Raw genomic sequence first — 230,686 nt, forward strand, 5'->3', positions numbered from 1 at the left:
CGAGGACATCGTCGCGGAGCGGGATAATCCACCCTGGAACAATAGCGCGATGGACGGGTTCGCGGTGCGGTGGGAGGATATCAAGCAGGAACATGCGATCCAGAAGACAGTCACGCTTACGGTGATCGAGGACGTGCCGGCCGGCAAGATGCCGTCAAAAACTGTCGGTGCGGGGCAGGCAATTCGCATCATGACTGGAGCTCCAATCCCGAAGGGAGCGGATACTGTCTTGAAGGTTGAAGATACGGAGCATACACCGGATTCCGTTCGCGTCTTCAAACCGGAAGCACAAGGCGCGAACATTCGCCCGCAAGGCGAAGACGTGAAGAAGGGTGAATGCATCATTGCCAAGGGGACCCAGATCAGGCCCGGTGAAGCAGGGATGTTGGCGATCCTCGCCAAGTCGTTCGTCTTCGTCTACCAACGACCCCGGGTGGCGATTTTGTCGACCGGCGATGAGTTGGCGGATTTGGATGAGCGGTTCAGTGAAGAAAAAATCATCAACTCGAATAGTTATGGGATTGCGGCTGCGGTCCAAGAGGCGGGCGGTATTCCCTTCCTGCTGGGGATCGCGAGAGACACGCCTGACGCCCTCAAAGAAAAAATTTCACATGGATTGACGGCGGATATCCTGGTGCTGTCCGGTGGCGTATCGATGGGCGATTATGATTTCACGAAGACGGTTTTCCACGAACTGGGCGCGGAAATGAACTTCTGGAAGCTGGCGATCAGGCCTGGGCAGCCTCTTGCGTTCGGCAAGATTCAGGGCAAGTTGGCGTTCGGCTTGCCGGGGAACCCCGTGTCCTCCATGGTGACGTTCGAGCAACTGGTGCGACCGGCGATGCTCAAAATGACCGGGCACCTGACCTACGGTCGGCCTGTTCTGCAGGCGGTCTTCCAGGAGAAATTTTCCAAGCGGACGGATCGCCGTCATTTTCTGCGTGGAGTGCTCACGCAAGAAGAGGGCGTCTTTAAGGTCCGAACGACCGGCGCTCAGGGGTCCGGAATTTTAACCTCGATGGTGAAGGCCAATTGTTTGATCGATATCCCAGTCGAGGTAGAGCGAGTCAGTCCTGGCGATCTGGTGTCGGTTCAACTGTTGGGCGGAGAAGCCTGGCCCAGCCATGCAGGGCATGCCCAGACCGGCTCTCACAAGCTGTCCTGTTGCTAAGAAAGAAAGGAGGTCAATCGTCACCACTCGCGAGCCGATGGCGAGATGTCTGTTAGCGCGCCGTTGACCCATGATTATTGACGATTGACCCGCACGATATATCCATGGCCGTACCTATTGTCTCATTTGTCGGTCGGTCGAACAGCGGAAAGACCACGCTGATCGAGCGCGTGATTCCTGAATTGGTTCGGGCCGGTTACAAAGTCGCGACGGTGAAACATGCCGGACATGGCTTCGATCTCGATACCGAAGGCAAAGACAGCTGGCGCCATAAGCGCGCCGGTGCCAGCAGCGTGATGGTGCTCTCCAAGGGCAGCATGGCGATGTTTGCGGATGTGTCCGATCAGATGACGGTGGAGGAAGTGCGGGATCGGTTTCTTGACTGTACCTATGACCTGATTATCGCTGAAGGGTGGAAACACGAAGGGTATCCGAAGATCGTCATCGTCCGTGAGCAAGTCGGTGAAATTCCTGTGTCTACGGACGGGCTCTTGGCAGTGGTCTCAGATCGCCAGATCGATCTTTCCGTACCGTTATTCGGCCTGGACGATGTCGTCGGCGTGGCCGCGTTGATCATGAAACAATTTCCTAAATCGCAATCTCCTCTGGAGCATGAGCTGGAAGCCTAAAGCATCCATCCTGCTGGTACTTGTCGTCGGCGCCATCGCGCTCGGCACTGTAGCCATTCCTGTCACAAACCAACCGACTTTCTGTGCCAGTTGCCATACCATCGCGCCATCCTATGAGAGCTGGGCGAAATCCTCGCATCGAGAGGTGACCTGTGTCGCCTGCCACGTGCGACCTGGCATCGAAGGCTGGCTTCGCGATAAGGCCTGGGCCGGGACGAAGGATGTCGCGATCTATTTGTTCGGCAGTCCGACCGATCCGCACAATTTGCAGGCGAAAGTCGAGTCTTCGGTGTGTTTGGGTTGTCATCGAAGCATTCTGCGGGTATCTGAGGTGGCCCCGCGCGATTTGCCGCCGCCGGTCAACGAGGTCGGTCTGATCATGAACCACCGCAAACATCTCGCCGCTTTTGCCACGCGCGGGCAGGGGGAGGGCTGCACGACGTGCCATTCTTCTGTGGTGCATGAAAAGCCGATCAAGGGGTATCCGATTGTCATGCCGCGCGGGCATTTCTCGTCCGATGCCAAACCCTGGCTTCCGGACCATCCGGAAGGTTCGTATTTGCGAACCAGGGCCCTCTCGGACTGTTTCCGATGTCACGATGGAAAGACGGAGCATGAGGGGAAGGTCGTGAGCCGGAAATGTGAAACCTGCCATCTTCCCGAGAAGATCGCCAACGCATTGCTCTTCAACTGATAGGATGCTGAAAAAGTGAGCGAGGTGGCTGGTGGATTGCTGCGGCCTTTCTGGACGAACTGTTTGAACATCCTGCTAATTCGTTGATTATGTATGTCTAAACCCGTCTTGCACGTCGAACATCTGGTGAAACAGTTCGACCAGTTCGTTGCCGTCAACGATATCTCCTTCGACATCAAGCCGGGAGAGATCCTCGGGTTGTTAGGCCCGAATGGGGCGGGGAAAACCACCACGATTCAGATGCTGCTGGGGTTGGTGACGCCGACGGCCGGTTCCATTCAGGTGTTCGGCCTCGACCTGTCGACCGACCGGGAGGCTATTCTGCAGCAGGTGAATTTTTCTTCGACCTATGTCTCCATGCCGCAGGCGCTGACGGTCGAGGAAAACCTCTGGGTGATCGCGCGGCTGTACGGTCTGTCTCAGATCCAACAGCGGGTCGATGGCATCGTGAAGCGGTTTGAGATGGAAGATGTTCGCCATAAAGTCACGCGCAAGCTGTCCTCCGGTCAAAGCACTCGTCTTGGACTCGCCAAGGCTTTTTTGACAGAGCCGAAGATTCTGTTCCTCGATGAACCGACTGCCAGTCTCGACCCCGATATCGCACAAAAGATTCGAAGCTTTCTCAAGGAAGAGCGGCGATCGTCCGGGCTGAGTGTGCTCTATACCTCGCACAACATGCATGAGATGGAAGAGATGACGGATCGGATCATCTTTCTCCAGAAGGGGAAAATTGTGGCGGAGGGGACGGCGCAGGAGATTGTGGCGCGGTTTGGACAGGCGGATCTGGAAGAAGTGTTTGTGAAGTTGGCGCGGGAAGAGTAGGAGCGCGGGCAGGCGGAGACGTTCCCTGTGCTCGCAGAACGCGCACGATAAGAAAGTGCATCGTTCGATGCGCGCAGTGGGGAACGCTTCCGCCCGCCCGCGAGATGCGCCAAACTATTTGGAGTGGAGATGGGGAAGAGGATGAAATGAAGATCCATCGAATTCATGCGTTGGTGGCGAGGTATTTGTACCTGTATCGGCGCAGCTTGCCGCGCATGATGGAAATTTTCTATTGGCCGTTTCTTGACCTGGTCATCTGGGGGTTCATTACGGTCTATCTCATGAAGTTCCAAGGAGAGATTCCTGGGGCGGTCACGTTCTTTTTGGGAGCCTTGATCCTCTGGGATGTGCTGTTTCGCGCGCAGCAGGGGATTACGATTTCGTTTCTGGAAGAGATTTGGTCGAGAAATCTCATGAACTTGTTTGCCAGTCCGCTCAAGCCGAGCGAGTTCCTGGCCGCGACGATGGTGATGAGTATCTTAAAGGTGGTCGCGGTGTCTGTGGTCATGGTCGTCTGTGCGGGTTTGTTCTACTCCTACAATATCTTTGTGATCGGGATGTGGCTCGTTCCGTTCGTGTTGAACCTCGTGATGACAGGATGGATTATCGGGGTGCTGACCACGGCCCTCATTATGCGGTTCGGCCAGGAAGCGGAAGTCTTAGCATGGAGCATGGTCTTCCTGTTCCAGCCCATCTCCTGCGTGTTCTATCCGATGGAGGTGCTTCCAGGTTGGCTGCAGGCCATTGCCTGGATGAACCCGGCTGCCCATGTCTTTGAAGGCATGCGCGCGGTGCTGAATGCCTCCGTCTCACCGATCGCCCATCTCGCATGGGCAACCGGCTTGAATCTGGTGCTTCTCGGTCTGGTCATTGCGGGGTTCCATTGGATGTTCGAGCTGTGCCGGGAACGGGGCCTGCTGGTACGTATTGGAGAGTGAGAAGGCCATGGGGTTGCATCCTGCAAGGGAGCGGATTGCCATTTTTATGAGGGCTGTGCTAGCCTAGACCACCTTTTCGCAGGGGCCTGGCGGTGAGGTGGCGCGAAAGAAACAGGCCTGCAGCATCGATGTTGCCTTGCCCGAGAATCTCGTCGGAAGTCAGACCTAAGTCGCCACGTCCTTTGCGTCTTTGGCCCGCTCCTTCCCCCGTCCCTCGAGCCTAAGACAATATCATCATACTCAAAGGAGGAACCCCAGATGGGTTCAAAGATCTACGTCGGTGGGTTGCCCTATTCAGCGACCGAGCAGGAGTTGAGTGACCTGTTCGGGCGGCATGGTTCCGTCGCGTCAGCGCGGATCATTACGGATAAGTTTACGGGACAGTCACGAGGCTTCGGCTTCGTCGAGATGTCTTCTGATGGGGAAGCCCAGGCAGCCGTTGCCGCACTGAACGGTGCGGAAATGGGTGGCCGGACCTTAACCGTCAATGAAGCGCGTCCCCAGGAGCCCCGTACGGGCGGTGGCGGCGGATTTGGTGGCGGCGGTGGTGGTGGCCGAGGCGGTGCCGGCGGCGGCAAGCGCGATCGCTACTAATCTATCTCGCGAATCGCATTGGGGGCTGTTATCGTTGAGATAGCAGCCCCTTTTTTTTCAGCCTGGCTGACGAGTCAATCGAATGACAATGTGCGATATGATGGCGACTCTGGACGCTGTCCGATCATGTTGTTCAGGAGGAATGTGGTGTCTTTTCAGGGAGCAACAATACCAAGGTCCACATCGTTAGCTGATTTATCGTCATTTTCATTTCACAAGAATCCCGTTCTCGTCGTGGAAAACTTTTGGTCGTCGGACGAACGGAAGTTCTTCCGTGAGGGCATGCATGAGGCGGCCTGGAAGAGTTTGGCGGATCTGCCGAAGGTCAGAGAAGATTTCCCGAATTCGGGAAACTGGGCGAAGGCGGAAATCGCCAGGGCCCAGGGTCAGCGTTTGCTTTCGCGATTACAGTTGCCCTGCATTCAGGACTACATGGAGTCCTTCCAGAATATCACCGGCCGGCATGTGGGATTTAGCTATTACTCCTACGCGGCTGGCGATTGCCTGCTGACGCATGACGATACCGATCAAGGGTATGAGATGCAGGGCGGGACGGCACCCAAGCGCCGTATCGCCCTGGTGAGCTATTTTCATGACGAGTGGAAGTCGGATTGGGGCGGGGAACTCATTATCTATGCGAATCGGAAGGCGCATGATTCCGATCAGCCGGAGCTTGAGGTGGCTCATTGTATCGAGCCTCGTCCAGGTTCGCTTGTGATGTTTACGGTTCCCCGTTTCCACCGAGTATGCCGGGTGGATCAAGTCGCGGGCGATCAGCGGCGGCTTTCAATCGCCGGATGGTTCATGACGGAACATCCGTAGGTTTCGCCACATATGAAAATTAATGGGGGCTGCCATATTCCAATGGCAGCCCCCATTTTCATGCATGAGGTGAGAGAGGATCTGTCTAGTACGGTTAGCCGACCCACTCGTCAGAGGGCCGCGCAAGTCCGGGAGGTTTTTCCGTCAGACTTTCGATCAAAGGCGCCGGTGCGTGAAGCGTTTGATTCACAAGTGAGACCAGGGTTTGGGGCTCAAACGGCTTGGGAATAAACGGGAGGGTTTCCCGGCGTATTCCATAGCCTGCCAGTTCCTGTTCGACATTGCCGGACATGAGGATGACTCGCAGACCTTTTCGTATGCGGATTGCGCGGACGGCCAGTTCGTGGCCATGTACGTGGGGGAATTGATTGGTGCTTGAAGCCAATTGAAAGCCCGGAGGAGGCAGGACCAGGTCTGTGAGCAACAGATCGATCGGCCCTTCGTGCTGCGTGCAGAGTTTGAGCGCGTCCGAACTGCCGTCGGCATGGAGGACCGTGAAGCCGGCCTCTTCCAGAATCCTCTTGCAGAGTTTCGTGAGAGCCAAGTCGTCATCGACCACCAGGATGGTCGGGGATGCGGATAGCGTCTCGATGGGTGGCTGCTCTGACATAGTGGGTTGCCCTTATCTACAGCATAGTGCTGGTCCGAACCCATGGCGAGAGAATATTCGGTTTGTACAACGCTAGCGTAGAAGGGGCCGCCAGGGTTTCTCGCGGTGCGGCTACTCTCGAGCAGATCGGGCCTTGAGCGCATCGAGCCGCTTCTTCTCCAGGCTCACATGCAGGGATTTCTCCTGCGTGACGATCACGGCGCCCGGCGCCTGGCCCTTCGCTTTCTTGACCCACTTGCGCCTGGTATAGATCACATCGCCTTTGCCGCTTTTCTTGAGATCGCTATAGAGCAGGGCCAGCGTGGCTGCGTCGCGTATCGTCTCGGGCGGTGGATCGCTTCCTTTTTCCAGCCGCACCACGACGTGAGAACCGGGGGTGCCGCGAGCATGGAACCAGAGGTCGTCGCTCTTGGCGAGGCCGAACGTCAGCTCGTCGTTCTCTCTGGCGTTTTTCCCGACATAGATCGCCAATCCGTCTGACGAGGTGAAGCGCCGGAACGGACCCTGCCGCGGTTCCTGCTTGCCTTTGGCCCCTCCAGTCCGCGAAGGAGTCCTGGTTCGCATAGTTGGGCGCGCGGTCTCGGGTGGCTGCCAGATTCCCTGTTCGATGGCGGTTAATTCTCCTTGTAGCGCCTCCAGCTCTTGTTCTCCCACCGTGATCCGCGGGTGGAGCTCTCGCTGTGCAGCCAGGTGCTTTCGATGTTTGCGGAAGTAGTCGTCCATATTGCCCTGGGGAGTTTTGGTCTGGTCCAGCGGGATCGTCAGGTTGGGGAGGGCCTCATCGAAATAATCCACCACGCTCACGTCGGTCTGGCCCCTGCGGATCGTACCCAGGTTCGCTTTGAGGAGTTCGCCGTAGCGGTCGTACGTCTTGTACTTCTCGGCTTTTGCGAGGTCTTCGTGCCAGGCCTCAATGCGGCGGCGGAGTTTCTTGATGGATTTTTTAAGTATCCCTGCCCGGGCCTGTCGCACGGTCCCGACGGCGGAGGTTGCTTCGGCTTTGCGGTAATGGGCGTCGATGGCAGCCGAGAGGGGGAATGGCGATTTTTGGGTGCCCTGGCTGAATCGGTCGAGATCGGCTGCCTGCCGATCCCCTTGAGGGAGAGCAGGTAGAGCATAGGCCTGTCCCACAAGGTTCTTCACCCCGTTCAGGTCTCGACGGATGAGGCCTGCGTCATCGAGTACGAGGAGATTCGCCGTCTTTCCTGTCAGTTCGGCGACCAGGGTGCAGGGACCTTCCTTAGCGCTCCATGCCAGTTGAACGATCCGGTCACCGGGGATCTGCTCGATTCCGTCGATGCGTGCGCCTTGGAGATGGGCACGGAGAAATTGACAGAAGGGGGGAGGCGTCGGTGGATTCTGAAAGGCTTCAGTGGAGAAGTGGAGACGGGCGCTGTCAGGGTGGCAAGAGATGAGGAGTCGATGCGTCCGTCCAGGCGCACGAATTTCCAGCACCAGCGTCCGATCGGTCGGCTGGTAAATCTTTTGAATCCACCCTCCAGCTAAGGCTGGAGCCAGCTCACTCACCACCTTGGCAATTTCTGTCGACGTCAAGGCCACGGTTCGTTTCCTGTCGCCGACCTATTCCAAGAGGGCGGCATAGAATTACATATAGGAGAGAACGTTTTCAGTCGGAGCATCGTTGGGGCCTAGGTCATTCTTGCCACAGGGGACTAAATTGTCACATGTCAGAGCGGTTAAGACCGGATGCTGTTCGTCCGCACTCTACGATTCAGCGCGAAAACTCGCAAGCCGCAGGCGCGGCAGCCGTGGCATTGCGATTGCCTCTGTAGAATGCAAGCGGGTGGGTGCAGGCCTGCTACGCTTGAATGGGGAGTACGAGGGGCATTGTGGCGGTGAGCGTGAGTTGGCCAAGGAGGGTCTCATGCAGTGCACCAGATGTGACGGTCTCATGGTGGTCGATAGCCTGATCGACATGCAGGAAAGCAGTATGCCGATGTGGATGAAAGGATGGCGCTGTGTGTCCTGCGGGAACATCGTCGATCCGCTCATTCTTCGGCATCGGATGATTCAGCAGGCGGGCGCCTCACGTTTGCTCGGAGCGGAAGTGGTCATGCCGCGGCTCCGTCACGCGCTGAAAGCGACGGGCTAACGGCGGATTCATCTCGCAGCCAGGCGCAATTAGCGCGACCATTGTTTCGTCATGTCGGTGTGTCCGCTCTGGCTCCGCCGGTATTTCATCGAGTCTGTTGTTTCCTCCCTATCTGCCGAACAAAATTCCGCCCATTCTTGCAGCGCGCTCGTTCCTCCGGTACAGTCTGGCTCCTTTACCCCGGAGCCTGTGCCCCCATGCCGTTACTTGATGTGTCCCTGCTGGTTCGCCTGCAAGCAGAATTTCGCCTGTCGATGAAGCGCCTCCTGAACGATCTGTGCCTGGATTTGGAAAATCAATATGCAGACGTGGCGAAATCGTTGGCCTTGCCGGTGGCCTACTTTCGGTTTCTTGGTCGAGCGCTTGAGCGGGATGCCTATGCGCAAGGGAAAGTCGTCGGCTGGATTGAAGCGTTGAACGATCTGGTGTATTTCATCGATTTGCTGCAACAAATTCGAGAGGAGTCCCACCCGCGTGAGTTTGCGGCGCAATTATTTACCGAGTGCCAAGAGAAGTTTTTCGAGAACAGTTATTTGGACGAGCTCTTTCCCCGTGGGCTCTCTCAGTCCTCAGGGCTTGAGCGGCGACTCGCCAAATTGTGCGCCCGCCTCACGCAGGAGCTGACACAGGAATCGCTCGGTCTCGTGCCGGGTCTTCCGATGTTGTGGTGCGCCTCTCAGAAGATTCCGTCCTGGGCCGTAGAGGTTCAGCTCGGCGACAACGTCGAACGGGCGGAACGGTTGGGCACGATGGCCATGGGGATGGATGGTACGACCTATGAAGCGCCCCCTTCGGTGAAGCGAGCCCTCAAGAAAACATCTGGCCAGGCCATGCTGTTGATTCGAGCCCAGGAGCTGTTCATCAAGATCGACCGAATGGTGACACCTCTCTGCACGATGAAAGGCCATCGTTTGGAATGGAGTTGGACGCACCGCCCTCCGGTCGTGGCCATGGAGACCCCAGCCGGGTCCATCACCGTCGGGCCGACGCTCGTCTATGGGAAAGACCGCCAGCCGAAGACGGTGGCGGCGACCTCAGCGGCTCAAGTGAAACGCATCAACCAGGCCTGGACCGTCATTCAAGCCGCCTGGCCGGAAGGGCATGAAGTCCTTGCGCTGTTAACTGATCGAATCGTGCCGCTCAAGGCCAAAGGCGTTGTGAGTTTCAGCTATCGGCATAGGCCTGGCCTGTCGTTTATCAACTGCTTCGACCGGGACAACCTCGACTTGATCGACGATGTGATCCATGAAAACAGCCATCATCACCTGAATCTCTTGTTGCGTAAATACGTCATGTTTCATGGCGATCGCAATCAACAAGTATTTTATTCCCCTTGGCGCTGCAGCCTGCGTCCGCTCAGGGGTATTCTCCATGCAACCTTCACGTTTACGATGGGCGCGATGCTCTTCGAGCGGCTCTCAACCTGGGCATCGGGGGTGGGTGGATCGACAAGATGGAAGCGGGCAGGCCTCACGCCGAAGGATCTGCTGCGAGCCAGGTTTCGCTGTCTCGAAGAAGTGGAATCGGTCCGCTACTCGATCCATGATTTGGAATATGCCAGCTGGCATCTCAAGTGGCTCACCGGCTCAGGCAAGAAGCTGGTCAAGCAGTTGGCCGAAACCATCGAGCAGGTCGAGCAGAACATCGAGCCACACAGAAAAGCCGTCCTCACCTCCAAGTTCGGCCCAGCCCTCCGCAAGCATGTAAAGGAGCTTCAACAAGCCAGGGAAACTTACGGGCCAGTGCGACTGGGGGAGGTCTAGCGGGATGCTGAAAAAGTCCGCCAGCGGCGTTCTCAGTCCTGCGTCTCCTTGCGACGTACCCTCCGGGTACGCCTCAGTCGCCCCACTCCCTGCGGCCTTGCTGGACGGCCTTTTTGAGCATCCCGCGAAAACAGTTCTCTACTATGCCACCCGTGTGGGCTAGTGAGGTTTTCGTACATCGCAATAGATTTCCTGTGCTATGGAAGCCGCGCAGGTTGTGTCTGACAGGAAACTCGGCTATTCTTAAAGGCATGCTCGGAGGCAGTAATCTTGAGTAAGCTGCGGCAGACCAAAGAAGGATTATTGATTCCCTCTTCCCTGTTGAGGGGGTTGACCGGACTCGTTTCTGTCCAGCGGCAGGGGAATGTGCTGCTCATCGAGTCTGAACGGCGACGGACGGCTCGACGCCGTGCGGCTCGCATGGTTCAGCGCCTGAGACAGGCTGCAAAAGAATCAGGGGCGCTCACACCAGCAAAGATAGCCCGCGAAGTAGCGGCGGTACGACGGAAACGTGCGGGTCATCGTTGATACCAACATCATTGTCTCCGGCCTCATTTCACCTACGGGTCCACCCGGAAAAATTGTAGACGCCTTGCTGCAAGGCTTCTTAGTACCAGTGATGAGTCCAGCCACGCTGGCTGAACTCGAAGCGGTGCTGATGCGGCCTCGTCTTCGAACGTTGTTCGAGCGTGCCGGAGTCGAGGCGACGGAGTTCTTAACTGAATTCCGAGAGCTTGCCGAAATCATTGAGCCAGACCCTACCGACATTCCTGTTCGTGATGAAAACGACCGGATCTTTCTGGCGTTGGCTGCGACGCGTCCTCCCGTGGAGTTTCTCATCACTGGCGATCGAGACTTTGAACGGAGGCACTACGCCGACGTGCCAGTGATCTCGCCAGCCCTGTTCGTCAAGACGAGCTTGCCCTAACGCGCTAGACCTATGGGCCAGTGCGGCTGGGCAATAGTAATGAGAGAGGTTCACGAGAGGCGGCGATAGAGCTCGGCGTTCTTTTCTAGTGCCCGCTTGGCCGCGGCATGGAAGACGTCATTTGGCTGGCCGATAAAGTCGCAGACGCTAAGCCTCACAATCTGCTCCACGGTCAGGCCCTCGCGTTTGCTCAACTCTTCCAGCCGCCGCATTTCTTCATCTGAGAGGGAGATCGTGAGCGTTGCCATGATCGGCACCTTTGAGTAGGATGCTGCGTCTCGTAATGCGGTCAGTATAAGTGAAAGAACTTGTGAGGGCAAACCCTTGAACCCGCCCGCCTCTATGTGAAGGAACTCCAGCAAGCTTGCCAGACTTACAGGCCGGTACGACTCAAGAAAGCCGAGTTGGTACGATAGAACGTTTCGTCGGCTAGCCTCGTTTCTTATTTCCCATTTTTTCTTCTTCTGTCAGAGATGATAGAGGCGAAGTGCACTTAAGATATGCTTTGGTCTGATCGAGACTCTCCTGTTCAGTCTTGGTCAATGGCTTGGTTTCGTCAAGAAGCAGGCATTTGGCGTGATCCGGAAATTCGCCTCGGTTGCCTTTTTCAAGCAGCCCATTGAGTGTGCGGTAATATCTGACAGCGGACTCTTTGTCGAGAATATTCATGGTTTGCTTGAACCTATAATAATATATATCTCCTAGGTCTAAGTATGTTTGTGTTTCGGTAGGACTCAGTTCTATGATCCGCTGAAGAACGGGTATGGCGTAATTGTCCCGATTCAATATGAGTAAGGTGCTCGCGTAAGTGCGAAGAATCTCAATGTGCCGGTAGATAGGCAAGTCAATACTGGAAGGACTTTGTGTTAGTAGTTTCTGTACCTGAGCGGCCTCCAATAAATTAATTGCTTCGCCATATTTAGATTCTGAGAGTGCATCCTCTGCTGCGCGATATGCCTTGGCCAATGGAGCCACTGTGTGTTTTGCAATCTTCGTAGTCGAAGAAAACCCTTTCCTGGTCGCGGTAAGTGTTTTCGTGATGGCGCTCAAAAGTAGTGTCTGGCAATCCTCTTCTTGGGCTGTGAGGATAATATCTCTATGGCCGTCCGCGTTGACGTCGGCGACTTGAATCTTATGTTGGAGTGAAGCCTTTTTTAGATTGAGAAATTTGTGTCTGTGGCATCCTCCTGATTCTCCATCCTCCTCACCTTCGTAAATAATTTTCGAGTTGAGGGTCTTTAGATTCAATAGGTGATACTCGTGCCACAAGGTTCCGTGTGTTATGGCTGAGGCACGTGTGAGCAAGTATGAGGTCCCAGATTTGTCTTTAACCATATCGATTTGACTGTGACTGCCCCTTGTCAGCTTATTTGGCTTCGTCTTGCCAGAAAGATCAACGAGATAAATCCCATTCTCGGCGCTTCGGCCTTCTGAAAAAGAGAGTAGGAGCTTGGAGGGCTTAAGTTGGCAGTTAAAAGTGATCATTGTATCAGATGGTAGACTGCCGCTCTCCGATTGTAAGGTGAGTTGTTTTACAATTTCACTAGGAAGTCCTTCAAGCTTATTGGCGCACTCTTCAGCTTGCGCTAGAAATGTCTGGCTAAGGATGAGTATCACGAGGATAGTGAACCTGCTGAAATGCCTTAATGATGTTGTTCTGGGGCAATCGTTAAGTGGGGCCTGTGAAGAAAATGGTGGCATGGTTTTTTCTCTTTCAGGATGTCCGGGAAGGTTGGATCAGAGTTATCTCCGCTTTACCACGTTTGATAAGTATGCCGCCGCATGATTGATCGGGTTGAGCTAGCGAGCTATAAGTAGGGGGGAGCGGCTGGGATGCTCTCAATTGCGCGCGTCCAACGAGGCTTCCCAGATTTCTTATTTCTCTTTATAAAGGGAGTGGCCGAGGCTGCCCTTTACTGCGCGCATCGAACGAGCACATTCTTATCGTGCGCGTTCGATGAGCAAGAAGGACACCTGGCCGCTCCCTCTCACCCTTCCTAGGCCGCGCGTTGCGCGAGCACGGAGAGCATCCCAGCCGCTCCTGCGCCTCACGGCTCGACTGTAATATCGACGAACGCCGGCACACTATCCGCCCCCTTCTTATCCGTCACCCTCAGCTTGAATCGATAAGTTCGTTTCTCCGAGACGGTTGGCGCGAGGAAGGAGGCTTCGGCGTTATCCACGTCCAGCAACGCGATCTTACTGCCGCGGATTTGGCTCCATGAATAGTAGAGGGCTTCGCCTTCCGCATCCCGGCTTTTCAACCCGCTCAGCTTCACTTTCGTTCCGGCTTTGACCGATTGGTTGGGGCCGGCATCCGCGACCGGTGGTTCATTCGGTTCCTCATTCACGGCGACGCTGACGTCGAGCGTGGCCTGCTTGCCGCGGTTCGTGACCGTGAGGGTAGCTTTTCCGTTGCCGACAATCTGCAGTAAGCCGCTTGGCAGGACCTTGATAATTGCGGAGTCGGAGGACCGGATACGCGTGCCGCTGGACAGGGTGCTGATCCGGCGGGTCACGCCGTCGGCGAAATCGGCCACCACCGGCAACTCAAATACTTTGCCCATGGAATCGACGTGACCGAAGGCGGAGGATTGCCCCGTTCGCCCGAGTTGCAAGGGTTTATCAGTTTCGAAGCCGATCGCGGTGATGTCGGCATTCGGTTCTGCCTGCAGGATAATTTCGTCGAAGACGGATCTGGTCCCTAATCGTCCGCGCGAAATTTCAGCCACGGCCAGTAAGCGCATGGGACCGATACTCTCTTTGGGGAGGAGCAGTTTCCCGCCGAAGGGGGGATCTTGATCGGCCAGTCCGACGAGCGCCACCGGCGCGATGATCGACCCCGTCGCCGTCGCGTCTTCCTGTCCTACCAGCGTGTCATCCTGTTCGCCGTACCAATAGTAGCGAACTCGAACGATGCCGGAATCTTTGCCGAGGTCTACGCGGGCAGTGACGGTGCTGCCCGATGTCAGCTTGGCTCCTTCGGCTGGCTCGAGGATCTTGAAGGCCTGGGCCGGCTGGGCTGTGAGGAGGAGGCAAGTGGTTAACAGGAGCAGAGCGAGGTTCCGATACCTCGTCTCACATTTCACGTCTAATATTTTACGCTTCACGGTCACCTCTTGAGGTGGAAGGGGACGTCGGTCAGGATGACGCGATCTTTAAAGAGCAGTGACGCTTTTAAGAGAAGGGCGCGCTGGTTGTGCAGGATGTTCTGCCACCAGCGAGCCGGGAGAATCTCCGGAATCACGACGGTGACCCAATAGTCCTGGTTTTTCTGCAGCAGCTCCTCGATATGGTCCAGTAGAGAGCGTAGGACAGAGCGATAGGGGCAGGGCAGGACCATCAGTTGCACGCCACAGCCCCATTGGGCCCATTGGATTTGTAGGCGAGCCGTGGACTCCGGGTCCACATCCACCAGCACGGCTCGAATCTCGCCGCCCCGGCTGCGTGCATAATCGACGGCTCGAATGACCGCCTGATTGACGCCACTGATGGGAATGATGACGATATTGCGCCGTGGAAGCGGTGGGCGGTGGTCACGCGTGAGCGCGATCTGTTCAGAGACGGCTTTGTAATGCGAGTGAATCGAGCGGAACATCCAGACCAGGAGGATGATGAGGAGAAAGACGATCCAGGCGCCATGTGTAAACTTGGTACTGGCAATGATGATAGTGGCAATACCGGTCGTGATGGCGCCGACCCCGTTCACGATCAGTTTCTTCCGCCAGTGAGGTCCCTTTTTGGTCAACCATCTTCGCACCATGCCGGCTTGGGAGAAGGTGAAGGAGATGAACACGCCGACAGCATAGAGCGGAATCAAGGCGTGGGTGTCGCCGTGAAAGAGGATCAGGAGGAAGCAGGCGAAGAATCCGAGGATGAAGATGCCGTTCGAGAACACCAGGCGGTCGCCGAATGTCGCCATTTGACGGGGCATGTAGCTGTCGCGTGCCAGGATCGAGGAGAGATGGGGGAAGCCTGCATAGGCGCTGTTGGCGGCAAGGATTAACAGCAGCATCGTGCCGATTTGGAGCGTGTAATAGACCGCTCCGGTCCCGAAGGTGAGGCGTGCCAGTTGAGAGATGATGGTCTCATCCGCTTTGGGCAGCACCCCATAATGGTCGGCCATGAAGCTGATGCCCAGAAAGAGGACGGCCAGAATCACGGACATATGAATCATCGTGGTGGCCGCATTTTTGGATTCCGGCCGGCGAAACGCTTTGACCCCGTTCGAAATCACTTCCATACCGGTGACGGCTGAACAGCCGGCGGCAAATGCGCGAAGGATCAAGAACAAGGTCATTTCTTCGAGTGCAACCTGGTTGTCTGGCGGGATCGACGTGCCTGGGCCGAACAGGGTCTTGGCGCTTCCGATTACCACCATCACTCCGAGGGCGCCGATGGCAAAGTAGGTGGGGACGGCGAAGAACTTTCCCGACTCCCGCACGCCGCGAAGGTTCATGACGACAATGAAGAGACTCGCGACGAGTCCCAAGGCTTCACGATGCTCGAACAGGCTCGGTAGGGCCGACGTCAGGGCCGCGACTCCCGCTGCCACGCTGACGGCCACGGTGAGGACATAGTCGATCATCAGCGCCGCTGCGGCAATCAATGCCGGGAGTTCTCCTAAGTTGTCGCGGGCGACTATGTAGGCCCCGCCGCCCTCCGGGTATTCGTAGATGATCTGGCGATAGGAAATGGTCAGGACGACGACCAAAAACAGAATCGCGAAGCTGACGGGGATAGACCAGGCGATGGCGGCGGTCCCTGCAAGGACCAGGACGAGCAATATTTCTTCCGTGGCATAGGCGACGGATGAAATGGCGTTCGAGGAAAAAATCGCCAGTGCGAGGGTTTTCGAGAGCCGTTCGTCTGCAGCCTGCGCGGTTTTGAGTGGATCGCCAACCAGCCAACGTTTCAGAAGCATAGACACAATTATCGCACAGAAGGAGCGGCCGGTGCATCGGAGAAGAAGCCCTAGTTGTCAGGCGCGAAACACCCACCAGGCATTGACGATGTTGACATGGTGCGGTGCATGCTTCCGCATGAGATGCGGCGTGTGGTCGTTTGCCTGGTGTGGTTGGGGCCACAGGGGTTGACATGCTATCTAGATTTTCAGTATCGTTCGCCCCTCACTATGAAGATGGCCAGTCCCTTGTGACGCATGGGGTGGTTGTTGTTGTTTATGAATCATTTCATTCGGGGATCAGATTATCGGTTCTAGTTTGTAGTTGTTTCACTCACCATTCAAGGAGGCCGGTCAATGTTTTTTCACAAGCTACGGGTTTCAGTACCTACCCGCATGCTCGGCGCGATGGCAGCTGTGGCCCTGCTCGGGGTCCCGCTCGCATCCGCTGAGAGTTCGCCGCAGCACGTTGCGATGAACCACCAGTTGCCCGGTTGGGCGGAAAAACTCAAAGGTCAGACGATCGTCGAAGACACCATGGAGGGAAGGAGCGCTCGTGCTCCGATGGTTGAGCAGCAGCATCAGCGGATCATGGACCATATGGCCAGCGATCCTCAGATGCAGGGCGTGAACACCGGCATGTACAACACCTCCTCCATGATGCACCAATATGGAGCGGGTGGGCAGGACATGCTCCTCGTGTCCGATCCTCGGGTGGAGCCGGTCGCGCTGACGGGCGGCGGAAAGTGCCCGGCTACGGCCCCGGTCAAGCAATACAATATCTCCACGATCAACGTCGAAATCACCCTCAACCAGTGGCTCGACTTCTATCCAGGCTACATGTACGTCTTGGACGAGAATATCGACAAGGTGCGCGCGGAAGAAGCCACGAATCGGGCAGCCCGCGACAAGGAAGGGTTCGATCCAGGCGCTGTGATTCCAGGTGTGCAGGCGCAGTGGATCCAGCCTCTCGTGTTCCGTGCCAACCAGGGTGATTGCGTCAAGATCAAGCTCTCGAACAAGCTGGAAGAGGGTGGCGGACCGGTCAGTCTGCATATCCATGGATCGAGCATGGTCGTGAGCTCCACCGGCGCGGTGGCGACGACGACCAACTCTGATTCCGTCGTCGAGGAAAAGAAGAGCGGCGAGTACGAGTGGTATATCCACCCGAACCTTCAGGAAGGTGTCCGCCAGTTCCATACCTATGCCCAGGACCGTGAGCTGACAGTGATGGGATTGTTTGGCGCGTTCGTCGTCGAACCGCGCGGATCAAGCTACCTGGAGCCGCTCGGCGCCGGGGATCTTACTCCGGCCTCCAGTGGCTGGCAGACGATCATTAAGAACGGCACCGGTCCTGACTTTCGGGAGTTTGTACTGATTTATCACGAAGTCGGCGACGAGGCCTTCCGTCCGCTCAATAAGAAGGGCGACTTCCTGCCGCAGCGGGATCCCTTGACCGATGCCTACCGTCCTGGTGGCCGTGCGATCAACTATCGCAGCGAGCCATTCGGCATCAACAACATGCATGTGCAGCATGAGTATTTCGGATTCGAAGACGAGTCGATGGGGTACAGTTCCTATACGTTCGGCGATCCCTCCCCGACGATTCCCCGTTCGTACATCGGTGATCCTGCCAAGTTCCGGCTCGTGCACGGTGGATCGGAAGTGTTCCACTCGCACCATCCCCATGGCGGCACCATTCGCTGGCCGCGCAGCCCACGGGCGATCGACGACATGAACCTCTGGGCGACCGCGATGAACGGCCCGGTGAAGTATCCAGTGATTCGTGCGAAGACGGATCGGGTCGATGTCGAAGTCATCGGGCCTTCAGAAGCCCTCGACCTCGAGACGGAGTGTGGATCGGGTCTTTGCCAACAGTTGGCCGGTGACTTCCTCTTCCATTGCCACGTCGCGCACCATTATGTGGCGGGTATGTGGGGTTATTGGCGCGTGTATAACACGATCCAGCAGGGGGATCTCCGGAACGATGTGATGCCGGATCTCCGTGAGTTGCCGGATCGTAAGGGCCGGATCAAGACTCCGATTTCGTCGGACAAGTTGGTCGGTCAGACGGTCGATTGGTTCGGAAAGCAGTTCAGGATCACCGACACGGGGAAGAGCAACTGGACCACCAACCCTGCCACCATCACGGTGAAGGATTGGGTCTCGATGCAGATGCCCACCATGGGCAAGCCTGGCCACAAGGACGATGAAAAGGGCCAGACGGTTTCCTACGATGCGACGGTGTTGGATTGGGCCTGGGACGGCAATCGTGCGATGAGCGAACGCGAGAACACGATCGATAATCCCAAGTACAAGTCCACGCATCCTGGTAAGCGGCATCCGATTATGTTCGAATCGATGACGGGCAAAGTGGCCTGGCCACACCTGACGCCGCATTTCGGTCGTCGGGTCATGTTCTCCCCGAACCATTCCGGCGCGCCCTGGTTGGAAATGATCCGCCGTGATGCGAACGGCGAGGAGAGCACCGATCAGGCAAAGCCGGGAGAGAACGGCATCTGGAGCCTCTGTCCTGAGAATGCCGGACGGAAGGATTTCAACGTTCACTTCATTAAGTTGCCGATCAAGATCGCCAAGGCCCAGGGCAAGGAGCCGGCAGTGGTCGATCCGAACGGATTGATCTATGTCCTCCATGAAGAAGAGGCCGCAGTCCGGGCCAACGACGATTTGAAGTATCCGTTGGTCGTTCGTGGCAACATCTACGATTGCGTGGATTGGACGCTGACCAGCGAGTGGGACGACGATGACTACACGAATTTCCAGTCATCGAAGATCAATACCCATTGGCATTTCCTCCAGTTTGACAACCAAGCGTCTGACGGTGTGATCACCGGCTTCTCCTATGAGCAGTCGGTCCGCCCGTTCACGATGTTGAAGAAGGACAATAAGAAGGGGTTGCCTGCTCCGATGAACACGGTGCTGACTGCGCCGGCGAAGAAGGGAGCCGCCTCGCTCTCGGTGAAGAATGCAGGTCAATACCATGTCGGCACGCTGATTCTTGTCGGTGCCGATAACGTGAAGGGGAACGAAATCTCCCGTATCAAGGCGATCAACGGTAAGACGATCACCTTGGCGAAGGGATTGAAGAACGATCACCCGGCGAACGACATCATCACGGTGGAGTTCGTCCGTCAGCGGTTCTGGGTCGATGCGGATGTGGGAACCGTGTTCTGGCACGACCATGCATTCGGTGCGACCACATGGCCGCACGGTGGATTCGGCACCTTCATCGCTGAACCGGTTGGATCGACCTATCATGATGCGAAGACCGGGAAGATGATCCGGAGCGGTCCGATCGCGGACATTCGCACCGTCGAGCCAGTGGGTCACGGGGTGAACAACAGCTTCCGTGAGTTGATGGTGCAAGTGCACGATACCGTGCCGCATACCGTCAACATCGTCACAGCGGGCAATCCGCCAGGGCAGCCGATCGAAGTGGCGCTCGAAGCGGGGAAGACGATTTCCTTCATGATGCCTGAGAAGATCTATATGACGCCGATGCCCTTCTTGAACGGTGGAACGCACACCACGGGAAGCGGCTTGAACTTCCGGGCGGCGCCGATCGCTCAGCGCTTGGCCACCAACCCGGATGTTTCGCAGGCGTTCAACAGCCAGGTCCATGGCGATCCGTACACGCCGCTCCTCAGGGCGTACGTCGGAGATACGATGGTATTCCGGCTGTTGCATACGTTGATGAATGAGACGATGACCTGGACCATTTCCGGTCATACCTTCTTGAGTGAACGGTATGCCGGCGATGCGAACCGAAAGAATTCGATGCACATCGGAATTGCGGAACGCTACGATCTCGTAGTGCCGCAGGCCGGTGGACCACGGTTGCAAGCGGGTGACTACATCCACTTCAACGGACGGTCGTCGAAGTTCTCCGAAGGCGGTTGGGGCATTATCCGTGTCTACGACAAAGAGCAGGCCGACTTGAAGAAGTTGCCGTCAGGGTTCTCCACCAAGGGAGAGATTCCCAAGGCCATGCCGGTCTGTCCGGCTGATGCGCCGGTGAAGAGTTTCAACGTCGTGGCCATGGACTATCCGGCGATGAAGTTCAATGCGAAGGCGCCTGAATCCATCGAAGTGGACTTCGAGCGGAAGATCCAGATTAGCAACCCCGAGGCGAAGATTTTCGCGCTCGAGGAAGATATCGCCAAGGTGGCGAGCGGTATGCAGCCTATGCCGCTCACGCTTCGTGTGAACGTCGGCGATTGTGTGAAAGTCAATCTGAAGAACAAGATGAAGGACAGCAAGGCCTCCTTCTCGGCGATCGGATTGGCCTTCGATCCGAAGGATTCCATGGGCGCCAACATCGGCAACAACGCGGGCGATCAGACGATCGCTCCTGGCGCCGAGCGGACCTATACCTACTACGCGGATCCGTTTACCGGTGAAACCACATCGTTGGTGTGGGATTGGGGTAACGTGATGGTCAACCCGCGCAACGGGTTGTTCGGAGCGGTGGTCGTTGGACCGAAGGGATCCAAGTATCGGGATCCGAGGACCGGCGCCGATCTTAGCACCAAGAACTCCTGGGCTGCCGACGTGATCATCGATCGCTCGGTGCCGGGGAATGAAATGCGTCCGAACTATCGTGACGTGGCGTTGTTCTTCCAAGACGAAGATAACATTATCGGCACCAGCTTCATGCCGTATGTGCAGAACGTCGCTGGTCTGACCGGCGTCAACTACCGGTCCGAGCCGTATAAGTATCGTGAGGAGCAGGGTTGCTCGCTGGGTAAGATGTTCCAGCCTTGCAAGGCCGACAAGCCTGAAGATCCAGCCACGCCGCTCATTGAAGCGCATGCGGGAGATCCCGTGCGCATCCATGTGATCGGGGCGAACAATGAGCAGAACGGCATGTTCAGCGTCGAGAAGCACGAGTGGCCGATTGAGCCATTTATGCGCGGCGCGGATGTGATCAGCGTAGTCGAGTTCTCCGGTTCGGAGATCCTCGATGCGTTCCTGCCATCTGCCGGTGGTCCGTACCGCCTGCCGGGTGACTATGTGTACAGCAACCAGCGGTTGCCGTACTCCCAGTCCGGCCAATGGGGCTATGTGCGTGTGTTGCCGTCCGGCGATACTCGCTTGCTGCCCTTGCACGGAGCTGGCGCAGGAATGAAGAGCGCATCGGTTGAGAAACCGGTGCAGGTCATTCCGGTCGCAGCGAAGTAAGACCGTTCCTCCTGCTGATCGCAGGATGTGACGACTCATAGAGAGGGGGGAGGCCTAAGGCCTCCCCCCTTTTGCTTTAGAGCATCCCTTTGGTACGATGCCGGCCACTATGACGTTAACTGAACTTCTTCGAGAGACAACCGTGACGTTCGTACTCATGACCCTCATGCTCGTCGCAAGTGTGCCCATGCTGAGGCCTGCAGCGGCGTACGATGTGGTTGATGTCCAGCATGGAGGGACGATTCACGGCACGATCGGGCTCGATGGCCCATTGCCGGAGCCGAAAGGCTTTAACCTGATCACGTTTCCAGATCCTGTCTATTGTGGCCGTATCTCGAACGGCTCAGGGTGGAGGCTGCTCCACGACTTTGTCGTGAGCCCTCAAGGGGGACTGCAAGACGCCATCGTCTTGCTCGAAGGGGTTCAAGCCGGGAAGCCGTTTGAAACCTCCGTGCCCTTGATCGAAGCGCGTGATTGCAAGTTCCAACCCTTCATGACGATTGTGCGAAACGGGCATGCCGTCGAAGTGATCAACATGGATCCCGTGATGCACGACATTCAAGGTTATGAAACGTCGATCGAGTCAGGCGCGCGTACGTTGTTCAATACGCCGCTAGTGATGAATCAGCAGCATCACCGTGGCGACATCCATGCGACCCACAATCATGCACCGGGAAAGTCTCTGGTTGGTCCGGTGTATCTGAATAAAGGGCGTCGGACGTTCTACATGCAGTGCGGCTTCCATGCCTACATGGAAAGTTGGGCGATGGCGGTCAATAACCCCTACTATGCGTTGACCGACTCGTCCGGAAAGTTTTCGATTGAGCATATTCCTCCGGGCACCTATCAGTTGGTCGTATGGCATCCGCAGACCGGCCCTGGTGTCACCAAGACGGTCACGATCCACACTGACGGTGTATTGGTCGAACGTCTTTCTCTCCTCGCTCCAAAGGGGAATCGCTCCGCGTTCAAAGTGATAGACAATCCCCGTTTCGGCCCAGACACGCTGGGGTATTCCGTCGACATCCAGCCACTCGTCGAGCATCAGCACTAACAAGATGCTGAAACAGTCCGCCAGCATCGTTCTCGACTCGGCGGTCTCCTCAACAGAGACCCGATGGTACACCTCCGGTTTCGATTCGCCTGCGGCCTTGCTGGACAGACCTTTTAAGCATCCTGTGAGAGTTAGGCTAAGGGATAAGCCTTGGAGGTGGGGACTGTGCCTCTTGCTGGCTTTCTGTCTGGGGCAGGCGAGCTTGCCTTGTCATGTCTTGGCAGATGATGCGGCTACTCCATTGGTGGAGTTCTCCGGTTTATTGGTCAAGAAGATCAAGGGGAAGCAATTTCAGGCGCAAGTGTTTGCGAAGGGCGACCGGTTGCGGCTGGAGTACAAGTATGCGATTCGAACCGAACGTGGGTATGCGGCGATCGAAATCATCCGGCTGGATAAATCTGAGACCTGGTATCTGCTGGCCCAACAGAAGGAATTTCTGGTGACAGGGCTGGACCCTGAAGATCTGCTTCCGGTCAGTCAGGCTTTACCGGGGGAGCAGGAGCGAATGCTGGTCGGTGACGCGACGGCCGCCGGGCGCACCGCGAAGCTGTTCGAAGTTCAAACCGACCATCATGGCCGAGTTGAGCGGTTCTACGAATGGGTCGATGTAGAAACAGGCGTGGTCTTGAAGCTCGTCAGTCGGGATCGGGAATGGTCGTTTGAGTATGAACGGTTTAGACTGTCCCCTCAACCGGCCTATTATTTTGACGAGCCACAGGGATATAAAAAGCGCATGGCGGCTACTGCGCCGCAAGGACGGGGGTAACGAGACGATGGGGGAATGGAATGGGAGCAGGCGGTCGGGTCATTGGTATCTGTTCACCGCGGCGATGGTTGCCTGGTTGACGCTGTGGAGTGGCGTCGAGCAATCGATGTCGGCGGCCGGAACGTCATCGGTGCCCAAGGAAGCGCAAGAGGCCTACGACAAGAAACAGTATGGACAGGTGATTGATCTGTTGGCCAAGTTGGAGAAGGAGCAGGCGCTCAGTTCGGACGTCCGCCGGCTGAGGATTCACTCCTTTCTTAAACTGGCGAATCCCAAGGACGCGCTCGGTGAGTACGACAAGTTGGAGCTCGCGCTCAAGCACGATGAGATCCCTCTTCTCCGAGAGGTGGCGCTGGGGTTCATCGTGGTGATGGTCAAAGACATGCGCGATCAGATGCGCGGGGCTGCATATACCGCACTGAAAGAGGTGGATTCTGACGAGGTCGTCCCGTATTTTGAAGATGGGCTCAGCGACGGTTCTGGACCGGTCAGGGTTCTTGCCGTCGAGGGGCTTGGGCGATCCGAGGCCGGCAGGAAATCGACGAAATTGCGCGCGGCGATCGAGGATCAAGCAGGATTGGTGAAGGCGCGCGTGGTGAAAATACTCGGTCGAACGGGAGATCCAGGCGTCATGCCGCTCGTCGAATCGGCGACCAAGGATGAGCTCAGCACGGTTCGTATTGCAGCCTATGCGGCCTTGATCAGGCTCGGCAAGAAAGAAGCCTGGACTCAATTGCATCAGGCCGCAGAGTCGCTGAATCCTGAGGATCGAGCTGACGCGATTCGCACGATCGCCGACTTGAACGACCAGCGCGGCGTCCCGATCATGATCGAGTCGTTGACGTATAAACAGCCCTCCGTTCGCGGTGCGGCGGCCAGGGGGCTTGGGCATCTCGGACGAAAAGAGGTGCGGGGGAAGATTGAACTGCTTCTGAAGGACCCTATCCCGGGCGTGCGCGAATCGGCGGTGGGGGGATTGGCGGATCTGGGAGGGACTGAATCAGTGCCGGCACTCACGCAGGCGCTCGGTGACGGCAGCTTTACCGTTCGTGCCTCAGCGATTGCCGGGTTGCTCCAACTCGGCCAGCCCTATTCGACCGTGGCACCTACCGTACTATCGATGGCCCAACAGAACGATACGGCTATGCGCGCTTCTGCGGCCTATGCCCTTGGGAAAGCGACCAAGGCCAATGCTCCAGGGGCGATCGCGCTGTTAACCAGTTTGACGGCTGATCCGCTTCCCGGTCCGAAGATTGTGGCGCTTCGATCGCTCGGGCATGTGGGGGACCGAGAGCTGGTTCCCCTCATGAAAGAATTACTGCATGACACAAACGATGCCGTGCGAGCCACTGCGGCGGGAGCACTGCTACACCTCCTGCAACAAAAGAAATAGGCATCTGTCTTGCCCTCTTGCTTAAGATTGACAGGGTGGGGTAGAGTTTTGTATACAGACTCGATCAGCGACTAGCCCCGCCAACGCGAATCAAAATTGCGATCGAGTCACCAGAGCGGAATGCGTTCCCGTTTCCCCTCATGGCCGGTGGTAGGAGTTAAGGGAACGAGAGCATCAACGAAGCAGTTATTTGTCCATCACAAGGAGGCAGTCAGATGAAGAATGCGTTATCAGTTGTATTAGGTGTGGCAGCCGTCGCGCTTGTCGCGTCGCCTCTCACCTCGTTTGCGGGCGGAACCATTGCCGGCAAAGTGACCTTTGCGGGCAAGTCTGAACAAAGCGAATTTTCCTTCGCGAAGTTTCCCAACCCCAAGTTTTGCGTGAAGAATCCCAACAAGTCGTTGATGGATGGGGACAAGCGTTTCCTCAAGAAGATTGAAGTGGGTAAGGATGGCGGTCTCAAGGGCGCCGTCGTTGCCGTTGTCGATATCGAAGACAAAGCCTTCATCGATGCCTATGCCGGCACTGAAGTCGTGGCGGAGTTCTGCGAGTTCCTCCCGTTCACCGGTGTGGTGGTGAACAATAAGTCTTTCAAGGTTGAGAACCATGACGCCGATGCCGATGACCCAAAGTCGGTTGCAGGCGTGTTGCACAATCCGCATAGCTTTGTCGTGAAGGGTACGAGCTCGGCCACCGGATTCAACATTGCGTTGGCCAAAAAGGGCGACAAGCTCGATAAGCCAGTGGTGTTCCGCGGTGGTGCAGAGAAGGACGGTTACTATCGTTTACAGTGCGACCAGCATGAGTTCATGCAGGGCTTCTTCCTCCCGGTGTCGAACGCGCATTTTACCGTGGTGAAGGAAGACGGTTCATTCGAGCTGAAGGATGTGCCGGCCGGGAAGCACAAGATTGTCGCCTGGCATCCGTTTGCCGCCAAGGGCAAGAAGATTGAATTTGACGTGGACGTGACCGAGGGCGGAACTGCCACAGTCAAGGCTGAAATCAAGTAAGCCAGCGTTGTGTCTTCGCGGGGTCACCCGCAATCAAAGGGCAGCGGAGCAATCCGCTGCCCTTTGTGTTTGTGCAGCGTACTGCGTCCGGTCGGTAGTGGGTCAGTTTGAATGAGGTACTGGTAAAGTTTTTAGATGATGCGCGGGACGGAATTAGCCTGCGACAAGGGAAAGACAGAAGCTCTGGCAAACGTTATTCTACTACCACGTCTTTGAGCGCATGCTTGTTAACTATATACCTTGCCAGCCTGACCACTACAGGCAAGAGTATTACCAGGAAAGACAGAAGCGAGAAAATGAAGTAAACTCGTTCAGATAAAATTGCGGCCGGCAAATAGTCAGAAAATGAATTGAGGATCGAGATGCCGAGTAATGCAAAAATCCCGAAGCCTATACAGAAATAGGGAGACCACTGCAGCAACCACTTTAGAACCTTAATGCACAATGTGTAGAACCAAGAGCGAGCGGCTATCAATACGCAAATCCACCGCCCCATAGCTCTATCAAAACCCAATTTTGCCTTGGCGCGATCGTCATCTCTGGTGATGCGAAGGTTTTTTTCTGCAATAAGGAGTGCAGACTTAAGACTTGATCTGATTTTTACAAGATCAGTCAGCCAAAGCAGCCCGGTTGCAATGCCTAACTCACTAAATGTAGCAATTGCATGAGCGATGTGAGATTCGCTCATTGAGCTGCACTGGCCCAGAGATGCTCGAATCTGGAGCGTAGTTTTTGGACGGCTTCCGGTTCGTTGAAATTAGCCACTGCCTTGGCCTTTTCATGATCCATTTCAAGCCTGAAGGAATCTTTGGCAGTAAAGAAATGAGCGCCATCTGCAATATCCAAAATGCGAATTTTCATTCGACTTGAGAGATCTTCTGGCAGTTCTGCCCGTCCGCTCGCATCATCCAATATGACACGGATATTTTGACTCTTGCAGTTCCTTAATGCGTCGGCATAACAGAACATAGGAAGAGATTTGCTGTAAATGCTGACTTCGTCGGCCTCTTCGGCACGCCCAATCATCAAATCCGCAAGCAACTTTGCGTGCTCCGGAGAGTCATTCAAGAACCTCTCATTCCTGTGCTCGTCGGCCATCTTGATTACAGCTTCTCGATACTCAGGTGTCACCTTGGATTCAGGCGTGACCTTGGGTGGCGATTGAGTGGCTAGTTGGCTCATATGCATCTCCCGTTGCATTTATTTATAGAACGCAGAGTTACGACCACCTTGGGCCTTGGGGCGCACATTATAACTACCGATACTTTCCTATATCAATAGGGTCTAAGCCAATCCTATTCCTATGATTATATCTGTCAAGGAACACCGATAAATAGATAACACCCATTCGTGCAATACCAACCTGGGATGCCCCCTAGGGCAAGGTATCTTAGGTGAGGTGATTCCTAATCTATCAATCCCGCAATCTCCCCTAAGTCCCACACATGATCGGCCACTCCTGCCTCCATGGCTGGCGTCACCCGTAGCGACTGATGAATCCTGGCGAAGTTGTAGTGCATGAAGTGTAGGGCCACGGCATGGGCCTGATTCTCGATCTTCTTGCTGAACGCATTGGTTAGCCGCGTCATCCGACGCATGCTCATCCTCATCGTAAGGTTCTGCCGTTCCACGAAGCTCGTTGAGGCCTGCCTCAGATCTGGGTTGCCCGTTACCTTGATCTTCCGCGTTCCACAGCACTCAGCAGGGCTGTACCGTGTCGTTCCCTTGTTCGGTGGAGCATTGTAAATCTTATCGAGCATGGCGTAATCCACTTCCCCGCCAAAGGCCCGTTCTACGGCAGTCAGATAGGCCCTGTGACCATCAGTTGTAAGCTGCACTCGATTGGCGAGTCGGCTGGCGAGATCGTCAATGAACTTCCTGGCATATGCCGCGCTCCGATCTCCAACCAGGAACGACACTATGAGCTTGCTGTCTGCGTCGATAGCCGTCCAGGTCCAGACATCGCCAAATCCAAGTTTTCCCTTCATTTCTTCAGGAACGTTCTTCTCTTTCGCATAGCAGAAGCTCCAAATCTCATCGCATTGAATCTGCTTGCAGGGGAGATTCCGAAGTGTCCGATCCTGATAGGAAGCACAGGCCTTGCCGAGATCAGCCAATAGCTTCAGCACAGTGCCTTTCGCTGCGCCAGTCATGCGACACGTAGCGCGGATGCTGTTGCCCTCAACCAGTGCGGCGATGATCTGAACTCGTTTGGCCTGCGTCAGCTTGTTCATGGCTTCCTCCGTGGTGACAGAGGGATTATGCTTGAGCGGTCAAGATAAGTCAATATGCAAGGAGAAATAATAAATATGCTTGCATATCTATTACGGTTTGCGTATTCTAAATGCAAGCTGAAAATAAGGAGGTGCTTGCATGGAAAATGAGATGTCTAGCAGTAAGGCCAAGGGCGGGTTTGCGCGGGCAAATAAGCTTTCATCGGAAAGGCGCAAGGAAATAGCTACCAATGCGGCGTTTGCTCGATATAGCAAGCCTTTAATGAAAGCCACTCATACCGGCGCAATAAAAATATCTGGGATAGAAATCCCTTGTTATGTTCTTGAAGATGGGACGCGGGTTATATCCTATCGTGGGATGAACAAGGCATTTGGCATGACCGAGGGCGGCGCGCAGAAATTGCCACGATTTTTAAGCCACAAGGTCCTAGAGCCGTATATTTCCAAGGACTTAGCGGCGCGCATAACTGAGCCTATAAGGGTTAACCCGCCGCACGGAGGAAACCCCGCAAGCGGACTCCCGGCAACGGTATTGGCTGATGTCTGTGATGTCTGGTTGCGCGCTCGTGAATCTGGCGCACTCTCTTCTATGAAGCACATCCAAACAGCACAAATAGCAGAAATCCTAACCAGAGGATTTGCTCATATCGGTATTATCGCATTAGTTGACGAGGTTACTGGTTACCAGGGTGTGCGTCCAAAAGACGCTTTGCAAGAATATCTGCAACTTCTAATTCGGAAAGAATTAGCTGCTTGGGCAAAAAAATTCCCAGATGAGTTTTACGAGAATATTTACAAGCTAAAAGGGTGGATTTGGCCTGGGATGGGTAAAAACCGATTCAGCGTTGTTGCACACTATACGAATGATTTGGTTTACCGGAGAATTGGCCCAGGATTGCTTCAAGAGCTACAAGAAAAGAGTCCAAGGAACGCCAAGGGCCAAAGAACGAATAAGCTGCATCAATGGCTTACGGAGGATGTTGGAAATCCAATGCTTGCCCAGCACATTCACTCATTGATCATGTTTCAGCGCCTTGCAATATCCAACGGACATGGATGGAATAAATTTGTAAAAATGGTTGATAAGGTCTTGCCAAAAAAGGGTGATACCATGGAATTGCCACTTAATTATTCTAGCGATCCCACCGCGCCTTAGCAGCCTTCTGAGCGATTTGGGCTCGTCGCATGACGGACAGCTTGGCGGCCCTAGCCTTCCCACCCTTCAGCCCTCCTAGGCGGCCTAGAGCGACAGCAGCAGGGTTCTTCTCTGGCTGGATAGGCTTCTTCTTGGCGGGTTTCTCATTATGAGAAATATCGGCTGGCTGACCGGTTAACGCTTGCAGGATTTCAAAAGCATTGACGTTCACATCTTTGGGAGGCGTCTTCTTTTTCATGCCTCCATCATACATGACCGCTTAAGCACAGGCAAGATTAGGTTATTTCAAACTGACCCACTACCCGTCCGGTCAGCTGCCTTGCCTTTCAGTTTCCGATCTAGGTAAGATGCCGACTTTCAAGGAAATTTTCCTGATAGGAGTGGCGTGTCACGCGAACTCTCGCTCGCAGAAATTTTCCAGCTTGGGTACTACTGGGAGACGAAGATTTTATTGACGGCCATTAGGCTGGACGTGTTTTCCGCCTTGGATGGGACAAGGAAAACCCTTCATGCCGTGGCCGGTCGTCTTGACGCCCATGAGCCGACATTGGGACTCTTGCTGAATGCCCTTGTTGCGATGCGGCTGTTGGAAAAGGACGGGGATTCCTACGGAAATTCGACGGCTGCGGCCACGCATCTGGTCCGCAATTCTGCCCAATATATCGGGCACCTTCTCCTGCTTCACGATGCGGAATGGGACAACTGGGGCAAGCTGGAGCAGACGATTCGCACGGGACAGCGGTCTGTCGATCGGCACGTCTTTGAGACCGATCCTGAGTTAGGACTCAATGTGCTGGCGGTACTTCATCGGATCGGGCAGCAGAGCGGGCCTGATTTCGCCAAGCGGCTGCAATTGAACGGGCCGGTTCGGCTGCTGGATTTGGGAGGCGGAGCCGGGACGAATGCGATTGCCTTCTGCCAGGTCTATCCGGAGTTGACGGCGACGGTGTTCGATTTACCTGCGACGCTCCGGCTCACGGAGCGAACGGTGAAAGAGGCCGGCTTGGAATCGAGGATTTCGTTGCGTCCTGGCGATTTTAACAAGGATGGACTTGGCGGACCCTATGATGTCGCATTGATGTCCGATATCCTGCATTATCAGGATTTTTCGACGAACGCGTTATTGGTCAAGAGGGTCTGGACCCATATGGCGCCAGGCGGCCGTTTAATCATCAAGGATCGATTCCTCAATGAGGCAGGCACCGGTCCGGCCTGGACCACCGCCTTCGCGGTGCATATTCTGGTCAATACGCAGCGTGGCGGTTGTTATAAGACGGCAGATGCGATGCAGTGGATGAGCGAAGCCGGATTTTCAACCGTGACAGAGCTGGAACCGACAGCGGTTGTGCTGGGCACGAAGTCCAGTCAGGCCTGAGAGCCGAGCGTGCGACAAGGAACATTATGCTTGAATGGCTAAAACAGCCTGGTTTTTTTGGCACCCATGCCACGGTCGGGGCGGACATGAGCCAGCTCATGGCGACGTTCTTCACGGGGCTCTTCGTCATCGGCTGGATTCAGGCAAGGCGGCGGCGGGCCGATGCCCATCATTGGATGATGCTCGGCGGGATGATTGCCATGGTGGCATTTTTCATGAGCTACTATTTGTTCCGCCAATTAGGCGTGTTGGCCTTTGAAGGAAAAGAAGGCTTTGGCGGATCGCAAGCGCTCTACGATTATGTCTTCATCCCCGTTTTGACCGTGCATATCATTCTGGTCATTCTCGGATTGATTATGGCGATCTACATGATCGTGCTGGGTTTCCGCTCCCAGCAAGTGATTGACGGAGCCCGATCGCTTAAAGAGACGCTGCTCCTGACGACCTGGAGGAAGGTCGGGGTGATCTTTGGGAGCGTCACGGCCCTGGTGATGTTCTTGTTCTTCTCGCGCGTGGCCACCGCCGGGTTCTCCATGCGGAAATTCGAAGTCTATCTCAGTTTGCTGTTGCTGATCGCCATCGTATTTTCGGTGGAGATGACGATTCAGCGGATCTGGCCGAACGGCGCGCGGCGGCATCGGGCACTCGGGTTGTTTACGATGATCGTGTATTGCGTCCTCTTTGTGACCGGCACCACCACCTACACCATGCTCTATCTCTTGTATCCTGGGAAAATCGGATAAGTGGGATCTGTGATGCGTGATGAGTGCACCATATGGGGATCTCGAACGGATACTGGCTCCGATGCTCATCACCCATCACGCATCACTGATCACGAGGTTCCGCCATGCTAACTTGTGGCTGTGGTCGCTGGATGCATACCGAGGGAGTGGAAGAACGTTCCTACGATGATGGGACGCCCCAATGGTTCATTCGGTCGGAATGTCTCGGCTGTGGACTGAAGGTCGGAGTCGATGTTCCTGCCGGCCAACCGGGCGGGCTTGTCGACCGGACGATGTGGACAGACGATGCGCTCCACCGGCTGGATCGCATGCCGCCCTACCTTGCTCCGCTCGTGCGCGGTGAGGTGGAACAGGATGTGAGGGTCAGAGGAGAACGGGTCGTCACGTACGACACGTTGCTTCGACCCCGGACCGGCAAACGGATCGAGTGGGAGCCTGAGGCGGAACGTCGATTGGATAGAGTGCCGGCGCCGGTCCGCGCGATGGCCCGCATTGAATTGGAGCGGACCGTGGCCGACCGCGGCGAGACACGTATTACTGTCGCGTTGATGGAAGAAGTGAAGGCACGCTATTTTGGGATGGCTGCCCAGAAGAGTGAGGGGTGATCGGTGATGTGTGATAACCAAAGAGGGCTGCACATTCCTCGGTACTGTTCATGCGTCACCCATCACCTGTCACTGGAGCTGTAATGTTGCATCGAATGGCATTGCGAGTATTGCCAAGCCTCAGTTTAGCCGTCACGGAAGAGTCTGTGCGCAAGCAAAAGCGAATCGTCATGTTTGTGCCTGGTTTGGTGGCGTTTGTAGTCTATCGCTTGGCCAAGCTGTTGCTACCACTATCAGAGCCGATCATGTTGTTGATGGTCAGCGGTGTTATTGCGGTGGTGACGGCGTTGTCTGCCTATCGCGTCGGTCGGGCTACGGGATGGGCGAAGATTCTCCAAGAGGATGGGCGTCGCCTGTTGCTCTGGCTCGGCGGCTGGATCGGGTTTGTCTACGGAGTCCAGTTGTCCCTGTTGGTCTTGGCGCTATTGTGGCTGGTGGGATATGACTATCTCCAACATCCCGATGGGCCGGCCATGATGGCCATCATCATTTCCTGCACCGCCGTCGCGCGCGACGCGTTTGAGATTGGCCATGTACGGAAAGTCGCGCTCATGGGCCGTCCGTTCCCCACGTTTCCAGACGGAGCGGCCCTTCGCATGCTGGTGCAGAGTCATGCGATGGAACTGGCTCCCTGGGTCGCAGTTGGTCTCATCGTCGGTGCGGTAGGCGCGTCATTAGGACAGTTCGTCGAGGGAAGTCAGGGAGCGGCGTTGGTCCAGTTGTCTGCTGTGGCGGCGTTGGGAGGCGGCGTCGCGCTCTGTGCCTATTTCGGCGGGCTTCGTCCGGGCGCGTCATGGACTCAAGGATTGTTCCAGACGAAGGCCAGTGAATTGCTGAAGTACTGGTGGTGGCCTGGACTGGCCTTTGCCGCGACGTACTATCTCGTGGCGGCAGGATCGGTCATTTTTCTCTTGCGACAGCCTGGCATTCCCACTGCCTACGCCATGGTCGGTGGCGGATGTGTGACGGGCATGATGGCGTTGTATTGTTATTATCTTGGGTTTCGCCGGCAGGTCGAGGAACAACAGGGGCAGACGATATCGAGTGCCTTGCTCCGCTGCCCCTTTGTGATGGGAATTCTTGGCAAGTCAACCGGTGCAGGCGTCTCCATGACGGCTGGTTCAAAGGGTTAAGCCTATGGCCATGAAAAAAAGAACTCACGGGGCGGTCTGGTCTATTGCCCTGATCGCGATGGTGCTGGCTGTTTCCTGGATTGGCTGGGGCATTCAGAGCCCATCATTTGCCGAGGATGCGACCGATCTGTATTTCAAGACCCCTGGCGTTCCCCAGGGGCCGCAGGCCCCTTCTCCTCAAGAGACGGTCTATTCGCGTATTGGTTCGTTCGACAGCCGATTGCTTGTGTGGTTTGTCACGCAACAGCACACGTACTTCGGAGGGTTTGTCCTCGCATTGCCGATCTTTTGTGTCTTGCTGGAGTTCCTGGGGCTCAGCAGTAAAAAGCCTGCGCTGGCCCTTCGTTATGACGGCCTCGCGCGAGATTTGGCAAAAGTCTCTCTCCTGGCTCTGTCGGTGACGGCGGTGGTCGGGAGCCTCATGCTCGGGATGTTCATCTTCTTCTATCCCAGTTTCATGAAGTATATGGGTGGAACGTTCAAGGCCTTCATGCCGTACTATGCGATCGTGTTCGTCGGGGAATCGCTGCTGCTCATCCTCTACTACTACAGTTGGAGCCGGATGGCCGCGCCGGCGCTGAAGTGGGGGCATGCCTCGATTGGTGTCTTGACGAACCTGTTCGGTGCCGCGCTGCTGTTTTTGGCGAACTCCTGGTCGGCCTTTATGATGGCGCCGGCCGGCGTCGATGCCAAGGGGCGGTTTCTCGGCAACGGATGGCATTTGCTCCATTCGGCTCTGTGGAATCCATTAAACGTCCATCGTTTTCTGGCAGATATTATGTCCGGTGGTGCGGTGGTGTTGGCCTATGCCTGCTATCGCTTCTTTACCAGCAAGACCGACGAAGAGCGCGCCTATTTCGATTGGGTGGGCTACGTATTTCTGTTCGTCACGGTCTGTGCGTTGTTACCCATGCCCTTTGCCGGGTATTGGTTGATGAAATCGGTCTATGCGTTTAGTCAGAGCATGGGCGTCACGATGATGGGCGGCTTACTCACCTGGCTCTTCGTGGTGCAGGCACTCTTGATCGGCGCGCTGTTTCTTGGCGTGAATTATTACCTATGGCAGAGCATGGCGCGTCTTCGTGGCGGTGAACGGTATCAGCCGTACTATCAGTCGTTGCTCGGGGTCTTGATCTTGGCCCTGTTTATTTGGCTGACGCCGCATACCGTCATGATGTCGGGTAGTGAAGTGAAGGCGATGGGCGGTTCGTCGCATCCCGTGGTCGGCAACTATGGCGTGATGTCGGCGAAGAACGGCGCAGTCAATATCTTGATTCTCGTGACTACGCTGAGCTTCATCTACTATCGGCGCGCAAACCGAACGATGGTTGTCTCCTGGGTGAAAAAAGGAAACTTTCTGATCGGCGCGCTGTTTCTGGTGGGTGCGCTCAATATTATCTGTCTCTCGGTCTATGGCTTCTATCTGCCGGCGAAGCTTCGCGTCGGGTTGTCGTCGCCACAGGCGATGACGACGTTCACGGTTCTGGTGGGTGCGCTGGTGATCAATCGCATGATGCTCAAGGGGGCACTCGTTCAGGGGCCGGTCCAATGGGGGAAGATCTCAGTCAGAGGCATGGTGGGCCTATTCGGACTGGCGGCGGCCTTTTCATGGGTTATGGGTCTCATGGGTTATATTCGTTCGTCCGGGCGGTTGGCCTGGCATGTGAGTGAGGTGATGGCTGATGTTTCTCCCTGGGCCTTTACGCCGGATTTGGCGTTTGCGGCGAAGATGGTGACGCTCAACATGGTGGTATTCTGGGGGGCGGTGTTCGCGCTCTTCTGGATGTGTCAGCGTGATCAGTTGCCGGTGATGGGTGAAGACTTGGCCGAAGGAGATGCGACGGTTTTGGCGCAGTCGTCGTCGCAAGAGGCATGAACAGCGAAAGGGTTGAGCGTATGAAGCGAGCGGGACTTATCCGGAGGTATCTCGTCGTCGGGTTGGTAGTGTGTGGAAGCTTCGTGATGCAGGGTGCAGTCTCGGCCCAAAACCCATCTTTGGTTCTCGAAGATTTTCAGGCAAAAGACGCGGATGGGTTTCCCTTGAATTGGGATCATGAAAACCAACGAAGCCAGTCCAAGGGCCGGGATGCCTATAAAATTCAGACCGAGAACGGTGTGAGCTTTCTGGCGGCGAAGGATGCAGGACAGAGGATCAAGAAGAAGAAGATTGATTGGGACCCGAAGGCGTTTCCGGTCCTGACCTGGCGCTGGCGCCTGCACAAATCCGCGACAGCGGGAACTGAACCGATTGCGGCGATCTACGCCTCCCTGGATACGGATCTCCTATTCATTCCTGTGTTCACGAAGTATATCTGGAGTGCCTCGAAGCCTGAGGGGACGGTGACTGAAGGGGGCATGTTCAGTGGTTCGGAGATCGTGGTGCAAAGCGGCACCAAGGACGTCGGTCAGTGGTTTGAGGAGCGCGTGAACGTCTATGAAGACTTCAAGCGGATTCACCAGCATGAGCCGGCGGCGAAAGCCTGGGGTATTTCGATCATTGCCGGGCCTGGGGTGGAAATCGACTTTGGATCGATGGTTGCGAGCGCTGGCCGCTAAAGAAATGAGCTGTCATTAGCATGACCGAGTCTGGTCCGGAACAAGTCGCCCCCCGCGCGATGCTCGATATCCTGTTTGGCGTGGCCGTCATGGGAACAGTCGGAACGCTCATCGGGGTCATTATGGGCGGCAGTATATTGCCGCTTGCGAGTGGGGCGGGGCTGGTACTCGGCGGTGTCATTGGGTTTATGGGGGGGCGGCGCTTCCTGGTGAGTATCTTGGTGGGAACAGTACTGGGCGGGGCGTTGGCCTGGTTTATTGCCGGTCCTGAGAGAATATCGGTCGGTGCCGGGGCCGGTGCTGCGATGGGTGGATTTTTGGGTGTGCAGATCTCGATGCTCTTAGATATGTACGCGGCCAGGAAGGCCGCATCTGAGCCGGCTGATTCCTCCGTGTCACGCACAATTGAAGGAGCCTGAGCCGTCATGGAAGATAGGAAAGTGCTGATCGGCTCGATCGTGTTTGTCTTTGGATCGTTTATCCTGATGGTTGGCCTGTTGGTCTACGAGTCTTACAAGGCGAAGCAGATGAAAGCGCTGGCCTTGTCGATCACGGCGGAGACTCGTCTTGTGCCGAGCAATGTCGCCTCGCTGGATTACTCGATGTATAAAACAAAGATGGGCGATGAGGGCCGCGAGATGGTGCAGGTCCCCGAAGGTCCGTTCATCATGGGCAGTAAAGATGGCGATCCCGACGAAGTGCCGGAGCGGCAAGTGTTTCTCAAGGCGTTTTTTCTGGATAAGAGAGAAGTGTCGCAAGAGGAATATGCCCGATTCGCCAAAATGACGAAGCGACCGTTACCGAAAATCGAAGTGTTTGAAGACGATCAATCCAAGCTGCTGAAGCCGGAGTTTGCCGCGATGAGTATGTCGTGGGACGAGGCGGGGGCCTATTGTAAATGGGCAGGGAAGCGCCTGCCTACGGAAGCGGAATGGGAAAAGGCCGGTCGTGGCGAGGGAAAACGGAAGTACGCGTGGGGCGATATCTTCGTCACGGGGCATGCGAATGCCAATGTGGATGGGAGTGAAGATGGTTATCGGTATCTCGCACCTCCCGGGTCGTTCGAATCGGGGAGAAGCCCCTATGGAATCTATGACATGACGGGGAACGTCGCGGAGTGGGTTGCAGATTCGTACGATGAGCATTACTACCAGAAAGCGCCCTACCGTGATCCGAAGGGGCCGGACGATGTCGATTTGAAGGTGGTGCGTGGAGGGTCGTGGCGAGAGACTGAGCATAACGCCCGGCTCTCCAAGCGATTTGCGGCGAAGCATTGGCGGACGGATATTACGATCGGGTTTCGCTGTGCCAGCGATATGGAGGTTGGCGATAGCCCTGCGGCGTCATAACAGACATGCTCGAAACCAAATTTAAGATTGTGTTCTTGCTTGCCGTTCTCGCGTTTGCGGCACTTCCCATTATGGGAATTATTCGTGGCACGACGCTCACCCCGTTCGAATCAGCTTCCCCTGATTCCACCGATTCGTCCTCACCGGAGCCACTGGATCCCTCCCAGGTTTCTCGTGAAGAGCCGATTCGAGAAGAGATGGTCTTGATTCCGGCAGGGCCCTTCATTCGGGGGACCGATCACGGCGGCTTCGATGAACGGCCGCAGCGTACGTTGGTGCTCGATGCGTTTTCGATCGATCGATACGAAGTCACGAACTTTCAATACCAGCAATTCGTCGATGCCACCGGCCACCGTAAGTCTGGTCCTCCTTCCCGCTACGCCAAGAACATGAGCCGGATGCGCGGTATTAATCAGCCCGTGGTGTACGTGTCATGGGACGATGCGGAGACATTTTGCCATTGGAAGGGAAAGCGACTTCCCACTGAGGCGGAGTGGGAGAAGGCGATGAGAGGAACGGATGGCCGTCTCTGGCCCTGGGGCGATGTGGAGCAGCCCAATGGAGCGAATTGGGCCAGGGTGCAGGATGGTTACGATGTCGCCGCGCCGGTCGGTGCTGTCCTGACCGACAAGAGTCCGTATGGCGTCATGGATGGGGCGGGAAACGTTATGGAGTGGGTGGGCGACTGGTATGCGGAGGCCTACTTCAGGGAAGCGCCTGAACAAAACCCTCAGAGCCCTGAATATGGCACCTTTCGGGCGCTCCGAGGGGGAGGATACGCGACTACAGGGGGTGATATTCGTATCACCAGCCGGAGCAAAATGGTTCAGGACTTTCGGGATGAAACTATTGGATTTCGCTGTGCGGTTTCAGGTGCGAAATGAGAGTGGAACCGGAGCCTGAAACCAAGAGAAATCTACAACAAATCAAAGTGGTAGAGAATGAGGAACACGGCCAAAATTATATTGACAACCATGCCGGCCAAAACTATAATGTCGAACACTTTTGAGTTTGCAATCATCGATTTTCCCCTGATATTTCGTGTGCGGCAAAGAATTTTGAATAACATATGAATATCTGTGTGTCAAGAAATTCGCTGAACTGATCTAGGCGCGTATTATTTCCATCAGGAGAAGGAGACACGATGGCAACAGTAGTAGCAGATAGCGAGTTTAAGGTTAAGGTCGGTCGGATGATTTTCTACATTACCTGCGCGGCAGGTTTGTGGTTTTTTTATTGGTTCGCAGGAATTCAGTGCCCCTGCTAAGAAAAGGGCCGCTGTATTTCTGGGATTTTTTCAATGGCTGCAAGTTGTGAGGGAGGGAGTTTTATGGGTCAGACAATCGTTTATACGGTGGTGTCACTCGTTATTTGTGTTGCCTTCTTCACGGCAGTGGATCATTTTTTGATGGATTCGCAAGGGCTGGATTTCTGGTATTTGTTCCGGAACTAGGTCCTGGTCTATTCAGTGATGAGTTGAGTTTGTAGGGAATTGTGATGAGTCTTTTCCGGAATGCATTAAGGAGGTATCCCATGGGTTTAGTGGCTGGGAAGAAGCTGTTCTCAATCATGGCGCTTTGCGCGATGATTGGCCTTCTCCTGCTCCCCATCGCCGTATCGCTTCCAACACTGGCTATGGGCGCTGATGCGCCTGAAGAAGTGAAGAAGGATGGTGAGGCGAAGGTTGAGAAGGGGAGAGACGTCTATTATAAGACCGAGGGTATCGTTGTCGGCGCTCCTGCTCCGAAGACGGTCGATGGTCCTCGGGATTATCCGCGATACAACTTCGAGAGTCGGGTGTTGCTCTGGTTCGCAAATCAGCAGCACCTCTATTACGGAAGTTTTGTGCTCGCGGTTCCGATTTTCTGCATGGTCATCGAGTTCATGGGAGTGGTGACGAAGGATAAGGCGATGGCCAAGCGGTATGACCAGCTCGCCTATGACTTCATTAAGATCAGCCTGACGGCCTATTCGCTGACCGCCATTCTCGGCGGTATCCTGATCTTCACCTTCCTGACTCTCTATCCAGCATTCTTCGGTTACTTATCCAGTATCTTCCGTCCGGTCATGCATATTTATGCATTGATGTTCGTGGCGGAGAGCGGAACCCTCTACATCTATTATTACGGTTGGGACAAGATGCGGGAAGGGTTCCTTAAGTGGATTCACTTGAGCATGTCCGTCATTTTGAACGTGATCGGAACGTTGCTCATGTTCCTGGCGAATTCATGGATTGCGTTCATGATGTCGCCTGCCGGTGTCGATGAGCAGGGGCGCTACCTGGGGAACATCTGGCACGTCATTCATACCGCGCTCTGGAATCCGCTCAATGTGCATCGTATTTTGGGTAACATGGCGTTCGGTGGCGGTGTCGTAGCGGCTTACGCCGCGTACAAGTTCTTGGCCTCCAAGACCGATGAAGATCGTGCGCATTATGATTGGATGGGTTATATCGCCATGGCGCTCGGCGTGGCGTTCTTGATCCCCTTGCCGTTTGCCGGGTATTGGCTGATGCGCGAAGTGTATGCCTATCGCCAGCAGATGGGCATTACCCTCATGGGCGGGCTTCTGGCTTGGCTCTTCATCATTCAGGCTACGATGATCGGTATTCTCTTCCTCAGCACCAACTACTATCTCTGGCAGGCTCTCGGTCGGATGCGTGGTGCTGAGAAGTATCAACGTTACATCAAGTATCTCGTGTTCGTTCTTTGTTGCGGCTACCTGGTGTTCATTACTCCTCATACGATTGTCATGACTCCCGCCGAGCTCAAGGCGATGGGTGGTCAGCAGCACCCGGTGTTGGGAAACTATGGCGTCATGTCGGCTAAGAACGGTGGAATCAATGTCATTATCACGACCACCATTCTGAGCTTCGTGTGGTACATGCGAGGCAACAAGGTCTCGACGGTATCCTGGTCGAAGTTTGGCAATATCTTCATGGGCTGCTTTTTCGGTTGCGCCTACGTGAATATCATCGGACTCGCGGTCCTGGGATATTATATTCCGGCGAACGTGCGCGTCGGTCTGTCGGTTCCTCAGGTGGCGACGACCCTATCCTGCCTCTTCTTCATGTTTGCGCTCAATAGCTTCATGATGAAGGGTGCGAAGCAGATGGGGCCCATCGAGTGGGGGAAGATCTCGGCTCGTTCGCAATATGCGTTGATCATGCTCGCGACGGCCTTTACCTGGATGATGGGGTTGATGGGGTATATTCGCTCATCAGTCCGATTGTTCTGGCACGTGAATGAAATCATGCGAGATAACTCACCCTGGGCCTATACCCATACGGTGGGGTTCGCCGCAAACATGATTTCATTCAATGTGTTGTTCTTCTGGATCAGCATTCTCTTTGTCTTCTGGCTTGGTAGCCTGGGGGTGAAGAAGGCGCCAGTTGAAGCAAAGGCAGGGGTTCCTGGTGGCGCCGCACAGCCAGCTGGGAGTCACTGATCATCTTTAGGATCTTGCTTGGGGGAGTGGAGGCACGTGGTACGTGCCTCCACTCTTACCAAAACCTCAGGAGGTTACAATCGTGGGCGATCTGATAAACGAAGCAATTTCAATAGGGTGGCCGCTGCTCGCGCTTCTCGCGGGGCTTCTCGTGTATTCCCTGGTATCGATTAGCGATCCAGTGGCAAAGAAACGCGCAATATTCAAGCTCTTTATTGGCATCATCGCAGCGTTCATGCTGTTGGTCGCAATTGCGCATTACAAGACCAGCTTCTATGAAGCGAATCGGATGCTGCCGGTCTCTTTAGTGCTTATCACCGCGATGTGCTTCATGATGGGAATCTACTTCCCCAATCAAGCCGCATTACTGAAGATCGGCGGCTTTATGTTTTTTGTCGCGGCCGGTCTCTCCGGATATGGGAATTGGCTGCCGCAGGTTGAAGGAGGATTCCCACCAAAAGAAGAGAAGATCCAGTTTGAGTCGATGACTGCACAGCAATTGGCCGATGAAGGCGAAAAGATCATTTTCGGTGGTATCGGGCAAAATAAGGTTCAGGGCGCGATTGGAAAAGGGCAATGTCCTCTTTGTCACGCATTCCACAAAGGAATGTTGGGAGAGCGTGCGCCAAACCTTGATGGTATTCCTGAGCGCGCAGGCAAAGAGCGGCTGGAAGATCCTAAGTATAGCAAGGGAAAGCCTGCGGGTAGAGACTATGCTCAGAAGGAAGCTTTTCCTGGAGCGGGTACCGCAGAGAATGGCCAGGAGTATATCGCTGAATCCCACGCCTGCCCGAGCTGTTATGTTGTTGCCGGCTTTGGCGTGAAGGGTACGAACGATAAAGAAAGCCCAATGCCTGCCATCCACAAGCCACCGATCTCGCTGAGTCTCCCAGAGTTGGCGGCTGTGGATACGTGGCTTTATATCCGCGAAGGGCGCGATGCTCCGACATACGAGGAAATCATCAAGTCGTATGAAAAGTTTGTTCCTGAGGCGGATAGGCCGAAACAGCAAGACGATAAGGCCGCCGGTCCACCCAGCGCCTTGATGGCGGATGGAACTGAGCCGGTCGATCAGATTTTTGCAAAGGCTCAGTGCGTGGCTTGCCATACGATCCCTGGCATTCCTGGGGCGGTCGGCACGATCGGTCCTAAACTGGAAGAGGGGACAAATGCCCCGCTTCGCATAAAGAGTGCGGATTATAAAGGTACAGCAAAGACCACTCCTGATTATATCATGGAGTCGATCATTTCACCGAGCGCCTATGTCGTGAAGCCATTTCCAGACAATACGATGCCCAAGGTGTTCGGGCAGAAGCTCAGTGCCGGGGCTCTGAAGAAGATCGTCGATTATTTGTCACAGGTAAAGGCGGGATCGCCGCCGCCGAAGATTTCATAATCGTGCCTGTCTACCTCTTTTGTTCAGCAAAGGGAGTTTGCCGATGAAAGCATTAATGTCAGTCGCGGCACTCATAGGAGCAGTTGGGATACTCCTGCTTGCCGGAATGATTGTCGATATCATTCCGTCAAATACAGTGCGCCTGGTCGAAGGTTACATGCCCATGCAAGTGCTTTTTGAGCTCACGCTATTTGTTGCGGGCTTTACAGGGTTGAGCTACATGTTGAGTTCCATGGGAATGGCGGTCCCTCGCTTTTGGCAGGGGATTTCGTTTTGGGCGTTCATTCTCCTGTACTTGAAGTATCGCGTGTATCCGCCAATCCCGTTCAGTGTTCGTGCGATGTACGGGACTGTCTCGCTCGTATCCGTCTTCATGTGGGTCTCTGCGAGTGAAGAAGATTGGAAGAAGTTCAAGCAGCCGATCATGAATATCCTGGATGCTCAATCCGGGGTGAACAAGCTGTTGCGGTACGCCTACTTGGTGGTGTTGCCCATTCTGATCGGTGGATTTTCCTATAACGCGATGGTGCCGAAGTCGGAGGAGCCCATCGAGTTGCGCACGGTGCATCCGGCGCCACCCGCCAGCACCAAGGTGCATGGCAAGACGTACACGCTCCAAACGTCGCAGAATCCCTATCGTGTCAACCTCGAAGGGAAGTTCGATCAGGAATATAGCAACGCGAATATTGTGGAACAGGGCATGGGTCGGTTGATGAAGCCGAACGCCAATCCCTGGGATAAAGATGCTCAGGGCTATCTGAAGTATGTGCGTGAGGGAGGAGAGATCTTCTTCCAAAACTGCCACTTCTGCCACGGCGATAACCTGAACGGTCGCGGCCTCCATGCTTTCGCGTTCAATCCAATTCCTGCGAACTTTACTGATCCGGGAACGATTGCACAATTACAGGAAACGTTTATTTTCTGGCGCGTCTCCAAGGGTGGAATCGGGTTGCCGAACGAAGGCTTCCCCTGGGCCTCAGTGATGCCACCGTGGGAGCAGCATCTGACTGTAGACGAAATCTGGAAAGTGATCTTGTTCGAGTATTGGCATACGGGGTATTACCCCCGAACCTGGGACTAATCGTTCACGGGAATTTCTAGCCAACCTGGATTTACGACATGAGGGAAACCATGAAGAATTCGTTTAGTCTGAAGGCGGGGGCGCTCCTCGCGACTGCCTTTGGAATTATCCTGGTCTCCGGGAGCACCGGGGGCGTAGCGTTTGCCGTAGAAGCCCTTCCTGAGGGTTTCAAGAAGGCTGAATTGTCGCCTGAACCTGCTGCCGACATGATTGAGGCAGGCAAGCGTGTGTACTTTACCAAGTGTGTTTGGTGTCACGGCGTCGATGGTGCGGGCGATGGGCCTGGCGCAGACCGTCTCTGGCCTCGTCCCCGTAACTTCAACCAGGGGACGTTCAAGATTCGGCGCACGGCGAGCGGTGAGTTGCCGTTGTTCGATGCCAAGAAACCTATTCCTGGTCAGAACGATCTGTTTGAGACCGTCACGCATGGTCTGCCAGGTTCAGCCATGCCATCCTGGGAAGGCATTCTGACGGAGGAGCAACGACTCCAAGTGTTGTCTTTCGTGACCACCCAGCTGGTGAAGGACCGGAAGTTTACGGATAAGCAGTCCGAGAGCCAGACCGTGTTGCAGTTGGACGAACTGAAGCCGATTCCCGTCTCAGAGGAGAGTTTAAAGAAGGGCGCAGAGCTTATCGTCGAAAAGAAGTGCGTGGAATGTCACGGCGCTGAAGGCCGTGGCGACGGCAATGCGTTCAATCTGAAGGACGATTGGGGCTTTTCGATTCAGCCGGCCGACTGGCACAAGTGCTGGAACTTCAGGGGCAGCCGCCAAGATCCCTATAACGTCAAAAACATTTTCCGGACATTCTCAACTGGAGTCAACGGTACTCCGATGCCTTCGTTTGCTGACAACAGCACGGTCGAAGAACGGTGGCACATTGCTAACTTTGTGAACTCGCTGTGTGAGCGGGAAGCCGACGGGAAACCCCTTTCAATCGATCCATTGGCAGACAAGCCGAAGATCAACTTCGTGGTCTCGTCAGGTGTGGTTGAAGGAGAGATTCCTGCAGATCCAGAGCATGAATTGTGGAAGAATCGGGCCAGGCGGTATGTGGCAATGGGTGGTCAGATCACTCACAAGCCAAGAAACTTCGTGAATCGGATCGACGATATTTGGGTGAAGTCCCTCTACAACGACAAACATGTCGTATTCATGTTCCAGTGGGACGACCGGACGAAGAGCGTAGCCGAAGGGAAGTTGCCTTGGGCGCCAACGTCCGTGAATGTCGATGTCAAAGAACAAGATCCGAAGACCGGCGAAGAGGGTTCGATTGCCGCGCATCAGAATAACTACACGGTGTATAACGATGCGATCGCGATGCAAACGGCCGTGAAGTGGAAGGAGCTTCCGGCGCCGATTAAACCACGGTATCTGTTCGGCAGCAACGAGCAGTTCCCTGTTGATATTGTGAAGTGGGAAGCTGATGGCTCACTCCGTGCCTTTGAAGGTACCGGTTGGGACAAGGACTTCACCCAACGCGATACCTACGAAGAGAACATCAAGATTCTTCACTCAGAGTGGAAGAATGGACGGTGGACGGTCATCATTCAACGTCCTTTGGGAAACAAGAAGGATCAGGATTACGACGAAGATACGTTCTTCGAAATGGGACAGTATATTCCCACGGTATTCTTTGCTTGGGACGGCCACAATGGCGACGCAGGGCGGAAGATGGCCGTGTCGGCCTTCTACTACACCTTCCTGGAGCCACCAACGCCTCGCGAAGCCTACATCTATCCGGTTGTGATTGCCTTTGGTGTGGTCCTCCTGGAAGGGTGGGTTCTCACGAGACGATCCAACAAGCGGAAGGGAAAGACGCTCTAACGTTCATCTGAGCGAGAGAGTCTGGAGAAGCATGAGGGGGTGGGGTAACCCACCCCCTCTTTCTTTTGGGCCGTCGGCTATGAGGGCATGATGGAGCGTGACATAACCGGCGTCCTGCTTGCCGGAGGGAAAAGCCGGAGAATGGGCGAAGATAAACGGCATCTCGTTGTGGGGGAGCAAACACTCCTTGAGCGAGGACTCGCCGTGCTTCGCTCAATCTTTCAAGAGGTGTTGGTCGTCATTGCGCAGGACAGTCCTGTACTCGATGTCGATGCGAGAGTTGTTCGAGACCTGGTACCGGATTGCGGTAGTCTTGGAGGGTTGTATACGGGGCTTACAGAGGCCACGGCACCCTATATATTCGTGGTCGCCTGCGATATGCCGTTTCTGGATCAGGCGGTCATTTCCCAGTTCACTAGTCGAAGAACGTCTACAGATATTGTCATGGCGAAACTTGCGGGCCGGTTACATCCAATGCATGCCTTGTATAGCAAACGGTGCCTGCCCGTCATTGAGCAGATGGTGTTGGCGCGACAGCTCAAGATCCAAGAGATCATGTCGTGCGAGTTCCTCCGGGCCCAATATGTAACTGAGGCGGATCTGCTTGGTATCGATCCCTCCGGACGTTCTTTTCAAAATGTGAATACACCTGCAGATCTTGAAGTCGCGCGATCCCTGCTGGCACAGTCACCTCCATCTGGACAGTAAGGTACAGCGTGGCAAGAACGATCGTCATGATCCACCCAGGCGGCCTTGGCGATGTGTGCTTGGCTGTGCCTGCCATGATTCGATTGCGCAACCGTTTCCCCAGCCATCGGCTCCTGCTCTGTGCAGGAAGCCAAGTCTCAACGCTGCTGCTTGCATGCAGGATTATTGATGACTGGACCTCTGTGCAGAGACGTGCTTGTGCGGACCTGTTCGCCGGTTCGGTTACGGATCAGCTACAGACATGGTTGGAGGATTGCGATCTTGCCATTGGCTGGATGGAGGATGTCGATGGCAGGCTGAGTGGGGTACTCAAGGCAGCTGGCATCCGCGAGGTGATCATGAGGTCTCCCTTCTCACTCATGATCTATGCGACACATCAACGCGATCGGTTTCTTGAGGCGATCAATGAGGCGCCGTATGACGGCGAGGGGCACGCAGGGCTGATGGTATCGGAACCGCTCCTTTCTCTCGGACAGGCCTGTCTTGAAACGGCGGGTCTTTTGAGCGGCCAACCTTTTGTTATCATTCATCCGGGGAGTGGGAGCGTCCATAAGTGTGTGGCCCCAGAGATACTCGCGTCCGTCGTTTCCGCGCTTCAGCATTCTGGAATGATTCCAGTGATTCTCGAGGGGCCGGCAGACCGGGAGCCAGTCGAGCGGCTTTTTCAGGCATGTAGACAACCGCCGGTTGTCTTGAAGGGCCTGGATATTCGCACCGTTGCCGGGGTGCTGGCTCACGCTCGGTTCTTTCTTGGGCAAGATTCTGGCGTGACACATATGGCGGGGTTGCTAGGGGTGCGTACGGTGGCTCTCTTTGGTCCAACTGATCCTAATCGTTGGGCTCCCAGCGGCACACATGTCACTATCGTGCAGGGGCTTCCTTGTCTCTGTCGTTCTTGGGGCGACGTTCGTCGCTGCGAGGATCAGCCCTGTCTCAAGATATCGCAGCAGGATCTTGTGTCACTCTGTCTGGCACAGCTCAGAGAGGCTGTGGTTTGACAGAGAATCCCCTTCGTCTGCCTTGTCACTAACTATCCCGTATGCTACAGTGGCCAGTTCGTTTTTCCTTTCATTGCTAATGACTTAGGAGTTTTTATCTTGTCCAGCGGGGTCGTTCAGGAAAAGGTCACCAGTGCACTTCTCGTAGCGCTGAATGGAGCTAAACAGAAGGGCCAGCTGAAGACGGAAGCCTGGCCTGAACTGAGTCTGGATGCTCCCAAACGGCCAGAGTGGGGAGATTTAGCTTCAACGGTTGCGATGTCGCTCGCGGCCTCCGAGCAACGAGCCCCCCACGACATCGCTCAGATCATCATCGACAACCTCGCTCAGCGCGAACAACTCTTCGACCGGGTCGAAATTGCCAGACCCGGGTTCCTGAATCTCACGCTCAAGCCTTCCATCTGGCAGGAAGTGCTCAGAGAAATCGAGACGAAAGGATCAACTTACGGGCGAGCTGAATTGGGTGAGAGTCGGCGCGTCTTGGTGGAATATGTGAGTGCTAATCCAACTGGCCCGTTGCATGTGGGCCATGGGCGTGGCGCGGCAGTCGGGCAGGCGGTTGCGAATATGCTCAAGGCGGTCGGGTATGACGTCGTGAGTGAGTACTACATTAACGACGCCGGCCGGCAGATGAAATTGCTGGGAGCCTCCGTCTACGCCAGGTACGAAGCATTATCGAACCGTCCCGTTGAGTTTCCGGCAGAAGGATATCACGGGGCCTACATTACCGCTGTGGCCGAGCATGTGAAGCAACAGCTCGCGTCTGAGCTGACCGGACGTACGGCTGCAGAGGTGGAGGAGCGCTGTCGTACGTTTGCCTATCAGGAGTTGCTGGGGCTGATTCGCGAGGATCTGAAGTATTTCGGGATTGAGTTCGAGTCCTGGTTCAGCGAGGCCTCCCTGGTAGATTCTGGTGCGGTGCAGCGGGTGCTGGATGAATTGAAAGCGCAGCAGTTCCTCTTCGAAGAGGAAGGGGCCTGGTGGTTTCGATCCTCCGCATTCGGTGATGAGAAAGACCGTGTTGTCCGGAAGCAGGACGGCGAGTACACCTACCTGGCGTCCGATATCGCCTACCATCAGGATAAGTTGCGGCGCGGATACGATCTCTTAATCGACGTCTGGGGTGCGGATCACCATGGCTACATTCCCCGCATGCAAGCGGTCGTGCAGGCCTATGGGCATCCAAAAGATCGTCTTCAGGTCGTGCTGGTTCAGATGGTGAATCTGTTGCGTGGCGGGAAAAAAGTGGAGATGTCGAAGCGGGCCGGCGAGTTCATTACGATGCGGGAGGTCATCGATGAAGTCGGGGCCGACGCGGCCAAGTTCTTTTTTTTGATGCGCGATTCCAATTCACACCTCGACTTCGATTTGGAGTTGGCGAAGCAACGGTCATCCGATAATCCCGTCTATTATGTGCAGTATGCCCATGCCAGGATCTCCAGCCTCTGGCGCGTCGCGGCTGCGCGAGGCATCGCCTGTCCTCTGCCGAGCGAGACGGATCTATCGGTATTGACGGATCCGGATGAATTGGGGTTGATTCGCAAGCTCTCGGCGTATCCGTCAGTCCTCCAGGGCAGTGCCCTGGCCTATGAGCCTCACCGGATGACCTATTATCTTCAGCAGCTAGCCGGGTTGCTCCATACGTTTTACAACAAGCACCGGATTCTGCCTCCCGCTGCGGATCGAGATCTTCTGGCGGTGACGCCGGAGGGATTGGCTCCTGTCGAGGGTGTGCCGAAAGAAGTGCTGGTCCCTGAGCGGACTGCGGCGAGATTGGCGCTGATGCGTGGCATCCAGCAAGTCTTGAAGAATGGGCTCGGCGTACTCGGGGTTTCCGCACCGGATCAGATGTAGCGTGCAAAAGGGACTATGAATTTTTCAGTGCTGCAGGAAGATCGTGCGACGAGTGCGCGGTTGGGGAGACTCAGTACTGCGCATGGTGCGATCGATACGCCGGCTTTTATGCCGGTTGGCACGTTGGGGCCGGTGAAAGGGATCGACCCCGCCGATCTCGAGCAACTCGGCTTTGGTCTGATGCTGAATAACGCCTACCACCTCTATCTGCGGCCTGGGCATAAGGTCGTGGCGGAGATGGGTGGATTACATCGTTTTACCGGATGGCCCGGATCGATCTTGACGGATAGCGGTGGATTCCAGATTTTCAGTCTAGCTAAATTGTGCAAGGTCACGGACGAAGGTGTGAGTTTTCAGTCGCATCTCGATGGGTCCACGCATTTCATTACACCCGAAACGGCCATTGAGATCGAGGAAGCGCTGGGGGCCGATATCATGATGGCGTTCGACCATTGCGTGGCCTTGCCGGCTGAAAAAGAGGTGGTGCGGGATGCGGTGCGACGGACCACCCTCTGGGCGAAACGCTGTCAGGACAGCCGGCGTCGCACGGATCAAGCCCTCTTCGGCATTGTACAAGGCGGTTTGGATGCAGAGCTCCGCGTGACTTCCGCACGCGACCTCGTCGGGCTTGGGTTCGAGGGGTATGCGGTCGGGGGGCTTTCGGTGGGAGAATCGAAAGCCGAGATGCATGCCATGTTGGATGTGACGGTGCCGGAGCTGCCGGTTGCAAAGCCGCGGTATTTGATGGGTGTCGGCATGCCGGAGGACTTGATCGAGGGTGTCGCTCGAGGGATCGATCTCTTCGATTGTGTCGTGCCGTCGCGCCATGGGCGGACCGGCTCGCTGTTTACCAGTTTTGGGCGAGTGGTGATCAAACAAGCGCGGTATATCCGTGATGAACAGCCGATCGATCCGGCTTGTGGCTGTCCGGTCTGCGCCCGCTATTCCCGGGCCTATCTGCATCACCTCTTCCAGGTGAAAGAAATGTTGTCGTCGAGACTGAATACGATCCACAATCTCTGGTATTTTGCCGATTTGATGGGCCAGATACGGTCAGCGATCGCACAGGGGATGTTGCAGTCGTTCCGGGACGAGTTTTACCGGTCCCGGGCGGCATCGGACGTTTCCGCGGTCGACGTGGCTGAGGCTGATATTCACCGGCATGCCAGGTTGGACTAACCCTGTCGAGGAGGACTCTGTTCGCATGGTAATGCAATCGGTCGCATGGGCTCAAGGCATCGGTGGTGGAGGGGCGAGTTCGAGTTCCGGGACGCTCTTGTCTCTCATTCCGTTCGCGCTGATCTTCGTGATTTTTTACTTTCTGCTCATTTTGCCGCAGCAAAAACGCGCGAAACAGCAGAAGGCATTGCTGGAGGCTCTGAAGAAGGGCGACAAGGTGATCACGGGGTCTGGCATCTGGGGGACCGTGACGAATCTCGGGAAAGAGACGGTGACGCTGCAGATCGCCGATAGTGCCAAGATCCGGATACAACGGGAGCACATCGCTCGATTGCGCGCCGACGATGAAGACAAGGATAAGGACTCGTAGACCGCAAGCGACAAAGGGGTTACAGATCATATGAAAAAAGTGAGTGGGCGGTTAACATTGCTGGCGTTGGTGGTCGTCGTATCGGTGATCTTTTTCATCCCGTCCTATCAGCCGTTCTATCAGGCCCTGCCTGGCTGGCTGAAGAATGTGATGCCGAACAAAGGGATTACCCTGGGGCTGGATCTTCAAGGCGGGATTCATCTCGTCATGGAAGTGGATGAAGATCGCGCGGTCGAAATCGCCGTCGATCGATCGGTCGTGTCGCTACAAGACATGTTGGTCGATAAGAAAATTCCCGTCGAGTCGGTGGCCAGGACGGGACCGACTCAGGTTACGATCCAATTCCAAAATGCCGAACTCAAGGCGCAGATTCAGAAGATGCTCGATGAATATCCGACGTTTACCGAGACGGAGTCTGCGGGGTCGGCGAATAAACTGGTGTGGGAGTTGCGTGACATAGAGGTCAAGCGGATCAAGGATTCTACAATCAACCAGGCGCTGGAAACGATCCGGAACCGTATCGACCAGTTCGGGGTGGCTGAACCGATGGTGCAGCGGCAGGGGCTGAAGCAAATCGTCGTGCAGTTGCCCGGCGTGAAAGAGCCCAAGCGCGCCAAGGATTTGATCAAAGAGACAGCCTTGCTCGAGTTTAAAATGCTCGATGAGGACAATCAGCTGAAGCTCGATCTGCCGGCCCGTATTCCAAAAGAAAAAGAGGCGGATGTTCTCAGGGAGGCCGAAGCGAAGTTGCCTGTCGGTGATCAGATTCTTTTCGAACGGGCGGTCGACAAAGACACCGGCCGCGAATACCGGATTCCCTATCTCGTGAAAAAGCGGGTCATGTTGACCGGCGATGTGTTGAGCGATGCGCGGGTGTCGATCGGTCAATTCAACGATCCCTACGTCTCGATCAGCTTTGACGCCAAGGGCGGTCGGGAGTTCGAGCGGATCACGGGCGACAACGTCAAGAAGCGCATGGCCGTGGTGCTCGACAACACGATCTACTCGGCTCCGGTGATTCAGGAGCGTATTACCGGGGGGCGCGCGCAAATTACCGGGACGTTCTCGATGCAAGAGGCGAGCGACCTGGCCATTGTTCTCCGGGCCGGCGCCCTGCCGGCCCCGCTCAAGATCATTCAAGATCTCACCGTCGGACCGTCGCTTGGGAAGGACTCGATCGACAAAGGCATACAGGCCACGTTGTTTGCCGGTGCCCTGGTGGTCCTGTTCATGATGGTCTATTACCGGACGTCCGGGGTGATTGCGGACTTTGCACTGGCGCTGAATTTACTCTGTCTCATGGGGGCCCTGTCTGCGCTGAACGCCACCTTGACCCTGCCGGGAATTGCCGGAATTGTGCTCACGATCGGGATGGGCGTCGATTCGAACGTCCTGATTTTCGAGCGTATTCGCGAAGAGCTGCGACTCGGGAAGGCGGTCAGGCTTGCGGTGGATGGTGGATACGATAAGGCGATGTTGACGATTGTCGACTCCCACGTGACCACGCTGATCACAGGAGTCGCGCTGTTTCTCTTCGGCACGGGGCCGATCAAAGGATTCGCCGTGACCTTGTGTCTCGGCATCGGGATCAATCTGTTTACCGCCCTGGTGGGCACGAAGGTCATTTTCGACCTTATGAATCAACGACACAAAGTCGAACAGTTAAGCATTTAGTTCGAAGGAGCCGGCATGTTAGAGATTCTTGGAGAAACCAATTCCGATTTCATGGGGAAGCGTCGTTACGCATTTCTGTTCTCCGGCATCATGGTGGTGCTGGGGATTGTGGCGGTTATTCAGATTGGCCGAGGGGCGGCCAATCTCGGCATCGATTTCGTGGGCGGGACTGCGGTCCAGCTCAAGTTCGAGCAAGCGATTCGAATCGACGAGGCTCGAGCAGTGTTGGAAGCCAACGGCTTGGGCAACGCCGAGCTGCAAGAATTCGGTCAGGATAACAAACTCCTGATTCGTCTGAAGGCCTCGACGACCATCGAGGAAAAGGTCGCCGAGCGGGTCGTGGCGGTCTTCACAAAGGAATTTCCCTCGAACCATTTCGTGGTGGATTCCAGCACGGAAATTGGACCGGCCATCGGACATAAATTACAAGAGGATGCTCTCATTGCGATCCTCGTTTCCTTTGCCGGGATCATTCTCTACGTGGCGGGGCGATTCGAGCTTCGCTTCGGCATCGCGGCAGCGTTGGCCACATTCCATGATGTCTTGGCGGTCCTGGGTGCATTTTACATTATGGATAAGGAAATCACCCTGTTGGTGGTGACGGCGTTGCTGACGTTGGCCGGCTATTCCATGACCGATACCGTCGTCGTCTTCGATCGGATCAGAGAAAACCTCAAGATGCGGCGGCGGGACAGCGAGGAGACGATTATCAACAATGCGGTCAATCAAGTGTTGAGCCGCACGATCGTGACCAGTTTGACCGTCGTATTGGTCCTGATTCCTCTGACGTTGGCCGGCGGAGAGGTCTTGCACGACTTCTCGCTCGCTCTGCTCTGTGGCGTGATATTCGGGACCTATTCGTCGATCTTCGTCGCCAGCCCGTTGCTGTTGCTCTGGCCGGGAGCCTCCGGGCGGCTGTTGAAACGGAGTTAGCAGGACGGTGACATAATCGTTCGTCGATCGCAGTCCGAAGGCCGAGGAGAAGGCCGAAGGCTAAAGTGTTCAAAATTTTGAACCTCAACCTTCGGCCTTCCCAGCTTCAGCCTTCAGTCTGCCTCGCGAGCCTCGCGCGGACTGTCGCATCCTCCTCTGGGCACACCCATGACGTTCTGGAGTCGCTCTCATAGTCTCCAGCATAAGATCATCACGGCCATCGTGATGGTCGGGCTCCTGCCACTGACTCTTTTGCTGGCGCTCACCTACATTGAGGAGCGTCGCGCACTTCGAGAAATGACCGGCGCCAACTTCAAAGAAGTCGCCGTGGAAGCCGCTCGCCGCATCGAAATGCAGGTCAGCCGCGGGATGAACGAGGCTCAGCAGCTTGCAGCCACCCCCTTTCTCCGCACCGCCGTCACCGAAGCCAATCGTACGTATGAGGGGAAGGATGCCCAAAACATCCAGGGCATGATCAAGGATTGGCAGCAACGCTGGCGTCAGCGGGATAAGCGTAGCGAGTTTCCTCTCTTCATCAATCGCATCGTTACCAACTACCTCATCCGGTGGCACGACATCCGTAAATCGGACTATGTCGGAATCTTGGTGACCGACCAGCAGGGGGCATTGGTGGTCAGTTCGATCCCGCAAGTGGAATACTTTTACGGGAAGACGCCCTGGTGGCAAGCGGTGATGAAAAGCCCAGGCCCCAGTGGGTATGTGGGTGAGATCGCGTTTGACCCAAGTTTCGGGACGCATGTTGTCGTGGTTGCGGTCCCCATTCTCGACGATACGAAGGGGGCTGTGCTCGGGACCGTCACGATACTGTTGCGTCGCGACACCATTTTCCGTGCGGTTGCCGAAGTCACCATCGGGACGACCGGTCACGCAATGTTGTTCAGCTCAGATGGTATTCCATTGATCTGTCCGGTCCTGGCTCCGGAAGAACATTCGATAAAGCCCGAGTTCATCGGTGCTCTTCGAGGGCTGAAAGCCGGCTGGTCCGTGGTGGTGGACGATTCGCATGGAAATCTGAACGCCTTAATCGGGTTCGCGCCGGTCCGATTCGGTGCGAGCCTCGTCCCTGGGAGCCTCGGCGGAAAACAATGGATCACCGTGGTGCGGCAGGATCCCCGGGAGACCTATGCGCCGCTTGCCGACCTCGTGGCGAAAGTACTGCTCTACGGGTTGCTTGTCCTGGCTGTGCTCTGGGGGACGGGTGTGCTGGTTGCCAGGCGGATTGCCCGCCCCATTCAGTTGTTGCACGACGGAGTACGTGAAATTGGAAGTGGACGATTGGACCGGCGGCTTGAGCTGAAGACCGGAGATGAAATTGAAGGGCTCGCCGATGCGTTCAATCAGATGGCGACGAATCTCCAACGGTCGTTTGCGCAGATCGAGCAGCGGGTGGTGGATGTCCATCGCCTGGAGGAGAAGTACCGCGATTTGATCGAGCATTCTCCGGAGATGATCTGTCAATTGAACCGGAGCGGCAGCTTCGTCCATGTGAACAAGACGGGGCTCGAGAAACTGAAATATACCCTCGAGGAAATGCTGTCGATGCGGCTGTGGGATTTGGTGCCGCGAGGGCAGGAGCCACTCGTCCTGCAATATCTGGAACGATTGGTCGCGCAGGGGCGTAGTTCGATTGAGACGGTATTTGTGGCAAAAGGCGGTCACCCGATCGATGTGGAAATTCATGCCACGGCGCTGATCGATCAAGAACGAGGTGGGCTGGTGCACTCACGCGCTTTTGTGCGTGACGTGACCGAACGGCGCAGGCTCGAGCAGCAACTGCAAGAATATACGACGAAGCTGGAAGCGGCGGTATCGGAGCGGACACAGCAGCTCGTGGCCTCGCAGGCGCGTTACAAGGCGCTGTTCGACTTGGTGGCCGACTCAGTATTTATGGTGGACCCGAGCGGGATGATCGTGGCCGTCAATAAACGTGAGGAGCAAGCGCTGGGGTATGCAGAGGTGAACGTGGTCGGCCGCAGTCTGCTCGAAGTGGTGCTATCCGGTTATCATGATTCGTTGCGCGGATGGCTGAGCGATATCATTACGGGGCAGCGGAAAGTGCCGACCCAGGAGATCATGGTGCGCCATGCCGACGGGTTGGAAACTCCGGCTGAAATGGATTTGATCCGAGTCGGAGTGGCGGATAAGCTCTTGGTGATGGTGCAGTTACGGGACATCACCGATCGGAAGGCGCTCGAACGGCAGTTGGAGACGTACCGGGAGGAGTTGGAAGATAAGGTTCGAGAACGCACGCGGGAAATTGAAGAGACCAAACAGTATCTTGAGAATCTGCTCGAGAACGCGAACGATGTCATCTATACCCTCGATACCGAGCAACGGTTTACATATGTGAATAGCAAGGTCGAAGCCTGGGGTTATCGGAAAGACGATCTGCTCGGGCGTCCGTACCTCGCGCTGCTCTCCAAACGCCACCGGGGGAAACGTCTCAAGAGTACCCTGGATATCGGGGCGAAGCAGGTGTATGAAGTGGAAGTGGTGACGCGCACGGGGGAGATGAGGGCGGTCATGGTGAGTGTCTCCCCCCTGCACGATGTCGAGGGGGCGATACTTGGTGTATTGGGCATTGCGCGAGATATGACCGAGACCAAGAAGCTGGAGCAGCAGATTAGGAATTCCGAGAAACTGGCCTCGGTCGGAAGGCTCGCAGCAGGGGTGGCCCACGAAATCAACAATCCCCTCGGCGGCATTCTCAACTGTCTCTACAACCTGCGTAAAGGGACGCTGTCGCCTGGCCGGCAAGAAGAATATCGGGTGTCGATGGAGGATGGTGTGCGGCGTGTGCAGAAGATTGTCCGGCAGCTCCTCGATTTTTCCCAGCAACACGAGCCGGAGTTTGCGCTGACGGATATCAATCACGTCGTCGATCGGGTGTTGGTCTTGACGACGCACCTCTTTGCCCCGAATCAAATCCGGTTGGATACTATACTCGGGCAGGGGCTGCCGAATGTGATGATCGATCAGCACATGATCGAGCAGGTGCTGATGAACTTGGTCTTGAATGCGGTGCATGCGATGAAGGACGGTGGCGCGCTGACGATTCGAACCTCTGTGGTCGAAGGAATCTGCCTGGTCGAAGTGCGTGATACGGGATCGGGCATTCCGTCGGCGGTCCTGCCGAGGATTTTCGATCCCTTCTTTACGACCAAGAGAGAAGGAGAAGGGACCGGTCTCGGCCTGTCGGTCAGTCTCGGCATCGTCGAGCGCCACGGAGGAAAGATCGTGGTGGATAGTGAGGTCGGGAAGGGGACGACCTTTACCCTCTACCTTCCTGTCTCGAGAGAACGTTCGTTGTTGGAGAGGGTGTAATGAAGGGGCTGAGGATTCTGCTCGTGGATGATGAGCCGTTGATGCGGCTCTCGATGGTCGATGCGTTGGAAGCGATTGGCCATGATGTCTTAGCGGCGGCATCCGGGACGGAGGGGATTGACGCCGTTCGGCAGCGGCCCTTCGACCTGGTGATCACCGATCTCCGGCTGCCCGGCGCAGACGGACTGACGGTGCTCGCTGCGACGAAAGAGCAATCGGCCCAGACGGAGGTCGTCGTGATCACCGCCCACGGATCGGTGGAGACGGCGGTCGGTGCCATGAAGCTCGGTGCGTTCGATTATATTACCAAACCGTTTCAGATGGACGAATTGCTGCTGATCGTCGAGCGTGCAGGCCGTGTGGTGGCGTTGCGGCGAGAGAATCAGGATCTCAAGGAAGCATTGGAAGACAAGTTCAGCTTCGGGGGTATCCTCGGCACGAACAACCAAATGCGAGCGGTGCTTGAGAAAATCAAACTGGTGGCCGGGACGGATTCGACCACGTTGATTCTGGGAGAGAGCGGCACCGGCAAGGAGTTGGTCGCCAATGCCATTCACCAAAACAGCGCCAGAAGCCAGTATCCTTTGATCAAGGTCAGTTGTGCGGCGTTGCCGGAAACTCTGTTGGAAGCGGAACTCTTCGGCCATGAGAAGGGGGCCTTCACCGGGGCAATGCGGCAGCGGCGTGGGCGATTTGAACTGGCGCATCGAGGCACGTTGTTTCTCGACGAAATCGGTGAGATCTCGCCGGTCATCCAAGTGAAATTGCTGCGGGTGTTACAAGAAAGGCAGTTCGAGCGTGTGGGAGGGAACGACACGATCGACGTCGACGTGCGTCTGGTCTGTGCGACCCAGAGGGATCTTCGCAAAGAAGTCTCACAGGGGCGGTTCCGAGAAGATTTGTTTTACCGGCTCAATGTCGTGCCTATCGTGATTCCGCCGTTACGCCAACGCCAGGAAGATATCATGGTCATCGGCGAGCATGTGCTGAAGGTCTGCTCTACCAAGATGAATAAGATGGTGAAGGGGTTTTCTTCCGTTGCACGGGAGCTCTTCTTGCGATACTCATTTCCCGGGAACGTGCGGGAATTGGAGAACATGGTCGAACGTGCGGTGGCGTTGGGGCGGGATCGCGAAGCGATTCAACCGTCGGATCTATGCGGATTTCAGTCCTGTCCTTATACGGGCGGAGTGCCGCAAGAGTCCTGTGGATTTTGCAGCGAAGGGCTGACGGGGCAAAAGCGCGAGGAGCGTCCGCTGACCTCGCTGGCGACGGCGCGTGAACAGTTTGAGAAAGAATATATTGTGTCGGTGTTGGCGCGGGTGGAGGGGAGCCGCACGACCGGTGCGAAGATTCTCGGCCTTTCGCGGAAAGCGCTCTGGGAAAAGTGCAAGCGCTACGGCATACCGTCGGCCAAAGACGAACCGGAGGAGGTAGAGCAACGTGCTGAATAGGTTGCTGGCTTCTTAAGAGTGTAGTGCATAGTCAGGGCTGAGGAGGCAGGTGTTCGATCTCCGCTCAGCCCTGCTCGTGACCTGCGCTACTCCGCCGGTTCCGTTCCCCCCACCCAGATTTTCACCGTGCGATCCCATGATGCACTGGCTAATGTCATGCCATCTGGAGAGAGGGTAATCCCGCGAATGCCTGCGGTATGGGCTTTGAGCGTTCTGAAACAGCGGCCGTTCGAGAGGTCCCAGAAGCGAATCGTAGCGTCATCGCCGGCGCTGATGAGTACTTTACTATCCGGGGTTACAGCGAGCGTGCGCACCCAGCCGGTATGGCCTTTCAAGGTCCGTTGTTCCGTCACGTTGGGCATGTCGAACAATTTGATCGTCTGGTCACGGCTCCCGGTAATCAGGAGTTTGGCATCGGGGGTAAAGGTCATGGCGCCGATCCAATAGTCCATCGGTTTCTGAAATCCACCGTCGTCTTCGACGAAGTATCCACGCGTTTCGCTGGTGTCGTCGTCGTCCTGTTTCCAGTGCCCGTTATGGAGGATTTTCTCTTCTCCGCTCGGCAGCACTTCCCACAGTTTGATCTTGCCGATGTCCGTTCCACTGGCGAGGTGCATCCCATCCGGTGAAAAGGCGACGCAGACTGACCAATGGTGGTCGTACTGGTCCTTGCCGAGGAGCGTCATGAGCTCGGTGCCGGTGGTCACTTCCCAGATCTTGATGTCTTTATTGTGGCTGCCGCGCGCGAGCATGAGGCCGTCCGGGGAGAGAGACAGGCTGACGACATTATGGTCATAGCGAGTAAAGAGCAGCTTCTTGGACTCACCGGAGTGCGGGTTCCAGAGGCGAATGGTCCGGTCCTCGCTGGCAGTGGCCAACGTCTGGCCATCTGGCGTAAACACGACGGACCGGATGTCCGCTGTATGTCCTCTGAGGGAGCGCAGGAGGCGTCCGGTTTCAATATCCCAAATGCGGACGAGCCGGTCGACCCCTCCGCTGGCAAGGGTCAATCCGTCCGGCGAGAAGGCGACCGACCACACGCCATGCGAATGGCCGCGATACGTCGTGAGCTCCCGTGTCCCTGCTTTCCAGTACTCAAGGAAATCGACTGGTGCAGCGCCTGCTCGTGACAATGGTGTGAGCGGGGATGGCGAAGGGGCAAGTGGGGGCGCAATCTGATCAGCCATGTTTCATAATCCTTACGGTCAGAACAAGATGAAGCGGCCCACGACGACCGGCTTGATTGCAAATCGGCGATTCGGGCCCGTATAATTCGCGTCGGCTTGAGGTGATCGTAAGAGAAGCTCCGCTATCAAGTCAAGCCGTGATGAAAGCCGATTCGCATCCCTCAACGGGGTGTGCCGTCGAACCCAGTCCGGATGTGGACGACCAAGGACTATCTATGGAACTTCGTTTTCAGCCTGCATTGTTGCAAGAGGTGATCGACTCATTCGTCGAAAAGACGGAACGGGAAGGCGACCCCACCTACTATAAGGAGTTCCACGAACTCGCCGATCCGATCTATGAGAAGTTTACGCTCGATGATCGTGAAAGTGAATTCAAGAAGCTCTATCAGTATATGTTCGGCACCTGGGGATTCTCCGACATCATCCGCGATGCCTTCAACGAGTACCCTCTTCTGAAAGAGCGCGTCGGTATCGTGCTCGTCAAAGGGGTGCTCAAGGAAGATCAGGAAGGTGTCGACATTCTTCGGAAGTGGGGATCCGTCGAACATGAGATGGCTCGGGAGTTCGAAGAGAAAGGATTGAAAGGCGTTGGGATTAAGCTGATTCCGCGCCGATTCTACGATCCTGCACTCACGCGGTATTGCCGCCATGAATTGTTGCATATCTCGGACATGCTGGATCCGGTCTTTGGGTACGATCCTGATACCAAGGTCGGGCAAAATCCCGGTGAAGAAACCCTCATCCTCCATCGCTATCGCATTTTGTGGAGTCTGACTGTGGACAGCCGGCTGACGGTCGCCGGCAAAGAGCCGATGCTCAGGAAGGAAGATCGGTTCAAAGAGTTTCGGTCCTGGTATCGTAAAATTCCCGCGCCACAATTGAAGTCGGTATTCGAGGGGTTGTGGCAGACCAGTTTCTTCACCCACTCGGAACTGATCGAAATGGCCTCGGACACCTTGCGGGTGATGGACCGTGCCGTGGATGTCGAGGGGGGCGAGGTTCCAGAAACCGAAAATAAAGTCATGTTGATGCCGGGATTTCCCTGTCCCCTCTGCCGGTTCCCGACCTATTCGTGGGTCGAGGATATGGGCAACAAGATCGAGCCCTATGTGCTCGATTTTATCCGCGAGAATCACCCGGGCTGGGACATTGAATTCGGGGCGTGTGATCGTTGCGTCGAAGTTTACAAGTTGCGCGCCGACGGCGTCATGTAGCGGTGAATGACTGTGGCTACCGATTCGTCATACGGACGTCGCGACTTTCTCAAGGATTCCGTCGTGTCCGTCGCCAAGGCGGCACAGGAATTTGCCAAGCATCAAGCGGCGGTGCCGGAGCAGTTGGCTCCACCACCGGTACGGACGGATTGGTTGCGTCCTCCGGGTGCCGTGGACGAGACATTGTTTCTAGAGCGATGTACGCAGTGCGGCGATTGTGCCAAGGTCTGCCCGTACGGATCGATCACATTTCATTCGCAGAACGGGACACCGGTTATTTTTGCGGATCAGACGCCCTGCTATCTCTGCGAGGATGTGCCCTGCATTACTGCCTGTGCGACTGATGCGTTGCTCCCAGTCGAAGGACGCGAGCAGATTCGAATGGGCCGCGCAGTGGTCTCGTATCGAGTCTGTACGGCAGGGCAGGGCTGTCATGCCTGTGCGTCGAAATGTCCCACGGATGCCTTATCGATGGATTTTGACATGCAGCGGCTTGTGGTGACGGCTGAGCGTTGTGTTGGATGTGGATTGTGTGAACAAGTCTGTCGGACAGTGAATGATCATGTGGCCATTCGGATCACGCCGTATCGATTGTTGTCACAGGCGCATTCGTAGTTCACAGTACTGTGTCTGAATGCAAGCGGGAAAATTGAAGTAATAATGAATGTATTACGAGGGAGAATAATTTGAGAAATCATCGGCTTAGATTATCCCTTGCACAGGGTGAGATCGCGCTTGACAACCCCTGGGCCTTTACCTATCATACGCGAGCCTGTGCCAAAAGTTTGACCTCAAGTGCTCGGAAAGTTGGTGTGGGTAACAGGGTCAACCGAGGAGCTGATTCTCATGACGAGTAAACAGCCGGTGCAAATGAATTCTCCAGTCGTAGCCGCGATTATTCCGACTACGCCGGCCATTAAAGACTCGCCTGCAGTCGAACGCGCCCTCAATCGCAGTAAGCTCTATCTCCTCGTGTCCTGGAGTTTGCTCTATCCCGAGGACGACGAGTTTCTTGATTACGTACAATGTGGGGAGTTTGTTGAGGATGGTCGTGCGGCTATCGATGCCTTAGATGCTGCGCTCGACGGTATTGGCGGGGAGCGTGCCAAGCAAAAGCTGGTGCTGTTGCGCAAGCAGTTCGATCAGGTCGGGAAAGTTGTCGCGTCAGAATGCGCGAACTGGCAACTCCTCGATTTGCAGGCCGAGCATCGTCGAGTCTTCAGTAATGTCATCACTCTTGATTGTCCTCCCTACGAAACGCTCTTCGGAAACGACCACGTGTTCGCGCAATCCCAGGTTATGGGAGATATCGCAGGATTCTATCGTGCGTTCGGGGTGGAGCTGTCCAAAGATATTCATGAGCGACTCGATCATTTGAGCGTCGAGTTTGAGTTCATGCATTTTCTCGCCTACAAAGAATCCTACTCCCGCTGCCACGATGGAGCAGACAAGACGCAGATCGTTCTGGATGCGCAGAAAAAATTCGTAAAGAATCATATCGGTCGATGGGTCCCGTTGTTTTGCCTGATGTTGGGGAAGAAGGCTGATTCAGGTTTGTATAAACACGTATCAGACTTAATGGCGGAATGGATGGATTTTGAGGCCGCGTTCCTAGGGGTCATCCCGCAGCCCTATTCGGAAACCGATTATCGTCCGGCAACGTTTAATGCGCCGGAAGGCCAGACCTACGAGTGCGGTGCGCAAGATCAAGGAAATGAGTTGAGCCTGTTGCTGAATGAAGTGGGCGCCGAGTCGTTCTTGGATAAAAAGGATCAGGGCAAAGACAAGGAGGAGGGGGGGCCGACTGGAACCGCCTAATCATTTGTCTGTATTTATGAGGGTCTCTATTTTTTGTTTGTCGGCAGTTATCTTGGGCCACCGTTCTTAATCTTTTAATCGAGAGGAGGAGTAGTCCTATGAGAGTAGTGCAGACACACAGTAAGCGTGTGGTGTTTGGCATTCTTCTCTCTGCGTTGATCGTCGGCGTGATGCTGACGATCGGGCAGGTGCCGTTGGCTGTCAGCCAACCGGTCACGATTCCGGCGAAGGCCATCAAGGGAGCGATTCCCATGGATGGCGCCAACCCGGTTTGGGAGAGTGTGCCAGGAGTGATTATTCCGTTGAGCGGACAGCTGATCACCACACCGATGCACCCGAATATTTCGGTGAAGTCGGTGTTCGTGAAAGCCATGACCAACGGTAAAGAAGTCGGTATGCGTTTGGAGTGGAGCGACCAGACCAAGAACGATACGACGATTGGTCCCCAGGATTTCCGGGACCAGGTGGCGCTTATGTTCCCGGTCAATACGGCTGGAGCACCACCGTTCCAATGTATGGGCCAGTCGGGCGGCACCACCAACATTTGGCGGTGGAACGCAGAATGGCAGAAGGATCTCGGTAAGGACAGCGCGGGTATGTGGGATGTAGACGACCAATACCCTGGCATTTTCTGGGATTACTATTTTGAAGAGCCGGCTGGCGGCGTGACCTATCCTGACCGGATCGGTCGCAGCCTTGGGCCCTTCAATCCTGGTATCTGGTCGGGCAACATCATGTCCGATCCGACATTGCGCGTGAGCTCGGTCGAGGATCTGAACGCCAATGGCTTCAGCACCCTGACCACACAAGCGCATCAAGATGTCATCGGGAACGGCGTGTGGGAGCCAGCAGGTTCCGTCAAGGGCGGTGGATATACTGGCCCGACCTGGCGCGTGGTGGTGAAGCGCTCGTTGGAAACCGGTGATGCCAACGATACCCAGTTTAAGGCGGGAATGTCTGTGCCTATCGCCTTCGCGGTGTGGGACGGCAACAACGTCGAGCGTAACGGTATGAAGGCGCTCTCCACCTGGTTTACCCTGAAGCTTCAGTAGGGAAAACCGGTCTCTGGAGAGACCATCTCTTACCGCGAGGGTAGGAGTCGGAGCCAACAAGAAAACCCCAGTCCGGCGTGAAGCTGGGCTGGGGTTTCTCTTTTGTCATGGCAGGCAGGACGAGTGTTGAGGGCAAGTCGTTGCGACCGTTCTCTAGGCGAGGGGCAGCACTTCTGAGGGTTGCATTTGGCCGATACCGGAGTGTATAAAACGGTATTCGATTTTATCGAGAAAACGTCTTATTTTTCATTCAAGTTGGTGGTGATTTCGCATGAAGGTTTCACTGCTCTTTCCTCCAACGTGGCATCCCTCACAGCCCTATCTGAGTCTTCCTTCATTGACGGGATTTCTCGTTCAGGGTGGCGTTTCGAACGTTTCTCAACGCGATCTTGGGATCGAACTCTTAGACGGAGTGGTGACGCACGCCTACGGAGTGGAGCTGTATCAGGAGTTACTCGATAAACGGCGAGCGCTTGAAGAGAACCGAACCGGTGAAACTGGACCCGGAAGTGCCGAGCATTTGGCCAGAGTGGTGGAGTCGCTGGACCGCTTTCCCTATCTCATCGATCGAATTGAACCGGCCAAAGAGACCCTTCGCGGGGAGGGATTTTACGATATTGAATCTTACAAAGAGAGCCTCTTTCTCATCGACAAATGGCTGGAGGTGATCTCCACGGTCTACTTCCCGACCAGGCTGACGGTCGTGGACAATCAGTTCGGCAACTGCTCCATTTATTCGTCCAAAGACCTGATGAAGATCATCAGGGATGAGACGCAGAACCCCTACATCAAGCTGTTCCGTGAACGATTCCTTCAATCGATTATCCATGATCAGCCGGACTTAATCGGTGTCTCGATTACGGCGACCTCTCAGATTATTCCTGGTCTGACACTCTGTCGTTTGATCAAGGAGGCGGCTCCCAATATTCATCTGACCATTGGCGGCAGTATCTTCACCAGATTGGTCGATAACTTACGGCGCTGCCCGAGCCTCTTCGATCTGACCGACGATATCATCGTGTTCGAGGGCGAAACCGCGCTGCTCGAACTCGTCCATCAGTTGGACGGAAAGAAGGACTATAGCAAGGTCCCCAATCTCATCTACCGCCAGAACGGGAAGATCACGGTCAACCAACCGTTCTACTCGGAAAATATCAACCAGTTGCCGGCGCCCAATTATGACGGCTTTCCTCTGGGACTGTATCTGTCGCCGGAGCCGGTGTTGCCGGTCCAGTTTTCGCGGGGCTGCTACTACAAGGATTGCGCGTTCTGCGCCCTCACGCTGGATCACCAGAACTTCAGGCAAAAAGAACCGGGACGAACCGTTGAGGAATTGGAATGGCTGAAACAGCGGTATGGCGCACAACGGTTCTTCTTTACCGACGAGTGTTTCGCCCTCTCGCCGACCAAACGCTTGTGCCAGCAAATCATCGACAAGAAGTTGGACATTAAATGGACCTGCGAGATGCGTTTCGAAAAGCATCTGACACGCGAACTCCTTGCGTCGATGCGGGATGCAGGTTGTCTGAAGATCGTATTCGGATTGGAGTCGTTCAACCAGCGGGTGATGGACTTCATGAAGAAAGGGATCAAGCAGGAATGGGTGCGGCGCATCGCCGACGATTGCGTTGACTTGGGGATCGCGGTGCATTGTTACATCATCGTGGGGTTCCCGACTGAGAAGGAAGAGGAAGCCAGGGAGACGATGAATTTCATCGTCGAGAACAAGCGGCTCAACGAATCGTATGGGTTCTCCTGCCAGCCCTGTCTCTTCGATTTGGAAAAAGAAGCCCCGATCATGAGCGATCCTGGCAGTTACGGTATCCGGCGCATCATGCGTCCGTCGGCAGAAGACCTCAGTCTTGGATTTTTCTATGAAGTGTCTGAAGGTATGACGCCGGATGAATCGGAACGGCTCTACCAGCATGTCTACGAAAAGGTCAGCGAAGTGGTCTGTGAGTTGCCCTTCAACTACTCGATGGCCGATGGATTGCTGTACATTGCCAGGGCCAAGGCTCAGGAAGTGGGCGTGCCGCAGCCGACAGGGTCAGAGTAAACGTGTGCTGTACGGCGTTGACCCTGTCGTTTCTTGATCGGTATAATTTACCTTTTCCTCAGGGGTGCATGGCGTGACGGCTACGAATCCTACCATCGAACGGATGACCGGGAAAATCGGCGATCAATCCCTGTTATTCCAGTATACGATCAAGCTTGTCCTCATTGTGTCCTTCTCGGAGTTGATTCTCTATCGGCTGGTGTCCCGGCTGGGGATGCATCTCAGTAAGTTAGCGCAGACACATGAGTGGATCATTCCGACCTTCACGGCATTGACAGAAGTCGGGCAGTGGTTGCTCAATGTCGTGGCCATTCTGCTGTTTCTCGCTTTGGCGGTGGGGGTGATCAATCGAATGACCGGCCGCGGGTTTGTCGGATCAAATAGAATCGTCATTCCCTGCGTGGTACTGTTGCTGCTCCTCACGGTGGGCTTCTTGTTAGTTCCTCCTGCCTTTCTGGGATCGGCCATCTATAATTCTGTCGCATTGATCGCTTTGATTTGCCTCATGGTGGAATACCTTTCCACCCACACCGAATGGTCGCATCGTGCGATGGGCGTGACCTATCTCCTGGGAATCGGGGGTTGGTTGTATTATCAGATCGTGTCGACGACCTATAGTTTTATCGGAACCGTGGCGGCTCCGCCATTCGTGTACGAGGCCCATCGCGGCGGCGAAGCCTTGATGGTCCTCTCTAGTATCCTCGTGTTCTGGGCCTACGGCCGGGGCGTGTCATTTCGGACGCGCAATCAGCGGCAACGCCGCCGCGCCATCTGGTTTTGGGCGACCTCCGTGTCAGTATTTACGGTGATGCTGTTCTTAGATTATCTGCTTCATCGGTATGATGCTGGGATGGCCAGTAACATTCGTAAGGCGGCAGACGGCATCGGATGGATTTTTCAGTTCGGCATGGGCTACACATTTTTCCTCCCGTTTGCGTTTTACCTAACAGGTCTGTTGTGCTGGTCGTACACCGTCATTAAGTTGCTGACCATGGGACGGCTTGCCGGTTACGGGATCGGACTGATGTTTATTGCCGGGTATGCGCTTCTCTATTCGAACTTGACGCTGATGGTGGTGCTCGGTGTGATGCTGTTGACGATGGACCGGTATCGGCGTGACGCAACGGATTCGGCGCCGGTGGCGGACGCTCCCATGATCAGCACGCCGGACTCATTGGCAGGCGGACATATCTAACGAACCTTTTTACTATAGGGAATCGTATGAACGAACCAACCTCTTCTGTTTCTGAGCCAAGCCAAGCCGTTATCGATCCGGGTGATCAGCCATTGAACCCCGACGAAGAAATTCTGGAGATCGAAAAGCTCCTGGCCACCGAGCCGGACGATTTTCAGGCCCGCTGCCGATTGGGCGAGCTCTATTTCAGCAAAGGCCGGATGGACGATGCGCTTGTCGAGGTCAAGAAATCGATTGAGATGGCGGAGGGTCTCCGTGCAGAAATGAATCGGTCGCTTGCGATGTATTATTCGAATTTGGGTACGATCTACGCGACGAAGGCCATGACGGACGAAGCCGAAGTCGAGTTCAAACATGCACTCGACGTGTTTCCTCACGATGTCCTGGCGCTTTTCAATCTTGGCCGGGTCTATGCCGACAAAAAGAAGTTCATGGAAGCCAAGGATTTCTACGAGCGTCTTGTCGAAATCACGCCGGACGATCCCATGGCTTGGTACAATCTTGCCGGAGTCTATGTCGAACTCGATAATCCCCAGGTGTCGGACTACAACACCATCGACATGGCCATCCAATGTTATATCCGTACGCTCGAACTGGATCCGAAGCACCTGGAAGGCAGTTTCAAGTTGATGGAGCTGGCAATGAATCACAAGAAGACCGATCTGGCCATCAAGGTGATGGAAGATGCGGTCGAACAGAATCCCGAAGAGCCGCTGGCCTACTACAACTTGATCAGCGTCTATGACAAGGCCAAGATGTTTGAACAGGCCGAGCAGGCGCGGAATCGGTTGAAGGAGCGGTTTTCCAAGCGAGCCAAAGAGACCAGCGCATCCTGATTTACCCATTCGTACGGAGGAACACACCATGTTTGGGAGTCTTGGTTTTACAGAATTAATCCTGATCCTCTTCATCGTGCTGATCATTTTCGGCGCCGGTAAATTGCCGCAGCTGGGAGAAGGGATCGGCAAGGCGATCAAGGGCTTCAAGAAGTCCGTACATGAGGCAGACCTCATCGAAGCCGAAGCGCAAGCCGCGCAGCAGCAGACGGCTGCGGCTCCGGCTCCGCAGCAAACGATTGCTGCGCCTCCGGTGCAAGCCGCCGCGCCAGTGGTACAGCAAACCGAAACGGTTCAATCAGTTTCACGCGGCTAATCAGCCGGGATTAAGGTTACAGGTCTATGGAAACCGAACTGCAGCTCGCGACCGGTTATATCGAAACCTTCGCAGGTAACGGCAAGGCCCGGAGCACCGGCGATGGAAAGCGGGCGGTCAAATCGGGGATTCCATTGCCTCACCACGCGGCATTGGACAAGGACGAGACCTGGTTCTATTTTGCCGAGTCCGGATCCGATCGCATCAGACGGGTCAGTCTCAAGGAAGGCACGTTGCATAATTTTGCCGGGATCGGCGAAACCTGCTACAGCGGAGACGAAGGCCTCTGCGGAGAAGCCGGGCTCTACTTGCCGCTCGACGTCGCGTTTGATTCCCACAACGACCTCTTTATCTGCGATTCCGGCAGCAACCGCATTCGAAAAATCGACCGCGAGACCGGTATCATCACGACGATCATCGGCACCGGGCAGCATGGGTTCAACGGAGATGGTCCGGCCCTGGAGACCAATCTCACCTGGCCTGCCGCCATCGCCTTCGATCCTGACGATGTGATGTATATCGCCGATACTCAGGCGCACCGCATCCGCCGCTACGATCCCAAGACCGGCATGGTCACGACCGTCGCCGGAGCCTGGACAGCCGAGGACGAAGCCCGCGAGCAGCCGCTCGTGGCGCGGAATCTTGTTGTACTGTCCGGCGATGCGATCGGCATCGATTTCAGCGACGACCATGGCTGGCTCATGCCGGTCTGTTCGGACGGACTGGACATGTCGATGTATCTCGACGACGGGAAGCCCGCGCTCGAGGCCCGCATCTACGATGTCGTCGGGCTGACGGTGAACGGAAAAGGCAATATCATTTTCGTCGACAAGGGCAGTAACCGCGTCCGCAGCATCGATCACAAGACTGGAATTATCTCGACCGTGGCCGGTGTCTGCCGGTACGGCTATGACGGTGACGACAAACCGGCCGTCAGGGCGATGCTCCATGCGCCGGAAGCCGTGGTGGTGGACCATCAAGACAATCTCTACATCTCCGATACGATGAATCATCGCGTGCGGAAGGTCGACGTTGCGACCGGCATGATTACCACAGTTGCGGGCAACGGGGACAGCGGCTACGAAGACAAGAATATGGGTGGCTGCGGCGCCGCACGTTTTGTGGCGAAAGAATCGTCCGGGACCGTGAAGCATGGAGACGGACTCCTCGGAATCGAGGCCGTCGTCAACTCTCCCGTCGGACTGTCGCTGGACTCCCAGGGCTATCTCTACATTTGCGAACGGGGCGAAAATAAAATTCGCCGCGTGAAACTCTGGTAGAAATTCCGGGGCCGCCGGTTTGGCCTCGCCTGGGTGTTGTGGTATTCTGAACCGGTAAGAATGTGCTCGCGCCAGTCACCCGAGGACCTTGCATGGTGCGTACGACGACGAAGATGGCTTCCCGCCCGTTGCTGCTGCTGTTCCTCTTCATCCTGGTGACCGCCGGCCTCTTAGTGGGATTCGACGTGCCTCTCGTTAGTTCCGAGGGCATGATGATTCGTGCCCGCCTCGTTGAGGGAGAGCTGCCGGCGGGCCCCGAGGATGCCGCCTGGGCCAAGGTCGCGCCCATGACCCTTCCCTTGAGCGGTCAGGTCATTACCAGGCCGGTCTGGCCTGAACCGACCGCCCGGGCCCTCACTGTGCGATCGCTCCACAACGGCACCGAAATCGCCTTTCTGCTGGAATGGCAGGACAACACCAAAAATGACCGCCTGACGCCGGGGACCTTTCGCGACGGTGTTGCGATCGGGCTGCCCCTCGGCGATGCGCCCGCATTTTTCTGCATGGGCCAACTCGATCACTACATCAACATCTGGCATTGGAAGGCCGATTGGCAGAGCGATATCGATCGCCGGGCAGCCAAGGCGTCTGAAAAAGCGAAAGATGGCGTACGGACCTTTGAAGTCATTCCGCGCCGGGTCTCTTCCGTCGAGGACCTCATCGGCGGAGGCTTTAGCACGCTGACGACCAAGGAAAAGCAGGGGCGAGTTCAAGGGAAGGCGATCTGGAAAGATGGGGTCTGGCATGTCGTCATGCGCAGACCGTTAGTGAGTGAAGAGCAGGAGAACGAAGCCAAGCTGATTCCCGGACGAGTGCAAACCGTGTCATTTGCTGTATGGAACGGGGAGAACAAAGAACGGAACGGGCAAAAAGCAGTGGCGCCCTGGTTTCAGCTGGTGATCGACCCGACGGCGAAGCTTTAACAGGCTGCTGAAAATGGAGGCGGGGTAGCTGGGACAATCCCCGTGCTCGCGCAACGCGCGGCTTAAGAAAGCCCTCGTTGGACGCGCGCTGTAGGGATCATCCCATCCACCCCTTCGTGAAGGATCGTTTTTCTGTGGTCTTGCTGACGGACTGGTTGAGCAGCCTGCCAGGTGTTTTGTTAAGATAACGGTACCTGTGCGGATGAAAGGCATGAACGTTGGAGGTTACTCGAATCGGTGCCGTCAGTGCTTACACAGAGGCCCTTCGGAGCGGAAGGGCCTTTTTTTTATGTGTCGGCCTGTGCCTGGGAGTCTTGGGCCTTGTTGGGCAGCCAGCGGTACATGCGGCGGACCCGGAGCCGATGACGATAGATGAAGCCGCGAAACTAGGTGAAGAGTTCGGCGTGATCGTCGGCGATGTGGACGAAGCCATCAAAAAAGAATTGAAACTCGAACGGGCGCAGGGCGTCGCGGTGTTCGAAGTGATCGGGAACTCGCGCGCCGACTATGCCGGCATCAAGGTCCGATCCATCATCAAGGAAGTCGACAAGGCTGAGATTAGGAACATGCTAGATTTCGGGAGAGCGATCAAGCACGGCATGAAGGAATGCAACTTCACCGTCGGCACCTATGAGCCTGCCGATCCAGGCGATCCGGTCGGGTGGGGTGTGAATTTTCATTTCGTCGGATGCAGGCGGGATTGAGGATGTCACGATTGAGACGGCATACAGCACGAATCGCCGCAGGCGTCTTTCTCATGCTCATCGTGGGCCTCATTGCGCTGTCTCATGGCCGCGCTATGGCGCAGAAGGCTGAGGCTCCGGCTCAGGCCGACTGGGTGGCGGAGATTGAAAAGATTTTCATTCGATCGGAAGACTGCAAGCAATGCCACGATCGGCATTATGAAGAATGGAAAGGCGTGCGCGAACAGACGCCGGATCTGAAGACCTTCGGCCGGGTCGATGCCGCGCTCTTACATGGTACGTCGCTAGAGTCGCCGGTGTTCCGCACGGTGTTGGGCGTCTGGCTGCAGACCAATCCGACGGCCGACGAGCGCCGCCGCTGTCTCGCCTGCCATGTGCCGTCGACCACGGTATTCCCGCAACATGTCGAGAAGATTGTGGCGCAAGTGTTGGCCGGTAAGCCGCAAGTGGAAGGGATCGGCTGCGCCTCCTGCCATCTGATCAAGAGCGTGGAGCACACACCGAACTCACCGCCGTCGTTCAAGATCGAGCCGGGCAAGATGATCTATGGCCCCTATGCCAACCCGGAGGAAAATCTCGTCCATCCCGCGACGCAATCCGATCTGTTCCGCGGTGCGAACTACTGCGCCTCCTGCCATTTCGATAAGGTCAAGGATGAGACGCAGAAAGATCTGGCCGGAGAGATCTTGCAGGGCACGGTATGCCAGGACTGTCACATGGAGCCCTCGACCGGCAGCTCCACCTCGAGGCGCGGATCGATGACTCGCGCTATCGGTCGGCACTGGTTTCGTGGTGTGGTGGTCCCTGGCACCCTCCTCAGAAATCGAAATCTGCAGGCCGAATGGATGCCCCGCGTGGATCTTGAGACCACCAAGTCGGTCTCCGCCGTGGAGGGCACGGCGCTGGTGAGAATCGGCAGCCTGCCGCATAGCTTCCCTGACGGCGATCCGGTGCTCAAGCAGTTCTATCTGGTTCTGACCGCCAAGGATGCGCAGGGCAAGGTGCTGCAAGAAGAGACGAAGCAATTCGGTTTGCCCTACGACAAAATTCTTCGTGGCCCGATTCCCGATCCCTTCATCAAGGGGGGCCATACGAGAAAGGTTCCCTTCTCCCTGGCGATTCCCTCCGGCACGACCGCCGCCTCGATTGAAGCGGTGCTGAACTATGCGTTGATCCCGACGCCGGAACCGAGTCTGAAAGAAAAGTATCTGGCCAGCTTGGCAACCGACAAAGAGCGGGAGAGCGCGAAGAAGATTTTTCAAGAATATACGCAGCCCAGGCTGCTCACCTATCGGGCCAAAACACTCTAGCAGGATGCTCAAAATGGCCCCCAGCTTCGTTCTTGGCTCATCGAAATCCTCAACGTGCCCCTGAGGGTACGCCTCCGGTTTCGACTCGCCTACGGCCTTGCTGGACGGCCATTTTGAGTATCCTGCGAATCATTCTTGGGCCATGACTATCCGCAAGATCACAGTGGACGTTGAGCGACAACGGATTTTATCTAAAGCCTCCTAGGGCGTCCAATCGAGGGGCAACATGATGGTGCGACAGTCGATCGGTGCGAAGCTAGGAATCGGTATAGTGCTCGTAGCGGCCTTCGTCCTTTCGTATGGACTCAACGAAGGTCTCTATGCGCAGGATGCCTCCAAGCCCACGCTTGAAAAGGCCTTCCCGAGCGCCAGTAAGTGTAAGCGCTGCCACGAGCGCGTGTTTGAAGAATGGGAAACCTCCCCGCTGTCGAAGTCCATTCATTCCCCGGCATTTCGCGCCTCGCTCGACGCCTTTCTCCAGTCTCCAGGAGGCAAAGACAAAGGGCTCTGTTTCCGCTGTCATGCGCCCCATGTGCGCGAATTCCCCGAGCAAGCCCAACTCTTCGTCGATCAAGCCAAGTCCGGGGACCCCTCGTTGGACGGCGTGGCCTGCGCGCAATGTCACTTGATCAAGCAGGTCGATCGGACCAAACAGCCGCCGGAGCCCAAGTACGAACTCGGCAGCAAAACGCTCTATGGGCCCTATAAGGACTTCGTCCAGAACCTCGCCCACCAGTCGATGGAACTGGGGCTCTTTCAGAAATCAGATCTCTGCCTCAATTGCCATCAATCGGTCCCCTCGGCGGCCAATTTAGGCAAGAGCAACGATCTGCTCGGCAGCTGGGACCAAAGCAAGGCCGTGAAGTCCGGTAAAGAATGCCAGACCTGTCACATGCCGGAGCAGGTCGGCGAGTCGGCGAACGGAGAGAAGAAGCGCAAAACGGCGAACCATACCTTTCCCGGTCGCATTGGCAAGCTCCGCCAGGAAGCGGCCAAGCTGGATGTGCAGACCAAGATCGAAGGCGACAAGACCACCGTCACGGTGAAGGTGCAGAGCCTCGTGCCGCACAGTCTGCCGACCACCCATCCTGCCTGGGCGACGGTGGCGCTCGATCTGGATATCAAAGGGAAGAATCTGAAGACCGTCTATACCGACAAGCGAGTCTATGGGCGGGTCTATCAGGACGCCAAGGGTCAGAAGACGATCTTCGATTTCGAGGCGGTCAAAGTTCTGGACGATACCGTCTTGAAGCCGGAAGAGCTGCGCGTCGAGACGTTCACCTTCCCCACACCGAAAGACACGAGGACGTTCGATGTGATCGTAAGCCTCAACTACGCGCCGCTCACCGGTCCTGCCCAGTTCCTGCAGCGCGTCGAAGCCGAATCCTCCAAGGGATCGCAAGACCCCGTCTTCCAGGCGATCGAGATCGTCAAGTTCGCAGAGAATATCTCAACTAAATAGGCGAGAGGCTTGCGGCGAGGGGCAAGAGGCCGAAGGCCGGAAATATTTTCCTCGCCCTTGTCTCTAGCCTCGTGCCGCTGGCCTGACTTAGGAGGTGTGGGCTAGTCGTAGTGGGTCCACATGCGTAGGACTTTGACGACCTTCTCTTGTTCGAGGACTTGATAGACGAGTCTATGCTGGATGTTAATTCTCCGAGAATAGGCACCAGCTAAATCGCCGATCAGCTTCTCGTATGGCGGAGGGGTTTGAAATGGATTCTTTCGCAATAGGTCGAGCAAGCGTTCCGTCTTATCCCGTAAGCCTGCCGCTGCATTTTTCTTTGAGTCCTTTTGCGCCTGTTTGGTAAATGCCAACTCCCACTTCACCAGGGGAGCTCTTTCGCGCATTTCCCAACGGGGGTAGCGAGACCTTTACGGATGGATTGTCTCATCTTGGGGATGGAAAGCAGATAGACCGTTTCCTGGATGGCTCGCCAATCATCTTCAGATACAAGCACCGCGCTCGAGCGTTTTCCCGCAATCATGATTGGTTCATGCGATGAAGCCGTTTCATCAATAAGACGGTACAGTTTTGATCGTGCCGCACTCGCTTTCAGCGTTGTCATGTGGCCTGCTCCTTATCTAGCCGGTAGTTCATGTTAGTAACGGTACGCGATCACGTACCGTTATGTCAAGGTTTCGCAAGACCCCGTCTTCCAGGCGATCGAGATCGTCAAGTTCGCAGAGAATATCTCAACTAAATAGGCGAGAGGCTTGCGGCGAGGGGCAAGAGGCCGATGCACCACGAAGTGTGTTTGGATACCTGTGAGCGCTTCAACCGCGGCTAATCGGAGACGATGCTGGAGCCCGGCGACTTCATCTTAAAGATCTGCACGGCGTTGTACATGCCCTTGGCCGGGTGGTTGAGGATGAGGCGGGAATTGGTAATGTGGGTGTCGAGCAACTCGTATTGTCCACCGCTGAAATAGATGTCGCAGTCGTCGATCGCGCAGTTCTTGTAGACATGGTTGTCGAGCGACAGCTTCGCCTTACTGAACGTCTGCCCGTCGATCAAGATATAACTCGGTTCCATTCCCATACGGCCCTCCACCTGCGCGGACTATAACAAGTCTCTTTTTGAACCGCAAACAGACAGGGGGCGGGATGAAGGCCGATGATCCTCTGTGCTCGCAGAACGCGCACGATCGGAATGTGCTCGTTCGACGCGCGCAGTGGAAGATCGATCAGCCTTCATCCCTAAAGAGAGAAGGAGCAAGCTTGGAGGGAACCTTTGGAAGCTTGGGCTGCGCCGGGCGGAAACCTTCTGTAATTCCCGCAGTCACGCTCTTGCGACCGTGGCCTTGGTCAGTTCCAGCTTTCCTTCCCGGCTCAACCAGGAGGATTTCTCGCTCATCCGGTCACGTCCGCGAAAGCCGAAGGCATCCCTGTAGGGAGGGTATGTATCAGGGGAAAACGGAACAAAGAGGGAATGCCTCACCGGTAGCACTCCTTGCGTTTTATCGTTCTCGCCCCACGTCTTCTATGGCTCCGCGCCTCGTTCAGCCCACGGGACTCAGCACTTCTCGCGTACAGCTTGTCAGGGCGTGGGCAAATCGGTATCCTTCAAGAACGACGAGGTCTAGAATGGCGGGCGGATATCTGGACTGAAGGAGGAATGCAGCCATGAAAGCTGATGTGAAGAAGATCCTGGACGAGGCCATGCAGTTGGAGCCAGCGACCCGAGCGTTTATCGCCGAAGCGCTCCTGGAAGGACTCGACTTTGAGCAAGACTTCGATGTTTCCCAATCATGGCGGGCAGAGATTCAGCGTCGCTGCGATGACATCGATCGTGGGAATGTTAAATTGGTTGATTCCGATACCGTCATGGCCGAGCTACGGAAGAAACAGGCCTGATGCACATCCGGTGGCATCCGGAAGCTCAATCAGAGCAGCCGAGGCCGCAAGATTTTACAGGGAACGACAGGCAGGTCTTGAGCAGCGGTTCCTCGATATTCTCGACGATGCCCTCCACAGAATTCGCCGGCGCCCCCAGCTGTATCCGAAGGTTGTGGGTGAGGTTCATCAGTGCAAACTCCCCCGCTTTCCCTATGGGATTATCTATCGAACCAAGCTAGACGCGATTGAGATCCTCGCGATCATGCATTTGCGGCGAGAGCCAGGATACTGGAAGTCGCGATCACGATAAGCCTACGCCAGGGCTCCCTGTTCATCTGGTGTGTTTAGTTTTTCTGGTTCACTAACGAATATAACCAGATAGACGAGCCCAACCCAACCGTCTTCGCTCTCCCACGTATCGCCTTCCCCGCTCGTCTCGCCCTTCTCGCAGGCGCTATAGACCAAACCAACCAGATAGACCTTCCTGTACGCTTCCCGTCAGGCACTGGTGCGACGCTGGCAACAATGTACACGTTGCCTGTCAGTGTTAGGCGATCACGAGGGGCAGCTCGGCCCAATTGGTCGTGTAGGCGGGAGAGCCGTCGACGCCAGCCATGTCATGGCACGATAAAAATGAAACTGAACGTACCATCTATGGGGCTATGATCTCGTAGTCTCGTATGGTGACTTAAGGATGTACATCTCGTAGTGCATTGAATATGCTGTATTTATATGTCAAGACATTGTCTTGACATCGATTAATCATGAAGATACGATCAGGAGCAATGGGAGGGGCGACATGTCAGCACGTGCAGTTCGTACTGAAAAACTGGACCTTCGACTGAGCTCCGCAGCCAAGCGGAGATTGGAAGCGGCTGCATCCGTGGCCAGTCGTTCGCTGAGTGCATTTGTCCTTGAAAGCGCGTTGTCTCATGCCGAGCAAACGCTGGCAGATCGCCATACATTCGTGCTGAGCAAAGCGAAATGGTCTGAGTTTCAGCAGGCCCTTGATGCGCCAACTCGGTCTCTCCCTCGTCTCCAGCGTGTGTTGACTGAACCTGGCTTCTTTGACGCTGTTCCTGCCCCGACAAAAGAGCGGTGATTCCCAGGATCGAAAAGCTTCAGCCGCGTCACGCCGTTGACTCGTTCGACTGTGGCAACCAAGACCTCAATCGTTTTCTGCAACAGTACGCGCTCCAGAATCAAAGCAGCGGCGCCTCAAGCACCTATGTCGGTTTGGCTGATCAAGCGGTGATCGGCTATTACTCGTTGGCTGTGGGATCGGTGGAGTATGGACAGGCACCGGAACGAGTCACAAAAGGGCTAGCCCATCATCCCATTCCAGTCATGCTGCTCGCACGACTAGCGGTAGACCAGCAATGGCAAAACAAGGGGGTTGGAGCAGGACTGCTGAAAGACGCCATGCTGCGGACGCTGCAAGCCGCAGACATTGTGGGAATTCGCGCCCTACTGGTCCATGCCAAAGATACGCATGCAACAGGGTTCTACCAGCACTTTGACTTCATCTCTTCACCCAGCGATCCTCTCCATCTGCTGATTTTGCTCAAAGATATGAGAAAGATCGTGGCCTAACACCCAGCCACCCTGCCTCCCGTTTCAGCATCTTGCTACGCAGACACCGGCTCAAGACAGTCGGGCGCCTCATGCCGCCATCCCTGTAGCCACGAGTCAGGCGACGGCTTTCAGCCCACGCTCCTGTACCAGGTGGAGCAACTTGAGGGCGGTGCCCGTGGGCCGTTTCTGACCGATCTCCCATTTCTGCACCGTCGACAGGCTTGTGTTCAGCAGCGCGGCAAAGACCGCCTGGCTGACTCGTGAGGTCTCACGGATCTGCTTGATTTGCGCCGGCGCCAACGGTGCGATGGGTGGCAGGCACAGGCGGTCGAATTCGCGCAGCGTGACCTGATCCATCACGCCAGCTTTGTGTAATCCCTTGGCCGTACCGTGAACGGCGTCAAGAATGGCTGATTTGGTTTTTCGCATCGCAATCCACCTCCATCAATTCCCCGGCGTCTTGTGCCTGGCCGAGCGCCGACACCGTCAATGCCAGTAGGTGTGCGGCTAGCTTCTTCAACGCGGCTTCTTCGTCCTTATCGATGTTGCTGCGCTCATTTTTGGGAAACCGTACACGAGATAGACATGACGGTCGAATCTTAACAGGTTGCCGAAGAACTAGGTATATGCGTAACCCACGGTTGAACCATCCCGAATGGTATCGAGGTGTCACTACCCACAGGATGCTCAAAAAGACCGTCCAGCAAGGCCGCAGTGAGCGAAGAGGCGAGGCATACGCGTGTCGGTATGTTGAGCCTCTTCGTGAAGCGAGAACGCCGCTGGCGGTCTTTTTCAGCATCCTGCTACGCCGGAAGCGGTTCAAGGCAGTCCGGCGCCTCATGCCGCGGGTTGTTCACGAGCGTACTGACGGCGTAGGCATGGAGCTCTTCACTCGGGTAGGGACGCAGTAGCGCTTGCAGCGATGCGGCCTGTTGGACGGTGGGGTCGAGCCATTGGTCGTAGGCTGTGGGGGCCAGAATCACCGGCATCCGGTTGTGAATCGGGCGCAGCAACTCGTTTGGATCCGTGGTGAGGATCGTACAGGATTCGATGGCCGTGCCCTCCGGAGGTTGCCACTGTTCCCACAAGCCGGCAAAGGCAAGGGGCCGGTGACTCGTCAAGCCGATCCACATCGGCTGCTTCACCTTTCCTTGAACCTGCCATTCGTAGAACCCCGTTGCAATCACTAGACAGCGCCGGGCCTTGAAGGCCGCGCGGAACGAAGGCTTCTCCGCCACGGTCTCCGACTTGGCGTTGATGCATTGATGTCCGACCTTCGGGTCCTTGGCCCAGGAGGGAATCAGGCCCCAGCGCAACTGTACTAACTGGCGGGTGGTTGTCCCTGGCTCGATCCTGATCGCAGCCACTGGTTGGGAAGGAGCGATGTTGTAGCGGGGCGTGAATAGGGGAGGGACCGAAATGCCAAACTCCTGGGCGATCACTGCGGGCGAAGCTGTTTGGGTAAAGCGTCCGCACATAGGAAGAGAGGGTAACACATGGTTACGAGGAGAGGGAACGACACCCATGCTGATCCCTTGCTCCCGGAACAAAGAGCGGGGTGGAGCCTGATGATCTTCTGTGCTCGCGCAACGCGCGGCCGCGGACGGCCCTCGTTGGACGCGCGCAGTAGAAGATCAGTCAGGCCCCATCCCTAAGAGACAACAAGCAAGCTTGGAGGAGGGGATGGGGCAGGGACAGGCGAGAGGTCTCCTGTGCTCGTGCAACGCGCGGTCTCTGAAGACCCTCGTTGGACATGCGCAATGGGAGTCCCTCTCGCCCGCCAGCAAGGGAGAGGGATGAGCGGTGCTTGTTCGGATAGTAGCATATATGCTATGTTCTCAATAGAGGGAACATGGCAGATCCATCAAGCAAACTGCCGTCAAGTCGTCTGGTCTATGACGGCGCGGTGTTCCGGATTGAATTTTACGTCGCTCCGGGCGGGGCTGTGCCGGCAGAAGTCTGGCTCGAACAGCTTCCTCTTGGAGGGCAGCAGAAGTTTGCGGCCTTGTTTGCGCGCATGGGAGACACGGGGAAGATTTGGAATGAACGCAAGTTCAAACATTTGACTGAAACGGACCAGATCTTTGAATTCAAGGTTGAGGCCGATCGAATCTTGTGCTTTTTCTTTATCGGCCGGCGACTGATCTTGACGCATGGGTTCAGAAAGGCCGGGGAGAAGACGCCCAAACGAGAAATCGATCGAGCCGAAGCCTACAAGGAAGATGTTGAAGGGAGAGCGACGCATGAAAGCTAAAGTGGCGCAAGCGAGCAAGGGGTGGCTAGATAGGAAACTGGCGAGTCCAAAATTCCGCAAAGGATTTGAAGAGGAAGTGCAGAAGTTGGCCATCGGGGAGCAGCTCTCCCGACTGCGCCAAGAGGCGGGACTCACTCAGGCACAAGTGGCGCAGCGAGCAAAGACTACGGCCTCAGCCATCAGCCGTTACGAAAATGCGGCGTACGATCGCTACGAACTCCGTACGCTTCAGAGGATCGTCCAAGCCTGCGGAGGGCGACTCGATATTATTATGGAGCCAGGGCCGAACACTCACCGGGCTGCGTAACAGAATGCTGAAAAGCAAGGCGGGGAAGAGGCGGCCACCATTTTTGTTGATCCGAATGCCTTGGACGGGGACGATCCACAACATTCCGTGCATGAACGCCGCCGCCAACGCATAGGACGATCGCTGTCAGGGCGAATCCTCTTCGTGGTGTACACGATACGAAGGAGAGACCATGAAAAAGAAACGATCCGAATCATCAGCGCAAGGCAGGCGAGTCGCAAAGAACGTCAAGCATATGCCGGACTCGCAGATTGATTTTTCTGACATTCCTGAAGCCACGGACGCAGAACTCACGCGCATGCGTCGGGTTGGCAGACCGGTCAGTGGTGTCGCCAAGCAGTTGATCGCCATTCGCCTCTCGCCGAAGCTGTTAAGCCAGCTTCGGAAGATGGCCGCCAAGCAAGGAAAGCCCTACCAGTCATTGATTCATGAGCTTCTAGAAAAAGCCGCCGCCAAAGCCGCGTAACGGTCCTTCCAGTCTCTCTCGTCTATCTGGTTTTTCTGGTGCGTCTGATGGGGTTTCCGGTCCGGCCAACCAGACAAACCTTCCCCCGTCTCGCCATTCCCGCTCGTCCCGCCCTCCTCGCTCAGCACTCAGGACTCAGCACTTGGCGCGTACAGCTTGTCAGGACGTGGGTAAATCGGTATCCTTCAGGGACGAGGGCTGCTGAGGGGAATGCAGAATGGGCATCGCAGATTTACTCACACTCAAACGACCGGAAATCCTGCGCCTCGCGCAGGCACATGGAGCCCACAACGTGCGGGTCTTCGGGTCCGTGGCGAGGGGAGAGGCGCGCCCAGACAGCGATGTCGACTTCCTCGTTGAAATGAAGAGCGACCGCAGCTTGCTCGATCTTATTGAGCTCAGCCAAGAGCTAGAAACCTTGCTGCAACGCAAAGTCGACGTCCTGACCGATCAGGGCCTCAGTCCCTACCTCGATCAGAAAATCCATGCTGAATCCGTTCGCCTATGAAGGACGATCGTATCTATCTGCTCCACATTCGAGATGCTATCCGGCAGATCGTGCAATATACAGAGACCGGAAAGGACAGCTTCCTGGCGGACCGGAAAACCCAAGACGCCGTAGTCCGCAATCTGGAAATCATTTTGGTGAAGCAACCAAGCGAGTGTCTCCCGGCCTCAAATCCGCCCACCCAGGAGTGGCGTGGAAACCCATTGCCGGCATGAGGGATAAGCTGATCCACGATTATTTCGGCGTCAATGTGCAGCTAGTATGGGATGTCGTCGACCGCGACCTGCCGGTGTTATACGAGAAAGTGATAGAGCTACTGACGACGCTACCTCCCACACCATAACGCAACGATTTGCTGGCTGCCTTTTGCCTGCGGCAGGCCGAATCTCTGGCGACAGGCACCTCGCACTCAGGACCCAGCATTCCCTCCCCCCGTACCGTTCACGCCCGCGTCTTCCATCGCCCCACGTCCTGCCATTCCCGCTCGTCGCGCCTCCGGTCACGTCCGCGAAAACCAAAGCATCCCTGTAGAGGGAGATTGGTCGGAGGAACATGGAGAGAGGAGGGGATTGGGGGATTGACGATATGTCAGATGCGACATATGATCTTTGGGAGATCGAAATGAAAACGGTGACGAAGAGAAAAAGAAGTACGAAAAGGGGTCATGAGAAAAGGGAGAAAGGCAAAACTGGAAGCCGCCGGATGGGTGGTCGGGTCCGTGAAGGAGTTTCTCGGGCTGTCAGAAGCGGAGGCGGTGCTCATCGACGTGAAGCTGGCGCTCAGTCGGAGTCTCCGGGAGCGACGGAATAAACAGGGTCTCTCGCAAGTCCAGCTCGCTGAACGGCTCCAATCCAGTCAATCGCGAGTGGCGAAGATGGAAGCCGGCGATCCGTCAGTGTCGATGGATCTCTTGGTCAGTGCCCTCATACTCCTTGGGGCCAGTTCCACCGATCTTGCCAACGCCATTAAGGGCGGAGAAAAGAAAGCCGGCCCTCGCGCCGCATAGGGGAGTCCGCCTCGGTTTTCTTCATCTACTCCTTCTGGTTCTTCTGGTGAGGTTTTCGGTCAGGCCAGTCAGATAGACCAGTCCGCTCTTCCTGCATTTCCTGCCATTCCCGCTCGTCGAGCCCGTCTTGCAGGCGCGATAGACCAGACAGACCTTCCCCTGTCCGATCAACCAGACAAACCAGATAAACGAAACAAACCAGACCACCCTTCCCCCATCCCGCCTTTCCCGCTCGTTCCCCCTCCGTCCGACCAACCAGACAAACGAGACAGGCCAGATAAACCATCCCCCTTCTCGCTTCTTCGGTCACGTCCGCGAAATCCAAAGGGGGGACCGGTGACCGAGTGCGCCCCGCTCCGTCGCCTCTCGTAGCATCCCATCCACGGCGGTCTGAGCGGAAGCCTTCTGGAATTCCCTTGGTCACGGTTGGGTAACCGTGACGCGTCGGTCAGTTCGAGCGTTCCTTCTCCAGCCGCCGGGTGGGGACCCCGCCACTGCGGCGAAAGTACGCGGAGCGCACTCGGTCACCTGTGTAGGGTAAGTGGGTTTGGGATATCCTCCAGTCATGGTCGTGAAGCCAAAGGCATCCCTTTGGGGGGCATGATTTATTGATAGGAAACGGGTATTCTGCGGCGGCAGGGAGTGGCGCCTGCTTGTCTAAAGCAGTCTCTGGCAGAGTAACCGGGCAACCTCGCGAGCTCTGGATGAGTGTATGAATGCAAGTCCCGACCCTCATTCCTTGTCCCGAACTGTTTTGGGTTGTCCTGGACGAAGCAAGATGGGAAGGCTTCGGGATCTGGCTGACTACACGGTCGCAGATCCTGGGCGGCTAGAAGTGTGTTTGGGGAAAGATTGCTACCCCCCTCAAGACTGTAAGATCGGAATGAAGTGAAGCAAAGCAACGAGGGTAATCATGAAGTTGGAAAGTAAATCTCTTGTCCGTAAGAAACAGATAGGCGCAGAGCTTACATTTCTTGATGCAATCGGACTCGTTCGCAGTTTTTGCGACCAACGAAACTGGCGACAATTCCATAAGCCTAAGGACTTAGCTATTGGCGTTGTGACAGAAGGTGCAGAACTTCTTGATTTATTCAGGTTCAAAAGTGATCAGGAAGTGCAGTCTTTGCTGGACAGTAAGCACACCCGAGAAATGATCGCGGACGAAATGGCCGACGTTCAGTTTTTCCTATTGCGAATGAGTGAAGTGACGGGCATTGATTTGGGCGATGCTTTAAGGCGAAAAATCAGGAAGAACCGAAGCAAGTATCCGGTCAAGCGAGCGAGAGGGTCTAACTTGAAATATAATCAAAGTTGAGCGTGCATGAGACTCTATTCTGCTAGTTCTGTTGAATTTGTTAATGACGCGAATCGCAATCAGATCGCGGACAAACTTCGCCGATCGTTTTTTGAATCCTACCGATTTTATCCATCCGAGAATGAAGTGCGGTCCTGGAAAAACTCACTGCGTGCCATGTCAGGAGTAGTGACTACAGCTGGACTCAAAGACAACGGCGTTATGATCGAGTACCAGTTGCCACTGACCTCTAAAAGGCTAGACTTCTTAATTACAGGCCAGGATCAGACTGGGCGTGATCACGCGGTCATCGTTGAACTCAAACAGTGGGAAAACACCAAGCGCGCGGATGGTGAGACTCTTTTGACGTTTGTCGGTGGTGGAGAGCGACCGGTGCTGCATCCGTCCGTTCAGGTAGGTCATTACAAAATGTATTTGGGGGATACCCACACAGCGTTTCATGAAGGTGATGCTCCCGTACACCTCAGCGCTTGTTCATATCTGCATAACTACCAAGAAGCAGTTGGAGATCCTATATTCGACGCGTCGTTTGCAGATTGGCTGGATCAATACCCAGTTTTCACAATGGGCAAGACGGAAGGTTTGTGCGAGCATCTTTACTCCCACACAGGAAAGGGGAAGGGCGCTGCGATACTGGATAAAATTGAGGCGGGAGGCTACGCACCGAGCAAGAAATTGATGGAACATGTAGCTGGGGTCATCGAAGGTGAGCCCTCATATGTTCTGCTAGACGAGCAGTTAGTCGTTTTCGAAAGAGTGCTAGCAAGATCGAGGCGAATGGAAGAGCAGGGCAAAGGTGTTCTTATCATTAAGGGTGGACCTGGTACAGGAAAGTCTGTTGTTGCCATCAATCTAATGGCAAGGCTTTTGCGCGAGGGACGGAACGTCCATTATGCAACAGGCTCAAAAGCCTTTACGGAAACTCTGAGGAAAGTTATAGGGCGACGCGGTTCAGCACAGATCAAATATTTCAACAGTTACATGGGCCAAACAGAAGAGCTAATCGACGTCATGATTGCGGATGAGTCCCATCGGATTAGGACGTCAAGCAATAATCGCTTCACGCCTAAAGCGAAGTCCTCAAAAGTTGCACAGATCGATGAACTTTTGAGCGTGGCCCGCCTATGCGTGTTTCTCATAGATGACGCGCAGGTGGTTCGGCCTAACGAAATCGGTTCCGTAGATTACATCAAACGTGCGGCTGCAGCACTAGGTATCGTCTGTGAAGAATACGAGCTTGAGGCCCAGTTTCGGTGCGGTGGTTCTGATGGATTTTTAAATTGGGTGGACAACACCCTAGAGGTTAGGCGAACGGCAAACATTATCTGGGAGGGCGCCGAAGGATTTCAGTTTAAGATTTTCGAAAGTCCTAACGCTCTAGAAGACGCTATTCGAGAAAAGGCCCGCAAGGGTAACTCTGCCAGGCTTGTTGCTGGCTTCTGTTGGAAATGGTCTGCTCCACGAGCTGATGGAACGTTGGAGGAGGACGTAGTCATTGGTGATTTCAAGCGCCCCTGGGATGCAAAGCCTGGGTCAAAGAAGCTTGCCAAGGGAATCCCACCAGCTGAGCTATGGGCATATGATCCTGGCGGGATCGATCAGGTTGGCTGTGTATACACTGCGCAAGGGTTTGAGTTCGACTATGTTGGGGTTATCATCGGCAAGGACTTGGTTTACCGATTTGATGATGGTCGGTGGCGGGGCGTCAAGGAAGAGTCTGCAGATGCGGTAGTGAAGCGCTCCAAGGAAGGGTTCATCGAACTTGTCAAAAGCACCTATCGTGTACTGCTTAGCCGAGGGATGAAGGGTTGCTACGTCCATTTCATGGATAAGGAGACCGAGAGATTCTTTAAAAGCCGAATGGACTTGAGTGCCGCTCTCGAAAAAGATGATACGCAAGAGAAGTGGCTGCCAACGATTGTCGAACACCCCGGGGATAAGGCGTATAGAGAATACCTACCTCTTCTGGCGCTTGAAGCGGCCGCGGGATACTTCGGTCGTGAAAGTGATACCCAGCCGGTGGGTTGGATAAAACTGTCAAAGAAGAAGCTGAATCAGCAGATGTTCGTGGCCAAGGTCATTGGAGACTCTATGTCACCAAAGATACTAGATGGAACTTATTGCCTCTTTGAATATGCGCCGGAAGGCACAAGGAATGGGCAGATTGTATTGGCTGAACACAAGGGCTTTCATGACGAAGATACGAAGTCCAGCTACTCGGTTAAATTCTACTTCTCAGAAAAAGAAGTCGGCGAAGATAGTTGGTCACATCGACGAATTGTGCTTAAGCCAGCGAACAAGCTCTATCGAGAGATCGAGATCCCTGAGGGGAGGGCTGACGAATTTAGAATAGTTGCTTTATACAAAGGGAGCATCACCTCTGATTTGGTTTCCACGTAAGCTGATTGATGTAAAGACAGAAACGGTGTGGAAACGTGGAGAAGGTTACTGCCTCCCAAACTGAAAAGGGCCGTTTCATCAAGGCGGTTAACACCGAGGCTCATAAGTTAGTTGAGTGATTTCGATAGAAGGGGTCTTATTGATGTCCGTGTTTGTCTGGTTAGACTACTCGGAGCGCGAACGTCGGAAGATGCTCGATGTCGTCGCTCTATTCAGAGAACACGACACCCGCGATGAGCTGGGCATCGGCTCAGTGCGCGATGCATTCGCCGACCTGCTTTTCCCTGGTACGAGCACAATCATGACCCGAGCGCGGTATTTTCTCCTCGTCCCTTGGATATATCAGCGTCAGGAAAAGTCGCGCACTAGCTCAGCGCAGATTGCCGCGCGGGCGCGGCGAGCGGAGACAGGCCTAATTGAGATCATCGAGCGGTCGGATGACAACGAGGGGAACATCGGCAAGGTGGCTAAGACTGCACTGAAGCGCCTTCCGAGCAGCGTTTATTGGCAGGGGCTTAGTGTCTGGGGGATTCGCACCTTCAGCGGTGCGCAAGCGCAGTACAACCGTAGCCTTGATCGGTATTATACACAGCTCACGCGGCACGGCGGCCGTGCGACGGAGCGTGACGCTGAGCATGATGATCTCATGCCACCGAACTGGCACGCAGGGCTGATTCCGCCGCCGCCGGATTTTCCCACAGAGTGCTCATTGAGCCTGACGTGCCGCGAAGCCAATTATCTCGCTGAGCGCATCCGTTTGAGCCCGGCATCCTCTGGGTCGTTGCTGGCAGAACTCGTCGCGCAGCGGCGACGTAGTGCCGATGTGCCGTTCGCATGGGAGCACCCGTATTCCGCTGAGCTGCCATCGACATTGCGCGTGAAACTGGATCACGCGCAGAATTTTTCTGAGATCATGAACGGCGCACCGTTGCTCTACAACTTAGTTCTGGCTGAACAGGCCCATCGGGATGAGGGTGTCACAAAGTACCGTGAAAGTTTTGCAAAATGGGCGCAATTGCTCTCAGAACGCTCACGCGTGCTGGCCGAATGGAATAGAGAGCGTTTCTGGCAAATGATTCATGCCGTCAATCCACGAATTACCAAACCTACCTATGACTTTATCAATACATGGTGGGGGCACGCCTTGGCTGGTGATGCTGCACGGCTCTGCGATGACCCATCTGTGCGCTCGTTTATTCGCGAGCGCGAGCGCCGACTAAAAAAGAAGCTGGCACGCATAGACAATCCCCGTGCACAGGAGCTTTGGACGGGTGATTCCGGCACTGCGCAGTTGGAATTTAGGTGGCTCATAAGTCAACGATTGCTCGGGGACATTTTCGACGGCCTGGAGGCACTTGATGCTTAGGCCGGACGAGAGGCAACATTTGCTAGAGCTGCTTCGCCCGCCTGTTGACTGCAAACTGGATGTTGCCGTTGGGACTACGTTCTCACTCGATCTCATGAGTGCGCTGATGCTTCCCCTCTCATTCGCGTTCTTTGACTGGGAACAGGCCGATGGTGAACTGGTAGCCGATCCACTGGCCTTGCTCGAAGCGTTAAGGCGCTACGGTGATCGTTTCACTGTTTTCTGTCAGAGTGGACAAATTCGTTTGCCGCCAAAGTATCAACCGCTTGTCACTTTCCTGGAGCCCTGTATTTACGACGTGCAGCTGGAAGACCCGGATGGTGTCTTTCACCCGAAGGTATGGGCGATGCGTTTTGTTGCAGAGGATGGCGCGGTTCGTTATCGCGTCCTGTGTCTAAGCCGCAACCTGACTTTTGACCGTTGCTGGGACACAGTTGTTGCGCTCGACGGCGAACTTACAGATCGTTCGAACGCCATCGCTGCAAATCACCCTCTCGCCGATTTCATTGCGGCGCTACCTGGTCTCGCCGGTCACGCTCTCCCGCGTGGGCGTCGGCAGGGGGTAGCGAAAATCGCGGACGAGCTTCGACGCGTGCGGTTCAAGTGGCCGGATGGCTTTGATGAAAACGAATGCCGCTTCTGGGTAGCGGGATTGGAGGGGAAAGCGGTTACGCCTTTTGGCGAACGGCAAGACAAAGCCCTGATCGTCTCGCCTTTCCTCTCTAATCCCATTGTACGTGACTTCCTGGACCACACCGAAGAAATGCATTTGGTTTCTCGTCCGGAGAGTATACAGGAGCTGCCACAAGAGACTTTGCAACGGTGCAAAAGTGTTAGCTTTCTCGCGCCGGAACTAACAGATGAATCTGATGATGGGTCGCCTCCGCTCGAACGGGATGAAGTGTTGGATGGCTTACATGCGAAGCTATTCGTCATAGATCGCGGCTGGAATGCCAGCGTATTCAGCGGTTCGTTCAACGCGACCGTTCATGCTTTGCAGCACAATGTCGAGTTTATGGTCGAACTCGTGGGCAAAAAGAGCCGATTCGGCGTGGACCAGTTTCTCCGACAAGTGAAGGGTGAAACAAATTTCGCTGACTTGTTGAAGGCGTACGATAGGAACGCGGCACCCGTGCCAGCCGATGCGACAGCGCAGAAGCTCGATGATCTGCTCCATGCTACGAAGCGAGCACTTGCTACCGCAGGTCCACGGCTGGTCGTCACGCCCGCGAGTGAAATTGATTCTTTTGACATGAGTATGGAGTGGACGCGTGCGCCGCATTGGCCACATACAGCGGTCGAGATACGGGCGTGGCCGATCACGCAGCAAGCGGAGCGGGCTCAAACACTTAATAAATCAATGGTGTTTCCCCGGCTGTCATACGGGGGGCTAACGCCCCTCATCGCCTTCGCCATGACTGCGAAGCACGGCGAAGCAAAGCGCGAATCGATTTTTGTCATGAACCTTCCGCTCCAGGGTGCGCCAGAAGATCGCCAGGATCGGATTGTCCGCTCGCTGATCGAAAACCGCGATCAATTGCTTCGCTATATCCTTTTTCTCCTAGCCTCCGGCGATGAAATGGCGGCTGCTTCAGGTGATTTGCGCAAGTTGCTTACATCGCAGGAGGACGGTCCAGGCCGGGCGTCTGCGAATCCCTATTTGCTGGAAACGCTGCTCCGGGCTCTGCATCGTAGTCCGGCGCAGCTTGAACGCGTGTCGTCTCTATTGGCGGTGCTCCGAAAGCAACCAGGTAGCTCGGAATTGCTCAGCGACGACTTTCGGAAAATCTGGGAACCCATTTGGGATGCCGCCAGGCAGGTCATGGAAAAATGAACGCACGTCCCGATACAGCTTCCGCTCTTGCCGGCCTGAAGGACTTTCAGCGAGCGACAGTCGATTATATTTTTGACCGATTCTATGGACAGGACCCGACCCGCCGCTTTCTTGTCGCAGACGAAGTAGGATTGGGCAAGACCCTTGTCGCACGCGGTGTGATTGCGCGCACAATCGATCACCTTTGGAACGAGGTACCACGCATTGATGTAATCTATATTTGTTCCAACGCCGACATTGCCCGCCAGAACATAGATCGGCTTAGAATTCCGGGCTGCGAGGATGCGGCACAGGCAACGCGCCTGACCTTACTGCCGCTACAAATGCACGATCTCCGGCGCCATCGCGTCAATTTCGTAGCATTGACACCTGCCACTTCGTTTGAGCAAACCGGAGGCGGTGGGCGCATGGATGAGCGGGTTCTGCTTTATTGGCTGTTGGATCGCGCATGGGGAATCCACGGGCCGCGTGCCTCGCTTTACGTGATGCAGGAATACGCGGGGACGGCTTCATTCGAACGAAGTATAGAAGCTTTTGACCCCACGAAACTCAATAAACAGATCGCAGATGAGTTTGTTTCCAGCTTAGCAACGCAAGTGCAGGAAGAGGTAACGGCAGGGAAGCCGGATATGCGTACGCGCTTCGAGGAGTTGCGCGGTATATTCAGCCGCAGCGACGCGAAAACGACGCAAGCCGAAACCAGGCAGCGGACGCGGTGGATTGGCGAGTTGAGGCGGTTGCTCGCTCGTGTCTGCCTCGCGACGTTGGAGCCGGATTTAATCATTCTGGACGAGTTTCAGCGTTTCAAACATCTGCTTGCAGAAGATTCGCCAGCGGGCGAGCTTGCGCGCGACTTATTTGAATCGCAGGCGGGTCAGGGTTCCCGCGTTTTGCTACTTTCGGCCACGCCGTATCGCGGTCTGAGCCTCCATCATGAGACCGATGACGATCACTACGGTGACTTCCTCACCTTACTGCGGTTTCTGGAAAACAGCGATGCGTCAGGCTGCAAGGAGATATTGGCAGAGTACCGCGCGGCTCTGCCTGCTGTGATGACACCTGACGGCCTGGCGCGGTTGCGTAGCGCGAAAGAAGCGCTCCAGCTGCGGCTGCGGCGGGTGATGGCGCGTACCGAACGCCTTGCGTCGACTAGCCAACGTGGTGGAATGCTTCTGGATGCGCCGCCCGCCGATGCCGCGCTTCATGCGGTTGATGTTCGCGCGTTTCTAGGTGCACAGCGGGTTGCCGACGCGGTCGAACAGGGCGATGTCGTCGAGTATTGGAAGTCAGCGCCGTACCTGTTCAACTTCATGGACAACTACGCTTTGAAGCAGGCTTTCAAGGACGCGCCCGAGAAAGACCAGATGGTGGGGCTTGTAAGGGAGTTCCCCGAGACGTTTCTTGATCTGGAACGCGTGCGCGCTTACCAGCCGGTGGAACCAGCAAATTCACGTCTTCGCGAGTTACTCTCCGAGACTGTGGATCGTGGAATGTGGCGGCTGCTTTGGATGCCGCCATCGCTTTGCTATTACAGTCTGGAGGGTCCGTTCGCTGCTCCGGAATTGGCCAGCGTGACCAAGCGGCTCGTCTTCTCCGCCTGGCACATGGTTCCGCGCGCCGTAGCGTCGCTCGTTTCATACGAAGCTGAACGCCGGATGATGCGAGCGCCTAGTCCGCTCTCGCGAGTCACGCAAGAAGATTGGAAGAAACAGCGAGGATTGCTGCGGTTTGGGATATCTGAAGGCCGCCTCATCGGTCTGCCATTGTTGCTGCTTGTTTATCCATGCCTTACTTTTGCTCGCTCTTGTGACCCGCGGGAGTTGGCGCGGGGCACACCTCTTACTGCCGCAGAGGTGCGCACACAGCTCGCTACGCGAGTACGTGGTTTGATTGAAAAGCTGGGCATCGTTCACGAGGCTGGTAGCAGCACCGACGATCGCTGGTATTGGCTTGCCCCGATGCTGCTTGATTACGAGCAGTTTCCAGTCGAGTCACAAGCCTGGTGGGACCGTACGGAGCTGGCGCAAACATGGGCCGGTGTCGAAGTCGGCGACGAAGACGCTGGCTGGTCTAGTCATGTGGAGCGCGCGACGCAAACACTCATTTCTATCCGCACTGGCAAAGAACGGCTTGGTGTGCCGCCAGACGACCTTTTTGATGTACTGGCTCTCGCGGCTTCTGCCGCTCCGGCTACAGCCGCGTTACGCGCGTACGCACGGGCTAGCCGTAGCGACCCTGCGCTTTCTCTTCCGATGCGTGACATCGCCGCACGGTCGGGAAGAGCCTTTCTCACTCTTTTCAATCATGCGGAGGTCATCGAAGCAGTTCGTTCTGAATTTCCAGGCGAACCTTACTGGCAGCGTGTGCTGGACTACGCGCACGCGGGTGGGCTTCAAGCTGTCCTCGATGAATACACGCATCTGCTCCGGGAGTCACTCAGCGTTACTGCGCTGTCGGCAGAGGAGACAACCCAGAAAATTGGTGCGGAACTTATCGGAGCGCTAACAATTCGTGCTGCATCGCTACGTATCGATGAAGTCACGGCACCCCGGTATGCGCGCCAGGTAACGCTTAAGACCGAACCGCTGCGCATTCGCTTTGCCATGCGTTTTGGTGATGATCGCTCTGATGAAGAAGTGTCAATCGGCGTTGATGGCGCACTTGCGGGAACGCGTAAGGAGCGTGTGCGCGCGGCGTTCAACTCTCCATTCTGGCCGTTTGTGCTGGTTTCCACTTCGGTCGGGCAGGAGGGTCTTGATTTTCATCATTACTGTCACGCCATTACGCACTGGAACTTGCCGTCAAACCCTGTCGATCTCGAACAGCGTGAGGGTCGTATACATCGCTACAAAGGGCATGCGGTTCGCAAGAATATTGCGGCGGCATTTGCCTCCGAGGCTTTACGTCAAAGTGACTCGGATGTGTGGGAGTCCGTTTTTGCGCTCGGTCGTGCAGGCCGTTCGGTGCAGGAAAATGATCTCGTGCCTTATTGGCTTTTCCCCGGTGAGGCAAAAATAGAGCGACATGTTCCCGCGTTGCCGTTTAGTCGTGAAGTCGAGCGTTTATACGGGCTGCGCCGAGCGCTCGCGATCTACCGCATGGTTTTCGGCCAGAGCCGGCAGGAGGATTTGATTGCCTATCTGTTGTCCAAAATTCCCGAAGACGAGCGGGGAAAGATAGTGGCGGAGTTGCAAATAGATTTGAGCCCAGCGGCGTCTTGAAAACCAACCGAAGGAGTCTGCTAGGTCAGTTCTTGACCTCCCACCTCGGAAAAACAAAGGGGATAGAAGTCTTTTCTCGCCGCCCGCCAGCACCGACGACCTCGACGTCGCTTTGGGCCCGGTTGGATGATGTGCGCGAGTGCGTGACGGGGCCGAGCGTATCTGGTTTGCTTGGTCTATCTGGTTCTTCCGGTTGATCCGGTTTCTCTGGTTCATCTATACGGAGATTTAGGATCAGGCCTGAGTTTTGACTTATTGGAGTGCGGGAAATGCAACGAGGGTCTTTTCTGCTACTGAGACCACGATTCTTCTATTGTCTCCCTTGAAGGCGGGCTAGAGGGTCTCCCGCTGCGTGTCACTTTCTCACCCACCGCCCACTGGCATGCCGAGTCGTGCCACGAACCAGTGCGAGGGCCTTCTTACGGCCTTCACGGCAACATTGCATGTACTCACCTAGGGAGTCGCCGGACTGTCCTTCACTGCGCGCATCGGACGAGCACCGTTTCATCGTGCGCGATGAACGACGGGAACGCATGAAAGTCGGCTGCTGAGGTCGCTATTGCATACGGTTCGCGAGGAGGACAGACTGAACTGATGGCTGAAATGCGAAGGGAGCGGAGCGGTCCTGTCCTATCGCACACGTAACGGGGTAAGAATGGGGAGGGAGCTATGGTTAGACGATTTGGCTCAAAGGGATATCAGGGCAATGACGCCAGGGCACAACAAATGTGGCAAATCCTTGTCGCCGCGGCCAGTAATCGACAAATCCTTACCTATAAGGTGATGGCTGGGCTCATTGGCTATGCTGGACCCGGTGTCTTAGGCGATCCGCTTGCGCACATTGCCTACTGGTGTAAGAAGAACCACACGCCGCCACTTACGTCCATCGTGGTGAATGAGAAGACAGGCCACCCTGGAAAGGGTATTCCGGTGAAGAAAGCGTCAACCTTTCGTGAGCAAGTCTATGCCTACCAGTGGTTCAAGCTTGTTCCACCAACCCGGGAAGAATTACGCGAAGCGCACGATGCGTATGTCTAGGGACGCTCGTTGGGGTTGGTCGCCTAATTTTGACCACGTGTCTTTGTGTCTTCTCTTGGATAAGAGGGGGTAGCGGGAGTCTTTTCTCACCGCAATGACCACCCACCGGTTACGTACCAACGCTCAATCGGGCAATCTGGTGAGAAGTGCCGGGCCTATCGCCGTGCCAGGCGATCCTGCGCCAGAGGTTGAGCAGGCTGGCGAGGGAGGGCGCCTCCTGGTCTATCTGGTTCTTCTGGTTGATCCGGTTTCTCTGGTTCATCTAGTTCCAGGAGCGAAACAAACCAGACAAACAAAATAAACCAGAGAGACCAGACCGACCAACCTGCCTCGCTAGTCCTGCTCGCGCTCTTCTCGTCATGCTGTTACTCCCGTCGCTTCATCCCTTCCGGACCGCCCGCAACGGCCTCTGCCTGACGTGTCTTTTCACGGTGATGAGGGTTGGTAGTGTTGTAGCGATCCTGCGATGCGCGCTCGCCTTACCACGAACGTCCCTGTTAACATGAACATTCTTCACCAACCTGTAGCCAAGGACAATCCATCGATGTCGATGCCCTCACAGTCGAATGCCGTGCTTGTGGCGATCCGCACCCCTCGTGTGACCGTGGCGGAGCTGGACAGCTCTCTGCAAGAGCTCACCCGTCTTGTGACCACCCTCGGGCACCATGTCGTGGGCCAGGTGACGCAAAAACGGAGTTCCGATAAGTATGCGGCGGTCTTGGGTCAGGGGAAACTCGCCGAATTGGCACAGTGGACCGGTGGCACAGGGACAGTCGCGGTGGCGTTTGAACGGCCGATGCACAAAGCGGCTTCGAAGCGCGAGGCGGCGGCTTCTGACGTCACGGAGGAATCAGACGAAGACGATTCGGATGATACCGGCGAGGCCGCACCGGGCCCTCGCGAACAGGCGCAGATCGTCATCGTGGACTGTGATCTGTCGCCGTCCCAGTTGAAAAATCTTGAAAGTGCCGCCGGCGTGCCGGTGCTGGACCGTACCGGCGTCATCATTGAGATTTTCAGTCGACATGCGCGGACCAGAGCGGCTCGGCTTCAAGTCGAGATCGCGCGGCTCAATTATCTTGCGCCACGTTTGCGTGAAACCGGTGGTGGCAGCGAGCGGCAAGGCGGGGGAGTCGGAGCCAAAGGGTCAGGAGAGACGAGCCTTGAGCTCGATAAGCGCAGAATCCGCGATCGCCTGAAAGAACTCAGGACGGAATTGGCGTCGATCGGGGACGAGCATCAGACGCGCCGCGCGAGACGGGAACATGAATTGACGGTCGCGCTCGTCGGGTACACCAATGCCGGTAAATCCTCGCTGATGCGCGCGATGACGGGCATCGATGTGCTGGTGGCCGACAAGCTGTTTGCCACGCTCGATACCACGATCCGGCCCCTGTATCCTGACACGCGTCCCAAAGTGCTCATGAGCGATACGGTGGGATTCATTAAAAAGCTTCCGCATGATCTGGTGGCGTCGTTCAAGTCGACGCTGGATGAAGCGGCCTGTGCCTCGCTGTTGCTCTTTGTCGTCGATGCCTCAGATCCCTCTTTTCGATCCCAACTCGAGGTCACGCGGACGGTGTTAGCCGAAGTGGGCGCCACGGACATTCCCAGCCTCGTGGTGTTGAATAAACAAGATCGTCTCGGACCGGACGAGCTCGCGGCCCTGAAGGCGGAATATCCGGACGCCTTTTTTCTGTCCACGAGAAGCAAGGACGATCTGCAGGCGCTCCGTGCGCGCATTATGGGGTTCTTTGAGAGCGAGATGATCGACGAGGAATTACATATTCCGTTTACGGCTCAAGGGGTCGTGGCAGAGATCCGCGCCAAGATGCGGATCTTGTCCGAAGCCTATGATGCCGAGGGACTCACGATACGGGTGCGATCGACAGCAGAGAATCTGGCTGGTATCAAAAAGAAGCTCGCGCGATGAGGCAGGGATTGCGCCATCACCCGACTCTCCTCTGACTGTCCGTCCCATTCCCCTTGAAGGCCTTCATCGTGGAACCCCTTGATCAGGCGCAGGCCTGCAGGGCCGTGAGGCTTTCCCTGACGGAGCGATAACCGCTCTACTATCCCGGACGCTTGACGAGCTTCTTGGGTAGACTGGAGCGGACGGTTCCATAGCGTCGCCCGCGAGGAGCTTGCCGCACGGTGACTTCGACATCCTGGCCCAATAAGGATAGGAAATGAACCAGGCGTTCGACCGAGAACCCGGCCATTTGGCCGGCGAGGAGCTTGGAGACCTTGGCTTGGTCAATGCCGAGTTGGGTTGCCGCTTCGGCCTGCTTCCAGCCTCGTCCCCTGATGGTCTCCTGAAGCGCCTGCAGTAAACTGCTTTTCAGGATCAGCTCCGCAGACCGTTCTTCCGAAAACCCTAGATCCCGAAAAATATTTCCACTACCTTTTGTTACCGTGGCACGTTTCATAGGCCTTCCTCCCTTCTCCACTTGAGCAGATCGGCATACCGAACCTGTCCGAGCTCTAGATCCGCCCTCGCCGTCTTCTGTGAGCGCTTCTCAAACACATGGAGCACGTACACGGCTTCTTCGAACTTGGCCACATAGAAGACTCGATAGGCCCCGTTTTCATCCCTGACCCGAATTTCCCGGACTCCAGATCCGACCGTCGGCATCGGCTTCCAATCATCCGCTTCTTTTCCCTGCTGAACTTTGAATAGCTGAAAGCCAGCCGTTTCCTGTGCGCTGTCCGGAAGTTCGCGAATGTCCTCCCGTGACGTTCCGACAAAATGAATCGGCTTCATCCCTCACCTCTCCGCGGCCATCCAGGGAGATGTTATGCTACATTTGGCATATACACAAGAGACTCGCTGAGTTGAGACCGGCGGACCGCGGCAGGCCATGTATACAACGAGAAGGTGCCGGGAGTCTTTTATCGCCGCTGCGTGGGACCTGGTTCGATGATCTGTGAGGGGGCGTGACGGGGTGGAGCCTATCGCCGGAGCATGGCGATCCAGCGCCAGAGGTTCAGCAGACTGGCAAGGGAGGCTGCCACGTAGGTAAACGCGGCTGCGGTGAGGATGCTGCGGGCCCCCTGCTCGTCTTCAGGCGTGAGGTAACTGCCTTGGCGGAGGACGGGAAGGGCTCGTCTGAAGCTGGCGTCCCACTCGACCGGCAGGGTGAAGAGGTGGACTAGCGTGGAGATCCCCATCGTCGCCAATCCGGCCAGCATGACGAGGAGGCCCGCGACCGGGGTTCGTGCTAATGCCGCCGCGATTGGAATGCCCATCATCATGACCGCTCCGACCTTTTCCGCTCCCTGTGCGATCCGCACGAGCCTGGTGCGCTCCGCGAGCGGTTGGTACCCCATGTGGTCTTGCATGGCATGCCCGACTTCGTGGGCGGCGACGGTAATGGCCGTGAGAGATTTCCCACTGAAAATATCGGGCGTCAGGCGGACGGCTTTGCTGACAGGATCGTAGTGGTCCCCCAGCTCGGTCGGTTCCACCGTGATGTGCGGCATGTTGAACCGATTGAGCAGATGCCGGGCCAACTCTCCGCCCGTTCCCGGGTAGTCCGAGCGGGGCGCACTATGCCGGGCAAAGACCCGCCTGGTCCAGAACTGTGGACCCAATATGACAACCCCGATCAGGAGCAACAGTAAGACGAGGCGTATCATCTATCCGGATTCCCCTCCCTTTCTTGTCGGGTGAGGCACTCGGCCCAAGCCGGTGGCACAAGGTTGTTGGGATCGATCCCTTTCCCTCACAGGCTACCACAATGGACGTGCGGGAATAACGAACCGGGCCCTTCGCCCTGTCTCAGCGCCTCGTCCGCATCTGACGTCCGTCCCCACGAGGCTGCGGATGGGTCTATCCTGTCTATCTGGTTGATCTGGTTCCATCGGTTTTCTTCTCCCTGCAAGTGCGCTATCATGCGCGTATGTGAGGTGGCCTATGGATGAGCAACTCCTTCTTAAACGCATTACGGTCGACCCGAAGATTTTCGGCGGGAAGCCCATTATCCGGGGCCGCCGCCTTGCCGTTGAACATGTGCTCGGCATGCTCGCGGCCGGGGACACGACGGACACGATTCTTCATGGCTATCCGTGGCTGGAGCGCGAGGACATTCAGGCCTGCCTGGCCTATGCGCATCGGATTGTCGGTCACGAGCGAATTGAACCGTTTCCGCTTGAAACTGCCTCGTGAAACTTCTCCTGGATACTTGCATCGCAGGTGGGGCAGTTGCCCCACTGATGGCCGCCGGTCACGATGTGGTCTGGGCAGGGGACTGGTCGGCCGATCCGGGGGATGATGAAATCTTGGCGCGGGCCTCTCGCGAAGGTCGCATTCTCATTACCCTCGACAAAGATTTCGGTGAGCTGGCTGTGGTGCGAGAGCAGGAGCATGCCGGAATTATCCGGCTGGTGATCTTGTCGGCTTCTCAACAAGCGGCCGCTTGCGTGATGGCCCTCAATCGCTATGGGACAGAGCTCCAGTCGGGCGCGATTGTGACCGTTGAGCCAGGGCGTATCCGCATCCGTCCGGCAACCTCACACCCAGAATCTTCCTAACATCGCCCGCATCTGACGATCCGTCTCCACGAGGCTGCGGATGGGGCTATCCTGTCTATCTGGTTTGTCTAGTTCAGGTAACGAAATCAATTAGACAGACCCAAAAGCCTAACCGGTCCTGCTTGCACGCGGGAGGGGGCTGACCTTTGAGAGTGCGGGGTTCTGAGTTTTGAGTGCTGAGGTTAGTGTGGGTGAATCAACGCCTCGCAGCGTTCCTGCGCGAAGCTGTTGCGGGCTGGACATTGGGTGTGTGCGGGACTACCATGTGCAACAGAAACTCTTTGGTGAGAAATGGCCATGAGCGAATTGATTTTTGTGGTGGAAGAGGCTCCTGAGGGCGGGTACATCGCCCGCGCGCTCGGGCAGTCGATCTTCACGGAAGCGGATACGCTGGCTGAATTGCCGGAGAAAGTCCGTGAAGCGGTTCGTTGTCACTTTGAGGAGGGCCACGCGCCTAAGGTCGTCCGCCTTCACCACGTCCGCGAGGAAGTTATCGCCGTATGAGGCTTCCCCGCGATCTGTCCGGAAGCGATCTCGCTCAGGCTCTTCGCAAGCTCGGCTACTCGATGACCCGCCAAGCAGGCAGTCACCTCCGACTCACCACCTACGAGCATGGAGAGCATCATCTCACGATTCCCCTGCATACGCCGCTTCGCATCGGCACCCTCTCGGCCATTCTCGCCGATGTGGCCATGCATTATAAGATAAGCCGTGAGCAGCTCCTAGAACGGCTGTTTGAGTAGGAACGGACTGCCGTCTGAGTCTTTCTTTCGGTGAATTCTCAGCCTCGTGGGGCTTTCTCTAGACCGAGCGTTCTTCCCCATTCAAAAGATGTCACGATGAAATAGGTTGCCGGGCTACTCTTCGGACTGGCTCTGCTGGTTGGCCCTCTCCTCTTTCGTCGCCGGTCGCACTTGTCGACGCCTCGTCCGCATCTGACGATCCGTCTCCATAGGCGGCAGACAGGTCTATCTCGTCTATCTGGCTTTTCTGGTTCGTCTAGTTCAGGTAACGAAATCAACCAGACAGATCAAACAGCCTGGCTGATCCACGAATGCATACGTTCATGCAGGTGAGGTTAGGGCATCTTGCAGATCGAGTCGAGCGCGGCCAATCTGGTCCGAAGATAATTTCTGATGTTGTTCCACTGCACATCGCCGCTGACCATGCCGATCGGTGTTTGTGCATTGTGGAAGCGGTCTCTTGCGGTCGGTCCGCCGATTTGAAGAAGCACGGCCTTGGTCTCTGTGGCCCATTTCCCTGATTCTTTCCCCCATCTCGCCGTCAACTGTTCTTTCTGATCTCGGAAGGTTCCGGCCCGTCTGCTCTGCCAGTACTCCTTATCAATGCGCTCTCTCAGTGCATAGCCCTGTTTCAGCTGCGTGGTGCATCTCGCGCCTGGTCGAGCTGCGGCTGCTTGCGCCTCGGTGGTTCCTGCGGGAGGTCGCGCGCCATTGTTCTCAACTGCTCCATGATCTTGGCGTGCGGTCAGCTCTGCAGTGGTGGGTGTTTTGGGTGACGCGCTGCAGGCACTGAGAAGGAGACAGAGCGCAACCCCAAGCAGTCTGTTCGACGTTGACATGTGGTCACCGTGCGGATTCACTTCAGAAGGATAGCGAGTTCGACCAGCTCACGCAAGCGCCGATAGAGTCGCGTTCTCTTCTGTTGAGACCGGAGCATACTCATCGTAGGGGGGAAGCAACGGGGGCGGAATAGGGGCTGCGTGAGCGTCCATTGCGCATGTCGAGTTGCCACAGTTCTCTTCTCCGCCATTCATCCTTCATGCATGCGGCGGCCTGGATGCGCCTCAACCTGCCGTAATGACAATACATGGCTATTCCTGTGGGGGCATGGTAGAGTGCAGGTGTCTCATCGCGGCGGGCCTCGCATGACACATCAAATTACACGGCCCATTTCGGATGTTGTTGTTCCCGAGAATCTGATCGGAAGTCTGACCTAGGTCGCCTTGTTCGTTGCGTCTTCGGCCCTCTCCTTCCCCTCGTGAAGCTGTTCTCGTGTTCCCTACAATATCAATTTTCAGAAGGAGGACCCCCATGGGTTCAAAACTTTATGTTGGCGGATTGCCCTATGCGGCAACTGAATCGCAGCTCACCACCTTGTTCGCGGCACACGGGACTGTCGAGTCCGCGCGTGTGATCACCGACAAGTTTACCGGACAGTCGCGAGGCTTCGGCTTCGTCGAAATGGCCACGCAGGATGAAGGTCAGGCGGCGATTTCTGCCTTGAACGGCACCCAGATGGACGGACGTCCGTTGACGGTGAACGAAGCCAAGCCACAAGAACCCCGCACCGGTGGCGGCGGACGTGGCGGCAACGATTTCGGCGGTCGCAGCCGGTTCTAAGCATTCCGCGATGTACCGAGCGGGGCGTCTCATCAGAGGCGCCCCACCTTCACCCAGAGGATTACACCCATGTCACAGTCACAGCAGCCAGCATTGCCGCGTACACAGGCCACTCCGAATTATCCGACCACGGTCCTGTTTGGTCTCGTCGCATGTGGCGCGATGATCGGAGTTCCAGCCTTTGCCTATACGTATGGATTCACCTGGCTGGACTGGACCATGTTCGCCGTGCTGTATGTCGTGACCGGTTTGGGGATTACCGTTGGCTATCACCGCCTGCTGGCGCACCGCAGCTTCGATTGCGTCCCTTTGGTGAAGGCAGGATTGCTCATCGCCGGGGGATGGGCGCTCGAAAACTCGGCGCTGAAGTGGGCCGCGGACCATATCCGCCACCATGCGAATTGCGATCAAGAGGCCGATCCCTACAACGCTCAGCGGGGATTCTGGTACAGCCATTGCGGATGGCTGTTCATGAAGGATACCAATGCGGATGATAAATACGCGTCACGTTTGCGGCAAGACTCTCTCGTGATGTGGCAGCATCGCTACTACCTGCCCATCGTCCTCTCAGGCTTGGCGCTCCCGTTCGTGGTGGGGTTTCTGTACAACGGCTGGGTCGGGGGGCTGGGGTGTTTCCTGCTAGCCGGCGTCGGACGAACCTTTGCCGTACTCAATTCGACGTTTTGTATTAACTCGGTCTGCCATCTCTGGGGACGCCAACCACATGGTCAGGCTGATTCCAGCCGTGATAGCTGGCTGGTCTCGCTCCTGACTTTTGGCGAAGGCTACCATAACTATCACCATAGCTATCAAAGCGATTACCGCAATGGCCCACGCTGGTACAACTTCGACCCGTCGAAATGGCTGATCTTCACGCTTTCCCTCTTCGGCCTGACGCACTCGTTACGGACGGCATCCAGCGACAACAAGTAAGGGCTGGCTTTCACGAGCGGAGGGGAAACATGTTCCCCGCGCTTGCGCCAGTAATGATGTCGTGAACAACGCAGGGCTGGGAGCAGCAACTGTGTTGAACATCAAGCCGGCTGATTAGCCGCAACCCGCCACGGCGTTTCACGCTTTCGCGTCGTATTGAGAATCGTGAGCCGCTGGCGCAGGAGGCAAAGGAATGAGGCCGGGCTGGATGGTCTCCCACTGCGCGTCTCCTCCCGCCCGTTCTCTCTCTTATGGGGCGAAGAGTTCCGTGAGTAGAGCGAGGACCTGCGCTTTGGTGGCTGCGTCGATCTTGCCGACGCGTTTGACCAGGCGGGTTTTGTCCACAGTCCTGATCTGATCCAGCACGATCTGGCCAGATTTGCCTTTGAATCGAATCGGCACGCGGGTGGGGTAGGGACGGCCCTTGGTGGTCATGGGGGCTACGATGACGGTGTCGATATGGTGATTCATTTCGTTCGGGGAAATGATGAGGCAGGGGCGAGTCTTGCGGATTTCACGGCCCTCGGTGGGGTCGAGGCGCACGAGAAAGACCTCGAAGCGGGCGACTACCACGTCCAGTTTTTCCGATCCCATTCAGACGTGGCTGCTGTTTCAGGATCTATAGGCTGGTCATCTCCCTGGCGATGCATCTGCTCGAAGGCCTGGTCCCAGCCTGCCCGTGCTTTGGTCGCCGAGCGAACGAGCAATTGCCCTTGTTGCACAATGAGATCGACCGCTCCGTGCAACTGACATTGCTCAATGACGGATTTGGGAATCCTGATTCCCTTGGAGTTTCCGATTCGCACGACCTGTGCCTTCATGTCTTCCCCTCACGTTCAAAGTAATTCTCTCTTGTAATTACATTGTGCGTATATGAGTTGTCAACACAGGAGCTTGTCTGGGCTGCCCCCTCACATCCTGTTCACGCGCGCGCGTTTCCTCTACGGGAAGGGCACCCATGTTGGCCCCCCTGCCGCCGGCAAACGAGGCAACAGATGCTCCCTCCAAGCTCGCTTGTTTTTTCTTTAGGGATGGGGGCTGATTGAACTTCCACTGCGCGCGTCCAACGAGGGCCTTCGGAGGCCGCGCGTTGCGCGAGCACAGAAGTTCAATCAGCCCCCATCCCTCTCTCTGTTCCGGGAGCATAGGGCCAAGGTGGGTGTTCTTTCTTTCTGCCTCGCGTTGTTCTCCACTCGCTGCTTCTTCTATACTCCCTCTATGCCGTCTCCATCCGATCTGTCCTTCACCGAGTCACTCACCAGTGAGCGGCGCCAAATCTTTTACGAACGCCATCGGTTTCTCGCGATGCTCATGATCCTCATTGTCCTCTTCTCTCCCTTCGCCGGGGTCTATGTGACGGGGTTGATTGGAGCAGGGATTGGTGTGCTGCTGTCCATCGCGGCCTACTATCTGACGCCCTATGTGTGGCTCAGGCTTGGCGGCTGAGGGCAGGCCTCTCGAGGAATGTGCAGGATGCTGAAAACTGCCGCCAGCGACGTTTTCCCATCGTTCAGATCCTCAACGTACCCCAGATGACCGGCGGTGTTTGCTCGGTGCGATGCCGGGCAGTGAGCATGCGGAAGGGGGCTCCCTCCTCAGGTGGGAGACCCCTTCCGTGGCTGGTCGCGCCAAAGAAAATGGGCGACTTAGGCCGCTCGCTTTTCTTTACTTTCTGCTCTTCGCCGGCGAAAGAAGGAGAGTTGAATATCATCGCGATTGCTACTGCCATGATCGCCACCAACATGCGCTTCATCGTCTGAGACCTCATGAACGGGTGTAAGGCTTGTGTCGTTCATAGGTATTTGTCGAGAGCATGCAGGAAGTTTGGTGCCGGACATTTCTCATTCTGTCGGGGCAGCCATTCCATCCCTCCGAGCTCGCTCATTTTCTTTTCAAGGATGGGGGCTGTGATCTTCCATTGCGCGCGTCCATGCGGGGCCTTCTCAGACCTCGCGTTGCGCGAGCACCGAAGATCATCGGGCCTCATCCCCTCCGCTTTCCAAACGTGCTCCGTCCAGGTATTCTGCCTCCACGGTTCACCCGCGAGGTTATCAGTTGGAGGCTGCGGCCTCACCGAATGTTCATGAGTCATTCATTGCCTTGATGAGGAGGTGCGGCGATGTCGGGAGTCGATATTCTGATGGAATATGTCATTCGCTATGGGTTCCAAGTGCTGGGCGCCGCGATTGTATTTGCGGTAGGTATGCTGGTCGCCCGCTGGGTCGGCAGGCTGACGCAAGAGTGGCTCGAGCGTCAGGATATGGAGCCCCCGATCAGGATGTTGTTGGTTAAGGCCGTGCAGATCGTGGTTCTGCTCTTTGCGGTCATAGCGGCGTTGGGCCAGCTGGGCGTCCAGATTGCGCCGCTGCTCGCGGGGATCGGAGTGGCAGGACTCGGCGTCGGGTTGGCGCTGCAAGGCGTCTTGAGCAACGTCGTGGCCGGGCTCTCCATTATTTTCACCAAACCCTATCGGGTGGGGGAACATATCTCGATCTTGGGTGTGCAGGGGGATGTCGTCGCCATCGGGATCTTCTCGACCACACTGCTGCATCCCGATCGCTCGCGCGTCGTCATTCCCAATCGGAAGATCGTGGGGGAGATCTTGCACAATTTTGGTACGATCCGCCAACTTCAGCTTCAAGTAGGCGTGGCCTATCGTACGAATGTGACCGAGGTGCTGGCGCTCGTGCGGGAGATTCTGGCGCAGAATCCCGGTGTGCTGACGGAGCCTGCCCCGTTGGTCGGGATCTCTGAACTGGGCGACTCCGCCATCACGATTTCCATCAAGCCCTGGACGTCGGTCGTCGACTTCGTGAGGGTGCAGGGGGAGTTGAACCACACCATCATCGAACGGTTCCGTGCGACGCACATTGAGATTCCCTTCCCGCAACAGGAGGTCCGTCTGCTTTCGACGGTGTAATCGAGGGGGAGATGTCGCGAGGTTGGTCTCATCGGTACTCGTCGGGAGATGCAGGAAGTTCTGTGCCGGGTATTTCACATTCTGTCGGGGGCGGTCATTCCATTCCTCCGAGCTCGCGCATTTTCTTTTCAAGGATGGGGGCTGTGATCTTCCATTGCGCGCGTCCAACGAGGGGAGTCCGCGACCGCGCGTTGCGCGAGCACAGGGCCAACGTAGTATTCTGTCCCATTCTTCATTCCCTCTAGTCGGGAGTAGGCAAACCGTTCTTTACTGCGCGCATCGGACGAGCACATTCAGATTGTGCGCGTTCTGCGAGCAAGAAGGACGACCAGGCCGTCTAAGTATTATTCTTTTCACTCTATCTAGAAGGATGCCTGCTGTCGGTTCTACTGCGGCCGTCGAACGAGGCCCTTCTGAGAGCGCGCGTTCCGGGAGCAATGAACCGATGTAGGCGTCCTTCCTCCTTTTTCGTTCTTGATCCCCCTTCCCTACATGTATAGAATGGCCCAACTTTTCAGGTAGTTAGCTGTACGGATCGATTCTGTAGTACTTCGAGGTTTCCCATCGAACACGTGATCGTGATGGATGGAAGCCAGAGGAAATGGGTGTCCCCCAACACCCCTAACAGGAGGAGACCACAGTGAGCGACTCATCCATCATTACTTTTGCGTTAGTGGCGGCAGTGACCGGCATTGCCTACGGCCTCTATTTGGCTATGTGGGTATTCAAGCTGGACGCCGGCAATCCGAAGATGCAGGAAATCGCGAAGGCGATTCAGGAAGGCGCGAGCGCCTATTTGAATCGCCAATATCGGACCGTCGGCGTGGTCGCAGCTGTGCTCTTTGTCATGTTGTGGGGCGCAGGGGCGATCTCCGATAAATTTGGTCTGCTGACTGCGATTGGATTTTTGATCGGCGCCGGCGCGTCGTCGCTGGCCGGTTATGTGGGTATGGTCATCGCGGTCCGGGCCAATGTGCGGACGGCGCAGGCGGCTCATAAGGGGATGAACGAGGCGCTGACGGTGGCGTTCCGCGGTGGCGCGGTGACGGGACTGTTGCTGATCGGCTTAGGCCTGTTGGCGATTACGCTCTTTTATGTGGTGGCCTCGCAGATTTCAGGGCAGGAGAAGGCGATTCATGCCTTGCTGAGCCTCGGGTTCGGCGGAAGTTTGATTTCGGTATTTGCCCGGGTGGGCGGCGGTATCTATACGAAGGCGGCAGACGTCGGCGCAGACCTGGTCGGGAAAGTCGAAGCGGGGATTCCGGAAGACGACCCGCGCAATCCGGCGGTCATCGCGGACAACGTGGGCGACAATGTCGGCGACTGCGCTGGTATGGCCGCGGACCTCTTTGAGACCTACGCAGTGACGACGGTGGCGGCGATGGTCTTGGCCTATACGCTGTTCAAGGGAGTAAGCGCGCCGATTCTCTATCCGCTGGCGTTGGGCGGCGTGACGATTTTTGCGACGATTATCGGTATCTTCTTCGTGAAGGTGAGCCCGGGCGGCGGGATCATGCCGGCGCTCTATAAGGGCTTGTTTGTGGCGGGCGGCATTGCGGCGGTGGCGTTTTATCCTGTGACGACGACGATCATGGCGGATGTGGGCGGTGTGAGCGGAATGAGTTACTATCTCGCCTCGTTGATCGGCTTGGCCGTGACGCTCGCTCTCGTCTTCATCACTGACTACTACACCTCCAAGAGTTATGCGCCGGTGAAGGCCATTGCCAAGGCGAGTGAAACGGGCCATGCGACCAACATCATCGCCGGATTGGCGGTGGGGATGGAGTCGACGGCCTTGCCGGTGGTGGTGATCGGCGGCGCGATTCTCACGAGCTACTGGATTTGCGGCGGCGCGGCCTCGGGCGGGTTGTACGGCGTGGCCACTGCGGCGGTGTCGATGTTGTCGATGGCCGGGATTGTGGTGGCGATCGATGCGTTCGGCCCGATCACGGACAATGCGGGTGGCATCGCGGAAATGGCCCATCTCGGTAAAGAGGTCCGCGACATCACCGATCCATTGGATGCGGTCGGTAACACGACGAAAGCGGTGACCAAGGGTTATGCGATCGGATCGGCCGGTCTCGCGGCGGTGGTGCTGTTCGCCGAATATGCGCGCGAGGTGGCGAAGGGGAGTGGGGCGAGCACCTTCGACCTCTCCAATCCTTCCGTTCTGGTCGGGCTCTTTCTGGGCGGGATGCTGCCCTTTATCTTCGGGGCCCTTTGCATGAAAGCGGTGGGAGAGGCTGCCGGTCTGGTGGTGGAAGAAGTGCGGCGGCAGTTCCGGACGATCAAGGGCATTATGGAAGGCACCGGCAAGCCTGAGTACGGGACCTGCGTGGACATCGTGACGCAGGCGGCGATCAAGAAGATGATGGTGCCGGGATTGATCCCGGTCGTCTCGCCGATTCTCGTCGGCATGATCCTGGGGCCGCAGGCCTTGGGCGGTATGCTCGTCGGCAGTATTGTGACCGGTCTGTTCGTCGCGATCTCGATGACGAGTGGCGGCGGCGCCTGGGACAATGCCAAAAAGTATATTGAAGAACAGGGCCTGAAGGGGACGGATACCCACAAGGCGGCAGTGACGGGCGATACGGTCGGCGATCCCTACAAGGACACAGCCGGCCCGGCGATCAATCCGATGATCAAGGTCATTAATATTGTGGCGTTGCTCATCGTCTCGCTGATCGTCTAGCAGGATGCTGAAAAAGTCCGCCAGCGTCGTTCTCAGCTCATCTAAATCCTCAACGTACCCCTGAGGGTACGCCTCCGGTTTCGATTCGCCTGCGGCCTTGCTGGACGGAATTTTTGAGCATCCTGGGAGTGGTTGTCGGCACTCGTGAAGGGCGAGCATGGAAGCCATCAGCTCTCAGCTCCATGCTGATGGCTGAAAGCTCAAGACCGACGCCACTTCACGTTTCTTTGCTCGGCTTGACGGCTGAAATGACCCTGGAGTAAGGTGATCGCAGGGATCACGTTGGTGCTGATCCACGAGAGTTTCCCAGAAACACGGGAGGTGCTCGGATGGAGAAACAGGAACGCAAGCAGGAAGCCAAGCGTGAGCCGCAGGGGAAAGACGACGTTAAGGCTAATCCCAAGGTCGTCGAAGCCGGCAAGAAGATGAAAGAAGATATCGACAAGCTGGTCGATGAGATCGACGACGTGCTCGAAAAGAACGCGGAAGAATTCGTCAAGAACTACGTGCAAAAAGGGGGGGAGTAGCACCAGGATTCTGGCAGGCTGCTCCCTCTTTTTTTATTCCCCTGTAGTGCATTTCGATTCAGGCGTCCCTCTGTCCCTCATCTGCGAACCTCACATCCCTGCGTTTGACAACCGAGAGCCGAGAGGCTAGTATCCCTTTAATTCTCAGATAGTTAGCCTATCTTTCGCCTCTGAATCGTGTAAGGGGTCCTCATGAAGTCCAAGCTCTGGGTCTTCCGTGATATCAATCTGTTGCAGCAGGCCTCGTTGGTGCAGGCCCTCTCGATTTCTCCTGCGACCGCCTCCTTGTTCCTGGCTCGCGGTGTGACGACGCCAGATGAAGCAACGTCATGGATGTCGCTGCAATCACCGCACGATCCGTTTTTGATCCCCGATATGGAACAGGCGGTCGAGCGGCTCCATCGCGCCGTCACGACTCAGGAGCTGATTTGTTTCTACGGCGACTACGATGTCGATGGCATTACGGCGACCAGCGTCTACATGTCGTTCTTTGGCGGATTGGGTGCCAAGGTTCGCGCCTATGTTCCGCATCGACTCCACGAAGGGTACGGACTCAACCTCAGTGCCGTGCAGCGCTTGCATGACGAAGGGATCTCGCTCCTGGTGACGTCCGATTGCGGCACGACCTCACATAAAGAAATCGCGTTGGCGGCGCAGCTCGGTATGGACGTGGTGGTGACCGACCATCACCAGAGCGATGAGCAGATGCCTCCGGCTGTGGCGGTGTTGAATCCTCATCGAGTCGGGGCCCTCTATCCGTTTCGCGGTCTCTGTTCTGCGGCGCTGGCCTACAAGGTGGCGCAGGCCTACCAGCTGCGCTACGGAGTCGCCGGCGTGCCGTTGGAATCGTTGCTCGATCTCGTGGCCTTGGCGACGGTCGCCGACGTGGTGCCTCTCCACGATGAGAATCGAAATTTTGTGCGCGAAGGGCTTGTGCAGTTGTCGCGTGGCGCGCGCTGCGGCGTGCGGGCGTTGAAGCAGGTGGCGGGGGTGACGCGGGAATGTACGGCGGAAACCATCGCCTTCAAGCTGGCGCCGCGTATCAATGCCGCCGGGCGATTGGACGATGCCATGCTGGGTGTGCGGTTGTTGACGACCGACAATCCGGCAGAGGCGCAACAGTTGGCCGACCGGCTTGAGCAATTGAATCGGGAGCGGCAGCGTATCGAAGTGGATATCATGGCGGAGGCGCTGGACTCGCTGAAGGATCAAGAGCTGCCGCCGGCATTGATCGTGGCCTCTCGCCATTGGCATCTCGGGGTGGTCGGCATTGTCGCTGCGCGTTTGGTTGATCGGTTTCAGCGCCCGGCGATTGTGATGGCGATCAACGAGCAGGGCATTGCCAAGGGTTCGGCACGGACGACCGGCGGGTTCGATCTGTATCAAGGATTGGCTTCTTGCCGGGAGATGTTAGAGGCGTTCGGCGGACATCCCAGCGCGGCGGGCGTGACGATTCGTGAGTCCCGGATCGATGAGTTTCGTGCGAAGTTTTCCGATGTGGTGGCCGGGTGGAACCACGAGGGCGCCAAGGTTCCGACCTTGAACGTCGATGCCGAGGTGCGGTTGAACGATGTGAATCTGCAATTGCTCCAGGAGATCGGCTCCCTGCATCCGTTCGGGGCGGGTAATCCCGAGCCCACGTTTGCCGTGACCCGTCTTGAAGTGTTGGATGCGCGCACGGTCGGTGAAAAACATTTGAAGATGACGGTGCGGCAAGGCACCTCGATGCCGTTCGACAGCATTGCCTTCGGGATGAAGTCGTTGCTGGAGCGGGGCATTCCGTCTCGCACCCCGGTCGATCTGGCCTTCACGCCTGAACTGAACCACTGGAACGGTCGTGACCGGATTCAGCTCCGCATTCGCGATGTCCGGCCGAGTGTGATGGAGTGAGTGAACCATGGTGTATGAAACCGTCACAGACCTCGACCAGCTGCTGGATCGGATCAGAAGTTATTCTGCCGATGCCGATCTCGGCCTAGTCCGCAAGGCCTACGAATTTTCTGCCAAAGCGCATGAAGGGCAACTCCGGCGGTCCGGAGAACCCTACCTGCAACATCCCGTCGCCGTCGCCGGTGTGCTCTCTTCCCTCAAGACGGATGTGGTCGCCATCGTCGCGGGACTCCTGCACGATACCCTCGAAGATACCGTTGCCACGGCCGACGAACTCGAGCGGGAGTTCGGGAAGGACGTGGTGCATCTGGTCGACGGGGTGACCAAGATCGGCAAGATTACGTTTCGGAGCTATGAGGAAAAACAGGCGGAAAATTTCCGCAAAATGCTGCTCTCGATGGCGGACGACATCCGGGTCGTCCTGATCAAGCTCGCCGACCGGCTCCACAATATGCGCACCTTGGAACATCTCAGCCCCGCCAAGCGGAAGGAGATTGCCCAGGAGACGTTGGAGATCTATGCGCCGCTGGCGAACCGCCTTGGGATCGGGTGGATCAAGAATGAACTGGAGGATCTCTGTCTCAAGCATCTCAAGCCTGAGGTGTACGAGGCGTTACGTGTTCGTGTGGCAAAACGGGACGAGGATCGGCAGCAATACATCGTGGAAGTCGGCCAACTCATGCAACAGGCGTTGCAAGAGAATGGATTAGGCGGACAGGTCTATGGCCGTCCCAAACACCTGTACGGCATCTACCAAAAGATGAGTAAGCAGTCGATTACGTTCGAAGAGGTCTACGACCTGACGGCGCTGCGGATCGTGACGGATCTCAAGATGAATTGTTATGCCGTACTCGGGGTAATTCACTCGCTCTGGCGGCCTGTGCCCGGGCGCTTCAAAGACTACATCGCGATTCCAAAATCCAATCTCTATCAGTCTTTGCATACGACGGTGGTCGGTCCGAAAGGGGAGCACGTCGAATTTCAGATCCGCACGGAGGACATGCATCGCCTTGCCGAACATGGCATCGCCGCGCATTGGAAATATAAGGAACAGGGGCAGGTCGCCGATCGCGACAGCAAGGCCTTCGGCTGGCTCCACCAGTTCGTCGAATGGCACGAAGACTTGTCCGATAACCGGCAGTTCATGGATTCGGTGAAACTCGATCTCTTCCACGATGTGGTCTATGTGTTCACGCCCAAAGGGATAGTGAAAGAATTGCCGAAAGGATCGACGCCTGTCGATTTTGCGTTCGCGATTCACACCGAGGTCGGAGACCATTGTGTCGGCGCCAAGGTGGACGGAAAGATCGTGCCCCTCAAGCATGAACTGGCTAGCGGAGATATGGTCGAAATCTTAACCTCATCGACGCAAACGCCGCACAAGGACTGGCTGAAGTTTGTCCGTACTTCGCGCGCGAAGACCAAGATCAAACATTGGATCAAGCTTGAAGAACAGAAGCGGAGCATTGAGATCGGCCGTCGCTTGCTGGAGTCGGAATTCCGCCGTCAGGGGATGGCCCCGGCGCAGATGTTCAAGTCGGCAGAGCTGTTGGACGTGGCTCGGCAGTCGGGATTCGAGAATACCGAGGAGTTGACCGCCGCCGTGGGCTTCGGCAGCCTGGCGATATCGCAGGTTATTGGTAAACTCACCGTCCAGCCAACTGGAACACCGGAACCGGTTCAGGAGCGTCCTGTTGCGCACAAGGCCGTGGGAGGAAAGAGCGACGACACTGGCGTGCAGGTCAAGGGGTCGCGCGATCTGCTCATGCAGTTATCGCGCTGTTGCCATCCCGTGCCAGGCGATCGCATCCTCGGCTACATCACTCGAGGACGCGGGCTGACGATCCATGCCGTCGACTGCCCCAACCTTGTGGCGCTAGACTACGATAAAGAGCGGTTGGTGGAAGTGGAGTGGGACTCGGCCACGCCGGGCACGCATTCGGTGAAAATGTCCATTGTGGCCGTTGATAAGACGGGTGTGCTGGCGAATGTGTCCTCCGCGATCGCGGAATGTCATGCCAACATCAGCCGTGCTGAGATTGCGACCCGAGAGGATCAGAAGGCTGTGCTGGATTTCGTTGTGGAGGTCTCAGGCACCCAGCATCTCGATCAGGTGCTGAAAGCGGTTGAGCGGGTCGATGGGGTGATTACGGCCAGGCGCATGCGGGCCTGGCAGGAACGGTCATAAGCGTCTGTCTTGTTCGGATGTCTATTTGGTCTATCTGGTTTGTTGGGTTGCATGAGAATCAACCAGATAGACTAGACAGACTAGATGAACCAGATAGACCCGCTTCGTCTGCTATGGAACCTTGAACTGAAGTTTCAATCCCCGTTCTAGTTTCAGCTTCTCTGCCCGGCCCCCGGCGAGTTCCAGCACATAGAGCGACTCGTCATTCGGACGATATTGTGGACAACTGTCGTCCGTTCTCGTGCAGATCGGGACATTCTGCTCGATGTAGACGATCTGTTTTTTTTCGTTCATCCAAATAATATCGAGCGGGATCTTGGTGTTCTTCATCCAGAAGGTCCAGGGCTGTGCCTGTAAGAACGTGAAGAGCATGCCGCGATCGGCGCCGAGGTGTTCCCGGTACATCAACCCTTCGGCGCGTTTTTGGGGCGTGTCGGCTAATTCCGCATGGATGATGATGCCCCCGGGGATGGTAATCGGGATGAGACCTGGCAGCACCGGATCAGTCCCTGCCTCGGTTGAGCCGGAGAAGGGTAGGAAGAGGGTGAATAGCAGCGTCAGTAGCCGTAGTTGTTGCATTGGCGCATCCTATCGGCGAGGCAGGAGTGAGTCAAGCTGGTAGCACTCTCTGGGGGCCTCTGGCGGCTGAGGGCATCTTGCAATCGCGCGGGTGGCTATGGCATCCTCGGCCAGCTTATGCAAGGGAGGGGCGCATGAAAGAGGTACGAAAAGTCCATTACGTCAAGGGTGTGTTTGTGTGTCCAACCTGCAGGCAGTCGTATGTGCAGGAAAAATGGATCGAAGCATGGCGTGTTCGCTGCCACAAGTGCGACTACCGTGGAGCCTTGACGGACGTCTCCGTCGAAGAGCGGATGGAAGAGGAAATCGTCCGGCGTTGATCTGGCGCCAATTCTGCGCGCTCTGTTCTGTTCGCTGTACGTCGACGCGTTCCGAGTTCCTCTCCGGTTCACGACTCTGCTTGCCTAGCACTCTATTCCTCTGTCTCCTTCTGTTGATACCAGGCATCGGATCCTGTGAGGCCTTCGCCGAAGAGCCGGCTTCTCGGGTGAAGGTGCTCGTCACCTACCATTCACATTCCGGCAATACCGAACGTATGGCTGAGGCGGTGGTTGAGGGTGCGAAGAGCGTTCCCGGCACGGAGGTGCTGCTCAAACGCGTGGGCCAGGTGACGGCGGATGAGCTGTTCTCTGCCGATGCGGTCGTGGTTGGCTCGCCGGTCTATTGGTCGAATATGTCGGGTGAGGTGAAGACCTTCTTCGATAATTGGCAGTTTAAATTCGGTGTGTTTCCTGAGTTTAAGATGAAGAACAAGGTCGGCGCAGCCTTTGCCACGGGTGGGCAGGTGTCCAGTGGGAAGGAAGTAACGATGCTGACGATCCTTGCCGCGATGTTGGGCAACCAGATGATTGTCGTCAGCGGAGGCGGGGCGTTCGGCGCCTCTGCCACCACGGAGGGCGACAGCCCTGGCATCGACAAGAATGAATTGGCCGACGCCAAGTCTTTGGGCCGGCGTGTGGCGGAAGTTACGGCGAGATTTAAGGCCGGTTCAGTCAAGTAAGTCTCTCCCGTATGGCTCCCACTCCCTGTTTCGAGCGGCGAGCGGCCGGACGTACGAGGGAGCCAGATAAATTGCAGATCGAGTCGTCTTCCGTTTTCGCGCCTTGATGCCGCTCCTCTCTCCCCCTTATAGTGATGCACTATGCGGAAAAAGACCTCATCCCGTCGCGGGCAAGGGGATCGTCCCATGTCTGAACAGGGGATTGACCTTCCGCGCCCTACCCCCGAATCGTTTGCGCTCCTGGCCGCCTTTCGGGCCATCTCGGCGAATGCTGTATACACGATGGCTCCGAAGGCCGCTGTCCACAAGGGATACGACTATTATCAAGAGCAGCGGCTTCAACATTATGTCTGGAGCCAGGACCGCACAACGCTGACGGCGCAGGTGGAAGGGACGAGGCTCTATGAGGTCGTCTTCTCCATCGTCGACGGGTTCTTGTCTGCCTCCTGCGATTGCCCGGCCTGGGATCCCAGCTGGTTGTGCAAACATGTGTTGTGCGCCTACTTCACGACAAAGCATGTCCTCTCACCGCAGCTATTCAGATTGCCGGGTGGGCATCACAGCGAGCTGCTTGGGCTCCAGGCCGAATTGCTCGGCAACATCCCGGAGCCGGTCCGGACGGCCAAGCCGGTTTCCACCGGAATGGCCCGGAAGGAGTCGGCCTATGAGATTGTCATGGATACTAGCCATCAGCCTCCACAGCTTCTGATCCAGAAGAATGGCGTGCCGCTTTCCGGGGAATGGGGCTCTGACCTTCCCTCTGATCTGATTCCTCTCCTCAATGTGTCCCGGCACATGTCCGGGTTCGGGGAAGACCCCTTGCTCCACTATCTCAGAGTTCACGATAGTCCCTATCCGATCCTGTTGGTCGCCGGGGACGAATCCATCCCGCTTCAATGGAGTCAGTCGGTCAAGTGCCGGAGTAAGACGGAGATCGATCTTGCTGGCGCCCAGATTCGAGTCCGCGCCGTCTGTCTTGTCGACGAGGTCCCGCTTGAGCGGATCGTCCGTTTCAGGACGTTTGTGGCCGATGTGAATGGCGGGCGGCTTCTCTATTTGAAAGACGAGCAGGGCTGGGCGTTGTTCCGCTCTTTGCGGCAATGTTTCAAGGGGGATGAACCGTTTGTCGATCCCTATGCCGATTTCGAGGAGGGAGCCCGTGCGGTGCCGTCATCAGATCAGTCCGGGTATGGGCGATCGCAAGGAGCGGATGAGGATGCGGAATTCACGCTGTCGCTGGAGGATTTTCAGCCCGCACAAATCGATGTGACGCACAAACAGATCAATCGGATCGTGCGCGATCTGCGACTGAAAGTGGAGGGCCAGGATCTGTCGATCCATCGGCCTGCGCTTCTGCCTGTGGACGATGCGCACTCGTATGCGTATGCCCTGATTCTGAAGCCTCCGTCAGGCACCGAAGGCCATCCATCGACCTCATGGACGTTGCAGGCGCAATGTCGCCTCGGCGATTTCCGGTTTGCGCCGAGCCTCGCAACATTTGGGTGCCTGTCGGCGCTGGGGCAGGGCCTGACCCTGTCCGGTGCGTTACGCACATCCAAACGAAAAACCCTGATGTACGAGACCTACTTTAGCCTGCTTGCGGTGCGTGAGGCGAAGGCGCGAGACCAACGTATCAAAATGGCCCTTGGCCTGGACGGTTGGCCACGCGCCGTCAGCGACGAGGCGGCACAGTGGCTCAAGCAGCATCTCTCCGATTATGCCAGGACGGTCGTGCGGCTACAGGCTCACGCAGGGCGATGGGAGCTGCAGCCGGTGGACAAGGCTCGCGAGGCGCAGCTGTACAGGATCCCTTTCGAGGTATTTGGCCCGGAGGTCTTTCGAGGCATGCCGCGCTACGATGAGATGACGATCGACGGGCCGCAGTTGTTCCAGGGGTTGCCGGCCCTCCTGGAGAGACTGGCAACCGATGGGGTCGAATTGCTATATCAGGACAAGCCCATCATGCCTGCTCAATGGGATTGCTCCGCCCAGGTCGAACATATCGAGCCTGAAGGGAGTGGCATCGACTGGTTTGAAATCCGTCCTGAAATCCGATGCAACGGCGTGGTGCTGGACGAATCGGAATGGCGGGCGGCTTTCCTGCAGGGCGGGTTGATGGATGCCGAAGGCGGGTTGCGGGTGCTGGATCGCCAGACGATGGAACGGCTGCGTGCGATCCTCGCCCTGACCGGCGAGGCGGTGGAGGGTCAGGGCGCCTCGAAGATTGTGCATGTGCCACGCCTGCAGATCCTCGACTGGCTGGCGTTGCGGGAGCAGGGAATTACGGTTTCGTTGCCTGCCGAAGACGAGGCCGTGCTGGCGCGTCTCATGGGATTTACGCAGATTGCCGCACGCCCTCTGCCAGAGGGCGTGCAAGCTACGCTTCGTCCCTATCAACGGGATGGGTATGCCTGGCTCGCCTTTCTCTACGAACACCGTTTCGGCGCCTGTTTGGCCGATGACATGGGGCTGGGCAAGACGCTTCAGGCGATCTGTCTCCTGGCCGCCATTCAGGACGGGCATATTAAGACGGCGGCGAGAGTGAAGGGGCCCCATCTGGTTGTCGTGCCGACGAGTCTGCTCTTCAACTGGGAGCAGGAGCTTGCGCGGTTTGCGCCAGGACTAAAAGTCCATGTCTATAGCGGCAGTGAGCGGACGTTCGATGCCAAGGATGGCGAGGTTGTGATCACGACCTATGGGCTGATTCGCCGTGACATCGAACGATTGGAGCGCATGGCGTTCCATGTCATCGTATTCGACGAGGCACAGGCCGTGAAGAATATTCAGGCCGACACGACGAGTGCCGCCCGCCGTCTTGCCGGACGATTTAAAATCTCGCTGACCGGCACCCCGCTCGAAAACCATCTCGGCGAGTACTTTTCTGTAATCGATCTCTGCATGCCTGGATTGCTCGGCGAGTATAGTCGGTTCAAGGCCGGTCTCAAGCGTGTTCAGGGTGCGGCATTGGAGCAGTTGCTTCGCCGGACGAAGCCCTTCATTTTGCGGCGGACCAAGGCAGAGGTGCTCCACGACTTGCCGCCGAAGATCGAGAGCGAGGTGTTCCTCGACTTGACCGATCGGCAAAAGGCCTTGTACCAGCAGACGGTCGCTCAGGTCCGTACCACGATCGACGAGGCCTACCGGACGAAGACGTCCGGCCAGGCACAGTTCATTGCGCTGACGGCGATCCTCAAGCTTCGGCAGGTCTGTCTCTCGCCTCGCTTGCTGACGAACCGGGACGATGAGTCCTCTCCAAAAATCAGTTTCTTGATAGAACGATTACAGGTATTGCTGGACGAAGGGCATAGTGCGCTGGTGTTTTCCCAGTTCACCAGCTTTCTCGATCTGGTGGAGGAATCCTGTGTCCGGCACGGGCTGCCGTATCACCGGTTGGATGGTTCGACGGTGGCAACCGCGCGCAAAACTCGCGTGGCGGCGTTTCAAGGCGGCAAACAGCCTGGCGTGTTTCTCCTCAGTCTCAAGGCGGGGGGGCAGGGGCTGAACCTCACCAAGGCGAGTTATGTGTTTCATCTGGACCCCTGGTGGAATCCGGCGGTGGAAAACCAGGCGTCGGATCGCGCGCACCGTATCGGACAACAGCGGACGGTTTCGATCGTGCGGATTCTCATGCGTCATAGCATCGAGGAAAAGATGATGGCGCTCAAGCAGCGGAAGCTCGATCTGTACGATGCGGTGATGCGTGGCGTGGTGCGTGGCTCAGGGCAAGGGGTCTTGAGTAAGTCCGATTTTGAATTTCTGCTCTCGCCGAATGCGTCCTGAGGACATGGACGCGTCACTGTGATTGCGAGTTGACGAGGTATCGTAGAGTCTTTGGGGGGGGCGGACGCTTGGTTCTGCCTAGTTCCGCACGGCGTTGGGGGAAGGCGTTTGGCAGACACTCGTCGCGATCTGCACATACTCATGGATATTCTTTGAACAGCGACCACAACAGCCAGAATCTTTTAGACCAAACTTCGCTTTGAGCTGGCAGGGCATGATAATGCCGTTCCGTCCAGCTTCACGGACATCCGAATCGGTGATTCCCTTACAGAGGCAGAGGTACATGGGTTGTACTCCTTATCGGCCAGTAAGATTCTTGCTCGTCAGTAACGATTATGATAACCGTTATCAACTGAGTGAATAATACGCCCCTCCTCTCTTTCTGTCAAGAGAGGAGGGGCAGGTAGAGGGCTTGGTGCAGAAGTAGACGGCTAAGGCGTTGCGAAATCTATTGTTTTAGAGCGTCTGCTCCAGCTGATCGACCATCTCGCGGATTGTGTCGAACCCCGATTGCCAAAACTCTTCAGATGACATATCGACGCCGACTTTGGACAGGATGGCCTGCGGCGATTCCGATCCGCCCGTGCTCAACAGCTCGAGATATTTGGGGACAAATGAGGCCCCTTCTTTTTGATACATCCGATAGAGAGCGAGCACGAGCAAGTTGCCGAAGCTGTACGCATAACAATAGAAGGGGCTGGCGAAGATGTGGGGAATGGTCAACCATTCCCATTGAAACTCCTCCGGGACCTTAATTCCCTTCCCAAACTGCTGCCGCACCTCGGCCAGATAGGTCTTGGCCAGATCCTTTACGGTCGCGCCCTGGGCGATCATGGCATGGGCCTGATTTTCAAATTGAACGAAATAGGCCTGCCGGAGGACCGTGGCGTAGATGTCGTCGAGTTGGTTGAGCAGGAGTCCCTGCCGCACCTTCTTGTCCCGTTCCTGGGTCATGAGGGCATCGGACAGGATGCGCTCTCCGAACACCGAGGCCGTTTCCGCCAGTGGAAGGGTGGAGTGGAAGGTAAACGTGGAATGGTGGGACGCCAACATGCCGTGGACGGCATGCCCGAGTTCATGGGCCATCGTCGCGATATCGCGCGCCTCGCCGGTGAAGTTGAGCAGCACATAGGGGGTCATGCCCGGGACGACGCTGTAACAATAGGCGCCGCCGATTTTCCCGGGCCTCGCCCGTGCATCGATATGGCGCTCTTGCACCACCCGCTCCGCCAAGTCGGCTAATTGCGGAGAGAACCCCCGGTACGCATCCAGTACCATCTTGATAGCATCCTGATAGCGATAGGATTTCTGTTCTGTGCGATGTGGCGCATAGATGTGATAGCGGCTCATCGGTGTGATCTTGCAGAGCCGAGCCTTAATACGGAAGTAGCGCTGAAAGATGCCCGCATTCTTGTGACAGACCTTCAGGAGCGACGCTACGGCTGCATCGGGAATGTCGTTGCCAAGATTGCGAGCGGCAATCGGGGCGGCGAATCGGCGAAGCTGGAGATTCTCCGCTTTCCAGTCGTTGACCAACGCTTTGTAGATTTCACCGAGGAGATCGTGTTGATCGGCATAGACGCGGTACAGCTCCCGGTAGGCGGCCTCACGCAGCCGGCCTTGCGAATGGCGGAGATAAGCCGTCAGGTTCTCGCGCGTCATTGTTTTCCGCTTGCCGTTGACGGTGAGCGTGAAGGTGAAGGCGTTCGTCACGACATCGTAGAGCGAATGGACGGCGCTGCGGCCTGTGATGTTCTTGATGTTGACGATCTTCTCTTCCGGCTCGGACAACGTGTGAGGCTGAAACCGGCGAATGGTTTCGAGGTGATACCGGACCGAACCGGTTCCCGCCATGAGGCGGCTCGCATTGTCTTTATCGACGCTTTGCCACCAGAGGTCGAAAAATACCAATCGGTTCTGAAGTGCGGTGAGTTGTTCTTCGACTTTGGTCTTAAACGAACGAGCGGCGAGGTCTTTCGTATTTTCGGAAAACCAGAGATAGGCATAGGCGCTGAGCCGGGACGAGGCAGCCGCGATCTCTTCACTCAGTGTCAGGAGTGGATGGAAGATGGAGGTGGCCATGGTCGGGCTGAGTTGGGTTCGAGCTGCTTCGAATTGTGCGACCTTGGTCTCGATCTCTGCCAACAGGGTGTCGAACTGCTGGACCGGCTCCTTGGCCAAGTGTGAGAGATCCCAGCGCTCGGAATGGGCGCGGCTCTGTTTTTTTAGAGGGGAGGTCTTACGGGGCTTGGCAGTTTTTCGATTTATCTTCGCAGGCATTAGTCGTATCTCCTTCGGCTCGTTTTAAGCAGGTTGCTGAAAAAGTCCTCCAGCTTCGTTCTCGGCTCATCGAAATCCTCAACGTACCCCGAGGGTACGCCTCCAGTTTCGACTCACCTGCGGCCTTGCTGGACGGCCTTTTTGAGCATCCTGCTGATTCTTCTGGCACTATTCCCCTGCGTAATTTGGTAACAGGGCATTAGGAAAAAAGTTAAGATTTCACGCAGTCTGGTAAGTCTTACCTGCGAGTGTGCCAGGCCAGGATCATACCATTCCAGCTTGCGAGGGCGGTGGAATTTTCTCCGGCGTGAGAGGCGGGGGAATCTTCCCTCGCGATGGCATTCTCGGTATGATGCGGAAAGAAGACGGGAGATCTCATGACCGACCAGGAACTCAATCGGGCTGTCCAGTATGTTACCGCCAGCACGTCCTATGGGCGCGACATGGTGGCGGATATTCTCAAAACTGGGTTTGGTGAGTTGACCGCGCTGGCGACGGAATCGTCGGAACGGTTCGAACGTGAGGTGCTGTTGGAATATGTGTGCCAATGGACCATCAAACGTACGGCGCAGCCGGAACCGCTAGTCAGGGAGATCCTTGGCTGTGCCAGCCGCTGGCTGGATGAAGTGTATGAGGAAATTGCCAAGCGCCAACCGGAAGCCCTCGGCCTGATATCCGACAATGATGATGACGATGATGATGATGATGACGCAGAGCCGGTCTAGCAGGGTGACGAGCCAGTCATCCCGATTCGGCTCCAATCCTGGGCATGTGTAAGGCGAATCAGTGAAATGTCAATGTTAGGCAGGCAGCGAGCTTGAGAGCAGTTCGAGATTTTTCGTCACCATCATGTCGCCGTTTTTCGTGGACACATCGATGGCGGTTGCGCAAACGGTTCGGCATTCCTCGATGCGGCCGAGCTTATGGAGCGATTGGGCCAGGGCATAGTAGGCGGCTGAGTAGGTGGGCTTCACGATGACGCATTGTTGCAGGGCCTTGGCTGCTTCTTCGAAGTTCTCATCTTCCATGTAGGCTTTCCCGAGGCCAAACCAAGCCACCTCGTCGTTCGGATCAATGGCCAAGACTTTTTTGAGCGGTTCGATGCGGCGATTTGCCATGTCTTCCTCCAAGTATGCGTGACGATAGCAGCGGCGAGCGCTCGTTGTCTATGCGCTTTCCTGCATGCTACGATTCGCGTATGTGATGAGTGATGCGTGAAGGGTGATGAGCCAGGATGTTCCCGGCTCTTCCGGATCACTGATCACTCATCACCGATCACTGGATTAGACCATGGGCAACACCGGACTCGTCTACGATCCACGCTATCTCGGCCATGATATGGGCGCAGGACATCCTGAGTCGCCCAATCGGCTACGCGCTATCATGCAGCAGTTGGAACAGAGCGGAATGGTGGCTCGGCTGACCAGGATTGAACCGCGAGCAGCTGAAGACGAATGGATTACGCAGATCCATGAACCGTCGTATCTTGCGATGCTCAAGTCTCACGCACCGACCAATGGGCGGGTCTCGCTCGATCCTGATACCTCCATGTCCCCCGGTTCGTTGACGGCCGCCTATCTGGCAGTCGGTGGGGCCTTGGCTGCTGTCGATGCGATCATGAGCCAGCAAGTGGACCATGTCTTCTGTGCGGTGAGGCCGCCCGGGCATCATGCCGAGGCTGGGCGCGCGATGGGCTTCTGTCTCTTCAATAATGTGGCGATTGCCGCACGCTATGTACAGAAGCGCTATGGACTTCAACGAGTGCTGATTGTCGATTGGGATGTGCATCATGGGAATGGCACGCAGCATAGCTTCGAGGCCGATCCCTCCGTGCTGTTCTTCAGCACACATCAGTATCCGCACTATCCTGGCACGGGCCGCGCGACGGAGCGAGGTAAGGGAGCAGGAGAAGGGTTCACGATCAATGTGCCGATGGAAGCTGGGGAGGGCGATGAGGAGTATCGTGCCGTCTTTCAGAAATCATTGGTGCCGGTGGCCGATGCCTTCAAACCTGAATTCGTGATCATCTCCGCCGGCTTCGATGCGCATCGCGACGATCCTCTTGCGAGCATGGGGCTGACCGAAGAGGGCTATGCGGATCTCACCGGCATCGTGGCCGGCATTGCCATGCGCTATGCTCACGGGCGCATCCTCTCGTCGCTCGAAGGCGGGTATCATCTGACCTCCTTGGCTGCGTCGGTCGAGCGTCACATCCAGGCCTTGTTGGCCGCATGAAGACTCCACTCAAAATTCTGTTCGGTTGTATTCTGGCGAGTGCACTTGTCTATGTATATTACACCGAGGTCAAGCCGGTCGTGATTTTCGGGCTGCGCGACGAATATGCCCATGCGATTCCGCTTCAAAAAATTCCAGAGGGGCTGACGAGTCTGAAGGCCGAGTCCTGCGGTCAATGTCACCGCGAGATCTATGACGAGTGGAAGACGAGTATTCATGCCCATGCGTATGAAGATCCGTTCTTTCAGGCTTACTGGAAAAAGGACAAAAATATCTGGGTCTGCTTGAACTGCCATACCCCGTTGGAAAATCAGCAGCCGACGTTGGTGAAAGAGATTCCGCGGGGGCGGGTGGAGAAGGCGGTTCAGGAACCTAACCCCCACTACGATCCTGAGTATCAGAAGGAATCGGTCACCTGCGCGGCCTGCCATGTACGGGACGGCGTCATCTACGGCCCGTTCGAAGATTCCGTCGCGCCGCATCCGACCAAGTTCGATCAGAACTTTCGCACCGCGCAGGTCTGCCAGCGTTGTCATAACGTGGTGTCCGGCCCGGCGCAATTCTACAAGGTCGGCCCTTGCGGGACCTACGCGGAATACGAAGGTAAGTTCTTCATGCAGGAGCGGGGCTTCATTTGCCAGAGTTGCCACATGCCCGAGATCGATCGTCCGGTGGCGACGAATGGTCCGATCCGGCGTGGACGCCAGCATCTCTGGCGCGGCGGGCACGATCCCGATATGGTGAAGCGGGCGGTGGGAATCCAGGTACGGGCCGATACTGTTTCACCCAAACCGGGCGACCGCGTCGGATTTACGCTGACCTTGATCAATGCCGGAGCCGGGCATAAAATTCCGACAGGCGATCCCGATCGGTACTTCACAGTGGAGTTTTCCGTGGAAGATCAGCAGGGGAAGGTGCTCGATCACCAAATATCGACGATGGGCCGTTGGATTCTCTGGCAGCCGGCTATCGTGGAGCTGTATGATAACCGGCTGTTGCCGTTGGCCAGCCGGGAATACCAGTTCCTGTATCAACTTCCGGCGCAGGCCGAGGGCTTGAAAGTAAAGACTCGGGTGCAGTACCACATCCTGACCGATGCGCAGCATGAGATGTTGCAGACTAAATATGGACTGACGGGGAACGACCCCTATCGATTCGTCGTGTATGAGCGGGAGTTTCCTCTGTCCGGTAGGCTCGCGGCGGTATTAAACGAGAGCAATCAGCTCTCGGCAACCAGCCGTCAGCCTGAGGGGTTAAGTTGTAAGGCCGGAGCTGCGGGCTGATCGCTGGGAGCTCACACCACAAAAGGAACGATATGACACATCCGTTGTTGATCGATACTGAAACCCTCCAACAGAGCCTGGGGCAGCCCGGCCTGGTGATTATCGATGTGCGTGGGCGGGCGGCCTATGAGTTCGGCGGCCATATTCCTGGCGCCGTGCATTCGACCTGGCATGAGTACAGCGATCCCCAGGCCGTGCCGAAGGGGTTGCTCAATCCCGATTGCCTGTTCATGGAGCGCAAGATTCGTGCGCTGGGCATCAGTCCGGACAGCGATGTGGTGATCTACTCAAACCCCTTCGATAACTGGGGCGACGAAGGCCGCATGTTCTGGATGTTGGAATATTTTGGACATACGCGTCTGCGCATTCTCGACGGCGGGTGGGTCAAGTGGGTACAGGAGAAACGTCCGTTCGAACATGGGTTGGTCACGCCCAAGCCGGGGACCTTTACCGTCAAACCGGTGGCTGCGGTGATTGCCGCGAAAGACGAATTGAAGCAGCTCGTGAAGCAGCCACGTCCTGGCACCGTGATCGTCGATGCGCGCAGCCTCGAAGAATATCTCGGGAAAGAAGTGTCGGGGATCCCGCGGCCCGGGCACATTCCCTCGGCGATCCATCTGGCCTGGACGGGATTTCTTCAGCCGAATGCGACGCTGAAAGATGTATTGACGATCACGGAGAGCTTAGCCGACAAAGGCCTTTCGCAGGATCAAGAAGTCATCTGTTATTGCACCGGCGGGGTCCGTTCGGCCTGGCTCTATTTTGTCCTCAGGCTTGTGGGCTATCGCAATGTCCGCAACTATCCGGGATCCTGGTGGGAATGGAGTCGGGATTTTGCCTGCCCGGTGGAAAAAGACGCCAAGGGATTGCAGCACATCTTGAACATTGATCCTCAAGTCAGGGCTTCTTGACAGTCAAAAATCGGCTGTGTAAGGTGAATGACCGAAGATACTGCGGATCCCTTTTGCACGTCGAATGAATCTTAACCATTGAGGAGGAACCCATGAAAATGAAAGCCCATCGCGGACTATTGGTCGTTGCAGCGGTTGCCGCGCTTGTTGGTTTCCCACTGTTCACCGGACTGGCTCTTGCCGATAACAAGCATGTGGCTGAAGCCGTGGAACATGCCAAGGAAGCGGTAGAGCATGGTAAGCAGGGGCATGCCGATGCCCTGGTGCAGCATGCCGAAGGTTCGCTGAAACATGCGGAAGCGGCAGGGATCAAGAATCCTCACTTGGACGAAGGCATCAAGCATCTCAAGGAGGCCATTGAGCATGGCAAAGCCGGTCACGCTGACGTGGCAACCAAACATGCCGAGGGCGCGGTCACCCATTTGTCCGAAGTGAAGTAAGTCGTTTCGGCCAGAGATTTTCTTCGAACGGGCAGGGGCGACCCTGCCCGTTCCGTTCTGGGGACATGACAATCATGCGGGTCGGGTATTTTCAGTTCACTCCAGAGTTCGGCGAGGTCTCGCGCAATCTCGATACGATTGTGGAGGTACTCGATCGGGCTGACGCCGATCTGATCGTGTTGCCTGAGTTGTGTGCCTCCGGATATCAGTTCCTGTCGCAACAAGAAGTGTTCGCGCTGTCGGAGTCGGTGCCGGATGGCCCCACGACGCAACGGTTGATCGACCTTGCGAAGCGGCGACGGATGGTGATCGTTGCCGGTCTTCCTGAGCGTGCCGGGGCTACCTGTTATAACGCTGCCGTGGTGGTCGGCCCGTCCGGATTTATCGGCTGTTATCGCAAGACCCATCTGTTTTTTGAAGAAACATTATTCTTTGCGCCAGGCGACACGGGATTTCAGGTGTGGGATATCGGCTCGGCTAAAATCGGCGTGATGATCTGTTTCGATTGGTACTACCCTGAGGCGGCTCGCACCTTGGTCCTCAAGGGAGCCGAGATCATTTGCCATCCCTCGAATCTCGTGCTGCCGGATTGCCCGGATTCGATGCCGGTTCGGTGTCGGGAGAATCGAGTGTTTGCCGTCACGAGTAATCGCATCGGGATCGAAGCGCGAGGCGGCAAAGATCCGCTGACATTTATCGGGAGCAGCGAAATCGTCTCCCCACGCGGGGCTATTCTTCATCGTGCGCCGCGCGACCAACAAGAACTCCATATTGTCGAGATCGATCCTGCCGAGGCGAGAAACAAGGCTCTTACTCCCTATAACGATCTGCTCCGCGACCGCCGCGAATCCCTCTACCGCTAGCAGAATGTTGGCCGGAAAACGCTGAACTGGGAGCGATGAGCGCTGAACAGGGAGGCGTTTCTCTTGTCAGCGTTCCCGTTCATCGTTCTGAACGAGGTTTCCCGTGGCGCTTGCACAGCACCGGCCCGCAGCGTAGGATCATATCTATGCAATCTCCACTGGGAAAAGGTATTTTCCTCATTGCCGCCCCCTCCTTGCGTGATCCGAACTTTCGGCAGACCGTCGTATTGCTTTGCGAACATGGGGCCGAGGGTGCATTGGGCGTCGTCGTCAATCGTCCAACCGCAATGTCGGTCTCGGAAGCGTTACCTCAAGTGCCGATCCTCGAAGGCCAACGGCATGTCCTCTTCTCTGGAGGGCCGGTGCAAACGAATCAGGTGATGATGCTCTATCGCTTGGATCAACTGCCTGAGAACTCCCATCATGTGTTCGATGGGATCTGCCTCGGCGGGGATACAGACCTGGTCGATCGTATTTTGACCACGAGCGGAGGGCATGATGCATTCCGCGCCTACCTCGGATATTCCGGCTGGGGCCCAGGGCAACTGGAGTCTGAAATGCAGACCGGCTCCTGGTTTACCATTCCGGCAGATCCCAATGCCGTGTTCGACAAGGATCCCACCCGTATCTGGCCCGATATTGTGAGCGCCCTGGGTGACGACTACCGTCACTATGCGGATATGCCATTCGATCCCTCCCTGAATTAGCAGGATGCTGAAAAAGTCCGCCAGCGTCGTTCTCGCATCGTTCAGACCCTCAACGTACCCCAGAGAGTACGCCTCGGCCCTTCACTTGCTGCGGTCTTGCTGGACGAACTTTTTGAGCATCCTGCTAGGGGCTTCTCTATCTGGGAGTGGCTCGTGGTTGGGATTCAGTGAGTGCCCTCCAGTTTTTCATTAACTTGTTTGTTTCAAGCCCACTCCTTCCCCGTTCCATTGCAGCCTTCTCGCGCAGGGTGGTACCCTGCGACCTCGCGCGGTTAGCTTCCAGGAGTCGCCCGATATGCTCAAACGGCTTGGCTGTTGGATGGTGCTGGTGTGCCTTGCCGGTGCCTGCTCCGGCTGCGGCGTGCTCTATACCGTGGTGAAGTCGGAATCCAAGCTGGACCGGCTGGCCGTGCCGATGACGAAGGCCGAGGTGATCGAACAGATCGGTCGCCCAGACCGTGTCTTGCGCGACGATGGCCGTCTGCTGGTCTGGGAATATTCCCTCACGGCCCGCAAGCAATGGCTTTATGAGTTGGCGCTCTGCCCGGTTTCGGTCTGGATCGGCGGCTGCATTTTCTATCCCTTCACGAACATTGCCGCGGAACACCAACGCGAATATCCCTACCACATCGTGCTGGTGAACGACGAACTCTGTGCCTGGGGTGCACCCTCAGCCATTCTGCAGCGGCGTCGTGCCTGTGCCTCCTCCGGCACCGCCGCCCTGGGATCCGGCGGAATGCTTGGACGTCCTGAGCCGGTCGTCACCGGCGTCGGCCCCATCAATCGAGGCACGATCGATCGCTATCGCACGATGGCCGTGATGTTGTTTGAAGATGCGCCCGGTGTGCCGGGATCGGGGTCACGGGTTGCCGGTATTGTGACCACCCTCTTGTTGGATCTCGATATGAACATGGTGGAGCGGGCGAAGTTGGATGAGGTGTTGAAAGAACAGGTCATTCAGCTCACCCATGCCGACGATGCCAACGTGCTCAAAGTCGGCAAGCTGGTTGGGGCGCAGGCCATTGTGGTGGGCGAATTGCAACAATGGGAGCGAATTGAGGGAGACCAGGTCAGCCGCGTGTCGCTGGCGTTACGGATGATCGACGTCGAGAGTGGCCTGCTGTTGTTCAACGGGGAAGGGCATGGTTCCGACGCCACGGTCAATGATCCAGAAGGCTTAGCCCGCGTCATCGTCCATCGCATTCTCGCCCGGTTCGGTTCACAAACAGGGTTGCTCGGGTCCGGACGGATCGGCGTCAACTGGGACTTACAAGAATCAGCCGGCGCTCGCTACTACCTCGTGCGGGAACTCCGGAGCAGCCTGCCTGCCGAGAAAGCAGGCCTCAAAGTAGGCGATAGAGTCGTCGCCTGTAACGGCGCGGTATTGTCTAGCGTATCTACGGCGCGGGAAGCGAAACGGCTCTGTCACGTCGATGCAGGGCAGACCCTTCAGTTGGATGTGCGTCGAGCGAGTGAGCCAATTGCGATAACGCTGATAGCTGAGAAACGGCCTGGGCTGTAGGTGCCAGCGTATTATTTATTCATGGGCCAGGAGGGGGGCGAGGAATCGTCCCGTGTGAGACGCCGCTATCTTCGCCACTTGTTCCGGTCGTCCTTCTGCTACGATCTGTCCACCTGCCGAGCCGCCTTCTGGCCCGAGGTCGATAATCCAGTCTGCCGTCTTAATCACGTCGAGGTTATGTTCGACCACCACTACGGTGTTGCCGCTGTCCACCAGTTTCTGCAGCATCGCGAGAAGTTTCTTGATGTCTTCGACATGCAGTCCGGTGGTCGGCTCATCCATGATGTAGAGCACATTTTTTATCGAGGAGACTTTGAGCTCTGCGGCGATTTTCAACCGCTGGGCTTCGCCGCCTGAGAGGGTCGTGGCGGCTTGCCCAAGCCGGAGATAGCCCAGCCCGATGGAGGAGAGCAGGTGGAGTTTCTCGGTGAGCTTGGGTGAGCCGCTGAAAAATCCCAGTCCGTCGTCGACGGTCATCTGCAGCACATCATGAATCGTTTTCCCGCGATAACGGATGGAGAGGACGTTCGGTTTAAATCGTTTCCCGTCGCAGGCCTCGCAGGTCGCATAGATATCTTCGAAAAAGTACATCTCCAGTTTTTCGACGCCGCTACCTTCGCATTTCTCGCACCGGCCTCCGGTGGTATTGAAGGAGAAGTGCCCAGGCGTGAGTCCGCTTCTGAGGGCCTCGCGCTCGGACGCGAAGAGGGCGCGCACTTCATCGAACGCTTTCAGGTAGGTGATGGGGTTCGAGCGTGGCGTACGACCGATCGGTTCTTGATCGATGAGTTTGATGCCGGTGAGATGTTCGACTCCCTTGATCGCGCGAAACTTGCCCATGGGCAGTGACTCAAGACGAAAGGCCCTGGCGAGGGCGCGATACAGCGTGTCTTCGACCAAGGTGCTCTTGCCGGACCCTGAAACGCCGGTGACACAGACCAGCATCCCGAGCGGAATACGGACGGACAGATCTTTGAGGTTGTTCTCGCAGGCTCCGGCGATGACAAGAAATTTCCCATTCCCTTTCCGTCGAGCGCGAGGCGTGGCAATCTCGTCTTCGCCACGCAGGTAGCGTGCCGTGATCGACCGCCGGTCCGCGATGAACTCCTGCCGTGGCGCGGCGCAGATCACCTCGCCGCCCTTTTCGCCGGACAGGGGGCCCATCTCGACGAGATAGTCGGCGGCCAACATCATCTGGCGATCATGCTCGACGACGACGACCGTATTGCCCTGGCTCGCCAGCTCTCGCATGATGCCGGCGAGTGTGGCGGTGTCACGGGGGTGGAGTCCGATGGTCGGTTCGTCGAGGACGTAGAGCGTCCCGACTAGACGGGCACCCAGTTGGTTGGCCAAGGTAGCGCGCTGGGCCTCTCCTCCCGAGAGCGTGCGGGTTTGACGGGAAAGGGTGAGGTAGCTGAGGCCCACGCGGAGGAGAAAGCCGAGCTTGGCTGTTAATTGTCGGAGGATGTCGCGGGCGACCTGCTCTTCATAGGGAGAGAGGGTGAGGGACTCAACCCAAGCGGCAGTCGCTTCGATCATGAGATCGGACACTTCATGGATGTCTTTGCCTGCGATCTTTACGTAGCGGGCGTCCGGTCTGAGGCGAGATCCGTTACAACTTGGACAGGTGACCGGGGTTCGGTAGCGGCTGAGCATCACGCGCACATGCAGCTTGTAACGCTTCCCTTCCAAGTAGTCGAAGAATTGTTGTACGCCCTCCAGCTTGCCTTCTCCCTTCCAGAGGATCTGCTGGATCGTCTGTGGCAGATCCTTGTAGGGGGTCGTGAGGTCGACTTTACGTCGCTTCATGGCGAGGAACATTTGCTTTTGCCACCAATCGCCGCTGGGCTTGCTCCAGGGTTCAATCGCGCCTTGGGCCAGAGACTTGCCGTGGTCGGGGATGACGAGGTCGGGATCGTACCGCAGAATATTGCCGAACCCTTTGCACTCGGGACAGGCGCCCAGCGGATGATTGAAGGAAAAGAGGACGGGCCGAATCGGTTCGAAGGTTCTGCCACATTGTTGGCAACGAAAGTCTGTGCTGTAGGTTCGGGGGCCCTGGTCGATGACCTCCACGCGGCATTGGCCTTCGCCTTCACGAAAGGCGGTTTCAATCGCTTCGACGAGGCGGAATCGGTTGTCTTCCCGGATCACGAGCCGATCGAGGATCACATAGAGGTGGTCCGGTTTGACCGTGGGAAGACCGAGTGTGTCGTGGAGGTCGAGGATGGCCTCGCCACACCGCACTCTGGTAAAGCCGCGCAGCAACAGTGATTGGAGAAAGTCCTGGTCCTGCTTCGGCACCGGTGCTTTGACCGGAAAGAGGATCATGGCTCTGGTGCCGACGCAATGACTCAGGAGGTCGTCGGCGACGCTGCCAGGATGAAAACTGCGTGCTTCGATGGAACAATCTGGGCAGACCGGATGGCCCACTTTGGCGAACAGGAGGCGCAAGAGGTCGGCAATTTCAGTCGTGGTCCCGACCGTCGAGCGGGCGGTGCGGATAGGGTTCTTCTGTTCGATCGCAATGGCGGGCCGGACGTTGATGATCCGGTCGACATCGGGCCGGTTGACCTTATCGAGAAACATGCGGGCATAAATGGAGAGCGATTCCACATAGCGCCATTGGCCTTCGGCGAACAGCGTGTCGAACGCGAGAGAGGATTTCCCCGATCCTGAGACGCCCGTGATGGCTGTGACCTGATTGTGGGGGATACGGAGCGAAATGTTCTTGAGGTTGTTTTGGCGCGCGCCTTCGACGATGAGATCGCGGGAAGGAACAGGTGGCTGTCGAATCTGTGCCATAGACCGGTTGAGAGGAAAAGAAGAAGCGGCATGGTAACAACCCGGCTGCAGGGGTTCAAGGACGGATCGAGCAGCGAGGAACAAGAATAGTTTCTCTCGGATTCGTCTGACTATTTTCTGGCAATTTCTCCTTGCCTCGATTACGCTCGGCGTGAGTTTGGCTCACGGGAAGAGACGATCGATCATGACACATGCTGCGACTCCGGTGGATTACATGGGCCTGGGGCGTCAACTAGCAGGGTTGCTGGGCGCGAGCCTTGAGAGTGCCTCAGGCGATGCGATGAAAGAGCTGGCGCGGGCCTACGATCCCTCGGCCACCGAGGCCCGCATCAGCGCCGAGGTGTTTATTTTTCATAAATATCTCGTCGTACAAGCCTGCGTCGGTGCCTTTCCCGAGTCGCATGTTGAACGGGTGATCGGAGGACTGTTCGCCGCGTTGAACGAAAAAGCCAGGGGGCTTGAGTTCACCCAGGAACGGCAGAACGCGATGGAGCAGATGTGGCAGATGAGGGCCAAGCAGTTCGATGCGCCCTTTACGAAGGATCGGGAGCATTTTCTCGACGAAGCCGCGGACCCGACCTATTGGAAGCAGTCCATTACCAGGTTTTGCCAGAACGTCTGTGAGGTGGAGCAGCCGCCAGATATCTGGGCCGGCGGCAAGGGGCCATCACACGAGGCGAGTCACTGCGTCACCGTCGCGATCGACCGGCTGGTGTCGGCGATGAGTGAAATGAGCCGGTTCCATTTCAACCATCTCGCCTAGCAGCATCCTGCATCCCACTTCGTTAGTTGCGTAGGCCAAGCTCGCCATCGGACTCCTGCCGCCGCGAAAAGGCTGTTCCGCACCCTGCGAGGCCACAACCTCGTTCTCTTCCATTCAATGCCTATATAACGGCGGCCGTGGCCTTCCGTGCGAGGTTATCGGATAGCGAGCTTCAGCAGCCCGATACAACTGAAATATAAAGTCATAGATAGGGCCATGGCCGGCCAGAATCCAACGCGTGGGACGCCAAGAATCATGGCGGTGACGTAGACGATCCAAGGGGGCACAAACCACAAGAGATGCTTTGCGTAGCCCACCAACGACTCGCTGCCCCCATTGAGATAAATCAGAATGAACGTTGCGCCCGTGATGGCGGGAAAGGTGCTGGCAAAGGCGGCGAGAAACGAACGGCCTTGAGAGCCGAAATAGGTCGAGATGCTGACGATGGTGCCACCGAGAAGAAAGTAGAGTGCATATTTGCCGAGTTCGTTCATGCCGTGATTCCTTCGTGAGTTCCCATTATTCCTATGACATCAGCGCGAATCTCGCCGCGCTATACATCACGATGACTTCAATCGCATGCGCAACGATTGTGATGTAGAGATTGCCTGTGCGTACCAAGATGATTCCCCAGATAAGACCGTCCCATAGCGCGATCCAATGAAGATGCTGGAAAGTATTCACCATGAAGGGGTCGAAAGCAAATATCAGTGCGCTGGTGAGGAGGGCGATCGGCGAGAGGCGGGAGGCAAGGTCGGATCTCCACAGTCGCGACTCAAGAGCAGCTAGTCGTCCTAAGAGGAAACCACGAAAGTTCACTTCCACACAGAGCGCGATGCCGCAGATGAACCAGGGTACCATTACGAGGAGAGGGAGCTGGGCATGCGGTGTGGCAGTGAGGAAATTGATGTCATAGCCCAGATACGGATTGACGGAGAGAATCACGAACGAATTCAGGCCACCGAGCAGCAGGCCTGTCAGGAGTCCCCAGCGGAGGCCACTCGCGATCTTCTTTGTCTCGAGCCCCAGCCGAGAGACGATGTTGCTATTGCGTGAGGCCCAGAGGCCCAGGGCAAGGTAGGCGATCAGTTGCGGCGCGAATTGGAGCAGTGGCTGTTCCTGACGCGAGGTGGGGAGGGCGTAGAACGCGAGGGTCGCTGCAATGGGAAGCAGCGCGAGGGCCGCTCCCCGTTCGCCGGCCTGAGCCGGTGTGGCATGAAGACCGGGCTCAGGCGCCATCGTAGATGACCGTTAGTTTAGTTGGAAGTTGTAGCGGTCGAGAGTGGTGGCTTTGTGCCGCGCGAGGTTGGAGAGAGATTTATTGTAGTCGACCGTGGCGCGTAACTCATTGCCTTGGGCCGTCGCAAGATCCCGCTGGAAGTCGAGGACGAAGCGAGTGGTGCTGAGTCCTACCTTCAGCCGCTCTTGTTCCGCTTGCAACTGTTTCTCGGCCATGATTCTGGCCGATCTGGTGGTTTCGATCCGCTTGAAATCCGTTTGGACACGTCGGACCGCTTCGCGCACACCGACGATGATCTGCTGTCGCACGCTCACGAGCGAGGCTTCGGCATTTTTGGCTTCGAGCTGCCGCTTGCTGTAGGTGCTCCAGGCTGAGCGGTTGCCGAGGGGATAACTGAGGACGAGGCCTGCGCCATAGTTGTAGTAGTCTCCGCTCAGGTTCTTGTTCACCGAATCGCCGTAGTCTCTTCCCAGCCCTGCCATACCCATGGTGCCTTGGAACGAGAGGGTCGGGAGAATCTGGTTTTTGGCAAACTTGGAATTGATATCGCTCGTCTCCATATTCTTTTTTGCCTGGACGATTTCCGGCCGCTGCTCGATCGCCGTGTCGATGGCTTCCTGCAGGCTGATCGGTTCGAGCGTGACGGTCGGTTGGTCGAGTGGGGTCAGACGCAAGTCTTGACGCAAATCCTCTTCCGCCGGATTGAGGAGTCGGCGCAGTTGATCTTCCTGGTCTCGAATCGTTTTATCCGCAACCAGCACCTGCTCGACCCGCGATGCAACGGCTGCTTCGGCTTGCAGGACATCGACGATCGACATGATGCCGGCCTTCGCCTTCGCCCGGTTACTGGCCAGGAGCTCCTGCGCCGCTTTCAAGGCGGCCTCGGCGACTTTGAGATTCTCGTTGGCAAAGACGACTTCCCAATAGGTTTGCTCCACGGTGGCCAGGACGGTCAGGACGCGGTCGCGAAAGATATGTTCTTCGACGATGGCATTGTTCTGCGCCACGCGAATGAACGTCTTGGTAATGTCGAGGCCGGCGTTGCGGAGTAAGGGTTGTGTGAGCGTGAGTGCGAGGCCTCCTGTATAGGCGGGGTTGAAGAGGAATCCGGTGGCCACATTCTGGTTGACGTTCGATCGAGAGGGGCTATAGTTCAGGTCGACGTTGCCGCCGGTGAGCAAGTTCGTCGTCGCATCGAAGGTGACGGATTCGCTCCGTTGATCGAAGGTCGTAATTTGGCCCAACGTGTTACCGGTTCCGCCGAACACCGGTCGGTTGAGCGGGTTTACCGTTCGATTGTACTGTCCGTTCACGCTCAGCGTCGGATCGAACTTGGCTTGTTCGACCGTAATGTCCGCCTGTCGGCTCTCCTTCGTCTGGCGGCTGATACTGATGTCCAAGTTATGCTTCAGTGCTTGAAGCGCCGCGTCGGCAAGGGAGATGGTCTCCCGACGTTCAGCCGGTGGAGTCTTCCCGACTTCCAGCCCCCAACTGAGGCCAGGTGACAGGAGCAGGCCTATGCCAGCGGCATAGCTGCATGTGCGCCACCATCTCTGTGTCCTGGTACCCTGCTCCATAACGCCCCCTTTGATCGACAATGAATATTGGCCCATACTATAATGATTCTATGCAAACCTGTCATGGACTAAGTGCAATCAACGGTCAGGGCCATCGGGTTCTGATGCGTCCTCTGGTGATTGCTGCGCTGGCCCTATCGCTGTTCTCGCTCCCGTCGCTGGACGCGCCCCTGTGGGCTCAATCCGTTTCCAGTGTCCGCTCATTCGACGGAGGGGTTGCGCCTCTGTTCAATTTGACCGGCCCGGGAAACCTCTATCTCGACAATCAGGGCACACAGGGATTTCTCTACAATTCCGGGAATAATTTTCAAACCTTCAGTTTTCGGAACCCCACGACCGGTCAAGCTTGGAGCGGGGCTGTGAGCACACTCGGACCGCAACTCTCGATCGGGCTCATCCAAGGCGGGAACCAAAGCGGGGGTGCGCTCGTCCTCCCAGGTCCTCCCCGCCAAACCGCGCCACTGCCATCGATTCAGTCCACTATTCTCGACGACATCCCATAAGTTCAGGCTTGGGGTGTGGGGTGAGAGGCCGGAGGCGGACCTCTGACAGATCGAACATTTCTCGCTTTACCCCTGGCCCTTTGCCCCTAGCCTTGCGCCAGTTCTATTCAGTATTTGCCAGTTGCCAGGTGAGGGCGAGGACATACCGAGCCACTGTTTGCAGAATCTCAGGATTGATTGTGTCGGCGCTGTCAGTGGGCTGGTGGAAGTGTGGGTGAACTCCGCCGCTGACGACCGTGATGGTTGGGATTCCTGCCTCTTTGAACGGCACGTGATCGCCGCCGGGGAAAAATCCATAGAGGTCAAGTTTGTCGGTGAGCCCTGCCGTCTGTCCCGCCTCTACCGCGAGGCTCTTGTCCAATCCTGTTACGCCGACGGTCAGCCTTCCGTTTCCAATTCCCGCATGGTCGATGTTGATCATGGCTCTAGTCGAGCCAATGGGGACCACCGACCGTTGGAGAAACAGACGCGAGCCGATGAGCCCCTGCTCTTCTCCGCTAAACGAGACGAACAAGACCGTTCTTCTGCTTCGTCTTTCTGAGTTGGCCATGGCGCGGGCGACTTCCAACATCACGGCTGTGCCGGAGGCATTATCGTCGGCGCCGGGGAAGAGCAGGCCGGCTTGCCGTCCGAAATGGTCACGATGCGCACCGATTATGAGCACCTCATGTGTCTTCTTCGGATCGCTCCCAGGTAAGAGGGCGAGCACGTTCATGAGGAGGCCTTCTTCCTGGCGAGTCTGCCAATCGAGAGAGGCGTAGCGGCCGGTGTTGATAGATTGTGTGGCAGGGGAGCGATTCAACTGTTCTTGTACGTCCTGCAGCCGGCTTGGTCGTGCTTGATCGGGAGTGGCGAGGATCTGCTCGGCTAGACCGGTATTAATCCAGGCTCCCGGGATGGTCTCCGATCGAGGAGAGAGTCCATAAAAGGCGCCAGGTTTTCCCGTGACGCCGCGTCGCGACTCATAGGCGCTGAGTATCGGTCCAGTGGCGGTGAAATAACCGATTGCGCCGTTTTGTCGTGCGACTCGCACCTTCTCTGCATGGCTGACGGTCCCTTTGTAATGGGGCGGCGTGCCGCGGAGGAAAAGGACTAATGCGTTGGTCGTATCGACTCCAGCGTAGTCGTCGATGCCCTGCGTCGCGTCGACGATTCCATACCCTACAAACACGATTGGCCCGCGCACTTCGGCAGAGGGTGAGTCGAGGATGGGGAGATAGTCTGTCCCGAGTTGCTGGACGAGCGAATCATTGCCCGATGAAATACGGAGGACGGGGTCCGGTGCGATGGTCGAGGCTGTGACGGCGGTTGTCATCTGTCCGCTGGGGACTCCAAGGTCCGGCCCGCTCGAAATGAATGGATCGAGGCCAGCATTTGCGGGTGAGAGGCCGGACTCATGAAACCTCCTCGTGATCCATGCTGCCGAGCTGGCATCGTTCGCGGTGCCAGTTTGGCGGCCGTTGAATGAAGGGCTGCTGAGGATGGTGATGTCGGCGAGCATACGTTCAGGGGAGAGGCTGTCGAGGGCGCGCAGCCATGCCGGATGATATTCCTCGGATTGCGCGAAGCAGAGAGTACCGAAAGAGAGCAGAACGAGGAAGATTCCCAGGCCTGTGACGACAATGCAGGCGCGAGAACCGTGAGAAGTTGAGCTGTTCATACGGTGAGCCTTTCGAGGTGCGGCAGGACTATACCATAGCCTGGAAGGTCCGTTGCAGCGCGGCTTCGCGGCCATGTACTATGCCTGTCCACAAGGATAGACAATCGATGACCAATTTAGCGAGCGAAGACCGTTCCCCCAACCGGCTGATGACCGAAGCCAGCCCCTATTTGCGGCAGCATGCGACGAATCCAGTGGACTGGTATCCCTGGGGCGAGGAAGCCTTGTTGCGGGCGAAGGCAGAGGACAAGCCGATTCTGTTGTCCATCGGGTATTCGGCCTGCCACTGGTGTCATGTCATGGCCCATGAATGTTTCGACAATGTTCAGATTGCCGAACTCATGAACCAGCACTTTATCAACGTGAAGGTCGATCGCGAAGAGCGCCCGGATCTGGACGATATCTATCAAAAGTCTGCACAAGTGTTTTTGGGGCGGGGTGGTGGATGGCCGTTGACGATGTTTCTCACGCCTGATCAAGAACCGTTTTACGGGGGCACGTATTTTCCGCCGGCGCCCCGCTACAACTTGCCGGGATTTCCCGAAGTCATGAACGGGGTCGTCGAGGCCTACAGGAATCATCAAGACGATGTCCGCAAGAATGTGGACAAGGTCAAGGCCGGGTTGTTGCGGGTGGGTACGCCGAAGCCGTCGGGCGATCCCTTGACGGATCGATTGCTCGATGAGGCGGCGAAGAGCTTAGGACAGTTTTTCGATCCGGTCCATGGGGGATTCGGGGAGGGCCAGAAGTTTCCGACGGTTCCCCCGCTCAACTTGCTGCTGCGTCAGACGGCCAGGACGAAAGACCCCTCCCATCAAGAGCAAGTGCTCTTGCAGCTGAGAACGATGGCAGCCGGAGGAATCTACGATCATCTTGGTGGCGGGTTCCATCGCTATTCCGTGGATGGCCAATGGTTGATTCCTCATTTCGAGAAGATGCTCTACGACAATGCACAGTTGGTGCGGATCTATCTCGATGGGTGGCGTCTGACCAAAGAGCCTCGATTCCGTGAAGTCGTGGAAGAGACGCTGGAGTACGTGCGTCGTGAACTGACGCATCCGGACGGTGCGTTCTTTGCCGCACAGGATGCCGACAGCGAGGGGCAGGAAGGAATCTATTTTGTCTGGGAGCCGGGAGAGATTGCCTCGGTGCTGGGCGCGGAATTGGCTGAGCAGTTCTGCCGGCACTATGGCGTGACCGCGAGCGGCAATTTCGAAGGCAAGAACGTGTTGCATCGGCTCGGTGACGTTCAGCTCACTTCCGAGGCTCAGGAGGAGTTGGAGTCGTTGTTGCGGCCTGCCAGGGTGAAGTTGCGTGCCGCTCGGGACCAACGCGTGAAGCCTCAGCGGGACGACAACATTCTCACAAGTTGGAATGCGATGATGGTGTCCGCCTATCTCGATGCCTATCATGCGTTCGGGACTCCTGCTTATCTGGCGGCAGCAGAACGGGCGCTGACCTTCCTGCTCGACTATGCGGTTGAAAACGGGCGAGTCTATCGGACGGTCACGGCAGGAAAGGGTCGCCTGAACGGTTATTTGGACGATGCCGCCTGTCTGGCTGCCGCTTTGCTGGATGCGTTTGAAGCGACGTCGCACCGGTGGTATCTGGATCAGGCTCGCGACGTGACAGACAGTTTCTTGAAACAATATTGGGATGAGGCGGCTGGCGGGTGTTTCTATACGAGCCGCGATCACGAGGCCTTGCTCCATCGCATGAAATCAGGGACCGATAGCGCGATCCCCTCCGGTAACGCCATTGTCGCCTCGGTTTTGTTGCGGCTCTTCTCTTTCACAAGAGAGCAGCGGTATCATGATCTGGCTGAACGCCAGTTCCAGGTGTTCCGGAGCGTTATGGGGCATAACGCCTATGGCGCATCTGCGCTGCTCTGTTCGTTGGACTGGTACCTGACGACACCGCAAGAAATTGTTGTGGTCGGTACACGCGGCGAGGCGATGACGGAATCGTTGCTCGCGACGGTCCATCGGCGCTATTTGCCGAATCGTGCGGTGCTCGTGGTCGAATCCGCTCGTGCTGGAGAATCTGACTTGCCGCTGGCCGCGGGGAAGACCAGTGTCAGCGGGCAGCCGACGGCCTATGTCTGCCAGCGGCAGACCTGCTCGCCTCCGGTGACGGAGAGCCAGCAATTGGACCTGTTATTGTAGGGAGGGCACCGTGAGTGTAGGCGATTCGGGGAAGGGGCTCTACGATCATCTCTATCGTCGTTTTTTCGACAATCGCGAGTCCCATAAGGGGTACGAGTTTCAGCATGCGCCTGGTGGAAGCGCTCAACTGCCGGTCGTGAAGTTTCGCGATCGTCTTCGTTGGTGGACCTGGGACCGGTGGCAACGAAGAAAAACCATCTCGGCAGCGCGCGACCGGTTTCAGCAGGATATTCTCGATTTGAAGCAGCGGCCATTGAAGCAAAAATAAGATTGAGAGGCGAGACGTGAGCGATTGTGGAAAGAACAGGAAGTCCGGGCATGTCGGTATGGTCTACCTCCTCGTCTCATTGGCAATGGTTGCGATGGAGTGGATCTTCTGTGCCGAGCAACCTCATGCCATTGAGGCAGAGAGCCGGAAGGAAAAGGAGGTCAACTTGAATGACCAGGCCCAAGGGGGACTGTTTAAACGGTGGACCTTCGATCTCCAGAAGCCTGGCGGATCTCCTGTCGGGTTCTCGATGCTGGGGTTTGGCGAGGGGCCGGCTGCAGAATGGATGATCAAGCCAAGCAGCGATGCTCCGTCCGCCTCCAACATTCTGGGCGTGAAGTCATCGTGTCAGGCCGCCACCTGTTACCGTTTGATCGTCGCCGATGGGCTTGAGTACGAGTATCCAGACGTGTCGGTCAGGATGCGATTTCCCTTCGACGCCGCAACAGGAGTCGGTGGAATGGTGTTTGGGGTGAAGGATGCCAAGAACTTCTATGCAGCGCTGGTGGATCTTGCGGCAAAGACCATGGAGGTGATTCGGGTGGTCGATGGAAGGGAGCTGAGTCTGGGGCGGCGGTCGATCGCACCAAAAGCAGTGTCCTGGCATACGTTGCGAATCCAGCGGAATACCATCATCAGCAAGGACTTCATTGAAACCTTCTTTGACGGGCAGCTTGCCGTGTCGGTTGAAGATCAGTCTCTGGGGATCGGTCAAGTCGGGCTCCTGGTGCGTGGACACAGCGCAGTAGATTTTGACAGCTTGCACGCCATTCCTCTGTTTTCTCAGCGTCCGCTGTCCTCTCCCGCGGCCTATTAGATCGGCGCATGGCATTGCGCAGGCTTGCGGCATCACTTGCAATTGATGGGGCTGAGGAGTACAGTGTCCCCTGTGTGTCATCGCGCAAGGCCTGGTGGTGATACCGCAGAGAGTGACAAGGCCTCGGACAGATGTTGTTTTGGTTTTGTGTAGGAATTTGATCGGAAGCCAGCCTTGAGTCGCCATGCTGTTTGCGTCTTCGGCCCATTCCTTCCTCACTTTGATCTCAAGTCCAAGACAACACATATTCTCAAAGGAGGAGCCCAATGGGTTCTAAGATTTACGTCGGTGGTTTGCCGTATTCCACAACTGAACAACAGCTGAGCGATTTGTTTGCTGTTCATGGAGCGGTTGCTTCATCCAGAATCATCACAGATAAGTTCACCGGCCAGTCCCGCGGGTTTGGATTCGTGGAAATGTCCTCGGATTCTGAAGCTCAGGCGGCAGTAGCCGCATTAAACGGCACGGAGTTGGGTGGTCGCACGTTGACCGTCAACGAAGCACGCCCTCAGGAGCCGCGCACCGGTGGTGGTGGCGGTGGTGGCCGAGGCGGCGACCGGTACTAATCCGTCACGAGTGTTTGACACGTCGGGGCTGCCTATCAGGCAGCCCCGCTTTTCCTTCCTAGAATTGCCCATCATCTCGATGCGTTTCTCGGCCCTCTAATCAGGCCGGACCGTGCAGTCCCAGGAAGTTTGCCCCGTACAAGGAGTTCTATGTCTACGTTTGCTGATATGAATCTACAGCCTTCCCTTGCCCAGCGCCTGTTACAGGCAGGCCTGTCGACACCGACCCCGGTGCAGCAGGCTGCCATTCCCGTGGCGCTGGAAGGTCGGGATATTATGGCGCAAGCCAAAACCGGGAGCGGCAAAACGCTCGCATTTTTGTTGCCGATTATCGAACAAGTCATGCGTCGGGAGGCCTCGGTGCCTGCTCCTGGCCCCTATGTTAAGTCCGCCGGCCCCAGCCATTCTTCAGGACCGAAGTTTCTCGTGTTGGCGCCCACGCGGGAGCTGGCGTTGCAGATTGAAATGGAACTACGCAAGTATGCTCCAGCGTCCGTGACGTCGTTGTCGGTGTACGGTGGGACGCCGATTGAGCGCCAATATCGTGCCTTGCAACGACCACCTTTGGTGGTGGTTGGGACGCCTGGCCGGTTGCTGGACTTGGCCGGTTCCGGCCATTTGAAGCTGGGCGGTGTGACGTTCCTCGTCATGGATGAAGCCGATCAGATGTTGGACCGCGGGTTCCTGCGGGATATTCAACGGATCATTCGTCTTCTTCCGGCTGAGCGCCAGACGCTGCTGTTCTCTGCGACATTTTCAGGGGACATCCAGACGCTCGCGCAGAGTATGCAGCGCGATCCCGCGCGAATCTCTGTCGATCCTGGGATCAACAGCCCGACCACGATCGTGCATGCCTACTATGTCGTGCCGGGAGACCAGGTCCGCACACAACTCGTCCATACCTTACTCCAGACCATGAAGGGTGGAGAGCGGTCGATGGTGTTCTGTGATCAAAAATATAAAGTGCGGCGGTTGGCCGCCCATTTAGGTGGCGAGCCTGCTTCGGTCGGTTCGTTGACCGGCAATCATAGCCAAGCGCAGCGGGAACGGACGCTTGGCGCCTTTCGGGCGGGCAATATTCGCTCGCTTGTAGCGACCGATGTGGCAGCCAGAGGCCTGGATATTCAGGATGTCGTCCAGGTGATTCACTATGAATTGCCAACCAATCCGAACTCCTATGTCCACCGGACCGGGCGGACCGGTCGCGCAGAGAAGGAAGGGTCGACCTTCTTGATTCTCTCTCAGTCCGAAGAACGAGAGTATCTTCGCATGGTGAGACAGTTGAAGATCGAGACGAAGAAGCTCGCGCTTCCTGTGTTTGCTCCGCTTCCGGCTCCGGCCCCAATGCCGACCAGCGACTATCAGGATCCTCGCGCGCGGCCCCGCCGAGGCGCGGAATCAACTGGTCGACGATCCCATGGGGGTGAGAACCGTGGCTCCGCTCATAGACCGGGAGCTCCGGTCGGCGCGACCAGGCATTCACGCTATTAAGTGGTACTGATGCCACCGGACCAGGAATGGGCCGGTGGCGTTCCGTCATTCTGCGATTGTCTGCCCTGTGCGCCACGCTTTTTGCGATGGTAAGATAACGGCCGAAAGGTCGCCCTATGCCGCCGTTTCAACTCGAAGCCCCATTTAAGCCCTGCGGAGATCAAGGTCAGGCCATCGACAAGTTGGTGGCCGGGATTGCGGCTGGCCGGAAGCATCAAACGTTACTCGGTGTCACCGGGTCCGGCAAGACCTTCACTATGGCCAACGTGGTGGCGCAGGTGCAGAAGCCCACCTTGGTCCTCGTCCATAACAAGACGCTGGCCGGCCAGCTCTATCAAGAGTTCAAACAGTTTTTCCCCCATAACGCGGTGGAGTATTTCGTCAGCTACTACGATTACTACCAGCCGGAAGCCTACATTCCCCAAAGCAACACGTACATCGCCAAAGATGCATCGGTCAACGACGCGATTGACCAGATGCGGCATGCGGCGACGTCCGCGCTGCTTCAACGAAACGACGTGCTGATCGTCTCGTCGGTCTCCTGTATTTACGGACTGGGGTCGCCGGAGGTCTATCACGAGATGGTGGTCTTCCTCGAAGAGGGGATGGAGGTCAGGCGGGAGAAGATTCTGGCGAAACTGGTCGAGATTCAATATGCCCGTAACGATACGGATTTCCACCGCGGCACGTTCCGGGCTCGCGGCGATGTCATCGAGGTGTTTCCCGCTTCGAATGACGCGGTGTCTGTCCGCATCGAGTTATTTGGCGACGTGGTCGATGCCATTCACGAAATCGACCCCCTCACGGGGAAGTCGCTAGGGAAGCTGCCGAAGGTCGCGATCTATCCGAACACGCATTATCTCATTGCGCCGGACCGGTATGAGCGGGCGATTACCGGTATCGAAGAAGAGCTGGACGAGCGAGTCGCCTATTTCAAAAAACAGAATCAGCTCGTGGAGGCCCAGCGGATTGCGCAACGGACTAAGTTTGATCTGGAGATGATCCGGGCGATGGGCTATTGCCACGGCATTGAGAACTATTCGCGGCATCTAAGCGGTCGTGCGGCCGGTGAGCAGCCGCCCACACTCATCGATTACTTCCCCAAAGATTTCTTGCTGATCGTGGACGAGTCCCATGCGACGATTCCCCAAGTGGGTGGGATGTACGAGGGCGACTACTCTCGAAAACGCACCTTGGTGGAATATGGATTCCGGTTGCCGTCGGCGGTCGACAATCGCCCACTTAAGTTCGCCGAATTCGAGCGCTGTTTCACGCAGGTGGTCTGCGTTTCTGCGACCCCCGGCTCGTATGAGTTGGGGCATGCGGCGGGAGAGATCGTCGAACAGATCATTCGCCCGACCGGCCTTATGGACCCGGTCATTGAGGTGCGACCGGCCAAAGGGCAAGTCGATCATCTCCTTGGCGAAGTGCGGGCAGAAGTGGCGCAAGGCGGGCGAGTGCTGATCACCACATTGACCAAACGTATGGCGGAGGACTTGAGCGAGTACTATCACGATCTCGGCATCAAGGTCCGGTATCTGCACTCTGATATTAAGACGTTGGAGCGGGCTGAAATCTTACAGGACTTGCGGCGCGGTACGTTCGACGTGCTGGTGGGAATCAATCTGTTGCGCGAAGGATTGGATCTTCCGGAGGTCACCCTGGTGGCGATCCTCGATGCCGATAAGGAGGGCTATCTGCGATCCTATCGTGCATTGATCCAGACGGCTGGGCGGGCAGCGAGGAACCTTCGTGGCCACGTGATCCTGTACGGTGATGTGGTGACAGCCTCTATGCAAATGGCAATTGATGAGACAGGGCGCCGGCGCACGATTCAAGCGGCGTACAATGCCAAGCATGGCATTGTGCCGACGAGTATCAAGAAGGATGTCTTGTCCCTCGAATATGCGGTGGCTGAGCTGGATTATGCCCAGCTCGATTTGGTTGCCGAGACGCCGGCTGCCTATGGAGGAATAGAGGAGTCAACTGCGCAGACCCTCAAGCGGCTGGAAGTGGACATGAAGGCCGCCGCCAAGGAGCTGGAGTTCGAGCGGGCCGCGACCATCCGAAATAAGATTCGAGCGTTGAAGTTGAGAGAGTTAGAATTTAAATCTGAGATCTAGTAGTTGGCTGAAAGCTTGTTCAGGTAAGCAGCGGTTCAATAGCCTGTACGTCAGAGAAAAGAGGAGAGCGGTTTCGTCGGCTGCTCAAAAAGACCGTCCAGCAAGTCCGCAGCCGGTGAAAGCACCGGAAGCGTAGCCTCTGGCTACGTTGAGGATGCTTTCGAGGCGAGAACGAAGCTGGCGGACTTTTTTGAGCAGCCGATCTGAGTTGCTAGACGTTCTTGTAGAGGTAGATCCCCAGAAACATCCCGAGGAGACTGAGGAGGTTAATTTTCAAGACGAAGCCGAGGGTGAACTTGAGGAGGACCAGATCGATCGTCAGCGGGGGATTGATGCCGGGGGTGAAGTTGCTGGCGAATATCGCCTGAATGGTGCCCTGTGGAGCCATGACTCGGAGAATTTCTCCCAGTACTCCGCCCAGGAGTCCACCGATGAGCACGAAAATGAGCAGAATCCAGGGTGACTTTCTCACGACAACTGCCTCATAACTCTGCGTAGTCTCACGGAGATAACGGTAGGACCTTAACGAAAGGTCGAGAACATGTCAATAATATCTCCGACTTCCTCTCCCTTGACTTCATCCTGCCAGGTCATTTAGACTCCCCGATGCTCTTTTGCTAGAATTTTCGAGGTGATCGGAGATCTGGAGTTAAGGCTTCGATTGCCTTTTTCTTTGTGACGTTATGCTGGACGCGCTCAGCGAAAAATTCGAAAAGATCTTTAAGAAACTACGAGGTTCTGGGGTTCTCACCGAACAGAACATCGCGGAAGCCTTGAAGGAAGTTCGCCTCGCGCTGCTCGAAGCCGATGTCAATTTCAAGATCGTCAAGGACTTCATCGAGCGGGTTCGGGTAAAGGCTGTTGGGCAGGAAGTTCTCCAGAGTTTGACCCCCGGGCATCAAGTGGTCAAGGTCGTGTGGGACGAGCTGCGAGAGATGATGGGCGGGGAACGAGCCGGTTTGGCTTTGGCTTCGAATCCTCCCACCGTTGTGATGATGGTCGGGCTTCAAGGCGCCGGGAAAACGACGACCTGCGGCAAGCTTGGGCGGTACGTCAAGGCTCAGGGGAAACGGGTTCTTCTGGTCGCGGCCGATCCTCGTCGTCCGGCAGCTGGCGATCAGTTGGCAAGTCTGGGGCGTGACCTCGAGATCGACGTGCATCGGGCGGATTCGGCTCAGGCGACTCACACGGATGTCGTTCGCATTTGCCAGGCTGGCGTGGAGCGGGGCCGGGTGCAGGGATACGATCTTGTCCTGCTGGATACCGGCGGGCGTCTCCACATCGACGATGAGTTGATGGGGGAGTTGGTGGCGGTGAGAGCTGCCGTGCAACCGCACGAGGTGCTCCTAGTCGCCGACGCCATGACTGGCCAAGACGCCGTCACGATGGCGAGCCAGTTCGATCAACGGATCGGGCTGACGGGCGTCATTCTGACGAAGGTTGAAGGCGATGCCCGTGGCGGGGCGGTGTTGTCGATTCGGGCGGTGACCGGCAAGCCGATCAAGTTTTTGGGTGTGGGCGAGAAGCTCGATGCGCTGGAGTTATTTCATCCCGATCGGATGGCCTCGCGCATCCTCGGCATGGGCGATGTCCTTTCGCTGATCGAAAAGGCGCAAGAGACCTTTACGCTCGAGCAGGCGGAGGATGCGCAGAAGCTGCTGAGCAGCCAGACGTTCACGCTGGAGAGTTTTCGTGCTCAGCTGGGGCAGGTCAGTCGCCTGGGCTCGCTCGACCAGATTTTAGGAATGCTGCCGGGCGGTCAGAAGCTCAAGGGGGCGATGGAAGGGCAGATGCCTGAACGGGAGATGAAGCGAGTCACGGCCATGATCGACTCGATGACGACTCGTGAACGCCGCGATCATACGCTGATCAACGGCAGCAGGAAAAAGCGGATTGCGCGTGGAAGCGGAACGAAGGTGGAAGAGGTGAATCGGTTGATTAAGCAGTTTCTCTCGGCGAGGAAAATCGCCAAGGTTATGGCAGGGTCGGGAGGGCGCCGGCAGTTGGCGCAACTTCTGCGCTCGATGTAAGGGGCGATCACAATCATCACAGTGTGTTGTACAGAAGGAGGATTCTAGTGGCTGTTCATTTGAGATTGACGAGGACTGGACGACATAAGCGACCGCTCTACCGCGTAGTGGCAGCGGATTCACGGAAGCCGCGCGACGGACGATTCCTGGAAATTCTTGGGATTTTCGATCCCTTGAAAGAGGCGGGTCTGCCGGAGTTGAAGCAGGATCGGGTGTTGAGCTGGTTGCGTCAGGGTGCCCAGCCGACCGTCACGGTGAAGACGCTCCTCCGCCGTGCTGGCGTCTGGAAGACGTTTGAGGCAGAGAAAGCGGCAGAGAAAGCAGCGAAGAAAAAGGTCGCGTAGTCTGTGACCACGGCTCAGGCAGATCTGATAACGATCGGCAGGATCGAGCGCCACTTCGGTGTGCGCGGCGAGTTCAAGGTACGATCGTTGAGCGATGTGCCTGGCCGACTGGAGCACCTGAAGCAGGTGCAGGTTTTGGACCCGACTGGGCAGGTCGTCGAGAAGACGGTGGCTCATGTTCGGCGTGCCGGTTCGACCTATATCATGAGTCTTGTTGGCGTGACGACGCCGGAAGGCGCCGTCGCGTTGCGCGGGGGATTGATCCAAGTGCCGCGTTGTTCAGCGGCGACGTTAGCGGCAGACGTGTACTTTGAGTGCGACCTCATCGGGATGACGGTTGAGAACGAGCGGGGCGACGAGATTGGAGTGGTGGAGACAATTTTGGAGATACCGGACAATCACGTCTTCGTCGTTCGCAAGGGGACAGAGGAAGTCCTCATTCCGGCGGCGAAGAGCTTTGTGACTTCGGTGGATCTCGCACAGCGCAAGATGATGGTTCGCGGGATTGACGACTTGCTTGAGGATCGCCATGCGGTGTGACATTCTGACCCTGTTCCCCGACATGGTGGCACCGGTGCTAAGCCAGAGCATTCTGAAACGAGCACAGGAAAAAGGTCTGTTGCACGTGCAGGTGCGCAACTTGCGCGACTATACGCTCGATCGCCATCGGGTGGCGGACGATGTCCCCTACGGCGGAGGGGCCGGAATGGTGATGAAGGCCGAACCGATTTTGCGCGCAGTGGAACAGATTCAGGCCGACTATGCGCTGGCCGGGGAGCAGATTCGGTTGTTGTTTCCGTCCCCGCACGGACGCCCATTCACGCAGGCCTATGCGAAAAATCTGGCGGCCGATACCCGCCGGCTTGTTATTCTCTGTGGCCACTACGAAGGGGTCGATGAGCGGGTGCGTCTCGCCTTGCACCCGGAAGAGGTTTCAGTCGGAGATTATGTGTTGACCGGAGGCGAGTTGCCGGCACTGGTGCTCATCGATGCCGCAGCCCGGTTGGTTCCCGGTGTGTTGGGTGATCCGGAGTCGATTGAAGAAGAGTCTTTTACGGATGCATTGCTCGAATATCCTCACTATACGAGACCGGCGGACGTTCGAGGGATGCTTGTGCCAGAGGTATTGCTTTCAGGACATCACGAGGTCATTCGTCTATGGCGTCGGAAGGAATCCCTGCGAAGCACGTATCAGAGACGGCCTGATCTGTTGCAAGATCGGGTCTTGAGTCTCGAAGATCAACAATTGCTAGACGAACTTACTCGTGAAGGCGTGGTTGGCACGCCTGTTCGATGTGGGGAGGAAGGGGTAGTCTCATGAATCGGTTAGAACGGATACAACAGTCTTTCGTGAAGCCATCGGCGCCTAGCTTTGAAATCGGCGATACTGTCCGTGTGCATGTGAAAGTCGTTGAAGGGGAAAAAGAGCGTATTCAGGTGTTCGAGGGAGCCGTGATTGCTCGCAAAGGATTGCTGAACACGGAGACCTTCACGGTCCGCAAGGTGTCCTATGGCGTCGGGGTGGAGCGCATTTTCCCGATCCATTCGCCGATCGTGACACGCGTCGAGGTCATGCGCCAGGGTAAGGTACGCCGGGCCAAGCTGTATTATCTTCGCGGGAAGAAGGGCAAGTTTGCCAAGGTTGAAGATCGGGAGTTCGTCGCGAGTGCGAAGGCGAAGCCTGGGGTTGCTCGTAAGACTGAAGCGCCGGCTACGGCCGCTGTGGCTCCGAAGGCCTAGTCTCATTCCCTGGTGCTATCGACCACGAATGTCGGATGCTCTTTCAACGGACGCATCGTGGGACCTACCGACGAATTTGAATTGGAAGCCCGACGGCGCGGCTATCGCCGCATCGCCGGTCTGGATGAGGCCGGACGGGGCCCTCTTGCGGGCCCTGTCGTCGCGGCGGCGGTAATCCTGCCCTCTCGTTGCCGCTTGGTCGGCGTCAACGACTCCAAGCAAGTCTCCGCGTCTGACCGCGAGCGGCTCTACGAGGTGATTGTCGAGCGGGCTCGTGCTATCGGCGTGGGGATCGCGACGGAGCAGGAGATCGACCGACTCAATATTCTAGAAGCGACTCGTCTCGCCATGCGCCGTGCAGTGGAGTCGCTGATATCTCCGGCGGACTGCCTCTTGATCGACGCTGTCACTCTATCGAATCTCGCCATTCCCTCACGCTCGATCATTAAGGGCGATACGTTGTCGATCTCGATTGCTGCCGCGTCCATCGTGGCGAAAGTTACGCGAGATCGCTTGATGGAGGCGTATCATCAGACCTATCCCCATTATAATTTTCTGTCCCACAAGGGCTATGGGACAGAGGAGCATTTACGGCGGCTTGCGCAACATGGCCCCTGCGCCATCCATCGGCGCACGTTCGCTCCGGTTGCTCGTCTCCTGAGTGGGCATGGTGAATCTCCACGGGCGATTCCGTGACCATCCTTGACCCACGGAGGCTCTTCGGGCAAGAAGGAGAGTCGGCAGCAGAGCAGTACTTGCGCGGCAAGGGGTATCGGATTCTGGCGCGCAATCTGCGCTCGTCGGTGGGAGAGTTGGACCTCGTGGCTGAAGACGGTCAGGTGCTGGTTTTTGTCGAGGTGAAGGCGCGTCGGACCGATGCATTCGGCGGCGCGATCCATGCCGTACATCAGCGGAAACAAGAGAAGTTGATCCAGTTGGCTGCGCAGTATTTGGCCAGGCACCATCTCAAGGATCGACTCTGCCGATTCGATGTGGTCTTGTTGCAAGGTACGAACGCCAAGGCTTCGCACATCGAGCATATTCAGAATGCGTTCGACGTCCCCGGGGACGATCTTCGATGGTAAGAACACCATGATTCAACTGATCCATGTCTCGAAACAGTACGATCAGCGGTCGGCGCTTTCGGACGTGACGCTAGAGATCGACAAAGGGGAATTTGTGCTCCTGATGGGACCGAGCGGCGCGGGCAAGTCGACGCTGTTGCGGATGCTGATCGGAGCCGATCGGCCCGATGAGGGGCAGATCTTCGTTCATCAGAAAAACGTGACGACGCTGAAGCCATCCGACATTCCCTATCTGCGCCGCAAGGTCGGAACGGTATTTCAGGACTTTCGGCTGTTGCCGAAGAAGTCTGTGTTCGATAATGTCTCGCTGCCGTTGCTCGTGCAAGGCGTGTCTTCTGCCGACATCCGTCGAAAAGTGACGGAGGCCTTACGGGCAGTCGGCGTCGAGCACAAGCGCGACCAGCTTCCTGCCGGCCTCTCGACGGGGGAACAGCAGCGGGTCTGCATCGCGCGCGCGATCGTCAATGGGCCGGTCGTTTTATTGGCCGACGAGCCGACCGGCAATTTAGACCCGGTGTTGACGGCTGAGATCATCGAACTGTTTAAACTCATTAACGCGCGGGGCACGACGGTCGTCGTGGCGACGCACGATCCGCTCGTGATGGCGCAAGTGAATCGGCGGGTGCTCACCTTGTCGCAGGGCCGCCTGTTGCCGGAACAGAGAGGCTTGGCATGAGGACGCTGGCCTATCTCCTGAGAGAATCTTGGGTCAATATGAGGACCAACCGGATGACGACGATGGTCGCCATCTTGACCACGGCCTTTACGCTGGCCTGTGTCGGCATCTTTTTACTGCTCTATGTCAATTTGCGGGCGGCAGCCGGCTGGCTCCAGGATGACATCAAGATCATGGTCTATCTCGATGACCGGCTTACGTCCGATTCGGTTGCGGAGGTGGAGCAGCATCTGCGGAGCGATCGTGCCGTCGCATCCCTGTTGTTTATTTCGAAAGAGCAGGCGCTGGGAGAGTTCAAGGCGCAATTTCCCTCGGAGTCTTACTTGCTTGATGGCTTGGGTCAAAACCCCTTACCGGCCTCCTATGTCGTGGCACTCAGTCCGTCGTTTCGATCACCGGATTCGGTGAAGCGATGGGCGGAACGGGTGCGGCAGATCGCCGGCGTGTCCAAAGTCGATTACAATCAAGATTGGATCGATGCCCTCGCGACGGTGATTCGATCGATTGAGTTGGTGGCGATCGGCATCGGCGTGATCCTTTCGGCGGCTGCTGTGACCATTATCGCCAATACGATTCGCCTGACGTTATTTGCCCGACGGGACGAGATCGCCATTTTGCGTCTCATCGGAGCCACCACCAGTTTTATCCGTATTCCCTATCTGGTGGAGGGCGCCGTACTTGGGGCGCTGGGTAGCGCGCTCTCACTGGTTATGCTCAAGTTCATGTACGAATTGTTCCGGCAGCAAATGCGGACGACTGGTCGATTTGCCGGACTCGACAGCCTCATGGCATTTTTCCCTCCGTCAATCTGTCTCGCCTTGATAGCAGTTGGGATGGGACTCGGGTTTGCAGGCAGCTTCGTCTCGATCAGGCGATTCGGCGAGGGCAAGGCATGAGGTATTGGGTCGGACTCAGGGTCGTGGTTGTGATCTGGGGACTGCTGGGTCTTTCCTGGCCAGCGGTTGCGATGGCCGATCCGATCGTCGACAAGATTGAGAAGGAACGCAAGGCGCTCGAACAGCTCAAAGATCGGATTGAAGCAAAACGCAAACAGGCCGATGAGGCAGGGAAAAAGCGCGAGTCGCTGTTACAAGGGATTCAGACGCTCGACGAACGTGTGCTGCATTACCGGCAGGCGCATCTAGAGATCAGCCGGAAGTTGAAAAAAAAGGACCAGGAGATCGAAGGCCTCAATGAGCAGTTAGCCGGTTTGCGGATGAGTGTGCGCGAGCGGCAGGATGCGATTTTGGCGCGATTACGGGTCCAATATATGGAAGGCCGTTTCGGATATTGGAAGACCCTGCTCGCCTCGGATTCGTACGGAGACTTTCAGCGGAGGCTTCAGTATCTCTCGGCTGTGTCCGAACGTGATTTTGCACTGATGGGTACCTTTCGGACCGATATGACCCGCATGGAGCAGGCGGAGCGGCAGCGGGAAGAGGCACGAGTCGGGATGCTGTCGTACAAGCACAGTACCGAGAAACAGCTCGCGGAGATGAAATCCGTTAAAAAAGAAAAAAAGGTTTATCTCGCCAGGATCACGCATGAAAAAGAATCCTACGAACATGCGCTCCAAGAATTGGAGCGGTCCGCGTCACGTATCGACAGTCTATTGCGCGAGTTGGAAACGCGCCGTCGCGCGGCACCGGTTCGACCTCCGACCGGGGGGACGGCCCCTCGGGGCTCGAAGGGCGCCTTGCCCTGGCCGGCTGATGGGAATGTGATCTCGTTCTTCGGTCGTCAGAAACATCCGACCTTCAATACCTATGTGCAACGCAGAGGGATTGAGATTAAGACGGTCGAGGGGAGCGCCATTCACGCGGTGATGCCTGGGTCTGTCGTGTATGCGGACTGGTTGAAAGGGTACGGGCTCGTTATAATCCTCGATCATGCGAATGGCTTCTTTTCGCTCTATGCCCATGCCTCGAAAATTCTTGTGACGGTAGGCGGACAGGTGGAAGCCGGGCACGCGATTGGCGAAACAGGCGATACGGGCATGACGGGTGAAAATACTCTATACTTTGAGCTGCGCGAGGGGGCGGAGCCGTTGGACCCCCTTCAATGGTTAGCGAGGCGATAGGGAACGGGAAGAGGAAAGGACGTTATATGATGGAACAGTATCCTCGGCGACGATTCTGGATGGTAGGCCCGACGGTGGTGGTGGCGCTGGTGTTGGGCGTGATGCTTGGCAAGGGGTGGGAGCGGACTGGGCATGCCACGGAAACTTACGAAGAACTGAAGACGTTTTCCGAGGTGTTGACCCAAGTCCAGAAGAGTTATGTCGATGAAACCAAGGTGAAGGATCTTGTTCAGGGAGCGATCCGTGGGATGCTTGCCACCCTCGATCCGCATTCAGCCTACATGACGCCGGACATGTATAAAGAAATGCAGGTTGAAACAAAGGGTGAGTTCGGGGGCGTGGGTATTCAGATCGGCGTGAAGGAGAATCGTTTGGCGGTGATCGCGCCCATCGAGGGTACGCCGGCCTTTCGAGCCGGGATCAAGGCCGGTGATTTTATTACTAAGGTGAACGATGACACGACCAAAGACCTCACGTTGATGGATGCGGTCCAGAAGATGCGTGGCCCGAAGGGCTCGAAGGTCAATTTGACGATTCAGCGGGATGGGACTCCCGAGCCGCTCCAATTTACACTGGTCCGTGACACCATCAAGATCGAGAGTGTGAAGTCGAAGGTGCTGGACAATATCGGCTACGTTCGGCTGACGCAATTCCAGGAGTCGACAGGGCGTGATTTGAGTAAGGTGCTCAAGCAGTTCAGGGAGCAGAAGCTCCAATCGACCATCCTGGACCTCCGCAACAATCCCGGAGGATTGTTGACGGCGTCCGTGGAGGTCTCCGAGCAGTTCCTCCCTGCCGGCAAGCTCGTGGTTTATACCAAAGGACGCGAGAGCAAGAAGGATGAATGGATTGCCAAGGGGAAGGATCAGATGGACGACTCGCCCATGATCATTCTCATCAATGAAGGATCGGCGAGTGCGTCCGAGATCGTGGCCGGCGCATTGCAAGACTATGGGCGGGCGGTCATTGTCGGAACGACCTCGTTCGGCAAGGGATCGGTGCAAACGATTCTCCCGCTTGGGGATGGGTCCGGCCTCCGCCTCACGACGGCGAAGTACTACACGCCAAAAGGGCGCTCGATCCAATCGACCGGCATCACGCCTGACATTGTGGTGAAGGCTCAGCTTCCGACCACGGTGGCGAAGGCAGGAGAGACAAAACCCGTGGAAAAAGAAGGGGAGCCGAAGCAGGCCAAGCCTGCGGTTGTGCCGGGGAAAGATCAGCCGGCTCAGAATGGTAAAGGACCAGAAGAGGGCCAGCCGAAGAACGGTACCGTACCCCAGGCTTCCTCCGTCGATGCATCCGGCGATCCTTCGCTCGAGCAGGACGTCCAACTGCAAAAAGCGGTAGAAATGTTGAAGACCTGGAAGATCTTTAAGGAGCTTCCTCGCGCGTCGTAAATGGGGGAGGCTGCTGCGAAGCGGTGATCGCTTCAAGCAGCCGTTCTTCCGATCCTGAGAACCCTGGTACGGTGCGCAGCATGTGCGACCGTACCAGCCGTTCGAGGTCGGTCAATGTGGTGATGCAGAGGCGGGTGTGGAGGTAGGCCACCAGAGATTCTGATAGTCCAGGAAAGTGCGCCCAGGCCTTCACCGACTCGGGGAGCGGCGTTCGCAAGGTTTCATAGGCCTGGATCGTTCCCGTTCTGAGAAATTCCTCAATCTTGTCGGCCAGGTCTCGGCCGATTCCATCAATGTCTTCCAATGCCTGCCGTGCCGAAACGTCTGCGATGTCTTCTTCCAAGGCTTCGATCGCATCCGCTGCCATTCGATAGGCTCTGACCCGATAGGGGTTCGCCCGCTGGGTGCTTAAGCGTTCAGCGATCGCCCGAAAAATTCCGGCAACCTGCTGGTTATGTTGTGGCGACGTGATCATGGTTGAGCTGGCGCTATTCTGACGTGATCAGGGATAGGGGGCAAGGGGTGAGGCCCTGCAGCTTTATTGACATTCTGAATTCTGCTCCCCTAGGATGAGCAACGATGACAGAGGCGATTCAGATTCATGTGAACGGCGATCCGCGGGACGTTCGGGCAGGTGCCACCGTGGGGGATCTCTTGCGTGAGCTTGCCATCAAGACCGAGCGTGTGGCGGTGGAAGTCAATTTGGAAATTCTCGATCGCAAGGAGTTCGACCAGCGAAGTCTGAAGCAAGGGGATCGAGTGGAGATCTTGAGTTTCATCGGAGGCGGTGCGCCATTGGATATGTACGGCAGAGGAAGGGGTTTCGTCCATGCAGATTGATCCGTTGACCATTGCCGGTCGTGTGTTTACATCTCGGCTATGGGTGGGAACAGGCAAGTATAAGGACTTTGCAGAAACCAAGAAAGCCATCGAAGCGTCGGGAGCTGATGTGGTGACGGTGGCGGTGCGGCGTGTGAACATCACCGATCGCTCCAAAGAGAACCTGCTCGACTATCTCGATCCGAAGAAGTACATCATTCTTCCCAATACCGCCGGTTGTTACAACGTGGAGGATGCGCTGCGTTACGCCCGCTTGGGCCGGGCCGCCGGTGTGTCTGACTTGATTAAACTGGAAGTGCTCGGTGACGAGCGGACCCTGTTCCCCGATACCGCCGGATTGATCGAAGCGGCAAAGATTCTCGTCAAAGAGGGTTTTATCGTGTTGCCCTATACGAATGACGATCCCATCGTGGCCCAGAAGCTCGTCGACGTGGGCTGCCCAGCGGTCATGCCCTTGGCGGCGCCGATTGGGTCGGGGCTCGGTATCCGCAATCCCTATAACCTCAAGATCATCATGGAAATGATCAAAGTGCCGATCATCGTGGATGCCGGTGTCGGGACCGCGTCCGATGCCGCCTTTGCGATGGAGTTAGGGGCGGATGCGGTACTTATGAACACGGCCATTGCCGGGGCCAAAGATCCCATTGCGATGGCCGAGGCGATGAAATATGCGGTCTATGCCGGCCGGTTGGCCTATAAGGCCGGGCGCATTCCACGAAAACTGTATGCCACAGCCAGCAGCCCGATCGAAGGTATGCTTTAACAGGATGCTGAAAAATGGAGCGGGGTGGATGGGACGATCCCTTTGCTCGCGCAACGCGCGGCCTAAGAAGTCCCTCGTTGGACGCGCGCAGTTGGAATCATCTCATCCACCCCTAAGTGAACGGTCGATCGTCGAGGCCTTGCTGGACGACTGTTTTGAGCATCCTGCTCAGCATTCAGTACGCAGCCCTCAGCATGGTTGATTCACTGCGTTGTCGATGTTGAAACTCTCTAGCCGTCTTCTTGTCGTCACGGATCGCCATCAGACTCAGGGACGGCCTCTCGTTCCGCTGTTAGAGCGCGTGCTCACGGTCGGCGCCCCTGCTATTCAACTTCGTGAGCGCGACCTTTCTGCCCGGGACCTCTTGGCGCTTGCGCGTGAGGTGCAGACGCTCACGGCTGCGCACAGATCCCAACTCCTCATCAACGACCGGATCGACATCGCATTGGCGCTGGAAGGCGCCGGCGTGCACCTGCGCAGCAATAGTCTGCCGGTTTCCGTTGCCAGGCAGTTGCTGGGGGCAGAGCGCCTTCTGGGTCTGTCTGTCCATGGGGTCGAGGAGGCGGTGCAGGCAGAGTCGCAGGGCGCAGACTACGTCATCTTTGGCCCGATCTACGAGACGCCATCGAAGCAGGCATTCGGTCCTCCGCTCGGACTGCATAGCCTCGAGAAGGTTTGTCGATTGGTCCGCATCCCGATTATCGGAATTGGCGGCGTCACGGTGGCGCGCGTAGGTGAGATGCGGCAGGCCGGCGCATTCGGCGTGGCGGTGATCACGGCCATTCTTGGCGCAGACGACGTGGAGGCGGCAACAGGGAAGCTACTCGATGCCGTCACGCACGCTACGTGACGTTATTCAGACAGGGTTTTCGCGCTGTCGCATACTGCGGTCCGGTTGACCACCTCAGGAACGGATGATAGAATCCGCCAGGATTAGGACTTCTCGACGCAGCAAGGGTTTTCGCGTTCTTCGAGTAACGCCATGGCTGGCAAGAAAGACAGTCCGAGTCGATTCCGGTCTCTCCGAGATTCCGTCACGCAGATCACCAAGCGGCTGACAGAAGGAGAAACGGACATGGCCTCACGCAGCGACGAACAGACCCGCGAAGTGGAAAAGCTTCGCGTGCAGATCCAGTCGATGGAAGAAGAAATCCGTCGGCTCTACCAGTCCCGCTACCAGCTCGACCAAGCCACCAAACAGAACGAGAAACTCGTCACCACGCTTCAGGAAGCGAAGGTGCAGATCGAAGCCTTGCGCACCGAGGTTGAGAAATTGACCGCGCCGCCCTCGGCCTACGCCATCTTTTCCAGTCTCAATGATGACGGAACCAGCAATGTCTTTGTCTCCGGACGGAAGATGAAAGTCAGCTTGCATCCGTCCATCAAGGGTGCAGCTTTGCGCAAAGGGCAGGAAGTGGTCCTGAACGAAGCGTTGAACGTAATTGAAGTGAAGGGCTTCGATATGCAGGGCGAAGTCGTGCGACTCAAGGATGTGCTGGAAGGCAATCGCGCCTTGGTGACGTTGCATTTCGACGAAGAGAAAGTGGCCGAACTTGGCGATCCGCTGATCGCTGAACGGCTGAGTGTCGGCGACCATCTCCTCTACGATCCCCGCTCCGGCTATGTGATCGAAAAGCTGCCGAGATCCGAGGTGGAGGAAATGGTATTGGAGGAAGTGCCGGATGTCGACTATGAGCACATCGGCGGGTTGCAGCATGAGTTGGAGCAAGTCCGTGATGCGGTGGAGTTGCCGTTTCTTCATACGGCCCTGTTTTTAGAGTACAAGTTGAGCGCGCCCAAAGGGGTATTGCTCTATGGTCCGCCAGGATGCGGGAAAACCTTGATCGCGAAAGCGGTCGCCAATTCGATTGCGAAGAAGCTCGGGCACCTCACCGGCAAAGAAGTGCGGAGTTACTTCCTGCACGTGAAGGGCCCGGAGCTGCTCAATAAATATGTCGGTGAGTCCGAGCGTCAAGTCCGCGAAGTCTTCAAGAAAGCGAAAGAGCGGGCCGCGGACGGGAATCCCGTCATCGTATTCTTTGACGAAATGGATGCGCTGTTCAGAACGCGAGGCACCGGGATTTCCTCCGATATCGAGTCGACGATCGTTCCGCAGTTTCTCTCGGAGATCGACGGCATGGAGCGGCTCCGCAATGTGATCGTCATCGGCGCCAGCAATCGCCAGGACCTCATCGATCCGGCTGTCCTCCGAGCAGGCCGGTTGGATGTGAAGGTCAAAGTAGGGCGTCCCGATGCCGTGGCCGCGAAGGATATTTTCTCGAAATATTTGAGCGTCGACCTGCCGTTTGCCGAGGAAGATTTGAAGCGCCATGGCGGAGATGCCAAGGCCTTGGTCGAGCAGATGGCCGATCTCACGGTCGGGGCCATGTATGCCTCCTCGGAAGAAAATAAGTTCATCGAAGTCACCTACGCGAACGGTGAAAAAGAAGTGCTCTACTTCAAGGATTTTGCGAGCGGGGCGCTGATCGAAGGGATCGTGTCCCGCGCGAAGAAGTTCGCCGTCAAGCGGACGATTGCGAAGGAAGGCCGGGGCCTTCGATCCGATGATTTAATCCGCGCCATTCGAGAGGAGTTCAAGGAACACGAAGACCTGCCCAATACGACCAATCCTGACGATTGGGCCAAGATCTCCGGGAAGAAAGGCGAAAAGATCGTACATCTTCGGACGATCAGCGGAAGCCCTGACGAGTCGCGTCAGATCGAAACGGTCACAACCGGACATTATCTCTAAGACGTCACACCTATGCAGGAATGTAATTCGCTGACGACTCCCCGCGTATTGGGCACAGAGACAGAATTCGGCATTGCATCGCGCGATCCAGGCGCCGCAGACCCCGTGTCCAACTCCATTGCGGTCATCGGGCATTATCCTGGGCTGCCGGCTCCGTTAGCAGTCTGGGATTATGAAAATGAAAACCCGCTGCTCGACGCGCGTGGATTCGAGGTCGAAGGGGAACCGGAGCGGCCCAATCCTGAGTACAATCGTCAGCTGAACAAGGTGCTGGCGAATGGGGGTCGGCTCTACGTCGACGGCGCCCATCCGGAATATTCCACACCCGAATGCACCAATCCGCGAGAGATCGTGGCCTTCGAGCGAGCCGGTGCGCATATCCTGGCTCAGTGCCTGGAACAGATGGCGCGCGCGACCGGGCGGGATCATTGTGTGCTGTACAAGAACAATTCGGACGGCAAGGGCAACAGCTACGGCTATCACGAAAGTTATCTCATGTCGCGCGCGGTGCCGTTCGAGCGCATCGTGAAGGTCCTGGCGCCGTTCTTTGTGACGAGGCCTATCTTCGCAGGGGCGGGAAAAGTCGGCGCAGAGAATGAGACCAGCCGGGCGGATTATCAAATCTCGCAGCGTGCGGATTTCTTCGAGTGCCTCGTCGATCTCAATACGATGGTCCGGCGCCCCATCGTGAATTCACGCGATGAGCCGCATGCGGAGCATGCCAAGTACCGGCGGCTGCACGTGATCGTCGGAGATGCCAACATGGCGGAACTGTCGACCTATCTCAAGGTCGGTACGTTGTCCATCGTCTTGGACCTGCTCGACGCCGGCGCGGATGTGCCCCTGATCGAGTTGGAGGATCCGGTTCAAGGCATCAAGCAGGTGTCGCGCGATGTGACGATGAAGGAGCCGCTCAGACTCACGGGGGGTCGCTCGACAACGGCGGTGGCGGTTCAACGCGCCTATTTGAAGGCCGCCATGGGATACTATGCCTGTCACGATCTCTCACAGGTCACGAAAGATATTCTCGTTCGCTGGGAAGACGTCTTGGATAAGCTCGAACAGGATCCCCGGTTGTTGGTGCGCGAGTTAGACTGGGTGGCGAAGCGCCAGATGATGGAATCCTATATGGAGCGCAAGGGCTGTGGGTGGGACGACGCTCGCATTCGGCTCATGGATCTGCAGTATCATGACGTACGTCCCGATAAGGGTCTCTACTTTACGCTTGAGCGCAGTCATCTAATCGAGCGCATCGTGCAGGAAGCCGAGATTGCGCGAGCGGAGTTCACCCCGCCTCCGGGAACACGCGCCTATTTCCGTGGACGCTGTGTCAGCAAGTTTACGAAGTCGGTCTATGGAGCCAGCTGGACGTCGGTGCTGTTCGATGTGGGCAACAAGCAGGTCAAACGGGTGCCGCTGATGGACCCGCTTCGAGGGACGGAGTCGTTGACGAGTGACCTCCTCGATCAGGTTGATACCGTCGACGCCTTGTTGGCGAAACTGAAGACGTGATGAAGAAGGATCCCCTGCGATTCACATTATGAAATTGCCATTTCTTCCTAACCACGACGACCCGAGTTTCTTCGACTTTTTAACCCAGCAGCATCCCGCGTTGACGCCGGCCGGCCGCAGCGGTTTTCTGTCCCCTCAGGCCGGGACGGAACCGATGCGAGGGGCCGGCTCGATGGCGGTTCCTCATGCCACCACGGTGCTGGCGATCAAGTATCAACAGGGCGTCGTGATTGCGGGAGACCGCCGAGCGACGGAAGGGTTTCAAATTGCCGAGCGCCGGATCGAGAAAGTCTTCAAGATCGACGACTATTCCGCGATGGCGATTGCCGGTGCGGCCGGTCCCTGCATTGAAATGGCCAAGCTGTTCCAGGTTGAGCTGGAACATTACGAAAAAATCGAAGGGGTGCAACTGTCCTGCGAGGGAAAGGCCAACAAGCTCGGACAGATGGTCAAGGCCAACCTGCCGATGGTCTTTCAAGGGCTGGTCGTCATGCCGCTCTATGTCGGCTTCGACTTGAAGCGAGTGGAAGGCCGCATCTTCAAGTACGACCTCGCAGGCGGCCGCTACGAAGAGTCGGATTACCATGCCATCGGATCAGGCGGGAAAGATGCGCGCAATACAATGCGGGAACATTTCCTCAAAGGATTGGCAGAGCTGGACGCGCTGAAGTTAGCCCTGCTGGCGCTGTACAATGCGGCCGACGATGACGTCGGCACCGGGGGGCCAGACCTCGTGCGAGGCATATACCCCACCGCAAAAATTGTAAATGAGCGTGGGATCACCGATGTGTCAGAGCAGCAGATTAGCAGCATCTATGGCGGGTTGATCGCGACCCGCCGGTCCAAGGAGAACTAAGCATGCCCCTGCCCTATTACGTCTCGCCCGAGCAGATGATGCAGGACAAGGCGGAGTATGCCAAGAAAGGCATCGCCAAAGGTCGCTCCATCATTGCCCTCGAATATATGAATGGGATCCTGCTCGTCGCGGAGAATCCCAGCGCCTCGCTGCACAAAATATCCGAGATCTACGACAGCATCGCCTTTGCAGGCGCTGGCAAGTACAGCGAGTTTGAGAATCTCCGGAAGGCCGGCATCCGACATGCCGACCTCAAGGGATTCATGTACAGCCGGGAAGATGTGACGGCTCGTTCTCTGGCAAACGGCTACTCGCAAAGCCTGGGCACCATATTTAGTCAGGAGCAGAAGCCGCTGGAGGTGGAAATCCTGGTGGTGCAGGTCGGGCACAACGGCCATGCGAACGAGATGTACCGCATCTCGTTCGATGGGAGCATCATCGATGAGCGGACCTTTGCGGTCATCGGTGGCAAGTCGGAGGCCGTGCAGGCAGTGTTAAAGGAGAAGGGGTTTACGCAGCCTCCAGAGCTCAAGGCTGCCCTTTCGCTCTGTATTACCGCACTCGAACAAATCGGAAATCAGAAGCTTATGCTGGAGAGTCTGGAAGTTGCAGTGCTGGACCGTACCCGCGAAGGACGTCGGTTCAGACGGCTGTCGTCCATTGATACCAAACTCCTCCTCTCCGTTTAGCAGGATGCTGAACAAGTCCGCCAGCTTCGTTCTCGGCTCATCGAAATCCTCAACGGGGACCCGGCCGCCTCATCACTCGGCGGCGCGCACAGACTTGGTGCTCCTTATGCGTCGCACCGTGCGACCCTGAGGGTACGCCTCCGGTTTCGACTCGCATGCGGTCTTCCTGACGAACGTTTTGAGCACCCTGCGGGAAGTTCATTCTGTTGTAGAAGACAAGGCCTGCTGGTATTCTGTCTGTACGCCTATGCTGGAACCAAGTCCTCTAAGACGACGGATCTTCGGTTTGGAGAATGAGTACGGTCTCATATTTTCTCCGAACGGGAGGGTCTATCTTCCGATGGAGAAGGTCCTGGGCTATATTTTTGAAGGCCTCATTCCGAACAGTTGGCCCTCCAACGCGTTTCTGGCGAACGGGGCACGCTTCTATCAAGACACCGGCTGTCACCCTGAGTATTCCACCCCCGAGTGCGACAGCATCCGGGACCTCGTCGTTCACGATAAAGCCGGTGAGCGGCTTCTGGAAGCCTGTCTGCCTGCAGCCGAAGAACGCTTACGAGAAGAAGGCCTGTCCGGCGAAATCTACATTTTCAAGAACAATACGGACTCCCTCGGCAATACCTACGGCTGTCACGAAAACTTCTTGATGCGCCGAGACGTCGATTTCTGGAAAGTCACGGAGCAGCTCATTCCCTTCTTCGTCACGCGGCAGATTTATGGCGGAGCCGGAAAGGTGCTGAAAGTATCGGGTAAGCCGCAGTATTTTATCTCGCAACGGGCCCAGCACATTCACGAGAAGACCTCCTCCTCGACGACCTCCTCGCGAAGCATCATCAATACCAGAGACGAGCCGCATGCCGATGCGGAACGCTACCGGCGGCTCCATATCATCGTCGGGGATTCCAACATGTCGGAGTTCGTGACCTATTTGAAGGTTGGGACTGCGGTGTTGGTCCTGTCGATGATCGAGGAGGGGTACGGAGTCACAGGGATGGAACTCGAGGATCCGGTGAAAGCCATTCGAGAGATTTCTCGCGATTCGACCTTAAAGCGGAAGATCAAGCTGGACGATGGCCGCCAGTTGACGGCGGTGGAAGTTCAGCGGGTCTATCTGGATCGCGCGCAGGAATATCTGGCACAACAAGAACACGATCCGGCCCTCGACGACGTGTGGGCGAAATGGGCCATGGTCCTCGACAAGCTCGAAGAGGACCCGATGCAGCTGGTGCGAGAACTCGACTGGGTGACCAAGCGGCACCTCATCGAGTCCTATATCGACAAGAAAGGGTGCGGGTGGGACGACCCGCGCGTCTTCCTGCTCGATCTCCAATATCATGATGTCAAACGGACGCGTGGCCTGTATTATCTGATGGAGTCCAAAGGGCTGATCGAACGGGTAGTAGAGGAGGACGCGGTGCAACGGGCCATGTCGATTCCGCCCCAGACCACGAGGGCGAAGGTGCGTGGCGATTTCATCCGATTCGCCCGCGCGAAGAATCGCTCCTATACGGTGGATTGGACCTATCTGAAGCTCAATGGCTACTGGGAAGAGACGATCCTCTGTATGGATCCCTTCAGCGCCGTGAATCGGCGCGTGGACGAATTGCTCTCGCAGGTGGGGGGGCTACGGCTGTATCGATGATGATCACCGCTCTCAAACAGGCGCAGTTGCGGATTTCACGGCTGGACCGAACGCTGGTCATGGCGGTCGTCTTGCTGTGCAGCGTCTTTCCCGTTGAGTTATTCCCGAACACACCGCCTCCACCGAAGGGCCTCGACGGCCAATACAGCGGCAAGCAGGGACAGGTGCTGGTGGTCAAGGTGAAGGGCGAAGAGCAGGCGACGGAAGTGAAGGGCAAATTTCTCGAACGGACGATTCCGTTTTTTCGGGAGTTCAGGCCAGGGGAACCGGCCGGCTTTGTCGGGCTGCTGGGGATCGACATGCAGGACGATCCTGGGACCTATGAATTGGCCGTTGAAGTGAAACAGGGCGAAGAGGCGAAGCAGCTGAGTTTCAACGTGCTGGTGGCCAAAGAGAAGTTTTCCGTCGAACATTTGAAGCTGCCAAAAGACAAAGTCGATCTGGACCAGAAGGCGGTGGCCCGTTGGAAAGCGGAGCAGGCACAAGTGAAGCAGGCGCTCGCGGAGAATTCACGGCTGAAGCTCTGGCACAGTAACTTTGTGGAGCCGGTCAACGGTAAACGTACCGGGATTTTCGGCAGCGTGCGGATTATGAACGGTCAGCCGAGGAATCCCCACAATGGTGAAGATATCGGCGCACCGATGGGGGCCGATGTTGCGGCCACGAACGACGGAATCGTCCGCATCACCGTCGATCATATTTTCTCCGGCAGAGGCGTCTTCGTCGACCATGGACTGGGCTTCTATTCGATGTATTTTCACCTGTCCGAGATCCTGGTCAAAGACGGAGATCTGATTACCGCGGGGCAAATCATCGGCAAAGTCGGAGCGACCGGCCGCGCCACCGGCCCGCATCTCCATTGGGGCGTCAAGCTCAACGGCGCCCGCGTGAATCCCTATGCGCTGCTCGATTTACCGTTCAAGCAGGGTGGAGCGATGCCTGCTCCTGTGACGGTTCCCACTCCCGGTATTGTGCCGACTCCACAAGCCCTTCCCGTCAAAGAGTAGAGGGGGTAGTGCGTCAGGCGTTCGATCGCGTGACCGCACTGCGCCACACCATACCTTCTTTCTCGCTCAGGCCCGTTCAGGAAAACGAAAAATATCTATGCGTCGAAGAACTTACGTAGTAGCCTTAGTTGAGTCGTAGGCCTTGGCAGTCGTCAGTCTTCATGAAGGAGCTTCGTAACAATGAACGGCTTTGTCTTCCCGGATATCACGATCTACCTGATTGGCATCCTCTGCCTTTTGATCATCTGGCAATATTACAAGATGCAAATCATGGCCGGGAGGATTCTGGCCGTCGACATCTTCGACCGCTCGGGGATTCGCATGTATCTCTATGCGACACCCGATGACAGCCAGGTCTGTGACACCTGTGCTCAGGCGAATGGACGAGTGTATTTGTCCTCAAAGGTAGCCAGGAAGAATTTCAGTCCGCTGGACCGGCCCTGTCAACAGCCTACGCCTTGTCCCGGTGTATTGGTCGGATTGTATGGAGGATGGTTGGAGGCCCGTGGCGTCGTTGAACGGTTACGCGCGAACTCCAAGGAGGGGATGATTCAATTGGCTCCAGAGCAGCTTCGGGGTGTGGTCGGTGGAGCCTGGGAACGAAGTGTCAGCGCGGAGACCGATCGGATCAGCATCTTTGTGCTGGAAGCGATGAGTTATGAAAAGATCAATCTTGACGTGGCGATTGGAAACTACGGATACGTCGTGGCCCATGCCAACGAAATACGACATCTGATGCTCCTCGTTCCGGCCTATCTCCGGCTGACGCATGTACTCGTCCAAGCCGGGAGAGCGACGGAAGCTCTTGCGGCCATCGAACAGTTCACCAATCGATTCCCCATCAACAAGATGGGCAAGCATTTTCCTTCGCCAGCGCAGCGCGACATGATGAAACGCTATGAAGGGCAGATGATGAAGAGCCTGGCTCTGAAGAAATCTGCGTAAGGACTGCGAGGATCTGTAGGGCTAAAAATGGCTCGTCTGTGTGCCCACTATAGTGGGCGATCAATCATTACCGCTGTTAGTGTTTCCCTCCTACCAATCCATTCAGCAGATTCGGCAGGTCCTCCGCGTTAGGATAGCTTTTCATGGCCTGACCGATGTCGTCGAGCAGCGGGCCAGCTTCTGGGTTGAGGCCCCTGATCTTTTGGTCGAGATTGCCCGACATTAACTCTTCGTGCATCTGTGCGTCGGTCAGCTTCCCTTCTTTCAAGTCCTGTTGCAGGATCTTTCCCAAGGCTTCAACTTTCATTCTTGTTTCTGGCGGCAGCTCGCTGAGCAGTTTGATCATGTCAGCTCGGCTTTGACCGACCGCTGGCGTCTGTGTGTGTGCAAGACCGCTTACTCCCAAACAGAGCATGAGAGATAAAATGCCTGCGCATATCCGCATGATGGTCCTCCGTGCAGATGGTGGTCGGTATGGACGTGACCGTAGGAGTATTACAGTGAAGCGTGAGGCTGTCAGCTAAATCTAGAAACTATGGAAGATCTATTGTCGCAGGCTGGAAACGTGATCTGGCTTATGACTAGAAGGGGGGGTAGGAGGCCATCTCGCAAGCTGCTCAAAAAGCCCGTCCAGTAAGGCCGCAGCGGGTGAAGGGCCGAGTCGTACCCGTAGGGTACGGTGAGAGGGTCTGAGCGATGCGAGAACGCAGCTGGCGGACTTTTTCAGCAGCCGACGAATAGTTCTACTCGAGGCTCGAAGGCGTCTTGTTGAGCACCGTGGCGGTGGCGCGGGAGAGGGCTTCGTCGTAGGCATGGTCGAGGGTATAGACGCGGAACTGGACCAAGCGGGTGGGCAGCAGGTCGAGGAACTCTTCCAATGGATCGGTCGAGATGCCCTTGGTGCCGGGGTCGTACACAAAGAGGGGATTGCCGCGCCGGTCTTTGGGGTCGGGCCTGGGGTCGAGCGGTGCCATGTCGACGCGGAACTCGAGCTTCTTGAGCTTTGCCGGTAATTCTTTTTTGATCTGTTCTTCGAAATGCGCGTGGCTGGGAAAGTCCATCCCGCGCTCCTGGCCCTTTTCTTTGAGTACGGTGCTGTAGGCCATTTTCCATTTCACGTCACGGACGAGAATCCGCTGCCATTCTATGCCCAAGCGTCGCTCGGTCGCATGGCGCGAGGTCTTCCATCCCCGGACCTGCTCCAGCAGGGACCAATCGGTTAATGTCAGGTAGTCCTCCATCTTTTTGCGGGGATCGTGAGGGAAGAGGAGTTTCATGGTGTCGCCGAAGATGTCACGGAGGTGGATGTCGATGGCGCGTGTGGTCCGGTGATAGTAGACGTTGGAATAGAGATACATGCGGGTGTTGAGGAACATCTGCAGGGCCGGAAGGCCGGTCTTATGGATCGTGAATCCCTTGTCCGTAATGATCGTGTAGTGAATGAGCCGTGAGAGATCGACCGGGCCGACTGCGACCCCGCACATATAGGAGTCGCGCAGGACATAGTCGAGGTTGTCTGCGGTATAGCTGCCGGAAATGACCGGTTGCAGCATGTTGAGCCATCGAGGAATGTGGGAGTTGTCTTTGCCCTTTTCCTTGAGGATTACATGGGCGATCTGATCGGGGTTGAGTTCCTCGCCTTTGGCAAAGGGGCCGGAGGGGCTGCGCCGGATCTTGCGGATGATCGGGCCTAGGTGGTCGCGGATGATGATCTGTCCGAGTTTTTCGTGACTGGCGCCAAAGGCGTGTAAATAGTTGTCGTCGAAGAAATGACAGAAGGGTCCATGGCCGATATCGTGCGCGAGCGCCGTGACACGGAGAAATTCCTCGACATAGTTGGCTGAGGGGACGTCTTTGACCGTTTTCTTGAGAAACGGATAGAGATGGCGTGCGAAGCGGCCTGCCACATGCATGGTGCCGAGCGAATGGACGAAGCGGGTATGTTCGGCTGAGGGGTACACCCAACGGGCGCTTTGAAGCTGATAGATGTAGCGCAGGCGCTGGACCCAGGGAGAATCGATCAGATCCTTTTCTGTCCGTTCCTGTTGGTCCGGAGTGGAGAAGGGTACGGTGAAGGAGACGTATTGGTGGATGGGATCGGCGATCAGTGCAGACCCATCATAAGGAGCGTTGGAGTGATGACCGGATTCAGTCATGGCAATCGATCTTAGCCTAATTCTTGAGGGGGCGGCAATGGCTACTGCGGCGAATGATCTGCCGGCATGTGCGTCGTTCTCGGCCTCAAGAAATCCTCGACGTATTGCAGCGAATACGCCTCTGGTTTCTTGAGACCGTCGGCCTCGCACCTGCCAGCAGCTTGTTCGCCTCGCAACTGGCAGACATAGGGCTCAGACGCCTTTCTTGCACGCCACTCACAGATTTTGCGGAGAATCCTCACGCGCAATGGGGTCTAATGGATGTGCCCGCCGATGTCTGGCCAGGAAATAGTAGGCGAGCGGGTAGGCGAGGACCGCACCGAGGAGGCTCAAGACCAATCCGCCAAGAAAGAAGGGGACGGCGTAAGGCATGACCTGTTCATAGATTGCCGTGAAACTCAGATCGTGCCAGTCGAAGGAAGGGCCGTCCGATCGGCCGAGCAAGAGTGCGCCGACCCAGTAGGTGGCGCCAAGGATCGGGACGATGGTCCAGGGGTTGTTGATGAAGGCGCCGACCATGAGGGCGAGGAAGTTCAAGCCTAAGGCCCATGTGCAGAACAGCACCATGGCAGTGTGCAAGCCATAGGTCGGGGAAAAGGCAATGAAGACGCCAATGGCAAAGGCCAGGGCCGTTCGCTGCGGCGATTCCCGCAGATGGAGGACCTGTTTCAGCAGCGATCGAAATGACGGGAGCCTGGCCATAGGTATGGTTGAGAGAGCCGGTTACCTGAAATGTTCGTAACTGGTGATCGGCAACGGGCGCTTCTTGCCTTCCGGGCCAACGGCTAGGATTCCGTGTCGAGCCGGGCGAACGATGCCGATGCAGGTGATGCGAAATCGATGTGTCTTAGCCGCCCGTTCAGCCTGCGCCTGGTGACGCGGTGAGAGGGTAAAGAGCAACTCATAATCTTCGCCTCCGGTCAGTGCCAGCGCCACCGGATCGAGTTGTCGAGCTGCCGCATAGGCACGGCAGGCGGGCGACAGCGGAAGCGCGCCAAGATCGAGTTCCACGCCGACATGGCTTTCGTCACAGATATGGCGGAGATCGCCGGATAGGCCGTCTGAGATGTCGATGGCTGCGGTGGCGAGGCGATGGGAGCTGAGCCATTGGCCTTCTGGGATGCGGGCCGTCGGACGCAGGTGCCGTCCGGTCAGGAACCGTCGATGCCTGGGCGAGAATGCCGCGGTGCCAGGACGTTGTGTTTTGCGGGGTGGCCGTTCGTTCAGTAGCATGAGGCCGGCCAATGAATCACCGATCGTTCCGGTTACGTAGAGCCGGTCTCCAATGTCTGCACCGTTCCGGAACAGTGCCTTGCGCGGAGGAACCATGCCGACCAGCGTCACGCTGATAAACCATCCGCCGTCGGAGGCCGAGGTGTCTCCGCCGATGAGTTCTACGTGATGCGGGCGGCAGGCGGCCATCATGCCCCGGTAGAGCTGCTGAACTTGGTCGTTGGTGCCGGTGCGTGGAATGGCCAAGGCGACGAGTATATATTGGGGCGTGGCTCCCATCGCGGCGATGTCGCTGAGATTTGCCGCTGCTGCGCGGAATCCAATATCAGCCATCGTGGCCGTTCGGAGATCGAAGTGGATGCCTTCCGCGAGCAAGTCGGTGGTCAATACGCTCCAGCGTCCGGCTCCTGAGGTCACGACGGCGGCATCGTCGCCGATCCCCCGAATCACCGAGGGGCTCTTGCGACCATGCCGTTGTTGGAGCGTTCGAATGAGATCGAATTCGCGGATCTGGGAGCGGGTCTTCGTGCCGACCTTCGAGGCCATACTAGTGTAATTGTCTTGGTCGCGCGGTCGTGGTGGCTGCATGCACCGGCAGCGAGCGAGCGGTTCGCCTGCTCTTTGCGCGGGTGGCGGATTTTTTCTGTTGTGGCTGCGGTGTCTGGGGCTTGCCCGTTGGGCGTGTAGGTTTCGGGCCACGCCGGAGCGCCACTTTCATCACATCGTCCATCGTGTCGGCAAAGACGAGTTGGATGCCCTTCAAAATATGTTTGGGAATCTCGTCGAGATCCTTCTTGTTGCGTTTTGGAAGAATGACAGTGGTCAGTTTGGCCCGTTTGGCCGCCAAGAGTTTTTCTTTTAACCCGCCGATGGGGAGCACTCGCCCGCGGAGTGTGATTTCGCCGGTCATGGCCAGGTCTCGGCGTACCGGGATTTGCGACAGGGTCGAGGCAATGGCGATCGCCATGGTGATGCCTGCGGAGGGTCCGTCCTTGGGGATCGCCCCGGCTGGCACATGGATATGGAGATCCTGCGTGGTGAAGACGTCCGGGTCGATACCGAGCGTGCGTTCGCGCGATCGGACATAGCTTAGGGCGGCTTGTGCGGACTCTTTCATGACATCGCCCAGTTGTCCGGTGAGGGTCAGTTGCCCCTTACCCTTCATGGCCGTGGCTTCGATGTAGAGCACGTCGCCGCCGGACTCCGTCCAGGCTAACCCGGTGGCCACGCCGATCTCGTCAACCTTCAATTCTTCTTCAGGCACGAACTTGGGGACGCCGAGGTACTTATGCAGGTTGGCGGGATTCACGGGGAACCCGACGCCTTTCCCTTCCGCCACTTTTTTAGCCACTTTGCGCATGACGTTGGCGATTTCACGCTCAAGATTCCGGACGCCGGCTTCACGCGTATAGTTGGCGATGACCTGACGGACCGCCGGCTCGGCGATGCGGACATGTTTCTCGGTGATGCCATGTTCGTTGAGTTGCCGGGGGATCAGGTATTTCTGGGCGATGCCCAACTTTTCTTCTTCGGTATAACCGGGGATGCCGATCACTTCCATCCGGTCGCGTAAGGCCGGCAAGATGGGGTCGATCAGGTTGGCCGTCGCAATGAACAGCACGTCGGTCAGGTCGAAGGGCACGCCAAGATAATGGTCCGTGAACGAGTTATTCTGTTCGGGGTCGAGCACTTCGAGTAAGGCGGCGGAAGGATCGCCGCGGAAATCCATGCCGACCTTGTCGACTTCGTCCAGCATGAAGACGGGATTGTTGGTGCCGGCCTGTTTCATGCCTTGAATGATGCGGCCTGGGAGCGCGCCGACGTAGGTGCGTCGATGGCCCCGGATTTCGGCTTCGTCGCGGACTCCGCCGAGACTGATCCGGACGAACTCGCGACCGAGCGCGCGGGCGATCGACTTTCCGAGCGAGGTTTTTCCGACGCCTGGCGGCCCGACGAAGCAGAGGATCGGACCCTTCATTTTGTCTTTGAGCTTTCGTACGGCGAGATACTCAAGGATCCGCTCTTTGACTTTTTCCAGATCGTAGTGGTCTTCGTTGAGCACTTTGGAGGCAGCTTTGAGGTCGAGGTTGTCCTTCGATCTCTTCGACCAGGGCAGTTCCACGATCCATTCGATGTAGGTCCTGACGGTCGCTGACTCGGCTGTATCTGGATGCATCTTCTCAAGGCGTTTGAGCTGTTTTTCGGTTTCTTTCAGCACCTTTTCCGGCATCTTAAGCTCTGCGATCCGCTTGCGAAATTCGGTGATTTCTTCCGCACGTTCGTCGAGCTCGCCCAGCTCTTTTTGAATGGCTTTGAGTTGCTCGCGCAAGAAGTATTCGCGTTGAGTCTTGTCCATCTCCCCTTTGGCCTGCGCTTGAATCTTTTGCTGCATGGAGAGGACTTCGATTTCTTTGCCGAGGATGTCGCTGACGTGCCGGAGGCGCTTGATCGGGTCGAGGACCTCCAGGACGGCCTGGGTGACCTCGACTTTGAGTCCAAGATTCGACGCCACCATATCGGCGAGGCGGCCGGGATCTTCGAGGTTTTCGATGACGACCATCACATCCGGGATCAGGACCTTCCCGAGGCCCACGATTCGTTCGATCTGCTCCTTCACCGTTCGCATGACGGCTTCGGTTTCAAGCGCGGCACCGGCCGATTTGTGCTCGGAGAGCTTGTCGATACGGACGGAGTAGTAGGGCTCGGTCTGAATATAGCCCGTAATTCTGGCTTTTGAGACCCCCTGCACGAGGACCTTGATGCGCTCATCGGGAAGTTTCAGCATCCGCATGATGATGCCGACCGTGCCGATGGTATGGATATCGTCCGCCGTCGGATTTTCGACGTCCAGGGCCTTTTGCGTGGCGAGGAAGATCATCCGATTGCCGGCTAAGGCGGCTTCAATCGCTTTGATCGACATCTCACGCCCGACGAATAGGGGGAGGACCATGTAGGGGAAGACGACGATGTCCCGGACCGGCAACAGCGGAAGGTGGTCGGGAACTTCGGTGTTTTGAGGTGGCTGCAAGTCTTGTTCTGTCGAGTCGTTCATCGGTATGGTCCCACTGTTATGCGCGGTCATCAATGACAGGTGATGCGGTGCCTTGGATGCGTGCCGCGGCTAGGCTTTTCGTGGTCGTGTCGTGCTGCGCCCTCCGGAGGACCGCATACGATTCTGCAGGTATTCCTCGAAGTCCGGTCCCAGGGAGGGGTTCTTGAGCGCAAATTCGACGGTCGCAATGAGAAACCCCAACTTGTCCCCGGCGTCGTATCGCTGGCCCTGTATCTCCAGCGCAAACATTGGAGATTTCTTCGCTAGTTCCCGGAGGGCGTCGGTCAATTGGATCTCGCCGTTTTTCCCTGGCTGGGTCTTTCGGAGGATGGAGAAAATCTCCGGCGGCAGGACGTAGCGACCGATGACCGCGAGATTCGAGGGGGCTTCGGCCGGCGACGGTTTTTCAATCAGGCCTTCGACCCGGTGTAATCCTGTCGAGACCCGTCGAGGCGTGACGATCCCATAGCGGTTGACTTCTTGGTGGGGGACTTCCTGCACCCCGAGGATTGCCCCATGGCGTTTTTTGTAGGCATGAATGAGTTGTGCGAGGCCGGGCATCGGGGCATCGATGATTTCGTCGCCCAAAATGACGGCAAAGGGCTCGTCTCCAATCAGCCGTTGGGCGCAGAGGACGGCATGGCCCAGCCCTAGCGCTTCCGATTGACGGACGTAGCAAAAGTTGGCGAGCGTGGAGATGTGCCGCATCTGGCTCAAGAGCTGCGCTTTGCCGCTGCCCTTGAGGTTTTCTTCCAGTTCAACGGAGCGGTCGAAGTGATCTTCGATCGCGCGTTTGCCCCGTCCGGTGATGATGATAATGTCTTCGATCCCGGAGGCGACCGCTTCTTCTACCGCATATTGAATCAGCGGCTTGTCGACGAGCGGCAACATTTCTTTGGGAGAAGCTTTCGTCGCAGGAAGGAAGCGAGTGCCAAGTCCTGCGGCTGGAATCACGGCTTTGCGGACTTCGAAGCGTGACATGCGCCGATACTATGTGATGGGGTAGGCGATGTCAAGGAATGTGCGCTCTGGTGAGGCAGGGTGACACGATTACGCAGTCGTGTCGTTGTCCTCATGATTCATGGCATACCTGTTATGCCGAGTGAAGAGGTCTGAGGCAAGTGGCGAGAGGCCGAGACTTGATAAAAAAAGAACTCGTCAAAGATCCTCATTCTTATGATCTCGGGCCACTGGCATCTCGCCTCTAGCCCCATACAGCTTTACATTCAAATACTTGCTCAATATAATCCGAGAGTTTTACACGCATGTTGTCGTAAGAGACGCCTGTGCGCTCAGCGCGTTGGTCTCTCGCGTCAGCAACCTCCTCTGCCACCATCAGCACATGCTCCGGTATATCCGGAGTATGGTGGGGTCACAGGTGTATGGTGCGCGGTCACAGCTCAACGTAAGATTGTCCAAGATGAGGTTGCCATTGTCGTTTTCTGCGTATCGGACTCCGATCCAGTGAGGAGTGCTGGCTGCTCATGTGGGCCTCGTTGGCTCCTTGTCATCGTAGTACTGATCGCCTTGCTGTGTGGTCTGTCGCCGATGCCTGCGGGCGCAGTGGAGCAGGCCGGGGTTAAAGTGACGGCGATTGAGATTCGAGGGAACAAGCGGATCGAGTTGCCGGCGATTGCCGGTCGATTGACGCTGAAGCCTGGCGATCCCTACACCCCTGAGAATGTCAGAGGGCAAATTAAAATTCTGTACGAAACCGGGTTCTTCGAAGACGTGCAGATGGAGACGGAATCGGGGAAGGACGGGGTGGCACTGGCGTTTCTGGTTCGCGAGAAGCCCTTTATCACCGAGATCGTGTTCGACGGGAACCAAGAGCTCAGCGACGATAAGTTGAAAGAGAAGATTACGATCAAGAGCCAGGCCTTTCTCGATCAGCTCCAGGCCAAAGAGAGTGCGGAGAAGATTCGCCTGGCCTATCAGGAGGACGGCTACTTCAATGCTCGGGTGACCCCGATCGTGCAAACCTTGGATGAGGACCGGAAGCGCCTGACGTTTTTCGTGAAAGAGGGGGACAAGGCGCGCATCAAGACGGTGGTATTCGACGGGTTGCATGCGGCGACGAAAGACGAGATGTTCAAGGTGATGGCGACGCGGGAATGGATCCCCTGGCACGGGCTGTTTTCGCAGCTGAAGTTGCCGTCGTTTCTTTCGGATGCTGGCGTCTTGAAACGGGAGGAAATGAACAACGACGTCGAGCGGATCAAAGAGGTCTTGCTCAATAAAGGGTACTTGAACGCGCAAGCCGGGCTACCGACGGTGGAACTGAGCGACGACAAGAAGTGGTTCGTCGTGACGTATGCGGTGATGGAAGGGGAGCCGTTCACCATTGGCGAAATCGGGTTCCGCGGGAATACGGTATTCGAAGATCCGGAGCTCCGTCCGGGGCTCAAGATGAAGGAGGGAGAGATCTTTCAGCGCCAGAAAATCCGCGACGAGGTTACGCGCTTAAACGATCTCTATGGAAGTAAAGGCTATGCCTTTGCCGACATCTCACCCAGTGTGACGCCGAATCTGGAAGAACGGACCGCGTCGATCATCCTGACCGTCAAGGAAGGGGAGATGATGCGGATTCGCCAAATCAACATCAATGGGAACGATAAAACGAAAGACAATGTCATTCGTCGTGAAATTCGCGTCGACGAACAGGACGTGATAGATACCCCCTCGTTGAAGCGGAGCTTTCAGCGGCTCAATAATTTGAACTTTTTCGAGACGGTGGAAATCCTGCCGGCGCAGGTCGCAGCGGATAAGGTCGACCTGAATGTCCGTGTGAAAGAAAAGCCGACCGGCCAGTTCAGTATCGGCGGAGGATTCAGCACGTTGGACAAGCTCGTCGCGATTGCCGATATTACAGAGGGAAACCTCGGAGGCAATGGTTGGATGGGGCGAATCCGCGGGCAGTTGGGCCAGCAGCGGTCATTGGGGTTGATCACATTTCGAAATCCCTATTTAGAAGATTCTTTGACCTCGATGCAGTTGGATGTCTACAAAAGTCAGACCAACTACATTACCTATTTCGAGAAAAAGTCCGGCGCCAGTGTTACGTTCGGTCGATGGCTCTCTGAGTATGCTGCAGGGAGTGTGAGCCTGTTTGCGGAGCAGTTGAATTTCAGCGATCCGCAACCGGGCCTTTGCCCGGATCTATTCCCGCTTGTCTGCCGGCAGCTCGGAAATCAGACGACGACCGGGTTCCGGACCTCGCTGTCTCGGGACACCAGAGACTATTATCTGGATCCCCGCAACGGGTGGCGCGCCTCCGTCGGATTTGATCTGGGTACGCCCTACCTGGGCGGGAGTAATAATTTCTATAAATATAATCTGGACGTGGTTAAATATACGCCGCTGCCCTTCGATACGCGGGTCGCGATTCGCGCTCGTTACGGCGCTGCCGTGGGTATCGAGGGAAAAGCCATTCCATTGACCGAACGATATTTTGTCGGCGGTATCAATACGATGCGCGGATTTGTGTTCGGGCGTGCGGGCCCCGTGACCACCAGCCAGACATTGCTCGGCGCGGAAAAACAACTGATCTTCAATAACGATTTCATCTTTACGATTTCCTCCGAGGCGAAGTTGAACGGCGTGATCTTCTTCGACTATGGAAAGGGCTTCGACGATAATGAGCCCCTGTCAACGAAGTTGCGGAAAACGGCCGGAATAGAAGGGCGCTGGATTTCACCCTTTGGTCCCCTCCGTGCCGCCTACGGACTCAACTTGGATGCGCGAGAAGGGGAGCGTAAAGGGGTGTTCGAGTTTACGATCGGTTCGCTGTTCTGATGGCGCAAGGCTATGACCATAAGCGAGGTAGCGGTGTGATGCAGGTTGACCCTGTCGGTCGGATTTTGTTGTCTGCGGTCTGTCTTGTCCTGGGCCTCGCTGTCGCCGGCTGTGCTGCCGGCGGGGCGAAAGTTGAAGGGAAGGTGGGCTTTGCGGATCCGGCTCGTGTCCTTAGCGAGACAAATGCGGGAAAGAAGGCCAAGGATTCATTGAGTGCCTTCTCCAAGAATCGCCAGGCCTTGATCGAGATGGAGGAAAAAGAGCTCCGCCGCATGGAAGAGGATTTTGGGAGACAGGCCAGCGTATTGAGCCCGACAGCGAAACGGGAGCGGGAAGAGCAGTTTCGGCGCAGGATGGCGGAGTATCAGCAGAAAGCTGGAGAGATGAACCGGGAGGTTCAAGAGAAGCAAAAAGACGTGCTTGAAGGGTTCCGTGAGAAAGTGGAACTTGTCGTGGGGAAAGTCTCCAAGCGCCTGGGGCTCCAGGTCGTCATGGATAAGGGGAGGGGCGGTCCTACCTTATATAGCGATGAAGGACTCGATATTACCGGCCAGGTGATCGACGAATTTAACCATGAATATCCGTAGCCGGCGTGAGGAGCGAGACTTGCGTGCATGGCGGGACGGGTGAGTCAGAGATTGAGGAACAGAGGAGGACTCGATGACACGAACGAGGGTGATTGGTCTAACCGGTGTGGTGGGATTGTGGTTGATGATGGTGTCGCCTGGGTTGTCTGCTGATACGGTGAAGGTTGGGGTGATGGATCAGCAAGCGGTCATCGAGCAGTCGAAGGCCGGCAAGCGGGCCTTAGAAGAGCTGAAAGCCTACTCGACGACCAGACAGAAAATTATCAATGCCGACGATCAAGAGTTGAAAGAGTTGGAACAGACGATTCAAGACGGGAAACTGTCCGACAGTGCGAAGCAGGAGAAGCAGAATCAGTTCCAGGCCAAGCTGGAGTCCTATCAACGCCGGTTGGGCGATTTCAATCGCGAGATTCAACAAAAGCAACGTGAAATGGTGGCAGAGTACTCGAAGAAAGTGCAAGCGGCTGCACAGGCCGTGGCGGAAAAGAATAGCTACGTTGCGATCATCGACAAGGGGAGTGAGGTTGCGATCAAAATTGTGCTCTACCATCAGCCTGCGCTGGATGTGACCGATCAGATGGTGAAGGAGTTCGATCGGCAGAATAAGTAGCAGCGGGGAGGGCGCCTGGTCGTCCTCCTGCTCGCGGAACGCGCACGATAAGAATGTGCTCGTTCAACGCGCGCAAGCGAGGATCGACCAGGCCGCCCTTGAAAGTGAAATGTGGGATTGCGCTGACGCGCGCAGGGGAAGATCGATCAGCCTCCATCCCTGAAGAGATAGCGCGCAAGCATGGAAGGATTATTTGGAAGCGGCGCCATTAAAATCTTTCTTGATGGTGTTGATGTCAACATAAGCATCAGGATGCTCAAAAAGGCTGTCCGGTAAGGCCGCAGCGAGCGAAGAGGCGAGGCGTACCCTTGCGGTACGTTGAGCCTCTGAGTGATGCGAGAACGAAGCTGGCAGACTTTTTCAGCATTCGGATAGAGGAGGTTCTGTCGATGTCCGTCATGGAACAAGCCGAAATACAGGCGCTCTTGCCGCACCGGTACCCCTTTCTTCTGGTCGATCGGATTCAGGAGCTGGACCCTGACAAGCGAATCGTCGGGATCAAGAACGTGACGATCAACGAACCGTTCTTTCAGGGGCACTTTCCTGAGCGCCCGGTCATGCCAGGGGTGTTGATTCTGGAAGCCATGTCCCAAGTTGGCGCCATTCTGGCGTTTAAGTCGCTGGGGAACGCCGCACATCCGGTCGTCTATCTCACCGGTGTCGATGGCGCGAAGTTCAGAAAACCGGTCGTGCCCGGTGACCAGTTGCGATTCGAGATCGAGGTCAAGAGGAAACGGCCGCCGTTCTGGAAGATGGAAGGCAAGGCGTTCGTCGACGATGAACTCGTCTGCGAAGCCGAAGTGACCGCGATGGTCACGGAAGAAAAGGCCGTACAAGGTGATGCGTGATGTGTGGCGAGTTTTGGCGGAATAGCGGGTATCCTGAGCCCAGCACTGATCACCGATCATTCATCACTGGAGGTTAAGCGTGCAGATTCATGCGAGTGCCATCGTCCACCCTAAGGCGCAGCTGGCCGCCGACGTCGTCGTGGGCCCCTTCTGTGTGGTTGGCGAACATGTCACCATCGGGTCTGGGACGCGGCTCGTGTCTCATGTCGCCGTCGATGGCTGGACGGAGATCGGTGCGCGGTGCGAGCTGCATCCCTTTGTCTCGATCGGCGCCCCGCCCCAACATCTTGCCTATAAGGGCGAGCCGACCAAGGTCCTGATCGGCGACGACAACATTTTCCGGGAATATGTCACGGTCAATCGCGCAACCGTGCAAGGCGGCGGGACGACCACGATCGGCTCGAAGAATTTCCTCATGGCCTATGTGCATGTCGCCCACGACTGCCATCTCGGCAGTCATCTCATCCTGGCGAATGCCGCGAGTTTGGCCGGCCACATCACCATCGGCGATCATGCGATCATCGGGGGCTTGACTGGGATCCATCAACATGTGCGGGTCGGGTCCTACTCCATGGTTGGCGGCTGTTGCGCCCTCGGGCAGGATCTCCCACCGTTCATGCGGGCGGCGGGCGGCTATCGTGCGCGGATGTATGGCCTCAACTCCGTGGGGCTGCGCCGACAGGGGTTTTCCACCGATCGGATCTCGGTGTTGAAACGGGCCTACGACATGCTCTTCCGGTCGGGGCATCGAACGGCTGAAGCGGCTAAGCTGGCAAAGATCGAGTTCGGCGACCAACCGGACGTGATGACGGTATTGGGGTTTCTCGAAGGAACGAAACGCGGCATCTGCCGGTCAGTCGGCAAAGATCAGGAGAATGAGGAGTAAGCATCGTGGCCATACTGCCTCACGTGACCGACGGCGAGCGAATTGGGCTGATTGCCGGCAACGGCCGGTTTCCGATCATCTTTGCGGATAATGCCAGGAGGCTTGGTTATCACGTATCGGCGGTGGCACATGAAGGCGAGACGGAGCCAGAATTGGCCGGCCATGTGGATCGGATCCATTGGATCAAGATCGGTCAGCTCAATAAACTGATCAAGGCCTTCAAGGAAGATAATGTTCATCAGACCGTCATGTTGGGCGGGATCAAGAAGACGCATGTGTTTACCACCATGCGCCCTGATTTTCGGACTCTGGCGTTGGCGGCCCGTGTGGCGCTCTGGAAAGACGACGACATTCTGCGGGAACTGGCGAAGGAACTCGAGCAAGAAGGGATCGCCATCTGTGAGTCGACCTTCGGGCTTGAGGGGATTCTCGTGGAAGAAGGGTCGTTGACCGAACGGACTCCATCGGAAAAAGAATGGGCGGACATCCGCTACGGCTGGGACGTGGCGCATGACATAGGTCGTCTCGATATCGGGCAATGTGTCGTGATTAAAGATCGCGTGGTTGTGGCTGTCGAAGCGGTTGAAGGCACCGACGGAGCCATTAAGCGCGGCGGCGACCTGGCCAAGGAGGGCGCGGTGGTGGTCAAGCGATCGAAGCCGCAGCAGGACTTGCGATTCGATCTCCCGGCCGTGGGGCCTCGAACGATTGAAGTGATGGCATCGGTCAAGGCATCCGTATTGGCGATCGAAGCCGGGCGGACCATTTTGTTGGATCGTGAGATTATGTTGGAGAAGGCCAAGTTTGCCCGCATTGCCATTGTCGGAATAAAGCAGGACGTGATTGGGGAGCCGTAATGCGTGATCAGTTCACTCTCAAGAAGCCAAGCGGCGTGGCTGTTCATGCGTCATCGTCTGGTCACTCATCACTCATGACGTCTCATGTTCGAGGTATCAGATGACGCCGCTAAGGGCCGGTGTGATCGGCGTCGGACATCTCGGGCAGCACCATGCGCGCCTCTATGCCTCCTTGCCCGGGGCACAACTTGCCGGTGTGACGGATCAATCAATTGAGCGGGCACAGGCGGTGGCAGATCGGCATGGGTCGCCGGTCTTTCGTACGATCGATGAATTGCTCTCGCACGTCGATGTCGTGAGTGTGGCAGTACCCACGTCTGGCCACTATGCCGTCGCCAAAGCCTGTCTGCAGGCAGGCAAACATGTCCTGGTTGAAAAACCCATTGCTGTCACACCAACAGAAGCAGAAGAGTTGGTTCAGCTGGCCAAACAACGAGGCTGTTGCTTACAAGTAGGCCACAGCGAGCGGTTTAATCCGGTGATGGCGCTGATGCGTCCTCATATCGGCCGTCCGGTGTTTATCGAATGTCACCGCCTCAGTAGCTTTAGTGAACGGGGGACGGACGTAGATGTGGTCTTGGACCTGATGATTCACGATTTGGATCTCGTGTTGTCGTTGAATCCTGGTCCCATTGAAGAAGTGCGCGCTGCAGGAGTGGCGGTAATGTCCTCCTCAATCGATATTGCCAATGCCCGTATTCAGTTCCAGAGCGGCTGCGTGGCCAACTTGACCTCCAGCCGTGTGTCGACGAATAAGATGCGGCGGTTGCGTCTCTTTCAGCGGGACAGTTACCTCTCGATCGATTTCCAGACTCGTCTCGGGATGGTCTCTCGACGTAGCGCCAAGGCAGGGGAGAAGCCGACCGTCGAGGTTGAACAGGTACAGGGTGGAGATGAAGAGCCCTTGAAGCTCCAACTTGCTTCGTTTCTGCATGCAGCCAGCACGGGCACGAGGCCGGTGGTGTCCGGTGAGGATGGTGCGGCGGCGGTAGCAGCCGCACATCAAGTGTTGCAGGCCATTGAGGCTTTTGCGGCTCGTCATGAAGAAGGGGCTCACGGAATAGAAGGTGTCGGCGCGTCTTCTTTGTCCCGTCTGTGAAGCTATGCGAATGTTGATCGTGACAGGCGAAGCGTCAGGTGATCTCCACGGGGCTCATTTAGCGAAAGCGATCATGGCGCTCGACCCGACGGCCGAGTTGGTCGGCATTGGGGGGGCGGCGATGCGCGCAGCAGGCGTGAGCCTCGTGCCGGGCGTGCCACAGTTAGATGTGATGGGATTGATCGGCCTGTCCGCCATTCGGGCCATGGTCCAGCGCGTGTTGGCGATCCGGCGAGTACTGAAGTCAGAGGCCTGGGATTTGGTCGTGCTGATCGATAATCCAGGGTTGAATTTCCATTTCGCCAGAGTGGCTAAGGCCGCCGGTCGGCGTGTGATGTATTATATTGCGCCCCAAGTATGGGCCTGGCGTCCCGGTCGTATGAAGTGGATTCAGCGCCGGGTCGATCATGTCGTCGTCATTCTTCCGTTCGAGCCGGAGCTCTATCGCCGGGCAGGTGTGCGTTGTACCTTCGTCGGCCATCCGCTGCTTGATGCGGTGGCGCCGCAGTACGATCGTGCGGCGCTTCGCAGGAAGTTCGGTCTGGACGAGTCGGCCCGCGTTGTTGGATTGTTGCCGGGGAGTCGAGTGCGCGAAGTCGAGATGCTGCTGCCGGTACTTCTCGATGCGGCGGCGCAACTGCATGCCGCAGAACCGGGGATACAATTTATCCTGGCGCAGGCCTCGTCAATTCACGATCATCTGATTCAGTCGCTGTTACAACAGAGCCCTGTGCCGGTCCGGGTTGCCTACGATCAGGCGAGTGAGGTGATGGCCCTCTCCGATGTGTTGTTTATTGCATCGGGGACCGCCACGCTCCAGGCGGCGGTGGTGGGGACTCCCATGGTGTTACTGTACAAGACCACGCCGGTAACCTATCGCCTGGCGCGTTGGCTGATCAATGTGAAATGGATCGGGCTCGTCAATCTGGTAGCAGGCCGATCGGTCGTGCCGGAATTGATTCAGGATGAGGCGACGGCCGAGCGGTTGTGTCAGGAGGTGCTCCATCTCTTGCGCGATCCGGCGGCCTATCGTGAGATGCAAGAAGGGTTGCGACAGGTTCGGCAATCGTTGGGGGAACCCGGCGCCTCCCGCCGGGCCGCAGAGGTGGCATTGTCTGAATGTCGACGCTAGACCGCTTGATACGACTGTATCTGTATCTGAAGCCCTATCGGGTTCGCTTAGGTGCGGCCTTCGCTTGTTCAGGGATGGTGGCGGCTTTCTCCGGCGCTTATGCCTGGCTCGTCAAGCCGGTCCTCGACGAGATCTTCATCAATAAGAACGAAAGTCTTCTGCTGGTCCTGCCTCTGGCGCTCTTCACCGTGTCGGTGCTGAAGAGCGCCTTCAACTACGGGCAAAACTATCTCATGAACTATGTCGGGAATCAGGTGATCACCGATATCCGGCAGGAGTTGTTCGGGAAACTCATTCGCTTACCCATTTCCTACCACGATGTGAATACGTCGGGGCGGCTGGTGTCCCGTGTGGTGAACGACGTGTCGTTGATGGCCAACGCGGTAGCAGGCGTCCTGAAGGATATTTTCCAGCAGGGCCTCACGTTTCTCGCCATGATGGGCGTCATCTTCTATCAGAATTGGCGGCTGGCCGGTCTCTCGGTGATCGTCATCCCCTTGGCCGTCTTCACGATGGTGCGGATGGGGAAACGGCTGCGGGCGCTGGCGGCCAGCGGCCAGGAGCGGATGGGGGATATGGCCTCGACCCTTCAGGAAACGCTGTCCGGTATTCGCATGGTGAAGGCGTATGGGCGGGAAGAGACCGAGGAGACGAGATTTCAACAGAGCAACCGCGCCTTCCTGAGCACGACGATGAAGGCGATCCAAGTTTCGTCCCTCGGGTCGTCGCATATGGAAGTGATCGGTGTGGTGGGCGTTGCGGCGATTATCTGGTATGGCGGATTTCTCGTGATCAATGGCTCCATGACGCCGGGGGAGTTTTTTTCGTTTCTGACAGCGATGTTCATGGCCTATACCCCGCTTCGCCGGTTGTCCGGTTCCAATAATTCGATTCAACAGGCCTTGGCCGCGGCCGAACGGGTATTTGACGTGCTCGATCTCAAGACCGAGCAGGATGCGGAGCGGGGCCGGTTGGAGTTGCCTCGGGTGGCGCAGGCGGTCACGTTTGAGGGCGTGACGTTTCTGTATGAGAGTCAGGCCGTGCCGGCGCTGAATGACATCAACCTGACGATTCGCGCCGGAGAAATGGTGGCGCTTGTCGGCAGCAGTGGCAGTGGAAAGACGACCCTGGTCAATCTGATCCCGCGCTTTTACGAACCGACGGCCGGTCGTGTGCTCATCGATGGAGTCGATATTCAGTCCTACAGCCTGCGCTCGCTGCGTTCGCAGATGGGGATGGTGTCGCAAGATGTGGTCTTGTTCGACGACAGCATTCGGAACAACATCGCGTTTGGGCGGCAGGATGCGACCGATGAAGAGATTGTGCAGGCTGCGCGGTCGGCCTATGCCCACGATTTCGTCGAACGTCTTCCGCAGGGATATCAGACGGTGGTGGGAGAAAAAGGGGTAAAGCTTTCAGGGGGCGAACGGCAGCGTTTGGCCATCGCCCGCGCAATTTTACGCGATCCCCCCCTGCTCATTCTCGATGAAGCCACGTCGGCATTGGACACCGAGTCCGAGCGGGTCGTTCAGCTGGCGCTGACTAACTTGATGAAGAATCGGACGACCGTCGTGATTGCCCATCGGCTGTCCACGATTCAACGGGCCGATCGGATCATGGTCTTGGCCAAGGGCTCGATCGTCGAAGTCGGCACCCACGATGAACTGCTTCGGAGCGGCGGCCAATACCAGCGGCTCCATGCCATGCAATTCCAGGATGTGCCCGATGCGTAAGGTCGACGTGATGGGTGATCGGCGATGAGTGATGCGCGTAGAACGGGAGCCGGCGTGAAGAAGCGAATCGAGACATGGGTCAAGCTCTCTCTGCTCCCTCCCGTCGGAGCGTCGATCATTCGCGGACTGACCGGGTCGATGCGAATGGAGTCGCAGGGCCACGAACAAGTGGATGCCTTGTATCGTGAGGGGCGGCATATCATTCTTGCGTTTTGGCATGCGCAGCAGCTCATGGTCCCGATCGGCTATCGTGGAACAGGCGCCAACGTCTTGATCAGCCAGCACCAGGATGGTGAGATCATCGCACGCATCATCTCGCGATTCGGGCATCGGGCGGTGCGTGGATCGAGCACTAGGGGTGGGGCGCTGGCGTTGCGAGAATTGATTCGCCTCGGGCGATCGGGTGCGGACCTTGTCGTGACTCCCGATGGACCCAAGGGGCCTCGCCAGGTTGCCAAGCTTGGAGTGGTGCAGTTGGCGAAGGCCACCGGGCTTCCGATTGTGCCGTTAGCCTTTAGCTGCTCAAAAAAAAACTCTTCGCGAGCTGGGATCGGTTCATGGTCCCATTCCCATGGTCTCGGGGCCTCTACCTGTGGGGCGCTCCCATCTTGGTGCCGCGAGACTCCGATGAGCAGGCGTTGGAAGCGGCACGCCTGGAGCTTGAAACGGTTCTGAATCGATTGACGGAACAGGCGGAGAGGGACGTGAACTCTAGCCGTTAGCTGTCAGCCTTCAGCGCTGTAAGAGTGTCTGCTGACTGCTCATGGCTGACTGCTGATAGCTCATCATATGTGGCGTCTCTTCTATAACATAGTGCTCATGCTCGTATCGCCGATCATTCTGGCAGTACTGCTGGCCAAGCAGCGCTGCCGGCGTGGCTTGCTCCAGCGGCTGGGGTTGAAAGATTGTCTATCTGATCCATCTGGTCTATCCCGTCAATCAGGCCAACCAGATAGACCAGTCATCTGGATTCATGCTGTTTCCCTCGGTGAAGTGGTGGCCGTCACACCGCTGGTCAAGGAGCTGCAACGTCGTCATCCGGCACATCGGATTCTGGTCTCGACGGTGACAGAGACCGGAAGGGAAGCTGTGGAGCAACGGTTGGCTGGTGTCGCAGAGCATTGCTATGCTCCGCTCGATTTTCCCTGGGTGGTGTCTCGCTTCATCGAACGATTGCACCCCTGCCTCTATGTGTTCGTCGAGACCGAACTCTGGCCGAACCTCTTATGGCACCTGCGTCGGCGAGGAGTGCCGACGGTTCTTGTGAACGGCCGGCTCTCGACCAGGTCGTTTGCTCGGCAGCAATGGGCGCCTGTGCGATCGTTCTATCGGACGATGTTGCAGGGGATCAGCCTCTGTCTGATGCAATCGGACCGTGATGTCGACCGTATCGTCGCGCTGGGAGCAGCGGCCTCCCGGGTCAGGCGAACAGGGAATATCAAGTTCGATCAGCCGATACCTGCCGTAACAGAGGGTGGAGTGACGAGGGCTCGTCTTGGGCTTCAGGAGGGGGAGCAGCTGTTCGTGGCGGGCAGTACCCATTCTGGAGAAGAAGAGATGCTCGTGGAATGTTATCAGGCGCTCGTGACGCATCATCCCTCGGCCGTCCTGCTCCTGGCCCCTCGACATATCGAACGAGCGGAATCGGTGGAGGTTATGGTGCGGGCGCGTGGGCTCGCCGTGCAGAAAGGCAGTACCATCGGACAGGCCGGCTGGTTGCAGCCTGCCGGCCCGCGTGTAGTGGTGCTCGATTCACGTGGGGAATTAGCAGCGATTTATCGGGAAGCGGTCGTGGCGTTTGTCGGAGGCACACTTGTCCCGATCGGCGGGCACAATTTGCTGGAGCCGGCTCAATGGGCGAAGCCCGTGTTGTTCGGTCCCTATACCGACCATTGTGCAGAAATTGCAGATTTTTTGATTCAGGCGGGAGGGGGACGTCGGGTTCTCCAGGCGGAGGATCTTACGAAACAGGTCGTGGCTCTGTTCTCTGATGACAAGGGACGGAGGCGGATGGGCCAATCAGCGCGGCAGGTGGTTGAGCAGAACCAGGGGGCCTTGCAACGGACGTTGGAGGCGATCGATCAGCTGCTGATACCGCAATGCAGGTAGATCGGCTGAAGGCCTTGAGTCTTCAGCCTGAACAACTGAGTAGGTACGAAAATTGTTGAATCCTGGGACAAAGGTCAGATGGTGGCTGTTGTGGGCTGCAATCCCATACGGGGCCGTTGCGCGGCTGCGCGCGCTCCTGTACTACTGGGGCTGGTTTGCACAGCGAAGATTACCGGTTCCCGTGGTGAGTGTCGGGAATCTCACGCTGGGTGGGACCGGCAAAACGCCGGTGGTCATTCAGCTGGTCGAATGGCTCCTGGCGCAGGGGAGCAGGGTGGCGATTCTCAGCCGGGGCTATCGAAGGACCAGTACGGATCCGTATCTGCTCGTATCGAATGGCGAGCAGCTGCTGGTCGGTCCGAACGAGGCAGGCGATGAGCCATTCTTGATGGCGCAACGTTGCCCCAGGGCGATCGTGGCTGTCGGCGCGGATCGCTACGAACTCGGGCGCTGGGTCTTGGATCGATTTCCGGTCGATTGTCTGATCCTCGACGATGGATTTCAGCATCTGGGGATATATCGCGACGTGAACCTCTTATTGGTCGATGCGACGGATGCAGCGGGACTGGCGGCTCTAGTGCCGGCCGGTCGACTCCGGGAGCCGCTTCAGGCGGCCGGACGGGCGACGGCGATTGTGATCACAAGAGCGGATGCGCAGGCGCGGGTGACCGAGGTGTGCCGGCGGCTGCAGGACGTGATCGATCCGATGCCAGACCCGATCCAGGTGGTATTTCGTCCGGAGCGTCTCTGGTCGGTGGTCAGCGGCGCATCGCAGCCGCTCTCCTGGTCTAAGGGAAAGACCGCGTTGCTCTGTAGTGCGGTGGGACATGCGGGATCCTTTCGTGCGCTTGTCGAGTCGGTCGGGATCACGGTGCTCGACGAAGTGGTATTTATCGATCACCATGCCTATACGAGACAGGACGTCGAGCAGCTTCGAGCGAGAGCGACAGAGCTTCAGGCGGAACTCGTGGTGACGACGGAGAAAGATGCCTGCAAGCTGGCTGTGTTGCTCCAACCCACCGATCCCTGGTGGGCTGTCCGATTGGCCACGGACGTGACCGTCGGGGAAGATCAACTGCGGCAGGCAGTGCTTGGAAAGCTGAAGGTCGAAGGCTGAAGTTTTTGGAGGATTGTGGAGAAAGAACGCATTAAAAGAATTCTCGTGCGAGGACCTAATTGGCTTGGCGATGCCGTGATGTGTGAGCCGGCATTGCGTGGATTGCGGAGTCTGTTCCCGGACGCGCAAATCGCGCTGTTGGTCAAGCCGGGGGTGGCCGACTTGTTTGCCGGCCATCCAGCCTTGACGCGTGTGCTGACCTACGATACGAACGGCCGGCATGCGGGGCTCTCGGGTAAGTGGGCGCTGGCCGGTCAATTGAGACGGCAGGATTTCGATATGGCCGTATTGTTTCAGAATGCGTTTGAGGCGGCCTTTCTCTCCTTTCTGGCTGGTGTGCCTCGGCGCTATGGCTATGCGACGGATGCACGAAGCCTGTTGCTGACCGATCCAGTCGCGGCGCCGGATCGCCGTACGCTGGTTCATCAAGTCCGTTATTATTGGGATCTCCTGAAGCCGCTGGGCCTCACAGGTGATCCCCCTGCACCGGAACTTGTCGTCTTTGCTGAGGAGGAACAGGCCATGGCGGGCCGATTCGCTCAGGGCGGCGTCACCCCCACCGATGCTGTGGTGGGGATCAATCCTGGTTCGACCTATGGCGGGGCGAAGCGCTGGTTGCCAGAACGATTTGCCGAGGTCACGGACCGGCTCTGTCATACGATTCGTCTGTCTCGTGGACAAGAGGTCAGCGTGGTCATTTTTGGCGCTAAAGGGGAAGAGCGGTTGGGCCAGGAAATTGCGGAGAATCTGTCGTCGAAAGCGTTGGTCTTGTCCGGGGCGACGACCATCCGTGAATTGATGGCGGCGGTGAAACGCTGTGAAGTGCTGGTCACGAACGACACCGGTCCTATGCATATTGCGTCTGCGCTTCAAGTGCCGGTCGTGGCGATTTTTGGGCCGACCGATTGGCGGACCACGTCGCCGTTTGGGAGCGCCCATGCCATTGTGCGGCAACCGGTCGATTGCGCGCCGTGCCTGTTGCGTGAATGTCCCATCGACCATCGATGCATGACCAGGGTGACGGTGGACCAGGTCTATGATGAGACGATGCAACTGATGGAGCCTGGACGAGTGGCGAGTGGCGAGCGGCAAGAGGCAGTGGCTCCTCCCCTGGCCCATAGCCCTTTGCCCCTTGCCCCCTTGGAGGGCGTGACCGTCTTTCTGGATCGAGATGGAACATTGAACTACGATCCTGGCTACCTGAGCGTTGCCGCTGAGTTGAAGTTGTTGGCAGGGGTTGGGCCGGCATTGGCACGGTTGAAACGGGCTGGTGCGAAATTAGTGGTCGTGACGAACCAATCCGGTGTCGGTCGTGGAATCTTTAGCCTCAAGGATTTGGAAGCCATCCATGCCAGATTGGAGGGTCTGTTGGAGCAGGAAGAGGTGGCGCTCGATGCGATCTATTTCTGTCCGCACCATCCTGACGATGGCTGCCGCTGCCGCAAACCGAATATCGGAATGGTGGAACGGGCCCAGACGGAGTTGCAACTCGATCTTCGGCGCTCCTATTTAATCGGCGATCACGCACGCGATATCCAATTGGCGAAGCGGGTAGGCGCCAAGGGGATTCTTCTGACGATCGATCTCGTAGACGCTCAGGCGCTCGATGCCCTGCAAGCAGCAGAGGCGATGCCGGATGCCGTGGCGACGTCCATGACTGAGGCAGTTGACTGGATATTGGAAGACGCAAAGACCGTACTGAGGTAGATAGGCTGAAGACCGAAGGCTCTTAGTCTTCAGCCGTTAGCCTGAACCCCTACTCTTATGCCAGACTATCGTAATATCCTGTTGATTAAGCCAAGCTCATTGGGCGACATCGTACATGCGATGCCGACCTGTGCGGCCATCCGCAAGGCCTACCCCAAGGCTCGTCTGACTTGGCTGGTGAAGCGACAATGGGCCGGTCTCGTCGAGCGGATCGACGGGGTGGATCGAGTCTGGTCGGTGGAACCCACGCTACAAGGGTGGCTTTCCCAGGTGGCCCCTCTTCGTGCCGAGCGGTTTGATCTCGTCGTGGATCTGCAGGGTCTTTTTCGGAGCGCGGCCATCGGGTGGCTTAGCGGATCTCCTCTGCGCCTGGGATTCGCCAATGGGCGGGAGGGGAGTCCCTTGTTCTATTCGGAGCGCGTGACCGTCCCGCAAGCAGACATGCATGCAGTTGATCGCTACCTGCTTGTGGCCAAGGCCCTGGGAGCGGTGGGATCCGGTACGCCGGAGTTCCGGTTTCGTATCCCGCAAACCGATGAAGATGAGGTCGATCGCCTGTTGAGCCGATCCGGTGTGATGCCTGGAGTGAGTTGGGTGGCAATGAATGTTTCCGCTCGATGGCGGACCAAGCGGTGGCCAGCTGCCTCATTTGCCGAAGTTGCTGATCGGCTGCAGCAAGAAGGGTGCGGAACGGTGGTGATGATCGGTGGCCCTGACGAACGAGCAGATATTGCAGCGGTGAAGGGTGAGATGAAGACCCCCGCCATCGATTTGGCCGGAGCGACAACCGTGGGGTTGCTGCCGGCACTTTTGAGCAGGGCATCAATGCTGATTACAAACGATTCAGGCCCCATGCATATCGCGGCGGCGGTCGGGACGCCGGTAGTGGCTCTGTTCGGGCCGACGAGTGAAGTCCTGACCGGTCCCTACGGGGTTGGACATCGCGTATTGGCCAGCGGGATATCCTGCCGCCCCTGCCTGAGCCGGACCTGTGAGAACCCGGTTCAGTTGGAATGTCTCACTCGTATTACTCCTGCGCAGGTCTTCGCCTCGGCGCAAGACCTGTTGGCACTTCATTCGGTGCAGGAACATCCATGAAAATTTTCATTTCTGAATCCAGCACCGCCGTTGGGGGACAGGAGCTTGCTGTTCTGCTCCATGCGGAGGGGTTGATCAAGCGAGGGCATGAGCTCCAATTGATCCTTGAGCCTGGGAGTCCCATCTACGCGATGGCCTTGGCGAAGGGGCTGCCGGTCCGGCAGGTCCCGATGAAGCGGTCGCAATATCCCTCCGCCATCCGTACGTTCAGGCGCATGTTTCAGTCTGAGCAGCCGGCAATACTCCAAGTCAACAGCTCGCGGGACAGTTGGATTGGAAGTATCGCCGCCAAGCTCGTGAGCGTGAGGCCGAAAGTCATTCGTATTCGCCACATCTCCACCCCGCTGAACAGGAATCTGACGACGCGTCTACTCTATCGCTGGTTGGTCGATATGGTGGTTGTGACGGGAGGGGAACGGACCAGGCGAGGGCTCATCGATCGAGACGGGCTGGCCGCCGATCGGGTCGCCGCTTTTCCGATCGGTCTCGATGTGGCACATTTTCATCCTGCCCCGGCCGATCCCGACCTCCGGCCGGAATTGGGTCTGCCCAATGAGCAGCTCCTGGTCGGCTTGATTTCGTACCTGAGAACGTACAAAGGGCATGAATATTTTATCGAAGCGGCCAGGCAGATCGCGGCGAAGCGCGATGACGTCACGTTCATCATTGTGGGGGAAGGTCCGGAAGAGCAGCCGATTCGCAAGCTTATTGAGCAGCTCGGCCTGACCTCACGGATCAGAATGCTGGGATTCCGCGACGATTTGTTGAACGTGTTTCGCTCGCTGGACGTCTTTGTCATCCCGTCAGTGGAAGGGGATACCATTCCTCAAGTGCTCATGCAGGCGCTGGCGATGGGGCTACCAGTGGTTTCAACGACAGTCGGTTCGATTCCTGACGTCGTCATTGAGGGGGAGACCGGGTTTGTCGTTCCTCCGCGCGATGCACCGGCGCTCGCCGATCGCACGCAGGTCTTACTGGCCGATGCTTTGCTTCGAGCCCGTATGGGAGTGAAAGGCCGGACATTGGTCGAGCAATCGTATTCGATCGACAAAATGCTGGACCGGATGGAAACGGTGTATCGCGGCCTGGCGCAGTCCCGGCAGGCCTAGCATGATGAAGCTCTCGGTCTATGTCATTGCGTACAACGACGAGCCCAATATGCGGGCTTGCCTGGAGTCTGTGGCAGGCTGGGGCGATGAGTTGATCGTCGTGGATTCTCACAGTACCGATCAGACCGCGGTGATCAGTCGTGAGTTCACGGACAAGGTTTATCAAGTCGATTTCACAGGGTTCGGCGATCTGCGCAATCAAGCCGTCGCCCATACGACCCATGAGTGGGTGTTCAGTCTGGATAGCGATGAGCGGATGACGCCTGAGCTCAAGGAAGAGATCCGGCTGTTGCTCGACCGCGGGCCGGAGGCGGATGCCTACTTTGTCCCACGAAAGAATTATTTTCTTGGCCGGTGGATTAAACATTGTGGCTGGTATCCGGACTATCGGCAACCGCAGCTGTTTCGAAAGGCACGGTTCCGGTATCGCGAAGAGCTGGTTCATGAAAGTTTCGATTGTGAGGGGCCGGTCGGACATCTCACGCACCCCGCCTTGCAGTATCCCTTCCGCGACATCGATCATTATGTGGCGAAACAGGATCGCTATTCGGATTTGATGGCCCGTCGCATGGTGGAGCGGGGGAAGCGGTTTTCTTCTCATCAGCTGATCACCCATCCACTCGGAGCGTTTCTCAAGATGTATGTGCAGCGTGTGGGTTTTCTCGACGGGATGCCCGGCTTGATTCTTTCCGGACTCTATGCCTATTACACCTTCATGAAGTATGCGAAATTCTGGGAGTTGGATCGAGACCGTGATGTGGCGGTGAAGCCATAAGGCTAGCGGTAGAGAGACAGGCGCGATGAAGGTCAGTGGATTTACATTCGTGCGGAACGTGGTCAAGTACGACTATCCGGTCGTGGAGTCCATCCGTTCAGTCCTGCCCGTCGTCGACGAGTTCATTGTGAACGTCGGGCGGTGCGAGGATGGCACGCTGGAGCTGATTCGCTCGATTGATGACCCCAAGATCAAAATCGTGGAGTCAGTCTGGGACGAGACGCTGCGAAAAGATGGCCTGATCTATGCGCAACAGACCAATATTGCGTTGTCACATTGTACCGGGGATTGGGCGTTCTACATTCAAGCTGACGAGGTCGTCCATGAGGACGACTTGCCTGCTATCCAAGAGGCGATGCGCCGTCATCTCGGCAATCCCAATGTGAAAGGGCTCTTGTTCCGGTATCTGCATTTCATTGCGGACTATTGGACGACGAACCCCTGGTTCTATCACAAGGCCGTGCGGATCATTCGGAACAACAGTGAGGTCGAATCGTGCGGCGATGCGGTGGGGTTCCATCTCAAGTCGACACAGCAGTATCTCCAGAGCGGACCGAAGGAATGGATTGCCCCATCGGGCGGGCGCGTTTTTCACTATGGGTGGGTGAAGGACCCTCAAACGATGACGGAGAAAAAACGGGAGCAAGTGGCGGTCTATCATGGTGGCCAGGTTCCTGCCGCAGAGGCCAAGCAGTTAACGCATGACAGCTTTCAGTTCGAGGACTATGCCATGTTGAAGGAATTCGCTGGGAGCCACCCGCTCGTCATGCGGGCACGTATTGGGGCAGCCAAGCGTTGGGCGCCGAGGCGGAGCCGGTGGCTGAACTGGAATTTCTATCGGGAAGTCGCTCGCCGGGGGTTCCGTGGATAATAAAAAATGGCGGGCGAGTCTTCAGACATGCTGAGTATCATTGTCGCGATTCATAATCAGCTCGGGCATAATCAGCTTTTTCTCGAAGGAATTAGCCGGTATACGACTGGTCCGTACGAAGTAATCGTCATCGACAATCATTCGACGGACGGCTCGGCGGAGTTCTTCGAGGAGAACGGATGCCGGGTGATCCGCAACGATAGAAACCTCTGCTACCCCGAATCGATGAACCTTGGTTCCAGCTTGGCGAGAGGAGAGTTCCTCTGTCACATCAACAACGATTTGTACGTTGCGCCAAACTGGAATGGTTTTTTGATCGAGGCGATGGAGCGACATGGTTTGGATGCCGTGTCTCCGCTGGGGCTGGAAATGATGCCGACTGCCGCCTTGACTGATTGGATGCAGGGCCGATGGGCGGCGATCGGACAAGGGCGGCTTTCTAGTGGGAAAGGCATCGAGCAGTTGCGAACGATGATTCAGGCAATGTACGGCGATTGGGAGCGCTATTGCGGAGAAGCCCATCGGGCGTTTGCGGGCACGATGTTCGAGGGGATTGTCGGGTCCTGTGTGATGATCAGACGCTCCGCTTACGACGCACTCGGCGGTTTGGACGAACGGATTCAAGCCGCGGATTGGGACTTGTACTACACCCTGCGACAGCGCGAGCAGACCGATGGTGATATGAAGCGATGTATGGTGGTGGGAGATTCGTTTGTGCATCACTTTATCCGGGCAACCATGAAGAGTAAGCGGGAGCCCTTTGCCTGCACTCACGAGCGATGGACGATCGACCGGAAGTGGAGCCAGGCAGAACAGTCCGAGTTGTGGTGTAAGCCGGCGGAGTTTTTATCTGTATCTCTTGGTGAGCGGCTTGTCCGCCGTGTGGTGAAACCTGTGAAGAAGTTGGTGCAGGAACTGGATCGAGCCACAGCCTGGCGCCGGCACTGGAGCCATCCCGATCGAGTTGTCGGTCAGTACCGCAAACAATTTGAACTGGCGGCCAGAGTATTGTCCGCTCGAGCGCCGTCATGACTAGTATCCCGGGTCCGCCGACGTTGGCGTGCGTGGTGATCACCAAGAACGAAGAAGCTAACATCCTGGACTGCTTGCGGTCGGCTCAGTGGGCCAATGAGCTGATCGTGGTCGATGCGGAAAGCCGTGATCGGACCGTGGAGCTGGCTCGTGGAGCTGGCGCTCAGGTGTTTGTGCGTCCCTGGCCCGGCTTTGGCCTACAGAAGAATTTCGGGATGGCACAGGCGTCGTCTGGGTGGGTGCTGATCCTTGATGCCGATGAACGAGTGACCGAGGAGCTTTGTGCAGAGGTGAAGGTCTGCCTCGAACGATGGAGGACCGGCGCTCCCGTAGCCTATCGAATTCCCAGGCGAAACTTTTTTTATGGTGCATGGGTGCGATGGGGCGGCGTCTACCCCGACTATCAAGTGCGTCTGTTTCGTCGGGGGCTGGCTCAGTATAACGATGTCGCGGTGCATGAAAATCTTCTCGTCGAGGGAGAGGTCGGCACATTGGTCGGGCACCTCGATCATTACACGGAGCGGCGCATTCAGGATCACTTCAAAAAATTCGGCCTCTATACCACGCTCGCGGCACAGGAGAAGGCTAAGAAGGTTCGACTCGTTCGTTGGGTTGATCTGGTCTTCCGTCCCCTGGTGGTCTTGGGCAAAACCTATGTATTGAAACAGGGGTTCCGCGATGGGGTGCGCGGGCTCATTGTCTGTGTGTTTGCCAGCATGTACACCTTCGTGAAGTATGCCAAGCTGTGGGATGTCACCAGGCAGGCGGCCTCTCACCCGGATGCCAGGTAGTGGCCACGCGAATTCTGTACGTGCATGGGGTTGAGGCCATCGGCGGGGCGGAGCGCGATCTGACGGCCTTGCTGAAGACTCTTGATCGACAACAGTGGGAGCCGCATGTGGCCTGTCCAGGGACAGGTCCCTTCCAAGATCAGCTCCATGCGATTGCAGTTCCTACTCATGCGCTCAGTCTCCCTCCCTGGAGAAAGTTCCGTTCATTCTTTCAGCGCCGATCGGCGGTTCGGCGCCTGGAGGTTCTCGTGCATCAGCTCGATCCCGCCATGATCCATGTGAACGATATCTGGTGGGTGCCCCATACTGTGAGGGCGGTACGTGGTCTGTCGAAATCCCTGTCGATCGTGGCGCATGTGCGGCAGGAAATCGAGCCGGCGAAGGTACGACGGTATCAGCTTGATCGAGTCGAGTCTGTCATCGCCATCTCTCGGCAGATTGAACAGTCACTGGTCGCTGGCGGAGTATCGGCGAGTAAGGTGCGAACTATTTACAGCGGCATCGATCTCTCGGAGCAACCACTCGCGCGCGATGATCAGTCGATACGTCGGATGATCGGGGTTTCGGAGGGAGCGGTTCTGCTCGGCACCGTCGCCAATCTGTTCCCACGAAAAGGCTATGAGGTCATGCTTCGGGCCATTCCGGCTATCATCCGTGCGGTTCCAACGGTGCATTACGTGATCGTGGGCAGTGACGATCACGACTATGCCGATCGGCTGAAACGACTCTCGCAGGAGCTGGATATCGCCGACCGCATACACATCGTTGGCTTTCAAGACCAGGTTAGGCCCATCCTGGCCTGCCTCGAGCTGTATGTGCACCCGGCTCTTATGGAGGGGTTTGGGATCGCCGTGGTCGAAGCGATGGCCATGGGGAAGGCCGTGGTTGCGACCTCGACTGGGGGGCTTCCCGAAGTCGTGGCGCAGGGAGAGACGGGGCTACTTGTTCCTCCTGGGGATGTCGAATCTTTAGCCGCAACCGTGGTCTCGCTCCTTGAAGACAAGGTCCGACGTGAGCAGATGGGCCGTAACGGAAGGGCTCGCGCGCAGGAACGATTTAGCCTCGATGCCTCAGTGCGGCAGGTCGAACAGCTGTATGGGGAAGTATTGGGCATCTAGAAAGCAGTGGGAATGTTCTATCGTAATCTAGGGTTTTTGGTGTTCACATGGGTAGGATGTTTGAACGCGTGATGCACGGGATACTCAAAATGGCCATCCAGCAAGGCCGCAGCGAGCGAAGGGGCGAGGCGTACCCTTGGGGATACGTTGAGGCCCTGAACGATGCGAGAACGACGCTGGTGGACTTTTTCAGTATCCCGTGAGAAGGGGCGTGAATGAGAATCGGTTTTGATGCCAATCCGATGGTGGGCGATATGGGTGGGGTTGGGTGGCACAGCTACCACTTGCTTCGTGCGATGTTGGCACGGCAAGAAGACCTCGACGTTGTGGCTTATGCCAAACCAGGCGCCGAACGGCCTGATTCGTTGGCTACATGGCCTGGCGTTGAGCGGCTTCAGTGGGTGAACTCGAGTCGTTGGGGAATGGCGAAGCGGGGTTCATCCGATCTATTGGATCTGTACCATGGAACCAATTTCCGGATGCAGACGGTCGGGCGGTATGGCGGGCTTGTTACGATCCACGATCTCTGGTTGGATCGCCACCCTGAGTTCTCGAAGAAGATGTTGGGACAGTGGCCGTCGTCGTTTAAAACAAGGCAAACGGCGTTGCGAGCCAGAAAAACGATCACGGTGTCCGAGTTTTCCGCGAGAGAACTCGTGGAGCTCTATGGATTGAAGCGCGAGCATATCAGGGTCATTCCCAACGGCGTGTCGGATGATTTTGTGCCACGTCGGGATGAACAGGCGATGGCGGAGTTGCGGAAACGGATCGGTCTGAAGGCTGAACGGTTTGTCTTATTTGTCGGAGGGGCGGACCCGCGTAAGAATCATCAGACGTTTCTTGAAGGCGCCGAGATGGTGCGGAGAAAGTTGGGGGCGAGAATGCTGGTTCTGGTCGGCTCGCCCATCCATCCGTTCGGGAACTACGAAGAGACGGCTCGACGGCGTAGCTTGCAGGAAAAGGCGCTCTGTCCAGGGAGGCTGTCCACGAGCGATCTGCAGTTGTTGTATTCTTTTGCCGACTTGTTTGTATTCCCCTCGCTGTACGAAGGGTTTGGGATGCCGGTGTTAGAAGCGATGGCCTGTGGGGCGCCGGTGCTCACGTCTAATTCGACCGCGTTGGTAGAAGTCGCGGGCGATGCGGCGGTGTTGGCAGACCCTCAGGATCCTCGGGCGCTTGGAGAGGCCATGATCCGTGTGCTGGAGGATGAGTCGCTTCGAGCCACGTTGAAGGTCAAAGGATTTGAGCGCGCCAAACAGTATTCCTGGGAGCAAGCGGGGGCCAAGACCGTCGCGCTGTACCGGGAGTTGTGCGAAGGGAAAAGCTAGGGGCCATGAGCAATCAGTTTCTATTTTTTTCATCGGCCATTAAGCTATCAGCTCTTTTTCCATGACAAACGTCCTGATCATCAAGCTTCGCTACATCGGTGACGTCTTATTGGCGACGCCGACGATTCGTGCCATCAAAGCGGCAAGACCGGATGTCCGGGTCACGATGATGGTGAATCGCGGGACCGAGGACCTGTTGTTCGAGAACCCAGACGTCGACGAAATCGTTATCGTGGACAAAGGATCTTTGCTGGCGCAATGGCGGTTCATCGTCGGGCTGCGTCGTCGGCGATTCGATACGGTGATCGATTTGACGGATGGAGACCGGTCTGCGTTTCTAAGCTGGGTCAGCGGGGCGCCGGTTCGGATTGGATTCGACGACGACCACCGTTGGCGAGGAAACTGTTACACGCAAGTGGTTCAACCTGCCTCTGGCCCGCGACATCGGATTGATCGGGATCTGGAAACCCTCAAGCCCATAGGTGTCCAATCCAGCGTCACAGATCCTCATCTGTCGCTCACGCCGGAAGAGGGGAGAGATGCGGATCACCTCTTAGATCAACTTGGGGTTCAGCGGTCGCAGCCGATGGTGATACTACAGCCTGGCGCCCGTTACTGGTTTAAGGCTTGGCCTCCTGAGCGGTTCGCAGAGCTGGCCGATCGTGTGGTGACTGAGTATGGCTGTCAGGTATTGATCGGGGGCAGCCACCAGGACGGAGAGCTCGCACAACAGATTCGGCAGATGGCGAAACGTAGCCCCATCATCATGGCTGGCCGTACAACCATTAGACAGTTCGCGGCCATCGCCAAGAAGTCAGTGCTCTTCGTGGGAAACGATAGCGGCGCAATGCATATCGCCTCCGCGGTGGGTACTCCGGTGGTGGCGTTGTTTGGCCCGTCGAATCCTTGCGAGTGGGGGCCTCGCGGCGGCCCTGTGGTGGTGCTTTATAAGGGACTCGACTGCCGAAGTTGCTTTCATCCAACCTGTACCAGAGGCGAGGAGAATTGTATGAGACTCATTACGGTCCAGGAGGTGTTTGCTGCGGCCCAGCAGCTTCTCGCCGTCGAGAAACTCGGGCATGGGACGGCCTCGCGAGACTGTTCAGCGTACTGATCTAAGGGTGTGCAATGCCATTGGTAAGTGTCGTGATCCCGGTCTATAACGGCGAGCGATTTCTCCGGGAATCGCTGGAGAGCGTGTTTGCGCAAACCTTTCGCGATTATGAAGTTGTGTGCGTGGATGACGGATCTACGGATGGATCATACGCGCTCCTGAAACAATTTGGAGCGCGACTGAGAGTGATTCAGCAGGCGAACGCAGGGCAAAGTGCCGCGCGCAATGCAGGTGTGGAAGCCGCCGACGGGCGGTTTGTGGCGTTTCTCGATCAGGACGACCGGTGGTATCCAACGAAATTGGCACAGCAGGTGGCGGAACTGACTGCGAGACCCGATGTGACGATGGTGCATTGTAACTACGATAGGATGGACGGCGATGGACGAGTGCTGGTGGCGGGGGCCGCGCTAGTTGAGCGGGTATCGGCTTTGGCATCACCGCTTGGACGTTTGATCGGGGAAGCGCTCGTTTTTCCTTCGGCGATGATGGTCCGGCGCGACGTCTTCCAACGGGTGGGTGGATTCGACCCTGAGTTGCGAGGATTCGAAGATTTCGATCTCATCGCCAGACTGAAACAGCAGGGTTACTTTGTGTTATTGAAGGAGCCTGGGATGGCCTACAGGCTTCATGCGGGAGGATTCACCAGGGCAGGCGGGATGGGCATCATTCGAAGCCGTGAGCGCTTCCTGCTTCGAATGAGGGCGCTCTATGTGGGTGATCGAGTTAAGGCCGCCCTCATTGATCGCATGCTCGCGGAGTGCTACTCGGATTGGGGCATACATGCCGCAAGGGACGGACAGCCGCGCAAGGGGTGGGTGAAGCTTATTCAAGCCCTGAAGCAGGATCCATGGAAGTTCCGCACCTATTCCAGACTCGTTCGGGTCTCGTGGCAAGCGGTGGTCTCCATTCAACGTTCGAGAGCGTAGATGACGGCGGTGAGCTGGATGCTGAACCCTTCGCCATTGGTTATCGGCTTTGGCGCGTGAAGCGCATGGGTCGGTTGGTCTTTCTTGATTATTTGCCCCTCTTCCTCCTTGTCTCACCGCAGCCCTTAATCATAGATGGGCAGGGGCATCAGATTTCCTGCTTGACAGGTTTTCACAATGTGTTCATATTGTGAACTCAATTTCAATTTGCCCGTATAATTCATGGATTTACAGGGTCAACGAGACCTTCTCCTCCTCAACGAACTCGATCGAGATGGCGGGGCCACGCAGCGTACCCTTGCCACTAAACTAGGTGTTGCGCTCGGCCTGACCAATCTGTATCTCAAACGTTTGGCTCATAAGGGCTACATCAAGGTTACGACCATCCCGCGGAATCGAATCAGGTACCTCCTGACGCCACAGGGCTTCACCGAGAAATCACGTCTGACGTATCTCTACATGCAGCACTCCCTTTCGTATTACCGTGACATGCGGGCTCGCCTCAAAGAGATGATGTCGATATTCGGCGGCTCTCATGGCCAGCGAGTGGTGATTTATGGGACGAGTGAGTTGGCAGAATTGGCCTACCTGTCGCTTCGAGAGATGAACATCGACTGTGTGGGATTCATTGATGGGAGCTCGCGTGAGTCGTTTCTTTCCTGTCCGGTATCTTCTCCGGACAGAATTGCCAGCTGGCAGTTCGATCGAGTGTTGATTGCAGATCTTGAGCATGCGGATGCCTGTGAGGAGCAGTTGGTACAGTCGGGAGTTTCGCGCGAGAAAGTGATGAGGCTCGGGTTACGTCGGTAGTGCAGGTTGTGCAGCAGTCGGGCGGTAGCTCATAGACGGTTTTCGCTTGTAACTGTAAGTGAAAGGGCGGAGCTCCGCCAAATTGGTCTATCTGGTCAATGAGGTCTGTCTAGTCTGTCTGGTTAGTTGACCGAATAGGCAGAATAGATCTCTTTGGCCAGACAGACCAGATCGATGGGATAGACCAGCCCAATGAAACTCTCTAGATTTGAGGACCTCGATTGTTGGAAAGAAGCCAGGCAGTTGACACGGCAGATCTACGAAGCGATAGGCCTGAACCAGACTTGGCAAAAGGACTTTCGTCTTTGTGGACAAATTCAGGGAGCGGCTGTTTCCGTCATGGCCAATATTGCAGAAGGATTCGCTCGGCATTCCGACAAGGAGTTTGTTCAGTTCTTATTTGTAGCCATGGCATCTGCAGCCGAGGTTCAAAGCCATCTTTATGTGGCCGTAGATCAGGGATATCTTTCCAAAGAGATGTTCGACTCAATCTATGAGCAAGTGGGGAAAACTAGCAGGATCGTTTCCGGTTTCATTAAGTATCTTAGAACACAAGCCAAGCAGACCAGACAGACGAAATAGAAAATAGACCAGATGGACCAGACAGACCATCCGTTGCGCTGGTACGCCCTTCGGACCCGATCACGCCATGAAAAGATTGTGCGCGACCAGCTTGCGAATCAGGGGATTGAGCCGTTATTGCCGACGGTCAAGCGATTGAGCCAATGGAAGGATCGGAAAAAAGAGGTCGAGGTTCCGCTCTTTTCAGGCTATTGCTTCGTCCGTTTTGCAGCGGAGCAAAAGCTGCCGGTGCTGAAGACGATCGGTGTGGTCGATATTGTCGGGGCCAGCCATTGCCCTGAACCGATCGCGGACGAGGAGATTGCGGCGCTCAGAACTCTCATGACCAGTGTGTTGCCGTACGATTCGCATCCGTATCTGCACGAAGGCATACAGGTGGAGGTCATTCGAGGTCCGTTGCAAGGGATTCGCGGGATTCTCTTGCGCAAAGAAAAACACCATCGCTTGGTATTGGGTGTTCGCCTGATTCAGCAAGCTGCAGCAGTAGAGATCGATGTGAACGATGTGGTGGCGGCCTAGGCGGCTGCCCACGATCATATGCTCCTTTTGCGACATGTGAACTTTGCATGATGAACCCAGTCCCTGTATCCCCGCAGCCTTCCCCTTCACCGTCTCTTGGCCAGAGAGCGCTGCTCAAGAAGCAAGCCATTCGGGATCGATTCGACCGGCTAGCGTCGGAACGAGAATCGTGGCAACGGCGGGCCTCATGCTATTACAGCGACCAGCGACGCTACCTACGGTTTTTGATGCCGGAAGGCCTGAGGGTGTTGGAAATTGGATGTGGGTTGGGGGACCAGCTTGCGGCGCTTAAGCCACAGCGGGGATTAGGTATTGATCTCAGTGAGGCCATGGTCAAGGAAGCTTCCAGGCGCCATCCTGAATTGGAATTTCTGGTCGGAGATGGAGAAACCCTGGCACTCGATGAGACCTTCGATGTTATCCTGCTCGTCGATCTCGTTGGGCATATGCTCGATGTTGAGGCGACATTGAAGCAGCTTCGTCACTGTTGCACGCCCACGACCCGTATTGTTATTGCCTACTACAACTTCTTATGGGAGCCTGCCCTAAGACTCTTGGAACTGGTGGGCCTGAAAATGCCGCAAGAGGAGCAGAACTGGCTTTCGCCGGCAGATATCAGAAATCTTCTCCGGTTGGCCGACTTTGAGGTTGTGAAGGCGGAACGGCGTCTATTGATGCCTCTGAGCATTCCGATTCTTTCGAACATCGTGAACCGATTCCTGGCCTATCTTCCAGGACTGACCTATCTGTGTCTCTGCCACTATATGGTGGCCCGGATGCGCACCACGTCTCCCCAAGAATCTCAGACGGTGACGGTCGTCATCCCCTGCCGCAATGAAAAGGGAAACATCGAGGCGGCCATCGCGCGCCTCCCCTCTTTTGGCCGTCATCAAGAGGTCATCTTCGTCGACGGCCATTCCACTGATGGAACTCCCGATGAAATTCAGCGGGTCACCACGCAATACCCTGAGAAGGATATTAAGTTTCTAGTCCAGGACGGGAAGGGTAAGGGGGATGCCGTGCGCAAGGGCTTCGCGCATGCCACGGGGGACATTCTCATGATTCTCGATGCGGATCTCACGATGCCTCCAGAAGACCTCCCTAAATTCTATGAGGCGATTACGAGCGGCAAGGGGGAGTTCATCAATGGAAGCCGACTGGTTTATCCAATGGAACACGAAGCCATGCGTTATCTGAATCTATTGGGGAATAAGTTCTTCAGCATGGCGTTTTCCTGGTTACTCGGTGAGCGGATCAAGGACACGCTCTGTGGAACGAAAGTATTGTTCCGAAGAGATTATGAACGCATTGTCGCGAATCGATCATATTTCGGCGAGTTCGATCCCTTCGGTGATTTCGATCTGCTGTTCGGGGCGTCCAAACTCAATCTCAAGATTCTCGAAGTGCCCATCCGTTACCAGGAGCGAACCTACGGGACCACCAATATTCATCGCTTTACGCATGGGTGGCTTCTGCTGAAGATGACGGTGTATGGTTTCTTCCGGCTGAAGGCTGTGTAATGTCCGATGAGATTTTACGGCGACACCAGATGGTCTGGCAGGAGAAGCCCGTGCTCCGGATGCTCTACGGGGAATGGTATCGAGAGATCGCCGGATGGCTTCAGCCGGGGCCGACGCTCGAAGTCGGTGGTGGGACAGGGAATCTCAAGGAATGTGTGCCGTCCGTGGTCTGTACAGATTTCGTCAGGTTGCCGTGGTTAGACGCTGTCGTGGATGCGCAGCGGCTCCCATTCACAAACGGGAGTTTTGCCAATATCGTGCTCTTTGACACCTTGCACCATCTCGAAAACGTTCGGTACTTCTTCGATGAGGCGATTCGGGTGCTGCAGCCTGGAGGGCGCGTCATCATCATGGATCCCTACATCTCAGTCTGTTCTTGGCCTGTCTATCGTTTTTTGCATCCAGAACCGGTGGATTTTGAGCAAGATCCCCTCACTTTGAGCCCTATGCAGCCTGGCCGAAAACCATTTGATGCGAACCAGGCAATCTCGACGATTCTTTTCGAGCGATCGAGTGGACGATTTCATGAGCTGTACCCAACCTTGAAGAAGCGTCGCCACCATCGATTGGCCTTCTTCGCCTATCCGCTCAGCGGAGGTTTTGAGCATCCTTCTTTGATGTCGATGTGGATGGTCCGTCCCATTTTAGCGCTTGAGCGCTTCTTGGGCGTATTGAGTCGATACTTTGCCTTTCGCATCCTCGTCGTGCTGGAGAAGGCATCTTCCTGATAGAACCTACGCAATCACGCCAAGACGAGCAGAACCATCGATTCGTCACAGGGCGATCACGGGGTTCTCATGCGCAATAAGAGATGCCACATGCTGGCGCTGGGTATGTGCCTTACTTTGTAGGCCGAGTCGGGCGGAATCGATATCAGTGGGGGCGTTAAATCGTTAACAGTTGATTGGATGGAAATGTCATGCTGAATGACAAGTCAATTTTAGTAACAGGTGGTACCGGCTCCTTTGGGCACACTTTTGTGCCCATGACGTTGGCCAAATATAATCCTCGCAGGCTTGTCATATTCTCGCGTGATGAGATGAAGCAGTGGGAGATGGCCAAACTGTTCAATGCCGACGAGCGGGTGCGGTTTTTCATCGGTGATGTGCGCGATAAAGAGCGTCTCTTGCGTGCTCTCGACGGCATTGATTACGTGATTCATGCCGCAGCTACCAAGATTGTGCCTACGGCCGAGTACAACCCATTTGAGTGCGTGAAGACCAACGTGCTGGGTGCGATGAATCTGATCGATGCTTGCATCGATCGAAAGGTAAAGCGAGTCGTCGCACTTTCGACCGATAAAGCGAGTAGCCCAGCCAATCTTTATGGTGCAACAAAACTGACCTCCGATAAGCTATTCGTTGCAGGCAACTCTTACGCCGGACACCACGACTCCCGATTTGGAGTGGTTCGTTACGGCAATGTGATGGGTTCGCGGGGCTCAGTAATCCCATTTTTCCTTTCCATCGTTGACAAAGGGGTACTGCCAATTACGGATGAGCGCATGACTCGTTTCATGATTACGCTTGAGCAGGGAGTGGATCTCGTCTGGCATGCGCTTGAGGACATGGTCGGCGGGGAGATCTATGTGAAGAAGATCCCTTCGATGAAGGTAACCGACATTGCCCGTGCAGTTGCGTCGGATGTACGACAAGAGATTGTCGGAATCCGGCCCGGCGAAAAGCTTCACGAGCAGATGATTGGTTCTGAGGACGCGCTGTATACATATGAATACGCGGATCACTACAAGATTCTTCCGGCGATTTATAAGTGGAGCGAAGATCCCGAGCGAATCAACGGCGGGAAAAAGGTCGCGCCAGAATTTACATACTGCTCGGATAACAACACCGACTGGATGAGCATCGAGACTTTGCGGACCTGGATTGCGCAGAATCGCGACAAGCTCGGTAAGTTCTGAAGATGACGATCCCCTACGGACGCCAAGACATTTCCGAAGCCGACATCCAGGCGGTAGTGGATGTGTTGCGTTCGGAATTCCTTACTCAAGGCCCTGCCGTACCAGCGTTTGAAAAAGCTATTGCTGGTTACTGCGGCGCGCAGTATGCGGTAGCGGTTAACAGTGCTACTAGTGCATTGCATATTGCCTGCCTTGCGCTGGGCGTGGGGGCAAGTGATTGGGTATGGACCAGCCCCATCACCTTTGTGGCCAGTGCGAACTGTGCGCGCTATTGTGGTGCGCGGGTCGATTTTGTGGATATCGATCCGCTCACGTACGACCTCAGCGTAGAACGATTGGCGGAGAAATTGGCGCAAGCAGAGCAGTCAGGTTGCTTGCCTAAAGTGGTGATCCCTGTTCACTTATGTGGGCAACCCTGTGACATGGCGGATATCCGTGCTCTGGGTCAGCGCTACGGCTTTAAGATCATCGAAGATGCATCGCATGCCATCGGCGGAAAATATCGGGGTGAGCCCATCGGCAATAGTCGCTATAGTGATGTCACCGTATTCAGTTTTCACCCGGTCAAGATCATCACGACCGGTGAGGGTGGCATGGCGCTCACCAATGACTCGGAACTGGCCAAGCGCATGGTGAAGCTGCGCAGCCATGGCATCACTCGGGATGCAGCTGAGATGCTCCACGCTCCCGACGGTCCCTGGTACTACCAGCAGCTCGAACTAGGTTTCAATTACCGGATGACAGATTTTCAGGCAGCGCTGGGCTTGAGTCAATTGCAGCGCCTGGATCAACTTATAGCAACGCGGCATGTCTTGGCAGGGCGCTACGACAAGCTGCTAAAAGACCTGCCCGTCACTACACCGTGGCAACATGCGGATAGTTACTCCGCCGTACATCTATATGTTATCCGTTTACAGTTGGATGGCATGAAGGGCAGCCACCGTGAGGTGTTTGAATGTATGCGGACGGCTGGTATCGGCGTGAATCTGCACTACATCCCGGTATATCGGCAGCCCTACTATGCGCGCTTCGGGTTCAAGTCGAGCGATTATCCACAGGCCGAAAATTATTACGCGGAAGCGATCAGTTTACCGATGTACTCGGGGCTGACGGAAGCACAACAGGACCTGGTTGTGGCTGCGTTGCGACTGGCGACAAGAGCATGAAAATAGCCGTCATCCCCGCTCGTGGTGGATCCAAGCGCATTCCGCGCAAGAACATCAAGCCCTTTGCAGGAAAGCCTATGATTGCTCATTCCATTGCAGCAGCTTGCGAGAGCAATTTGTTCGACCGCATCCTTGTTTCCACGGACGATTGCGAAATCGCCGAAGTGGCCAAAGCCCTTGGAGCCGAGGTGCCCTTTCTGCGGCCAGTGGAGTTATCCAATGACTTCGCAGGCACGACTGACGTGATCGCCCATGCCACCCAATGGATGCTTGACCGACAGTGGCCGGTCGAAGCCGTCTGCTGTCTCTATGCCACTGCACCCTTTGTGCGTGTCGAGGATCTCACCCGTGGTCTTGTGGCGCTGCAGTCTGGTCCCTGGGCCTATGCGTTTACCGTCACAGAGTTTGCTGCGCCCATTTTCCGTTCTTTCCATCTCCACCCTGACGGCGGGCTTGAAATGTTCTTTCCGGATCAGTTCTCCACCCGTTCGCAGGATCTTCCTATGGCGCTGCACGATGCCGGGCAGTTCTACTGGGGAGGGCCTACTGCCTGGGTAGAGCGCAAACGAATTTTCGATCGGCATTCTTTCCCGGTCATCATTCCACGCTGGCGGGTACAGGATATCGACACCGAGGCAGATTGGCGGCGAGCCGAGTTGATGATGAAGGCCATTTCTCAGATCCAGGATGACTGAATCCGCACGGAGCATTTCTGCTTTAAGACTTGGCGCATGAGAAAAGTCATCTTTCGCGTCGATGCCTCACGTCAAATCGGCACCGGTCATTTCATGCGTTGCCTGACCTTAGCTGATGCACTGAAACGACGCGGCACACAGGCGATCTCAGACGATCTGGCTCAGTCCCACTGGCTTGGCACCAGCCAGCACGTCGATGCGCTGTCCGATAAGAAGGGCGAGTGGCCGAACGGAAGATCAGTCTGCCGATCTTTCCCGTGATGACGGATGGAGATGTGAAAGACGTCACTGCCGCCGTGATGAAGGTGGTCGGTCACTTCAGAAAATGACACAAGTTGTGCGTGTGGCATTTCGCACAGGTGGCGGGCGCCGTATCGGGCTGGGCCATGTCCGCCGCTGCCTCTCGTTGGCTCTGGCGCTTCGAGCACAAGGGGCGCACAGCCTGTTCCTGTTGGACGGAGATTCCGAAGTATGTAGGTTCGCGGCGATTGAAGGGTTTGATGCGATTCGCATTAGGCCTGAGCATGATTTGCAAGAGACCATTTGCCAGTGCAGGGATTTGAATGTGGACGCGATTGTGGCTGATTCCTATGCGTTCTCCCCGGCGTACTTCCAACTATTGGGTGAAGCGGCGCGTGTGGTAGCGGTCCTCGATGATCTGGCGGATCGGGAGTTGCGAGTGACTCTTGTCGTCAATGGGTCGGCCAGCGCCGAGCAATTGCGCTATCGTGGTGCCTCTGAGACGGCGTACTTGTTGGGGCCGCAATTTATCCTCCTCCGCCCCGAGTTTGCGGGGATACCCACGAGGGTTATTGCGGATCGTATCGGGCGCGTGCTGATTACCGTGGGAGGCAGCGATCCGAATAACTTGACGGTGCGGCTGATGCAATGGATTACACGTGCACTAGGTTCGGTTAAGCAAGATGTGGTCGTTGGCCCCCTCTTTGAAAATTTGGAGGTCCTTCAGGATGAAGCGTCGAGGGTGGCTGGGTCGATTGTTTTGCACAGAGACCCCATCGATATGCGTGGCCTGATGCTGGCCGCTGACCTCGCGCTGTGCGGAGGTGGGCAGACAACCTATGAACTTGCTGCTACCGGCACGCCGGCAATTGCCGTTCGAACAGCGGAGAACCAGACGGGCAATCTGAAGGGACTTGTGAAGGCCGGTTCGCTCGTGTGGGGCGGCGATGTGCGAGACAGTGATCTTGAGTCGAAGGTGACGCACGAACTCAAGTCGTTGGGTGACGATGCTTCCAGGCGAGCTATGATGAGCCGTCAAGGAAGAGGGCTGGTTGATGGGCAGGGTGCAAGCCGTGTGGCGCGAACGATTCTGGAACTGACAGAGGCGCGGTTATCATGACCCGAATTCAGATCGGGGGACATTGGGTCGGCGACGGGGAGCCCGTCTACCTCGTGGCGGAAGCCGGAAGCAACCACAACGGTAATTTTGAACAGGCCCTGCGGCTGATCGATGTGGCGGCCGAAGCGGGGGTGAACGCTGTCAAGTTTCAACATTTCAAGGCTGCCACACTCTACCCGAGATTTGCAGGGGAGAGCGACTACCTGAAAACATCCCGGCCGATCTATGACATCATCAAGGAAATGGAGACGCCCGACGAGTGGGTGCCGCGTCTGGCCGATTATTGCAGGATGAAAAGGCTGGCGTTTCTATCCTCCCCCTTTGACGAGGCTTCCGCCGACCTCTTAGATCCCTACGTCCCGGCTTTCAAGATCGCATCCTACGAGATGACACATGCACCGCTCTTGCGTCATATCGCCAGGAAACGCAAACCCATGATCATTTCGACCGGGACCGCGTCGCTGGTAGAGGTCATGCAAGCAGTAGAGGTCATTCGGTTGGAAGGCAATGAGCGCATCATTGTGCTCCAATGCACGGCAAAGTATCCGACGCCGCTCGAGGCCGTAAACGCACGGGCACTTGTTTCTTTGCGAGACGCGACGGGGCTCCCGACCGGCCTGTCCGATCATTCGCGGGATCCGATCCTGGCGCCTGTGGTAGCCGTGGCACTCGGCGCCTGTCTCATCGAGAAACATGTGACTCTCGACAACCGGATGCCGGGGCCGGATCACGCGTTTGCAATCGAACCGCATGAACTCAAAATGTTGGTCCAACGTGTACGCGACGCCGAACGCGCGCTGGGTCATGGGCGCAAAGAGCCGCTTCCAGAAGAGCAGGAGTTGCGTGCTTTCGCCCGCCGCAGCATCTTTGCGATTCGCGACATCTGGGTCGGAGAGCAACTGAACCATGATAATGTGGCAGTACTGCGTTGTGGGAAGCTGGGGTTCGGTTTGGCGCCGGATTCGCTGGAGAAGGTGATCGGCCGGACCGCGGCCAAGCTGATTTTGGCCGAGGCGCTGATTCGAATGGAAGATTTGGAATGATGCAAGGCGATCGCGTGATGTTGCGACCCATGGAACCGGCGGATACGGACGATGTCATACGCATGCGGAACAATCCCGACGTTCTGGCTCAGTTGTTCAGCGATAAACCTCTGACCAGGGAGGAGCATCTACAGTGGCTCGATCAGATCCGGGCCCAGGGAATCCGCCAGGAATTTTTAATTGTCGAGCGCGCGTCGGGTTTGAGTGCTGGCACCATCGGTCTCAATCACATCGATTCCAAACATCGTCGGGCCGAGTTCGGTATTTTGATTGGCGATACGGAGGCGCGTGGGAAAGGTCTGGCGTCAGAGGCGAGCCGACTACTACTCGACTATGCCTTTAACAAGCTAGGGCTGCACCGCATATATCTGTACGCGTTTCCCGACAATAACCAGGCCTTGCACCTCTACCGCAAACTCGGTTTTGTCCAGGAGGGGCTTCTGCAGGGGCACGTAGTCAAAAACAGTGAGCATCGGGATGTGATTGTCATGGCCATAATTCACCCTAGTTATATTGGTAAGCAATAATATCCTTATTGTTCTTCGAGTTTTCTATTTGAGACCAATGATGAGAGGCAGCACGGCTCGTGTCGAGCATTCATGAATATTGCAAAAACGTTTAATCGCTTTCTCACGGTGTTGTTGATCGCTCTTGCGATTTCATATTTATTGTTTCGCTATTTTTCCGCGCTGCCCCTGATCACTGTCATGTCCACAATGGTTGTTGTGGGAATGCTTGCGGGAGGTATGCTCTTTGGTATTGTGGGGCTTTTCAGGTCCGAGGACCAGAATCGCAATCTGCTGCTCGTGCTCTGTGCGTGCATCTTTGCGGTTGGAATGGTTGAAGTCCTCGCACAACTTCGTCAGGCATGGGCGGTACCAAAAACAGCGGCACGGCTGCCGAGCGAGAGCTTTGATATGCGCTCGCTGGCTGAAGTTATAAGAGATAAACGAAAGGCGGGGGAACTTGTCTATGGGTATGTGAACCCAGTGGGTTTCGGAATAGAGGGGCTGACTCCTATAAGCGATGCAAGGAGCTTCTGGTGCAACGAAAGCGGAGCCTATGACGGATTCCGGACTGATACGTTTGGTTTTAGGAATCCTCCAGGTCTTCTGAACGATCCAGAATTTAGGCCACGACTGGTGGCTTTAGGAGATTCGATTACGGCGGGGTGCGGTGTAAAAGATGGAGAGTTAATGGTGGATCTGCTGCGAGCAGAGTTTGAGCCTGCCACGATAAATGCAGCAGTTGGCGGAAGCGGGCCATTGCAGCAGTATGCGATTTTCAAAGAATATATGGCGGTGTTCAAGCCCAAGTTGGTGTTGTGGTTTTATTTTGAGGGTAACGATCTTGGAAATCTTGAGAACGAACTCAACGAAAGCTACCTCAAATTCTATCTTGAAAGGGACGAAACGAGGCAACTGTCACAGCAGCAGCAGCGTTTGAGGGAAGAACTGGTGCGATGGCATGAGAAGTCCTTGGCCGAGACCGAACTCCCCCTCCGTGTCGGCCTTCAAAAACCGGTCAGTTCTATCCTTCCATGGGAGAACATTACAGCCTTTCTCATGCGCTCAATAATTCTGAATCGCGCACACTATTTGGCCAAACAGGGCACACGGCCTAGGGCAAAGCTCATCTCGGTATATTCAGAATTGCTTAGTCAGGCTAGAGATACTGTTGCTAACTGGGGTGGTCAAATCATTGTTGTTTATGTTCCTGAACAAGCTCGATATTCCGAATGGATAAGCCTTCAGCCATTGAGCCACAGGGATGCCAAGCAAGAATTGCTGGAAATGTTTCAACGAATGAATTTTCAGGTTATCGATTTGGAGAGAGAATTTCAGAAACAAGTGGAAGATCCGAAAACCCTGTATCCCACAGGGATTGGGACTGACGTTCATTTGAACGCGGGGGGCAACAGACTTGCGGCAAGTATCATTATTAAAGACCTTCGAGAGAGAACTTTGTGGAAATAACGGCGATGGCAATGAATAAGAAGGTCATGAGATTAGTGGCGATCATACAAGGAATCCATGCTCGAAATCATGATTGAGCGGCTTAGGCGAGTCAAATAGATCGATGCTGTGGTCGTCGCAAGGACAACTGATCAAGGCTGCGAGGTCATTGAGAGGTTGGCAGTCGTTTAGGTGTTGGCTGCTATCGGGGAAGTGATGAGGATGTCCTTAACAGGCCCTGCAAGCTTCTCGGGCGGCTAAAGCCGATTTGATCGTGGAAACGACGGGAGATTGTCCGGTGATCGACCCGGAAGCGATTCGATCTCATAAATGATACGTTTCCTGTCCTACACGTGGACTATTGCACGAATGTTTTAGAGCGGACCTACCCGCGCGGTATGGATGTCCAAGTGTTTCCTCCCGCTAAGTTGAAGCTGGCGAAACTGACTCAAGACCCTGCCGATCACGAGCATGGGTCGCTGTATATCTACCGGCACCCCGAACGGTTTCGGCTGCTCAATGCCCGCCATCCTGATTTATCGATGCTAAATCAGCATATACAGCAAAAGATGGTCGGAAAGGTTTGCGTGCTGTGAAGGTGCTGGTCGGTCTCACTGACTATGGCATGAGCGTCACATTACTGTGGAATGCGTTCCAGGCGCTTGGAACGGAAGTATTCGTTACAGAACGCCCTAACATTTTTGAGCAAGTGCTGGGAAGATCGGTTCGCAAGGATGTGCAGCGAGGAACGGCGCTTTGGTGGGAGTTGTTAGGGTGAAAATCAGACGAAGACGCCGGGAGATGAAGTAAACAGCCATGCCGATTGCCACGGGTTCTGATCCTCTCGCCGTTCTGGTCATTGGTTGCGGCAATATTGCCGGCGGCTTTGACGCTGCTCGTGCACCAGATGCCGCACCATGCACCCATGCGGGTGCATTCAGACGTCATGGGCGGTATCGGTTGTCCGCCTGTGTAGATCCCGACGAGACACGTCGTAGGGAGTTCATGCGCCATTGGGGTGTGGCTAGTGGATATTCCTCAATGGATGCTCTGGTCGAGTCCGGTTCCCGTTTCGATGTGGTCAGTATCTGTTCGCCGACGGACTGTCATGCCAGTGATGTTCTTGCTGCACTTCGCCTGGAGCCTCGCATAATTTTTTGCGAAAAGCCGGTCACGCCAAATGCTGCGACGACGGCCGAGTTGGTTCAGTCCTGCGAAGCGGCCGGCGTACCCCTGGTGATAAACCACACGCGTCGTTGGGACCCGGAGATCACGCGTATTCGCGGCGAACTGGCCAGCGGTGTTTGGGGGGCGGTTCGCACAGTCGTGGGTCTGTACAATAAGGGGGTTCTCAATAACGGATCCCACATGATCGACTTGCTCCATCATCTGCTAGGTCCTGTGAGTGTCGTGGCAACAGGGACTCCGGTATGGGATGGCCTGCCCGATGATCCGTCAGTTCCTGCAATTCTCTCCGGGGTCAAGACCATACCAATTCACCTGGTTTGTGGCCATGCAAGCGACTTCGCTTTGTTCGAGTTGCAGATTGTTACGGAGCGGGGGGTGCTGACCATGGAGGAGGGGGGCGTGGCATGGCGGATACGCCGCACGAATGAGAGTCCGCATTTTCGGGGGTATCGAACCCTTGACGCAGGCGAGCGGCATGCAGGGGGCTACCTCTTAGCCATGCTAGGCGCTGTTAGCAACATTCACGAGGCATTAAGCAGTGGGGCCGAGTTGGCAAGTACGGGTCGGTCAGCCCTCGCGGTGCAAGAGATTTGCGAACGAATCAAGGAGAAGTCCGGCCTTGTCCGCTGAGCTGCTATTGGGTGCATCCTGCACCTTGGGTCGTGATATCAATGTAAAGGTTCTCTCATGAGCAACAGCCCGATCGACGAACCGCTGGCACTGTTTGGCGGGCCCAAGACTATAGAGAGCCCGTTCAAGCGCTACAATTCGATTGGTCCGGAAGAAGTAGCGGCTGCCAAACAGGTGGTGGAGAGTGGCGTATTGTCTCAATACCTTGGTTGCTGGACCCCGGACTTCTACGGCGGTCCAAAGGTGCAGGAATTCGAACGGGCCTGTGAGGCGTATTTCGGCGTCAAGCATGTAGTCACTGTCAATTCCTGGACTTCGGGGTTGATCGCCGCTATCGGCGCCATAGGTATCGAGCCGGGCGACGAGGTGATCGTAAGCCCCTGGACGATGTGTGCCAGCGCGACGGCCATCCTGCACTGGAATGCCATTCCGGTCTTTGCCGACATAGAGTCTGAAACATTTTGTCTTGATCCCGTGGCAGTCGAATCCGCCATCTCGCCCTATACCAAGGCCATCATGGCGGTCGATATCTTCGGCCACTCAGCCAATACGGATGTCCTGATGGCCATCGCCCGCAAGCATGGGCTCAAGGTCATTACCGATGCCGCGCAGGCGCCAGGCGCGATGGTCAAGGGTGAATATGCCGGAACCCTTTCGGATGTCGGCGGGTACAGTCTGAACTTCCACAAGCATATCCATACCGGCGAAGGTGGAATCCTTGTGACCAATGACGACGAGATTGCCGAGCGCCTGCAATTGATCAGAAACCATGCGGAAGCTGTGGTGGGCGACAAGGGCGTGACCAACCTTAGCAATATGATCGGATATAATTTTCGTCTTGGCGAAATTGAGTGCGCGATTGGCATCGAACAACTGAAAAAGCTGAAGGAGCTCGTGGGTACCCGCCAGCATGCGGCGGAACGCCTTACCTCCGGTCTGCATGGTCTGGCTGGTCTTCGCCCCCCGGTGATCAGGCCAGGATGCACCCATGCCTACTATATCTATCCCATGGTGCTGGATGAGGGGTTACTGCGGGTCAGCCGCGGTCGCATCTATGAGGCGTTGCAGGCAGAGGGGGTTCCCATTGGGAAGGGTTATCAAAATCTTCACCTTTTGCCAATGTATCAGCAAAAGATGGCCTATGGCACCAAGGGATTCCCGTGGACATCTGAGATCTGTAAGCGCGATGTTGATTATCGCAAAGGCATCTGCCCGGTCGCCGAGAAACTTCAGGACCATAGCTATCTCAGCATTGGGATGTGTGTGTATGATTTTTCAAACGAGGACATTGATCGTATTGTCACGGCGTTTCACAAGGTGTGGGGTCGGATGAGTAGTCTGGTGGATAAATAGCCCATAGGCAGGATGACTGTAGTGACCAACAATCTTTGCGAGCTGACGGGGGCGCGGACGATACTCACTTCTTTTGCTGAGTCGGACATTACCGAGGAGTATCTTGGCTGGTTGCGCGATCCTGAGGTTGTGCGGTTCAGCAACCAACGTTTACATCAGCATGATTCAAACACCTGCCTGAAATACCTGCGCTCCTTTGACGGGACGGAGAACATGTTTCTTGCGGTCCGTGTGCGAGGGGGCGGGAAAGTTGTTGGCACGATTACGGCGTATGTTTCGCCGACCCATAGCACTGCTGACTTGGGGATTCTGCTCGGCGATCAAGCGTATTGGGGACGAGGTCTTGGCCTCGATGCGTGGATGACCCTGATGTCATTTCTGTTTGAAAAGAGGGGACTTCGGAAAGTCACTGGGGGAACGGTCAGGTGTAATGTGGGCATGATCAAGATTCTGGAACGCTCAGGGATGCATCTTGAGGCAGTGAGGGTGCGGCAGGAGATTATTGAGGGGGAAGCTCAGGACATTCTCTACTTTGCAAAGTTCAGAGATGACTAGCCTGTCTTCTCCTCTCGCAGTTGTTGCCCATGATGCAGGCGCCACTAATCTTATTCTCGGATGGGTTAAGAATCAGTCCAATGTAACGGTCCGAACCTGTCTGCAGGGCCCGGCCATGGCGTTGTGGTCTGCCACCTTTCCAAATTGGAAAAATGAATCGTTGTCCGACGCACTTGATGATGCGGCCATGTTGCTGAGTGGCACGGGCTGGGCAAGTGACTTGGAGCATGAGGCACGCCGTATGGCACGAGCGCTAGGCATCTTTAGTATTGGGGTGATCGATCATTGGGTCAATTACCGTGAGCGTTTTATTCGTAATGGGGAGGAGGTCCTGCCCGATGAACTGTTTGTTGCGGATGAAGATGCCCAAACTGAAGCAGTGCGGTGTTTTCCTAATCTGCCGGTAATGTTGTTGCCCAATCGCTATTTGGAGGGATTGGTTGCTCAGATTAATGCGCTGTCGCCCGAGCCAAACGAAAGACCAGGCAGCCATATCTTGTATGTGCTGGAGCCTATTCGGCAGCCTTGGGGGAATAATGAAGAGCCGGGAGAATTTCAAGCCCTCGACTTTTTCTTGGAGCGAGTTGGCGCCCTGGGTTTGGGCCACACCCCTGAAGTTCGCTTGCGTTCCCACCCGTCAGATCCTCCCGGGAAATACGCTTCATGGCTAAGTCGTTCGGGCGAACTCAATCTGACCATCGATACGTCTAGTTCCCTCGCTGAGGCGATTGCCTGGGCCGACTGGGTCGTCGGCTGTCAATCATTTGCCATGGTCGTTGCTCTTCACGCAAATCGGCGCGTAATTTCAACCAATCCACCCTGGGCGCCCCGCTGCGCATTGCCGCAGCGGGGAATTCAGCATCTGCGTGATTTGTGACGAGCGCTGTATGAAGTACTGCAAGGTCTGCATCCAGCCGGATACTCGGCCCAACGCGCAATTCACCGACGAAGGCATTTGCCCGGCCTGTCATTATTTCCGTCAGCTCCAATACGTTGATTGGCAGGAACGCTACGAGATACTGGAAGATCTTCTTCGTCAATATCGCCGCAGATCTGGGCAGTTTTTCGATTGCATTATCGGAGTGAGCGGAGGAAAGGACAGTACGCGCCAAGCACTTTGGGTCAGGGATAAGCTCGGCCTCAGGCCATTGCTGGCTTGTCTGAGTTACCCTCCACAGCAAGTCACTCAGCGTGGGGTGGACAATATCTCGAATTTGATCGAGCTGGGATTCGATGTCGTGCTGTCGGCACCCGCGCCGGGTACATGGCAACGTCTCATGCGCGAATCCTTTGCCCGGTTTACCAATTGGGCGAGATCTACCGAGTTGACGTTGTTCAGCTCGGTGCCCCAACTGGCGATTCGGTATGGCATTCCGCTGATCCTGTGGGGCGAGAACCCGGGCCTGCAGTTGGGTGACCTGAAGACGCTGGGGCGTACCGGTTACGATGGTAACAACCTGCGCTACATGAATACCCTGTCTGGTGCCGCTGCCGACTGGATGATTGATGCCGGCATGCGTCCGGAAGATCTGATTCCCTATCGGTATCCCTCGCCGGAGGAGTTCGACGCCCATGGCCTGCAGATCGTGTATCTAGGCTGGTTTCTTGGAGACTGGTCTCTTGTCAACAACGGAATGTATTCTGCTTCCAATGGCTTGCAAATCCGCGAGGATACCGTTGAGAACACAGGAGATCTTTTTGGTGTCACCGCGCTGGATGAGGACTGGGTCACACTGAATCAAATGATCAAGTACTACAAGTTTGGTTTTGGCCGGGTGACAGATTATGCCAATGAGGCAATTCGCCAGGGCCGCATGACGCGTGAGCGGGGAATCGAACTTGTCGAGCGTTACGACGACTCATGCAGTGACGAATATATCGGAAGTTTTTGCGCCTATATCGACATTCCTGTCACCGAGTTCTGGAAGCAAGTGCATTCATCCGTCAACAAAGACTTGTTCTGCATAGAAGAGAATGGCTCCATTCATCGAAAATACAAGGTAGGAGTCGGCTTGTGAGTTCGAGGACTGTCTGCGTTGTGGATTATCACATGGGCAACCACGCTTCTGTGGTTCATAGTTTACGTGAACTGAATTATCGTGTGCGTGTCAGCAACGATCAGGCCGTCTTAAATGAAGCGGATGTGCTGGTGCTTCCGGGAGTCGGTGCCTTCCCAAGTGGAATGAAAGCGCTTCACAGCCTCAGTTTGGTTAGTTATCTGCAGGAGCAAGCCCGCTTGCAGCGCCCAATCATCGGCTTCTGCCTGGGGATGCAACTCCTGGCTGATGCTTCGTACGAGCATCAGTACACTATGGGGCTTGGATTGATCCCGGGCGAGGTGGTGCCGCTGATCAACCCGCAATGGCATATCGGTTGGAATTCCATCGAATGTGTCCTGCAGGACCCGTTGTTCCAAGCCAGTGATGGACAAGTGTTTTATTTCAATCACTCCTTTGCTTACCGAGGGCCATCGGAATATCAGATTGGTCTATCGAGGCATCACAAGGCTTTTCCTTCTGTTGTGCGCCGGGGTAGTGTAGTGGGATTGCAGTTTCATCCTGAAAAGAGTCAGGGGCCAGGAAAAGAACTGTTGAAAAGTCTGATATCAGGATTGTGTCATGCTTAAGAAACGTTTGATCGGAACAGTCATTGTGAGAAATGGCTGGGCGGTTCAGTCATTTGGCTATCGGCGCTATTTGCCGTTGGGAAAGCCAGAATGCCTGGTCCAAAATCTGGACCGATGGGGTGCGGATGAAATCTTCGTTCTGAGCATTGATCGATCCTCCGATAGGCTAGGGCCAGACTTCAAGCTCCTGGAGCGACTGGGGCAATTGGGTCTGGGAACACCGCTGATATATGGTGGCGGAATCCGATCAGTGGAGGATGGTTTGCAAGTGATTAGGCTAGGCGCGGACCGCCTCTGTGTCGATGCCATTCTGCACGATGATATTGAAACTGTGCGGGGGTTGTCACGCCAACTTGGGGCGCAGGCGGTGATTGCCGCCTTGCCGCTCTCCTATCGCGATCAGCGTATCGAATGGCTGGATTACCGTACTAAAGTTTCAACTCAAGTTTCGGCTAAAGATCTGGATGCCATCACATTGGGCATAGTCTCGGAGCTACTCGTCATTGATTGGGAGCATGAAGGGCAGCCCGGAGGCTTTGACCACAGGTTGATTGCCCATGCTTCACTTCCGGCTGAAATCCCTCTAATCGCTTTTGGCGGACTGAGCGAGCCTGGTCAGCTGATTGAGCTCCTCTCGCAGCCGCCCATGGCTGCCGTGGCTGTGGGAAACTTTCTGAGCTACAGGGAGCATGCCATTCAGAAGATCAAGACGAAATTGATAGGCATGCCAGTGCGCCTTCCAAGTTACGAATCAATGTATTCTCTCACGGCTGATGTCTAATCCACAGGTTTGTCGTCGTTGTTTTTATTCTGCGGACCACCCGCTCGGACTGATGCTGGATGAACAAGGCATCTGCTCCGGATGCCTCATTCATGAAGAAAAGGATAATCTCGATTGGGCAGCTCGGTGGGAGAAGTTGACCCAGCTTGTGGCGCCATATCGAAGTGCTGACGGCCTAAACTACGATTGTATCGTTCCTGTAACCGGCGCCCAGGATTCTTACTACATCGTTTACTTGGTGAAGGAGCGGTTGGGCCTGAATCCATTGTTAGTGACCTATAATAAATATTTCAATACGCCGCTCGGTATCCGCAACCTTTCGAATCTTCGCATTCGATTCAACTGCGACATCCTTTGTCAGAACGTCAATCCCGTTTCGGTAAAGAATATTACCCGGAGCACTCTGCGGCAGTTCGGCAGTATGTATTGGCCTATTTTAGCGGGCCAAACGGTATTCCCGGTTCAGACGGCTGTTCGATATAAGGTCCCATTAATTATCTGGGGTGCTCACCAGGGTCTTGAACAGGTTGGCATGTTTTCCCATGAGCATGAGGTCGAGATGACCCGTCGCTACCGGAAGGATCATGATTTGATGGGACATGAGGCCGATGATCTATTGTCCATCTTCGATACTCTCAAGGAAGAAGACATCTGGCAGTATCGCTATCCTGACGATCGCGATCTGAACGCAGTAGGCGTACGGGGTATCTACTTGGGCAACTACGTAAGGTGGGATCCCAAGGCGCAGCATGAGCAGATGATGCGCGAGTATGGGTACAAAACCTCTGTCTTCAATCGTACCTTTGACTGCTATGATTTTATCGACTGCTTTAACTATATGGATTTGCATGATCAGCTAAAGCTCTACAAACATGGTTATTCAAAAGTCACCGATCATGCCAGCCGAGAAATTCGATTCGGCAGGATTAGCCGCGAGAAGGGATTACGCCTCATTCGTATGCACGAACAAGCGCCGCTCAAATATCATGGACAGTTTTGCGCGTGGCTAGGCATAGCGCCAAAGTCGTTGCAGTTTATGCTCGACCAGCATCGCAATCCAAAGTTCTGGATACAGACTGAGGTCGGAAAGTGGGAGTTTAACGGATGGAGCGCCGGGCATGAGCTAAGAGAAATAAGCGATCATCAAGCGCCTGGATTGTCTGGCAGTTTTGAGGCGACAGATACGCTCGAATACGATCGCAGTGCAGAGTACATCACAATTGGAAAGGGATGGCCATAGTGGCTCCTCGTTCGGCTCCTGGTATGACCAGTCTCACCGGAATGGAGGGAGCTGCGCCGTGCGTGAGCGGTCGGTTCCCAATGGAGCATTGGAGCCAGAACTCTTCGATCTCTAAAACTAAAATGATTCGGCAGGATCGAGTGAGGCGGTGGTCATTCCAAAAAGAGCAACAGCACCTGCTCTCAAATTATTGGAACACGTCGTTCATGTCCATAAAGGTGCGGCCGGCTAGGATTGGTTAACCAAGGAGCCAGCAAATGAGCGTGTCCATTTTTCGAAAATTCAAAGATACGGTGGGGGATTACCTGAGCCTACGGTCCATTGAGAAGCATCGCTCACGATTGGGGTGGAGGCAAGCGTATCGCTATTCCAACTATCTTGACCATTGTCGCCAAGGCTTTACGGAGCGAGTGGAGAGTTCCCCTGAGGTGAAAAAAGCGGTGCAGGATTTTCAGGCTAAGAATGTTGCCTCTTTCTGGACTCAAGAGAATCAACAATTGGCTCAGTCAATTTTCAGGAAAATCCAAGATGAAGAACGGGCCGGCCTTGAAATTTGGAATGAACGAGGGCAATACCTGAAGGAGATATACACGACATTCCCCGAAATCGAACAACTATTCAAGCGAATGTTGGAGTCGTTTTTAAAGGAGATATTCAAAGCCAACTTCAAAATATTTTACGGCATGCTCTACAAATCAGAAAATCGCAGAGGAGATCCGGCAGGTTCCGAGTTGTGGCACGCCGATGGAGGCCCCGGGACTTGTGTCATTGTGATGCTCTACTTGAAGGATGTTGAGAAAGAGGATGGGGCCCTTGAATGTCTGCCATGGGACTATTCGTTGGCCACGTACCGAGGCGAGCCCGCGGTGTTCAGGATAGGTTTGGAGCAGGCAGCCAAAAACAAGAAGGAACTTTCTCGAGAAGAAGTCAGGAAAATTAAATGCGACTATTTTGAGGAAGTGATCGGAAGGTTTTATGGTAAATTCGTTGAGCAACCAACCGGTCCGGCCGGACTTGTTGCGGCTTTTGGAAATAATATATTGCATAAAGGGGGGTATCCCGCTGCAGGAAGGGCTCGCTATGTGTGTTTGTTTCACTGCTATCCGGCTGATCAGCCTACGCCGTTTGAGCGATATCGGAAGCATGGAATAAAGAAGGTGGAGTCCTATCCTAAGGATCCTGCTGCAGATTTCTGATGAAAGATTCTCAACTTGCCATTCGAGGTGGAACACCTGTCCGAACCGCTCCATTCTCTTGGTACAACTCGATCGGACAGGGAGAGAAGCAAGCAGCAGTGGAAGTGTTCCAGGGTGTCCGTTGCAGAATCCTTGTATTTTGAACGGCTCATCCATGCCAGTTCGATCCATTCGGATCTTGGGCCTTCCGATCTCGAAAGAGTGCTATTCACTGTGGAAACGGTGGCGGAGCTTCCGAGAAACTTGCCGGTCGATGGTGCGGCTTGTGAGGGGAACTCCATCAGGCGCCTTCGAAGTTATTTCTCTTAAAGAGTTAACTTGGTTCAGGGGGATGTTGTAATGTTTCGTCGCGTTTCTGGTGCCTCGTATCGTTCGCTGCGAACACCGTCGGTAAGGCATAGAGGATTTGTTCGACCGGTGCTACTCCAGGCGCGGATACCTACGTTGACTTCATCAACTCCAGCCTTTGACGGGACTCGATGGTAGGGTGTCATTAAGATGATCGACCTTAATATTCTCCGCCGTTGGTGCAGTCACCTTGTGGCGCGGGTAAGCCTTGCCAGATTAGAAAAGGCTCGTGCGTATGCTCGGCAGCGGGTTTCTGCAGAGAACATGCTGGCCGAGTTCAGCCACGGGCAAGAAGCGGATTTCTTTTTCGGCACCGTGTTAGTGGATGGCACATGGGACAATCCAAACCATTGGGCGCGTTATGCGCTTTTGCGCAGGGCGTTGGGCCTGTCACGTGCACGGGAGATAGGGTTGGTCGGGCCTTTCAGATCGAAAGAGTGCAGCCAGACATTTACGAGACTGGGCATCAAAGAGATCGTCTCATTTGACGTCTCAAGGAAAGCACAAGATTGCCAAGATGTTGCTCGGGGCTTGCTGTCCAACGTTAAGTCGCCGCGTGATATTTTATCCTGGAAGCTGCCTCATGGGTTTCCGCCGGAGTTTCTCTATGATGGCCTGCTCAAGCGTCAACGTGCCGCTTGTGTGAACCTTGCCGACCCGAGGCTTTTAGGTTATGTCTCTGAATTGCTGGGGTGCCTAGCGGTGGCAGAGCATTTATTGAAGACGTATGATTTTAAGCTGCTCGTGATGAGTCACGTGATTAACTTTCAATATGCGGCCCTTGCGTGGATGGCAGTCGTGCGTGGTATCCCTGTTGTAGCGTCATATGGTGAATTCGGGGTGTTGCGATTTGTCAAAATCAACCGACCTGAAGAGATGTGGGAAGCGACAAACCGTCCCACGAAATTCGACTTTGAACATTTGTCTCCAGAATGTGTTGCTTCAATGGCCACTGCAGGAAGAGCGTACATTCAGAAGCGGCGCGTTGGGAACACGAAGGAACTGGCCGCTATTTATTCTTATCAGAAGAGGCAGCAGCTGATTAGCAGACAGGATATCTGTGCACAGTTTGAGTGGGATCCAAAGCGTCCCATCATTGCCGTATATGCGTCTAATTGGTTCGACTACCCTCATATGTATGGCATGAGCCATTTTGTCGATTTTCTAGACTGGCTGAAAGCCACCATTGATGCAGCGAACATGAATCAATCCGTGAATTGGCTATTTAAGGCCCATCCCTGTGATGATTGGTATGGCGGCGTGACGTTGAGCGATCTGATGCCCGCGCACCTCTTGGGGCATATTCAACAGGTTCCCAAGGAATGGAATGGTGCGGCTCTGATGGACGCGGTCGATGGGCTGGTTACCTATCACGGAACTGCGGGGATTGAGTTCGCGGCAGTGGGGAAGCCGGTTCTGATAGCAGACAAAGGTTGGTATCATGAACTGGGGATTGCCAAATGGCCACGATCGAGAGAAGAGTATCTTCAAAGTCTTGCCACTGAATGGTGGAAAGACGTGGATATTTCAGAAACATCGAGGCGAGCGCAAATTCTTGCCGGGTGGCATTTTTGTCGTCCCTCGTGGCAGGGGGGCTTCATTCTTGAGGATGATCCCGTGCAGAGTCCGATTTATGAAACGCTCCCTGATCTTTGGTCCAAGAATCAGGAAGTCATTGCAAGGGAATTAAGGACCATCCGTGATTGGGTTGCTTCCCCTCATAGGCATTACCACACATATAAGATGGGTCTCGCCAAAGAATTTTCCGCATGACATGCGCTGTGAGCAAATCTGGGGGAAGCCCTGTATTGCCGGTATCTTCAGCTGGTAGAGACGGACACAGTCGTGGTCGATGCAAGGTAACTCGAAACTATAAAGGTATATACCAGGATGGCCGTGAGAATTGAATCGCTCCCCCAGAAACGCCTTATCGAGGCGGTTTCGCCATATCTGAAGGCTATAATTCCCCAGGCAAGTTTGGAAGGGCGTGCACTCTGTCGTTCACGTCGCCGCGGAACATTGGTGTCAACAATTCAGCTAGGACTTCAGCAAATCATTCGCTTCAAGAGGGAACGGTCTCAGGAGTCTACCGAGAGGCACTATTCTGATTCCTATGCCGACACCGGGGTAGAGGCCTTTGATGCTTGTCTGGCATCCACGGCTCGCTCAAACCCCTTCAAGCTAGGCAACGAAAGCTTATTGGTCTTACCTCCCAGTGGGCTTTACGCCGCCTATCTTGCAACTCTTTCGGATGTCGTCGGTCAGCTCAAGCCATCTTCGGTCTGTGAGGTAGGATTCGGCTCTGGCAAGAACCTCATTTATCTGGCGCCGCGTTTCCCTGACATACCGTTCTGCGGGTACGAGCTGACCCATGAGGGAGTTGCTGTGGCCAAGAGTCTCCAGGAGAGACAAAGCCTTCCGCCGAATTTGGCAAAGCTTGTTGGCCAGAATGATGTGACGGCGATGGAGGCAGTTCGTCGGATTGATTTTCGTCAGGGCAACGCGAAGTGTTTATCGGCTCCGGACAAATCGTTCGATCTCACATTTACCGTGTTGGCACTTGAGCAAATGTGGCCAATTCTCCCTCAGGTGCTCGCAGAGATTCGAAGAGTCACTTGTCGATACGTCGTGTTTCTTGAAGCCTTCCGTGAAGCCAATGACTGGCTGGGCTACTTGAATCTTTTGGTCCGAAACTACTTTCGGGCGGACCTGAGGATGATGCAAGCAGCCGGATTTGCTCCCATCGCGCTTTTTCGACAGCTGCCACTTAAGCACACACATGGTGTGGCAATGTTAGTTGCCGAAGTGGTGCCCGCCCCATCCCCAAATGCCAAAGTCCATTGATATGCCGAACGGACCTCATTTCCAGGGGAAGCTCCTTGAAATTCTTCCTCGGGGGCTGCGACTCCTGACAGAGCCTGAGCGCAGGAGGGCTATCCTGCTCAGTCTGCTCGTTTCCCTGACGGAAGTTGTGCAGGTTGTGGCCATGCTTCTGGTTTTGCCGGTTGTCGGAATTGTTGTGGAGCCTGATCTGTTGCAGAGTCATAGGGCCATGCAGCTCTTGCACGAAATCTTAGGTAGTCTGCCGGTAGAGCAATTCGTTTTTCTGCTTAGTGGTACTGCGCTCTTCTGTATAGCCGTTGGGCAGGCTGGGAATCTTTCCGTTCAGTCTGCGATCGAAGTTTTTGTATCCCGCATCCAGACGCGACTGGCACACGAGTTGTTAGGCGAAACGATCGCGGCTCCATACCCGTGGTTTCTTGAGAGAAATGCGGCCCAATTGGTTCGGCTGTTCCACAATGACATTGCCCTCTGGGGCCGAGATTGTATTGGGAATATGCTGCGAGTGCTGACCCATGGACTCACCATCCTTGCTGGGGTGGTCGTGGTGATGGCCACGGCTCCAGTAGGAGGCATTATCGCGCTTGCCATGGTCGCTGTGCTCGCGTATGGGATTCTATGGGTCATACGACCATCGATTATCAAGTGGACAAATACAAAACGACAGGCAGCCGATCAGGCGATGATCATGGAAACCCAGATTCTGTCCGGTGTGAAAGATATCAAGGTCAATGGTGGAGAAGGATATTTCCTCCAATTATTTAAAGACTCTTATGGCCTAATGAGCCATGCCTCTGCTCGGGGGGTGATTCTAGGGCAGTTACCGACCTCCCTCTTGCTGCTTGTGGGGCAGTCCAGTCTCTTGCTCGTGGTGCTTATTCTCTGGAAGTCAGGCAGCCGGGGAGGGGAGATCGCCTCCCAGATGGCTCTCATCGTCTTGGTCACCTCACGTGTGGTGCCGGCAGTCACTCGACTTTCCGCGACGATGACCTCGCTACTCAATGCGATACCGTGGGTCGAGGGTATTCTTACCTTACGGCACAGCATTCTGGAAGCTTCTCGGACTGTGACACCTGTCGGTAGAGTGATGCCCGTTCCTCTAGCTTGGCAGGATATCCGCTTCGACAGTGTGAGTTTTAGTTACACCGGCACTGAACGACCGGTGCTGGCAGATTTGTCGATCGCTCTGGAACGCGGGCGATCCTATGGGTTGATCGGGGCATCGGGTGCGGGGAAAAGCACGTTCGTCGACCTCTTGCTGGGGTTACAGACGCCGATCAGGGGAGACATTCTGATCGATGGGCAGCCGCTCAGATCACTTGATACTCGAACCTGGCAGCGACGAATTGGTTATGTGTCCCAGTCGCCCTATTTCACAGACGACACGATCATGGCAAATGTTGCCTTCGGGGTCACAGATGCCATGATTGATGAGCCTTGGGTTGAGGAATGTCTAAGGATGGCGGGTTTGCAAGACTTTGTTGCCGGGTTGCCGGAGAGAGTGCGGACCAGGCTGGGGGATCGTGCCGTGAGAATCTCCGGCGGGGAGCGGCAGCGGATCGCTATCGCACGCGCTCTGTACCGGCGGCCTGACATATTGCTGCTGGATGAAGCCACTGGCGCGCTAGATTCTTCGACTGAGCAGGTGATCATTCGTTCGTTGGAAGAACTTCGAGGCCGGATTACTATGGTCATTATCTCCCATAGAATGAGTGCCGTGTCGACCTGTGATCAGGTGTTGTTGCTCGATGCCGGTCGCTTAACCATGCACGGGACTTATTCCGACGTGTTGCGGCAACATCCGGCCAGCGCATGATCCGATCTCACCACGTGAAAGGTGTGGAGTATGTCGTTTTGTACGTCGTTCAGAATTGATGCCCGGGAGGTCGGCGACGGTGCTCCTGTGTTTATCATTGCAGAAGGGGGACTCTCCCATTTTGGCGACATGGAACTTGCCCGCCAACTGGTTAATCTGGCAGCAGATGGTGGAGCCGATGCGTTCAAGACACAGTTCTTCGATGTAGAGGCGTTGATTGCGCGACGTGCACAGGATTGGCGGGAGCGTCTGCGCCCGCGCAATCTGACATTTGTGCAAGCGCGGGAACTAAAGGATTTGTGTAGCCGGCGCGGGCTTACTTTCCTTGCAACGGCGCACGATGAAACCCGTATCCGTTGGCTTCAAGATCTCGACGTGCCCGCGGTGAAGGTGGGCTCTGGAGAACGGAACAACCCGGCCTTTCTCTCGAAGCTGGCTTCATTAGGCAAGCCCATGATCGTTTCAACCGGAATGTACGGCGAATCGGACGTGCAAGAGGCTATCGAGGCATGTGCGGTTGCAGGTTGCCAGGAACTCGCGCTATTACATTGCGTGACGTCCTATCCCACCCCTTCCGATCAGGTGAATTTGGCTGCCATGGGCCGATTGAGCGAGATCTTTCTGGGGCCAGTCGGATACTCGGATCACACGGAGGATAACTTGGCTGTCTTGGCGGCCGTTGCCCGAGGAGCGGCGATTATTGAAAAGCATATTACGATTCTGCGCAATGTGCCAAATGCGCAAGACTGGAAAGTTTCTGCCGGGCCGGAGAATTTTGCTCAATTGGTGTCTGACATCCGACGCGTAAAGGGAATGATCGGACATGGGAGAAAAGAACCTGCTCCCTGCGAGCGAGAGGGAGCCAAATGGGCACTTAAATCATTGGTGCCTTCAAAGGATCTCCCCGCCGGACACAAATTAACAGCCGAGGACTTGTGTTGTAAGCGGCCTGGCGATGGCATTCCTCCTAATCAACTCCAGCAGATTCTGGGAGGCCAGCTTAAGAGGAATGTACAGGCTGATGAGTTGATAGCGATTGATGATATTGCAAACGCCAACTGAGAAATTTAACGTGTTGCCCAGACTGGAAAAGGAGAGTCCATGCGAATCATAATTCTTGGCGGTGATGGCTACTTAGGATGGCCGACGGCTCTTCACTTCTCGTCTCGCGGAGACGAGGTGGTGGTGGTTGACAATTTTTCGAAGCGCCGTTGGGAGTTAGAGGATGGGATTGAGCCGCTCATTCCTGTTCCTACCCTGCATCGTCGAATTCTCAAGTGGAAAGAGAAGACCGGGGCGGATATCCAGTTGCAAGTCGGCGATATCTGCAATCATCGTTTCCTTTACAAGGTGCTGGAAAAATTTCGTCCCGATGCGATTATCCATTATGGCGAACAGCCATCCGCACCCTATTCGATGCAGAGCCGGGAGAACGCTGTCTACACGCAAATCAATAACGTGAGTGGTACTCTCAACCTTCTGTTTGCCATGCGTCGATATTGTCCGGAGGCTCATCTCGTTAAGCTTGGCACGATGGGGGAGTACGGCACGCCCAATATTGATATCGAAGAAGGTTGGCTGACTGTGACCCATAATGGCCGTCAGGATACGGTCCTTTACCCGAAACGGCCAGGGAGCTTCTACCATCTGTCCAAAGTGCATGACAGTAATAATATAGAATTTGCATGCCGGATCTGGGATCTCGCAGCAACGGATTTGAATCAGGGGGTCGTGTACGGACTTGGCACTGACCATTCGGACATTGACTCGGAACTCCACACCTCTTTTCACTATGATCATGTTTTCGGAACGGTACTGAACCGTTTTCTCGTGCAGGCCGCCATCGGAATGCCACTTACCGTTTATGGGCAAGGCGGTCAAACCAGAGGGTTTCTTAACATCACGGACACGATCCAATGTGTTGCGCTAGCCGTAGATAAACCTGCGAAGCCCAAAGAGTTTCGTGTGATGAACCAGTTTACCGAGCAATTTTCGGTCGCCATGTTGGCAGCCAAGGTTCAAGCAGCAGGTTCCAGAGTGGGGTTGAACGTGAAGCTCGACCACATTGAGAATCCCCGCATTGAGATGGAAAGCCACTACTTCAACGCCAAACATTCCAAGCTCGTCGATCTTGGGCTAAAGCCGCATTTGCTGACAGACGAGACGCTGGACTCAATGCTATCGGTGGCACTGCGATACCGAGACAACGTCAAGGCAGATACGATCATGCCGACAGTCACCTGGGCGCAAAAAAAGTAATTGTTCCTCATTCTCCTTACACCCGGACTTTCATCGTGAAAAGAAAAGCGCTGGTCTTCCTGGACTACGATATGCTCATCCGCCATTTTATCTTGAGCGGTGTTTTTCATGAGCTTGAGCAGAGGTATGAGGTTGTCTATGTTTTTCATCAGGATCAGACATCGGAGAAACAAGGGATCTATGCCGATATCGAGAAGCTGGGGTTGAAAAACTGGACTCGATTTGCAGTGCCGAGAGTGCGCATGGGGAGCTGGGATAAGCTATATTCCATCACTGCATTAAATGCTCAGCGTGGCACTCCTAACTTCAAGCCCCGAAAAGAGATTATGGCAGTGGTGAGAGGGAAGTGGCGAACAAACTATTATCATTTCCTTTCATTGCCAGGGCTTTTCCCGCTTGTCCAAGCTAGGTTGCAGAGACAAATGGGTGTCTATGAACCGTTGCTGGACTTTGTGCGCGATCAAAATCCTGACGTTATTATCCATCCGTCACTTTTAGCCGGGTACTTTATCAATGAGCTCCTGATAATTTCCCGGCGGCGTTCGATCCCGCTCGTGATCATGATGAACTCATGGGACAATCCAAGCACCAAGGCTATGAACACCGGCCATCCTGACAGGCTAATTGTCTGGGGACCACAAAGTAAGCAGCACGCGATTCAGTATCTCGGTATGTCGCCTGAGAGCATTGAGGAATTCGGGGCAGCGCAGTTTCAGCTCTACCGTGACCCTCTGAAAGAGTCGGAAGCCGCACTGAGAAAAGAATTTCACGTTCTAAACAATCTTCCGGTCCTCCTTTATGGAGGTGGCTGCAAGGGTGTGAATGAGTCGGCACACTTGAAGATGATCGATGAGAAAATTGACTCAGGCGAAATCTCTCCCTGCCATGTGCTGTATCGACCGCATCCCTGGCGTGGAGGGTTGGCACCAGGTGAGCAGAGTTTCTTCGACATGCGATTGCGCCATGTCACGATGGATCCCCATCTGGAGGATTACTATTGTCGGACCGCTGACGCGCATTGCGCCGGGTTTGATCTGGCTGACTATCAGGTGACGAAGAGGTTGCTCAGTCTTGTCAGTGGTGTGATCTCGCCTCTTTCCACAATCCTGTTGGAGTCCATCATTTTTGGAAAGCCTGTGCTCGTATATTTTTCAAAGACCGACCAGTGCAGTTTGGCGAGTACAGTGTATGGGATTGGCATCCGCCTTGCACACTTCAAAGACTTTTGGGGAGAACCCGGGATTGAGGTCTGTAATGATGATGCGCAGTTGCCTGCGGCCTGTAACAGGCTACTGGTAAACAGTCAGGATGAATCGATAAGGACAGGTCTGCGGGCACATGCTGAGAAGTTTGTCGTTATGAATGGACCGACCTACGGAGAGCGGTTGGTGACGCTGGTTGATCAATTGACACACCGGCGCGCACCTGCCGCAGCGAAACAGGAGTCAGTGGCGTCGTGAAGCGAAGAGTAGCGATCGTTCTGACAACTCGCGGCAATTACGCCAAGATGAAATCCACGATGCGGGCTGTGCTGAACCATCCTGCGCTGGAACTCCAGGTAGTCGTCGGGGGGGGCATTTTGCTAGCCCGCTACGGAAACTACGCGGGCATCATTGAAGCGGACGGGTTTCGGATTGATCGGCGTGTGCCATTCTTGTCCGATGGGGACACGTTGGGAGAGATGGCCAGGTCGGCCGGGCAGGCCACAAAAGGGATGGCAGAGGCATTTGAGGAACTTAGACCGGATGTTGTTATCGTTATCGCAGATCGCTATGAGGCGTTATCTGTCGCGCATGCTGCCCTATGCATGAACATTCCTATCGCTCACTTAGAAGGCGGAGAAGTATCTGGATCAATCGACGAAAGTATTCGCCATGCGATTACTAAGCTGGCGCATATACATTTCCCTGCCACGTCTTCGGCAGCCGATCGAATTATCCGGATGGGAGAATCCTCTGAATCCGTTATTGTCGTTGGGTCCCCGAGTCTGGATTTGCTCTCCGGATTGGATTTGTCGGACGTTTCATCTCTCAATGCCATCCATTGGATTGACGGTGGAGATAAGTCACCGGATTTTCAGAAGGACTATATTGTCGTGTCTCAGCACCCGGTTGTGACGGAGTATGACGACCGGAGCGAAAACATGGACGAAACGGCACTGGCGGTTCGAGAGCTTGGCCTGCCGGCGATCTGGGTGTGGCCAAACATGGATGCAGGTTCGGCCGAGGTGACTGCAGGTATTTGGAAGTTCCGTACGGATCTCGCGGACATTCATCATGTGGCGAGTCTCCCTATGGAGCTCTATGCGATCCTGCTGAAGAATGCACGCTGCCTAGTGGGTAATTCCAGTAGCGGTATTCGAGAATGTGAGTTCCTCGGTGTGCCAGTGGTGAACATTGGAACCCGTCAGCAAGGACGACAACGGGGTGCGAACGTGATAGACGTTCCGTATGACCGGCGCGCTATTATCCGCACGATTCATACTCAGTTGGCGCATGGGCCCTATCAGTCCGCTCACCTATATGGTGATGGGAGGGCCGGCGAAAAAATTGCCAATGCGTTGGCCCAGCACGACTTTAAAATTCAGAAGATGATTGCCTACTAATGCCGAGCAAGATCAAGGGCCGAAACGGAAGCCCATGTTGACTTTGGCAATCATTCCGGCACGTGGTGGATCAAAAGGTGTCAAACGAAAGAATCTCCGGTGTGTGGGAGGAAAGTCGCTCGTTCAGCGTGCCATCGAGTCCGCCTTCGATTCCGGAGTTGTGGATCGAGTACTCGTGTCGACAGAAGATCTTGATATCCAAAGTGAGGGCCTACGCTGTGGAGCAGAGGTTCCCTTTCTGAGGCCGGCTAGCCTGGCAACCGATGAAGCCTCAACGATCGATGTCGTCGTGCACGCGATTAAGGAATATGAGAAGGTCGCCCGACAGCAAGTGGAAACAATCGTGTTGCTTGAACCTACATCCCCGTTTCGGCGAGGCTCACACGTCAAGGAAGCCCTGTTGCGGTATCGACGTGGAGGGGTCAAGTCAGTGGTATCCGTGTGTCCGTTGGAGCGAAAGCCTCAAAATATCTTTCTCAAGGCAGCTCCTGCCGAACTGCTGGAGCGATACATCAAAGAGCCTCACCATCAATTTACTCGACGGCAGGAGATGAGTCACCTGTGTCGGTTGAACAGCGCGGTGTATGTATGTGGGCGTGACGAATTCCTCGCCAAGCGGACATTAGTAGTGGCGCCAGTTGGCTATGTGGAGATGAGTCATCAGGAATCACTCAACATTGATGACGAACTGGATCTGACATTCGCTGAGCTGATCGCGGGGGAATACGGGTTGTGATGTTACTAGGGGGAGGTTCGTTTGGGGAGTTTAACGAAGATACAGGGCACCCAATGCCACAGCAGGACTCTTTAATGATCAGCTGGAAGGTCTGAGATGCTCGTTCGTGATTTGCTCAAGAAAATCTATCGCTACCTGAGGCCCCCTCAGGACCATTGGGCGCACTTTGTTTCGATTCTCGATCGCCCCACCCTAACCCATGATCCATCTCTTGATGAGGTCGGCAAACGGGCGCTGTTCAAACGAAACATTACGCTCGTGGAGCTCGAACCCCATGCCTATTGCAATCGAACCTGCTCATTTTGTCCCAATAGTACGATTGACCGTCTGACCGTGAAGACTATGCTGAATCGGTCGCTGTACGAGGGGGTCCTCGGTGATCTGCGATCTATCGACTACGATAAGGTGCTCCGTTTTGCGCGCTATTCGGAGCCGATGGCCGACGATCATATTTATGAGATGGTGGCGTTGGCACGACAGCATCTTCCCAAGGCCGTCATAGACATTGTGACGAATGGCGATTACCTCGATGCGGAATCCTTAAATCGCCTACGGGAAATGGGACTCTCGGTGTTGCGCATCAGTGTATATATGCGAAAGGGTGTGGCGTGGAGTGCTGCAAATGCTGAGGGGGAGATCAATCGGCTCGCCAAGCGAATCGAAATTATGCCGGTATGGGACCAGCCAACTGCCACCACAGTAGGAGCAGTGTTCCCTTACTCCGGCATGAAGGTTGTCGTGTATTCTCACAATTTTGACGAGACCGGCTACGATCGAGGACAACTGATTGAGAGCCTGGTCGATCATGCCTACGTGCGACGATCTCCCTGCTTTCTGGTGTTCTCGAATTTCACGGTGGATTTCAACGGCAAGATCATGCCTTGTTGCAATCTTCGTAGCGACCATCCCGACCACCAGGCGTTTGTGCTTGGAGATCTCTCAGACAGGCGGCAGTCCATATTTGATGTGTATGCCGACCAACGTTATACAGAATGGCGTTGTGGTCTGGCCACGGTCGGCGAGAAGCAGTCTCCTTGCAACACCTGCAAGCAAAAGACGCTTGAGGGACCAGCTTTGGACCAATTGAGGTTGGCAGTTGATGCCAAGCTGGACTCTCTTGGTGTACAAATTTAATGGTCTCCTCCCGTGTTAGTTCACCCGCAGCTCACCTATTCCGCGTGCTGTTCATCCTGCCCGATGGCCGTGCTAAACGGTTACAGTTTGACCACGGTGCGTTTCCCGATGAATTTTTTTACGGATATTGCCAGTTGGCTCGCCGTGAAGGTTGGCAAGTAGACCTCTTGGCTCGTGGCTTTCATTCATCTCTGGGGTTCTATGCGCAAAAACTGATCCACTGGTTTACGCATTTAAGCCCAGACTTTAGTGATGCAGCGGGTCTGAACGTGCATCTGCTTGAGCGCAATGACGCCATTGTCAGTATGAGTGAGCCGGTCCTGTTCATGTTGGCACTTCGCCAACTGCAGCGAGCTGACGGGGCAAAGCTTGTGCTCATCTTGATGGGGGCGGAGAAACGTCTTGAGCGTAGTCGTGCCCGTTGGGCCACTCATCGTATTCTTCGCTGGCTACTGCACAGATTAGCCGCAATCATTGTGATCGGGGAAGGCGAACGCGACTACCTCATAACCCAGCAGTTGGCTAGCCCTGCACGTGTGCATCTGGTTCAGTTTGGCGTAGATACAAAATTCTGGGTTCCGGCAGGAAACGATAGTATTGGGGACTCTGTATTGGCGATCGGCAATGATGATGGGCGCGACTATGATGTGCTTCTGCAGGCGATCGGCTCCCATCGTCTCCGACTTCACACAGTCCGTCGGGTTACCGGTGCCGCGCTTCCTCCTAACGTGACTTTGACCAGAGGGGATTGGACCGGGCAAGCGTTGTCTGATCTCGACCTCCGCGCCCTGTACCAAGGTAGTCGCTTCGTTGTTACACCGCTGAAAGACTCTACGCAACCGCAGGGACAAAGCGTGACACTCCAGGCTATGGCGTGCGGGAAGGCGGTCATCCTCTCGCAAACCAGGGGGCTCTGGAGCCGGTCGCTGATGCGGCATTTGGAGAATTGCTACTTGGTTCCGTCCGGAGATGTTCCATCGCTGCGTGCGGCGATTGACCGCCTTGCCGCGGACCCCGGTTTATGCGCACAAATTGGGGCGGAGGCTAGACGGAGTGTTGAACGGCATTTTTCCAGTGATTTAATGGGTGATCGGATCGGGGCAATTCTGCAGGACGTCTGTGTACCCGTGAGGCAGGCATGCTGAAGGAGTATGTCGCGGCTTCCTCTGCCTCTGCTCAAACTGCGGACGAGTTTGTTGCCTCATTCTGGGATCAGCGGTGGCGGGATCTCAAAGATGGTCGGCGCCTGCAGAGGCTACGGTTGAGAGAAGAGTACCGCTTTCTGAAGAAAGTCATTCCTAATTTTGGCGATCGGCCATTGGACATTCTTGACTGCGGATGCGGGCTTGGAGAATGGACGCTGTTGTTTCATCTGGATGGGCACAGGGCTGTGGGTATCGACATCGCCGGTGAGACCATTCGTCAGCTCCATGCCAAGCATGGCGATGCGTTTCGGTTCGGTGATTTCCGCAAGGTTGAGTGTCTCGACAAGTCCTATGATGTGGCAATTAATTGGGGCGGCATTGAACATTTCGAAGAAGGGCCGACGCCGGCTATTCTGGAGGCGAAACGGGTTTTGCGCCCGGGAGGCCTGTTTGTGGCGACGACGCCCTGCCATAACTTCCGTCTCTTTCTGCTCGATGCGTTATTTAGTCGAGGCATAGGGCCGGCTTACCCGATCGAGGGACATCGGTTCTACCAGTATCGCTTCAGCCGAACCGAGCTCGAGAGCTACTTTCGTGCCTGCGGATTCACGCATGTGCGCTCACACATCATTGGCGGTGCCCAAGGGGTACAGCGATGCCTGCAGCACGAGCTCGGCTGGCTGGGGAAGCACCTTCCGCGTATGGTTCGGGTGGGATTGGAACAGGTGGGTGGGCTGTTATTGCGCCCCTTCCTTGGCCATATGGTTATTTGCAGCGGCCGTGTACCTGAGGTGAATCGTGCCCGCATTGGCGAGTAAGACATTATCTGTCATGAGACGTTTGAGTGAAACGTTGGCTGCCATGCGATCCTATTGGCCTCAATCGCGTCGGCCTGCTGCTCGTATTGCTATCAATATGGCGCCGCGGAAGTCTCCCTATGGAGGCGGCAACCAATTTGTTGCGCAACTGACCCGCTGCCTGAGGTTTTTCGGATACGAGGTTGTATTCCATCTTGATCGGACTGTTGATTGCATCGTGTTGGTTGACGGACGGGCCGCGTTGACGACCTTTGGCATAGCGGAGATCGCCGCCTGGAAGAAGCGGTATCCATCGGTTGTCTGTATCCATCGGATTAACGAGTGTGACCAACGTAAAGGCAGCGATTTTATGGATGCACTGCTGGCGCAGGCCAATGAGGTCGCAGACTACTCGGTGTTCATTTCCCGTTGGCTGCGAGACTATCATGCCACGCGCTGGTTCGATATCGCCAAACCGCATACGGTGATTCATAACGGGGCGGACCCGGGAATATTCCATCCGCTCGGGAGCCATGCTCCATCAATCGATGATGTTTTTCGGCTTGTGACACACCATTGGTCTGACAACCCTATGAAGGGGTTTGATGTGTATGCACAGGTCGACGCTGCGATTGCTGACGGATATTTGCCTGATACGGAGCTCTGGGTGATCGGTCGCTGGCCTGCATCCATCCGTTGGCGGGCTGCGCGGCTTTTCCCACCGTTAACCGGTAGCCAATTGGCCGACCAGTTACGTCAGTGTCATGGTTATGTCACCGGTTCTCGCTGGGAGCCTGGCGGAATGCACTTTATTGAGGGAGCGCAATGCGGCTTGCCCGTGTTGTTCCACACTGATGGCGGTGGCATTGTTGAGGTTGCCGAACGTTTCGGAATCGGTTTTCGGGACGATCTTATGGGGGCGGTAAAAACCATGCGTTCGCGGTATCGTGATCTGCGCGGGGAGGTATTGGACCATGGCCCGTCCGGGGACCATATGTGCACTGCCTATCGGCAGTTGATCCAAACCCTTCTTGTCGCGGACGGAAGGATCGGATGACACTCTCGTTGTTGGAGTACTATCAATCGCTCGGGTTGTCGGCATCGCAATGGCATGTTGGGCCGGAGCACCCGTATCTTGAAGAATATGTGATTCGTCTGTTGCGTACCCTGCCAGCAGTCAGAGTATTGGAGATCGGATACCAGTCTGGCGGGTTTGCTGTTCCTGTTATTCTAGCGATGCAGGGGCGTTCTGGGTTCGATTATCTCGGAGTTGATTCGTTACGTTATGCGAATGCGGTCCATGGTGGCATCATTGCTGACTACCTTAAGACACAAGGGGTTACATCGGGCTTTCAGTTTATTGAATCGGATGCGTCGAAGTTTCTTTCTCGAAAGCATTCCGGTCAGTTTGACCTCATTCTCATCGACCACTACAAACCGCTTTATCCCCGCGAG

Annotated in this window: 222 protein-coding genes (2 of these 222 cut by a window edge); 181 read left to right on the forward strand and 41 right to left on the reverse strand. The window is 56.1% G+C overall.

What is annotated here, in order from left to right; genetic code table 11:
- From Q8N00_06440 to Q8N00_06470, 7 genes are all read left to right on the forward strand, one after another.
- Positions 1-1,171: the 3' portion of a molybdopterin molybdotransferase MoeA gene (locus tag Q8N00_06440; protein ID MDP2382423.1), read on the forward strand. 128 nt of this gene lie to the left of the window's left edge; the window shows 1,171 of its 1,299 coding nt (coding positions 129-1,299); its start codon lies beyond the left edge, outside the window; its stop codon occupies positions 1,169-1,171.
- 104 nt (positions 1,172-1,275) lie between these two features.
- A complete protein-coding gene (gene mobB / locus Q8N00_06445; protein ID MDP2382424.1) occupies positions 1,276-1,800 on the forward strand; it encodes a molybdopterin-guanine dinucleotide biosynthesis protein B in 525 nt (174 codons plus the stop codon).
- Positions 1,784-2,494: a NapC/NirT family cytochrome c gene (locus tag Q8N00_06450; GenBank protein ID MDP2382425.1), complete on the forward strand. Its 711-nt coding sequence runs from the start codon at positions 1,784-1,786 to the stop codon at positions 2,492-2,494. The genes mobB and Q8N00_06450 overlap by 17 nt, the downstream gene beginning before the upstream one ends.
- 93 nt (positions 2,495-2,587) lie before the next feature.
- The gene (locus Q8N00_06455; protein MDP2382426.1) at positions 2,588-3,316 is read left to right on the forward strand and encodes an ABC transporter ATP-binding protein; all 729 of its coding nucleotides are present in this window, start codon (positions 2,588-2,590) and stop codon (positions 3,314-3,316) included.
- Between the two features lie 146 nt (positions 3,317-3,462).
- Entirely contained in the window at positions 3,463-4,254 is a 792-nt protein-coding gene (locus Q8N00_06460) for an ABC transporter permease (GenBank protein MDP2382427.1), read from the forward strand.
- 258 nt (positions 4,255-4,512) lie between these two features.
- Entirely contained in the window at positions 4,513-4,848 is a 336-nt protein-coding gene (locus Q8N00_06465) for an RNA-binding protein (protein ID MDP2382428.1), read from the forward strand.
- Positions 4,849-5,082: 234 nt separating this feature from the next.
- Complete coding sequence (locus Q8N00_06470) at positions 5,083-5,670, forward strand: 2OG-Fe(II) oxygenase family protein (protein MDP2382429.1); 588 nt, start codon at positions 5,083-5,085, stop codon at positions 5,668-5,670.
- Positions 5,671-5,764: 94 nt separating this feature from the next.
- On the opposite strand, the gene Q8N00_06475 is transcribed toward Q8N00_06470, so the two are convergent.
- The gene (locus Q8N00_06475; protein MDP2382430.1) at positions 5,765-6,280 is read right to left on the reverse strand and encodes a response regulator; all 516 of its coding nucleotides are present in this window, start codon (positions 6,278-6,280) and stop codon (positions 5,765-5,767) included.
- Between the two features lie 111 nt (positions 6,281-6,391).
- On the reverse strand, positions 6,392-7,840 hold the full coding sequence (locus Q8N00_06480) for an NFACT family protein (protein ID MDP2382431.1): 1,449 nt from the start codon (positions 7,838-7,840) through the stop codon (positions 6,392-6,394).
- Positions 7,841-8,165: 325 nt separating this feature from the next.
- Here Q8N00_06480 and Q8N00_06485 point away from each other — a divergent pair, with 325 nt between their 5' ends.
- The 4 genes from Q8N00_06485 (at position 8,166) to Q8N00_06500 (ending at position 11,084) form a co-directional block, all read left to right on the forward strand.
- Positions 8,166-8,393, forward strand: coding sequence for a hypothetical protein (locus Q8N00_06485; protein ID MDP2382432.1), 228 nt, complete (start codon positions 8,166-8,168; stop codon positions 8,391-8,393).
- Between the two features lie 197 nt (positions 8,394-8,590).
- Positions 8,591-10,156, forward strand: a complete 1,566-nt coding sequence (locus Q8N00_06490; protein MDP2382433.1) for an HEXXH motif-containing putative peptide modification protein — start codon at positions 8,591-8,593, stop codon at positions 10,154-10,156.
- A gap of 270 nt (positions 10,157-10,426) precedes the next feature.
- Positions 10,427-10,684: a hypothetical protein gene (locus Q8N00_06495; GenBank protein ID MDP2382434.1), complete on the forward strand. Its 258-nt coding sequence runs from the start codon at positions 10,427-10,429 to the stop codon at positions 10,682-10,684.
- Complete coding sequence (locus tag Q8N00_06500; protein MDP2382435.1) at positions 10,668-11,084, forward strand: putative toxin-antitoxin system toxin component, PIN family; 417 nt, start codon at positions 10,668-10,670, stop codon at positions 11,082-11,084. Before Q8N00_06495 ends, Q8N00_06500 begins: the two co-directional genes overlap by 17 nt.
- 50 nt (positions 11,085-11,134) lie before the next feature.
- Here the strand turns inward: Q8N00_06500 and Q8N00_06505 are convergent, their stop codons facing one another.
- From Q8N00_06505 to Q8N00_06520, 4 genes are all read right to left on the reverse strand, one after another.
- A complete protein-coding gene (locus tag Q8N00_06505) occupies positions 11,135-11,332 on the reverse strand; it encodes a ribbon-helix-helix protein, CopG family (GenBank protein ID MDP2382436.1) in 198 nt (65 codons plus the stop codon).
- 181 nt (positions 11,333-11,513) lie between these two features.
- The gene (locus Q8N00_06510) at positions 11,514-12,785 is read right to left on the reverse strand and encodes a hypothetical protein (GenBank protein ID MDP2382437.1); all 1,272 of its coding nucleotides are present in this window, start codon (positions 12,783-12,785) and stop codon (positions 11,514-11,516) included.
- 347 nt (positions 12,786-13,132) lie between these two features.
- A complete protein-coding gene (locus Q8N00_06515; protein MDP2382438.1) occupies positions 13,133-14,194 on the reverse strand; it encodes a PKD domain-containing protein in 1,062 nt (353 codons plus the stop codon).
- A gap of 2 nt (positions 14,195-14,196) precedes the next feature.
- The gene (locus Q8N00_06520; protein MDP2382439.1) at positions 14,197-16,008 is read right to left on the reverse strand and encodes an APC family permease; all 1,812 of its coding nucleotides are present in this window, start codon (positions 16,006-16,008) and stop codon (positions 14,197-14,199) included.
- 336 nt (positions 16,009-16,344) lie between these two features.
- On the opposite strand from Q8N00_06520, the gene Q8N00_06525 reads away from it, so the two are divergent.
- The 5 genes from Q8N00_06525 (at position 16,345) to Q8N00_06545 (ending at position 25,412) form a co-directional block, all read left to right on the forward strand.
- Complete coding sequence (locus tag Q8N00_06525) at positions 16,345-21,189, forward strand: multicopper oxidase domain-containing protein (protein MDP2382440.1); 4,845 nt, start codon at positions 16,345-16,347, stop codon at positions 21,187-21,189.
- 109 nt (positions 21,190-21,298) lie between these two features.
- A complete protein-coding gene (locus tag Q8N00_06530; GenBank protein MDP2382441.1) occupies positions 21,299-22,243 on the forward strand; it encodes a carboxypeptidase regulatory-like domain-containing protein in 945 nt (314 codons plus the stop codon).
- A 202-nt stretch (positions 22,244-22,445) separates the two neighbouring features.
- A complete protein-coding gene (locus Q8N00_06535; protein MDP2382442.1) occupies positions 22,446-23,009 on the forward strand; it encodes a hypothetical protein in 564 nt (187 codons plus the stop codon).
- 7 nt (positions 23,010-23,016) lie between these two features.
- Entirely contained in the window at positions 23,017-24,402 is a 1,386-nt protein-coding gene (locus tag Q8N00_06540; GenBank protein ID MDP2382443.1) for a HEAT repeat domain-containing protein, read from the forward strand.
- A 215-nt stretch (positions 24,403-24,617) separates the two neighbouring features.
- Positions 24,618-25,412: a hypothetical protein gene (locus Q8N00_06545; protein ID MDP2382444.1), complete on the forward strand. Its 795-nt coding sequence runs from the start codon at positions 24,618-24,620 to the stop codon at positions 25,410-25,412.
- Positions 25,413-25,605: 193 nt separating this feature from the next.
- Here Q8N00_06545 and Q8N00_06550 read toward each other — a convergent pair whose 3' ends face one another.
- The 3 genes from Q8N00_06550 to Q8N00_06560 all read right to left on the reverse strand — a co-directional run bounded on the left by Q8N00_06550 (position 25,606) and on the right by Q8N00_06560 (position 27,646).
- Positions 25,606-26,100 carry a hypothetical protein gene (locus Q8N00_06550; protein MDP2382445.1) on the reverse strand — a complete coding sequence of 165 codons (495 nt, stop codon included), beginning with the start codon at positions 26,098-26,100 and terminating at the stop codon, positions 25,606-25,608.
- Positions 26,097-26,594, reverse strand: a complete 498-nt coding sequence (locus Q8N00_06555) for a hypothetical protein (protein MDP2382446.1) — start codon at positions 26,592-26,594, stop codon at positions 26,097-26,099. Before Q8N00_06555 ends, Q8N00_06550 begins: the two co-directional genes overlap by 4 nt.
- A 224-nt stretch (positions 26,595-26,818) precedes the next feature.
- Positions 26,819-27,646 carry an IS1 family transposase gene (locus Q8N00_06560; GenBank protein ID MDP2382447.1) on the reverse strand — a complete coding sequence of 276 codons (828 nt, stop codon included), beginning with the start codon at positions 27,644-27,646 and terminating at the stop codon, positions 26,819-26,821.
- A gap of 139 nt (positions 27,647-27,785) precedes the next feature.
- Here Q8N00_06560 and Q8N00_06565 point away from each other — a divergent pair, with 139 nt between their 5' ends.
- On the forward strand, positions 27,786-28,802 hold the full coding sequence (locus Q8N00_06565) for a P63C domain-containing protein (protein ID MDP2382448.1): 1,017 nt from the start codon (positions 27,786-27,788) through the stop codon (positions 28,800-28,802).
- Here Q8N00_06565 and Q8N00_06570 read toward each other — a convergent pair.
- Positions 28,780-29,040, reverse strand: coding sequence for a hypothetical protein (locus Q8N00_06570; GenBank protein ID MDP2382449.1), 261 nt, complete (start codon positions 29,038-29,040; stop codon positions 28,780-28,782). The two genes, Q8N00_06565 and Q8N00_06570, sit on opposite strands and share 23 nt — an antisense overlap.
- A gap of 147 nt (positions 29,041-29,187) precedes the next feature.
- Here Q8N00_06570 and Q8N00_06575 point away from each other — a divergent pair, with 147 nt between their 5' ends.
- The 23 genes from Q8N00_06575 to Q8N00_06685 all read left to right on the forward strand — a co-directional run bounded on the left by Q8N00_06575 (position 29,188) and on the right by Q8N00_06685 (position 56,828).
- Positions 29,188-30,177: a methyltransferase gene (locus Q8N00_06575; GenBank protein MDP2382450.1), complete on the forward strand. Its 990-nt coding sequence runs from the start codon at positions 29,188-29,190 to the stop codon at positions 30,175-30,177.
- Between the two features lie 26 nt (positions 30,178-30,203).
- Positions 30,204-30,920, forward strand: a complete 717-nt coding sequence (locus tag Q8N00_06580; protein ID MDP2382451.1) for a DUF420 domain-containing protein — start codon at positions 30,204-30,206, stop codon at positions 30,918-30,920.
- 131 nt (positions 30,921-31,051) lie between these two features.
- Positions 31,052-31,525: a PCP reductase family protein gene (locus Q8N00_06585; GenBank protein MDP2382452.1), complete on the forward strand. Its 474-nt coding sequence runs from the start codon at positions 31,052-31,054 to the stop codon at positions 31,523-31,525.
- Positions 31,526-31,608: 83 nt separating this feature from the next.
- Positions 31,609-32,658, forward strand: coding sequence for a hypothetical protein (locus Q8N00_06590; protein MDP2382453.1), 1,050 nt, complete (start codon positions 31,609-31,611; stop codon positions 32,656-32,658).
- Positions 32,659-32,662: 4 nt separating this feature from the next.
- Positions 32,663-34,534 carry a hypothetical protein gene (locus tag Q8N00_06595; protein ID MDP2382454.1) on the forward strand — a complete coding sequence of 624 codons (1,872 nt, stop codon included), beginning with the start codon at positions 32,663-32,665 and terminating at the stop codon, positions 34,532-34,534.
- A 20-nt stretch (positions 34,535-34,554) separates the two neighbouring features.
- Positions 34,555-35,214 carry a DUF3047 domain-containing protein gene (locus tag Q8N00_06600; GenBank protein ID MDP2382455.1) on the forward strand — a complete coding sequence of 220 codons (660 nt, stop codon included), beginning with the start codon at positions 34,555-34,557 and terminating at the stop codon, positions 35,212-35,214.
- 20 nt (positions 35,215-35,234) lie between these two features.
- Positions 35,235-35,633 (forward strand): hypothetical protein, encoded by a 399-nt coding sequence (locus Q8N00_06605; protein MDP2382456.1) that lies wholly within the window; start codon positions 35,235-35,237, stop codon positions 35,631-35,633.
- Positions 35,634-35,639: 6 nt separating this feature from the next.
- Positions 35,640-36,563, forward strand: coding sequence for an SUMF1/EgtB/PvdO family nonheme iron enzyme (locus tag Q8N00_06610; GenBank protein ID MDP2382457.1), 924 nt, complete (start codon positions 35,640-35,642; stop codon positions 36,561-36,563).
- A gap of 5 nt (positions 36,564-36,568) precedes the next feature.
- Positions 36,569-37,447: an SUMF1/EgtB/PvdO family nonheme iron enzyme gene (locus Q8N00_06615; protein ID MDP2382458.1), complete on the forward strand. Its 879-nt coding sequence runs from the start codon at positions 36,569-36,571 to the stop codon at positions 37,445-37,447.
- A 446-nt stretch (positions 37,448-37,893) separates the two neighbouring features.
- Positions 37,894-38,016, forward strand: coding sequence for a hypothetical protein (locus Q8N00_06620; protein ID MDP2382459.1), 123 nt, complete (start codon positions 37,894-37,896; stop codon positions 38,014-38,016).
- An 80-nt stretch (positions 38,017-38,096) separates the two neighbouring features.
- Positions 38,097-40,010, forward strand: a complete 1,914-nt coding sequence (locus Q8N00_06625; GenBank protein MDP2382460.1) for a cytochrome ubiquinol oxidase subunit I — start codon at positions 38,097-38,099, stop codon at positions 40,008-40,010.
- An 82-nt stretch (positions 40,011-40,092) separates the two neighbouring features.
- Positions 40,093-41,406, forward strand: a complete 1,314-nt coding sequence (locus Q8N00_06630) for a nitric oxide reductase (protein ID MDP2382461.1) — start codon at positions 40,093-40,095, stop codon at positions 41,404-41,406.
- A 43-nt stretch (positions 41,407-41,449) separates the two neighbouring features.
- Entirely contained in the window at positions 41,450-42,487 is a 1,038-nt protein-coding gene (locus Q8N00_06635) for a cytochrome c (protein ID MDP2382462.1), read from the forward strand.
- 50 nt (positions 42,488-42,537) lie between these two features.
- Positions 42,538-44,313 (forward strand): c-type cytochrome, encoded by a 1,776-nt coding sequence (locus Q8N00_06640; GenBank protein MDP2382463.1) that lies wholly within the window; start codon positions 42,538-42,540, stop codon positions 44,311-44,313.
- Positions 44,314-44,400: 87 nt separating this feature from the next.
- The gene (locus Q8N00_06645) at positions 44,401-45,021 is read left to right on the forward strand and encodes a molybdenum cofactor guanylyltransferase (protein ID MDP2382464.1); all 621 of its coding nucleotides are present in this window, start codon (positions 44,401-44,403) and stop codon (positions 45,019-45,021) included.
- An 8-nt stretch (positions 45,022-45,029) separates the two neighbouring features.
- The gene (locus Q8N00_06650) at positions 45,030-46,019 is read left to right on the forward strand and encodes a glycosyltransferase family 9 protein (protein ID MDP2382465.1); all 990 of its coding nucleotides are present in this window, start codon (positions 45,030-45,032) and stop codon (positions 46,017-46,019) included.
- A gap of 99 nt (positions 46,020-46,118) precedes the next feature.
- Positions 46,119-47,873, forward strand: coding sequence for an arginine--tRNA ligase (argS, locus tag Q8N00_06655; GenBank protein ID MDP2382466.1), 1,755 nt, complete (start codon positions 46,119-46,121; stop codon positions 47,871-47,873).
- 15 nt (positions 47,874-47,888) lie between these two features.
- Positions 47,889-49,052 carry a tRNA guanosine(34) transglycosylase Tgt gene (gene tgt / locus Q8N00_06660; GenBank protein MDP2382467.1) on the forward strand — a complete coding sequence of 388 codons (1,164 nt, stop codon included), beginning with the start codon at positions 47,889-47,891 and terminating at the stop codon, positions 49,050-49,052.
- 25 nt (positions 49,053-49,077) lie between these two features.
- Entirely contained in the window at positions 49,078-49,422 is a 345-nt protein-coding gene (yajC, locus tag Q8N00_06665) for a preprotein translocase subunit YajC (protein MDP2382468.1), read from the forward strand.
- 30 nt (positions 49,423-49,452) lie between these two features.
- Positions 49,453-51,096 (forward strand): protein translocase subunit SecD, encoded by a 1,644-nt coding sequence (gene secD, locus Q8N00_06670; protein MDP2382469.1) that lies wholly within the window; start codon positions 49,453-49,455, stop codon positions 51,094-51,096.
- Positions 51,097-51,111: 15 nt separating this feature from the next.
- A complete protein-coding gene (gene secF, locus Q8N00_06675) occupies positions 51,112-52,029 on the forward strand; it encodes a protein translocase subunit SecF (GenBank protein ID MDP2382470.1) in 918 nt (305 codons plus the stop codon).
- Between the two features lie 168 nt (positions 52,030-52,197).
- On the forward strand, positions 52,198-55,374 hold the full coding sequence (locus tag Q8N00_06680; GenBank protein ID MDP2382471.1) for a PAS domain S-box protein: 3,177 nt from the start codon (positions 52,198-52,200) through the stop codon (positions 55,372-55,374).
- A complete protein-coding gene (locus tag Q8N00_06685) occupies positions 55,374-56,828 on the forward strand; it encodes a sigma-54 dependent transcriptional regulator (GenBank protein MDP2382472.1) in 1,455 nt (484 codons plus the stop codon). The genes Q8N00_06680 and Q8N00_06685 overlap by 1 nt, the downstream gene beginning before the upstream one ends.
- Before the next feature lie 86 nt (positions 56,829-56,914).
- Here the strand turns inward: Q8N00_06685 and Q8N00_06690 are convergent, their stop codons facing one another.
- The gene (locus Q8N00_06690) at positions 56,915-58,015 is read right to left on the reverse strand and encodes a WD40 repeat domain-containing protein (GenBank protein MDP2382473.1); all 1,101 of its coding nucleotides are present in this window, start codon (positions 58,013-58,015) and stop codon (positions 56,915-56,917) included.
- Positions 58,016-58,230: 215 nt separating this feature from the next.
- Here Q8N00_06690 and Q8N00_06695 point away from each other — a divergent pair, with 215 nt between their 5' ends.
- From Q8N00_06695 to Q8N00_06755, 13 genes are all read left to right on the forward strand, one after another.
- On the forward strand, positions 58,231-59,229 hold the full coding sequence (locus tag Q8N00_06695) for a hypothetical protein (GenBank protein MDP2382474.1): 999 nt from the start codon (positions 58,231-58,233) through the stop codon (positions 59,227-59,229).
- Between the two features lie 12 nt (positions 59,230-59,241).
- Positions 59,242-59,844, forward strand: a complete 603-nt coding sequence (locus tag Q8N00_06700) for a 4Fe-4S dicluster domain-containing protein (protein MDP2382475.1) — start codon at positions 59,242-59,244, stop codon at positions 59,842-59,844.
- A gap of 231 nt (positions 59,845-60,075) precedes the next feature.
- Entirely contained in the window at positions 60,076-61,047 is a 972-nt protein-coding gene (locus Q8N00_06705; GenBank protein ID MDP2382476.1) for a molecular chaperone TorD family protein, read from the forward strand.
- Between the two features lie 98 nt (positions 61,048-61,145).
- A complete protein-coding gene (locus Q8N00_06710; GenBank protein MDP2382477.1) occupies positions 61,146-62,099 on the forward strand; it encodes an ethylbenzene dehydrogenase-related protein in 954 nt (317 codons plus the stop codon).
- 271 nt (positions 62,100-62,370) lie between these two features.
- A complete protein-coding gene (locus Q8N00_06715) occupies positions 62,371-64,155 on the forward strand; it encodes a radical SAM protein (GenBank protein MDP2382478.1) in 1,785 nt (594 codons plus the stop codon).
- A 73-nt stretch (positions 64,156-64,228) separates the two neighbouring features.
- Positions 64,229-65,350 carry a hypothetical protein gene (locus Q8N00_06720; GenBank protein ID MDP2382479.1) on the forward strand — a complete coding sequence of 374 codons (1,122 nt, stop codon included), beginning with the start codon at positions 64,229-64,231 and terminating at the stop codon, positions 65,348-65,350.
- A 26-nt stretch (positions 65,351-65,376) separates the two neighbouring features.
- Positions 65,377-66,186, forward strand: a complete 810-nt coding sequence (locus Q8N00_06725) for a tetratricopeptide repeat protein (protein ID MDP2382480.1) — start codon at positions 65,377-65,379, stop codon at positions 66,184-66,186.
- Between the two features lie 28 nt (positions 66,187-66,214).
- A complete protein-coding gene (gene tatA, locus Q8N00_06730; GenBank protein MDP2382481.1) occupies positions 66,215-66,502 on the forward strand; it encodes a twin-arginine translocase TatA/TatE family subunit in 288 nt (95 codons plus the stop codon).
- Positions 66,503-66,528: 26 nt separating this feature from the next.
- Entirely contained in the window at positions 66,529-67,782 is a 1,254-nt protein-coding gene (locus Q8N00_06735) for a hypothetical protein (protein MDP2382482.1), read from the forward strand.
- 92 nt (positions 67,783-67,874) lie between these two features.
- Positions 67,875-68,705, forward strand: coding sequence for an ethylbenzene dehydrogenase-related protein (locus Q8N00_06740; protein ID MDP2382483.1), 831 nt, complete (start codon positions 67,875-67,877; stop codon positions 68,703-68,705).
- 362 nt (positions 68,706-69,067) lie between these two features.
- Positions 69,068-69,409: a PDZ domain-containing protein gene (locus Q8N00_06745; GenBank protein MDP2382484.1), complete on the forward strand. Its 342-nt coding sequence runs from the start codon at positions 69,068-69,070 to the stop codon at positions 69,407-69,409.
- A 2-nt stretch (positions 69,410-69,411) separates the two neighbouring features.
- Positions 69,412-70,719, forward strand: coding sequence for a multiheme c-type cytochrome (locus tag Q8N00_06750; GenBank protein ID MDP2382485.1), 1,308 nt, complete (start codon positions 69,412-69,414; stop codon positions 70,717-70,719).
- Between the two features lie 226 nt (positions 70,720-70,945).
- Positions 70,946-72,181, forward strand: coding sequence for a multiheme c-type cytochrome (locus Q8N00_06755; GenBank protein MDP2382486.1), 1,236 nt, complete (start codon positions 70,946-70,948; stop codon positions 72,179-72,181).
- 101 nt (positions 72,182-72,282) lie between these two features.
- Here Q8N00_06755 and Q8N00_06760 read toward each other — a convergent pair whose 3' ends face one another.
- The 3 genes from Q8N00_06760 to Q8N00_06770 all read right to left on the reverse strand — a co-directional run bounded on the left by Q8N00_06760 (position 72,283) and on the right by Q8N00_06770 (position 73,258).
- Positions 72,283-72,546: a Txe/YoeB family addiction module toxin gene (locus Q8N00_06760; GenBank protein ID MDP2382487.1), complete on the reverse strand. Its 264-nt coding sequence runs from the start codon at positions 72,544-72,546 to the stop codon at positions 72,283-72,285.
- Positions 72,543-72,785 carry a type II toxin-antitoxin system Phd/YefM family antitoxin gene (locus Q8N00_06765; GenBank protein ID MDP2382488.1) on the reverse strand — a complete coding sequence of 81 codons (243 nt, stop codon included), beginning with the start codon at positions 72,783-72,785 and terminating at the stop codon, positions 72,543-72,545. Before Q8N00_06765 ends, Q8N00_06760 begins: the two co-directional genes overlap by 4 nt.
- A 218-nt stretch (positions 72,786-73,003) precedes the next feature.
- A complete protein-coding gene (locus tag Q8N00_06770) occupies positions 73,004-73,258 on the reverse strand; it encodes a hypothetical protein (protein ID MDP2382489.1) in 255 nt (84 codons plus the stop codon).
- A gap of 584 nt (positions 73,259-73,842) precedes the next feature.
- Between Q8N00_06770 and Q8N00_06775 the strand changes: the two genes are divergently transcribed.
- The 4 genes from Q8N00_06775 to Q8N00_06790 all read left to right on the forward strand — a co-directional run bounded on the left by Q8N00_06775 (position 73,843) and on the right by Q8N00_06790 (position 75,648).
- Entirely contained in the window at positions 73,843-74,073 is a 231-nt protein-coding gene (locus Q8N00_06775) for an addiction module protein (GenBank protein MDP2382490.1), read from the forward strand.
- A complete protein-coding gene (locus Q8N00_06780) occupies positions 74,015-74,365 on the forward strand; it encodes a type II toxin-antitoxin system RelE/ParE family toxin (GenBank protein MDP2382491.1) in 351 nt (116 codons plus the stop codon). Before Q8N00_06775 ends, Q8N00_06780 begins: the two co-directional genes overlap by 59 nt.
- 489 nt (positions 74,366-74,854) lie before the next feature.
- Entirely contained in the window at positions 74,855-75,157 is a 303-nt protein-coding gene (locus tag Q8N00_06785; GenBank protein ID MDP2382492.1) for a DUF1778 domain-containing protein, read from the forward strand.
- Positions 75,154-75,648, forward strand: a complete 495-nt coding sequence (locus Q8N00_06790) for a GNAT family N-acetyltransferase (protein ID MDP2382493.1) — start codon at positions 75,154-75,156, stop codon at positions 75,646-75,648. Before Q8N00_06785 ends, Q8N00_06790 begins: the two co-directional genes overlap by 4 nt.
- Before the next feature lie 96 nt (positions 75,649-75,744).
- Here Q8N00_06790 and Q8N00_06795 read toward each other — a convergent pair whose 3' ends face one another.
- From Q8N00_06795 to Q8N00_06805, 3 genes are read right to left on the reverse strand one after another with little or no spacing between them, the layout of a single operon-like run.
- Positions 75,745-76,059, reverse strand: coding sequence for a DNA-binding transcriptional regulator (locus Q8N00_06795; protein MDP2382494.1), 315 nt, complete (start codon positions 76,057-76,059; stop codon positions 75,745-75,747).
- On the reverse strand, positions 76,031-76,429 hold the full coding sequence (locus Q8N00_06800) for a type II toxin-antitoxin system RelE/ParE family toxin (protein ID MDP2382495.1): 399 nt from the start codon (positions 76,427-76,429) through the stop codon (positions 76,031-76,033). Before Q8N00_06800 ends, Q8N00_06795 begins: the two co-directional genes overlap by 29 nt.
- Positions 76,430-76,433: 4 nt before the next feature.
- Positions 76,434-77,108 (reverse strand): SOS response-associated peptidase, encoded by a 675-nt coding sequence (locus tag Q8N00_06805; GenBank protein ID MDP2382496.1) that lies wholly within the window; start codon positions 77,106-77,108, stop codon positions 76,434-76,436.
- A 374-nt stretch (positions 77,109-77,482) separates the two neighbouring features.
- Between Q8N00_06805 and Q8N00_06810 the strand changes: the two genes are divergently transcribed.
- The 15 genes from Q8N00_06810 (at position 77,483) to hflX (ending at position 93,278) form a co-directional block, all read left to right on the forward strand.
- Complete coding sequence (locus Q8N00_06810) at positions 77,483-77,884, forward strand: type II toxin-antitoxin system RelE/ParE family toxin (protein ID MDP2382497.1); 402 nt, start codon at positions 77,483-77,485, stop codon at positions 77,882-77,884.
- Positions 77,874-78,191, forward strand: coding sequence for a helix-turn-helix transcriptional regulator (locus tag Q8N00_06815; protein MDP2382498.1), 318 nt, complete (start codon positions 77,874-77,876; stop codon positions 78,189-78,191). Before Q8N00_06810 ends, Q8N00_06815 begins: the two co-directional genes overlap by 11 nt.
- Before the next feature lie 60 nt (positions 78,192-78,251).
- A complete protein-coding gene (locus tag Q8N00_06820) occupies positions 78,252-78,446 on the forward strand; it encodes a BrnT family toxin (GenBank protein MDP2382499.1) in 195 nt (64 codons plus the stop codon).
- A complete protein-coding gene (locus tag Q8N00_06825) occupies positions 78,364-78,657 on the forward strand; it encodes a BrnA antitoxin family protein (GenBank protein ID MDP2382500.1) in 294 nt (97 codons plus the stop codon). Before Q8N00_06820 ends, Q8N00_06825 begins: the two co-directional genes overlap by 83 nt.
- A 217-nt stretch (positions 78,658-78,874) precedes the next feature.
- Positions 78,875-79,165 carry a nucleotidyltransferase family protein gene (locus Q8N00_06830; GenBank protein MDP2382501.1) on the forward strand — a complete coding sequence of 97 codons (291 nt, stop codon included), beginning with the start codon at positions 78,875-78,877 and terminating at the stop codon, positions 79,163-79,165.
- Entirely contained in the window at positions 79,162-79,380 is a 219-nt protein-coding gene (locus Q8N00_06835) for a DUF86 domain-containing protein (GenBank protein ID MDP2382502.1), read from the forward strand. The genes Q8N00_06830 and Q8N00_06835 overlap by 4 nt, the downstream gene beginning before the upstream one ends.
- The gene (locus Q8N00_06840) at positions 79,353-79,508 is read left to right on the forward strand and encodes a DUF86 domain-containing protein (GenBank protein ID MDP2382503.1); all 156 of its coding nucleotides are present in this window, start codon (positions 79,353-79,355) and stop codon (positions 79,506-79,508) included. The genes Q8N00_06835 and Q8N00_06840 overlap by 28 nt, the downstream gene beginning before the upstream one ends.
- Before the next feature lie 321 nt (positions 79,509-79,829).
- A complete protein-coding gene (locus Q8N00_06845) occupies positions 79,830-80,171 on the forward strand; it encodes a helix-turn-helix transcriptional regulator (GenBank protein ID MDP2382504.1) in 342 nt (113 codons plus the stop codon).
- Positions 80,172-81,084: 913 nt separating this feature from the next.
- Positions 81,085-81,486, forward strand: a complete 402-nt coding sequence (locus tag Q8N00_06850) for a nucleotide pyrophosphohydrolase (protein ID MDP2382505.1) — start codon at positions 81,085-81,087, stop codon at positions 81,484-81,486.
- Between the two features lie 6 nt (positions 81,487-81,492).
- Positions 81,493-83,886, forward strand: a complete 2,394-nt coding sequence (locus Q8N00_06855) for a DUF2075 domain-containing protein (GenBank protein MDP2382506.1) — start codon at positions 81,493-81,495, stop codon at positions 83,884-83,886.
- Between the two features lie 142 nt (positions 83,887-84,028).
- Complete coding sequence (locus tag Q8N00_06860; protein MDP2382507.1) at positions 84,029-85,252, forward strand: DUF6361 family protein; 1,224 nt, start codon at positions 84,029-84,031, stop codon at positions 85,250-85,252.
- Positions 85,245-87,086 carry a phospholipase D family protein gene (locus tag Q8N00_06865; GenBank protein ID MDP2382508.1) on the forward strand — a complete coding sequence of 614 codons (1,842 nt, stop codon included), beginning with the start codon at positions 85,245-85,247 and terminating at the stop codon, positions 87,084-87,086. Before Q8N00_06860 ends, Q8N00_06865 begins: the two co-directional genes overlap by 8 nt.
- The gene (locus tag Q8N00_06870; GenBank protein MDP2382509.1) at positions 87,083-90,307 is read left to right on the forward strand and encodes a helicase-related protein; all 3,225 of its coding nucleotides are present in this window, start codon (positions 87,083-87,085) and stop codon (positions 90,305-90,307) included. Before Q8N00_06865 ends, Q8N00_06870 begins: the two co-directional genes overlap by 4 nt.
- 669 nt (positions 90,308-90,976) lie before the next feature.
- Entirely contained in the window at positions 90,977-91,345 is a 369-nt protein-coding gene (locus tag Q8N00_06875; GenBank protein ID MDP2382510.1) for a hypothetical protein, read from the forward strand.
- A gap of 544 nt (positions 91,346-91,889) precedes the next feature.
- Positions 91,890-93,278 (forward strand): GTPase HflX, encoded by a 1,389-nt coding sequence (gene hflX, locus Q8N00_06880; GenBank protein ID MDP2382511.1) that lies wholly within the window; start codon positions 91,890-91,892, stop codon positions 93,276-93,278.
- A gap of 139 nt (positions 93,279-93,417) precedes the next feature.
- On the opposite strand, the gene Q8N00_06885 is transcribed toward hflX, so the two are convergent.
- The 3 genes from Q8N00_06885 to Q8N00_06895 all read right to left on the reverse strand — a co-directional run bounded on the left by Q8N00_06885 (position 93,418) and on the right by Q8N00_06895 (position 94,984).
- On the reverse strand, positions 93,418-93,774 hold the full coding sequence (locus Q8N00_06885; protein ID MDP2382512.1) for a helix-turn-helix transcriptional regulator: 357 nt from the start codon (positions 93,772-93,774) through the stop codon (positions 93,418-93,420).
- Positions 93,771-94,109 carry a type II toxin-antitoxin system RelE/ParE family toxin gene (locus tag Q8N00_06890; protein MDP2382513.1) on the reverse strand — a complete coding sequence of 113 codons (339 nt, stop codon included), beginning with the start codon at positions 94,107-94,109 and terminating at the stop codon, positions 93,771-93,773. The genes Q8N00_06885 and Q8N00_06890 overlap by 4 nt, the downstream gene beginning before the upstream one ends.
- Before the next feature lie 188 nt (positions 94,110-94,297).
- Positions 94,298-94,984 carry a zinc metallopeptidase gene (locus Q8N00_06895; protein MDP2382514.1) on the reverse strand — a complete coding sequence of 229 codons (687 nt, stop codon included), beginning with the start codon at positions 94,982-94,984 and terminating at the stop codon, positions 94,298-94,300.
- Positions 94,985-95,261: 277 nt separating this feature from the next.
- Here Q8N00_06895 and Q8N00_06900 point away from each other — a divergent pair, with 277 nt between their 5' ends.
- The 4 genes from Q8N00_06900 to Q8N00_06915 all read left to right on the forward strand — a co-directional run bounded on the left by Q8N00_06900 (position 95,262) and on the right by Q8N00_06915 (position 96,621).
- Positions 95,262-95,513, forward strand: a complete 252-nt coding sequence (locus Q8N00_06900) for a DUF433 domain-containing protein (protein MDP2382515.1) — start codon at positions 95,262-95,264, stop codon at positions 95,511-95,513.
- Positions 95,510-95,878, forward strand: a complete 369-nt coding sequence (locus Q8N00_06905; GenBank protein MDP2382516.1) for a DUF5615 family PIN-like protein — start codon at positions 95,510-95,512, stop codon at positions 95,876-95,878. Before Q8N00_06900 ends, Q8N00_06905 begins: the two co-directional genes overlap by 4 nt.
- Before the next feature lie 297 nt (positions 95,879-96,175).
- Positions 96,176-96,382 carry a 2-oxoisovalerate dehydrogenase gene (locus Q8N00_06910; GenBank protein MDP2382517.1) on the forward strand — a complete coding sequence of 69 codons (207 nt, stop codon included), beginning with the start codon at positions 96,176-96,178 and terminating at the stop codon, positions 96,380-96,382.
- Positions 96,379-96,621, forward strand: a complete 243-nt coding sequence (locus tag Q8N00_06915; protein ID MDP2382518.1) for a type II toxin-antitoxin system HicA family toxin — start codon at positions 96,379-96,381, stop codon at positions 96,619-96,621. The genes Q8N00_06910 and Q8N00_06915 overlap by 4 nt, the downstream gene beginning before the upstream one ends.
- 335 nt (positions 96,622-96,956) lie before the next feature.
- Here the strand turns inward: Q8N00_06915 and Q8N00_06920 are convergent, their stop codons facing one another.
- Positions 96,957-97,460 carry a hypothetical protein gene (locus Q8N00_06920; protein ID MDP2382519.1) on the reverse strand — a complete coding sequence of 168 codons (504 nt, stop codon included), beginning with the start codon at positions 97,458-97,460 and terminating at the stop codon, positions 96,957-96,959.
- Positions 97,461-97,932: 472 nt separating this feature from the next.
- On the opposite strand from Q8N00_06920, the gene Q8N00_06925 reads away from it, so the two are divergent.
- Both Q8N00_06925 and Q8N00_06930 read left to right on the forward strand, forming a co-directional pair.
- On the forward strand, positions 97,933-98,241 hold the full coding sequence (locus Q8N00_06925; GenBank protein MDP2382520.1) for an RNA-binding protein: 309 nt from the start codon (positions 97,933-97,935) through the stop codon (positions 98,239-98,241).
- Positions 98,242-98,310: 69 nt separating this feature from the next.
- Positions 98,311-99,174 carry a fatty acid desaturase gene (locus Q8N00_06930; protein MDP2382521.1) on the forward strand — a complete coding sequence of 288 codons (864 nt, stop codon included), beginning with the start codon at positions 98,311-98,313 and terminating at the stop codon, positions 99,172-99,174.
- 249 nt (positions 99,175-99,423) lie between these two features.
- Here Q8N00_06930 and Q8N00_06935 read toward each other — a convergent pair whose 3' ends face one another.
- Together Q8N00_06935 and Q8N00_06940 are read right to left on the reverse strand one after the other, a co-directional pair.
- Complete coding sequence (locus Q8N00_06935; protein MDP2382522.1) at positions 99,424-99,768, reverse strand: type II toxin-antitoxin system PemK/MazF family toxin; 345 nt, start codon at positions 99,766-99,768, stop codon at positions 99,424-99,426.
- Complete coding sequence (locus Q8N00_06940; protein ID MDP2382523.1) at positions 99,741-99,995, reverse strand: AbrB/MazE/SpoVT family DNA-binding domain-containing protein; 255 nt, start codon at positions 99,993-99,995, stop codon at positions 99,741-99,743. The genes Q8N00_06935 and Q8N00_06940 overlap by 28 nt, the downstream gene beginning before the upstream one ends.
- Positions 99,996-100,329: 334 nt before the next feature.
- Here Q8N00_06940 and Q8N00_06945 point away from each other — a divergent pair, with 334 nt between their 5' ends.
- On the forward strand, positions 100,330-100,620 hold the full coding sequence (locus Q8N00_06945; GenBank protein MDP2382524.1) for a hypothetical protein: 291 nt from the start codon (positions 100,330-100,332) through the stop codon (positions 100,618-100,620).
- 64 nt (positions 100,621-100,684) lie between these two features.
- Here Q8N00_06945 and Q8N00_06950 read toward each other — a convergent pair whose 3' ends face one another.
- The gene (locus Q8N00_06950; protein MDP2382525.1) at positions 100,685-100,927 is read right to left on the reverse strand and encodes a hypothetical protein; all 243 of its coding nucleotides are present in this window, start codon (positions 100,925-100,927) and stop codon (positions 100,685-100,687) included.
- A gap of 366 nt (positions 100,928-101,293) precedes the next feature.
- On the opposite strand from Q8N00_06950, the gene Q8N00_06955 reads away from it, so the two are divergent.
- From Q8N00_06955 to Q8N00_06975, 5 genes are all read left to right on the forward strand, one after another.
- On the forward strand, positions 101,294-102,094 hold the full coding sequence (locus tag Q8N00_06955; GenBank protein MDP2382526.1) for a mechanosensitive ion channel family protein: 801 nt from the start codon (positions 101,294-101,296) through the stop codon (positions 102,092-102,094).
- 640 nt (positions 102,095-102,734) lie between these two features.
- Complete coding sequence (locus tag Q8N00_06960; protein ID MDP2382527.1) at positions 102,735-104,786, forward strand: sodium-translocating pyrophosphatase; 2,052 nt, start codon at positions 102,735-102,737, stop codon at positions 104,784-104,786.
- A gap of 329 nt (positions 104,787-105,115) precedes the next feature.
- The gene (locus tag Q8N00_06965; protein ID MDP2382528.1) at positions 105,116-105,313 is read left to right on the forward strand and encodes a ubiquitin-like protein Pup; all 198 of its coding nucleotides are present in this window, start codon (positions 105,116-105,118) and stop codon (positions 105,311-105,313) included.
- 192 nt (positions 105,314-105,505) lie between these two features.
- Positions 105,506-107,203, forward strand: coding sequence for a single-stranded-DNA-specific exonuclease RecJ (gene recJ, locus Q8N00_06970; GenBank protein ID MDP2382529.1), 1,698 nt, complete (start codon positions 105,506-105,508; stop codon positions 107,201-107,203).
- A gap of 7 nt (positions 107,204-107,210) precedes the next feature.
- Positions 107,211-109,391, forward strand: coding sequence for a bifunctional (p)ppGpp synthetase/guanosine-3',5'-bis(diphosphate) 3'-pyrophosphohydrolase (locus tag Q8N00_06975; GenBank protein MDP2382530.1), 2,181 nt, complete (start codon positions 107,211-107,213; stop codon positions 109,389-109,391).
- Between the two features lie 111 nt (positions 109,392-109,502).
- Here Q8N00_06975 and Q8N00_06980 read toward each other — a convergent pair whose 3' ends face one another.
- Positions 109,503-109,970 (reverse strand): DUF192 domain-containing protein, encoded by a 468-nt coding sequence (locus Q8N00_06980; GenBank protein MDP2382531.1) that lies wholly within the window; start codon positions 109,968-109,970, stop codon positions 109,503-109,505.
- A 134-nt stretch (positions 109,971-110,104) separates the two neighbouring features.
- Here Q8N00_06980 and Q8N00_06985 point away from each other — a divergent pair, with 134 nt between their 5' ends.
- The 3 genes from Q8N00_06985 (at position 110,105) to Q8N00_06995 (ending at position 114,750) form a co-directional block, all read left to right on the forward strand.
- Positions 110,105-110,290, forward strand: a complete 186-nt coding sequence (locus Q8N00_06985) for a hypothetical protein (GenBank protein MDP2382532.1) — start codon at positions 110,105-110,107, stop codon at positions 110,288-110,290.
- Positions 110,291-110,370: 80 nt separating this feature from the next.
- Entirely contained in the window at positions 110,371-110,970 is a 600-nt protein-coding gene (locus Q8N00_06990) for an NAD(P)H-dependent oxidoreductase (protein MDP2382533.1), read from the forward strand.
- A 186-nt stretch (positions 110,971-111,156) separates the two neighbouring features.
- On the forward strand, positions 111,157-114,750 hold the full coding sequence (locus tag Q8N00_06995; GenBank protein ID MDP2382534.1) for a DEAD/DEAH box helicase: 3,594 nt from the start codon (positions 111,157-111,159) through the stop codon (positions 114,748-114,750).
- A gap of 78 nt (positions 114,751-114,828) precedes the next feature.
- On the opposite strand, the gene Q8N00_07000 is transcribed toward Q8N00_06995, so the two are convergent.
- Together Q8N00_07000 and Q8N00_07005 are read right to left on the reverse strand one after the other, a co-directional pair.
- Positions 114,829-115,035 carry a (2Fe-2S)-binding protein gene (locus tag Q8N00_07000; protein ID MDP2382535.1) on the reverse strand — a complete coding sequence of 69 codons (207 nt, stop codon included), beginning with the start codon at positions 115,033-115,035 and terminating at the stop codon, positions 114,829-114,831.
- Between the two features lie 171 nt (positions 115,036-115,206).
- Positions 115,207-117,030 (reverse strand): M3 family oligoendopeptidase, encoded by a 1,824-nt coding sequence (locus Q8N00_07005; protein ID MDP2382536.1) that lies wholly within the window; start codon positions 117,028-117,030, stop codon positions 115,207-115,209.
- Between the two features lie 377 nt (positions 117,031-117,407).
- Here Q8N00_07005 and Q8N00_07010 point away from each other — a divergent pair, with 377 nt between their 5' ends.
- On the forward strand, positions 117,408-117,755 hold the full coding sequence (locus Q8N00_07010; protein MDP2382537.1) for a hypothetical protein: 348 nt from the start codon (positions 117,408-117,410) through the stop codon (positions 117,753-117,755).
- Between the two features lie 75 nt (positions 117,756-117,830).
- Here Q8N00_07010 and Q8N00_07015 read toward each other — a convergent pair whose 3' ends face one another.
- The gene (locus tag Q8N00_07015) at positions 117,831-118,148 is read right to left on the reverse strand and encodes a tetratricopeptide repeat protein (protein ID MDP2382538.1); all 318 of its coding nucleotides are present in this window, start codon (positions 118,146-118,148) and stop codon (positions 117,831-117,833) included.
- Between the two features lie 172 nt (positions 118,149-118,320).
- Between Q8N00_07015 and Q8N00_07020 the strand changes: the two genes are divergently transcribed.
- The 7 genes from Q8N00_07020 to Q8N00_07050 all read left to right on the forward strand — a co-directional run bounded on the left by Q8N00_07020 (position 118,321) and on the right by Q8N00_07050 (position 124,991).
- A complete protein-coding gene (locus Q8N00_07020) occupies positions 118,321-119,265 on the forward strand; it encodes a histone deacetylase (protein MDP2382539.1) in 945 nt (314 codons plus the stop codon).
- Positions 119,262-120,548, forward strand: coding sequence for a multiheme c-type cytochrome (locus Q8N00_07025; GenBank protein MDP2382540.1), 1,287 nt, complete (start codon positions 119,262-119,264; stop codon positions 120,546-120,548). Before Q8N00_07020 ends, Q8N00_07025 begins: the two co-directional genes overlap by 4 nt.
- A gap of 32 nt (positions 120,549-120,580) precedes the next feature.
- Positions 120,581-121,459 carry a sulfurtransferase gene (locus Q8N00_07030; protein MDP2382541.1) on the forward strand — a complete coding sequence of 293 codons (879 nt, stop codon included), beginning with the start codon at positions 120,581-120,583 and terminating at the stop codon, positions 121,457-121,459.
- 92 nt (positions 121,460-121,551) lie between these two features.
- The gene (gene smbP, locus Q8N00_07035) at positions 121,552-121,899 is read left to right on the forward strand and encodes a small metal-binding protein SmbP (protein ID MDP2382542.1); all 348 of its coding nucleotides are present in this window, start codon (positions 121,552-121,554) and stop codon (positions 121,897-121,899) included.
- Positions 121,900-121,973: 74 nt separating this feature from the next.
- Complete coding sequence (locus tag Q8N00_07040; protein ID MDP2382543.1) at positions 121,974-122,762, forward strand: nitrilase-related carbon-nitrogen hydrolase; 789 nt, start codon at positions 121,974-121,976, stop codon at positions 122,760-122,762.
- A gap of 146 nt (positions 122,763-122,908) precedes the next feature.
- Positions 122,909-123,469 (forward strand): YqgE/AlgH family protein, encoded by a 561-nt coding sequence (locus Q8N00_07045; GenBank protein MDP2382544.1) that lies wholly within the window; start codon positions 122,909-122,911, stop codon positions 123,467-123,469.
- A 295-nt stretch (positions 123,470-123,764) separates the two neighbouring features.
- Positions 123,765-124,991 (forward strand): PDZ domain-containing protein, encoded by a 1,227-nt coding sequence (locus Q8N00_07050; protein ID MDP2382545.1) that lies wholly within the window; start codon positions 123,765-123,767, stop codon positions 124,989-124,991.
- Positions 124,992-125,006: 15 nt separating this feature from the next.
- Here the strand turns inward: Q8N00_07050 and uvrA are convergent, their stop codons facing one another.
- Positions 125,007-127,796, reverse strand: a complete 2,790-nt coding sequence (gene uvrA / locus Q8N00_07055) for an excinuclease ABC subunit UvrA (GenBank protein MDP2382546.1) — start codon at positions 127,794-127,796, stop codon at positions 125,007-125,009.
- A gap of 184 nt (positions 127,797-127,980) precedes the next feature.
- On the opposite strand from uvrA, the gene Q8N00_07060 reads away from it, so the two are divergent.
- Entirely contained in the window at positions 127,981-128,559 is a 579-nt protein-coding gene (locus Q8N00_07060) for a hypothetical protein (protein ID MDP2382547.1), read from the forward strand.
- 155 nt (positions 128,560-128,714) lie between these two features.
- On the opposite strand, the gene Q8N00_07065 is transcribed toward Q8N00_07060, so the two are convergent.
- Genes Q8N00_07065 through Q8N00_07075 form a run of 3 tightly spaced genes read right to left on the reverse strand, consistent with a single transcriptional unit; the run spans position 128,715 to position 131,412 of the window.
- Entirely contained in the window at positions 128,715-129,053 is a 339-nt protein-coding gene (locus Q8N00_07065) for a DUF3147 domain-containing protein (protein MDP2382548.1), read from the reverse strand.
- Between the two features lie 31 nt (positions 129,054-129,084).
- Positions 129,085-129,798: a CPBP family intramembrane metalloprotease gene (locus Q8N00_07070; protein ID MDP2382549.1), complete on the reverse strand. Its 714-nt coding sequence runs from the start codon at positions 129,796-129,798 to the stop codon at positions 129,085-129,087.
- 12 nt (positions 129,799-129,810) lie between these two features.
- On the reverse strand, positions 129,811-131,412 hold the full coding sequence (locus Q8N00_07075) for a TolC family protein (GenBank protein MDP2382550.1): 1,602 nt from the start codon (positions 131,410-131,412) through the stop codon (positions 129,811-129,813).
- Between the two features lie 14 nt (positions 131,413-131,426).
- Between Q8N00_07075 and Q8N00_07080 the strand changes: the two genes are divergently transcribed.
- Positions 131,427-131,879: a hypothetical protein gene (locus Q8N00_07080; protein ID MDP2382551.1), complete on the forward strand. Its 453-nt coding sequence runs from the start codon at positions 131,427-131,429 to the stop codon at positions 131,877-131,879.
- A gap of 103 nt (positions 131,880-131,982) precedes the next feature.
- Here Q8N00_07080 and Q8N00_07085 read toward each other — a convergent pair whose 3' ends face one another.
- Positions 131,983-133,539, reverse strand: a complete 1,557-nt coding sequence (locus tag Q8N00_07085; protein ID MDP2382552.1) for a M28 family peptidase — start codon at positions 133,537-133,539, stop codon at positions 131,983-131,985.
- 107 nt (positions 133,540-133,646) lie between these two features.
- Here Q8N00_07085 and Q8N00_07090 point away from each other — a divergent pair, with 107 nt between their 5' ends.
- The 6 genes from Q8N00_07090 (at position 133,647) to uvrB (ending at position 140,969) form a co-directional block, all read left to right on the forward strand.
- Complete coding sequence (locus Q8N00_07090) at positions 133,647-135,704, forward strand: thioredoxin domain-containing protein (GenBank protein MDP2382553.1); 2,058 nt, start codon at positions 133,647-133,649, stop codon at positions 135,702-135,704.
- Positions 135,705-135,714: 10 nt separating this feature from the next.
- Complete coding sequence (locus tag Q8N00_07095) at positions 135,715-135,972, forward strand: hypothetical protein (GenBank protein ID MDP2382554.1); 258 nt, start codon at positions 135,715-135,717, stop codon at positions 135,970-135,972.
- Between the two features lie 16 nt (positions 135,973-135,988).
- Positions 135,989-136,789, forward strand: a complete 801-nt coding sequence (locus Q8N00_07100) for a hypothetical protein (GenBank protein ID MDP2382555.1) — start codon at positions 135,989-135,991, stop codon at positions 136,787-136,789.
- A gap of 266 nt (positions 136,790-137,055) precedes the next feature.
- Positions 137,056-137,355: an RNA-binding protein gene (locus tag Q8N00_07105; GenBank protein ID MDP2382556.1), complete on the forward strand. Its 300-nt coding sequence runs from the start codon at positions 137,056-137,058 to the stop codon at positions 137,353-137,355.
- A 150-nt stretch (positions 137,356-137,505) separates the two neighbouring features.
- Positions 137,506-138,846: a DEAD/DEAH box helicase gene (locus Q8N00_07110; protein ID MDP2382557.1), complete on the forward strand. Its 1,341-nt coding sequence runs from the start codon at positions 137,506-137,508 to the stop codon at positions 138,844-138,846.
- A gap of 116 nt (positions 138,847-138,962) precedes the next feature.
- The gene (uvrB, locus tag Q8N00_07115; protein ID MDP2382558.1) at positions 138,963-140,969 is read left to right on the forward strand and encodes an excinuclease ABC subunit UvrB; all 2,007 of its coding nucleotides are present in this window, start codon (positions 138,963-138,965) and stop codon (positions 140,967-140,969) included.
- 211 nt (positions 140,970-141,180) lie between these two features.
- On the opposite strand, the gene Q8N00_07120 is transcribed toward uvrB, so the two are convergent.
- Positions 141,181-141,441, reverse strand: a complete 261-nt coding sequence (locus tag Q8N00_07120; GenBank protein ID MDP2382559.1) for a DUF4321 domain-containing protein — start codon at positions 141,439-141,441, stop codon at positions 141,181-141,183.
- A gap of 211 nt (positions 141,442-141,652) precedes the next feature.
- Between Q8N00_07120 and ffh the strand changes: the two genes are divergently transcribed.
- From ffh to Q8N00_07175, 11 genes are read left to right on the forward strand one after another with little or no spacing between them, the layout of a single operon-like run.
- The gene (gene ffh / locus Q8N00_07125; protein MDP2382560.1) at positions 141,653-142,999 is read left to right on the forward strand and encodes a signal recognition particle protein; all 1,347 of its coding nucleotides are present in this window, start codon (positions 141,653-141,655) and stop codon (positions 142,997-142,999) included.
- A 47-nt stretch (positions 143,000-143,046) separates the two neighbouring features.
- Positions 143,047-143,343, forward strand: a complete 297-nt coding sequence (gene rpsP / locus Q8N00_07130; GenBank protein ID MDP2382561.1) for a 30S ribosomal protein S16 — start codon at positions 143,047-143,049, stop codon at positions 143,341-143,343.
- A 3-nt stretch (positions 143,344-143,346) separates the two neighbouring features.
- On the forward strand, positions 143,347-143,883 hold the full coding sequence (gene rimM, locus Q8N00_07135; GenBank protein MDP2382562.1) for a ribosome maturation factor RimM: 537 nt from the start codon (positions 143,347-143,349) through the stop codon (positions 143,881-143,883).
- Positions 143,873-144,664: a tRNA (guanosine(37)-N1)-methyltransferase TrmD gene (trmD, locus tag Q8N00_07140; GenBank protein MDP2382563.1), complete on the forward strand. Its 792-nt coding sequence runs from the start codon at positions 143,873-143,875 to the stop codon at positions 144,662-144,664. Before rimM ends, trmD begins: the two co-directional genes overlap by 11 nt.
- Positions 144,661-145,083: a 50S ribosomal protein L19 gene (rplS, locus tag Q8N00_07145; protein MDP2382564.1), complete on the forward strand. Its 423-nt coding sequence runs from the start codon at positions 144,661-144,663 to the stop codon at positions 145,081-145,083. The genes trmD and rplS overlap by 4 nt, the downstream gene beginning before the upstream one ends.
- Before the next feature lie 57 nt (positions 145,084-145,140).
- Positions 145,141-145,779 carry a ribonuclease HII gene (locus tag Q8N00_07150; GenBank protein MDP2382565.1) on the forward strand — a complete coding sequence of 213 codons (639 nt, stop codon included), beginning with the start codon at positions 145,141-145,143 and terminating at the stop codon, positions 145,777-145,779.
- Positions 145,776-146,168 carry a YraN family protein gene (locus Q8N00_07155; GenBank protein MDP2382566.1) on the forward strand — a complete coding sequence of 131 codons (393 nt, stop codon included), beginning with the start codon at positions 145,776-145,778 and terminating at the stop codon, positions 146,166-146,168. Before Q8N00_07150 ends, Q8N00_07155 begins: the two co-directional genes overlap by 4 nt.
- A gap of 7 nt (positions 146,169-146,175) precedes the next feature.
- The gene (ftsE, locus tag Q8N00_07160; GenBank protein ID MDP2382567.1) at positions 146,176-146,844 is read left to right on the forward strand and encodes a cell division ATP-binding protein FtsE; all 669 of its coding nucleotides are present in this window, start codon (positions 146,176-146,178) and stop codon (positions 146,842-146,844) included.
- Positions 146,841-147,740, forward strand: coding sequence for a permease-like cell division protein FtsX (gene ftsX, locus Q8N00_07165; protein MDP2382568.1), 900 nt, complete (start codon positions 146,841-146,843; stop codon positions 147,738-147,740). Before ftsE ends, ftsX begins: the two co-directional genes overlap by 4 nt.
- Positions 147,737-148,924: a peptidoglycan DD-metalloendopeptidase family protein gene (locus Q8N00_07170; protein MDP2382569.1), complete on the forward strand. Its 1,188-nt coding sequence runs from the start codon at positions 147,737-147,739 to the stop codon at positions 148,922-148,924. Before ftsX ends, Q8N00_07170 begins: the two co-directional genes overlap by 4 nt.
- Before the next feature lie 26 nt (positions 148,925-148,950).
- The gene (locus tag Q8N00_07175) at positions 148,951-150,324 is read left to right on the forward strand and encodes a S41 family peptidase (GenBank protein ID MDP2382570.1); all 1,374 of its coding nucleotides are present in this window, start codon (positions 148,951-148,953) and stop codon (positions 150,322-150,324) included.
- Here Q8N00_07175 and Q8N00_07180 read toward each other — a convergent pair.
- On the reverse strand, positions 150,299-150,799 hold the full coding sequence (locus Q8N00_07180) for a histidinol-phosphatase (protein ID MDP2382571.1): 501 nt from the start codon (positions 150,797-150,799) through the stop codon (positions 150,299-150,301). The two genes, Q8N00_07175 and Q8N00_07180, sit on opposite strands and share 26 nt — an antisense overlap.
- Before the next feature lie 104 nt (positions 150,800-150,903).
- Between Q8N00_07180 and thiS the strand changes: the two genes are divergently transcribed.
- The 10 genes from thiS (at position 150,904) to Q8N00_07230 (ending at position 161,330) form a co-directional block, all read left to right on the forward strand.
- A complete protein-coding gene (thiS, locus tag Q8N00_07185) occupies positions 150,904-151,164 on the forward strand; it encodes a sulfur carrier protein ThiS (protein ID MDP2382572.1) in 261 nt (86 codons plus the stop codon).
- Positions 151,154-151,927 carry a thiazole synthase gene (locus Q8N00_07190; GenBank protein MDP2382573.1) on the forward strand — a complete coding sequence of 258 codons (774 nt, stop codon included), beginning with the start codon at positions 151,154-151,156 and terminating at the stop codon, positions 151,925-151,927. The genes thiS and Q8N00_07190 overlap by 11 nt, the downstream gene beginning before the upstream one ends.
- A gap of 217 nt (positions 151,928-152,144) precedes the next feature.
- Complete coding sequence (thiE, locus tag Q8N00_07195) at positions 152,145-152,777, forward strand: thiamine phosphate synthase (protein ID MDP2382574.1); 633 nt, start codon at positions 152,145-152,147, stop codon at positions 152,775-152,777.
- A 225-nt stretch (positions 152,778-153,002) separates the two neighbouring features.
- Positions 153,003-154,679 carry a proteasome ATPase gene (arc, locus tag Q8N00_07200; protein ID MDP2382575.1) on the forward strand — a complete coding sequence of 559 codons (1,677 nt, stop codon included), beginning with the start codon at positions 153,003-153,005 and terminating at the stop codon, positions 154,677-154,679.
- Positions 154,680-154,691: 12 nt separating this feature from the next.
- Positions 154,692-156,191: a depupylase/deamidase Dop gene (gene dop / locus Q8N00_07205; protein MDP2382576.1), complete on the forward strand. Its 1,500-nt coding sequence runs from the start codon at positions 154,692-154,694 to the stop codon at positions 156,189-156,191.
- 28 nt (positions 156,192-156,219) lie between these two features.
- Positions 156,220-157,047 (forward strand): proteasome subunit beta, encoded by an 828-nt coding sequence (gene prcB, locus Q8N00_07210; protein ID MDP2382577.1) that lies wholly within the window; start codon positions 156,220-156,222, stop codon positions 157,045-157,047.
- 2 nt (positions 157,048-157,049) lie between these two features.
- Positions 157,050-157,736: a proteasome subunit alpha gene (gene prcA, locus Q8N00_07215; protein MDP2382578.1), complete on the forward strand. Its 687-nt coding sequence runs from the start codon at positions 157,050-157,052 to the stop codon at positions 157,734-157,736.
- Positions 157,737-157,983: 247 nt separating this feature from the next.
- Positions 157,984-159,378 (forward strand): Pup--protein ligase, encoded by a 1,395-nt coding sequence (gene pafA / locus Q8N00_07220; protein ID MDP2382579.1) that lies wholly within the window; start codon positions 157,984-157,986, stop codon positions 159,376-159,378.
- Positions 159,375-160,385 (forward strand): M23 family metallopeptidase, encoded by a 1,011-nt coding sequence (locus Q8N00_07225; GenBank protein ID MDP2382580.1) that lies wholly within the window; start codon positions 159,375-159,377, stop codon positions 160,383-160,385. Before pafA ends, Q8N00_07225 begins: the two co-directional genes overlap by 4 nt.
- Before the next feature lie 180 nt (positions 160,386-160,565).
- On the forward strand, positions 160,566-161,330 hold the full coding sequence (locus tag Q8N00_07230; GenBank protein MDP2382581.1) for a hypothetical protein: 765 nt from the start codon (positions 160,566-160,568) through the stop codon (positions 161,328-161,330).
- Positions 161,331-161,406: 76 nt separating this feature from the next.
- Here the strand turns inward: Q8N00_07230 and Q8N00_07235 are convergent, their stop codons facing one another.
- The 6 genes from Q8N00_07235 to galU all read right to left on the reverse strand — a co-directional run bounded on the left by Q8N00_07235 (position 161,407) and on the right by galU (position 168,752).
- Complete coding sequence (locus Q8N00_07235) at positions 161,407-161,676, reverse strand: hypothetical protein (protein MDP2382582.1); 270 nt, start codon at positions 161,674-161,676, stop codon at positions 161,407-161,409.
- A 397-nt stretch (positions 161,677-162,073) separates the two neighbouring features.
- On the reverse strand, positions 162,074-163,486 hold the full coding sequence (locus tag Q8N00_07240; GenBank protein MDP2382583.1) for an HD domain-containing protein: 1,413 nt from the start codon (positions 163,484-163,486) through the stop codon (positions 162,074-162,076).
- A gap of 216 nt (positions 163,487-163,702) precedes the next feature.
- The gene (locus Q8N00_07245; protein ID MDP2382584.1) at positions 163,703-164,188 is read right to left on the reverse strand and encodes a DUF2062 domain-containing protein; all 486 of its coding nucleotides are present in this window, start codon (positions 164,186-164,188) and stop codon (positions 163,703-163,705) included.
- Between the two features lie 21 nt (positions 164,189-164,209).
- Positions 164,210-165,265, reverse strand: a complete 1,056-nt coding sequence (thiL, locus tag Q8N00_07250; protein MDP2382585.1) for a thiamine-phosphate kinase — start codon at positions 165,263-165,265, stop codon at positions 164,210-164,212.
- Position 165,266: 1 nt separating this feature from the next.
- Complete coding sequence (gene lon, locus Q8N00_07255) at positions 165,267-167,771, reverse strand: endopeptidase La (protein MDP2382586.1); 2,505 nt, start codon at positions 167,769-167,771, stop codon at positions 165,267-165,269.
- Positions 167,772-167,840: 69 nt separating this feature from the next.
- Positions 167,841-168,752 (reverse strand): UTP--glucose-1-phosphate uridylyltransferase GalU, encoded by a 912-nt coding sequence (gene galU / locus Q8N00_07260; protein ID MDP2382587.1) that lies wholly within the window; start codon positions 168,750-168,752, stop codon positions 167,841-167,843.
- A 567-nt stretch (positions 168,753-169,319) separates the two neighbouring features.
- Between galU and bamA the strand changes: the two genes are divergently transcribed.
- The 57 genes from bamA to Q8N00_07545 form a co-directional block, all read left to right on the forward strand.
- Positions 169,320-171,566: an outer membrane protein assembly factor BamA gene (bamA, locus tag Q8N00_07265; protein MDP2382588.1), complete on the forward strand. Its 2,247-nt coding sequence runs from the start codon at positions 169,320-169,322 to the stop codon at positions 171,564-171,566.
- Between the two features lie 38 nt (positions 171,567-171,604).
- Positions 171,605-172,153: an OmpH family outer membrane protein gene (locus Q8N00_07270; protein MDP2382589.1), complete on the forward strand. Its 549-nt coding sequence runs from the start codon at positions 171,605-171,607 to the stop codon at positions 172,151-172,153.
- A 73-nt stretch (positions 172,154-172,226) separates the two neighbouring features.
- Positions 172,227-172,763 carry an OmpH family outer membrane protein gene (locus Q8N00_07275; GenBank protein MDP2382590.1) on the forward strand — a complete coding sequence of 179 codons (537 nt, stop codon included), beginning with the start codon at positions 172,227-172,229 and terminating at the stop codon, positions 172,761-172,763.
- Between the two features lie 389 nt (positions 172,764-173,152).
- The gene (gene fabZ, locus Q8N00_07280; protein ID MDP2382591.1) at positions 173,153-173,611 is read left to right on the forward strand and encodes a 3-hydroxyacyl-ACP dehydratase FabZ; all 459 of its coding nucleotides are present in this window, start codon (positions 173,153-173,155) and stop codon (positions 173,609-173,611) included.
- Positions 173,612-173,690: 79 nt separating this feature from the next.
- Positions 173,691-174,497, forward strand: a complete 807-nt coding sequence (gene lpxA / locus Q8N00_07285; protein ID MDP2382592.1) for an acyl-ACP--UDP-N-acetylglucosamine O-acyltransferase — start codon at positions 173,691-173,693, stop codon at positions 174,495-174,497.
- A 5-nt stretch (positions 174,498-174,502) separates the two neighbouring features.
- Positions 174,503-175,354, forward strand: coding sequence for a UDP-2,3-diacylglucosamine diphosphatase LpxI (lpxI, locus tag Q8N00_07290; protein MDP2382593.1), 852 nt, complete (start codon positions 174,503-174,505; stop codon positions 175,352-175,354).
- Positions 175,355-175,454: 100 nt separating this feature from the next.
- Complete coding sequence (locus tag Q8N00_07295) at positions 175,455-176,453, forward strand: Gfo/Idh/MocA family oxidoreductase (GenBank protein MDP2382594.1); 999 nt, start codon at positions 175,455-175,457, stop codon at positions 176,451-176,453.
- Between the two features lie 10 nt (positions 176,454-176,463).
- On the forward strand, positions 176,464-177,585 hold the full coding sequence (gene lpxB, locus Q8N00_07300; protein MDP2382595.1) for a lipid-A-disaccharide synthase: 1,122 nt from the start codon (positions 176,464-176,466) through the stop codon (positions 177,583-177,585).
- A complete protein-coding gene (gene msbA / locus Q8N00_07305; protein ID MDP2382596.1) occupies positions 177,573-179,318 on the forward strand; it encodes a lipid A export permease/ATP-binding protein MsbA in 1,746 nt (581 codons plus the stop codon). Before lpxB ends, msbA begins: the two co-directional genes overlap by 13 nt.
- Before the next feature lie 24 nt (positions 179,319-179,342).
- Entirely contained in the window at positions 179,343-179,993 is a 651-nt protein-coding gene (locus Q8N00_07310; GenBank protein ID MDP2382597.1) for a DUF374 domain-containing protein, read from the forward strand.
- Positions 179,994-180,137: 144 nt separating this feature from the next.
- Positions 180,138-181,427 (forward strand): 3-deoxy-D-manno-octulosonic acid transferase, encoded by a 1,290-nt coding sequence (locus tag Q8N00_07315; GenBank protein MDP2382598.1) that lies wholly within the window; start codon positions 180,138-180,140, stop codon positions 181,425-181,427.
- Between the two features lie 88 nt (positions 181,428-181,515).
- Positions 181,516-182,544 carry a tetraacyldisaccharide 4'-kinase gene (gene lpxK, locus Q8N00_07320; protein ID MDP2382599.1) on the forward strand — a complete coding sequence of 343 codons (1,029 nt, stop codon included), beginning with the start codon at positions 181,516-181,518 and terminating at the stop codon, positions 182,542-182,544.
- A gap of 15 nt (positions 182,545-182,559) precedes the next feature.
- The gene (gene waaF / locus Q8N00_07325; GenBank protein ID MDP2382600.1) at positions 182,560-184,251 is read left to right on the forward strand and encodes a lipopolysaccharide heptosyltransferase II; all 1,692 of its coding nucleotides are present in this window, start codon (positions 182,560-182,562) and stop codon (positions 184,249-184,251) included.
- Between the two features lie 57 nt (positions 184,252-184,308).
- Positions 184,309-185,349 carry a lipopolysaccharide heptosyltransferase II gene (waaF, locus tag Q8N00_07330; GenBank protein ID MDP2382601.1) on the forward strand — a complete coding sequence of 347 codons (1,041 nt, stop codon included), beginning with the start codon at positions 184,309-184,311 and terminating at the stop codon, positions 185,347-185,349.
- Positions 185,346-186,458 (forward strand): glycosyltransferase, encoded by a 1,113-nt coding sequence (locus Q8N00_07335; GenBank protein MDP2382602.1) that lies wholly within the window; start codon positions 185,346-185,348, stop codon positions 186,456-186,458. Before waaF (Q8N00_07330) ends, Q8N00_07335 begins: the two co-directional genes overlap by 4 nt.
- A 1-nt stretch (position 186,459) precedes the next feature.
- Entirely contained in the window at positions 186,460-187,233 is a 774-nt protein-coding gene (locus tag Q8N00_07340; GenBank protein ID MDP2382603.1) for a glycosyltransferase family 2 protein, read from the forward strand.
- 25 nt (positions 187,234-187,258) lie between these two features.
- On the forward strand, positions 187,259-188,104 hold the full coding sequence (locus Q8N00_07345; protein ID MDP2382604.1) for a glycosyltransferase: 846 nt from the start codon (positions 187,259-187,261) through the stop codon (positions 188,102-188,104).
- A 27-nt stretch (positions 188,105-188,131) separates the two neighbouring features.
- The gene (locus Q8N00_07350) at positions 188,132-189,136 is read left to right on the forward strand and encodes a glycosyltransferase (protein ID MDP2382605.1); all 1,005 of its coding nucleotides are present in this window, start codon (positions 188,132-188,134) and stop codon (positions 189,134-189,136) included.
- Positions 189,133-189,927: a glycosyltransferase family 2 protein gene (locus tag Q8N00_07355; GenBank protein MDP2382606.1), complete on the forward strand. Its 795-nt coding sequence runs from the start codon at positions 189,133-189,135 to the stop codon at positions 189,925-189,927. The genes Q8N00_07350 and Q8N00_07355 overlap by 4 nt, the downstream gene beginning before the upstream one ends.
- Complete coding sequence (locus Q8N00_07360; GenBank protein MDP2382607.1) at positions 189,927-191,045, forward strand: glycosyltransferase family 4 protein; 1,119 nt, start codon at positions 189,927-189,929, stop codon at positions 191,043-191,045. Before Q8N00_07355 ends, Q8N00_07360 begins: the two co-directional genes overlap by 1 nt.
- A 215-nt stretch (positions 191,046-191,260) precedes the next feature.
- Positions 191,261-192,373, forward strand: a complete 1,113-nt coding sequence (locus Q8N00_07365; GenBank protein ID MDP2382608.1) for a glycosyltransferase family 1 protein — start codon at positions 191,261-191,263, stop codon at positions 192,371-192,373.
- Positions 192,374-192,434: 61 nt separating this feature from the next.
- Positions 192,435-193,487 (forward strand): putative lipopolysaccharide heptosyltransferase III, encoded by a 1,053-nt coding sequence (gene rfaQ / locus Q8N00_07370; protein MDP2382609.1) that lies wholly within the window; start codon positions 192,435-192,437, stop codon positions 193,485-193,487.
- A 14-nt stretch (positions 193,488-193,501) separates the two neighbouring features.
- Positions 193,502-194,413: a glycosyltransferase family A protein gene (locus tag Q8N00_07375; protein ID MDP2382610.1), complete on the forward strand. Its 912-nt coding sequence runs from the start codon at positions 193,502-193,504 to the stop codon at positions 194,411-194,413.
- Between the two features lie 222 nt (positions 194,414-194,635).
- Complete coding sequence (locus Q8N00_07380; GenBank protein MDP2382611.1) at positions 194,636-195,223, forward strand: winged helix-turn-helix transcriptional regulator; 588 nt, start codon at positions 194,636-194,638, stop codon at positions 195,221-195,223.
- A 192-nt stretch (positions 195,224-195,415) separates the two neighbouring features.
- On the forward strand, positions 195,416-195,805 hold the full coding sequence (locus Q8N00_07385; protein ID MDP2382612.1) for a four helix bundle protein: 390 nt from the start codon (positions 195,416-195,418) through the stop codon (positions 195,803-195,805).
- 12 nt (positions 195,806-195,817) lie between these two features.
- The gene (locus Q8N00_07390; protein ID MDP2382613.1) at positions 195,818-196,324 is read left to right on the forward strand and encodes a UpxY family transcription antiterminator; all 507 of its coding nucleotides are present in this window, start codon (positions 195,818-195,820) and stop codon (positions 196,322-196,324) included.
- A 47-nt stretch (positions 196,325-196,371) separates the two neighbouring features.
- Positions 196,372-197,844 (forward strand): glycosyltransferase, encoded by a 1,473-nt coding sequence (locus Q8N00_07395; protein ID MDP2382614.1) that lies wholly within the window; start codon positions 196,372-196,374, stop codon positions 197,842-197,844.
- The gene (locus Q8N00_07400) at positions 197,844-198,572 is read left to right on the forward strand and encodes a class I SAM-dependent methyltransferase (protein ID MDP2382615.1); all 729 of its coding nucleotides are present in this window, start codon (positions 197,844-197,846) and stop codon (positions 198,570-198,572) included. The genes Q8N00_07395 and Q8N00_07400 overlap by 1 nt, the downstream gene beginning before the upstream one ends.
- A gap of 191 nt (positions 198,573-198,763) precedes the next feature.
- A complete protein-coding gene (pseB, locus tag Q8N00_07405) occupies positions 198,764-199,762 on the forward strand; it encodes a UDP-N-acetylglucosamine 4,6-dehydratase (inverting) (GenBank protein ID MDP2382616.1) in 999 nt (332 codons plus the stop codon).
- Positions 199,763-199,764: 2 nt separating this feature from the next.
- The gene (pseC, locus tag Q8N00_07410) at positions 199,765-200,928 is read left to right on the forward strand and encodes a UDP-4-amino-4,6-dideoxy-N-acetyl-beta-L-altrosamine transaminase (GenBank protein MDP2382617.1); all 1,164 of its coding nucleotides are present in this window, start codon (positions 199,765-199,767) and stop codon (positions 200,926-200,928) included.
- A complete protein-coding gene (gene pseF, locus Q8N00_07415; GenBank protein ID MDP2382618.1) occupies positions 200,925-201,623 on the forward strand; it encodes a pseudaminic acid cytidylyltransferase in 699 nt (232 codons plus the stop codon). The genes pseC and pseF overlap by 4 nt, the downstream gene beginning before the upstream one ends.
- A gap of 343 nt (positions 201,624-201,966) precedes the next feature.
- On the forward strand, positions 201,967-202,983 hold the full coding sequence (gene pseG, locus Q8N00_07420; GenBank protein MDP2382619.1) for a UDP-2,4-diacetamido-2,4,6-trideoxy-beta-L-altropyranose hydrolase: 1,017 nt from the start codon (positions 201,967-201,969) through the stop codon (positions 202,981-202,983).
- The gene (locus Q8N00_07425; protein MDP2382620.1) at positions 202,980-204,026 is read left to right on the forward strand and encodes an N-acetylneuraminate synthase family protein; all 1,047 of its coding nucleotides are present in this window, start codon (positions 202,980-202,982) and stop codon (positions 204,024-204,026) included. The genes pseG and Q8N00_07425 overlap by 4 nt, the downstream gene beginning before the upstream one ends.
- Positions 204,023-204,553 carry a UDP-4-amino-4,6-dideoxy-N-acetyl-beta-L-altrosamine N-acetyltransferase gene (gene pseH, locus Q8N00_07430; protein ID MDP2382621.1) on the forward strand — a complete coding sequence of 177 codons (531 nt, stop codon included), beginning with the start codon at positions 204,023-204,025 and terminating at the stop codon, positions 204,551-204,553. Before Q8N00_07425 ends, pseH begins: the two co-directional genes overlap by 4 nt.
- Positions 204,554-204,625: 72 nt before the next feature.
- The gene (locus Q8N00_07435; GenBank protein ID MDP2382622.1) at positions 204,626-206,002 is read left to right on the forward strand and encodes an SGNH/GDSL hydrolase family protein; all 1,377 of its coding nucleotides are present in this window, start codon (positions 204,626-204,628) and stop codon (positions 206,000-206,002) included.
- Between the two features lie 795 nt (positions 206,003-206,797).
- Positions 206,798-207,799, forward strand: coding sequence for a Gfo/Idh/MocA family oxidoreductase (locus Q8N00_07440; protein ID MDP2382623.1), 1,002 nt, complete (start codon positions 206,798-206,800; stop codon positions 207,797-207,799).
- 57 nt (positions 207,800-207,856) lie between these two features.
- Positions 207,857-209,152 carry a DegT/DnrJ/EryC1/StrS family aminotransferase gene (locus Q8N00_07445; GenBank protein MDP2382624.1) on the forward strand — a complete coding sequence of 432 codons (1,296 nt, stop codon included), beginning with the start codon at positions 207,857-207,859 and terminating at the stop codon, positions 209,150-209,152.
- A gap of 21 nt (positions 209,153-209,173) precedes the next feature.
- Complete coding sequence (locus Q8N00_07450; protein ID MDP2382625.1) at positions 209,174-209,707, forward strand: GNAT family protein; 534 nt, start codon at positions 209,174-209,176, stop codon at positions 209,705-209,707.
- Positions 209,700-210,584, forward strand: a complete 885-nt coding sequence (locus Q8N00_07455) for a hypothetical protein (protein ID MDP2382626.1) — start codon at positions 209,700-209,702, stop codon at positions 210,582-210,584. The genes Q8N00_07450 and Q8N00_07455 overlap by 8 nt, the downstream gene beginning before the upstream one ends.
- A gap of 10 nt (positions 210,585-210,594) precedes the next feature.
- Positions 210,595-211,725 (forward strand): N-acetyl sugar amidotransferase, encoded by a 1,131-nt coding sequence (locus Q8N00_07460; protein ID MDP2382627.1) that lies wholly within the window; start codon positions 210,595-210,597, stop codon positions 211,723-211,725.
- Between the two features lie 20 nt (positions 211,726-211,745).
- Positions 211,746-212,333 carry an imidazole glycerol phosphate synthase subunit HisH gene (hisH, locus tag Q8N00_07465; GenBank protein ID MDP2382628.1) on the forward strand — a complete coding sequence of 196 codons (588 nt, stop codon included), beginning with the start codon at positions 211,746-211,748 and terminating at the stop codon, positions 212,331-212,333.
- Positions 212,326-213,114 carry a HisA/HisF-related TIM barrel protein gene (locus tag Q8N00_07470; GenBank protein MDP2382629.1) on the forward strand — a complete coding sequence of 263 codons (789 nt, stop codon included), beginning with the start codon at positions 212,326-212,328 and terminating at the stop codon, positions 213,112-213,114. Before hisH ends, Q8N00_07470 begins: the two co-directional genes overlap by 8 nt.
- Complete coding sequence (locus Q8N00_07475) at positions 213,107-214,354, forward strand: N-acetyl sugar amidotransferase (GenBank protein ID MDP2382630.1); 1,248 nt, start codon at positions 213,107-213,109, stop codon at positions 214,352-214,354. The genes Q8N00_07470 and Q8N00_07475 overlap by 8 nt, the downstream gene beginning before the upstream one ends.
- Positions 214,355-214,782: 428 nt before the next feature.
- A complete protein-coding gene (locus Q8N00_07480; protein ID MDP2382631.1) occupies positions 214,783-215,550 on the forward strand; it encodes a hypothetical protein in 768 nt (255 codons plus the stop codon).
- 498 nt (positions 215,551-216,048) lie between these two features.
- Complete coding sequence (locus tag Q8N00_07485; protein ID MDP2382632.1) at positions 216,049-217,671, forward strand: hypothetical protein; 1,623 nt, start codon at positions 216,049-216,051, stop codon at positions 217,669-217,671.
- Positions 217,672-217,788: 117 nt separating this feature from the next.
- Complete coding sequence (locus tag Q8N00_07490) at positions 217,789-218,742, forward strand: class I SAM-dependent methyltransferase (protein ID MDP2382633.1); 954 nt, start codon at positions 217,789-217,791, stop codon at positions 218,740-218,742.
- 1 nt (position 218,743) lies between these two features.
- Positions 218,744-220,555: an ABC transporter ATP-binding protein gene (locus tag Q8N00_07495; protein MDP2382634.1), complete on the forward strand. Its 1,812-nt coding sequence runs from the start codon at positions 218,744-218,746 to the stop codon at positions 220,553-220,555.
- A 30-nt stretch (positions 220,556-220,585) separates the two neighbouring features.
- Positions 220,586-221,617, forward strand: a complete 1,032-nt coding sequence (locus tag Q8N00_07500; GenBank protein ID MDP2382635.1) for an N-acetylneuraminate synthase family protein — start codon at positions 220,586-220,588, stop codon at positions 221,615-221,617.
- A gap of 39 nt (positions 221,618-221,656) precedes the next feature.
- A complete protein-coding gene (locus Q8N00_07505) occupies positions 221,657-222,814 on the forward strand; it encodes an NAD-dependent epimerase/dehydratase family protein (protein MDP2382636.1) in 1,158 nt (385 codons plus the stop codon).
- A gap of 35 nt (positions 222,815-222,849) precedes the next feature.
- Positions 222,850-224,274, forward strand: coding sequence for a hypothetical protein (locus Q8N00_07510; GenBank protein MDP2382637.1), 1,425 nt, complete (start codon positions 222,850-222,852; stop codon positions 224,272-224,274).
- Positions 224,271-225,419 carry a UDP-N-acetylglucosamine 2-epimerase gene (gene neuC / locus Q8N00_07515; protein ID MDP2382638.1) on the forward strand — a complete coding sequence of 383 codons (1,149 nt, stop codon included), beginning with the start codon at positions 224,271-224,273 and terminating at the stop codon, positions 225,417-225,419. The genes Q8N00_07510 and neuC overlap by 4 nt, the downstream gene beginning before the upstream one ends.
- Before the next feature lie 34 nt (positions 225,420-225,453).
- A complete protein-coding gene (locus Q8N00_07520; protein ID MDP2382639.1) occupies positions 225,454-226,155 on the forward strand; it encodes an acylneuraminate cytidylyltransferase family protein in 702 nt (233 codons plus the stop codon).
- 96 nt (positions 226,156-226,251) lie between these two features.
- The gene (locus Q8N00_07525) at positions 226,252-227,289 is read left to right on the forward strand and encodes an SPASM domain-containing protein (protein MDP2382640.1); all 1,038 of its coding nucleotides are present in this window, start codon (positions 226,252-226,254) and stop codon (positions 227,287-227,289) included.
- A 134-nt stretch (positions 227,290-227,423) separates the two neighbouring features.
- Complete coding sequence (locus Q8N00_07530) at positions 227,424-228,434, forward strand: glycosyltransferase family 4 protein (GenBank protein MDP2382641.1); 1,011 nt, start codon at positions 227,424-227,426, stop codon at positions 228,432-228,434.
- The gene (locus Q8N00_07535) at positions 228,428-229,252 is read left to right on the forward strand and encodes a class I SAM-dependent methyltransferase (protein ID MDP2382642.1); all 825 of its coding nucleotides are present in this window, start codon (positions 228,428-228,430) and stop codon (positions 229,250-229,252) included. The genes Q8N00_07530 and Q8N00_07535 overlap by 7 nt, the downstream gene beginning before the upstream one ends.
- A 13-nt stretch (positions 229,253-229,265) precedes the next feature.
- The gene (locus Q8N00_07540; protein ID MDP2382643.1) at positions 229,266-230,288 is read left to right on the forward strand and encodes a glycosyltransferase family 4 protein; all 1,023 of its coding nucleotides are present in this window, start codon (positions 229,266-229,268) and stop codon (positions 230,286-230,288) included.
- Positions 230,285-230,686, forward strand: the 5' portion of a protein-coding gene (locus tag Q8N00_07545) for a class I SAM-dependent methyltransferase (GenBank protein ID MDP2382644.1). 318 nt of this gene lie beyond the right edge of the window; 402 of the gene's 720 nt are visible here — the first part of the coding sequence; its start codon is at positions 230,285-230,287; its stop codon lies beyond the right edge, outside the window. The genes Q8N00_07540 and Q8N00_07545 overlap by 4 nt, the downstream gene beginning before the upstream one ends.

It is taken from the genome of Nitrospirota bacterium (assembly GCA_030684575.1).
Taxonomy (GTDB): Bacteria; Nitrospirota; Nitrospiria; order Nitrospirales; family Nitrospiraceae; genus Palsa-1315.

Bases quoted from the DNA above. Each gene is read 5' to 3' on its own strand.
- mobB (MDP2382424.1), top strand. From the start codon at position 1,276: ATGGCCGTACCTATTGTCTCATTTGTCGGTCGGTCGAACAGCGGAAAG.
- Q8N00_06450 (MDP2382425.1), top strand. From the start codon at position 1,784: ATGAGCTGGAAGCCTAAAGCATCCATCCTGCTGGTACTTGTCGTCGGC.
- Q8N00_06455 (MDP2382426.1), top strand. From the start codon at position 2,588: ATGTCTAAACCCGTCTTGCACGTCGAACATCTGGTGAAACAGTTCGAC.
- Q8N00_06460 (MDP2382427.1), top strand. From the start codon at position 3,463: ATGAAGATCCATCGAATTCATGCGTTGGTGGCGAGGTATTTGTACCTG.
- Q8N00_06465 (MDP2382428.1), top strand. From the start codon at position 4,513: ATGGGTTCAAAGATCTACGTCGGTGGGTTGCCCTATTCAGCGACCGAG.
- Q8N00_06475 (MDP2382430.1), bottom strand. From the start codon at position 6,280: ATGTCAGAGCAGCCACCCATCGAGACGCTATCCGCATCCCCGACCATC.
- Q8N00_06485 (MDP2382432.1), top strand. From the start codon at position 8,166: ATGCAGTGCACCAGATGTGACGGTCTCATGGTGGTCGATAGCCTGATC.
- Q8N00_06490 (MDP2382433.1), top strand. From the start codon at position 8,591: ATGCCGTTACTTGATGTGTCCCTGCTGGTTCGCCTGCAAGCAGAATTT.
- Q8N00_06505 (MDP2382436.1), bottom strand. From the start codon at position 11,332: ATGGCAACGCTCACGATCTCCCTCTCAGATGAAGAAATGCGGCGGCTG.
- Q8N00_06510 (MDP2382437.1), bottom strand. From the start codon at position 12,785: ATGCCACCATTTTCTTCACAGGCCCCACTTAACGATTGCCCCAGAACA.
- Q8N00_06520 (MDP2382439.1), bottom strand. From the start codon at position 16,008: ATGCTTCTGAAACGTTGGCTGGTTGGCGATCCACTCAAAACCGCGCAG.
- Q8N00_06525 (MDP2382440.1), top strand. From the start codon at position 16,345: ATGTTTTTTCACAAGCTACGGGTTTCAGTACCTACCCGCATGCTCGGC.
- Q8N00_06530 (MDP2382441.1), top strand. From the start codon at position 21,299: ATGACGTTAACTGAACTTCTTCGAGAGACAACCGTGACGTTCGTACTC.
- Q8N00_06540 (MDP2382443.1), top strand. From the start codon at position 23,017: ATGGGGGAATGGAATGGGAGCAGGCGGTCGGGTCATTGGTATCTGTTC.
- Q8N00_06545 (MDP2382444.1), top strand. From the start codon at position 24,618: ATGAAGAATGCGTTATCAGTTGTATTAGGTGTGGCAGCCGTCGCGCTT.
- Q8N00_06550 (MDP2382445.1), bottom strand. From the start codon at position 26,100: ATGAGCGAATCTCACATCGCTCATGCAATTGCTACATTTAGTGAGTTA.
- Q8N00_06555 (MDP2382446.1), bottom strand. From the start codon at position 26,594: ATGAGCCAACTAGCCACTCAATCGCCACCCAAGGTCACGCCTGAATCC.
- Q8N00_06560 (MDP2382447.1), bottom strand. From the start codon at position 27,646: ATGAACAAGCTGACGCAGGCCAAACGAGTTCAGATCATCGCCGCACTG.
- Q8N00_06565 (MDP2382448.1), top strand. From the start codon at position 27,786: ATGGAAAATGAGATGTCTAGCAGTAAGGCCAAGGGCGGGTTTGCGCGG.
- Q8N00_06570 (MDP2382449.1), bottom strand. From the start codon at position 29,040: ATGAAAAAGAAGACGCCTCCCAAAGATGTGAACGTCAATGCTTTTGAA.
- Q8N00_06580 (MDP2382451.1), top strand. From the start codon at position 30,204: ATGCTTGAATGGCTAAAACAGCCTGGTTTTTTTGGCACCCATGCCACG.
- Q8N00_06585 (MDP2382452.1), top strand. From the start codon at position 31,052: ATGCATACCGAGGGAGTGGAAGAACGTTCCTACGATGATGGGACGCCC.
- Q8N00_06590 (MDP2382453.1), top strand. From the start codon at position 31,609: ATGTTGCATCGAATGGCATTGCGAGTATTGCCAAGCCTCAGTTTAGCC.
- Q8N00_06595 (MDP2382454.1), top strand. From the start codon at position 32,663: ATGGCCATGAAAAAAAGAACTCACGGGGCGGTCTGGTCTATTGCCCTG.
- Q8N00_06600 (MDP2382455.1), top strand. From the start codon at position 34,555: ATGAAGCGAGCGGGACTTATCCGGAGGTATCTCGTCGTCGGGTTGGTA.
- Q8N00_06605 (MDP2382456.1), top strand. From the start codon at position 35,235: ATGACCGAGTCTGGTCCGGAACAAGTCGCCCCCCGCGCGATGCTCGAT.
- Q8N00_06610 (MDP2382457.1), top strand. From the start codon at position 35,640: ATGGAAGATAGGAAAGTGCTGATCGGCTCGATCGTGTTTGTCTTTGGA.
- Q8N00_06615 (MDP2382458.1), top strand. From the start codon at position 36,569: ATGCTCGAAACCAAATTTAAGATTGTGTTCTTGCTTGCCGTTCTCGCG.
- Q8N00_06620 (MDP2382459.1), top strand. From the start codon at position 37,894: ATGGGTCAGACAATCGTTTATACGGTGGTGTCACTCGTTATTTGTGTT.
- Q8N00_06625 (MDP2382460.1), top strand. From the start codon at position 38,097: ATGGGTTTAGTGGCTGGGAAGAAGCTGTTCTCAATCATGGCGCTTTGC.
- Q8N00_06635 (MDP2382462.1), top strand. From the start codon at position 41,450: ATGAAAGCATTAATGTCAGTCGCGGCACTCATAGGAGCAGTTGGGATA.
- Q8N00_06640 (MDP2382463.1), top strand. From the start codon at position 42,538: ATGAAGAATTCGTTTAGTCTGAAGGCGGGGGCGCTCCTCGCGACTGCC.
- Q8N00_06645 (MDP2382464.1), top strand. From the start codon at position 44,401: ATGATGGAGCGTGACATAACCGGCGTCCTGCTTGCCGGAGGGAAAAGC.
- tgt (MDP2382467.1), top strand. From the start codon at position 47,889: ATGAATTTTTCAGTGCTGCAGGAAGATCGTGCGACGAGTGCGCGGTTG.
- yajC (MDP2382468.1), top strand. From the start codon at position 49,078: ATGGTAATGCAATCGGTCGCATGGGCTCAAGGCATCGGTGGTGGAGGG.
- secD (MDP2382469.1), top strand. From the start codon at position 49,453: ATGAAAAAAGTGAGTGGGCGGTTAACATTGCTGGCGTTGGTGGTCGTC.
- secF (MDP2382470.1), top strand. From the start codon at position 51,112: ATGTTAGAGATTCTTGGAGAAACCAATTCCGATTTCATGGGGAAGCGT.
- Q8N00_06680 (MDP2382471.1), top strand. From the start codon at position 52,198: ATGACGTTCTGGAGTCGCTCTCATAGTCTCCAGCATAAGATCATCACG.
- Q8N00_06685 (MDP2382472.1), top strand. From the start codon at position 55,374: ATGAAGGGGCTGAGGATTCTGCTCGTGGATGATGAGCCGTTGATGCGG.
- Q8N00_06690 (MDP2382473.1), bottom strand. From the start codon at position 58,015: ATGGCTGATCAGATTGCGCCCCCACTTGCCCCTTCGCCATCCCCGCTC.
- Q8N00_06695 (MDP2382474.1), top strand. From the start codon at position 58,231: ATGGAACTTCGTTTTCAGCCTGCATTGTTGCAAGAGGTGATCGACTCA.
- Q8N00_06705 (MDP2382476.1), top strand. From the start codon at position 60,076: ATGACGAGTAAACAGCCGGTGCAAATGAATTCTCCAGTCGTAGCCGCG.
- Q8N00_06710 (MDP2382477.1), top strand. From the start codon at position 61,146: ATGAGAGTAGTGCAGACACACAGTAAGCGTGTGGTGTTTGGCATTCTT.
- Q8N00_06715 (MDP2382478.1), top strand. From the start codon at position 62,371: ATGAAGGTTTCACTGCTCTTTCCTCCAACGTGGCATCCCTCACAGCCC.
- Q8N00_06725 (MDP2382480.1), top strand. From the start codon at position 65,377: ATGAACGAACCAACCTCTTCTGTTTCTGAGCCAAGCCAAGCCGTTATC.
- tatA (MDP2382481.1), top strand. From the start codon at position 66,215: ATGTTTGGGAGTCTTGGTTTTACAGAATTAATCCTGATCCTCTTCATC.
- Q8N00_06735 (MDP2382482.1), top strand. From the start codon at position 66,529: ATGGAAACCGAACTGCAGCTCGCGACCGGTTATATCGAAACCTTCGCA.
- Q8N00_06740 (MDP2382483.1), top strand. From the start codon at position 67,875: ATGGTGCGTACGACGACGAAGATGGCTTCCCGCCCGTTGCTGCTGCTG.
- Q8N00_06745 (MDP2382484.1), top strand. From the start codon at position 69,068: ATGACGATAGATGAAGCCGCGAAACTAGGTGAAGAGTTCGGCGTGATC.
- Q8N00_06750 (MDP2382485.1), top strand. From the start codon at position 69,412: ATGTCACGATTGAGACGGCATACAGCACGAATCGCCGCAGGCGTCTTT.
- Q8N00_06755 (MDP2382486.1), top strand. From the start codon at position 70,946: ATGATGGTGCGACAGTCGATCGGTGCGAAGCTAGGAATCGGTATAGTG.
- Q8N00_06765 (MDP2382488.1), bottom strand. From the start codon at position 72,785: ATGACAACGCTGAAAGCGAGTGCGGCACGATCAAAACTGTACCGTCTT.
- Q8N00_06770 (MDP2382489.1), bottom strand. From the start codon at position 73,258: ATGGGAATGGAACCGAGTTATATCTTGATCGACGGGCAGACGTTCAGT.
- Q8N00_06775 (MDP2382490.1), top strand. From the start codon at position 73,843: ATGAAAGCTGATGTGAAGAAGATCCTGGACGAGGCCATGCAGTTGGAG.
- Q8N00_06780 (MDP2382491.1), top strand. From the start codon at position 74,015: ATGTTAAATTGGTTGATTCCGATACCGTCATGGCCGAGCTACGGAAGA.
- Q8N00_06785 (MDP2382492.1), top strand. From the start codon at position 74,855: ATGTCAGCACGTGCAGTTCGTACTGAAAAACTGGACCTTCGACTGAGC.
- Q8N00_06795 (MDP2382494.1), bottom strand. From the start codon at position 76,059: ATGCGAAAAACCAAATCAGCCATTCTTGACGCCGTTCACGGTACGGCC.
- Q8N00_06800 (MDP2382495.1), bottom strand. From the start codon at position 76,429: ATGCTGAAAAAGACCGCCAGCGGCGTTCTCGCTTCACGAAGAGGCTCA.
- Q8N00_06805 (MDP2382496.1), bottom strand. From the start codon at position 77,108: ATGTGCGGACGCTTTACCCAAACAGCTTCGCCCGCAGTGATCGCCCAG.
- Q8N00_06810 (MDP2382497.1), top strand. From the start codon at position 77,483: ATGGCAGATCCATCAAGCAAACTGCCGTCAAGTCGTCTGGTCTATGAC.
- Q8N00_06815 (MDP2382498.1), top strand. From the start codon at position 77,874: ATGAAAGCTAAAGTGGCGCAAGCGAGCAAGGGGTGGCTAGATAGGAAA.
- Q8N00_06825 (MDP2382500.1), top strand. From the start codon at position 78,364: ATGAAAAAGAAACGATCCGAATCATCAGCGCAAGGCAGGCGAGTCGCA.
- Q8N00_06830 (MDP2382501.1), top strand. From the start codon at position 78,875: ATGGGCATCGCAGATTTACTCACACTCAAACGACCGGAAATCCTGCGC.
- Q8N00_06835 (MDP2382502.1), top strand. From the start codon at position 79,162: ATGAAGGACGATCGTATCTATCTGCTCCACATTCGAGATGCTATCCGG.
- Q8N00_06845 (MDP2382504.1), top strand. From the start codon at position 79,830: ATGAGAAAAGGGAGAAAGGCAAAACTGGAAGCCGCCGGATGGGTGGTC.
- Q8N00_06850 (MDP2382505.1), top strand. From the start codon at position 81,085: ATGAAGTTGGAAAGTAAATCTCTTGTCCGTAAGAAACAGATAGGCGCA.
- Q8N00_06855 (MDP2382506.1), top strand. From the start codon at position 81,493: ATGAGACTCTATTCTGCTAGTTCTGTTGAATTTGTTAATGACGCGAAT.
- Q8N00_06860 (MDP2382507.1), top strand. From the start codon at position 84,029: ATGTCCGTGTTTGTCTGGTTAGACTACTCGGAGCGCGAACGTCGGAAG.
- Q8N00_06865 (MDP2382508.1), top strand. From the start codon at position 85,245: ATGCTTAGGCCGGACGAGAGGCAACATTTGCTAGAGCTGCTTCGCCCG.
- Q8N00_06870 (MDP2382509.1), top strand. From the start codon at position 87,083: ATGAACGCACGTCCCGATACAGCTTCCGCTCTTGCCGGCCTGAAGGAC.
- Q8N00_06875 (MDP2382510.1), top strand. From the start codon at position 90,977: ATGGTTAGACGATTTGGCTCAAAGGGATATCAGGGCAATGACGCCAGG.
- hflX (MDP2382511.1), top strand. From the start codon at position 91,890: ATGTCGATGCCCTCACAGTCGAATGCCGTGCTTGTGGCGATCCGCACC.
- Q8N00_06885 (MDP2382512.1), bottom strand. From the start codon at position 93,774: ATGAAACGTGCCACGGTAACAAAAGGTAGTGGAAATATTTTTCGGGAT.
- Q8N00_06890 (MDP2382513.1), bottom strand. From the start codon at position 94,109: ATGAAGCCGATTCATTTTGTCGGAACGTCACGGGAGGACATTCGCGAA.
- Q8N00_06895 (MDP2382514.1), bottom strand. From the start codon at position 94,984: ATGATACGCCTCGTCTTACTGTTGCTCCTGATCGGGGTTGTCATATTG.
- Q8N00_06900 (MDP2382515.1), top strand. From the start codon at position 95,262: ATGGATGAGCAACTCCTTCTTAAACGCATTACGGTCGACCCGAAGATT.
- Q8N00_06910 (MDP2382517.1), top strand. From the start codon at position 96,176: ATGAGCGAATTGATTTTTGTGGTGGAAGAGGCTCCTGAGGGCGGGTAC.
- Q8N00_06915 (MDP2382518.1), top strand. From the start codon at position 96,379: ATGAGGCTTCCCCGCGATCTGTCCGGAAGCGATCTCGCTCAGGCTCTT.
- Q8N00_06920 (MDP2382519.1), bottom strand. From the start codon at position 97,460: ATGTCAACGTCGAACAGACTGCTTGGGGTTGCGCTCTGTCTCCTTCTC.
- Q8N00_06925 (MDP2382520.1), top strand. From the start codon at position 97,933: ATGGGTTCAAAACTTTATGTTGGCGGATTGCCCTATGCGGCAACTGAA.
- Q8N00_06930 (MDP2382521.1), top strand. From the start codon at position 98,311: ATGTCACAGTCACAGCAGCCAGCATTGCCGCGTACACAGGCCACTCCG.
- Q8N00_06935 (MDP2382522.1), bottom strand. From the start codon at position 99,768: ATGGGATCGGAAAAACTGGACGTGGTAGTCGCCCGCTTCGAGGTCTTT.
- Q8N00_06940 (MDP2382523.1), bottom strand. From the start codon at position 99,995: ATGAAGGCACAGGTCGTGCGAATCGGAAACTCCAAGGGAATCAGGATT.
- Q8N00_06950 (MDP2382525.1), bottom strand. From the start codon at position 100,927: ATGAAGCGCATGTTGGTGGCGATCATGGCAGTAGCAATCGCGATGATA.
- Q8N00_06955 (MDP2382526.1), top strand. From the start codon at position 101,294: ATGTCGGGAGTCGATATTCTGATGGAATATGTCATTCGCTATGGGTTC.
- Q8N00_06965 (MDP2382528.1), top strand. From the start codon at position 105,116: ATGGAGAAACAGGAACGCAAGCAGGAAGCCAAGCGTGAGCCGCAGGGG.
- recJ (MDP2382529.1), top strand. From the start codon at position 105,506: ATGAAGTCCAAGCTCTGGGTCTTCCGTGATATCAATCTGTTGCAGCAG.
- Q8N00_06975 (MDP2382530.1), top strand. From the start codon at position 107,211: ATGGTGTATGAAACCGTCACAGACCTCGACCAGCTGCTGGATCGGATC.
- Q8N00_06980 (MDP2382531.1), bottom strand. From the start codon at position 109,970: ATGCAACAACTACGGCTACTGACGCTGCTATTCACCCTCTTCCTACCC.
- Q8N00_06985 (MDP2382532.1), top strand. From the start codon at position 110,105: ATGAAAGAGGTACGAAAAGTCCATTACGTCAAGGGTGTGTTTGTGTGT.
- Q8N00_06995 (MDP2382534.1), top strand. From the start codon at position 111,157: ATGTCTGAACAGGGGATTGACCTTCCGCGCCCTACCCCCGAATCGTTT.
- Q8N00_07000 (MDP2382535.1), bottom strand. From the start codon at position 115,035: ATGTACCTCTGCCTCTGTAAGGGAATCACCGATTCGGATGTCCGTGAA.
- Q8N00_07005 (MDP2382536.1), bottom strand. From the start codon at position 117,030: ATGCCTGCGAAGATAAATCGAAAAACTGCCAAGCCCCGTAAGACCTCC.
- Q8N00_07010 (MDP2382537.1), top strand. From the start codon at position 117,408: ATGACCGACCAGGAACTCAATCGGGCTGTCCAGTATGTTACCGCCAGC.
- Q8N00_07015 (MDP2382538.1), bottom strand. From the start codon at position 118,148: ATGGCAAATCGCCGCATCGAACCGCTCAAAAAAGTCTTGGCCATTGAT.
- Q8N00_07020 (MDP2382539.1), top strand. From the start codon at position 118,321: ATGGGCAACACCGGACTCGTCTACGATCCACGCTATCTCGGCCATGAT.
- Q8N00_07025 (MDP2382540.1), top strand. From the start codon at position 119,262: ATGAAGACTCCACTCAAAATTCTGTTCGGTTGTATTCTGGCGAGTGCA.
- Q8N00_07030 (MDP2382541.1), top strand. From the start codon at position 120,581: ATGACACATCCGTTGTTGATCGATACTGAAACCCTCCAACAGAGCCTG.
- smbP (MDP2382542.1), top strand. From the start codon at position 121,552: ATGAAAATGAAAGCCCATCGCGGACTATTGGTCGTTGCAGCGGTTGCC.
- Q8N00_07040 (MDP2382543.1), top strand. From the start codon at position 121,974: ATGCGGGTCGGGTATTTTCAGTTCACTCCAGAGTTCGGCGAGGTCTCG.
- Q8N00_07045 (MDP2382544.1), top strand. From the start codon at position 122,909: ATGCAATCTCCACTGGGAAAAGGTATTTTCCTCATTGCCGCCCCCTCC.
- Q8N00_07050 (MDP2382545.1), top strand. From the start codon at position 123,765: ATGCTCAAACGGCTTGGCTGTTGGATGGTGCTGGTGTGCCTTGCCGGT.
- uvrA (MDP2382546.1), bottom strand. From the start codon at position 127,796: ATGGCACAGATTCGACAGCCACCTGTTCCTTCCCGCGATCTCATCGTC.
- Q8N00_07060 (MDP2382547.1), top strand. From the start codon at position 127,981: ATGACACATGCTGCGACTCCGGTGGATTACATGGGCCTGGGGCGTCAA.
- Q8N00_07065 (MDP2382548.1), bottom strand. From the start codon at position 129,053: ATGAACGAACTCGGCAAATATGCACTCTACTTTCTTCTCGGTGGCACC.
- Q8N00_07070 (MDP2382549.1), bottom strand. From the start codon at position 129,798: ATGGCGCCTGAGCCCGGTCTTCATGCCACACCGGCTCAGGCCGGCGAA.
- Q8N00_07075 (MDP2382550.1), bottom strand. From the start codon at position 131,412: ATGGGCCAATATTCATTGTCGATCAAAGGGGGCGTTATGGAGCAGGGT.
- Q8N00_07080 (MDP2382551.1), top strand. From the start codon at position 131,427: ATGCAAACCTGTCATGGACTAAGTGCAATCAACGGTCAGGGCCATCGG.
- Q8N00_07085 (MDP2382552.1), bottom strand. From the start codon at position 133,539: ATGAACAGCTCAACTTCTCACGGTTCTCGCGCCTGCATTGTCGTCACA.
- Q8N00_07090 (MDP2382553.1), top strand. From the start codon at position 133,647: ATGACCAATTTAGCGAGCGAAGACCGTTCCCCCAACCGGCTGATGACC.
- Q8N00_07105 (MDP2382556.1), top strand. From the start codon at position 137,056: ATGGGTTCTAAGATTTACGTCGGTGGTTTGCCGTATTCCACAACTGAA.
- Q8N00_07110 (MDP2382557.1), top strand. From the start codon at position 137,506: ATGTCTACGTTTGCTGATATGAATCTACAGCCTTCCCTTGCCCAGCGC.
- uvrB (MDP2382558.1), top strand. From the start codon at position 138,963: ATGCCGCCGTTTCAACTCGAAGCCCCATTTAAGCCCTGCGGAGATCAA.
- ffh (MDP2382560.1), top strand. From the start codon at position 141,653: ATGCTGGACGCGCTCAGCGAAAAATTCGAAAAGATCTTTAAGAAACTA.
- trmD (MDP2382563.1), top strand. From the start codon at position 143,873: ATGCGGTGTGACATTCTGACCCTGTTCCCCGACATGGTGGCACCGGTG.
- rplS (MDP2382564.1), top strand. From the start codon at position 144,661: ATGAATCGGTTAGAACGGATACAACAGTCTTTCGTGAAGCCATCGGCG.
- ftsE (MDP2382567.1), top strand. From the start codon at position 146,176: ATGATTCAACTGATCCATGTCTCGAAACAGTACGATCAGCGGTCGGCG.
- ftsX (MDP2382568.1), top strand. From the start codon at position 146,841: ATGAGGACGCTGGCCTATCTCCTGAGAGAATCTTGGGTCAATATGAGG.
- Q8N00_07170 (MDP2382569.1), top strand. From the start codon at position 147,737: ATGAGGTATTGGGTCGGACTCAGGGTCGTGGTTGTGATCTGGGGACTG.
- Q8N00_07175 (MDP2382570.1), top strand. From the start codon at position 148,951: ATGATGGAACAGTATCCTCGGCGACGATTCTGGATGGTAGGCCCGACG.
- Q8N00_07180 (MDP2382571.1), bottom strand. From the start codon at position 150,799: ATGATCACGTCGCCACAACATAACCAGCAGGTTGCCGGAATTTTTCGG.
- thiS (MDP2382572.1), top strand. From the start codon at position 150,904: ATGACAGAGGCGATTCAGATTCATGTGAACGGCGATCCGCGGGACGTT.
- Q8N00_07190 (MDP2382573.1), top strand. From the start codon at position 151,154: ATGCAGATTGATCCGTTGACCATTGCCGGTCGTGTGTTTACATCTCGG.
- thiE (MDP2382574.1), top strand. From the start codon at position 152,145: ATGTTGAAACTCTCTAGCCGTCTTCTTGTCGTCACGGATCGCCATCAG.
- arc (MDP2382575.1), top strand. From the start codon at position 153,003: ATGGCCTCACGCAGCGACGAACAGACCCGCGAAGTGGAAAAGCTTCGC.
- dop (MDP2382576.1), top strand. From the start codon at position 154,692: ATGCAGGAATGTAATTCGCTGACGACTCCCCGCGTATTGGGCACAGAG.
- prcB (MDP2382577.1), top strand. From the start codon at position 156,220: ATGAAATTGCCATTTCTTCCTAACCACGACGACCCGAGTTTCTTCGAC.
- prcA (MDP2382578.1), top strand. From the start codon at position 157,050: ATGCCCCTGCCCTATTACGTCTCGCCCGAGCAGATGATGCAGGACAAG.
- pafA (MDP2382579.1), top strand. From the start codon at position 157,984: ATGCTGGAACCAAGTCCTCTAAGACGACGGATCTTCGGTTTGGAGAAT.
- Q8N00_07225 (MDP2382580.1), top strand. From the start codon at position 159,375: ATGATGATCACCGCTCTCAAACAGGCGCAGTTGCGGATTTCACGGCTG.
- Q8N00_07230 (MDP2382581.1), top strand. From the start codon at position 160,566: ATGAACGGCTTTGTCTTCCCGGATATCACGATCTACCTGATTGGCATC.
- Q8N00_07235 (MDP2382582.1), bottom strand. From the start codon at position 161,676: ATGATCAAACTGCTCAGCGAGCTGCCGCCAGAAACAAGAATGAAAGTT.
- Q8N00_07240 (MDP2382583.1), bottom strand. From the start codon at position 163,486: ATGACTGAATCCGGTCATCACTCCAACGCTCCTTATGATGGGTCTGCA.
- Q8N00_07245 (MDP2382584.1), bottom strand. From the start codon at position 164,188: ATGGCCAGGCTCCCGTCATTTCGATCGCTGCTGAAACAGGTCCTCCAT.
- thiL (MDP2382585.1), bottom strand. From the start codon at position 165,265: ATGGCCTCGAAGGTCGGCACGAAGACCCGCTCCCAGATCCGCGAATTC.
- lon (MDP2382586.1), bottom strand. From the start codon at position 167,771: ATGAACGACTCGACAGAACAAGACTTGCAGCCACCTCAAAACACCGAA.
- galU (MDP2382587.1), bottom strand. From the start codon at position 168,752: ATGTCACGCTTCGAAGTCCGCAAAGCCGTGATTCCAGCCGCAGGACTT.
- bamA (MDP2382588.1), top strand. From the start codon at position 169,320: ATGCCTGCGGGCGCAGTGGAGCAGGCCGGGGTTAAAGTGACGGCGATT.
- Q8N00_07270 (MDP2382589.1), top strand. From the start codon at position 171,605: ATGCAGGTTGACCCTGTCGGTCGGATTTTGTTGTCTGCGGTCTGTCTT.
- Q8N00_07275 (MDP2382590.1), top strand. From the start codon at position 172,227: ATGACACGAACGAGGGTGATTGGTCTAACCGGTGTGGTGGGATTGTGG.
- fabZ (MDP2382591.1), top strand. From the start codon at position 173,153: ATGTCCGTCATGGAACAAGCCGAAATACAGGCGCTCTTGCCGCACCGG.
- Q8N00_07295 (MDP2382594.1), top strand. From the start codon at position 175,455: ATGACGCCGCTAAGGGCCGGTGTGATCGGCGTCGGACATCTCGGGCAG.
- lpxB (MDP2382595.1), top strand. From the start codon at position 176,464: ATGTTGATCGTGACAGGCGAAGCGTCAGGTGATCTCCACGGGGCTCAT.
- msbA (MDP2382596.1), top strand. From the start codon at position 177,573: ATGTCGACGCTAGACCGCTTGATACGACTGTATCTGTATCTGAAGCCC.
- Q8N00_07310 (MDP2382597.1), top strand. From the start codon at position 179,343: ATGAGTGATGCGCGTAGAACGGGAGCCGGCGTGAAGAAGCGAATCGAG.
- Q8N00_07315 (MDP2382598.1), top strand. From the start codon at position 180,138: ATGCTCGTATCGCCGATCATTCTGGCAGTACTGCTGGCCAAGCAGCGC.
- waaF (MDP2382601.1), top strand. From the start codon at position 184,309: ATGCCAGACTATCGTAATATCCTGTTGATTAAGCCAAGCTCATTGGGC.
- Q8N00_07335 (MDP2382602.1), top strand. From the start codon at position 185,346: ATGAAAATTTTCATTTCTGAATCCAGCACCGCCGTTGGGGGACAGGAG.
- Q8N00_07340 (MDP2382603.1), top strand. From the start codon at position 186,460: ATGATGAAGCTCTCGGTCTATGTCATTGCGTACAACGACGAGCCCAAT.
- Q8N00_07345 (MDP2382604.1), top strand. From the start codon at position 187,259: ATGAAGGTCAGTGGATTTACATTCGTGCGGAACGTGGTCAAGTACGAC.
- Q8N00_07350 (MDP2382605.1), top strand. From the start codon at position 188,132: ATGCTGAGTATCATTGTCGCGATTCATAATCAGCTCGGGCATAATCAG.
- Q8N00_07355 (MDP2382606.1), top strand. From the start codon at position 189,133: ATGACTAGTATCCCGGGTCCGCCGACGTTGGCGTGCGTGGTGATCACC.
- Q8N00_07365 (MDP2382608.1), top strand. From the start codon at position 191,261: ATGAGAATCGGTTTTGATGCCAATCCGATGGTGGGCGATATGGGTGGG.
- rfaQ (MDP2382609.1), top strand. From the start codon at position 192,435: ATGACAAACGTCCTGATCATCAAGCTTCGCTACATCGGTGACGTCTTA.
- Q8N00_07375 (MDP2382610.1), top strand. From the start codon at position 193,502: ATGCCATTGGTAAGTGTCGTGATCCCGGTCTATAACGGCGAGCGATTT.
- Q8N00_07380 (MDP2382611.1), top strand. From the start codon at position 194,636: ATGGATTTACAGGGTCAACGAGACCTTCTCCTCCTCAACGAACTCGAT.
- Q8N00_07385 (MDP2382612.1), top strand. From the start codon at position 195,416: ATGAAACTCTCTAGATTTGAGGACCTCGATTGTTGGAAAGAAGCCAGG.
- Q8N00_07390 (MDP2382613.1), top strand. From the start codon at position 195,818: ATGGACCAGACAGACCATCCGTTGCGCTGGTACGCCCTTCGGACCCGA.
- Q8N00_07395 (MDP2382614.1), top strand. From the start codon at position 196,372: ATGATGAACCCAGTCCCTGTATCCCCGCAGCCTTCCCCTTCACCGTCT.
- Q8N00_07400 (MDP2382615.1), top strand. From the start codon at position 197,844: ATGTCCGATGAGATTTTACGGCGACACCAGATGGTCTGGCAGGAGAAG.
- pseB (MDP2382616.1), top strand. From the start codon at position 198,764: ATGCTGAATGACAAGTCAATTTTAGTAACAGGTGGTACCGGCTCCTTT.
- pseC (MDP2382617.1), top strand. From the start codon at position 199,765: ATGACGATCCCCTACGGACGCCAAGACATTTCCGAAGCCGACATCCAG.
- pseF (MDP2382618.1), top strand. From the start codon at position 200,925: ATGAAAATAGCCGTCATCCCCGCTCGTGGTGGATCCAAGCGCATTCCG.
- Q8N00_07425 (MDP2382620.1), top strand. From the start codon at position 202,980: ATGACCCGAATTCAGATCGGGGGACATTGGGTCGGCGACGGGGAGCCC.
- pseH (MDP2382621.1), top strand. From the start codon at position 204,023: ATGATGCAAGGCGATCGCGTGATGTTGCGACCCATGGAACCGGCGGAT.
- Q8N00_07435 (MDP2382622.1), top strand. From the start codon at position 204,626: ATGAATATTGCAAAAACGTTTAATCGCTTTCTCACGGTGTTGTTGATC.
- Q8N00_07440 (MDP2382623.1), top strand. From the start codon at position 206,798: ATGCCGATTGCCACGGGTTCTGATCCTCTCGCCGTTCTGGTCATTGGT.
- Q8N00_07445 (MDP2382624.1), top strand. From the start codon at position 207,857: ATGAGCAACAGCCCGATCGACGAACCGCTGGCACTGTTTGGCGGGCCC.
- Q8N00_07455 (MDP2382626.1), top strand. From the start codon at position 209,700: ATGACTAGCCTGTCTTCTCCTCTCGCAGTTGTTGCCCATGATGCAGGC.
- Q8N00_07460 (MDP2382627.1), top strand. From the start codon at position 210,595: ATGAAGTACTGCAAGGTCTGCATCCAGCCGGATACTCGGCCCAACGCG.
- Q8N00_07470 (MDP2382629.1), top strand. From the start codon at position 212,326: ATGCTTAAGAAACGTTTGATCGGAACAGTCATTGTGAGAAATGGCTGG.
- Q8N00_07475 (MDP2382630.1), top strand. From the start codon at position 213,107: ATGTCTAATCCACAGGTTTGTCGTCGTTGTTTTTATTCTGCGGACCAC.
- Q8N00_07485 (MDP2382632.1), top strand. From the start codon at position 216,049: ATGATCGACCTTAATATTCTCCGCCGTTGGTGCAGTCACCTTGTGGCG.
- Q8N00_07490 (MDP2382633.1), top strand. From the start codon at position 217,789: ATGGCCGTGAGAATTGAATCGCTCCCCCAGAAACGCCTTATCGAGGCG.
- Q8N00_07495 (MDP2382634.1), top strand. From the start codon at position 218,744: ATGCCGAACGGACCTCATTTCCAGGGGAAGCTCCTTGAAATTCTTCCT.
- Q8N00_07500 (MDP2382635.1), top strand. From the start codon at position 220,586: ATGTCGTTTTGTACGTCGTTCAGAATTGATGCCCGGGAGGTCGGCGAC.
- Q8N00_07505 (MDP2382636.1), top strand. From the start codon at position 221,657: ATGCGAATCATAATTCTTGGCGGTGATGGCTACTTAGGATGGCCGACG.
- Q8N00_07520 (MDP2382639.1), top strand. From the start codon at position 225,454: ATGTTGACTTTGGCAATCATTCCGGCACGTGGTGGATCAAAAGGTGTC.
- Q8N00_07525 (MDP2382640.1), top strand. From the start codon at position 226,252: ATGCTCGTTCGTGATTTGCTCAAGAAAATCTATCGCTACCTGAGGCCC.
- Q8N00_07535 (MDP2382642.1), top strand. From the start codon at position 228,428: ATGCTGAAGGAGTATGTCGCGGCTTCCTCTGCCTCTGCTCAAACTGCG.
- Q8N00_07540 (MDP2382643.1), top strand. From the start codon at position 229,266: ATGAGACGTTTGAGTGAAACGTTGGCTGCCATGCGATCCTATTGGCCT.